At 25.6% G+C, this 163055-nt stretch carries 159 protein-coding genes, 8 pseudogenes, 2 CRISPR repeat arrays and 2 riboswitches; of the genes and pseudogenes, 45 read left to right on the top strand and 122 right to left on the bottom strand.

From position 1 onward, the window contains the following. Positions 1–507 precede the first annotated feature (507 nt). The 8 genes and pseudogenes from BGI42_RS15150 to BGI42_RS16125 all read right to left on the bottom strand — a co-directional run bounded on the left by BGI42_RS15150 (position 508) and on the right by BGI42_RS16125 (position 11051). Positions 508–3681, bottom strand: a complete 3174-nt coding sequence (locus BGI42_RS15150) for a type III restriction-modification system endonuclease (protein WP_069681173.1) — start codon at positions 3679–3681, stop codon at positions 508–510. Between the two features lie 12 nt (positions 3682–3693). Beyond that, positions 3694–5643, bottom strand: coding sequence for a site-specific DNA-methyltransferase (locus BGI42_RS15155; RefSeq protein WP_069681174.1), 1950 nt, complete (start codon positions 5641–5643; stop codon positions 3694–3696). Positions 5644–5733: 90 nt separating this feature from the next. Next, a complete protein-coding gene (locus BGI42_RS15160; protein WP_069681175.1) occupies positions 5734–5970 on the bottom strand; it encodes a hypothetical protein in 237 nt (78 codons plus the stop codon). A gap of 1093 nt (positions 5971–7063) precedes the next feature. Further along, positions 7064–7765, bottom strand: coding sequence for an MFS transporter (locus BGI42_RS15170; RefSeq protein WP_069681177.1), 702 nt, complete (start codon positions 7763–7765; stop codon positions 7064–7066). Between the two features lie 2 nt (positions 7766–7767). Next, a pseudogene (locus tag BGI42_RS16445) lies at positions 7768–7988 on the bottom strand (RNA-guided endonuclease TnpB family protein); the annotation flags it as partial. A gap of 354 nt (positions 7989–8342) precedes the next feature. After that, positions 8343–8964: direct repeats of the CRISPR family, unit length 30 nt; unit sequence ATTTAAATACATCTCATGTTAAGGTTAAAC. A gap of 462 nt (positions 8965–9426) precedes the next feature. After that, complete coding sequence (locus tag BGI42_RS16550) at positions 9427–9549, bottom strand: hypothetical protein (RefSeq protein WP_275542711.1); 123 nt, start codon at positions 9547–9549, stop codon at positions 9427–9429. A 147-nt stretch (positions 9550–9696) separates the two neighbouring features. Next, positions 9697–10341 (bottom strand): hypothetical protein, encoded by a 645-nt coding sequence (locus BGI42_RS15175; protein WP_069681178.1) that lies wholly within the window; start codon positions 10339–10341, stop codon positions 9697–9699. Between the two features lie 551 nt (positions 10342–10892). Continuing rightward, positions 10893–11051: a hypothetical protein gene (locus BGI42_RS16125; RefSeq protein ID WP_158523412.1), complete on the bottom strand. Its 159-nt coding sequence runs from the start codon at positions 11049–11051 to the stop codon at positions 10893–10895. Positions 11052–11556: 505 nt separating this feature from the next. Here BGI42_RS16125 and BGI42_RS15180 point away from each other — a divergent pair. After that, entirely contained in the window at positions 11557–12162 is a 606-nt protein-coding gene (locus tag BGI42_RS15180) for a sigma-70 family RNA polymerase sigma factor (protein ID WP_069681179.1), read from the top strand. 34 nt (positions 12163–12196) lie between these two features. Here BGI42_RS15180 and cloSI read toward each other — a convergent pair whose 3' ends face one another. Further along, complete coding sequence (gene cloSI / locus BGI42_RS15185; RefSeq protein ID WP_084023931.1) at positions 12197–13708, bottom strand: clostripain; 1512 nt, start codon at positions 13706–13708, stop codon at positions 12197–12199. Positions 13709–14490: 782 nt separating this feature from the next. Here cloSI and BGI42_RS15190 point away from each other — a divergent pair. Both BGI42_RS15190 and BGI42_RS15195 read left to right on the top strand, forming a co-directional pair. Further along, positions 14491–15525 (top strand): phosphodiester glycosidase family protein, encoded by a 1035-nt coding sequence (locus tag BGI42_RS15190; RefSeq protein ID WP_069681180.1) that lies wholly within the window; start codon positions 14491–14493, stop codon positions 15523–15525. Between the two features lie 17 nt (positions 15526–15542). After that, positions 15543–16571, top strand: coding sequence for a dipeptidyl-peptidase IV (locus tag BGI42_RS15195; RefSeq protein ID WP_069681181.1), 1029 nt, complete (start codon positions 15543–15545; stop codon positions 16569–16571). Between the two features lie 144 nt (positions 16572–16715). Here BGI42_RS15195 and BGI42_RS16305 read toward each other — a convergent pair whose 3' ends face one another. Further along, the gene (locus BGI42_RS16305; protein WP_192875412.1) at positions 16716–16889 is read right to left on the bottom strand and encodes a hypothetical protein; all 174 of its coding nucleotides are present in this window, start codon (positions 16887–16889) and stop codon (positions 16716–16718) included. Between the two features lie 320 nt (positions 16890–17209). Next, entirely contained in the window at positions 17210–18130 is a 921-nt protein-coding gene (locus BGI42_RS15200) for a tyrosine recombinase XerC (RefSeq protein WP_069681182.1), read from the bottom strand. Between the two features lie 230 nt (positions 18131–18360). Between BGI42_RS15200 and BGI42_RS15205 the strand changes: the two genes are divergently transcribed. Both BGI42_RS15205 and BGI42_RS16310 read left to right on the top strand, forming a co-directional pair. Continuing rightward, positions 18361–18897, top strand: coding sequence for a nitroreductase family protein (locus BGI42_RS15205; protein WP_069681183.1), 537 nt, complete (start codon positions 18361–18363; stop codon positions 18895–18897). Between the two features lie 670 nt (positions 18898–19567). After that, positions 19568–19723: a hypothetical protein gene (locus tag BGI42_RS16310; protein ID WP_192875413.1), complete on the top strand. Its 156-nt coding sequence runs from the start codon at positions 19568–19570 to the stop codon at positions 19721–19723. 116 nt (positions 19724–19839) lie between these two features. On the opposite strand, the gene BGI42_RS15210 is transcribed toward BGI42_RS16310, so the two are convergent. Continuing rightward, the gene (locus tag BGI42_RS15210; RefSeq protein ID WP_069681184.1) at positions 19840–20772 is read right to left on the bottom strand and encodes a PdaC/SigV domain-containing protein; all 933 of its coding nucleotides are present in this window, start codon (positions 20770–20772) and stop codon (positions 19840–19842) included. Positions 20773–21876: 1104 nt separating this feature from the next. Between BGI42_RS15210 and BGI42_RS15215 the strand changes: the two genes are divergently transcribed. Beyond that, entirely contained in the window at positions 21877–22401 is a 525-nt protein-coding gene (locus BGI42_RS15215) for a GNAT family N-acetyltransferase (RefSeq protein WP_069681185.1), read from the top strand. A 232-nt stretch (positions 22402–22633) separates the two neighbouring features. Here the strand turns inward: BGI42_RS15215 and BGI42_RS15220 are convergent, their stop codons facing one another. From BGI42_RS15220 to BGI42_RS15230, 3 genes are all read right to left on the bottom strand, one after another. Continuing rightward, positions 22634–23023, bottom strand: coding sequence for a hypothetical protein (locus tag BGI42_RS15220; RefSeq protein WP_069681186.1), 390 nt, complete (start codon positions 23021–23023; stop codon positions 22634–22636). Continuing rightward, positions 23017–23769 (bottom strand): ParA family protein, encoded by a 753-nt coding sequence (locus tag BGI42_RS15225; RefSeq protein WP_069681187.1) that lies wholly within the window; start codon positions 23767–23769, stop codon positions 23017–23019. The genes BGI42_RS15220 and BGI42_RS15225 overlap by 7 nt, the downstream gene beginning before the upstream one ends. 279 nt (positions 23770–24048) lie before the next feature. Further along, positions 24049–24291, bottom strand: coding sequence for a type II toxin-antitoxin system Phd/YefM family antitoxin (locus BGI42_RS15230; RefSeq protein ID WP_069681188.1), 243 nt, complete (start codon positions 24289–24291; stop codon positions 24049–24051). A gap of 614 nt (positions 24292–24905) precedes the next feature. Here BGI42_RS15230 and BGI42_RS15235 point away from each other — a divergent pair. Both BGI42_RS15235 and BGI42_RS15240 read left to right on the top strand, forming a co-directional pair. After that, a complete protein-coding gene (locus BGI42_RS15235) occupies positions 24906–25142 on the top strand; it encodes a DUF1659 domain-containing protein (RefSeq protein WP_069681189.1) in 237 nt (78 codons plus the stop codon). Positions 25143–25182: 40 nt separating this feature from the next. Beyond that, positions 25183–25401, top strand: coding sequence for a DUF2922 domain-containing protein (locus BGI42_RS15240; protein WP_069681190.1), 219 nt, complete (start codon positions 25183–25185; stop codon positions 25399–25401). A gap of 547 nt (positions 25402–25948) precedes the next feature. Here BGI42_RS15240 and BGI42_RS15245 read toward each other — a convergent pair. The 9 genes from BGI42_RS15245 to thiW all read right to left on the bottom strand — a co-directional run bounded on the left by BGI42_RS15245 (position 25949) and on the right by thiW (position 36353). Then, a complete protein-coding gene (locus BGI42_RS15245; RefSeq protein ID WP_069681191.1) occupies positions 25949–27817 on the bottom strand; it encodes a heavy metal translocating P-type ATPase in 1869 nt (622 codons plus the stop codon). 9 nt (positions 27818–27826) lie between these two features. Continuing rightward, positions 27827–28048: a cation transporter gene (locus BGI42_RS15250; protein ID WP_069681192.1), complete on the bottom strand. Its 222-nt coding sequence runs from the start codon at positions 28046–28048 to the stop codon at positions 27827–27829. A gap of 507 nt (positions 28049–28555) precedes the next feature. Then, on the bottom strand, positions 28556–29545 hold the full coding sequence (locus BGI42_RS15255; RefSeq protein ID WP_069681193.1) for a helix-turn-helix domain-containing protein: 990 nt from the start codon (positions 29543–29545) through the stop codon (positions 28556–28558). A gap of 180 nt (positions 29546–29725) precedes the next feature. Continuing rightward, the gene (locus BGI42_RS15260) at positions 29726–31096 is read right to left on the bottom strand and encodes an MATE family efflux transporter (protein WP_069681194.1); all 1371 of its coding nucleotides are present in this window, start codon (positions 31094–31096) and stop codon (positions 29726–29728) included. A 514-nt stretch (positions 31097–31610) separates the two neighbouring features. Then, a complete protein-coding gene (gene thiE, locus BGI42_RS15265) occupies positions 31611–32249 on the bottom strand; it encodes a thiamine phosphate synthase (protein WP_069681195.1) in 639 nt (212 codons plus the stop codon). 237 nt (positions 32250–32486) lie between these two features. Continuing rightward, a complete protein-coding gene (thiM, locus tag BGI42_RS15270) occupies positions 32487–33317 on the bottom strand; it encodes a hydroxyethylthiazole kinase (protein ID WP_069681196.1) in 831 nt (276 codons plus the stop codon). 2 nt (positions 33318–33319) lie between these two features. Continuing rightward, entirely contained in the window at positions 33320–34636 is a 1317-nt protein-coding gene (gene thiC, locus BGI42_RS15275) for a phosphomethylpyrimidine synthase ThiC (protein WP_069681197.1), read from the bottom strand. Between the two features lie 260 nt (positions 34637–34896). Beyond that, the gene (gene thiD / locus BGI42_RS15280) at positions 34897–35703 is read right to left on the bottom strand and encodes a bifunctional hydroxymethylpyrimidine kinase/phosphomethylpyrimidine kinase (protein ID WP_069681305.1); all 807 of its coding nucleotides are present in this window, start codon (positions 35701–35703) and stop codon (positions 34897–34899) included. Positions 35704–35834: 131 nt separating this feature from the next. Then, on the bottom strand, positions 35835–36353 hold the full coding sequence (gene thiW / locus BGI42_RS15285) for an energy coupling factor transporter S component ThiW (RefSeq protein WP_069681198.1): 519 nt from the start codon (positions 36351–36353) through the stop codon (positions 35835–35837). A gap of 189 nt (positions 36354–36542) precedes the next feature. Further along, positions 36543–36653: riboswitch (TPP riboswitch) on the bottom strand. 564 nt (positions 36654–37217) lie between these two features. Here thiW and BGI42_RS15290 point away from each other — a divergent pair. Then, a complete protein-coding gene (locus tag BGI42_RS15290) occupies positions 37218–37514 on the top strand; it encodes a TIGR04104 family putative zinc finger protein (protein WP_069681199.1) in 297 nt (98 codons plus the stop codon). A 146-nt stretch (positions 37515–37660) separates the two neighbouring features. On the opposite strand, the gene BGI42_RS15295 is transcribed toward BGI42_RS15290, so the two are convergent. Continuing rightward, positions 37661–38569 carry a hypothetical protein gene (locus BGI42_RS15295; protein WP_069681200.1) on the bottom strand — a complete coding sequence of 303 codons (909 nt, stop codon included), beginning with the start codon at positions 38567–38569 and terminating at the stop codon, positions 37661–37663. Between the two features lie 170 nt (positions 38570–38739). Between BGI42_RS15295 and BGI42_RS15300 the strand changes: the two genes are divergently transcribed. From BGI42_RS15300 to lepB, 3 genes are all read left to right on the top strand, one after another. Further along, complete coding sequence (locus BGI42_RS15300) at positions 38740–38967, top strand: hypothetical protein (protein WP_069681201.1); 228 nt, start codon at positions 38740–38742, stop codon at positions 38965–38967. Between the two features lie 402 nt (positions 38968–39369). Further along, entirely contained in the window at positions 39370–40365 is a 996-nt protein-coding gene (locus BGI42_RS15305) for a CAP domain-containing protein (protein WP_069680003.1), read from the top strand. Positions 40366–41212: 847 nt separating this feature from the next. Continuing rightward, positions 41213–41743, top strand: coding sequence for a signal peptidase I (lepB, locus tag BGI42_RS15310; RefSeq protein WP_069681202.1), 531 nt, complete (start codon positions 41213–41215; stop codon positions 41741–41743). Positions 41744–42842: 1099 nt separating this feature from the next. On the opposite strand, the gene BGI42_RS15315 is transcribed toward lepB, so the two are convergent. Then, positions 42843–43943 carry a hypothetical protein gene (locus tag BGI42_RS15315; RefSeq protein ID WP_069681203.1) on the bottom strand — a complete coding sequence of 367 codons (1101 nt, stop codon included), beginning with the start codon at positions 43941–43943 and terminating at the stop codon, positions 42843–42845. 708 nt (positions 43944–44651) lie between these two features. Between BGI42_RS15315 and BGI42_RS16450 the strand changes: the two genes are divergently transcribed. The 3 genes from BGI42_RS16450 (at position 44652) to BGI42_RS15325 (ending at position 46234) form a co-directional block, all read left to right on the top strand. Further along, positions 44652–44960, top strand: a complete 309-nt coding sequence (locus BGI42_RS16450; protein WP_084023924.1) for a transposase — start codon at positions 44652–44654, stop codon at positions 44958–44960. A gap of 72 nt (positions 44961–45032) precedes the next feature. Further along, entirely contained in the window at positions 45033–45170 is a 138-nt protein-coding gene (locus BGI42_RS16455) for a hypothetical protein (RefSeq protein ID WP_242984783.1), read from the top strand. A gap of 35 nt (positions 45171–45205) precedes the next feature. After that, positions 45206–46234: an IS3 family transposase gene (locus BGI42_RS15325; RefSeq protein WP_242984788.1), complete on the top strand. Its 1029-nt coding sequence runs from the start codon at positions 45206–45208 to the stop codon at positions 46232–46234. A 326-nt stretch (positions 46235–46560) separates the two neighbouring features. Here the strand turns inward: BGI42_RS15325 and BGI42_RS15330 are convergent, their stop codons facing one another. The 19 genes and pseudogenes from BGI42_RS15330 to BGI42_RS15420 all read right to left on the bottom strand — a co-directional run bounded on the left by BGI42_RS15330 (position 46561) and on the right by BGI42_RS15420 (position 61041). Further along, on the bottom strand, positions 46561–46689 hold the full coding sequence (locus tag BGI42_RS15330; protein WP_242984784.1) for a hypothetical protein: 129 nt from the start codon (positions 46687–46689) through the stop codon (positions 46561–46563). A gap of 155 nt (positions 46690–46844) precedes the next feature. Continuing rightward, complete coding sequence (locus BGI42_RS15335) at positions 46845–47171, bottom strand: hypothetical protein (RefSeq protein ID WP_069681205.1); 327 nt, start codon at positions 47169–47171, stop codon at positions 46845–46847. A 9-nt stretch (positions 47172–47180) separates the two neighbouring features. Further along, positions 47181–48188 carry a hypothetical protein gene (locus BGI42_RS16460; protein WP_069681206.1) on the bottom strand — a complete coding sequence of 336 codons (1008 nt, stop codon included), beginning with the start codon at positions 48186–48188 and terminating at the stop codon, positions 47181–47183. A gap of 2 nt (positions 48189–48190) precedes the next feature. Then, a pseudogene (locus tag BGI42_RS15345) lies at positions 48191–48742 on the bottom strand (late control protein D); the annotation flags it as partial. A gap of 378 nt (positions 48743–49120) precedes the next feature. Further along, complete coding sequence (locus BGI42_RS15350; RefSeq protein WP_069681207.1) at positions 49121–49648, bottom strand: hypothetical protein; 528 nt, start codon at positions 49646–49648, stop codon at positions 49121–49123. Between the two features lie 15 nt (positions 49649–49663). Beyond that, a complete protein-coding gene (locus BGI42_RS15355; protein ID WP_069681208.1) occupies positions 49664–50155 on the bottom strand; it encodes a hypothetical protein in 492 nt (163 codons plus the stop codon). 59 nt (positions 50156–50214) lie between these two features. Next, positions 50215–50826, bottom strand: a complete 612-nt coding sequence (locus BGI42_RS15360; protein ID WP_069681209.1) for a hypothetical protein — start codon at positions 50824–50826, stop codon at positions 50215–50217. 20 nt (positions 50827–50846) lie between these two features. After that, positions 50847–51215, bottom strand: a complete 369-nt coding sequence (locus tag BGI42_RS15365) for a hypothetical protein (protein WP_069681210.1) — start codon at positions 51213–51215, stop codon at positions 50847–50849. After that, positions 51215–51457: a hypothetical protein gene (locus BGI42_RS16315; protein WP_069681211.1), complete on the bottom strand. Its 243-nt coding sequence runs from the start codon at positions 51455–51457 to the stop codon at positions 51215–51217. Before BGI42_RS16315 ends, BGI42_RS15365 begins: the two co-directional genes overlap by 1 nt. A gap of 20 nt (positions 51458–51477) precedes the next feature. After that, entirely contained in the window at positions 51478–51789 is a 312-nt protein-coding gene (locus BGI42_RS15370) for a hypothetical protein (protein ID WP_069681212.1), read from the bottom strand. A 122-nt stretch (positions 51790–51911) separates the two neighbouring features. After that, positions 51912–52439: a hypothetical protein gene (locus BGI42_RS15375; RefSeq protein ID WP_069681213.1), complete on the bottom strand. Its 528-nt coding sequence runs from the start codon at positions 52437–52439 to the stop codon at positions 51912–51914. Continuing rightward, positions 52436–53560 (bottom strand): hypothetical protein, encoded by a 1125-nt coding sequence (locus tag BGI42_RS16465; RefSeq protein WP_242984785.1) that lies wholly within the window; start codon positions 53558–53560, stop codon positions 52436–52438. The genes BGI42_RS15375 and BGI42_RS16465 overlap by 4 nt, the downstream gene beginning before the upstream one ends. Before the next feature lie 2 nt (positions 53561–53562). Further along, positions 53563–55077, bottom strand: a complete 1515-nt coding sequence (locus tag BGI42_RS15390; RefSeq protein ID WP_069681214.1) for a late control protein D — start codon at positions 55075–55077, stop codon at positions 53563–53565. 32 nt (positions 55078–55109) lie between these two features. Further along, positions 55110–55487: a DUF4280 domain-containing protein gene (locus BGI42_RS15395; protein ID WP_069681215.1), complete on the bottom strand. Its 378-nt coding sequence runs from the start codon at positions 55485–55487 to the stop codon at positions 55110–55112. A gap of 88 nt (positions 55488–55575) precedes the next feature. Next, positions 55576–56103, bottom strand: coding sequence for an imm11 family protein (locus BGI42_RS15400; protein WP_069681216.1), 528 nt, complete (start codon positions 56101–56103; stop codon positions 55576–55578). Between the two features lie 130 nt (positions 56104–56233). Further along, positions 56234–56836: a hypothetical protein gene (locus BGI42_RS15405; protein ID WP_069681217.1), complete on the bottom strand. Its 603-nt coding sequence runs from the start codon at positions 56834–56836 to the stop codon at positions 56234–56236. A gap of 140 nt (positions 56837–56976) precedes the next feature. Continuing rightward, a complete protein-coding gene (locus tag BGI42_RS15410) occupies positions 56977–58401 on the bottom strand; it encodes a phage baseplate assembly protein V (RefSeq protein ID WP_069681218.1) in 1425 nt (474 codons plus the stop codon). Continuing rightward, the gene (locus tag BGI42_RS15415; RefSeq protein ID WP_069681219.1) at positions 58401–58994 is read right to left on the bottom strand and encodes a hypothetical protein; all 594 of its coding nucleotides are present in this window, start codon (positions 58992–58994) and stop codon (positions 58401–58403) included. The genes BGI42_RS15410 and BGI42_RS15415 overlap by 1 nt, the downstream gene beginning before the upstream one ends. Before the next feature lie 580 nt (positions 58995–59574). Continuing rightward, positions 59575–61041 carry a hypothetical protein gene (locus BGI42_RS15420; protein ID WP_069681220.1) on the bottom strand — a complete coding sequence of 489 codons (1467 nt, stop codon included), beginning with the start codon at positions 61039–61041 and terminating at the stop codon, positions 59575–59577. Between the two features lie 255 nt (positions 61042–61296). Between BGI42_RS15420 and BGI42_RS15425 the strand changes: the two genes are divergently transcribed. Next, positions 61297–61575, top strand: a complete 279-nt coding sequence (locus BGI42_RS15425; protein ID WP_069681221.1) for a TIGR04104 family putative zinc finger protein — start codon at positions 61297–61299, stop codon at positions 61573–61575. 284 nt (positions 61576–61859) lie between these two features. Here the strand turns inward: BGI42_RS15425 and BGI42_RS15430 are convergent, their stop codons facing one another. Continuing rightward, positions 61860–62516, bottom strand: a complete 657-nt coding sequence (locus BGI42_RS15430) for a VanZ family protein (protein WP_069681222.1) — start codon at positions 62514–62516, stop codon at positions 61860–61862. A gap of 680 nt (positions 62517–63196) precedes the next feature. Between BGI42_RS15430 and BGI42_RS15435 the strand changes: the two genes are divergently transcribed. After that, a complete protein-coding gene (locus BGI42_RS15435) occupies positions 63197–64165 on the top strand; it encodes a patatin-like phospholipase family protein (RefSeq protein ID WP_069681223.1) in 969 nt (322 codons plus the stop codon). A 400-nt stretch (positions 64166–64565) separates the two neighbouring features. Here BGI42_RS15435 and BGI42_RS15440 read toward each other — a convergent pair whose 3' ends face one another. Continuing rightward, complete coding sequence (locus BGI42_RS15440) at positions 64566–64829, bottom strand: DUF3795 domain-containing protein (protein WP_069681224.1); 264 nt, start codon at positions 64827–64829, stop codon at positions 64566–64568. Between the two features lie 380 nt (positions 64830–65209). Between BGI42_RS15440 and BGI42_RS15445 the strand changes: the two genes are divergently transcribed. Together BGI42_RS15445 and BGI42_RS15450 are read left to right on the top strand one after the other, a co-directional pair. Next, positions 65210–65875 (top strand): hypothetical protein, encoded by a 666-nt coding sequence (locus tag BGI42_RS15445; protein ID WP_069681225.1) that lies wholly within the window; start codon positions 65210–65212, stop codon positions 65873–65875. Between the two features lie 477 nt (positions 65876–66352). Further along, positions 66353–66592: a hypothetical protein gene (locus BGI42_RS15450; RefSeq protein WP_069681226.1), complete on the top strand. Its 240-nt coding sequence runs from the start codon at positions 66353–66355 to the stop codon at positions 66590–66592. 12 nt (positions 66593–66604) lie between these two features. Here the strand turns inward: BGI42_RS15450 and BGI42_RS15455 are convergent, their stop codons facing one another. The 23 genes and pseudogenes from BGI42_RS15455 to BGI42_RS15555 form a co-directional block, all read right to left on the bottom strand. Further along, positions 66605–67084: a hypothetical protein gene (locus tag BGI42_RS15455; protein WP_069681227.1), complete on the bottom strand. Its 480-nt coding sequence runs from the start codon at positions 67082–67084 to the stop codon at positions 66605–66607. Between the two features lie 109 nt (positions 67085–67193). Then, a complete protein-coding gene (locus tag BGI42_RS15460) occupies positions 67194–67640 on the bottom strand; it encodes a GNAT family N-acetyltransferase (protein WP_069681228.1) in 447 nt (148 codons plus the stop codon). A 60-nt stretch (positions 67641–67700) separates the two neighbouring features. Continuing rightward, complete coding sequence (locus BGI42_RS15465) at positions 67701–68174, bottom strand: hypothetical protein (protein ID WP_069681229.1); 474 nt, start codon at positions 68172–68174, stop codon at positions 67701–67703. A 50-nt stretch (positions 68175–68224) separates the two neighbouring features. Beyond that, positions 68225–68851, bottom strand: a complete 627-nt coding sequence (locus BGI42_RS15470) for a hypothetical protein (protein WP_069681230.1) — start codon at positions 68849–68851, stop codon at positions 68225–68227. 475 nt (positions 68852–69326) lie between these two features. Beyond that, positions 69327–69509 carry a hypothetical protein gene (locus BGI42_RS15475; protein ID WP_069681231.1) on the bottom strand — a complete coding sequence of 61 codons (183 nt, stop codon included), beginning with the start codon at positions 69507–69509 and terminating at the stop codon, positions 69327–69329. Positions 69510–69556: 47 nt separating this feature from the next. Continuing rightward, positions 69557–69721 (bottom strand): annotated as a pseudogene (locus BGI42_RS15480) (DNA gyrase inhibitor); the annotation flags it as partial. A 48-nt stretch (positions 69722–69769) separates the two neighbouring features. Further along, complete coding sequence (locus tag BGI42_RS15485) at positions 69770–70261, bottom strand: NUDIX hydrolase (RefSeq protein WP_069681232.1); 492 nt, start codon at positions 70259–70261, stop codon at positions 69770–69772. 167 nt (positions 70262–70428) lie between these two features. Continuing rightward, on the bottom strand, positions 70429–70740 hold the full coding sequence (locus BGI42_RS15490; protein WP_125461027.1) for a hypothetical protein: 312 nt from the start codon (positions 70738–70740) through the stop codon (positions 70429–70431). 40 nt (positions 70741–70780) lie between these two features. Further along, on the bottom strand, positions 70781–71002 hold the full coding sequence (locus BGI42_RS15495) for a hypothetical protein (RefSeq protein WP_069681234.1): 222 nt from the start codon (positions 71000–71002) through the stop codon (positions 70781–70783). Between the two features lie 4 nt (positions 71003–71006). After that, a complete protein-coding gene (locus BGI42_RS15500) occupies positions 71007–71381 on the bottom strand; it encodes a hypothetical protein (RefSeq protein WP_069681235.1) in 375 nt (124 codons plus the stop codon). 63 nt (positions 71382–71444) lie between these two features. Then, positions 71445–72101, bottom strand: coding sequence for a radical SAM protein (locus BGI42_RS15505; RefSeq protein WP_069681236.1), 657 nt, complete (start codon positions 72099–72101; stop codon positions 71445–71447). Positions 72102–72635: 534 nt separating this feature from the next. After that, complete coding sequence (locus BGI42_RS15510) at positions 72636–72977, bottom strand: hypothetical protein (protein WP_069681237.1); 342 nt, start codon at positions 72975–72977, stop codon at positions 72636–72638. Positions 72978–73059: 82 nt separating this feature from the next. Continuing rightward, positions 73060–73920: a metallophosphoesterase gene (locus BGI42_RS15515; RefSeq protein WP_069681238.1), complete on the bottom strand. Its 861-nt coding sequence runs from the start codon at positions 73918–73920 to the stop codon at positions 73060–73062. Between the two features lie 285 nt (positions 73921–74205). Then, positions 74206–74628, bottom strand: a complete 423-nt coding sequence (locus BGI42_RS15520; protein WP_069681239.1) for a hypothetical protein — start codon at positions 74626–74628, stop codon at positions 74206–74208. Positions 74629–75010: 382 nt separating this feature from the next. Beyond that, positions 75011–75598, bottom strand: a complete 588-nt coding sequence (locus BGI42_RS15525) for a cupin domain-containing protein (protein WP_069681240.1) — start codon at positions 75596–75598, stop codon at positions 75011–75013. 80 nt (positions 75599–75678) lie between these two features. After that, on the bottom strand, positions 75679–75852 hold the full coding sequence (locus BGI42_RS15995) for an alpha/beta fold hydrolase (RefSeq protein WP_125461028.1): 174 nt from the start codon (positions 75850–75852) through the stop codon (positions 75679–75681). A 24-nt stretch (positions 75853–75876) separates the two neighbouring features. Beyond that, the gene (locus BGI42_RS15530; protein ID WP_069681241.1) at positions 75877–76194 is read right to left on the bottom strand and encodes a hypothetical protein; all 318 of its coding nucleotides are present in this window, start codon (positions 76192–76194) and stop codon (positions 75877–75879) included. Between the two features lie 112 nt (positions 76195–76306). Further along, entirely contained in the window at positions 76307–77254 is a 948-nt protein-coding gene (locus BGI42_RS15535; protein ID WP_069681242.1) for a permease prefix domain 1-containing protein, read from the bottom strand. 2 nt (positions 77255–77256) lie between these two features. After that, entirely contained in the window at positions 77257–77592 is a 336-nt protein-coding gene (locus tag BGI42_RS15540) for a PadR family transcriptional regulator (RefSeq protein WP_069681243.1), read from the bottom strand. 364 nt (positions 77593–77956) lie between these two features. After that, positions 77957–78328 (bottom strand): hypothetical protein, encoded by a 372-nt coding sequence (locus tag BGI42_RS16470; RefSeq protein ID WP_242984786.1) that lies wholly within the window; start codon positions 78326–78328, stop codon positions 77957–77959. A gap of 44 nt (positions 78329–78372) precedes the next feature. Next, positions 78373–78816, bottom strand: coding sequence for a hypothetical protein (locus tag BGI42_RS16475; RefSeq protein WP_242984787.1), 444 nt, complete (start codon positions 78814–78816; stop codon positions 78373–78375). A 398-nt stretch (positions 78817–79214) separates the two neighbouring features. Next, positions 79215–80195 (bottom strand): alpha/beta fold hydrolase, encoded by a 981-nt coding sequence (locus tag BGI42_RS15550; protein ID WP_069681244.1) that lies wholly within the window; start codon positions 80193–80195, stop codon positions 79215–79217. Between the two features lie 33 nt (positions 80196–80228). Beyond that, the gene (locus BGI42_RS15555; RefSeq protein ID WP_069681245.1) at positions 80229–81158 is read right to left on the bottom strand and encodes an aminoglycoside phosphotransferase family protein; all 930 of its coding nucleotides are present in this window, start codon (positions 81156–81158) and stop codon (positions 80229–80231) included. Positions 81159–81799: 641 nt separating this feature from the next. Here BGI42_RS15555 and BGI42_RS16130 point away from each other — a divergent pair. After that, entirely contained in the window at positions 81800–81961 is a 162-nt protein-coding gene (locus BGI42_RS16130; RefSeq protein ID WP_158523413.1) for a hypothetical protein, read from the top strand. A 43-nt stretch (positions 81962–82004) separates the two neighbouring features. Here the strand turns inward: BGI42_RS16130 and BGI42_RS15565 are convergent, their stop codons facing one another. The 5 genes from BGI42_RS15565 to BGI42_RS15590 all read right to left on the bottom strand — a co-directional run bounded on the left by BGI42_RS15565 (position 82005) and on the right by BGI42_RS15590 (position 87099). After that, on the bottom strand, positions 82005–83144 hold the full coding sequence (locus BGI42_RS15565; RefSeq protein WP_069681247.1) for a glycoside hydrolase family 113: 1140 nt from the start codon (positions 83142–83144) through the stop codon (positions 82005–82007). 372 nt (positions 83145–83516) lie between these two features. Next, complete coding sequence (locus BGI42_RS15570; RefSeq protein ID WP_069681248.1) at positions 83517–84563, bottom strand: galactose ABC transporter substrate-binding protein; 1047 nt, start codon at positions 84561–84563, stop codon at positions 83517–83519. Positions 84564–84840: 277 nt separating this feature from the next. After that, positions 84841–85269, bottom strand: a complete 429-nt coding sequence (locus BGI42_RS15575; RefSeq protein WP_069681249.1) for a GNAT family N-acetyltransferase — start codon at positions 85267–85269, stop codon at positions 84841–84843. Between the two features lie 532 nt (positions 85270–85801). Continuing rightward, complete coding sequence (locus BGI42_RS15585) at positions 85802–86770, bottom strand: permease prefix domain 1-containing protein (RefSeq protein ID WP_069681251.1); 969 nt, start codon at positions 86768–86770, stop codon at positions 85802–85804. Positions 86771–86775: 5 nt separating this feature from the next. Continuing rightward, the gene (locus BGI42_RS15590; RefSeq protein ID WP_069681252.1) at positions 86776–87099 is read right to left on the bottom strand and encodes a PadR family transcriptional regulator; all 324 of its coding nucleotides are present in this window, start codon (positions 87097–87099) and stop codon (positions 86776–86778) included. Between the two features lie 227 nt (positions 87100–87326). Here BGI42_RS15590 and BGI42_RS15595 point away from each other — a divergent pair, with 227 nt between their 5' ends. Further along, positions 87327–89006 carry an AAA family ATPase gene (locus tag BGI42_RS15595; RefSeq protein ID WP_069681253.1) on the top strand — a complete coding sequence of 560 codons (1680 nt, stop codon included), beginning with the start codon at positions 87327–87329 and terminating at the stop codon, positions 89004–89006. A 234-nt stretch (positions 89007–89240) separates the two neighbouring features. Here the strand turns inward: BGI42_RS15595 and BGI42_RS15600 are convergent, their stop codons facing one another. From BGI42_RS15600 to BGI42_RS15610, 3 genes and pseudogenes are all read right to left on the bottom strand, one after another. Beyond that, entirely contained in the window at positions 89241–89810 is a 570-nt protein-coding gene (locus tag BGI42_RS15600; protein WP_069681254.1) for a hypothetical protein, read from the bottom strand. Between the two features lie 204 nt (positions 89811–90014). Continuing rightward, positions 90015–90807 (bottom strand): annotated as a pseudogene (locus BGI42_RS15605) (alpha/beta hydrolase). Positions 90808–91234: 427 nt separating this feature from the next. Further along, positions 91235–91930, bottom strand: a complete 696-nt coding sequence (locus tag BGI42_RS15610) for a hypothetical protein (protein WP_069681255.1) — start codon at positions 91928–91930, stop codon at positions 91235–91237. Positions 91931–92406: 476 nt separating this feature from the next. Here BGI42_RS15610 and BGI42_RS15615 point away from each other — a divergent pair, with 476 nt between their 5' ends. The 9 genes from BGI42_RS15615 (at position 92407) to BGI42_RS15655 (ending at position 102354) form a co-directional block, all read left to right on the top strand. Then, complete coding sequence (locus tag BGI42_RS15615; RefSeq protein WP_069681256.1) at positions 92407–93042, top strand: hypothetical protein; 636 nt, start codon at positions 92407–92409, stop codon at positions 93040–93042. A 375-nt stretch (positions 93043–93417) separates the two neighbouring features. Beyond that, complete coding sequence (locus tag BGI42_RS15620) at positions 93418–94746, top strand: hypothetical protein (RefSeq protein ID WP_069681257.1); 1329 nt, start codon at positions 93418–93420, stop codon at positions 94744–94746. Positions 94747–95059: 313 nt separating this feature from the next. Continuing rightward, positions 95060–96625, top strand: a complete 1566-nt coding sequence (locus BGI42_RS15625) for a MutS-related protein (RefSeq protein ID WP_069681258.1) — start codon at positions 95060–95062, stop codon at positions 96623–96625. A 38-nt stretch (positions 96626–96663) separates the two neighbouring features. Further along, complete coding sequence (locus BGI42_RS15630) at positions 96664–98145, top strand: glycosyltransferase family 39 protein (RefSeq protein WP_069681259.1); 1482 nt, start codon at positions 96664–96666, stop codon at positions 98143–98145. Between the two features lie 247 nt (positions 98146–98392). Beyond that, positions 98393–98579: riboswitch (cobalamin riboswitch) on the top strand. A gap of 120 nt (positions 98580–98699) precedes the next feature. Continuing rightward, the gene (locus BGI42_RS15635; protein ID WP_069681260.1) at positions 98700–99020 is read left to right on the top strand and encodes a CGGC domain-containing protein; all 321 of its coding nucleotides are present in this window, start codon (positions 98700–98702) and stop codon (positions 99018–99020) included. Positions 99021–99076: 56 nt separating this feature from the next. Beyond that, positions 99077–100087, top strand: coding sequence for an ABC transporter substrate-binding protein (locus BGI42_RS15640; protein WP_069681307.1), 1011 nt, complete (start codon positions 99077–99079; stop codon positions 100085–100087). 2 nt (positions 100088–100089) lie between these two features. Then, complete coding sequence (locus BGI42_RS15645) at positions 100090–101178, top strand: FecCD family ABC transporter permease (protein ID WP_242984774.1); 1089 nt, start codon at positions 100090–100092, stop codon at positions 101176–101178. Beyond that, positions 101178–101951 (top strand): ABC transporter ATP-binding protein, encoded by a 774-nt coding sequence (locus tag BGI42_RS15650; protein WP_069681261.1) that lies wholly within the window; start codon positions 101178–101180, stop codon positions 101949–101951. Before BGI42_RS15645 ends, BGI42_RS15650 begins: the two co-directional genes overlap by 1 nt. Before the next feature lie 238 nt (positions 101952–102189). Further along, a complete protein-coding gene (locus BGI42_RS15655; protein ID WP_069681262.1) occupies positions 102190–102354 on the top strand; it encodes a YvrJ family protein in 165 nt (54 codons plus the stop codon). A 167-nt stretch (positions 102355–102521) separates the two neighbouring features. Here BGI42_RS15655 and BGI42_RS16650 read toward each other — a convergent pair. Continuing rightward, positions 102522–104544: pseudogene (locus tag BGI42_RS16650) on the bottom strand (M13 family metallopeptidase). Between the two features lie 237 nt (positions 104545–104781). Between BGI42_RS16650 and BGI42_RS15665 the strand changes: the two are divergent. Continuing rightward, positions 104782–105537, top strand: a complete 756-nt coding sequence (locus BGI42_RS15665) for an endonuclease/exonuclease/phosphatase family protein (protein WP_069681263.1) — start codon at positions 104782–104784, stop codon at positions 105535–105537. Between the two features lie 202 nt (positions 105538–105739). Here BGI42_RS15665 and BGI42_RS15670 read toward each other — a convergent pair whose 3' ends face one another. Next, positions 105740–106348: a DUF1062 domain-containing protein gene (locus tag BGI42_RS15670; protein ID WP_069681264.1), complete on the bottom strand. Its 609-nt coding sequence runs from the start codon at positions 106346–106348 to the stop codon at positions 105740–105742. Between the two features lie 266 nt (positions 106349–106614). Next, the gene (locus tag BGI42_RS15675; protein WP_275542710.1) at positions 106615–106827 is read right to left on the bottom strand and encodes a DUF4865 family protein; all 213 of its coding nucleotides are present in this window, start codon (positions 106825–106827) and stop codon (positions 106615–106617) included. A gap of 167 nt (positions 106828–106994) precedes the next feature. On the opposite strand from BGI42_RS15675, the gene BGI42_RS15680 reads away from it, so the two are divergent. Then, positions 106995–107495 carry a nitroreductase family protein gene (locus BGI42_RS15680; protein ID WP_069681266.1) on the top strand — a complete coding sequence of 167 codons (501 nt, stop codon included), beginning with the start codon at positions 106995–106997 and terminating at the stop codon, positions 107493–107495. A gap of 295 nt (positions 107496–107790) precedes the next feature. On the opposite strand, the gene BGI42_RS15685 is transcribed toward BGI42_RS15680, so the two are convergent. Together BGI42_RS15685 and BGI42_RS15690 are read right to left on the bottom strand one after the other, a co-directional pair. After that, positions 107791–108648 (bottom strand): AraC family transcriptional regulator, encoded by an 858-nt coding sequence (locus BGI42_RS15685; protein ID WP_069681267.1) that lies wholly within the window; start codon positions 108646–108648, stop codon positions 107791–107793. Positions 108649–108905: 257 nt separating this feature from the next. Then, complete coding sequence (locus tag BGI42_RS15690; protein ID WP_069681268.1) at positions 108906–109550, bottom strand: TetR/AcrR family transcriptional regulator; 645 nt, start codon at positions 109548–109550, stop codon at positions 108906–108908. Positions 109551–109705: 155 nt separating this feature from the next. Between BGI42_RS15690 and BGI42_RS15695 the strand changes: the two genes are divergently transcribed. The 6 genes from BGI42_RS15695 (at position 109706) to BGI42_RS15720 (ending at position 117683) form a co-directional block, all read left to right on the top strand. After that, positions 109706–111367: an MFS transporter gene (locus tag BGI42_RS15695; protein ID WP_069681269.1), complete on the top strand. Its 1662-nt coding sequence runs from the start codon at positions 109706–109708 to the stop codon at positions 111365–111367. 37 nt (positions 111368–111404) lie between these two features. Beyond that, positions 111405–111878: a DUF6790 family protein gene (locus BGI42_RS15700; protein WP_069681270.1), complete on the top strand. Its 474-nt coding sequence runs from the start codon at positions 111405–111407 to the stop codon at positions 111876–111878. A gap of 163 nt (positions 111879–112041) precedes the next feature. Then, the gene (locus BGI42_RS15705; protein WP_069681271.1) at positions 112042–112770 is read left to right on the top strand and encodes an endonuclease; all 729 of its coding nucleotides are present in this window, start codon (positions 112042–112044) and stop codon (positions 112768–112770) included. Between the two features lie 565 nt (positions 112771–113335). Continuing rightward, positions 113336–113983 (top strand): response regulator transcription factor, encoded by a 648-nt coding sequence (locus tag BGI42_RS15710; RefSeq protein WP_069681272.1) that lies wholly within the window; start codon positions 113336–113338, stop codon positions 113981–113983. Positions 113984–114185: 202 nt separating this feature from the next. After that, positions 114186–115346, top strand: a complete 1161-nt coding sequence (locus BGI42_RS15715) for a HAMP domain-containing sensor histidine kinase (protein ID WP_242984777.1) — start codon at positions 114186–114188, stop codon at positions 115344–115346. Between the two features lie 36 nt (positions 115347–115382). After that, positions 115383–117683: a glycoside hydrolase gene (locus BGI42_RS15720; protein WP_069681274.1), complete on the top strand. Its 2301-nt coding sequence runs from the start codon at positions 115383–115385 to the stop codon at positions 117681–117683. 244 nt (positions 117684–117927) lie between these two features. Here the strand turns inward: BGI42_RS15720 and BGI42_RS15725 are convergent, their stop codons facing one another. Next, positions 117928–119595 (bottom strand): FAD-dependent oxidoreductase, encoded by a 1668-nt coding sequence (locus tag BGI42_RS15725; RefSeq protein ID WP_069681275.1) that lies wholly within the window; start codon positions 119593–119595, stop codon positions 117928–117930. A 104-nt stretch (positions 119596–119699) separates the two neighbouring features. Further along, positions 119700–120263, bottom strand: a complete 564-nt coding sequence (ahpC, locus tag BGI42_RS15730) for an alkyl hydroperoxide reductase subunit C (protein ID WP_069681276.1) — start codon at positions 120261–120263, stop codon at positions 119700–119702. Between the two features lie 520 nt (positions 120264–120783). Here ahpC and BGI42_RS15735 point away from each other — a divergent pair. Next, entirely contained in the window at positions 120784–121563 is a 780-nt protein-coding gene (locus BGI42_RS15735) for a carbohydrate-binding protein (RefSeq protein WP_069681277.1), read from the top strand. Positions 121564–121679: 116 nt separating this feature from the next. On the opposite strand, the gene BGI42_RS15740 is transcribed toward BGI42_RS15735, so the two are convergent. The 18 genes and pseudogenes from BGI42_RS15740 to BGI42_RS15825 form a co-directional block, all read right to left on the bottom strand. Then, positions 121680–122765 carry a BtrH N-terminal domain-containing protein gene (locus BGI42_RS15740; RefSeq protein WP_069681278.1) on the bottom strand — a complete coding sequence of 362 codons (1086 nt, stop codon included), beginning with the start codon at positions 122763–122765 and terminating at the stop codon, positions 121680–121682. 77 nt (positions 122766–122842) lie between these two features. Beyond that, positions 122843–123658 (bottom strand): MerR family transcriptional regulator, encoded by an 816-nt coding sequence (locus BGI42_RS15745; RefSeq protein ID WP_069681279.1) that lies wholly within the window; start codon positions 123656–123658, stop codon positions 122843–122845. Between the two features lie 633 nt (positions 123659–124291). Next, complete coding sequence (locus BGI42_RS15750; RefSeq protein WP_069681280.1) at positions 124292–125044, bottom strand: alpha/beta fold hydrolase; 753 nt, start codon at positions 125042–125044, stop codon at positions 124292–124294. Between the two features lie 192 nt (positions 125045–125236). Further along, entirely contained in the window at positions 125237–126847 is a 1611-nt protein-coding gene (gene tnpC / locus BGI42_RS15755; RefSeq protein WP_084023860.1) for an IS66 family transposase, read from the bottom strand. A 110-nt stretch (positions 126848–126957) separates the two neighbouring features. Beyond that, on the bottom strand, positions 126958–127308 hold the full coding sequence (gene tnpB, locus BGI42_RS15760) for an IS66 family insertion sequence element accessory protein TnpB (RefSeq protein WP_069679810.1): 351 nt from the start codon (positions 127306–127308) through the stop codon (positions 126958–126960). Further along, positions 127296–127628, bottom strand: coding sequence for an IS66 family insertion sequence element accessory protein TnpA (gene tnpA / locus BGI42_RS15765; RefSeq protein WP_069679809.1), 333 nt, complete (start codon positions 127626–127628; stop codon positions 127296–127298). Before tnpA (BGI42_RS15765) ends, tnpB (BGI42_RS15760) begins: the two co-directional genes overlap by 13 nt. A 143-nt stretch (positions 127629–127771) precedes the next feature. Continuing rightward, complete coding sequence (locus BGI42_RS15770) at positions 127772–128047, bottom strand: CD3324 family protein (RefSeq protein WP_069681281.1); 276 nt, start codon at positions 128045–128047, stop codon at positions 127772–127774. Positions 128048–128237: 190 nt separating this feature from the next. Then, a complete protein-coding gene (locus BGI42_RS15775; RefSeq protein WP_084023929.1) occupies positions 128238–128393 on the bottom strand; it encodes a DUF1062 domain-containing protein in 156 nt (51 codons plus the stop codon). Between the two features lie 30 nt (positions 128394–128423). After that, complete coding sequence (locus BGI42_RS15780) at positions 128424–128834, bottom strand: peptide deformylase (protein WP_069681282.1); 411 nt, start codon at positions 128832–128834, stop codon at positions 128424–128426. 461 nt (positions 128835–129295) lie between these two features. Continuing rightward, positions 129296–130105 (bottom strand): MATE family efflux transporter, encoded by an 810-nt coding sequence (locus BGI42_RS15785; protein ID WP_069681283.1) that lies wholly within the window; start codon positions 130103–130105, stop codon positions 129296–129298. A gap of 70 nt (positions 130106–130175) precedes the next feature. Beyond that, positions 130176–130697, bottom strand: coding sequence for a cysteine hydrolase family protein (locus BGI42_RS15790; RefSeq protein ID WP_069681284.1), 522 nt, complete (start codon positions 130695–130697; stop codon positions 130176–130178). A 169-nt stretch (positions 130698–130866) separates the two neighbouring features. Then, entirely contained in the window at positions 130867–132162 is a 1296-nt protein-coding gene (locus tag BGI42_RS15795; RefSeq protein ID WP_069681285.1) for a DEAD/DEAH box helicase, read from the bottom strand. A gap of 234 nt (positions 132163–132396) precedes the next feature. Then, positions 132397–133440, bottom strand: a complete 1044-nt coding sequence (locus BGI42_RS15800; RefSeq protein ID WP_069681286.1) for a Fic family protein — start codon at positions 133438–133440, stop codon at positions 132397–132399. A gap of 175 nt (positions 133441–133615) precedes the next feature. Beyond that, on the bottom strand, positions 133616–134626 hold the full coding sequence (locus tag BGI42_RS15805) for a polysaccharide deacetylase family protein (RefSeq protein WP_420825944.1): 1011 nt from the start codon (positions 134624–134626) through the stop codon (positions 133616–133618). A 241-nt stretch (positions 134627–134867) separates the two neighbouring features. After that, positions 134868–136012: pseudogene (locus BGI42_RS15810) on the bottom strand (AAA family ATPase); the annotation flags it as partial. A gap of 285 nt (positions 136013–136297) precedes the next feature. Beyond that, positions 136298–136690: a YxeA family protein gene (locus BGI42_RS15815; protein WP_069681288.1), complete on the bottom strand. Its 393-nt coding sequence runs from the start codon at positions 136688–136690 to the stop codon at positions 136298–136300. An 11-nt stretch (positions 136691–136701) separates the two neighbouring features. Next, on the bottom strand, positions 136702–137451 hold the full coding sequence (locus tag BGI42_RS15820; RefSeq protein WP_069681289.1) for a hypothetical protein: 750 nt from the start codon (positions 137449–137451) through the stop codon (positions 136702–136704). Then, on the bottom strand, positions 137448–138248 hold the full coding sequence (locus BGI42_RS15825; protein WP_069681290.1) for an ABC transporter ATP-binding protein: 801 nt from the start codon (positions 138246–138248) through the stop codon (positions 137448–137450). Before BGI42_RS15825 ends, BGI42_RS15820 begins: the two co-directional genes overlap by 4 nt. A 506-nt stretch (positions 138249–138754) precedes the next feature. Here BGI42_RS15825 and BGI42_RS15830 point away from each other — a divergent pair. Beyond that, a complete protein-coding gene (locus tag BGI42_RS15830) occupies positions 138755–140317 on the top strand; it encodes a P-loop NTPase family protein (protein WP_069681291.1) in 1563 nt (520 codons plus the stop codon). A gap of 214 nt (positions 140318–140531) precedes the next feature. Here BGI42_RS15830 and BGI42_RS15835 read toward each other — a convergent pair whose 3' ends face one another. After that, positions 140532–141179: a CatA-like O-acetyltransferase gene (locus BGI42_RS15835; RefSeq protein WP_069681292.1), complete on the bottom strand. Its 648-nt coding sequence runs from the start codon at positions 141177–141179 to the stop codon at positions 140532–140534. Positions 141180–141656: 477 nt separating this feature from the next. On the opposite strand from BGI42_RS15835, the gene BGI42_RS15840 reads away from it, so the two are divergent. Then, positions 141657–142313, top strand: a complete 657-nt coding sequence (locus BGI42_RS15840; protein WP_069681293.1) for a lysozyme inhibitor LprI family protein — start codon at positions 141657–141659, stop codon at positions 142311–142313. A 103-nt stretch (positions 142314–142416) separates the two neighbouring features. Here BGI42_RS15840 and sstT read toward each other — a convergent pair whose 3' ends face one another. Continuing rightward, a complete protein-coding gene (sstT, locus tag BGI42_RS15845) occupies positions 142417–143631 on the bottom strand; it encodes a serine/threonine transporter SstT (protein ID WP_069681294.1) in 1215 nt (404 codons plus the stop codon). A gap of 417 nt (positions 143632–144048) precedes the next feature. Here sstT and BGI42_RS16135 point away from each other — a divergent pair, with 417 nt between their 5' ends. After that, positions 144049–144210, top strand: coding sequence for a hypothetical protein (locus tag BGI42_RS16135; protein ID WP_158523414.1), 162 nt, complete (start codon positions 144049–144051; stop codon positions 144208–144210). Between the two features lie 296 nt (positions 144211–144506). On the opposite strand, the gene BGI42_RS15850 is transcribed toward BGI42_RS16135, so the two are convergent. Further along, a complete protein-coding gene (locus BGI42_RS15850; protein WP_242984778.1) occupies positions 144507–144791 on the bottom strand; it encodes a hypothetical protein in 285 nt (94 codons plus the stop codon). A 90-nt stretch (positions 144792–144881) separates the two neighbouring features. Further along, complete coding sequence (locus tag BGI42_RS15855) at positions 144882–145628, bottom strand: alpha/beta fold hydrolase (RefSeq protein ID WP_069681295.1); 747 nt, start codon at positions 145626–145628, stop codon at positions 144882–144884. A 414-nt stretch (positions 145629–146042) separates the two neighbouring features. Here BGI42_RS15855 and BGI42_RS15860 point away from each other — a divergent pair, with 414 nt between their 5' ends. Next, complete coding sequence (locus BGI42_RS15860) at positions 146043–146237, top strand: YgaP family membrane protein (protein WP_084023930.1); 195 nt, start codon at positions 146043–146045, stop codon at positions 146235–146237. Between the two features lie 48 nt (positions 146238–146285). On the opposite strand, the gene BGI42_RS16140 is transcribed toward BGI42_RS15860, so the two are convergent. From BGI42_RS16140 to BGI42_RS15880, 5 genes and pseudogenes are all read right to left on the bottom strand, one after another. Beyond that, the gene (locus BGI42_RS16140; protein ID WP_158523415.1) at positions 146286–146447 is read right to left on the bottom strand and encodes a hypothetical protein; all 162 of its coding nucleotides are present in this window, start codon (positions 146445–146447) and stop codon (positions 146286–146288) included. A gap of 242 nt (positions 146448–146689) precedes the next feature. Then, the gene (locus BGI42_RS15865) at positions 146690–147403 is read right to left on the bottom strand and encodes a GNAT family N-acetyltransferase (RefSeq protein ID WP_242984779.1); all 714 of its coding nucleotides are present in this window, start codon (positions 147401–147403) and stop codon (positions 146690–146692) included. Positions 147404–147507: 104 nt separating this feature from the next. Next, positions 147508–147648, bottom strand: a pseudogene (locus BGI42_RS16495) (GNAT family N-acetyltransferase); the annotation flags it as partial. 200 nt (positions 147649–147848) lie between these two features. Next, a complete protein-coding gene (locus tag BGI42_RS15875) occupies positions 147849–148652 on the bottom strand; it encodes a DUF4097 family beta strand repeat-containing protein (protein WP_069681297.1) in 804 nt (267 codons plus the stop codon). 1793 nt (positions 148653–150445) lie between these two features. Next, the gene (locus BGI42_RS15880) at positions 150446–150670 is read right to left on the bottom strand and encodes a hypothetical protein (protein ID WP_069681298.1); all 225 of its coding nucleotides are present in this window, start codon (positions 150668–150670) and stop codon (positions 150446–150448) included. A gap of 376 nt (positions 150671–151046) precedes the next feature. Between BGI42_RS15880 and BGI42_RS15885 the strand changes: the two genes are divergently transcribed. Then, complete coding sequence (locus BGI42_RS15885) at positions 151047–152054, top strand: hypothetical protein (protein ID WP_148665658.1); 1008 nt, start codon at positions 151047–151049, stop codon at positions 152052–152054. Between the two features lie 787 nt (positions 152055–152841). Continuing rightward, entirely contained in the window at positions 152842–153843 is a 1002-nt protein-coding gene (locus BGI42_RS15890; RefSeq protein ID WP_338028399.1) for an O-antigen ligase family protein, read from the top strand. A 602-nt stretch (positions 153844–154445) separates the two neighbouring features. Here BGI42_RS15890 and BGI42_RS15895 read toward each other — a convergent pair. The 10 genes and pseudogenes from BGI42_RS15895 to tnpA (BGI42_RS15935) form a co-directional block, all read right to left on the bottom strand. After that, a complete protein-coding gene (locus BGI42_RS15895; protein WP_069681300.1) occupies positions 154446–155018 on the bottom strand; it encodes an ATPase in 573 nt (190 codons plus the stop codon). A gap of 5 nt (positions 155019–155023) precedes the next feature. Continuing rightward, positions 155024–155197 (bottom strand): hypothetical protein, encoded by a 174-nt coding sequence (locus BGI42_RS16320; protein WP_192875411.1) that lies wholly within the window; start codon positions 155195–155197, stop codon positions 155024–155026. Positions 155198–155320: 123 nt separating this feature from the next. Further along, a CRISPR array of direct repeats spans positions 155321–156139; the repeat unit is 30 nt; unit sequence ATTTAAATACATCCCATGTTAAGGTTAAAC. 378 nt (positions 156140–156517) lie between these two features. Then, a complete protein-coding gene (locus BGI42_RS15900) occupies positions 156518–157099 on the bottom strand; it encodes an SMI1/KNR4 family protein (protein WP_242984780.1) in 582 nt (193 codons plus the stop codon). A 559-nt stretch (positions 157100–157658) separates the two neighbouring features. Then, positions 157659–158132, bottom strand: a complete 474-nt coding sequence (locus BGI42_RS15905) for a hypothetical protein (protein ID WP_069681301.1) — start codon at positions 158130–158132, stop codon at positions 157659–157661. Beyond that, positions 158129–158329, bottom strand: a pseudogene (locus BGI42_RS15910) (DUF3990 domain-containing protein); the annotation flags it as partial. The pseudogene BGI42_RS15910 and the gene BGI42_RS15905, both read right to left, overlap by 4 nt. Positions 158330–158428: 99 nt before the next feature. After that, positions 158429–159055: a DJ-1/PfpI family protein gene (locus tag BGI42_RS15915; RefSeq protein ID WP_069681302.1), complete on the bottom strand. Its 627-nt coding sequence runs from the start codon at positions 159053–159055 to the stop codon at positions 158429–158431. A 403-nt stretch (positions 159056–159458) separates the two neighbouring features. After that, positions 159459–160373, bottom strand: coding sequence for a helix-turn-helix transcriptional regulator (locus BGI42_RS15920; protein ID WP_069681303.1), 915 nt, complete (start codon positions 160371–160373; stop codon positions 159459–159461). Between the two features lie 208 nt (positions 160374–160581). After that, the gene (gene tnpC, locus BGI42_RS15925; protein ID WP_084023860.1) at positions 160582–162192 is read right to left on the bottom strand and encodes an IS66 family transposase; all 1611 of its coding nucleotides are present in this window, start codon (positions 162190–162192) and stop codon (positions 160582–160584) included. A gap of 110 nt (positions 162193–162302) precedes the next feature. Then, positions 162303–162653 carry an IS66 family insertion sequence element accessory protein TnpB gene (gene tnpB / locus BGI42_RS15930; RefSeq protein WP_069679810.1) on the bottom strand — a complete coding sequence of 117 codons (351 nt, stop codon included), beginning with the start codon at positions 162651–162653 and terminating at the stop codon, positions 162303–162305. Beyond that, entirely contained in the window at positions 162641–162973 is a 333-nt protein-coding gene (gene tnpA / locus BGI42_RS15935; RefSeq protein WP_069679809.1) for an IS66 family insertion sequence element accessory protein TnpA, read from the bottom strand. Before tnpA (BGI42_RS15935) ends, tnpB (BGI42_RS15930) begins: the two co-directional genes overlap by 13 nt. Positions 162974–163055: the final 82 nt, after the last annotated feature.

Below are 163055 nucleotides of genomic sequence, written 5' to 3' on the forward strand. Positions count from 1 at the left end.
ATTTATTATTGATAATTTTCCAATTACAATACCACTTCACCTATTATATATATCAACACACATTTAAAACACAGCCTAAAAATTCTATAATTTTCTGTACAAAAATAAAGAGTAATGACAATCAAAATTGTTATTACTCTTTAAATGAATATGTCTAATATATTTAGGGTCTGTAACACGTTAGGCTTTTTAAGTCTACATCTGCCTAAAATTTGATTTATAGTGATTTAATACTTTATACATTCAATAGTGTCTAAACCATTTTTTTCGAATGGTATATACATATCCACAAACTCTAGTAAATTATTTGACACTACCTATACTTCTAAATATTTCAAAATTCTTTTAACTAACTAACCTCTATTTTTACATTGAAATTTTCTACTTTCTTTATTTTGCACTATATATTCTTCATGAAATTTTTTTCTAATCTTTTAACTATGTCTCTAATATATTTCTTTACTTGTGAATGATTTGTCATATTCTCATTACGTTTTTTTTACAATTTTATAAACTATTCATCACATTTAATAGTTCTTGGTAACTATCAACTTCATGATACTTAACATTACTTGTTGATAATTCATTAAATAATTTTTTAGCACAAGAAATCTTTGCTTTTTCAATTTCTCGTAAATTCATACTTTCCATCGTTCCTTTAGTTTCAGCAATAAAAAATATATGTTTTACGCTACCTTCTTTAAACGAAATTGCCCAGTCTGGAGAATAATTTCCAACTGGTGTTGGAATTTGAAAGGTTCTTGGAAGCTTAGCATATACACTTACTTCATATGCATCATCAATATCTTCAGCAAATTTACGTTCTATACTTTTTTCAGCAGTTCCATCTGTAAATACATAATCTTTAATATGCTTCTTAGCTAAAAATGCTTTAGAATAGTTTTTTCCTTTATCGTCAGCTGTAAATATATCACTGTCATATGTGCCTTGGATTTGGTTATAAGTAATATGATTAACTATCATTGTTGCTTTTTGCTCTTTAATTAATCTGATACATTTTGTTATAAATTCTTCTGGATTGTTTTTGAACATTGAAAATATATTAGGCTCTATTCCTTTTAATATTTTGACAATACTCTTTCTTGTTAAAGTTGTACCTTCTGCAACCTTTCCAACTAAATCATATTTTATTCTGCTTACTTCTGAATGATTTAATATCTTTGTTGATGATGAAGCATTCTTAAATGATTCTCCTCTTTCCAATTCATTAATATCAATGTTATCTTTTTGTTCAGACTTAGATAATGTATATTGTAGTTGTGATACAAACATTTTTTTATTAATATGTTCTATTGATTTCTTTATAAGTTCTTCACTCTCAAACTGTACAGTATAAACATATTTGTGGTTAATGTAATTCCATAATGTTTGAAATTCTTTTTTATAAAAATTGTTATTAAGTTCATTATCTTTAACTTTTGTACTATTAGCATTTTCCATCATGTTATTAATTGCAGTTTCATCAAATACACTTTGAATAAGCTTTTGAACTTCATCCTCAATTAAACTCAAAGCTTCTGGAAGCTTTGCAATACAATGATTTTCTAAATCAGTTCTATAATTTTCATTTATATTTTCATCATTATCAATATAGTCATTTTTAATTAAATATCTATAAATTTCTTTCGCTTGCTTTTTATTAATTTCTATAATCTCATCATTAATTAAAATTTTCTTACCTTCAAAATATTCTATTGTTGCCTTTTTAGGTCTATCATATAAATTAGCTTTTATATCCTTTTGAAGTCCTTCCGCAAAAATTTTATAGCTTTCACTTGCTATTACAGTTAATTTATTTATATTATGAATATTATTCTTCTCAATTCCAGGATAATTTAAATCTACCCTATTACCATTTTTATCAACACATAATCTTAAGCCTCTACCAACTTCTTGGCGTTTCTGTGTTGTGCTATCACTATGTTTTAATGTACAAATTTGAAATACATTAGGATTGTCCCAGCCTTCTCTTAATGCTGAATGTGAAAATATAAATCTTGTTGGTTCTTCAAAACTTAATAAGCGCTCTTTGTTTTTTAATATTAAATCATATGCAGTAATATCATCACTTTCTGTACTCTTGCCTTTTACCACAGAATCTACAATTCTCTTTGTTTTTTTATCAATACTAAAGTATCCCTTGTGTGTATTTTTTACATTAATATTCTTTAAATATTTAACATATGGAGTATCTAATAAAGTAATGTATTCATTTAAAATATTGGTATATTCTTCTTCAAAAATTTGAGCATATTCTGAATTTTGTTCCTCTCCATTTTCATCATAAACTCTATATTTAGCTACTTCGTCTATAAAAAATAAAGATAATGTTTTAATTCCTTTATTAAATAAAACTTCTTCTTTTTCAAAATGAGAAGCAATAGTTTCTCTAATTTGTATCCTGCGCAAATCTTTCTCAGAAATGTCTCCAACAATCTCACCTTTAGTAATAACTAATCCATTAGTAAAAGTGACACTCCCATTGATTGGATTTATTTCATTTATAACAAAATTTTCTTTATACTGTTCCATATTATTTGAAGTAACATAAAGATTATCACCCTCAGCAAATACACGACTTTCTCTATTAATCGATTTATTGTATTTTATCTCCAATTCAACCTTAGCTCTTGGTGGCTTTTTTGCTGAAACAATAATTTCATCTAAATATAAATATTTTTCAGTTCCTCTAAAGTTCTTAACCTCAAATCCTTTAACTTCTATTTTCTTAACTAATCTCTCATTATATGCATCTAATGCATCTAATACATAAACAAGATTATGCTGATCTTTATGAGTTGCAGAATAATTTAAGCAAAATAATGGTTTAAATAACTTTAGTGATTCTTGAGTAGCTTTTCCACTTAATTTTTGTGGTTCATCCATTATTAATATAGGTCTATTAGCTGATATTACATCAATGGGTTTTCTGCTTTGGAATTCATCTAACTTCTCATATATACGTCTTGCATCTTTTCCTCTAGCATTAAATGCCTGTGCATTTATTATCATCACATTTATATTAGAATCTTTACTGAAATTATCTAAATTATTTAGATGTTTGCTATCATAAACAAAATATCTTGCTTTTTTATGATAATTGTCCATAAAATGTTCTTCTGTTATTTCAAAAGTCTTTTTAACACCTTCACGAATAGCAATAGAAGGAACTACTATTATAAATTTACTAAAACCATATTTTTTATTTAACTCAAATATAGTCTTAATATAAACATAAGTTTTTCCTGTTCCCGTTTCCATTTCAACATCAAGACTGCATCTTCCTAAATGTTTAACTAATTTATTAGATAAATTTATATTATTCATAGATTGAATATTTTTAATATTTTTTAATATTTCTCCATCGTCAAGAAGAAGATCAGCATTTTCAAATCCATCACTATTTTCTATATCATTATAATAATCTTCTATTATTTCTTTAGACTTTATTTCACTATCAATTACATTAAAAAGTGAACCTTTTTCAACTACCTTTTCATTTCCTTCTGCATCTTTATACTTTATAATATTTTTCTTTTCTCTTATTCCTAAATCCCTAGTATATTTAACATGATCATTAAAAGGTTGTCCTTTAAAAACATTTATAACATTTTCTACTGCCTTTGTTTGATAATCTTGTATTTTAAACTTAAACTTCATATTATACTCCTCCTACAACACTTTTCTTATTGTATTTGGACTATATGTTTTAAATATTTGTTCAAAGTTAGTAGCTACAGAATCATTAGATAAAGAACTATCTCTAAATATTGCATAAAGTGGTTGAATTTTTGCTATCTCACTTAATACTTTATTTGTAATATCATTATCAAAGCAAGCAATAATATTACCATCTCCAACATTAAATACTTTTTTACCTTCTATTTGAATTTCTTTAATATCACTAGATAATAATTCACCTAAATCAAGCATTACTTGAAATAATAAATCTTTACTTGAACGATTTTCTTTTATATTACTTTCCAATTGTTCAATCATGTCTTGATTATAGTCATTTGGATTGTAATAAACGTCTTTCATGTTACTTGAATCTAACTTAAGAACTCTAAATCCAATATCTAAAGTATCTGCTTTATCTGGGTTTTCTTCTTTTATTTTTTTACCAGCTCTTTTAATACGCTCTTTTCCTATTTCACATATATTTTTATATCCTGCTTTAAATGCTTCTGATTTTTTATCTGTTTCTTCTGGAAGTTGAACCATTATGAATTTGCGATTTCCTCCATTTTCTGCATTTAATTGCATAACTGCATGAGCTGTTGTTGCTGAGCCTGAAAAGAAATCTAAAATAATCATTTTATCATCATAAAACCCTAAGGTATTTATTAAATATTTTATTAAAGTTATTGGTTTAGGATAACTCATTATCGCTTCTTTACCAAATAATTCCATTGATTCACTATAGGCATCTTCATTTGTACCAATTCCTAACTTTGAATTTAAAATAGTAGTTGGTCTTTTTACCTTTTCTTTTTGATTTGACCTTAATACATTAAATCCATATTTTGTTGATAAAGCAATTCTTGTTCCTAATTTTAATTCTTCTTTAAGCTTATTTTGTGTCCAAACGAAAGGTCCTTCAACTTTAAATTCAGTTATTATAATACCATTACTAACTTTAAAATTTGTTATAAAATTAAGTGAAGATGTACCATTTCCATATCTTCCACTGTTATAAACTCCATCAACTAATTTGGTTTCTACTTTATTTGGTGGTATTTCTAAAACCTTTTGTGAGTTTGTCCTTTTTGCTAGAGGCTGCCATTTATCTGAATATGCATCTTCTCCAAATAATTCTATATTATTTATATATTTTGAATAACAAAGAATATATTCTGTCATATTTCTTACTGTTTTAGATAAATGACTGCCCTTTTTCTTTTTAATCCACGTAAAACATGAAACAAAATTTCCTTCGCCATATATTTCATTGCATATCTTTTTTAAATTATCAACTTCATTATCATCAATACTAATAAAAATAACTCCATCATCACTCAATAAATCCTTAGCTAACTTTAACCTAGGATACATCATATTAAGCCAATCAGTATGGAACTTACCATTACTCTCACTATTTTTTCTAATATCATAATTTATATTTCCATCTTCATCATACTGTCCACTTACTTCACTAAATTCATCACTGCTCATAGTAAAATTATCTGGATATACAAAGCTATCATTTCCAGTATTGTATGGTGGATCTATATATATCATTTTTACTTTATTAAGATAAGTTTCTTGAAGAAGTTTTAATACTTCTAAATTATCTCCTTCAATATAAAGATTTTTAGTTTTATCAAAATCAACACTTTCTTTTTTACAAGGTCTTAATGTTTTATTTATTGAAGAATTAGCTCTTAATATTGCTTCCTTTTTTCCTGGCCAATTCATTTGATATCTTTCTTCTCTTCCTTCAACTATAAATTTTGATAGCTCTTGCTTTAATATATCAAAATCTATAGCTTTTTCAATTATTAGTTTATTATTCTCATCATGTCCTTTGATAGTTTCTGTAACGGTGTTAGGAAATAATCTTCCTATACTATCAATATTTATATTAACTTTATTTTTAGTCTTCATTTTAAGCTTTTCCATTATTAGTTATCTCCCTCAAGTACCTGTGATTTTTCTTTTTGTTTTCGTATTTCTTTGCCTATATCGAATTTTTTTCTTAGTTAGGCTTCTTTAAAGGCTTTTTTCTCTAAAGTATTTATTCACTTTTTTTAGTTTTTCTATATTATTAAATCTTTCTAAAAAGCAATTTACTTCTTTATTTTCTCTAGATTTCAAGTTAACTAAATTAAAAATTAAGTTTTTATATAATTCAGATATATTCATGCAATAAGGTAATTCTTTTAATTCTTCCTTATTCCACTTACTTTCATATCCTAATTCACTAGTTGTAAAATTTTTAACTAACATATATGTAATGTTGTTTATATCTCCCAAAATGAAATAAAATTAGACTTAGAACTATTTTAAATATTAGATTTAAATTTAACCTTTTGTCTAATTTATGAGTGCCATATAATGTGCTTTCTCTTGTCTCATGTGATATGTAAAATTTCTTACTTTCTTTTTATATCATTACCTAACAATTTATTTTGGTTGTTTATTATCTCATAGAATTGTCCCTTAATATTATATAAGTTCTATAGATATTTTAACATTTTAATTACTTTATTGTAATATTTTATTAAAATTTCATTTAAATATCTTTTTATCCATAATAAAAAGCACTCAATTCACTAACATTGAATGCTTTTATCATAGTTCAACCTATATTCGATTATAATCTAAAATTTGCTAATGCTAATTTTTATAAATGATATAAGAATGTAGAAAAGTGATCATTTAAGGCTGTATAAGTTAGAAGATTTTCATAAACTAAAGCCAATTATGGAGGGAAGTAATTTGAAAATAAATAAAAGCCAAATAACTAGAAAACTTAATGTTGCTCATCTAACCATAGGCAAATATTTAAATAGATATAAAATGTATTTTTAGCATTTAATAAAAGATATTACTGGATGTTAAAATCTCCAGTAATATTTTAATAACAAATTTGTAAACTACACAAGATTATCTTGAGTCTCGTACTATGCTTTACTGTATACCTCTTACTTAGTATTATAAAGATTATTTTTAATTATTTTCCTTAATTTCTTCTCATTTTCTTATCAAAATTATATTGAATAGTATTTACCTATTCTTTTTATATATATTTTTTGTTTGCTCTTTATTGTTTTTTCAATAATTCTAATATCCATACTATATTTATCCATGTCTTTCCAAAAACTATAAAAACTTCTTTTAAAAATATATGATAAAAATACGAATAAAATCGATAAAATTAATACTGCTATAATTAATTTAAAGAATTCAAAGCTAAAAATATTTGTTACTTTCGTTAAAACCAAACCTATCATTGTCAATATAATATAGATTGAAATAATAAAAAACACCCATATTTCTACAAGTGTCATCTAGTTACTTAATCTAGTTTAAATACAAATTAGTTCAATAATTTATTATCACTATTTATAATTTTTTTATTATGTTGAATTTTAGTTATTTTTAAATATACCTTATATTTAATTTTAAATTCCTCTACATCATAAATTGTACAATATAAATTATCAAAAATATCCTTACATTCTATTTTTATTTTTTCTACATTTCCTTCCATTCTATTTCCTTGAGAATTTTTTATTGAATACTCTCTTATAATTCCATCTTTCTCCAATAAATTGATATAGAAATCACTAATATTAGAATTATTTTTAGTTATTAAACTTATTTTTATATCTTTAGCAATCCCTATTCCTACATTTTTTATTTCCTTTAAATTTACATCTGTATTATGTATTGTGCCGATATTAAATCTCACTTCTTTAGCATAATCTGTACCTAAATCTTGTTCTTTTAATATTAATATTGGTTTATTTCGTTTTACATCTTCAAAATAATCTTTATCCATTATATTTTTCTTATTTTCTTGTTGAATTTTTCTTGTTTCTTCTGTAGTTATAACAACAGCTATTAAAGTTCCTATACCTCCAACAAATCCTCCTGACAGACATCCTATTGCTGAATAATATAGCTTATAATCTTCACCTTTACTTATCCATAATAATAATACACATAAAATATCTAATACCACTATTATAGTAAATGTTATTAAATATTTTTTTACTCTGTCTTTATGACTATCCAAATAAGACATCTCCTCTCTCTTTTTAGTTTTTTCTCTAGTTTTTTAACTCTTTGAGTTTTATTAATATTTTTTTAGTTAATCCATTGCTACATATAGCAAAATCTTTTAGTCCTACATAAATTCATATTCCTTTATTAATATTATTTTTTTGCCTTGATTCTACATCAACAATAACTGAAACAAAGTATCTATCAGCTTTCTTAGATACAGTACCCTTAATTACTTTTTATTATATCTTTCTGCTTTATTGAATAATAAAATAATCCTATTTCTAGAGTTCATAATTTTAATTTATATTATATTCTATCCAAATAATAAATTTTCTATATATTTTTTTATTCTTAGCTTAATCACTCTTACTTATTTCTTTTATTTTATCCAAAACTTCTTTTATTTTACCTTCTGGCATAGATTCATTTTCATCATTACACTTTAACTTTTCTAACTTAACAACTTCATTCTCCACATTGTTCCTTATGGCAAATTTTTGTTAAATCACAGATTGTACACTTTTTTAAAATCGCATAAAAAAACACCTAAGATAATTGAATCCTAAATGTTTCTAAAATCATGATGTTTTATTATACATCTCATGTTAAGGTTAAACAGTCATACAACTTCTGTTGACTTGTCCCCTTTAATATTTAAATACATCTCATGTTAAGGTTAAACAGATTCTTGCTATTCATTACTTGAAGAAATAATAACATTTAAATACATCTCATGTTAAGGTTAAACGAAGAAGTGTGGTCAGATGGTTCTAGCACTTATAATGATTTAAATACATCTCATGTTAAGGTTAAACATGAAGATATGTCTTATTTATTATGTATTCTAAAATTTAAATACATCTCATGTTAAGGTTAAACTCTTAAAACTAAAATGGCTAATACTAAGAGTGAAGCATTTAAATACATCTCATGTTAAGGTTAAACAGTTTGTGAAAATGGAATATATAGAACCACAGAAGTATTTAAATACATCTCATGTTAAGGTTAAACAGTGTAACTCCCCATTGCCCCGTTACTAGGGCTTCCAATTTAAATACATCTCATGTTAAGGTTAAACAACCTATAAGTGCAAATGTTGTGGTGCTAGTGTACCATTTAAATACATCTCATGTTAAGGTTAAACATTGGTTTAATATTTTTACTTCCACAGTAAGGACAATTTAAATACATCTCATGTTAAGGTTAAACCATAGTAAAATAGCCATTCTCTAAAATCAATAATACCACTAAGGCATTGAAACTTCAAGGTTTCAGAGAAACTTTTCCAGCCGTTTATGAAATTTTTAGAAACCTTATTAAAAACCCCTTAATCCATTGAATTTAAATGGATTAAGGGATTTTATATAAATTTATAGCTGGTAAAATAAAATGTTTGGTATTTTAATTAAGTTCTTTATCAAAACAGGTATATCTATATTCATAAGACAAAATTCACTCAAATACTTTCACTATAAATAATGTAATATTTCAATATCTTATTAGTTTTTGCTTGTACATACTAAAAAATTTGTTATCTAAATTCATTAAATTGTACACTTTTTTTAGTATGTCCCAGTATTTTAAATATAGAAAAATACCACAAATTCATTTTCACAACAATTCGGTATCTGTTATATATGTTTTTAATTTTAGAATATTAATTATGAATTATTAAGAATTTTTATTAATATAAATCTTTAACGCTTTTATAAGTAAAATTAATGCATAAACTCCTAATCCCCATAATATTAATAAAGGAATTAAATTTATTAATACTGCTACTGTCATTCCCACGAAAATCCCATCTCCTTTACATCTTAATAATGTTTACTTCTTATTATAATATAAAATTCCAAGCTACAGTATTTAATTTTTAAAAAACAATATTTTTAATTATTTCTTCAAATCTACAGATTGAACACTCTTTATATGTTTCATTTGTTAATTTTTTATACTACTCTTATCAAAACTAATTACAGTTGCTCCCATATTATCTGGAGTATCTTTACTTTCAAGAATAGCATATCTAATTGAATTATCCGGATACGTTTTTACTATTTTAGGAGAATAGATTGGACTTCCTGCTGTAAATTTATCTTTATTAGAATACGCATCATAGGATATAGATTTAACAATTTTCCCATCAGTTTCATATTCATCAAGTTTATTTACTAAAAACTTATTATGTATTATTGATCCCTTAATTATACGCACATAGCCTTCTTTACCCTTATTAAATGAATCGATAAAGTTGTCTAGATTTGTTATATTATATACTTCAAGTTCTTTGCTATTATCTCTAGAAATCATTATTACACTACCATTTTTAAGGGATGCTTCAAAATCCCTAGCTTCTTCTATATCAGGCTTCTTTAAACCATTTTTTTCTTCATATGATGCTTCTAACTTTTTCTCTTCTTCTATTATATCATCATTCTTCAAATCACTTTTTTCTTTATTTGTAGTGGTTTCAGTAAAAGCTATAGATTTATTATTCATATTTTCATTACTAATCTTATTATTTGTACATCCGCTAACAACTAAAACTACTGTTACAATGCTTGCTAATAATATATACCTTTTCATGATATTACCGCCTTAAACTTTATGATTATATATGAGAATAGCAAAACAAATCATATTAAGGCACATTCAAATAAATAACTATTCAGTATGCTAGTTTATTTTGTGAACTACTTCTCTCTTGAAACCTAGTAATAGCGCAACTATTAGCAGAACCCAAGTCATTGTATTTCACAAAATATCCGTCACATCTTTGGCTTGTTATTTATTTTCATATGCCTAAAACATAATAACTGACTCTTACTACACATTTAACAAATATATCCTTATTATATCATATTTTCTAAATATCGTATCATTCAATTTCAAAGAACATTTTCATAATTACTTCATTAATTACAATCAATAAAAATCCTCCCATTTCAAATAACAGATTTTTATTTTTTAACCTGTCTACCTTAAGGGGAGGATATCACTCTAAATAATGAGATTTTTTAATGTAGTATTTATTTCTTAAAAGTTACAAAGTATTTCCCTTGATTTATATTCTTTTGATGTAAATTTAATATTACTTTATTCAACTCAACTATTATATTTATAATAAGGATGATATATTATTGGGACATTTTATTTTTAGAAATTGTCTCAAAGATTCTAGAGTAAACATCTTTAATATTTTCTTGGTTTTCAATGTCATTGTATAAACCATACCCAACATATTTTAATTTATTATCATTACATATAATACCTGTTGCATATGTTGAATCCTTCATATCAGGTACTTCCTCATATGATAGTTCTTCCTCTGTAAATGGAATATAACTTTTTTTAGTCTGAATAAAGAAAAATAACCAAGCATTCTCTTCATAATTAAAATAAATTCACCTCCATAAATAATATTTAAAATAAGCCCATAAACTTTTAATTTGTAGTTTATGGGCTTACTTAGGATAAAATCTAACTAAAAGTTATCATTTATCTTTAGGCTATTAATTTAAACATTCTTACAATTATGGTATAATTATACTATAATAATTTTTATAAGTAAAGGCTATCAATTTTTTCTTTTCTTGCATATTTATTAGTAGACATTATAAAACCAATAACTAATGAAATATTTATAAGATTTTTTAAGCTAGATAAGTAAGTAAAGCAGTTAATACTTTTTTGTTATTACCTACATTTGCTGACTCAGTATAGTACAAAAAACATAAAAATACTAATTAGTTATTTATTTTGAAATGTCTTATATAAGCATTTGAAAGGGAAGGGATTATTATGAACTATAAAGAAATCGAAAATACAGTTACAAAAGCAAAGAATGGAGATGAGGAAGCACTTTTAAAACTTATGATTCAATTTAAACCATTTATATTTAAAACAGCTCGTGGTTTTAATATAAAAAATTATGATACTTATGATTTAGTTCAAATTGGATACATTGCATTAATAAACGCTGTAGAAAAATATAAAGAAGGTTCAAACTCATTTTCTAGCTACGTATATATTTCCATTAAAAATTGCATGAAATGTACTGCAAGAAACAATAAAAAGCATAAAAATACTTTAAGCATTAATGCACCAATTAATGAAGACGGTTCATTAACTGACTTTACAGAATTACTTGAAAGTAACATTGACTTAGAAGATGATTTTATAAAAAAAGAAAAAGCTCGAGAGATTCAATCAATCATATCAAAATTAGATCCAAAGGATTTAGAACTTATTTTCTTGGTTTATTACAATGGATTTTCTTTTAAAGAATATGCCTTAAAAAAAGGATTAACTTACTTTCAAGTTATAAGAAGAAAAAATTCTATATTTAAATATATAAAAAATGAATTACTTAAGTCTTCAGAATATAAAAAAGTTGCTGAAATCTAAAAAATACCTGGTTTAATCCAGGTATTTTTTAGTGTTACCACTGATATCTATTTAATCCACCAGTTTTATCATTTGAAGTATCAAACCAGCTATCTAAAAGCTCAAACCAATTTCCAACATCATTAATTTTAGCTGTCTCTCCATCTTTACACCAACTTAATTTACCATATAAATAATTTCTCTTAATATTAGTTGTATCTATAGAATTATACCAGCTTTGACCTTGCCAGCATGGAAAACTCATATAGGAGAATGAATCAGTATACCATCTGCTTCCATCTGGTAAGAAAATGCTCAAGCCATTTTTACCTTCAGTAAATCCTTTAAATTTGCTTCCAGCATATGAATAAACTGTAGTATTATCTACGTTTTTCATTACCTTTTTAGCTAAATCCTTAATATTATCACTAAATTTATTGCTTTCAGTTATGCTTTTACATAAATCATATAAATCAAAATATGGATAAGCCATCCATTCACGGCTACTATTTTGATTAAAATAATTAATTAAATGTACATTTCTATTTCGCCCTCTAATATTCTCAATATCAGTTTTTTTATCTTCTTTCCATAAAGCTCTAGAAAGCTCATCTACAGAATCTTTTACACTTTCTATTTCACTTAAATCAAAACAACTTAAAGCTTGGCTATTAACATTAGCTTTTTCAACTGAATCCCTTTGAGCTTCAACCATTATTGCCCCTAGTTGAAGATCTGTAACTTTTGAAGGATCAAAATATTTTTCCCTTCCACCTAAAGTTGAATCTTTTCTTCCATTATCTCCGCCACCAGATTTAAGACGACTAAATATTTTTTTATAATCAAATCCATATCCCCAAACTACTGGTGCTGATGCAACCATAGTATTTGCAGAAAAGCTACCATTTCCAGGTCTATATTGATAAGCAACTTCTGCAGTTCCCATCAAACATGCATCATAAGCTAATACATCTACAGATTCATCATCAGTTAAAACATCAGATATTTCAGCAGTATACAAACAATCATTATTATCTGTTTCATCCCAACATACTGCTTTAGGATTTTTAACTCCTTCTTTCTTATCATCTCTTGCTCCACCACCATGATTAGAAACAATAAGAGCATATTTATCAGCAGGATATTGATCCTTACAAGAATCTATAAATTTCTTTAATGTATGGGCATCCCCCATATTTCCTTCATAATTACTTGTTTTAGTTATTTCCGGAAATTCATCCCCACCATCAATTCTAATAGCTTTATTTCTTTCGATTTTATACATTCTTGTATCAGAAAAATCTTCACCTAATACACTTGAATCATCCACATAGCCATCGTTTCTATCAACTAAAGCTATTAAATTTAAATTTGGATTATCAACATATCCTTCTTTCATCTCCTGAAGATCTAATAATAAATTAGGTTCTAAATTATTATCTGCATCACAATAAAACATAATAGTTAGTTTTTTATCTTCATTTTTAACCTTATCTTCATATTTAACAGCTTCTTTAGTAGTAACATCCGTATTTATAACATCCTTAATATTTTCAGAAGTCATCATAGGGATAATATTCTTACCTGTTTCATTTCTCTTTTCTTGTTTAGTTACCTTTGCTTCTTTATCAATTACTGTAGCACCATATGTTGGAATTGATGTTAATAAACTGCTCCCCAACAACATCATAGCAGTTAACATTTTTAATTTTTTATTCATTCATAAGCCCCCTTAATAAAGTGATTACACCACTATTTTTCAACTAAGAAATTTTTTCCTTAAGTTGAATATACCTTACTTTCAACTATCAATCTTCAACTTTTAACTCATCTCCTTTTCTTTTAACTATAAACTAATATTCATTTATACACCTAAATTTTTATTAGTTTGAAAATTTATAAATTGTAAAAATATTTTATTAATACATATATTATCATATTCTTGAAAAAATGATAAATTACTTTTTCTGTAAAATATCAGAAATTATTTAAAGAAAACGTTTGAATCTATATCCTGTTTAATATTAACCATAAAACCACATTATTTCATAATACTTTAGTTTTTGTATATTTTTGCTATAATGTAAATAGCGTTTTTAATATTATATACTATTATTTAAATATATTATCTTAGAAAATAAAAAGTCGTTAAGTGACTTTAGAAAGTCGATTTTTTTAGCCATGCACTCTTTCCAAAGGTAGTGGAGGAATAATAGTGCGGCATATGATTATTTTTTATTCTTTAGGTTTTATTTCTTAATATTTAAGCAAAAATATAATCTAAATTACCCACAGATTTAAAAAATATAATTTCTAAAGAATAAAAAAATTTATAGCAAGGAGCATTCAATGAATACAAAGAAAAGAAAGATTGTAAAGAAAAAAGATAAAAATTCAAAATCTAAATCAAAAAAACAAAAAAAAACCTTGTCTAATACTATATTGTTTCTATTATTTCAATTTATTTTTACTGCAATTACATTCCCCATTTTACTTTTATATGGGCCATTTGAAAATGTAAAAACTATGTATGTAGGAGCTGCAATGACCTCAATGCATCATCAATATTTAGCTAAATGGTTTTTATCAGATGAAGAAATATCTAAGATTTTGAAAAAATCCTCATGTGAAGTAGGAGATGAAACTACAAATATTGATGAAGTGAAAATTTCAAAGAATAAAGATGATACCATAGAACTTTATGATATAACTGATAATCCTAAGTTTAAAGGGCATTATCTTCTTGTAAATGATCCAAAAAGAATAAAAATAGGAGTTAGTTCTAAATTAAAAACAGAAGGTGAAACTACATCTGAAATTGCTGAAAATAATGATGCTGTTGCAGCTATTAATGGAGGCGCATTTGTAGATAAGACCTCTGTTAAATGGACAGGCACAGGTGCTTATCCTAATGGAATTGTAATAAGTGATGGTAATACAGTATGGAATAGTTTAGATCCTGATGGTAAAACAGAACTATTTGGAATAACTAAAGATGGAATAATGATTGTTGGTAAATATTCAGAAAATGAGCTTAAAAAATTAGGAGTTCAACAAGCTTTAAGTTTTGGACCTGAACTTATAATAAATGGTAAGAAAACTAATATTATTGGTGGTGGTGGCGCTGGATTAGCACCTAGAACAGCCATAGGACAGAAAAAAGATGGAACAATAATTCTTATGGTTATAGAAGGCCGAAGTATAGGTAGTTTAGGAGCAACATACAAAGAGATACAAGAAATAATGTATAAACTAGGAGCTATTAATGCCATTAACTTAGATGGTGGAAAATCTACAACCATGTACTATAGTGGTGAAATCGTTAATCATGTATCAAATAGCATGGGTGAAAGACCTATTCCAACAGCAGTAATTGTTAAATAAACTTAAGGAGATAAAATATGAAAAAAATAGTTGTTTGGGTAATGTTATCTTTAATATTACAAACAAGTGTACTATACATATTAAATAATTATGTATGTGTAAATTCATCAGAATTCAAAAGTAAAAAAAGTAACATTAATAAATACACATCAAAGGACATTAAGGGCAGTATCCCAAGTGATGTAAAAAATGTTAATCTATCATATGATGGAAAATACATGACATATTTAAGAGAAAAAACTTTGAATATTGAAGATACTAGAACTGGAAAATCAAATGAATTTAAAACTGAAAATAATGAAGTGGTTATGTGCTACACCTGGTTAAATAATAGAAATATAATTGCCATAGTAGAAAAAGTTAAAAAAGATGGAAGAGAAAAGATTCAGCTTATAACATATGATGTTAAAAACGATTCTAAAACTTTTGTACAAGTAATATGTAGATACAAAGAAAATCTTGAAGTAGAAAATATAACTACCTCTGTTCTTACAGGTGTCTTTTATATACATATAAATAAAAATAGAATACAAAGTATGATTTACAGAATAGATAGAAATAATGATTTAAGTGAAATTGATATAAATGCTGAAGTTGTAGACAATATGAAAGCCATTCAACATGAAGATAGATTAGTTTATGAAAATAAGTTAAATAACAAAATTTTTGCTACAACTCCTAATAAACAATTAAAATTTAATTCTAATAACAAACTTAAATTACTAGATATAGATAAAAATGATGTAATATATGTGGGAGAAATTAATGGAGATGATATAACAAGTGTCACTTATGGTAAAATCAATGAAGATATATCAACTTGGAAAAAATTAAATATTGATTCACCTACAAATAAAGATCAGCTATACTGTAATAACGAAAATCAAATATTGATTAATAACAACTTAGAGGGATACGTTAAAAACCTAGTTAATGGTAAGAAAGTTGACTATGATGGGAAATTTATTCAAATCATTAAAGATTTTATAGTAAGTATTGATGGTGATGGAAAATTAATCTATATCCCTTATAAAGATGTCTTATAAATAAAAATATTATTTTAGGTTTAATATTTTTAAGTTTGTGATATAATAATAGTATAAAAAAGTGTCATGAGGGTACATGACACTTTCCTAGAACGTTTTTAAGTTTTAGGGCTATTAAAGATTTATCAGATAAAAAAAGAACGCTTATCTTTTGCGATTAGATGGGGCGTTCTTTTCTTTTGTCTTAAAACTTAATTTAAAACCACTTATGTTAATTTGCAGATTGAATTCACAATTTTTAGAATTGTCTTTTAATGCTCTAATAATCAATATATATAATATAAATAATATTGATAAAATTAACATTCCGATCATCATCAATACCACCACCCTTCAACTATTAATTTTAATAGCTCAAGGTGGATAAACGTAACCAAACCACCATGCCCATCTCATGGTTATTTATTCCAATAAACAATCATATTATATCATAGTTTAAATATTTAGTATACTATTCTTGGTAGTTCAAAAATGTATAGTATGAATTAAATAGTAGCTTAGAAGTTAATAACTTATTTATATATTTCCTAGTAATTTAAAATATTTTAAACTCTCAATTCTCAACTAATATTTTTCTAACCTTAGATTTTACCTATATTTAAACTTAAAAATAATAAATCCATTAAATAAATAGATTTCTATTTATTTAATGGATTAGATTTTATAGCATTTCTTATACTTTCATCATCTACATGAGTATATATTGTAGTTGTTGAAATATTCTCATGACCTAATATCTGTTGTAGACTTCTTATATCAACCTTTCCATACTTATATAAAAGTGTAGCTGATGTATGTCTTAACTTATGTGTAGAATATTTATGTGCATCAAGTCCAGCTGCTTTAATATTATTTTTAACTATAGTTTGTACACTTCTTTTACATATGGGATTTCCTCTTTCACTTATAAAAAGGTAAGTGTTTTTTACGTTCTTTCTATTAGGCATATACTCTTTAATTGCTTTTATGCAACTTTCATTTAAATATATAGTTCTATCCTTATCTCCTTTTCCCCTAACTACTAAAATATCATTTCTGATATCTTCAAGCTTTATGTTGCATAATTCATTTAATCTAAGACCACAATTTAAAAACAAAGTTATTATACAAAAATCACGTTCTTTATTTCTTCCACATATTGATTTTAACAATTTTTCACTTTCCCCTAAGCTTAAATAAGCTACTTGCTTTTTAGGAAGTTTGGGAGTTTCAAGTTCTAAACTTACATTCTCATCTAATATTTTTATCTTAGTTTGGCAATATTTAAAGAAAGATTTTATGGTTGCCACTTTTCTTGCCCTTGTAAATGCATTATTATGTTTATTTATTTTAGTAAATGCAAGAAAAGAATATAGATCTTCAAGTTCTATATTTCTTATAAACTCCTTATCTATGTCACTAATATCTATATTATTATCCATATTATCTTCATTTTTTAAGAATTTAAAGAGCATAATTAAATCTAACTTATAACCTTTAACAGTGCTATTAGCCCTCTCTTGAATAGTTGATAAATAATCTAAATAATTCTTTAATATCTTTGGTATATTACAATTCATAATTATGCTTCTCCTTCTTTACTATAGATATTGTTTTTTATATTATATAACATCGAATATAACAGGTGAAACTATTTCTTAAAGAGTTGTCCAATAAAATTAAATAAATTAAAATATAGTCTACTATTTTTATATACTAATTGGTAATTTCAGAATTATATTTTTGGATAAAAGTGTATAATGTAAATTATAAAATCAAACTAAATATTAAAGAGAGGTTTTGATTAAACATGAAAGAAATTGAAAATCGTAGAAGTATACGTAAATATAAAGATCAAGTAGTTGAAAAAGATAAAATACAAAAAATGCTAGAAAGTGCTATGCTTGCTCCTTCAGGTTCTAATACACAACCATGGGATTTTATTGTGATTACATCTAAAGAAACAAAAGAAAAACTTGCAAAAGCTAATCACAATCAAGAATGGATGACTAAAGCTCCAGTTATGATTGCATGTATTGCAGATATTAGCAGCAGAATAAAGGATACTAGGGGAATCTGCCTAAATGAACAATCACCTGAATTTGAACTAAAACAGATTATTAGAGATACAGCTATAGCAATTGAACATATGGTTTTACAAGCAGAACATTTAGGATTAGGGACTTGCTGGACAGCATGGTTTACCCAAGATGAAATTAGACCTATTCTTAATATACCTAATGATAAATTTGTAGTCTGCATTTTAACTGTTGGTTATGCTGATGAAAATCCAAAACAACGCCCTCGTAAATCTTTAGACAAAATAGTTCATTATGAAAAATGGTAGACAGTACTATTTAAATTAATTACTTTAATATTATTACTAATATTATATATACATTATATTTAAAAATATATCTAAAAATTATGATTTTTATATTATAAAAAATTAAATATTTTTATATATTATTTTATGATAAATTCTAATTAATTTTTAATGATTTAAAGATAATAAACTCAGTAAATATGTAATTTTAAGACATAAAACTTCTTAATTATATTTACCTTTTTTATAACAATTAATGTTACTTTTTTTAAACAATTTTTGTTACATTTTTTGTATCTATTTATGTTAATATTTATGTAATATTTTTTATGACTATATTTGTTATATTTTATGTAACTAAATTTATATTATTAATAGTACATTATTTGTAACTTATTTATCAATATATAGTAACTAATTTTGTAACAAAAATCATTACTATATTATTCATTAAATCTTATAAATGTTTATACATTAAATGCATATAAAACTCTTATATAAGGTCATTTAAGTTATACTATAAAAATTGCTAAAGGACCTATGGATCATCTATTTTTTATCCATCCACTTTTCCAAACGTAGTACAGAAACACTGATTCAACATATGATTATTATTTTATAGATATTTATGGTATATAAGTATAAATTAAAAATTAATGTTTGATAATTTAGAGTATTGGAGGATTTTCACATGGAAATATTCATAATTATATTAGGATTATTGGCACTATATATTGTAATACAAGTAGCAATTGATCGTTCTATAAATACAGCATTACTAAAAGAAAATAATAAACTTTTACGTGAAATTAGAGATTTACTTAAAGATATAAATAATAAAATATAGACATGCTATATAAGTAAATATAGACGTGCAATAAATATTATTTATTATACTTATAAGTAATATTTATTGAAAAATCATGCTAAAAATACCTGGATTAAACCAGGTATTTTTCTTCCTTAATTAATTAATTTAAATTCGCTATGATCTCCAATGGCATGATTAACTTGTACACTAATTACTATTCCATCTTTATCAAGATAGCTATATGCTCCTTCTTTGGGACTTTGTATCTTTCCATTTATTTTATAAAAATCAGCATTTTTAAGCATATAAATTAATTCATTATCCTCAATATTTAAAATAAAATTTCTTTGTGCTTCTGCTAATTCATCATTTTCTGCAAGAACTTTAATATTCTTTGAACCTTTTAATTTCTTTAATATATCATCTATATTAGCATAATCTGAAAGCCTTACACTACTGCCTTTTTCCACATCTATATTAGTTGTATAAAAAATTGAAGCTGGATGTGCTGCCCCTTTTACATTGCTTTCTCCTTTATAAACTACTGAGATATAATTTTTATTTTTAAGTTTCACTTCATAATTTACATTTAAAGTTAAGGCTGTAAGATTTGGATCATCCTCAGAATAATCATCTAAAATCTTTAATGCTCCTTCTTGTAAATCTTTATTAATTGTTTTAAGTTTTTCAGAATCACTTAAATTTTTTATTTGAGGATAATTAATTTTAACATTATTTTTAGTGTAATTTTTACTTGTTATTTCATATTCATTTATCTTCGTTGTTGAATTTTTAGAAGTTTCTTTTTCTTTAATTTCATCTACTACTTTCTTTGAATCATCAGTCTTAGTTTCATTTTCTATACTACTTGTACTATTCTTTACTGTATCAGAATTAGAGCTAGCTTCTTTTACCTCATTTTTATTTTCATTTAATTCATCATTATTTTCTTTATTATCATTATTAAATTCATTACTAACCTCATTATCTTCTTTTATATCATTACTTGATACTTCTTTATCAGCACAACTAATCAATCCAAATGATAAAACTAAAATTAATATTAGTGCATATATACGTTTCAATGTTATTCCTCCTGTCAATTTCAATATACAATATGTGTTTATTGGTTATTTTACCATATATTTCTTTAAAATAACAAGCGTAATTATAATACTATAACATTGTATTTTAGTTACATCTTTATATTTCCTAATACTATATTTGTCCTTATATCAAAAGCATATTTAATAAATTATCTTTATTATCATATAAATTTAATCCACAAGTCCATAACCTATTATTTTATGATTATCCATTCCAATACAAACAAAAATATTATTTGGTTCATATTTAACATCTAGTGTAAATTCGACACAATATGCTTCCTTTCCCCAATAAAACTTATCATCAAGAATAAATCCGTCCTTTATAGTTTCTATAGAAATTTTACAATCTTGCCAAGACTTTATCTTCTTTCTAGTTTCTGAAGATAGTTGATTAAATGCGATTTCTCTAATATCTTTTTCCGAACGACTTAAATCACTACATTCTTTAATCCCTGCAAACTGTTCTCCAAAAATATCTTTTAAATTAGAAATAATTTCTTCATTCTTTCCAACATAGTTAATGGTTTAAAACTATTGAACCTAGTAAATATATAGTATTTAATTATAAATTGTTTTAATTATTGTTACTTATTTTGTTACATCTTATGTATCTATTTTAGTTACTATATGTATATCATTTTATAAAATTAAATTTGTATTATTATAAGTTACATATATTATAACTACCACCTAAGTTCTATCACAATCTATTTACATTTAATTATACATATAATATAATTTATATAAAAATATGGATATTATGTATTTGTATCCTTTTATAATAAATTGTGACAGGAGTTGGTTTTATGAAAAGTTTTATAAATGGAAATAAGGTGGTTTATTACTTAAGGCACATTCAAATAAATAACTAGCCAGTATGCTAGTTTATTTTATGAAGTACTTCTTCCTTGGAACCTACTAATAACACACTAGCATCAGAACCCAAGTCATTGTATTTCACAAAATATCCATGGTATCTTTGACTTTTTATTTATTTTCATATGCCTAAATTAAGTTTACAGATATTAATCCGCCTTTATTTCTATAAGTTATTTTTTATATTGAAAGGTGGAAAACAAAATGAATTTAAAAAATATACAAACAAATAGATTAATATTAATACCTATAACATTAGAAATAACTAAATCTTTAATAAATGGAAGTAGTAAAGAAATTGAGAAGTTTGGAATTAAATGTGATAAAAAGTGGCCTACAGAAGATACAATGGATATTTTACCAATTATAAACAATTCATTAGAAAAGAGTAAACTACCAACTGGATTTGAAACTTGGATGATAGTAGAAAAAGGTAATAAGAGAATAATTGGAGATATAGGTTTTCATGGAAGACCTAATGAAAAAGGCGAAGTTGAAGTTGGATTTGGATTAGTAGAACATGAAAGAGGAAAAGGTTTCGGTTTTGAATCTTTAAATGCTATTATGGATTGGTTAAAATTTCAAGAAAGTGTCAATGTTATTAAGGCTCAGTGTTTAATTAACAACAAATCTTCTACTCGAATATTAGAAAAGGCTGGATTGAAAGAAGTTAATAGAGATAATGAATTAATTTACTGGGAATTTATTAATCAGCATACTAATAACTAGATATATAAAGTTTTGAATATATGAACAAATAGGTAATCCATTTTCGGATTACCTATTTTTAAATGCATAAATCAACACTGTAGTCTAAAAGAGCTTTAAGGGAAAATACTTTTAGTTACTGTTAATTTTTATTACACTTTTTGTATCTATTTAGGTTACTTTATATGTATCATTTTATGTAACCTTATATAAGCTTTTATTTTACTAAATTTCCTTTAAAATAACTTGTATTTTATTTCATATCTTTCTCTAATTTTTTAATTAGTTTTTCTAATGTTCCATTTAAATATATATCTAAAAATTCAGCTTTTTTATATCCTAGAATAGCAGATATTTTTTCTATTTTTTCTATAGTATCTTCTGATAAATTATAGTTAGGACGTAAGCGTTTATTGCTAGTAAACTTAGCAGTTATCTCTTTTTTCCCAATTAAAATGCTTTTTGTTATTGTTAACTTTTTTGTAACATTTTTTGTATCTTTTTTAGTTACTTTATCTGTATTATTTTCTGTTGTATTTTTATTAACATTAGTAGTAACAAAATTTGTCACAAGATTTCTTTTTCCGTTATCATTTAAAGGTTTCGCCACAACTGGTTTTATCGGATTTTTTTTTCTTACCATTTAATTATCTCCTTTGCTACATTCTTATAAGCTACAGCTCCATCAAATTTTTCTCCTGCATATTGGCTTATACTTTCAAATCTCATTACTGCATCTTTAAATTTAGTACTTGTTTTAATAAAATCAGGAAAAATATAATATTCTTCCTCTAACATTTTGACTACTTCCTTACAATGATTAGCTCTCATATCATACATTGTAATTAATACTTTGATGTCTTTTAAATTAGTATTATACTCCTTAACTTCATTGACAGTTTCGTTTAATATTCCAAGAGCTCTATAAGAAAGATAAGATGCATCAGTTGGAGCTATTGCATAATCAGATGCAAATAAAGAATTTATTGTGGTGTTTCCAAGTGATGGACTATTATCTATAAGTATATAATCAAACTCTTCTCTAGCTTTTCTAAGTGCTTTAGATAATACTGTTTCTCTACCCATAACCCCCATTAAATACATTTCTATAGTTGAAAATTCTATACAACTAGGAACCATATATAAATTTTCGTTTCCTGTTTGAACAATTACATCTTCTAATTTCATTTCTCCTCTAAATACATTTTCTATACTTGCATAAGTCTCTAATGGATCAAGTCCAACATATACACTTAAACTACTTTGAGGATCTAGATCTATTATTAATGTTTTCTTTCCAAGTCTACTTAATTCATATCCTAAATTATAAGTTGATGTAGATTTTCCTACTCCGCCTTTGTTATTTAAAATGCTAATAACAATTCCCATTTTTATCACTCCAATCAATATTTAAGTAACAAATTTATGTAACGAGTCTAGTATCTTAAAAAGTTACTAATTTAGTTAATTTTAAAATTACTAAATTTGTTTATCATTTAGTAACTTAATTTGTTATCTTATAAGTTACTTATTTTATAACTAATTTAATAACATATTTTGTAACAAAATATGTTACTATATTTTCATATTATTATATCCCATATTCTTTAACTTTAAAACTGCTTATTCATTATAATACATGGGTTGTACCCAAATAAGTAATAAAATTTAAACTTCAATATTACCTTCATTATTTTCTAATTCTTTTATTGATTTATAAAGCTTAATAAAATACTTTGGATCATTTAAAACTCTTATATTTTCAAGCATTTTATTATATTCATCTTGAGATATTAAAACAACATTCTTGTTATCTTTTCTTGTTATAATTATTGTCTCTTTATCATCATTTACTTTATCACAATATGTCTTTAAATTTTCGCGAGCATTTGAATAATTAACTGCAAGCATATTTAATCCTCTCCTTTGTATTGTACAATATTTAGTACAATACTATTATAAAGCATTTATTTAATATGTAAAATACTACAGGGATAATTTATACATTTTTTTATAATTTATAAAAATAAATTAGTTGAAATTCATTCTGAGATAATAACCTAGAGATAAATTGCATTTATCCATTTCCTTTGTGTTGAATTTAAGGATTTTAAAAAAATCTAATTCATAATTATCTACTCTATAAAATAATTTAAATTCACTAAATGAAATCTTTGCACACTCTATTTTTTTATTATTATATAAACTAACTTTTTCTTCTTTTACAAAGTACTTTTCACTAAAGAATTATTTCATGAAAAGTTTTAGAGGATATTTTTTCAAAATATATGTTTAAATTGAAAATTCATGCTGCAATTCTCTCAAAAAATTAAAAATTTCAACTTTATTATTTATTGTACGTTTATTATACGTTAATATTTTCTAATAATTGTAAATCAGTTTTTATATGCGAATATTTTCTTTATTTTTTTATATATAGTTCGTGATAATATTTTTTTGATTTTCCATCAATTTTTTATATAAATGCATACATATTAATATAAAAATAAAGGAGGTATTTTAAAATGAGTAAGGTTGATGATCTTATAGTTGGTTGTTCTCTTAGTATGGAAGTTCAAAGTGGAACTGATAAATTAGGTGATCCTATTTATAGGAAAAAGACATTCTCTAATCTTAACCCAAATGTAACATCAGATGATTTATTTGAAGTTGCTACTACAATTGAAAATGTATTAGAAGCCGATTGTAGAAATTTTTTCAAAAACAATACATTTAAATTAATGAATAATCCTGAAGAATAATTAATTTAAATGCCATAAAAAAATAAAGGAGGAAATATAAATGGAATATATTTTATCAATGACTTTTTTTAATGAATTAGGTTCTAAATCTTCATTAAAAATTAATGGAGTAAAACCTAATCTTAAAGATTCAGAGGTAAAAGATCTAATGAATCTTATAATTGAAAAAGAATTTTTCTTAACTGGTAAAGGTAAATTAGTTAAAATTGATTCTGCTAAATTAACTCAAAGAGAAATTAAAAAATATAATGTTGCTTAATATAAAAAGAGATAATCTTAAATTTAAGATTATCTCTTTTTTTGTTACTTATTTTGTTACTTTTATTATTATAATTTAAATCACATAAATAGTAACACATTTTGTTACTATTTATGTGATATTTTTATTGATTTTTTATATTTAAACTTTTTATATATTTAATTAATATACACACTAAAAATACTAGTATATAAGATTTTTAGTCTTATTTGTTGTTATAATATAAATAACATATTTCATTATAATATTTATTGTATTTTTATTATTTTTCACATTAATTTATTATATAATTTTACTGATATATATACTATAAATACTAGTATATATTAGATTCTTAATATTATTTATTGTTACTAAAATTGTTATTTTATTTATTACAATTTTAGTAACATATTTTATTACAAATTATTATACAAAATAGTTATGAAATTTTGTAACATTTTAAGTAATATTTATTGTCACTGTTTATTTAATTATAAAATTCAATTTTTATAAAAGAAGTACTGCTTATAATCTACTGAATTTACCCTATTATCTTTATATAATACTATTTTATTTTTAAAGCTCTAATAGCATTTAAAATTGCAATTACAGATACTCCAACATCTGCAAATACTGCTTCCCACATATTAGCTAATCCAAATGCCCCCATAATTAAGACAATAGCTTTTACCATTAGTGCAAATCCAATGTTTTCCCCTACAATTTTTAATGTCTTACGTGCTATTTTAACTACAGTAGCTATTTTTTGAGGATTGTCATCCATTAATACAATATCAGCAGCTTCTATAGCAGCATCCGAACCCATACTTCCCATTGCTATACCAATATCTGCACGTGATAAAACAGGTGCATCATTTATTCCATCTCCTGTGAAAGCTAATTTTTGTTTACATTGTAATCCATTTAAAAGCATCTCCACTTTTTCAACTTTATCTGCTGGCATTAATTCTGCATAAACCACATCTATTCCTAATTTTTCAGTTACTTCTTTACTAACTTCTTTTTTATCTCCAGTTAACATAACAGTTTTCTTTACACCAAGTTTTTTCAATTCCTTAATTGCTAGATGTGATTCTTCCTTAATAGTATCAGAAATTACAATGTTTCCAATATATTTTTCATCCATCGCAACATGTACTATTGTTCCTATACTATTACATTTTATATAAAATACATTCATATCTTTCATTAATTTATCATTACCTACAAGAATAATATGATCACCAATATTTGCTTTTATCCCACGACCTGATATTTCCTTTACATCTTTCACTAATCCAAAATCTAATTGCTCACCATAAGCATCTTTTATTGATTTTGAAATTGGATGATCTGAATAATATTCTGCTAATGCAGCATATTTTAATAATGTTTCTTTAGCTACACCAACTGCATTAATCTCTGAAGCTTTGAAATCTCCTTTAGTTAAAGTTCCAGTTTTATCAAACACGATAGTATCCATGTTAGCAAGTATTTGTAAATAATTACTTCCCTTTACCAATATTCCAGATTTAGAAGCTGCCCCTATCCCCCCAAAAAAGCTAAGTGGCACAGAAATTACTAAAGCACATGGACATGATATTACAAGAAATATACAAGCACGTCCAACCCACTCTGACCAATTATAACCTAATATCAAAGGTGGAAATAATGCAAGAAATAGAGCTGCATAAACAACTATAGGTGTATAATATCTTGCAAATTTAGTAATAAAATTCTCAACTTCTGCCTTTTTACTGCTTGCATTTTCAACTAAATCTAATATTTTAGATACAGTAGAATCATCAAACTCTTTAGTAACTCTAACTTTTATTAATCCATTAGTATTTACACACCCACTAATAATTTCATTACCAACATTAACTTTTCTTGGAACTGATTCTCCAGTTAATGCAGCAGTGTCAATCATTGAATTTCCTGAAACTACAACACCATCTAATGGAACTCTCTCTCCAGCTTTAACAATAATTATATCTCCTATGGAAACATCATCTGGATCAACTTGTTTAATCTGTCCATCTTTTTCAATATTGGCATATTCAGGACATATATCCATCAATTCTGTAATAGACTGTCTTGAACGATTAACTGCATATGTTTGAAAAAGTTCTCCTATTTGATAAAACAACATAACTGCAACTGCTTCTGAATACTCTCCAATTCCAAATGCACCAAATGTAGCTATACACATTAAAAAGTTTTCATCAAAAATTTGTCCATGTATGATATTTAAAATAGCTTTATATATAATATCCCATCCAATTAAAACATATGGAATTAAAAATAAAATAAACATATAAATTTTAGGTGGATTATATGGTATTACACTAAAATGCTTAATACACATCAATAAAATATATATAATTGTAGTTAATATAATTCGTGTAACCATTACCTTTTGCTTCTTACTCATTTCTATCTCCTACTCTAACACAATAGTACAGTCAGATTCTACTTTTTTACATACAGAAATAACTTTCTTCATAATTTCATCAAATCTTTGATCATCTGCATTAATTGTAAGTTTTTGTGTCATAAAACTTATATTTGCTTCATTAACACCTTCAATTTTATTAATAGCATTCTCCATCTTTGCAGCACAATTTGCACAGTCTAAATCTTTTAATTTAAATTTTTTCTTCATTTTAATTTCTCCTTTATTCTTTAATATTTTTTATTTAGATTATTGATTTAAATTTGTATTAATATATAGTCATTTTATCGTCTTATCATGTGAACAGTCGTTCATATGATTAGTAAAAAAAATTAGTCATTAAATTATTAAAATACTTCTCCTTTCTGTAACATAAATTACTATTTAGTATACTAATATTATATATATTTTTATCTTTATTGTCTGCTCCATAAAAACAAAGTTTGGCTCTATTTAGACATTTTTAATACATTAAAGAAATATATTTCAAAGATTTTATTCTAAATTAACCTCTATAAATTTACCATTAAAACATAATATAAAAACCCTTAATAAACAATTAACAGTTGATAATATACAATAATTGTACATTATCAACTGTTAATTGAAAAATATCTCAATAACATTATATTTTTTAGGGCTTTCAAAATTTAAAAAGTCTATAATTTCTCTACAAAACCAAACTGGATTCGCCACATTTAACTAATGTCTTAAATACTAATGCTGCAATAATATATCTTCTAAACACTTTTTTCGATATTCTAAAGGACTTATACCCATAATTTTTTTAAAAACAGCTGCAAATTTACTTTGACTTTCATATCCAACACTTAAAGCCACATCTGCTATACTATTTTTAGTTTGTCGTAAACTTATTGCTGCATTTTTAATACGATACTCTTTAATGTATGATGCAATTGAAGTTCCATATACTCCTTTAAAATATGTTTTTAAAGTTGTAGGACTTATACAATACATTTTCGCTAATTCTTCAATTGTATACCTATGTTGTAGATTTTCTGTAATAAATTTCTTTATTTCCTTAATTCGTTCTACTTGATCCTTTGAATAATATTCTTTCTCCTCCTCTTCTGAAGGATCTATAATGCTTAAAAACACCAAAAGTTCTAAAACTTTCAACTTAAAATAAGCCTTTTGTACTGATTCTGGCACTGAATATAATTCAGAAAATATATGTTCAATTTTATCTTTAGCTCTCATAATAAAACATTTATCGTTAGAACAAAATTTTTCTTTCAAATTATATATATCAATATTAACATCCTTCAAAATTTCAGGTACTTCATTAACAATTTCATCCATATAAATCATAACAGAAATTCCCTTGTAATGCTTAAGTGGAAAACCAATTGTATCTGCATGATTACTCATCATATTAATAGAAAGGTCACCTTCTCCCATATATAAAAAACTGCCATCAAGTAATATACATTCTTCTCTTCCTTCTTTACAATGATTTATCTCAATTATATTGTCATACATTGGTAGGTCACATAAACAAGTTGCTGCTTCAAATTCATTATATACTAATTCAATGCCTGTAAATATCTTGTATACTGTCATTAATCCAAGACCTTCATTACAATTCATTTTATATATAGTTCTGTAATCATCATTATCAAGTTTTTCAACTGAAGAAACTCTATTTAAAAATTCATGATCTCGAACAATATCTATTCCCTGCATTATAAAATCTGCTACTGAAAATTTACTATTTATTTTTAAATATTTTTACCAGTAGCTTCTCCTTCCTGTTTTTATTTCTTAATTTCATATTTTTCTTTAAAGTTTTCTTTGTTCATCTTTTTATTTCTTCTATATTTAATCACTTTTGTTTATATTTTAAGTAATTAAAAAGTTCTTCTTTTAAATTGCATCAAGATTTGCTTTAACATTTGTTTTTGATGATAAAGATTTAAATTCAAACATCATCATACAAATAGTAATTAAAACAAGTATACCATCATTTAAACCAATTGCCATCCAAATACCTTTAACTCCAATCCATTTTGGTAAAATCATAATAAGAGGAATAAAAAGTATTACTTGACGTAATAATACTATAATACTTGCTTTTTTAGCTTTTCCTAATGATTGGAATAAAGTAACAACCATTATGAAAATTCCAAGAAAGATATAAGTACTAAACATAATTCTAAAATTAGATACTCCTTGTTGAATTATGTTAGATTCTTTAATAAATAATGATAAAACTGCTCCTGGTGCAATTTCAACTGGTAAATAAAAAATTAAAGATAATACAAATGCACTTGCAATAAATACTAGTGTCATAGTTTTTACTCTATCATATTTTCCAGCACCATAATTAGTACCTGCAACCGGTTGGAAACCTTGACTGATTCCCCATAATGGAATAAATGCAAATGTTTGAACTCTTAAAGCAGCTCCTAATAAAATTTGAGAAGTTCCTCCCCCATATTTTGAAGCACTATTAAAAATAAATGTTTGATATAACAATGTCATTACTTGCATAAGCATTGCTGAAAGTCCCACTGCAAATATCTCAGGTAAAATATTTATATCTAATCTAATTTTATTAATTTTTAAAGTTTCACTTTTTCTTATAAAATACATTAAAGTAACAATAGCTTGTATAAGTTGTGAAATTATAGTAGAATATGCAGCACCTTCAATTCCCATATTAAATTTATTAAGTATACTTATTAATATTGGAGCAAGAATCATATTTAAAATAGCTCCACTACCTACAATCAACATTGATTGTTTTAATGCTCCTTCACCTCTCATTACCATATTAGCACTTTGAAAGAAATTTACAAATATTGAACCAATAAATATAAGTCTAAGATAACGAACAGCACTATTTAAAATCTCACCTTCAGCACCAGTAACTGATAGTATTTGTTTTGTAAAAATAATGCCAACTACAGTAATTATAAGTGATAATATACATACAACCATTATAAGATTTCCCATAATTGAATCAATTGTTTTCTGATCTTTTTTACCAATAGCTCTTGATAATACTGATGCAGAACCAACTCCTATAAGGGTTGCCACTCCACTGTTAATCAATGTAAATGGATATGAAATTGATATGGCCCCCATTGCAGTTGAACTAATCATCTGCCCTGCAAACACCGCATCCATCAAATTATAAAGACCTACTACCAGCATACCTAAAACAGCTGGTACACTTAATGAAAGCATAAGTTTAAATGGTGATTCTGTAAGTAATTTTGTTCTATTATTCATTTTAATCTCCTCCTCATTTAACTTTTTTCAAACTTTTAATTATCTTTAATAAAATAAACCCTTCTTTAATGTTAGATAACGATAATCATTATCTTTTTATTTCTAATATTAGTTTAGACCATAATAATTAATTTGTACGCTCTATATTGACATTATTTAGTCCCGTTTAGACATATATTTTTATTTAATATAAATAACAAAAAACGTGCATTTATAAGATCATGCACGCTTTATAGAAACAGTATTATCAATAAAAATCTCAATTTACTCCCATAGTTTTAGTTTTTTTTCTCTCAAATTAGCTCCAAAATATATTTATTATCAGAATCTGTATGATTAATAACTTAATTTTTATTAATATTATTTTCCATGAAATATTTACCATAAATATTACGATTTATATAATGAAAGTACTTTCAATTAAATACAAAGAGGTAAAACAATGAAGCAAAAAAACTTTTTAAAGGAACTGAGAAAGCATAATTCTAAAAACATAAGTTTGTTAATATACGAATCAAAGTATTCTAATTTCTAAAAATAACTCTTTTAATTCTTGTGTAGCTTTTTTAATATCTTTTTCAGCTATAATTGCTGATATAATTGCTAATCCATCAATATTAGTATCCTTAAAATCTTTAACTCTCTCTTTATTTATTCCCCCTATTACTACAATAGGAATTGATACATTTGATCTAATTTTTTTCAGATCATCCATTGATGTTTTATTTGCATCTTTTTTTGTTCCTGTTGAATACATAGCACCAACACCTAAATAATCCGCTCCATCCTTTTCTGCCTTAAGTGCTTCTTCTAATGAACTAACTGAAACTCCAATAATTTTATCATTTCCTATAATATTTCTTATTACACTTGATGGTATATCACTTTGTCCTACATGAACTCCTGCTGCATCTACTGCCATTGCAATATCTAATCTATCGTTTATTATTAATGGTATATCATATTTATCTGTTACATTTTTTATATTTAAAGCAGTACTATAAAAATCAAGTGATGTACATTCCTTTTCTCTTAATTGTACTAAAGTAGAACCACCTTTAATTGCCTCTTCTACTGCTTCTTCTAATGTATCAGTACTCATTAAATCCCTATCTGTTACAAGATAAATACTATAATCTATTTTAGGTTTCATTCCTATTTATTCTCCTTATAATTTATTATTCTATTTTTTAATTTCAGTCTATATTTTAAGAATGTGTTTATATATGCATAAATAAATCTAGACTGGGTAAAATGCCACTTTACCTATTGCATATATAAACATAAATTTAAAAAATAGCCAAATGCTATTAAGACATGTGAAAATAATTAACCCCTCTACACTCTATATTAGGATTGTTATATTTTCATATGTCTTAATTATTAATTTTTATATTTCTTGGACTTTTGCCATGTTTACAATTATGTCAGAATTCATATTGCTTATAGCATCTATAATTCCAACCCTAAAACTTCCAAGTCCTATTTTTTCTGATTTTTCAAAAGAAACCTCGCCTGCTATTCCCATGGAAATAATTCCGGCAATTGCTCCTATAAAATAATCGTTACCTGCTCCACAAAAACCACCTATTAAAGCACTACTCATACATCCGGTACCTGTAACATTTGAAAGCATTTTAGTTCCATTTTCAAGCATAACAGTGCATTCTCCATCAGATACTATATCTGTTATCCCTGTAATTGCTACAATACAATTAAGTTTATTAGCTAAATTTTTAGCTATATTAATTCCTTCTTCATTTCCACTCTTCATATCACTTTCAGATGCATCAACACCTTTAGTAGTAGATTTTAATCCACTTATAAATTTAACTTCAGACATATTGCCTCGTAAAATATTGATTTTTATTTCTTCTAGTATTTTCTTAGTGATTGAATTTCTAAATTCAGATGCACCTGCACCTACTGGATCAAAAACTACTGGAATATTTAATTCATTTGCTTTCTTACCAGATACAATCATAGATTTAATTGTTCTTTCATTTAATGTTCCTATATTTATTACAAGTGCATTTGAAATTTTAGTAATGTCTGCCGATTCCTTAATATCATCAGCCATAATTGGTGATGCTCCAATTGCGAGCAATATATTAGCACAATCATTAACTGTAACATAATTGGTTATATTATGTACAAGTGGTTTCTTATTTCTAACGTCATCTAATAACTCACAAACTTTTTTAACTATTTCCTTACTCATAATTATTTAACCTCATTTTGTAAAAGTTCAACTTTTTCACCATTTAATATTCTATTTGTAGTTCTTACTGCACACATCTTTCCACACATAGAACAACTATGCTTACTTTCTGGTGGAACACTTTCAAAATATTCTTTAGCTTTTTCTCCATCAATAGCAATCTTAAACATCTCTTCCCAATCAAGCTTTTGACGTGCATCTGCCATTTTATTATCTCTATCTCTTGCCCCCTTAATTCCATTAGCTATATCTGCTGAATGGGCTGCTATTTTTGCCGCAATTACACCTTCTTTAACATCATTCAAATCAGGTAGTCTTAAATGCTCAGCTGGAGTTACATAGCAAAGAAAATTAGCTCCATTAGTTGCTGCAATAGCTCCTCCAATAGCAGATGTTATATGATCATATCCTGGTGCAATATCTGTAACTAAAGGTCCAAGCACATAAAACGGTGCTCCATGACATAATCTTTTTTCTATTTGCATATTAGCTGCAATTTCATTCATTGCCATATGACCTGGTCCTTCAATCATAACTTGTACATCTTTCTCCCATGCTCTCTTTGTTAAAAGTCCTAACTCTATAAGTTCTGAAACTTGTCCTGCATCTGTTGAATCATCAAGACATCCTGGTCTCATAGCATCTCCAAGACTTATTGTCACATCATATTCTCTAAGAATTTCTAATAACTCATCATAATATTCATAGAAAGGATTCTCATTTCCTGTCATCTCCATCCAAGCAAATAATAAAGATCCTCCTCTAGATACAATATTCATTCTCCTTTTATCTTCTTTAAATAAAGAAATTGTTCTTTTATTAATTCCAGCGTGAATAGTTACAAAATCTACACCTTGTTTTGCATGTGCTCTAACAACATTAAGAAAATCTTCTGCCTTTATATCTAAAAGATCTTTTTCAAGATATCCAATAGCATCATACATTGGAACTGTCCCAATCATAGCTGGAGATTTTTCTATTAACTTTGTTCTAAACTCTTGAGTTTTTCCATAATTGCTTAAATCCATTATAGCTTCTGCACCAAAATCAATTGCCAATTTTACCTTTTGCATTTCTCTACAATAATCAATTGAATCCCCTGAAATTCCTAAGTTTACATTTACTTTAGTTCTAAGTCCATCTCCAATTCCTTCTGGATTAAGTGATTTATGATTAATGTTAGCTGGTATAACTACCTTTCCTTCTGCAACAAGCTTAATTAATTCTTGTTCCAACATATTTTCTTTACAAGCTACTATCTTCATTTCTTTAGTAACTATCCCCTTTTTAGCTGCTTTCATTTGTGTTTTATAATTCATCTTTAATTCCCCCTTTAATATTTATAAACTATATTTTTAGTGAAATTTGTTACATATGTTTCAAATGTGGATATGAAAAATTTAATACCTTTACAATAACCTTAAGGATTTTTTATAGTTGAACTTTAGCCATATGAAATAAAATAACAATTCTAAAACGTCATGATTATTTTTCATCAAGCTCATAGCAAGTCTATTAGAGTAATCTGTTAACGTATCATAGTGGAAAATAGGCTTTACAGATGGATTTAATTTAAGAGTTATTCTATTATTCCAGCCCTTTTATAAAGTTCATAAAAATGATTAGTTGGTCCAACCCCTTTTCCAAGTTCAAATCCATGTTCTATTGCACATGTTATATATCTTTTACCTTCCTTAACTGCTTCTTCAATATTCATTCCCTTGGCTAAGTTAGCTGCTATGGCAGATGATAATGTACACCCTGTTCCATGAGTATGCTTTGTATTTATTCTTTCTTCTGGTAAAAAAACAAATTTTTCACCATCAAATAATAAATCAGTTGCTTCATTTTCTAAATGTCCACCTTTAATAAGTACATATTTAGGACCAAACTCTCTAAGCTTTTGAGCTGCCTCTTTCATATCTTCTAAACTTTTTATTTCTGTCATTAAAATTTCTTCTGCTTCTGGTAAATTAGGTGTTAATAGTGTAGTCAATGGAAATAATTCTTTAACTAAAGTATCTTTAGCATCAATTGACAATAATTTAAATCCACTTTTAGAAATCATAACAGGATCTAAAACAACTAGTGGTAAATTTTTTATATTTCTTAATGAACTTGATATTGCTTTAATTGATTCAATTTTAGATACCATTCCTATTTTTATAGCATCTACTCTAATATCTTCAAAAATCACATTAATCTGTGATTTAATCATTTCTGGACTTATATCCTGAATTCCAAAAACCCCCATTGTATTTTGAGCTGTTATTGCGGTTATAACACTCATACCATAAGCACCATTAGCTGAAAATGCTTTTAAATCTGCTTGAATTCCAGCCCCGCCACAACTATCAGAACCTGCAATTGTAAGTGCTCTAAACATTTTTATCATCTTCTTCCTACTTTTTTATAGACTATATTTTAACTTAATATTGCTATTATAATAAAAACACAAACTAACATTAAAATTTGTTCTTTATCATATATCAATACTGTTTTGAAATACATCTTTCTCTAAATTCTTTGTGATTTTATGTTTTTATTAGTTATTAAAAATTTTTCTATGACTTGAACTTTTAAAAATACATATGCGATAATTGCTCCCACACTGCAACTAAAAGTAAATGGCATTACATATACAAATAATGCTGATTCTTTTCCTAAAAGTACTGTTGCTATTGGATAAGCTACTAAAGCACCTAATATCCCAGTTCCTATTACTTCACCAATTACAGCTACTAATTTTTTCTTAAATTTTCTATAAAGAACTCCTGCCAAAAATGCACCTATCATACTTCCTGGAAATGCCAATAAACTACCTGTTCCTAAAATATTTCTTATCAATGATGCAATAAATGCATTTCCCAGTGCATAAATTGGTCCTAAAACTATTGCTCCAACTACATTTACAAAGTGTTGAATTGGTGATATTTTAGCTACTCCTATTGGAATTGAAAATGTTCCAAAAATACTTGCTATTCCTATCAAAACTCCACTTAATGCAATTTTCTGTGCTTTGCATTTTTCATTCATAATATTTTTTTACTCCTCCTTTCTTTTCTTATTTAAAATACATTCAAAAATAATAGACTATATACTTGTACTTTTTAATCTATTATTCTATTTCATGTGCCTAACGTAATGAAACTGCACTAAATTTTTAATCACTTACTTATTTTGGAATAAAAAAAATGTAGCCCAAGGGCTACATAAATATACTACTCATTATTTAGTGTACTTCCCTACGTTGGTGTTAACCAAATCAGGTTATAAGAGTCTAGGAAATCAATCTTTCCAATCTCAGCCAAAATATTAGCTCCCCTAGTTAAAAATTATTAAATTATCTTATATAATTTAAAGATTATACCATAAATTCTTATCAGTCAAGTGATAAATATAATTATATTTTAAATATTAATATAAAATTCATGCTAACTCCATATTCTGTAAAGCAATAGTATTTTTATTAAACTACTTTTATAATCCTTTAATTTCAATGACCATAATAGCAATACTCCTAAATATTATATGGAGGTTTATATTCTACTTCTTTGATAATTTTTCTACATTACAACATATATGGGTCTTTTTAATGTGTTAAACAAATATATTAATATATATTTTTATTATTTCTAGTTGCAATATAAGTAACATATTTTGTTATAATTTTTATTGTATTATAAGTCACTTATTTTGTTACAAAATAAGTGACTATTTTAGTTACTCGTATATACTTTTAAACCTAGTTAAATACACATTTAAAGTAACTACTTACTCCAATATTTAATTAATAATAATCTAAATCTGATTAGATACCACATGTTCCTAATTGAAATTTATGGTATATTGTGAATATGCGATATAATAAATTAAATAATAAAGGAGAGTGAAAAATATATGAAAAATATATGTCCTAATTGCAATACAAGATTTAAATATAAGGATATAATTAAATCTACTTGGAGTTTAAAAATTAAAGATTTAAAATGTAAGAAATGCTTAAAAGAATATAAGTTATCATTATGTTCAATATTAATAATATCTACATTGGTAAATATGCCAATACTAATAATATATAAGATAATGCTATTAATTGGAGGTAAAGCAACAATATTACTATATATAATTTGGGTAAGTTTTATAATTGCTATAACACCTATATTTTGTAATTATAAAGAAGTAAAAAATAAATAGCTATAACTTTGGTAAAGTAGTTAATTATTGTCCCCTTAACTTATTTTAAAATCATTAATAATAATATTTTTATCCTCAAATATCACACTTATTTTCTTAGAGTTAAAATCATAATAGTAAATTGCATTTGACATTGTAGGAGTGCTTCATTTAACCTCTGCAATAATCTTAGATTTCGGAGTAGTCCCTAAAAAATAAAATCCATTTCCGTTTAGTGAGAATTTGGGTTTTTTAACTAAAGTAAAATTAGTATGTTCAAATTTGTCATTAGATTCTACAAGTATTTGCTCTGTATTGTCATTCAAATTTAGTAAATAAATTCTATTTATAGGCATACGATTTTCTACTATTGTTACATCAAATATAATATTACTACCTTGATTATTAACAGATATATTATTTATATCTTTATCTGTTGAATATAGCAACTGTTTATTTTCTCCATTTTCATCGTATTTAAATATCTTATGAAGTATCTTTTCTTGAGTTTCCATTTCATTAACTGAACGCTCTATTGTATAAACTGCATGATTATATTTATCCCAATAAAAATTAAAAATATATCTATCCTTATCTTCATTAGGCCATGATTTTATTTCATTATCTTTTAAATAATAAACTCCAAGGGTATAGCTTCTTCGATCTTTTGTAAGAGTTCTAAAAATTATTTTATCATTATTTAAGTCAAATACATCCCCACCATAGTCACTACCTAATAGACCAACTGCTTTTTTATCTTTATCTGATAAATCCAGTTTATATATATCATATTTTTTATTGCCAAGTTCTGAGTAATATATAGTATTATTTATTTCATCTATACTAAAATCAGAATAATTTTTATTTTCCCTAAAAAAAATGTTTTTAACTGATTTACTATAGGTACTGTATATACTATAGGTTGATTTAAAATCTTTATCAGTATACATAATGTATATATTCTCTTTAATATCAGCATTAACCTTAATATTAATATTGTTATAATATCCTATAAACATTAATACAGATACTATTATTGTTACTATAAATTCACTAAACAATAATTTGCGTTTCATTACATTTCTCCTATTCATTATATTAATTATATTTTTTTAACTTCTAATAATATAGTTTTGTTACAATGAGTTATATATTCTAATTCATCTCATAAACCTTTCTGCAATTTTAATCCAAATAAATGTTATACTCATATTATTAATTTATAGTTAAATAGGGGGATGTATTTATGGATTTTTTTAAAAAGAATCTCTTTTTTATATTATTATTTTTTATAGGTTTGATTTTAATACATAAAAGCGTTGACCTTGGTAGAAGCTATTTCGTTAATTATATAAGTAGAAATCAATTATCTGATCCATCTAAATTTAATGTATTACTAGATAAATCAATATTAAAGTATATAGTTATTGGTTCTATTCTATCTTTATTTTCAATATTTAAAATAAAAAAATAGAAATGATGATAATCTTATAAAATTAGATTTATGAAATAAGCACTCTTTATTAATAATGTATTATTTATTATTTTCTTCAAAATTTATTCAGTAAACTTTTTTTTAAACTGAAAAGAAAAAACAATGCAGCTTTTCCTAATTTTTTCGAATTATTTTTAATTTAATTAAAAAATTAATGTAAAATAAGCGAGCATTCTTTAGAATTATTAAAGAATCCTATAATAAAAAGGCGCTAATCTGTTTAAAAGCTCTTATTCATTGGTTGAAAAATGTCGTATATGTGTTAGTATAGGAGACAAGGATGTTGCAACAAATTTGAATATATGAAAAAGCCTTTAATAAAAAGGCATATGTTGAAATTTACATATACATCCAAAAATAAATAGCGAGGGAGAGAAACTAATGAAGAAAGCTTTTTTAAGAAGAATAATAGGAGGCGTTGTAGCAGTAGCAACAATTACAAGCCTAAATCCATTAGGGGTATCCGCAGCAGGAAAAAATAATAATTGTAATATTACTAAAAGTTGGAGCAAAGTTTATGGTACTTGGTTCTGCTTAGGTTCAAATGGAGAAATAAAATTAGAAGATTATTTAAATAATTATATAAAAAATAATAAGACAAGCTGTAATTTACAATTTGGGTGGGTGAAACGTCCAACTAAACTTAATGATTCAGTAATAGCTAATAATGATTCAGCTGATACAACAGCACCAGAAGTTAATAATGGATCAAATGACACAACTGTAGTAGAAAATAATAATGGATCAAATGATACAACAATTCCAAATACATCAGAAGATAATAAAGGAAAAGATGACATAACAGTTCCAAATGTAACAGAAGACAACAATGGATCAAATGATGTAACAACTCCAAACACTAATGTAAATGAAGGTACAACTGCACCAGAAAAACCAGTAGATAAGGAAGAAAATGTGCAACCTACAAGTGGTGATTCTGTAAATGTATCAGGATTAAGCAAATTACCAGAAAAATATTCTATAAGCATACAAAGTAATGCAGAAAATAAGATTCTTCAATTAATGAATGAAAAAAGAGTACAAGCTGGTTTACAACCATTAACTATGGATAATACTTTATTAAAAGTTGCTAGATATAAGAGTAACCATATGATTCAATATAATTACTTTGATCACACAAATCCAGACGGAACTAAGTGGACAAACTGGTTACAAGCAATAGGATATAAATATAATACAACTGGTGAAAATATTGCATACAATACTTATGATCCAGTAGAATTATTTAACCAATGGTGGAATTCAAAAGGTCATAGAGACAATATGATGAATCCTGCATATAACAAAGTTGGTATAGGTGTTATTTACGATAAAGACAATAATAAATATATGGGAACACAAACATTCTCAAATTAATTTTACTATGATACAAATGTATTAGTTTAAAATTCGTAATTACAAGTCACTGAAAAATATTCTAAATTAAATAAAGTTTATAAAAAGTCATTGATTTATTTTTCTTAATAATAAGATTAAGAAATTTGAATTGATGACTTTTTTATACTAAATTCAAATTTTAGAAATATATTAAATAAGGATTTTATCTAGTTAATTTCAGATTATTATTTTTAGTTAAAATCTAAGTAACATATTTCGTTATAACTTTTGTAGTATTATATGTTACTAATTTTGTAACAAAATAGGTGACTATTTTCATTACTTATATATACTTCTAAACCTAGTTGAATAAACATATAAACGATTATTATACAAGAATATAATTTGTACTTTATAACTTATAATTAATATGTAAATATATATATTATTCAATAAAAATAATTAAATAAAAAATTATATATTTTCGAGTTAAAGTTATTACCATATAAAAAAGATTATGATTCTACTGAGATTATTTAATCCTTAATAAAATATAATTTTTTTTATTCTTAAGTTAAATAATTTATTAATTTATATGAAATTTACAATAACCTAATCCCATGCGTCAGTAACATATCTACCATCATAATTTAAAGTAACATCTATTCTACAAATTATAGAACTAATTGAAACACAACTATCAATACTAATAAATGTACTAAATTTAAATATTTCATTGAATATTTTGTTATTAATATCTATTGAAAAAATTCCTAAAAAATTATAATTTGTAAATTAATAATTATTTTTCAAATATATTGAATGAAACTATGCTATAATAATATGGCAATTTGTAAAATATAGAGGTTACATAATTATGTAAAATATTAAAGGACAAGTTAAAAAAAATAAAAAATCAATAATAAAAGAATGGACAATCAATATATCAGTGGTTGCCACTATAGCATTTTTAGTATGGCATTTTGTAGGATATAGTGCTTGGATTACTAGTAAATCTATGATGCCAACATTAGAAGTTAAAGATAGATTACTTGTAGCAAGAGTCCATAACTTTGAAAATTTACGAGAAGGAGATATTGTACTATTTAAAAATGATGAATTTCCAGATGAAATCTTAATAAAAAGACTAATAGGACTTCCAGGAGATAAAATAGAAATTAAACATGGTGTTGTATTTAGAAATGGAGAAGAAATTAAAGAAAACTATGTAAAAAACAATATAGAATATAATAGAACTTTTAATGTACCTGAAAATAAATTTTTCTTTCTAGGAGATAATAGAGCTCATTCTTATGATTCTAGATGCTGGCACTATCCTTTTGTTGATAAATCATACATACAAGGAAAGGCTGTACTTAAATATTATCCCATAACAAATTTTGAAATGTTTAAGTAAGTTATAATGTTTTTCTTATTAATATAGTAAGAAAGAAAATTTTCAGTAAATTAGTTTTTTTTAAATATCTAATTTAAGATCAATAATAAGTATTGGAAGTGTTTACACACTTCCTTATTTTTTTGAATATTTATATAAAACTATATTCATTTTAGTATTCTTAAGCTTAATTTCTTTTTTAATGTGTATATATTAAGGTATTCTTAGCTAACGTTATATAAAATAAGGGGTTTATGTAGTTAATTTTTTATCTAACAGTTTATATTCATTTCTTTCAATTAATAAAATACACATACTATTAATATTATTTACATACAATTTATGGACAAGAATTATATAACTTAAAGTCTTTATATATAAGGGTTTAGATAGGATTTACATTTTAAAGAAAAGAACAGAAGATTTTATAATGTTATCCACTTATTTTATAATTTTAAACTATATTTTTATAACTTTAAGATTTAATTTTATAACTTTACATTTATTATGCTATTTAATTTTAAAAATAAAAAAACATGATAAGTATTTAGCCTAAAATAAGCCAAATCATTCATCATGTTTCTTTTTTTAGATTTTAAAAATGTTTACATATAATATATTTTTACCATATATTTAAGAATATAAACTGATTTTAAAGGATAGCTAATATAATATTTAATTCAATTTATATTTTATGCACCACAAATAAACCTAGGATATTAAAGGTTTTAACATAGTTTTAAGTTAATTATAATATTAAATATATTGGCAAATTCCTATTATAAATTTCCTTATTCTATGCCAGTTATATTCATATATCAACACAACTTAAATTATGTGTAAGATTTAAATGTTTTAATATCTAAGGTTAAAAGTTTTTATAATAATAGTATAAATCTAGGGGGAATGCCTTAAATTATAGAATTTCTAAAGGTTAAAAGCTGATTAAATCTAAGATTTTAGACATTTTGTTAAGAATTGAGAGTGTAGAGCTAAGTAAAAAATTCCTTAATAAAATTTTTAAATATGTATTTTAGAAAATCTTTAAGCATTTTATTAAAAACTCTTAACTTTCACATGATAACTCTCACCTAAAAAGCGTGATCAATTCACTTTGTTCTTATAATAAGGCCAAGGCTTTTTTTATATCAAAAGTTATATCATCATCATAATCAGCTTTATTATTAGTGTATTCTATAAAATGTTCTCCATATTCATACTTTCTTATGTTGTTTGTTTTTTGAATTTCTTTAAATTTTTTATATTCATTTACAACACTTTTAACTACAGCTGCCGCATATGCAGGCAATGATTTTATGTTTTCTCTGCTTTTATGAATTTGAATAGCTCTATATTTATTAATTATAAGTTGAGCTACCCTTTCTTTTAAAAACCACTCTTTAAGGTTTGATATAGCTCTAACTAAATGCATTATAAGCTTTTTAGTTAAGGTTATGCCAGCAAATTTTATCTTTTCTTTAACAAGGTCATATTCTTTAGGATTACTAAGTTTAACAAGTTCAATGTATTCATCTTCTAAGACTTTGTTATCAACTGCTGGACATTGAAAATAAAACTTAAAGTTTGTAATTTTCTTAGGTGATAAATCTTTGACTCGCATATTTTGACTATTATCTTTAAATATATGTTCATATTTAGTAAGCATCTTATTTATGGTATATTTAGCATAATATTTACACTTAGTTTTTAACACCTTCATCCATGAACTATTAGGCTTTAAAAGATTCATAGAAAAACTATCATGGAACTTAGATGCTTTAGAATCGCATAACTGTGCCATATATATAATAATCCTTTTTTCCCTAGCTTTCATTTTTCTAAATTCTTCGGTGAAAAAGAAATTTCTTATGTTAGTATAACCTGTTAAATCCATATAAGACTCATCATTAGAATCGTATTTTGATTTAGTCATATTCTCCATATCAACTAAAACCCAACTATTTAATTCTTTATCAAAAGATAAAATACACTTATCTATTAACTTATCTATGCAATTAAATATAGTCTTGTATGAAGCATTCATATTTCTTCTAACAAGATTTATAAGATCTGCTTTAGAATCACTAAATGTTTGTATAAGATATTTTGAATTTACTTCACTAGATATATAAGCTAAAGATATATATGTATCAAGAATATAGTATTCATTACATTCAAATATTATCTTAGATAAATGTGAATTATATAGTTTAGTGGCCATTTCTTTCTCACCTCCCTTAGCTTAAAAAAGTATATGTTTTATTGTATTTTATAAAGCTAAATAATGCAAAACAGGCGATTTTTCCACTTAGATACGTAGATTCTGTGCAAGGTCTGACGAAGGAATGCGACCTAGAGGGTATTTTTCCACTTAGATACGTAAATCATAGGACACAAGGCTTGAAGCTAGTCATAGAGTGGGTTTAAAGCGTTTTTTGAATTTTCAATATTTTTATTTTTATTAAATTCATAAACTTTTCATGTAATTTTTCCACTTAGATACGTAAATCCTATGCAAGAGAAAGGGAATTTAAAAGGAATGAAGATATTTTTCCACTTAGATACGTAGATTCTATGCAAGATAGGTTCTAATATCCTAAAAATTTCCATAAAAATTTATTAAAATTTTTTTAAAAAATTTTAATTTTCCACTGAAATATGTAGATTTTCTGCAAAAAAAGGACAATTTCCAGTTAAGTAAGGAAAAATTCCACTCAGATACGTAAATTCCTGATAAGTTTCCACTCAGATACGTAGATTCTGTGCACGAAAATAAAAAAAGTCAGATAAAATCCTAATAAAATTGGAAATTTTAAAGTTATTTCTTATATTTTATTGATGGTGGTGCATATCCCTGGGTGGTAAGATAGTTGTCGTAGAGAGTAATTAATGTTATTCTCGTAAGAGATACAATAAGGAGAGATAATCTATGACAAGAGATAATAGTAAAAATAGAAAATATACAAAAGAAGAAAAAGAGAAGTTAATAGCAAGGATGTTACCGCCTGAAAGTATTTCGCCTTCAAAATTATCATTAGAAACTGGAATAAGTCAATCAACTCTTGCTACTTGGAAAAGTAAAGCATCGGTTTCTAAAATAAAAGGTATTACCACATCTAATAAAACAATATCATCAAGAGAGAAATTTTTAATTGTTATGGAAACATACACAATGTCAGAGAGTGATTTAGGAAAATACTGCAGAGAGAATGGCCTATATGTTGCTGAAATAAAATAATGGCGTTCTAGCTGCCTAGCAGCAAATGACGGTGCTAAAATTATTAACAAATCTTCAGCATTAGAAGAACAATTGAAAGAAGAAAAAAGAAAAGCTAAGGAACTTGAAAAAGACCTTAGAAGAAAAGAAAAAGCTTTAGCTGAAACAGCAGCATTACTAGTTCTTAGAAAAAAGTTAGATGCGATTTTCGGGGAAAACGAGGAAGATTAATCAGCATTGAAGATCGCAGAATTATTGTAGAGCTGATAAAAGAAGCTAATGAAAATGGAGCTAGGTTAATACCAGCTTGTGATGTTGTTGGTATAAGCAAAAGAACTTTTGAAAGATGGTGCAAGCACGGCTCGGTGAAAGAAGATAAAAGAAAAACATGTATAAGACCAGTGCCTAAAAATAAGCTTTCTAAGGAAGAATATCAAAGTGTTTTAAATACTGTAAGCAGACCAGAATTTGCAGATTTACCACCATCGCAAATAGTTCCTAAACTAGCTGATAAAGGAATTTATATTGCATCAGAATCAACCTTTTATAGAATACTTAGAGCTGAAAATATGCAACATCATAGAATGCACACTAAACCGCCTGAAAGAGTAAAGTTACAAACTACATTTATTGCAGATGGTCCAAATCAAGTTTGGACATGGGATATAACTTGGTTAAATACATATACTAGAGGAATCTATTATAAACTATATATGGTTATTGATATTTTTAGTAGAAAAATAGTTGCTTGGGAGGTTTGGACTGAAGAAAATGGTGAACTTGCATCAGAGTTAGTAGAAAGAGCTATGCTATCGGAAAAAGTTAAAATTAAGAATAATCAAAAACCCCTAGTTCTTCACTCTGATAATGGTGCTCCTATGAAATCATATACTCTAAAGGCTAAATTAGAAGTACTAGGAGTAATATCTTCATATTCAAGACCTAGAGTAAGCAATGATAATCCGTTTTCAGAGGCACAATTTAAAACTATGAAATATAGACCGGGATATCCCAAGGATGGATTTGCTACCATAGAAGATGCCAGAGAATGGGTTTCTAGCTTTGTTAATTGGTATAACAATGAACATTATCATAGTGGACTAAAATTTATGACTCCTAACAGCAGACATAATGGTGAAACAGAAAGCATTATGAATAATAGAATAAAAGTTTATGAGGCTGCTAGAGCACTTAATCCATCTAGATTTAATAAAGGAATAAGAAATTGGACACCACCTGAAAAAGTAGCGCTTAATCCGACTGATGAAATCAAGGATAAGCTAAAAATAGTTTAATGTAAAATTATACATATTATATAATTCTAGATTTGTTTGACTATTTACTTCAAATTTATTACTAAAATGTAAGTAAATAAAAGGGTAGTCATATAAATTTTTAAAAAAATTTCATACGACAACTCTCTTGACAAACACCGCCTCCTTTCTATCAATATCAATAGTATATTTATCCTTAATCATAGTTTTTCCTTTACCAATATTATATTTCTGCCTCATCTATAGAACTAATAGCATTTATATTTGCACCATTAGTATTGGATACCTTTACATATGCAAATATTCCATCTTCATCATTTAATAGTTTTTCCATATTCCATCACCCTTTACTTCATTTTAAGATTATGCTCTCCTGAATTATCAGCTGGCTTTGTTTGTTCGAAATCAAAATTTACTTCTCCTTGATGTTTTCCTTTAGCATTTAACATTTCAAATCTATCATGTTGTGAATCCACTACATATTTCTATATTGACTCATATTGTTTATGCGATTATGAGAAATAATAAGGACTATGAACCTATTTCATAATCCTTATCTAAATATTTATATTTTTCTATAAGACTATTAAAAATTTTTCATTATTAATATCCTTATTTGTTATATGATAAATTATATACATCTAAAATAATCATCATGATATTCACCATCTAAGCCGTATATTACTTCATATTCGGCAAATTCTTCATCACTATACTCTAGTCTTATTTTTGATGATATATATTTATATGTTCCATCATCTGTATCATACTCTTGCCATGAATTTATAACATATGCAACACTATGAAATATTATGTTAATTTTATCTTCATTTTTATTTCCAAATATTGTACTATATTCCTCTGGCTCTTCTTGTTTATAATAATAAATATAATTATTATAATCTTTCATAGTCATATCTTTTATATTATGCCTAAGTAACCATTCTTCTAAATTCATACTAACCTCCTAATGCATTCCTCTTCTAAAATAATCAAATACTATCTTTTCCGCATCTTCATATCCTAAGATTCTATAGTCTCCATATTCTTTATTTTTAACTTTTATTTCATAATTATATATCTTAGTTCCCTTCTTAATTCCTGGGCCCTTTAATTTTTTAATTCCATTTTGTCCTTCTGCTCCAACAATACCTTTATTTTTTGCTTTTTCAAAAGCATCTATACCTTTTTGTCCCCATTTTTTTCTCAATTCTTTTATAGTTTTTTCAGATATTTCGCTTGACTTCACATAGCTGGTCTTACCTAAATTTCCAATACCACTTCCAGCAATAAATTCACTCTCAGAATTAAAATTACCCGATATTATGTTTTTAGCAGATTTAATACCAGTGATTGATACTGTTAATTCAGTTTCAGCCAACATTCCTGCTGAAAAATCTCCATAAAGTTCTGCATATTCTGGTGTCAAACCATAACAGTTACCAACCAAAGTCATATGATCCTTAAATGGCAATATACAGCTATCATAAACGCCTTTAACTAAATATTCAAGTTTATATTCTCCAGGTAATTTGTGAAGATTTATATTATCATTCATATATTCTGGTATTGGTTCAAGACCTGTAGTTTTTTTTGTTATATATGTTTCTCCAGAAATATATGTTTTTTTAGGAGGAACATATGTTTTTTCTAAAATATATCTCTTTTCTAAATTTAGATTAACTTCTTTAATATTTTCAGATGAATCATCACAATTACTTTTTGTGTTTGGTAAACCTAAACCAAATGTTACGATAGAAGCCCCAACAATTAATTTAAATACATTTTCAAACAGTTCATCATCATCAATGTCAAGTTCTCCATCTTCGTCAACATCTACAACTCCAAGTGCAGCCATAGCTCCAGAAAGAGCCGATCCAACAGCTCCAGCAACTGATGAAAGCATTCCAGAAATTCCTGATATTGCTACTGCTCCTACAGCACCACTTATTAAATTTCCAATACTAAAGTCCATACTTATTCATCTCCTTCCGGAAAAGGAGCATAAGTTTCTCTACAGCTTCCATTTTTTATTACATTATTACCTTTTATATGGAATTCGCCTTCTATTGAGACTCCATTTTCTGTATTTCTTTTGGTCATTAATATTTGGCTTTGGGCACTTATATTTATGTTGTTTTTTGTTCTTATTATTATTTCTCCACCTGCATTTAGGTTTAATCCAGTTGGACTTGTAAGAGTTACCCCTGTTTCATCTTCAAAATTTATACTTAATGGCTCTTTACTTCCACCTTTTATATTTAAAGCTCCTGGAAGCATTGCTATTTCACTTCCATGCTCTGAAGCAAAGTATCTATTTGTTGTATCTGATGTACCTTCACAAGTATGTCCATTTTTTCTTATGCAACCTGTAACAAGTGGTTCTCCTCTATCTTCGTTTGGAAAATAAAGCCTTGCCCGTTCTCCAATGCTTGGCATTGAATACATTATGTTTACTGATGGTGGTGCATATCTAAACCAAAAAGCTTCTTCTTCACTTTGATTTTCGTCTATATTTAAATGAAGTTTTTACGAACTCTTCTTTTTATTTTTCAGTGATTGTATATCTTTTTATCTTATATATATTATTGTTATGAATTCCATTAGTTTTTAAGTGGAATTATTTAGCTTAAGATTTTTTCGTGTATCATGTTACTTATCTATGTTATCCTTGTTTTACTTGCTCTTAAAGGTATTGGTATTTATTAACTAGGAACTGCTTTATCAATTGACTGCATATATTATCCACTAAAAAATAATGAACCAGCCTACTTAATTTTCAGCTGATTCATTTCATCTTTTCACCACATTATTAATATTATACATTTAGCTAATATTCACATTGTATTTATTTTTGCAGTTAACTTTATTATTATGCATTCACTAACTCTTACAAAAAATAATCAACTAACTATTTACTATATCTACAATATAATGCATTTCATACTCATAATTATCATCATATCCAATTTCACAATCAAATGTATTTCCCCATCCATCGTTTTCTGAGACTTTTGAAAATTTTATTTTATCAATACTTGGTAAATCTATATTATTTTTATTTAGTAAATTTACTATATTATTAATATGATTCAATGTTATATCATTTTCAAACTCTTTATATAAATTTGCCATTCCAACACTTAAAACTTCTAAAAATACATCTGTCAAAAACTGTTGCTCTTCTACATCTATGTCTTCATCATAATCCAAATCATAAGAAAGAGTATTATTATTTAATTCTTCTGGTAATAATAATTTTATTTTCATTTCCCATAATTCCAATTTAGATGAACTTGTAAATTCTAACAAATTCAATACAAATGTATCCAGCCCACTTACTAGTTGGAATTTATTAATTACTTTAAGCAAACAATCTACTGAAAATACAAACCTTCCTCTTATAGATATATTATTAAAATCTAAGCTTTCCATTTTCTCACCATCTTTCTACTTTTCTTTAAATGAAATACTATTGGTCAAATTATACTTATCATATCTTAAATTGATAAAATCACTTTGTCTTAGTTTTTCATTTCTCATATAATCATTTAAATCAGGACAATCTATTTTACTTTTTTCTAACTCCTTTTCAATGCTTAGTATATCTTCTACTGCACTTTTATATGAATATCTTGTATATAAATTAGTTAAACTAATTTTTAATATCTTATCAATAATATTAGCTATACTCTGCTTCTTTTCTTCATCAATATTGTTTAATTCATATCTTTCAATATTTTTTGAATTACGTTTAATGCTATAAATATCTTCTTCCCAACAATCAATATCTTTTTTTGTAAAACCCCAAAAAATTTCTATGCATGCAACTAATTTTTTACTCTTTATATTCCACTCTAGACATAATTTCTCTAGACATGCTATACTGTATGCTACCTCTTCTAACATATTTAAATCTTTAAAATCCTCTTTTTTATGCATTTGTTCCTCCTACTAATAATTTATTCTTGGCACTATTCCTGTTTTGTATTATTTATCACTTAATACATATTTTGCTTATATGGTTCTGCTTGCTGAAGATACCACTGTGTTCCTTTAGTTGTTATTTCACAATTATTACATCTCATTTCAAATATTTGTTTACCTACATTGTAAGAAGCACCCATTAAATCTGATTTGTTTGCTCCTTTTATAAGAGCTTCATTTACTGCTCTTACATCACCACAATTCAAAACATTCCAAGGCCTTTGAGATATATCCTTTAAAATAGTGCTTAAATACTCTCTATCAGCATTTGTTAAATATCCTTTATTAGCATGCATTAAAGCTTCCTCATTTATTTCTACGCCTTTCCTTGCTACTAATTCTCTAATTCCTTCTATAATATCTTCATGAAGATACATTGAGTTTTTTTGAGATTGTAAGTTATCTAAAAATTTATTCAAATTCTTCTTTCCACTTAGTCCAATGTAACTATCACTAACTTTTTGCTTAGATGTATCCCATACTTTAGAAACCATAGTTGTATTAGATTTGCTAAGTTTCTTTGAATTTGCCACTATATAATCTTTAACTTTTTGTTTCAAATTAATATAATTATTTAATTCCTCTGCACTAAGCTTACCATATCTACACTTCCTAAAGTAATCCAATTAGATATATCATATAATAATTACTTGTTATTCTTTTCATATTTTTTACATAAACTTTCAATTTCTCTATAAAAACCATCTGGAATTGTATAATCAATCTCTTGTGCAGGTGTAACTCTAGCCAAATCACCATAAATTTGTAAAAGTAAAATATTATGGTCATCCCTGTCACTCAATCCTATTATAACATCTGGAGTAGTATTAGGTGCATTGCAGTTAGAACGTTCAGAAAACTGTACGTTCTTTAGATAATTCATAATTTCTAATATATCATTTTTATCTTCAGTACTAAATATTCCACCAATATATAAAATCGAAATGGTATCAATACTCTCTGTATCTACACTTTCGAAAATTCTTACTTTAGTACTGCTGTGCCATATTTCCACTAAGTTGGCTGCCCTTTAGATGAAGTGAGATATATTAATAAACCCTTATCAGTAAATTTATACTCCCAATCTTTTAGCCATCCTTCTCCTCCTGCAACCTCTTCTGATTTCTCTCGTTCTTTATCATTATAAACATATACTGTTCCCCCATCCCATCCAGTTGTCTCATTTGCATCAACAACATCATCAAATGCTTTGTGTATCAGGATTAGTGGAATTACAAGAACTAAAATATAATTCATTCATTTACTAAAGTCCATACTTATTCATCTCCTTCTTCAAAAGGAGCATAAGTTTCTATACAGCTTCCATTTTTTATTACGTTATTACCTTTTATATGGAATTCGTCTTCTATTGAGACTCCATTTTCTGTATTTCTTTTGGTCATTAATATTTGGCTTTGGGCACTTATATTTATGTTGTTTTTTGTTCTTATTATTATTTCTCCACCTGCATTTAGGTTTAATCCAGTTGGACTTGTAAGAGTTACCCCTATTTCATCTTCAAAATTTATACTTAATGGGTCTTTACTTCCACCTTTTATATTTAAAGCTCCTGTAGACTTCTTCTTCATTTTAATTTTAAAAATATATTCCTTAGAATTTAATTTTAAAGTAAATTTTAACTGACCACAAAATTGTAGTCAGTTAAAATAATAAATAGTGTATGCTTTTTTAGAAAAATTCTAAATTTAACTTAATTCTCATCTTCTACTATTTCACGAACAGGCATTACTTCTTCACCAAGTATATCTAATAAACTTAATCCATCTTTAGGATAATATTTTTCTGCTGGAATTCTTTTTATTGGATAGTTTATAAACCAATTTTCAGCTTTAAATGTTTTAAAATCATAATTACATCCTTTTACCTTTTTTACACCTAAATATTTTCCTTCAAATATAAATATATTACGCAATATATAATGATTTATTTCTTTAGGTACATTCCCTATAACAATTATTTCCTCCAGTTTCTTATTATCATGGTGAAATAAAACCCCATCTTGGCCTATTACTACCCAATCTCCAAGCTCACCACCAGGAATATATTCACAGTATATCTCACTAGTGTTAATATCTAAAGGCTCTTTAGTTCCTTCAATTATTTTTATATCTTTTGTAACTTTTTTAACTGTCGCTGTCATAGCAAAAGTTCCTATTAATATTAAAAATATAATTATAGATAATAAAGTTAAAATTATTATTTTTATTATTTCTTTCATTCTACTACTTCCCCTTTTATTTGTGATTCATCTATGTTTTTTGGCTCTTCACCTGCTTTGTATATTTTCCATTGAGAATGTTCACTTCCATATGCAGAACTTTTAATAGGATAATTTTCACATCCATTCATAGTAAATTCTTCATTTTTTAATCTTCTTCGAAATCTATCTTCCATTAACCATATATAATTATCTAACCAATTATCACGTTTATTAATATCTTGATAGTCAGTCCGTCCATCTGCAAGTGCTATAGTTTTTGAACCTGTTTCATCAGCCCATTCTTGTGCAAAACTTTTATTATCCTTTGATTTTTCTGTAATTGTACCTGTATTACATGACTCAAACCACGTCTGTGAATCTGATGAAAACGCGTGATTATCTATATTCATATTTTCTAAATCATCACTATTAATATTCAAATTGGGTTTTTCTTCATCTTTATATCCTAATGCTAATTTAAACTCGTTACCATATGCTAAATAAGAACCGTGAGCAAAAACAGTAACTGTTGATATTTTATTTTCCTTTCTATCTTCAATAATTTCTCCATTGGGATTTTCACCGTTGTTTATATAATCTGCCAATTGTTTTTTATCACTTATAAACATTACTTTAACGCCATTTTCTAATGCAAAGTTTTGTATTTTTATTTTGTCTTTTTCATTATATCCTGAATCTGCAATTATCCATGTTATATCATCTTTCTCTTGATTCTTTAAATCCTTAATTCTTTTTATTGCAGTTTCTATGAAACTTCTCTTAACATATTTTCCACCTTCAGATACATAATTTCCTGAAATCACTATATTGTCACCATTACTATCACAATCATTCTCTGATGAACCTAAACCAAATGTTACTATAGAAGCCCCAACAATTAATTTAAATACATTTTCAAACAGTTCATCATCATAAATGTCAAGTTCTCCATCTTCGTCAACATCTACAACTCCAAGTGCAGCCATAGCTCCAGAAAGAGCCGATCCAGCAGCTCCAGCAAGGCCTCCAAGAATTCCACCACTTTGAGCTACCGGTGATAATGCGTTAACTCCTGCAGTTGCTACTTTTGCTATTCCCCCTACAGCACCACTTACTAAATTTCCAATATTAAAATTCATACTTATTCATCTCCTTCCGGAAAAGGAGCATAAGTTTCTCTACAGCTTCCATTTTTTATTACGTTATTACCTTTTATATGGAATTCGCCTTCTATTGAGACTCCATTTTCTGTATTTCCTTTGGTCATTAATATTTGGCTTTGGGCACTTATATTTATGTTGTTTTTTGTTCTTATTATTATTTCTCCACCTGCATTTAGGTTTAATCCAGTTGGACTTGTAAGAGTTACCCCTGTTTCATCTTCAAAATTTATACTTAATGGCTCTTTACTTCCACCTTTTATATTTAAAGCTCCTGGAAGCATTGCTATTTCACTTCCATGATCTGAAGCAAAGTATCTATTTGTTGTATCTGATGTACCTTCACAAGTATCTCCATTTTTTCTTATGCAACCTGTAACAATTGGTTCTCCACCATCTTGGTTTGGAAAATAAAGCCTTGCCCGTTCTCCAATGATTGGCATTGAATACATTATGTTTACTGATGGTGGTGCATATCTAAACCAAAAAGCTTCTTCTTCACTTTGATTTTCGTCTATATTTAAATGAAGCTTTATTAACTCTTCTTTTACTGCAAGAACTTTTCCTTCAAGAGTAGCTCCATTTAAAAGATTATTGTAAATTATACTTTGCCATACCCCATTTTTTCTACATAACCTATACTTATAGAATATTTCTTCTTTATCTTTATAAGCTTCATATTCTCTAATATATAACTTTTTTTGCTTATAATAAATTTCTGAGCCAATGTGAAATATGTATCTTCTTTTTATTTCATAATAGAAATAATCAGTATCATCATATCCTGCATTATATCCACCTGCTTCATGAAATTTTTTAATATCTTTAAAAGCTTCATAGTCCATATTATCATTTAATTCATAGCTATGTTCATGGAGTATTCCAAAATAAAACATATTATTCAAATTTATTATATCACAGTATAATTCTGATTTTAACTCACTTGCTATCCTCTTTAAAAAGTTCCAATCTGTTTCCTTATATTGAAATAATGGCTTATCTATTTTTTGTCCTTTCCCTATATTTTGAGTAAAAGTATACCCTGAATAATCTTTTAATATTTCATTTATAAGAGCATCATAAGTCATATCAACATTTTGAAAAGATCTGCTTTTTTCCTTTATATCTAATTTAAAACTTGAAGTTAAAGCTTGAATTTCTAAATAATATATTCCATTTACATTGGTTGTCCTAATATTTTGCACTATTCCATTAAATAATCTTATACTATTTCTTTCATTAACTTCATTTATGTTTATTGTATTTTCATCACTGCTTGTACTTTTGTTCTCATTATCTATATCTACTAGTTCTTCATAAATACATATTTCATCTTCTGTGGAAGCTTTTATAGCAGAATTAAAATTTATACTGTCATCTATTAAACATTTTAAATATAAATATCCATGTTCATTAGGTTTATTTTCAATTTTTATATCTGCTATTTTCATTAACTCATATGGTGATTTCACCCTTAATCTATTAATTTCTCCCATATATTTTTCCCCTTAAGTTTTATAATTTTTTACTATTGTCCATCTGTAACAAACTTTATTATTCCTCCATATGCACATATCAAAGTTGAATCTGTAGTTAATGCTGGTTCTCCATCAACTAAAGTATCCTCTTTAGTATTCATCCACTCTTTTAATATCTTTACCTTGCATTTTTTTCCCGTTACTGTACCACCTCTTTCTTTTGTTAAAGTAACATTTTCACTTGAAGGACAGCTCCCTTTACATACTCCGAAACAACTTATATTTTTACCTACCACATTGTCACTTTCATTCATCATTGGATTTCCATTTGAATATGTTCCATGACTTACGGGAAGATTTATTCTTTTTTTATGGCTTCCTTTATTACATTTCATTTTAGCTCCTCTAACTACATATGCCTGTGCCACATTTATCATCTCCTATTTTTTAATTAAGACTATATTTTACTTAAATGTTGATATTCTAGAATATTAACAATGTTTTAAAAGATAGATTTTAATCATCAATTTCTAATCTTTCTAAACACATTCCTTTAAATTCCCTTCTAAGCAAACTTTCAGCAACGTCTAGTCTTATTACTACTAAGGTTTTTGAGCTTTCTTTTATCTTAAAAATTTTCTTATTTCTAATTTTTTCTTTATCTAATATAATTTTTTTTACTACAGTTTTATTTAAATTTAATTCAGATTTTTCACTTAAACATTCTATTTCTTCAAATATTGGCATATAATAATTTTCTTGTCTTTCATGTGGTAAATCTATTAAAGGAATGGTTTTAAATAAAATTTCTGAATCATACTTTTCAATTATTTTTTTCATTTCTTTTGAAATAAGAAATAGATTTCTATCTAGGATATCTAAAAACTCTGTTTCATCAGTGCATTTAACATTAAAAATAACAATATCTTCAATTTTATGGGCATTTAATAAGTTGATATTTCTAACATCAATATTTTTGAATACGTCCATCAACATTGGCGCATTTGTATACTCTTCATCCTGTTTTAATAAAAAATAATCCATCCTTTTCCTTTCCATGCTTATATGCAATTAACAAATTTTAATAATTAGCTATGTTTTAAAATAGTGTTGATATTTTAGTATAAAGCTTATGGACAGAGAAATTCATTTAAAACATATGGTGATATTTTTATTAACGCACATTTTCAGAATATATTGTAATTGCAGCATCCATGTATTCTCCTCCCATAATAACTATGTCTTCTGTCTTTTTCATTTTCTTATATGCTGTACATTCTAAAAAACTTTTTAACATATCCCTAATTATATATAAAGCAAAACAATGATAAGTATTTGCTTCTCTTAGCTTTATAATTTCTATATCTTTTTCTTTAATAGTTCTTCCATATTCTTTTTTCTTATCTGAAAGTTCTTTCATATGATTAAATAAAGATTCATAAATAAAATCTAAATCTATATTTATTGAACATTCTTCTTTATCTAAAAACCAATTTTTATCATATAAGTCAATTCTCCATTGCCCTTTATTTTCAAGAATCTTTGTTCTAAGCATTGAAAAATAGATAGAGCTTATTTCTCCTTTTAGCTCTTTTTCCTGAAGTAAAATAGCTTCTGTACATATAGAATTAAATTTTGAAGTTAATCTCTCTTTAATACTTTCTTTGTTAGTTTTATATCTTTCTATTATTTTTTCAAATTCAGTAATATATCTATTGTGCACATACTTTTCTTCAAATTCTTTTAATACCTTTTCTTTATCAGCTCGTATTATCATTTCTTTAACACCTATAAATTTCCCTAAGGCACATGAGATAAAATAACAAGTTGAAAATAAATTAGTATATTCACTTGTTATTTTTTCGCTATGTTTTAAGTGAATACTGTTTTAAAACATAGCCATTTTTAAAAATGTGCCTAACTTTGGATATTTACTTTTCCTCCACTCATTATTACATCATCTTGTATTATTATATTTGCTCCTGATTGAGTTAAATTAATTCCAGCATCACCTTGTATTGTTACCTTTCCACCTCCACTTATTGATACATCTTCTCCGGCATTCATTACTATACTTTTATCACTATTTACTTCTATTCCTCCATCATCTGTTAATCTCATAAGCAAATTCCCATTTCCTATTATCTCAACAGCACCAGGGCTCATTACTATTTCTTTTCCATATTTAGTTCCAATACTCTTTCGTGAAGGATCACTACGCTTAGATGAATTACTTGATTGTAAATTAACTGAACTTATAGCATAGGCATTGCTTTCAACGTTATCTGGAAAATATAATCTTATTGCATCTCCAACTTCAGGCATACAATACCATCCAGTACCATCTGGTGATGAAAATACAGTAGCATACTCAAACCATTTTGCATCTTCACTTTCTGTCGAACTTTCATCAATCTCTAAAGAAACTTTTACCCTATCTTTTTCAGTAGCTAACACTCTTCCTTCAAGGGAAACACCAACTATATTATTGTTATAAATTTTTCTTACTTTCATTCCATTTTCATCTCTTAAGATATATTTATTTGAAAGTATTCCATCTACCATTTCAATTTCACATTTATATACTAAAAGTTTTCTTCCTTTGAAATTCACTTCATTATATAAGCCAAGTATTTTATTAGTTATTACTTCATAACTTATTAGGTTAACATCATTTAGCTCATAATCTTCATTAGAAGATTTTATGTTATATTCTTGTAATCCCTTTTCTATTGAATAATTAAATTCATCAATATCATAAACTACGGCTTCACCAGCTCCCCCTATGGAATACTTTATTCCTGATAATCGGCATTCAGGTACTAATGCTACATTAAAATATGAAGCTAATCTTTTTAAAAATTCCCAATCCGTTTCTTTATATTGAACTATAAACCCATCTATTTTAGTTTCATTGGTAACATTATCTACAATTGTAATATCACTATATCCACTATTTTTTTGATTAAAAATATCACCATAAGTAAGATTTGAATTTTGGAATGAACCATTGTTTTTTCTTATATCCATTAAAAATGTTTTACTTAAAGCTTCTATTTCTAAAGTTCTTACATGATTTTTTGCTTTAATGCAAACTTTAGTTACAAGTCCTTCAAATAAAGTTATGGTGTTTTCTTTATCATCTTTTACTAACACCTTAATAGTTTCATCTGCACCAGCTTCCTCAACGTACTTATCTACATTCTCATCGCTTATGATTCCACTAATATAAAGTTTTCCATGTTCATTTAATTCTCTAATGATCTTAAGCTTTGATATTTTCTGAAACTTATAAGGTTCTACTAAAATGTCTCCTGCAGTATGCATATATTCTTCAATCATTAATTTTCATCCCCTTGCTTTATTATTCTTATAGTTTTAATAACTTGAAAAGCAATATCTCTCCATTCTTCACATTCCTTATATAAGCAGCTAAAGGTTCCCATTAAAGTCTTTTCTTTAAATTCAAGGAAAAACATTAAATTATATAAAGAATCATCTATGGCATAACTTTTGAAATCAAAAAAGCCTATGTTTTTAGAATGAACTTTTAATACTCCATCTTCATAAAATACATTGGCTGGATTTGTTTTTTTAATAATCATTTTCATTCCATTTTTTAATTCTTCAACATGCTCTTCATCTAAAGGACTATCAATGATATTTAATGTTATACATATGTTTCCTTTTTCATTACATTTAATTATTTCCGGTCTGTTTTCTGATGGATATTTAAGCTTCCTTGCTGCTAGTGACATATCATCAAAATCTTTTGGTATATATATCTTTAACTTTTCATCAAAGAATTCACTTTCACCAAATTCATAATATCTCTCTCCGATTTTTACTGGCCCACTGCAAATATCTTTTTTTGCCTCTCTCTTTTCTGCTTCATTTATAAAATCTAATATCTTTTCATCTACTCTTTGATCCATGGTACCCTCTCTTTCTTTAATTTCTGTTAACTATGCTTTAAGATATAACTTAATTTAAATGAAAATTCTCACACTTTACTTGATTTATTAACACTTAAATTTATTACCAATAAGTATATAAAAATCACTTTATATTTTACTTTTTTATTAAATATGAATTTTATTTTACATAAAAACTATTATTTTAATATTTTTACAACTATAATCATTATTATCGTATATTTAATGGTTATCTTTACTTAATTTATATTTAAGGGAATAAAATGGTTAAGAATACATTTTGATTAACAATGAACAGTTAAAAAGAATAATTAAAAAATGCTAAGTACTTGTTTTTAGTACTTAGCATTTAAATTATTAGCTATGTTTTAAATAAATATTGATATTAGGTATATGAAATTAAATAAACTAGCATACTGATTAGTTATTTATCTTAATATGTTTTATAGTATAAACAAAATTATTAGCCAACTGGGGATTAGAAATTGTTATACACACAAGAAGTACTACATCCAGGAGTATGTATCTGTTATGAAATTACAGATGCTAGCTATTGGATAAAGCTCATGGATAGAGGAATTTATTCAATAAAATTTGTATTTGATTGTTCAATAACGTTGTTGTTACTTGGATCAATATGAAGTCTTAGTAGTTCTTTAGAAGATAACGGAATGTACTTTATTTCAAAAGAAACATTCTTTTTATCATATAAAGAAGCTGAAACAACTATATTACTATTTTCTAATTCATTAAGTGCAGTTATAATCCTATTTCTTTTTCTATCTATACGTTTTGTATTCCAGTAGATTGCTGTAGAAAACTTAGAAAGACTTATGGTTTCATTATAATCAGCATTTGTTATTGCACACTTATATCTTCTTTTTTGAAGCCAAATTGCAAGTTGCTGTGCATCTGCCCCTAATGAATTAAATATATCACCATCATATTCTAGAGTACTTTTCTTTAATATAAGCTCTTTTAAAATACTTCCAAGGTAAACTTTAGCCATACGTACTCCATTACTTTCATATATAGAACTTTCTAGAAAGATTCCATTTATAGAGTTTCCTTCTATTTTATATGATAGGTTTATACTACCTAACTTTGCAATAGAGCTTTCAATTGCATCATAATTTTTAATTGTATTTGCAAGACCTAAATCTAAAGTTATTTGATATATACTCTTTATAATAGGTTCACCAAGAACTATTTTATGAAAATGAGTGTAATAATAACTGATAATATTAACATCTAATCTATTTAAGTACTTTACAGACTTAATCAAAGCAATTTGAGTTAATAAGTCTAATACCTTTTCTGAATTACCATCATGTTTGATTTGAAGATATGTTTTTTGTTCTAGTTGTAGTAATAATTCGTTTTGTTCATCTTCTCCAATCATTATATATCTATCAATAGTTGAAAACTCATCTATATCTGTACATGTATCTAAATCTTTTTTTTGCTTATCAGTTAAGAAATATGTGCGTGAAGTTGTGTCTATAGGTATTTGTGATAAAATACTAGGAATTTTAGTAGTATTGCTTAAAGCAGCTTCCTGATTTTCACAAAACTTAGAAAATTCAATAAGAATATCATTTTTAAATGCACTTGTAATAGCAAGTTTATTTAAATCATCTATATATATAAATTCAGTAAGTAATGAATTAGTATCTTTTTTCCATGTATCTAATTTATGTAAGGATTTTTCTTTATATATATCTACATTTTCACAGTCAAAATAACTTTTAAATTTTTTAAGTGAAATTTCTTTATTTAAAACTTTTTTATATTGAATCTCAGCAAATTCAATACTTTTTGAGAATTCACTATCTTTAGTATTAAGTATTTTCTTTATCCATCTAGCCTTAGTTCTTTTAACATTTGAACATATATTTTTTACTATTAATTCTCTTTTTTCAATATCTTTAATGTTCTCTAATTCAGAGATTAAGCTTTTAAAGAAATGATCAAAGTTTTTTTTAGTTAGCTTTTTAAATTTTATATTAAACTTTTTTTCTATATTACTCTTAAATAATTCAATCATGATATGCACCTACTTTTAAGCACATAAGGCATATTGATGTGCTTTATATTTGTATTTAATTATATATGTTTATGGTATATATATTCAACTATTTATCTACCACTTTGTTATTTATTTAAATATAATGTTATAATATTTTCTGGGAAATATTTACTAATTGTGATGAAAATAAAATATAATACTTTAACTGGTTAGTAATTACAATTAGAAGACATGAATATTATTAAGTTATAAATATAGGAGGATAAAAAGTATATGAAACATGTATGTCCTAATTGCAATAATAAATTTAGTTATAAACAGGTATTAAAGTCTGTTTGGAATTGGAAGATTAAATGTGAAAAATGCTCAATTGAATATAAAGTGATATGGTATTCAAGATTAATAATATGTGCAATATTGTATATGCCAATACTTATGCAATCTAAATTAATACCTTTAATTGGTTGTGGAATAATATTATTCTATATTGGTTGGATAATTTTTATGACTCCTATAGTTTCTATATTTTGCAAATATGAAGAAATAAAGTGACTATTGATTAAGTTTTTTATCATGGTATACACTTAATAAACTGAAAGAAGTAATAGAATGGGAATGCAGTGAGATTTGTGTAAAAAAGATTAAGATTTTATTAAAAGAACTAGAAAAAAATATAAAAGTATTTTTTTCTAGTTCTTTTTAGTTATAATACTGATCTTTAGCAGTATTTATATAGTTTTTATATGTTTTATAAAAACTATATAAATACTACTATTGCAATGGTTGATGGATTAATAGAAAAAATAAATTTAGATCAATCATGTATATGCATTAAATTACATCATTATAGCGTCTTTATTATGATTGGATATAAAATGATAAATTCCATATCCTATTAGAGCACCAATTATATTGCTAAGTAACATATCTAAACTTATTATAACTAAAAAATAAATACCAATATAATGTAATGTTATTTGTAGTAGATATATTGCTATAGAAAAAATTAGACTAATAATAGCACAATTAGATATATTTTTCATTTTACTTATAATAATAGGTGTTAAAAATCCTAGGGGCATAAATAATATTAAGTTTCTTGTAAAGATTATCATTACAGATTTTAATGAGAATAGGGTGCTAAATGAAAGAATATTTGTAGCTAATAACTCTTGTACACAATCCTTATCTAATGGGAAAAATTTTACTGATATAATAGTTAAAAAATAAATGAATAATAATAATTTAACTATTTCCTCAAATTTGTTTGTTTTTATGTTTTTATGTATTTCTATTTTTAGAAATACAAGTCTAACAATTAAATATATAGGTAGTAATAAGTATGGTACAGGTCGCTTTAAGTCTGAAATATCTGAAGAATTAGCAAATAGTATCAATATCATTGCAATCAATACACTAAATGAAATAATAAATAGGGAGATTAAAAATATAATATTATATCGCTCTTTTATTGATAAATTACAACTAGTCATAAATGTACCTCCATAGAATATATTTGATTTTAATACAATTATATACTATATTGGATTAAATTTAAATTACTTTTCAAAAGATATGCTTAGGGAAAGTGTTGTAATATAGATGAAAAATATAAGGATTAAGGAAAGCAGGAACTAATAAACTTAATCACAAAACCTAATAACCATATTGAAAATATAGAAGTTAAAAAAACACATATAATCTTTTTTAATTTCCTAAGTCTTGTTGTGTCATACCTTGTTCTTTTCTTAATTCACAAATAAACTTACCAAACTTCTCTTTATCCATATACATCCCTCCATATAGAATATGTTTCAAATATATGGAATTTTATAGATAAAATCAATCTACTAACAGTAGATTTTATAAGTAGTCCTTATTTATATCTGTATTTTAAATTAATATTTATATATTGGTTAATTATAACATATTTTATAGTAGGTATTTATATAATACCTTTAGCATTTCAAGAATTATCATATTACTATTAGGGGGTTATAGAGTTTTTAACAAAGAATATTTATTTAATTTCTTTTTTATTTTCATATCTAGGATAAGAAATTAACTTTTTAAAATTAAGTTTACATTTTGCAATAAAAAACCCTTTAAGTATATAGAAGATTACACAATGAATTAATCTTCAAAAATAAACTTATAAAAAGGGATGATAAATATGAACAATAACAAAAAATTTGATGCAGTATTTGAAGGGGGAGGAGTTAAAGGAATAGCTTTTGTAGGAGCTATAGCTAAACTTGAAGAAAAAGGATATTCAATAGAAAGATGTGCTGGAACATCAGCAGGATCTATAATATCAGCACTTTTAGCAGTAGGATATACAGCAGCAGAAGTAAAAGAGATTATGCTTAATACAGATTATAATAATTTCTTAGATAAGAATATATCTATACTTAGCTCAGGAAATATATTAGAAAAGGCATCTCATATGTATAATTTATTTACAGATAAAGGTTTTTATAGTGGAGATTATTTTGAAATATGGATAGACAAGCTTCTTAAAGCAAAATCAAAAACAAAGTTTAAAGATGTATCTGTAAATGGAAAGTCAAAACTTAAAATAATTGCTGCTGATATAACTAATAGTACTATGATAATTTTGCCTGATGATCTTAAAAAGTATGGAATAGATCCTATGGAATTTGAAATATCAAAAGCAGTGAGAATGAGTATGAGTATTCCATTTTTCTTTAAACCAGTAGAATTAAAATATGGTAAAGAAACAAGCTTTATTGTAGATGGTGGAATTTTATCTAATTATCCTATATGGATATTTGATACAGAAGGCAAACCAGATCACCCAACTTTTGGCTTTAACCTTAATGAAAATGAATTAAGCTATACGGCACAAGACAAAAATAATTTCTTATATTACGCATATGATGTAATAAGCACTTGCATATTTAGTCATAATAGTGAAGATAATTATATTAGAGATAAGGATTTAGTTAGAACAATAAGCATCCCAACACTAGGAGTAGGTGCAACTGAATTTGATATATCAAAGGAAAAAAGCTTAGAATTATATCAATCTGGATATGACAGTACAGAAAAATTTTTAAAAGAATGGGATTTTGCCCAATATGTAAATGATTACAGAGAGGATAATGAAGCTATCTCTTAGTATTACATCTATATCATTATTCCTACACTACCTTAACTTTCAACTAAAAAGCGTGACGTAACCACTTTGTTCTATAATAATTTTATAGTAATTAGTTAGATTAGGAAATAATTTAAGTAAAAATTTATTTAATGTAACAAAAAATATAACAAAAACTGTTCTATTTTTTGTTACATATTTTATTACTTAAAAATACTTTGTTCTTATGCTTCAAGCCAAACTAACTAAGCTTTCTGTATAATTAGCACTTACATCAGAATTTTTAATGTTTTTGTTTAAAATGTCCAATAATAAATCATAGAATTTATCACTTTCAGTATATTGTGGATAATGTGCTGAATTTTCAAACCAAATAAACTTTTTATATGGAGCCTGCAGAATTTTTTAATAACTTTCTTTTTCATTTATTTTCTTTCATCCATTTTTTGCAATTTGCTATCTTTGGAGCTGGATCAAATCCTTCTTTAACGCCCATGGTTGAAAGCATTTCGCAAGGAAAATCTATACACTCTCCACAGTGATTAAGGATTTTATTTTCACAGCATGATTTAACTTTGCATTCTCCACCCCAAAATGGCTTAACCATATTAATACATCCATTGCAATGTACCTGTTCTTTTCTTTTACAGCTATTACATAGAACTCCACATCTTGATTCAAACATTTTAATACCTCCACTTTTACTAATTTTATAAATTCTATTTATCATTAATACAATCTAAAGAATTAAATATAATATCAACAACCAACACTAGTTCCAGCAACAATAAGCAGTAATATACTAATAATATCCATTTTATTTACAATTAAATGAACTATATAAAAAATTTTCCTGATATATATTGTAAATAATTATAACACATTTAATTTTTGTAGTATATGTATTTTAATTCAAGTAAAATTCTAAAACAGTAGAAGAGATAATATGGCTATTTGGTATTTGTAAATATTTTAAATTTTTTACAGAAAAAATACAAACAAAGTAGATAATTCTATTATAATAATATTATAATTGCTAATTTTTAAATCAAAGGAGTTTGAATTATGAAGAAAAATTTAATTTTAATATTATGTTTAAGTTTAATTTTCATTTTAGTTGGTTGTAATAGTAATAAAAAAGACAATAAACCTGTACAAGATACTAATGAAAATCAAACTTTAGAAGATGATTCAAAAGATATTAATGATGAAGTACAAGCTACTAATAAACAAAATAGTATTAATGAAAAAAAAGAGACCGGTTCAAATAATACAAAATCTATAAAATCCACTAAAATAAATCCAAATAAACAAGTAGTAAAAAATAAAGATAATGTCTCTAAAAAAATAACCAAAGTAAATAGTAAAGTTAAATTATATGAAGGTACTTATTTTGATGATAGATGTTTCGGAGATAATATCTTAAAAAATTATTCTGAAGTTGTAATTTCTAATGTAACTAATACTTCTTTTGATTTTACTGTTTATGAAGTAAATGTGTTGAGTTCTGGAAAAGAAAATAGAAAGGTTATTTTCCTTACAAATACAGCTTATTTTATAGGAGATGGAACAAAAGCTACTTTTTATGGAAATGATTATACCCTTAACTTTACATTTCCCAATAATCATGATGCCTATCCTGTTATAACAGACATGGAGATCTCAGGATTCAAGCCATTAGAAGGTAAGACGTATGTTAATAATGGAATACCAGGACATGAATTCGGATAAAATAAGTGTTTGGTTATATTTATTTTATAAAAATCATATATTATTTGAGTTTTTTGGATTTATTATATAATCATTAATTATTTATGTATATTTAATTTAATACTGCACATAATAATTAATGAAAGAGGTGATTCTCATGGGCAATGATTTTAACAATAATATTTGGGGATTACTCCGAAAATAATTTTAAAATCCCCATAGGTACACTAGTCTTTCTAAGTGAAGCTAGGGTTTAATTTTTATTAAGCCCTGGCTTTGTTTTATTATCAATGAATTTTTCTTCTTTCCCATTTGTTAAACCATAATACTTTAATAACATATATTAATATAAATGTAATGAGTATTCATTTATTCATTTCTGTCTTATATAAACTTTAAAAAAATTATTACAATCATTAATAGTATTATTATTTCGAAACTTTGCAAGGTATGATAATATGAAATAAAGTACTGTTTCAACTAAGAAAGGAGTATATTATGAAATCAGTAGGCATAGTTCTTTTTATTATATTTTTATTATTATATGAAAAAGTATTGAGACCTATAATTTGTAAAAAAAAGATATATGAACATATAAATAATTTAAGTGGACAAGTAGACAATATAGAAAAACTAACTGCAAGAGACGAAATTTATAATGTTTATTATACTGTAAATGGACAAGCAAACCACTCAATTGTGAAATTTAATCTTTTTTACAAAACTAAATGGAAATAGTTTCATTTTTATTTACTTGTTTATATAATCAGATGCTTTTTTATGTTCAGATGGATTAATATGTTTTGAGTTATAGATTTCTATCACTTTTTCAATACCATTAGTAGTCATATGTGGGATATGTTTTTCAATATAACTCCAATTTCCTGTTTTCTTCATGGTTTCTATAGCTTCTGCATCTGTTTCATTGTTTGAAGAATCAGCTTTAATTTCCATGCCTTTTTGGATTTTATCCATAGTTTCTTCATTTGATTCATTTTCATTAAAATAAATTTTATCATTAGTAATAGTTTCTGATTTTGTATCTTCTTCTGTAGGAATAGTAGCAGCCTTATTGTTATTAGTAGCTTCTGACTTTTTTTCTTCTACTACAGGAATAGTAGTAGCCTTAGTATTTGTTTTTATTTTTTCTACTGCTACAAAAACAACAGAAGTTCCTATTACACCAATGATTAAGCCTGTAACTATACTTTTAATATCAAATTTTTTCATAGTTTTCTCCTCTTTATTTTGTAATAATTCATTGCATTAAATGGTACATTTAATCAAAAGTAAATTTTTGAATATGATAATATTTATAGACAACTCTACAAATTGGAATTTAGCTTTGACTTTTTTTCATCTCTATTTCTGATATACTTTCAGATAAAATATTAATATTACCTGTTTTTTTAAACCCATATTTTGAATATAGTTTGTATGCCCTTTTATTATTATTCAATATCCATAATATAGGTTCATTTTTACATTTACTAATTGCAAATAATAATAATTTAGTTCCATATCCATTACCTTGTTCATTTGGCAATACATATAGATTTTCAATAACATTATCATGTACTGAAACAATTCCAACGGGATAATTTTCTATTAATATATACATAATTTTTCCAAGTTTAATTTCATTACGTATGTACATAATCTGATTTTCAGTATTATGTTTTTCAATAAAATCTTTACTACAAAAATCTATATGTGAATCTTTCCATGATATTGAGTGAATTTTTGCTGCTTCTTGAATATTTTTCTCTGATACCGTTATTATCATTGTCAATTCCTTTCAAAATATCTAATAGTTAAATTCTAAATTAACTAACTCATAATAATGCTATTTACTAATATTTACCTGAATAGAAATGTATAAATAACAATGTGCTTTTCCATCTTTCGTATATTCACTAGGAACAGTGCTCTCATAATCTTCGTTAAAGGCTCTCTTTATATTTCCTAATTTTTGCTCACTCCATACTTTTTCCCATGCTTTTCTTGCACATATACCTATTTCTCCGTTTTCATCTTTTTCAACATATTTTTTATATAAGCCTGTACTTACTGCTGCTTCCATTTTTTCAAAAAAGTCTGATGTTACAGCCATTATGGTAAGGTCATAATCTTGACTTTCATCACTAGAATAGTTACTATATTTTGAAACTGGCGAAATGCCTTGTTGAAATATATTCTCACTATCAAAAAGAAGGGGCAGTTTTCCACTTGTAATATCTCTCCAGATTTCACTAATCATTTTTGTTCCTTCTTCAGAATTATTTGTTCTTATTGTTACTTCTTTCAATTTATAAGCCATAGTTTTACTCCTTTTGTATATAAATAATTCTAGAAATAAAATTGAATTTATTATTTAATATAAATTTCTTCAGTTAGATTATTGTTTCTTAATAAAGCACATTTACCATTTAATGTACTTTGATTTCTAATACTTAAAATAACCACTTCATACTCAAAATCTATCCCACCATAAGCAATAAACATCTGTTGATTATGAATTGTGCCAATTCCATGCAATTTAACTTCATTATTTATAGCCCAATTAAGTTCATATAAATTATTACTTTGTTCCTTTTTTATAATCTTTAAATCATAAACAGGAGATTCATATCCTTTTATAAAGTATCTAACGTTATAATTGCCTTCAAAATTTTCACTTGTATCTTTTCTCAATGCAATTCCTGAACCTAATGTAGCAAAATTCTGTGTAGATGCCCAAAGTGCTGAATTTGATCTTAAATCTCCTATTGGCTTATACATACCAATTCCAGCTGCAGGAACTTGATTTAGATACCTTGATACAAATAGCTTACCATCAATAAACATTCCAATTCCTAAATACTCATAGTGAGTGTTTTCTCTATCTATTTTCCAAATACACTTATATGTTTCTCCTATTTTTTCAATACTAAGAGTACCTTTTTTATCATTAAAATTCCAATTACCTAAAAAATATGTATCGTCATAACAATTCATTATTTTACTCTCCATCTAACTAAATTTTTAATACTATTTAAAATAACATCTGATAATTTACTATCATGAATCAATTATAGCATATATTGTAAATACTACATTGGTGAATTTTCAAAAAATACTTTTTATTTACTTCATTAAATCTATATTTTGAATAATAAAAAAGACTTAAAATTGCGTAGAAAAAGCACCTAAGATAGCTAAATCTTAAGTGTTTCTATAAAATACTAATGATTTTCGTTTCAATATTAACATTTTTATTTTTACTATAATATTAATATAGGATAAAACCCAAACTAGGAGATTTTCATAAAACAATTACAGCATATATTGTAAATATAGAATTGCTTAATTTTAAAAGAATTTCCTTTGTTCTTATGATTAAAACTGAACTAGCTAAATTTTTAGATATAATAATACTTATAGAAGACTATACAAATTGGAATTTGTTTAATTTTCAATTACATAAAGAATTCTACTTATCAAATTTTCTTACACTTTTAATTTCCTCAATTAACATTGGCAAAAACATAATAAATGAACCAATCATTAATATAGCTGAAAACATATCGCTAAAATTTACTATTTTATTGAAAATACATGTAACAATAAAAATTATTAAACCTAAATATCCTATTACTTGTAATCTTTTTTTCATATTATTTCATCTCCCATTGATATCTAGTTCTTTAAATTGGAATTTTGTTATAATATTGGTACACAAGTTTCAAAATAATGCTTATTTATCATCTGTATTGCATAGCGTTCAAGAATAGGCTTTCTATCATCAAATTCATAATTTCTTTTTGATAACTCTGAAAATATTTCCATCCATGCTTTTTGAATAGCATCTGCTGTATGACTTATTTTTTAAAATTACCAAATTACTATTTATAAAGATAATCTAATCATTACAATTTATAATTGGCTACTTATAAAATGAATCATTTCATTTTTATCTTCCAAGATATATGAAATTAATTCTTGTGGGTATACTTTTATTTCTTTTAATTTTTCTAATGGAATCCAACAAAAATCTATATCTATTCTTTCGTTTCCTATTTCATCATATCCTCTGAAGTTTCCATCAGCCGGTATAGAATTTAATTCACTTAACTGAATTTTATAGTATAAACTAATTTGATGACATGGCTTTTTATTCCATGGGAAAAATATTTCTCCTATTGCAAATAGACTAACAATACTTATTTCTGCATGTATTTCTTCTTTGAATTCTCTTATTAAAGTTTGTTCTGTTGTCTCTTTTATTGTTACATGACCTCCAATCAATGAATAGCCATCATCATTCACTGGTTTTTGCAATAATATTTTATTGTCATGTATTAAAACTCCCGCTACACGGTATGAAAATATAAAATCATCTGTTTTAAATAAAATATCTTTTTTCATAACTGCTCCTGTTTAAAGTACTATTTATTTCTTTAGTTAATTATATCATATTTTGTAAATATAATACTATTAGATTTCAATGAACATAATTTTGATATTAGCTCATGAAAAAAGAGAATTCATTAATTTGAATTCTCTTTTTTACGTATAATAATAATGCATAGCATTCATTTTATTCTAATATATTTTTTTGCTTTTTTAGAGAAAATAATAGTTGGAAAGATATTTAATGATACAAGCCCCAAATTCTCCTTGCTTTTACTAATAAAATATAAAACTCCTATTAATAAAATCCATATAAATTGAATTATACTTTGATTTACCATAATATTATTAAATCTATCCTTATTTATAACTTCATATTGTTCTTTTCGTAATCCAAGCACATTATGAGCCATATAATTTTTATTATTTAAGGTAAAAATTATTCCCCCAATTCCTACAATAACTAAAATTATTCCTACTATATTAAAAAACATAAATTTGTGCCTCACTATATTCTTCATAATAATAAGACTATTATGAATTTCTTCTATTTCTATTTTCATCAAAATTATTTTTTAATTCTTTCTCAATCAGAAAAATAGATACAATTAAAGCAATAGTTTGTACAAGAATTATTATTAAATTAATAATAATTCTCTGAATTGTATCATCATATATAAAAGTAATTAAACTAAGAATTATAGATATAATTGAATTATAATTTACAAGTTTAAAACTGTAAACTAATTTTAGCATAATATTAAATTATCTTAATAAAGTATTGTTTAGATGGAAATGTAACTATAAGTGCTAATAATGATCCTATAAAGTAATTACCTAATTGATTGTTTTTTGTTAATAACCCAATTATAGATATTACTAGAAAAAATAAATTGTACCCAATCATTAACCAATAGCCCCACTTCTTAAGTTTAAAAAATCCATAAGATATTATTAATAGACTTATTATCATCAATATTCTAATTATAAAATCTTTTAAATCACATATTGGAATAACAGTTATATATTGTTCAAGAAATTTTGGCGTTGGGAAAAGTGATATTATCAGTAAAAATGCATTAAATAAATTCAAATCTCCAATGAATGTTACCAATAAAGGTCTTTTTGTTATCATGTATATTCACCTTCTAATGTTACCTATTTTTCCTTGTACACAATATAAGACAAGGTTTTTATTTTATTTAATTTGCTTTAGTTTATCTTTAACTAATTCTTTATGATAAAAATAATTGATATATTTTATGCCATTTTCATTGCAATAATTTTCTATTTCTACAGATAAATCTATCCAATATTTTTTTTCACCTTTAAGATATATTTTTTCATATTCATTGTATAAGTTTGGATAGTTCCATTTAATATAGTCTAATATTTTTGACTTGTATTCCCCTCTTAAATTTAAATCTTCATCCAATGTATTTATAGATATAGATACTTTTAAATCCTTACATTTTTTTAATAAATCAAGATCTCTTAGAATAAGTTTAGATTTTGTAGAAATTCCAATGGAGCACTCTATATCTACTAATTGTTTTAATACTTTTCTTGTAACCTTATATTTTTCTTCAAAAGGATTATAACAATCTGTTACAGAAGAAAGAAAAACAGATTTATTTTGCAACCTTTTCAAACTTATAGGCTTATCACACTCTTTGATATCAACAAATGTTCCCCATTTTTCTTTATGTCCTGTAAATCGCTTCATGAAACAAGCATAGCAGTATTTACAAGCATGGGGACAACCAATATAAGGATTTATGACATAATCACTTGCAGGTAAATTAGATTTCGTTAAATAATCTTTAACTTGTATTACTTGTTCTTTTATCTCCATTTTTACTCCTATCTATTTTATAAAAATTTTGTACATGGAATATAAATAATCTGTACTTCCTTTTTATTTGTCATTATGAATAAATTATAGCATATTTTGTAAATAATAAATTATGTAATTTTTAAAAAATAATCATATGCCCTACCAGTATTCCTGTACTATGTTTGGAAAGGATGCATAGCTAAAAAAAATCCACGCTCCAAAGTCTCTTAACGATTTTTTTATTTACTTCATTAAATCTACATTTTTTATAATAATTTATATAACAAAAAAGATACTTATATTTTTAAAAGTATCTTCAATATAAACATTAATTTTTTATAAATATATATTTTATAAATGCTAGTAAATACAATGATTACAGTATTGGTTAATGTAACAAATATTGTAATAGTATTAATAACAATATTAGTAACTTATTTTGTGATAAAATATGTTACATATACTGTTTGTTTTATTACTTAATGCTTTTAATAATATATATGTTTTAATTTTAAATATTTAATAAAATCATATACGTTGTAACATATTTATTTAAAATTTTTCTTTATTTGATTTTAGTAAATTATTGTATAAAAACATCATAGTAATAATAAAACTTGCTATTACAATGGCTATAAACAAAATATTATTATATATTAATTTTTCTATAATGGGGATTACTAAGAGAAAGTAAACTGCAATTAGTGGATATAATAATTTCTTGAATTCTTGTGTTTTTACAGCTTCCAATGTGGCAATAGTAAATAACAATAGGGTAGATATCATTACTGCTATAGATGGAACATTAATATTTACTAACAACATGAAAAATTCAATTATAGAAATAACAAATAAAATCATTGTCAAAGACCTTGTAAATGCCTTTTGTTTCATAACATCATCTCCTAATCATAAGTTATTATTATGTATATGATAGGATATAAAGGTTATATGATTAATGTTAATTTCATTTTGTTTATTGTACTTTTAATGTTACTTGAACAATTTCTGGTCTATTAAAAATTCTTATGGGAAAAATACTATTACCTAGTCCTCTGCTTACAAACATTGTAGATATCCCTTTATTGTAGCTTCCACTTGTATACTTAGGAAATATTCCTTGATCAGGAGCAATTACTCCCCCTATGCCAGGAATTCTAAATTGTCCTCCATGTGCATGTCCTGTAAAAATTAAGTCTATATTGTTTTGAAAATATAAATCAAAGAGTTCAGGCCTATGAGAAAGTAAGATTTTAAAACTTTTATCAGTTGACCATTTGGTTAATTGTTCCCCCATTTTACTGGTATCTGTACCATCCATATAGTTAGATGTAAGAAAATCTGGATCAGATAAACCCAAGAGATGTATTGAACCGCTACCCTTTGACAGTTTAAATGCTTTATCATCAAGAATATAAACACCCATATCCATTAATTTTTCTTTTATTAAAGGAAATTTTCCAGACCAAGCCTCATGATTACCTGAAACATAATATACAGGAGCTATTTTTACGGCACCTGAAACAAACTTTATAGCAGTATCTAAATCATATTTACGTCTATCTATTAAATCACCTGTAATAACAATTATATCTGGAGAAATGCTTTTAACTTTATTTAATAGCTTAACTTGATTTTTTCCAAACATTTTATTATGCAAATCAGAAATATGAGCTATGGTAAAATTATTAAAATCATGTGGTATCTTAGAATTTACATAATCATATTTTGAAATAGTGATGCTATTATTTTGCCAAATACAAAAAAATATAAAGCTAATAAGAAACATTGTAGTAGATAATAAAACAATTATTTTTCCTGACGTTTTTTTTATCATATTAACCTCACAAAACATCCGTGTCAGCTTTTAGTTGTTATTTATTTTCATATGCCTTATTAAAATTATGCTATATTTTATAAAAATAGAATTACTCAATTAAAAAAACATATTTAATCTTATTTTATAAACTGAATTAATCAAAGTTTCTGCACTACAATTACTTACATTTTTTTAGAATTGTGCAAAAAAAATATCACATTATTCAAAATGAAAATGTGATATTTCAATATGTTATTTACTTCTATTTGTATAAATTATTAGAAAGCTAGAAATTAAACTATTTTAATTATTCTCTTTTTTAAAAAATATAACATCCATGAAAGCTAAACCAAAAGATAATCCTAGAGCATGATAAAACGAATTAAAGACATCTATATTATAACTTCTAAAAATATAATCAAAAGCACAATTAACAATAAAAAATGTTATAAATAAAGAAATAAATTTTTTCAATATCCTTTTTAGAGAATTCCATTTTAATTTTCTTGCATTAAATAAAGTGATTATAGGAATGTATAACAACATAAAGAAAATAAATAATCCATATCCAATTACCAATTTTGAAGATATATTATTGTTTATATTGCTGTAAATAATAATAAATGAAATTATTGTCCATATAATACATATAGAATAAAGAATTTTTGTAAAAAGTAATAGTTTATTTTTCTTTTTTGTAAAGATCAATGGTTTATTTTTTTTCATTATCATTCTTCCTTTATATTTAAATTCTATTTTTTAGAAGCAACTTTAATAAAAAATATAGCAAATCAATTTCTGAATAATGCTATATTTTACTTTTAAAATGTTTAGTTAAGTTTAATAAGGGCACATATACCATCTATAAATCCATGTTAAAAGTTTGGTTCTAATAATATGTATATATTACCTAATTATATCATAGTTTACCACTATAAAAATAATCGCTTTTAAAGAACATTTTTAATAATAAAATAAGTCTAACCTTATAATATAAATTCATATAAGGTTAGACAATATTTGTTTATTATTAATTTCAATTACTCTGTTAAATTTGCTTGTACACATATTTAAAACAGAGCTTATTATTGATAGTTATTTAAACAAATTATTCAATTGGTTTAGTCACATTAACTATATCACGAGGATGCTCAGGTGGTGCATATATAGCATATACTTTAAGTGGTTTATTACCTGTATTTATAACATTGTGCCACATACCAGCAGGTATCATGATTGCAAAGTCATCATAGGCATTTGCTTGGAAATCTAGCTTTTCTTTACTTCTTCCCATTTTAACAAGTCCCTGTCCTTCTTCAATACGTATGAACTGATCAACATCTGGATGAATTTCTAAACCAATGTCATCACCAACATCGATACTCATCAAAGTAACTTGCAAATGCTCTCCTGTCCATAAACCAGTACGAAAATTATTGTTTTGTTTTGTAGCTTTATCAATATTAATTACTAAAGGATTAGGACCATAGTCTTTTAATACAAGTTTATTATTGTCCATTTCTAATTGTGAAGAATCAGATCTTAAGCTACATTCTGTATCATCAAAAAGTGTATTATATGGGACTCCTTTAAAATGAGGACTAGGATAGTCCCAATTATTATTACATATGTGGTATTGGTCATCACTTGATGTATCAGGATAATAATCCGATGGATACATTCTATAATTATTCATCTTGTTTCTTCCTTTATATTAGTTCAAAATTATAATATGTTTTAGGCTTTGCAAATGTGCTGTATTAGCTATTTTCATAGTTAATTTTCTATTAATTTTAATATTTCATTATTTATCACATCAGGTTTTGTGTGATATATAGCGTGTCCTGCACCATGCACTAATATCTGTTCACTATTTGTTGACCACTCTTTTAATGCTGCTTGACTGTTATTCCATGCATAATCATCATCTGCATTTGTTAGTATTTTCATAGGTAAATTACCTAAATATCCATTTTATAACACAGTTTTTGCATTAATAATTGCCAACTTACCTTCATCTATAATATTTTTGTTATACATAGTTTTTAAAATCATTGATAAATATGTTTGTTTTAAATTATCAGGAAGTAATTTAAGATTTTTTGAATAATAATTTGTATGATTAAGTACTAATCTTGATATTCCTACAGATTTTAAGAATTTATGAGTATACTCTGTACTCTTAGGAACTTCTAAACCATTTTCAGCATAAAACTCAGGATTGCCACCATCTATTAGAACTATTCCAGATACTTCATTTTTATACATTTGTGCAAATTTTATTACTTGCAATGATACATATGAATGTCCAACTAATATATATGGAGCTTTTTGTCCTTATTCTTTAAGAGTATCATGCATTTCTTTTACTATAGTATCTATGTTCCTTCTTATTTAGATACATTTATAAACACTTCCTAAAATAATATTTACTATAAAATTTACTAAGTATCATCATTATACCTGTTAATAGTATCATTGATTCTTCAGAAGTATGTTTTCCAGTAGAAAATATAGCTAATATTAACACTGTAGGACATACAAAAAAAGCAATATAACTTTTTGAAATTAGATTTTTTATATATGCTCTATTAATAAGTGAAACACACACTAAAATCCATGATATTATAAATAAGTAATTTGAAAGTTCGTTTAGTCTATAAGGTATTGCATTTTCCATTTTATCCCATACTATATCACTTTGTTCTCGTTCATATTCTCGCTGAAAATAAGTCTCTTCATGGTGTATTGACCAACAAAGTTTACCATTAATACCACCACCTCCACGTTTTTTATTAAGATCTTCTGGAATATCCTTATTATATTTATAATAATACTTTCCTGATTTTTCTATTCCAACATAATATAATCCGTTATCTGTTCTCATATTAAATTCATCCAATAATATAGTAATTTCATTTTTTATATTTTCATCTAGAGAATCTTTATCCTTTATTTTATCTAAAATAGTTTCAATGACATAATCTGAATTGTATTTATCATTTACATACTGTTGCCATAATTCATCATCCCCTAAAAAATCATCAGCTAAATTAATAAGTTTAAATATACATCCAATTATATATATCATTAGAGCAACTCTTATAAGTATCTTTGAAAATTTGTTTTGTTTCTTTAGAACAGTATCCATTTCTTCAACAACAATATTTTCTTGTCCAAAATTTGAAATTGCCCTTTCAATACTTTCATCTTCTCCAAGTCCCTGCTTTTTTAATTCTTCTACTTCATCATATAAATGAGATTTTGTTTCTTCTTTCAGCATTTTTGTATCTGAATCTGTTTCATCAAAGTTTTTATAAATATTATTAATGTAATCATCAATTTTCCCCATTATTAATTTCCTCCCATAAAATTATTTATTGTTTTCTTTAAAACAGCCCATGCCTCTACGTTTTTATCAAAACATTCTTTACCTTCTTTAGTAATAGAATAATATCTTCTTCTTCCACCACTTGTACCTTCTGTGTCATTCCAATACCCCCTTAGATAGCCTTTCTTTTCTAATCTTTTCAGCGATACATATAATGTTGCTTCTTTAATTTCAAATTCATCTTTTGATTTCACTTTAATTTTCTTTGCAATCAAGTATCCATACATATCTTCATCATATAACACAGATAAAATAATTGAATCAATATACCCTTTAAGAATTTCCTTATCAAATTTCATCTTTTAACTCCTTTCGTGCATATTACTTATTAATTTAAAGTACTTTATATAGTAAAGTACATTTGTATTATAAATCAAACTTATTAACATTATCAAGTATTATTGGTAAATTATATTAAAATATACAATAAAAACAGGAAGTCCAAATTTTAACTTAAATTTAGACTTCCTGTTAACACACAATTATCTACTATTATGAAAAATTGTAGATTTAAATTGTAAATAATATCCAAGAAAAATATTTATTTATCTTCAAATTAATAGTAGTATACTTTATAAATATCCTACTATTAAATTTTAATTAAATCTAAAAAATCCTGATGACCATAAATAACTTTATGTTGTCAGGATTTTGTCATAATTTTTAAATAGAGTCTATAATATCACATCTGGTAAATACTAATTTTTTAATTCCTTCTCTATACCAATTAGGGCAATGAAACCAATTTATATTATCTAAATTTAATCTTAAAACTTTAGTCCAATATTTATATCTTGTTTTATTTTGATCTATAACATACTTTGCTAAATCTTTATTTTCTAATACAAAGCTTGGGTGTGATTCAGAATATTTAGCTAAATCTTTATCAAAATCATCAGCCATAGCATTAGACATTAAAGAATATCCTTGATCAAATAATGGAGCAAAAGATAATAGCTCTTGAGTATTATTATCTATGATAAATCCCAAATTACCCAGATGCCTATCCCTATTTTCTATTATATAATCAAACACTATCATATCTAAAAAATCTTGTCTGAACTCTTTAGGAATCCATTCTATAATATTTGCAAATCCCCACTTTTTTTATTAGGTTCTATTATTTCTAAAAAGTATCTAACAGGCAAATAACCTTTATCTTTACTTGTAAAAATCTCACATACTGAACAATTTTGATTATGCCATGTATCTGTCCAATACGGTATACAATTAAGTTTTAATAAACGTCCTATCTCACTTGATATACCTTCTGCAAAATGTTTTTTATCTAAATTAGCTGCTCCTATATTACCACGTTTATATAATAAAAGCTTATTATATAACCTTCTCCAAGCTTTATTCATAACCCCTTGTGTTGTAAGCTCTGGTGATGAAACTTTTGGGGTATTTACCGTACCACCTAAGCTAGTATTATTGCCAAAGAAAGTTATAAGGCCTAAAGCTACCTCAAATTTATTATCATATAAATTATATTTAGTCCAACATAAACCTGCTGGATACATATCTTTAATATGTACTGGCTTTATCCAATAGCTATCATTTAAACTAAATCCATTATTTAATTTTAGATAATCAAGGGCAGTTGGCTTTTTTTCAAATTGTAAAGATTCAATTAATTTTTCTAAATGGTTTCTATTAGTAGGAATTACTCTACTTTTAAACCAATCTTTTAATCTAGAAGCTTCATGTTTTAAAATATAAGGGACTGTATTTTTATTTATTACTTTAATTCCTTTTTAAATTGTATCATATTACGAGCATAATCTACTATACAGCATTTTAAAATTGTGATACAAAAAAATATTACATTATTCCAAATGAAAATGTAATATTTTGATATGATAGTTATTTTTGCTTGTACATAATATAAGAATGTTGCGTCATATGAAAAATTACATTGTTACATTATTGTTATAGATTTATTTTGCTTTTGTTTATAATTAATGTCTATTAAAACATCAAAAAATAAGTTGGGTTGATCTATCATTGTCATATGTCCAGCATCAGGTATTAAATATAATTTTTTATATGGTGCATTAATTTTTTTAAAGTATTCTTGGGCAATAACATAAGGGGTTTGCCAATCATTTTTACCTAGAACATAATAAATTGGTACTTTGTATTCTATTGATTCTGATCTTATATCAAATTTACTCCAAAATTCTATTAATTCTTTATTTACTTTATCCATTTTTATTAATGCAGTAATATCTGACAACTTAAAAATAGGACTTTTAATTAAACTTATAATTGCAGAAAGATTACCATTAGCAGCTAAATTATATTTACCTTGAACTGCACGTAGTTTCTCAGATTTTTTTTTAAATCCAATACCATGATTATTACCTGGATAATCACCTAAAATTTCAAGTTCTTTTAGAGATTTTTTATCATTGGCTCGCAAAGATAATTCTTTAACTTTTTCGTAACCAACACGCTCATTTTCAAACATACTTATAACTTGTCCAACTCCAATATAATAAGCTACTTCTTCAGGATGTTTTTTTATAAACATGCTTCCTAAAATAGTTCCCCATGAATGTCCAAATATAATTATTTTTTGTTTATTATATTTCTTTTTTAGGTATTGAATAATTTCAAATAAATCCTTTAACATTAAATTAATTGTAGGACATTCATTAGGATTTTTAGTTAACGTTTTTCCGGCTCCACGCTGATCCCAGTGAACTACTGTAAAAATTTCTTCCCATTTTTCCTGAAAAATATATGAAAATATTGATTCTGCGAAACCTGGTCCACCGTGTAAAAACAACATTACTGGATTATCATACTTTGTACCAGCATGAAATAGATATTGATTTATACCATTAATTTGTACATATTCCTCAAAATAAATTAGTCTACTGAACTTATTTCTCATAATTCTAAATCTCCTTTTTATGTGTTAGCTAATTTAAATTGTTATTTGTATGCCAGTAATTTTTTGAATTGACTTTATTCCCTTTTGTATGAGTGGAGAAACAAAATCTTCAAATTCTTTATTTCTTGTTTCATTAAGGTTCTCACCAGTTTTTAATGAAATCATGACATTAATTAGCCATCTTAAAGTAGAAAACACTTTAAAATATTCAAAATTATTAATATTTTCATTTCTTAGCTCTTTATATTTTTTTAACGCATTTTGACTAAAGTCTTCAAAATCACTTCTTTCCATTAGTGTATACATCCATGCTAAATCAAACCTATAGTCCCCAACTCCCCATAGTAAATCAATTACATAGATTTCTTCATTGTTATCAACTATTACATTCCATGGGTGATAATCTCTATGAATTATAGATAATTTTTCACCTATAATATTGACTTTTTCCGTATCTAACCAATCTATTATCTGAGTAAAATATTCTAAATTATTTTCTTCTACTAATTTTTTTATTTCATTAATCTCTTTTTCAATAAAAGAGCTTGTAGAATCTTTTACGAGTTCCTTATCTACTATGGACACATCTAATTGATGAAGTTTAAAAAAAACCTTTACAAATTTTTTTAATAATTGTTCCTTACCTTCTTTAGATAAAGCCTGATAATATGTCCATAAATCTTTTCCTTCAATTTTTTCCATAACTATATAAGGCTTTTCATTTAAAAAGTTATTCATTATTGGTTTTGGAACTGGATAATTTACATTGTAAAGTAAGTTTAGGCCTTTCCATTCTTGTTTTATATTTTCAAGTGCATTTCTACTACTATTATAGGTCTTAATTACATATTTTTGAGTATTGTCTTTAAATTTTAATGAGATAATTTCTCCTGCCCATCCTGATTTTAAAACTTTAATATCTTGTATTTTAGAATTAAATTTATTTTCAATATCTTTATACATAGCTTGATCTCCTCTTTAATATAAATAGAAAAAATATTAGTAGTAACGAAATATGTTTTCCCTCTTATTAACTAAAGGTTATATATTAAGTGATTTATTTTCATATGTATTTAATTATAACATATTTTGTAAAAAACATTATTTAAATTTTAAAGAATATGTCTATATTTACTCATTATAAAATAGAAAAAAGTAGTTTTAATTTTTATAAATTTTGATTAATATAAAAATCAAAAATAGTAGTAAATACAATTAGTTTGCTACTATTTATAGTTACTAATATTGTTACAATATTAGTAACTATATTAATTACATATTTTATAACAAAATAAGTTATATTTTTTATGATTTTTATGATTTATTTCATAAAGCTTATGTAATTCTTTATCCTGAATATATAACAGAATTTAAATATATGTTTAATTATAATAAATTGATAAATATATATAATTCTTTAGAAAAAAGTAATATGGTAGGATCATATTATCTATATGATTATATTAATAGTTTGACAAACAGATTTAATATTATTTTATCTTTCTTGATTTTAGTAATTAATAGTAAAAATAAAATATATAAAAACATAATATATGTAAATGGCACTGAATATACTTACAATAATATAAAAGATTTTACGTGGAGTGAAAAAAAGATTTGGTAAGAGAATAGAATATTATGAGCTGACTTTAACTGTTGAAAAGAAATATAAAGTATTTGATAGTGATATAAGAAATGTAACAATGAGAATAAAAGAAACAGATAAAGGTAAAATTAATTCTATTTTAATATTAAACAAAAATTAAAGAGATTATTAGTATGGATTGATAAAATGGAGGTATAGCAATGTTATTTATTGCTATACCAATTTCTGATAACTACTGTGCTTTCTTCACTTGGATAATAACGTTTATCACTACTTTGTTCACCTATGGAAAATACAGAGAATCCTAAAAACCATGATTCATTTTCAAATTCTCGTCTATAAGCCTCAAAACAATTAGCTTGTTCAATATTATTAATAGTGTTATTTTCGTATGGGTTCCATGGGTGAAATGATGCTTTATCAATCTTAGGAAAACCAAGTTCTCCAAAGAAAATAGGTTTATTCCATTTATTATAGAAGTTTTTAATTTCTTGTTTTATATTTTGGTGTCTGATTAGTCCATCAACAGATATCTGAGAATCTTCTATTGATTTTACAAGGTTTTCAATAGTATTTGTAGAATTGTTTGTAAGTTCAAAATAAGCTGCAATAGAAATAAAATCTAGTTTTGAAAACAGTTTATTGTTTAATTTATTTTTATATGCAGTAATACTATCAGGAGCCCAAGATGCTGTATCCCACTTATTAGTTCTATAAGTTACCAATCCTTTATAATATTTTCTAACATAATCTATAATGTCACACCAATTCTTTTCTTCACATTCCATATTTACAAAGTTACTTCCTATATTTAGTGCAGTTACATTGTATGGCATAGCAATAGCATCTATTAATGGTTTTAATACATTTAATTTCCAATTTGAAAAGAAAGTACTTATATTATCTGGTTTCCATTCTGTTTCAACTTTTGTTCCTTGAGCTATCCAAGGATATGGCTCTAATATTATATTTATATTTTTGTTTTTACCCTTTAACTGATTAATTAAAGTTATTGCTTTTTCTTCACTTGATTTATTTATTATCATATCACTTGAAGATAAAGTATCTATTTCTATCTTTACAGGTATATTTAAAGTATTTAATTGAAATTTATTAATATCGCTTAATGCTTGTTCAATAGTATAATCTGTAGATAGATTACCTGATTTGATATTTTTATTATTATATCCCTTGCTTAAATTAATTTTTTGCTTATTTGCAGAATTTACTGGTTGCACATTAAACGATATTATAAAAAAACTAATAAGAATACTTGATAGTAAAATTTTATTTTTCATTTTATTCTTAAATTTATAATTATTTAGATGCTTAAAAATTTTCATTTTCCCTCCTTAACCATAAATTAATATAAGTTACTATTTTTATATATGTTTGCCTATATATTTTTATTATACTATATTTAGCTAAAAGAATTGTAATCCAATTTAGGGAAGAATATTGTAATTTTTTACATTAAGTATTGTTGATAAATTACCATCCTTCCTAAATTTCTGATATTATAGATAAGAACAAAGTGGCTGTGCCACATTCTATTAAAGATGATTTTTCAAATATTATAATTTTATATTTTTATTCTTAGATACTCTTAAATCAGATAAAATCAAGCCTTTAGTTACTGAAAATTCTATAATTTCCTGTATAATAAAAAATATCGCAAGTTCATATCTGAATAATGCGATATTTTAACATGTTATTTATTTTTTATATTCTTTATAAGGTAATCTAAGTACAGCTCCTGTATCATCGAATTTGTAACCAGTATTTTCAAGAGCAGGTTTTCCATAAGCTAGATTCATTGCAACCTTATAAAGAGTTTCAGCACTAGCACGTGAATCCTGGATAACAGTACCCGTCATATACCCCTTATTAACTAATTCAATAGCTTCTGGTATTCCGTCAATACCCACAACTGGAATAGTCATTGATTTATTTCCTTTGTTATATCCATATTTTTGTAATGCTTCAATAGCTCCTATTGCCATAGCATCATTATTTGAAATTATAGCTTCAATCTTGTCACCATATTTTAAAAATAAAGATTCAATACCCTGTTTAGCTAAATCTTTACTCCATTCACTATTGATTGATACAAGTTCTTCTGTTTTTATTCCAGCTTCATTAAGTGTTGAAACGGCATATTTTGTTCTTTCGTCTACTATTGGATCACCAATTCTACCTTTTAACATAATATACTGTAATATGTTATCTCCATTTTTATCTATAGTTTCTTTATGATAATTCCATTCATCAGCAAGAATTTTTCCCTCTAGAGTACCAGATTGTTCACCAGCACTTGCTATAAAAGTACCAGAACTTCCAATAAACTTTATTAACTCTTCATTTGGCTGTCCCAATAAAATTAATGGCATATTTTCTTTGATTATTTTATATAGTGTATCTCCTACTTCATCTAAATTTAGAGTATGTAAATTTACAATAAAAACATCATAATATTCTGTAAGGGCTTTATCGATACTTGCATTTTGCAGAGCTTGATTTTCCTTTGCATTAAAGAAAGTAAATTTAACTTTATCTTTATTTTCTTTTTCAATATCTTCTAAATTTTGTTTTACAAGAGAAAGATAATCATCATAGCTATGTAGGAACACACCTACTCTAATAGGAGTTTTTTTTATAAAATTTGAATGGGCATATACATTATTTTTAGAAATTTCTATTGGTAAAGCTATTGTTAGAACTAAAATCATAATAAGTATTAATAATTTCTTTAAAATTTTCATTACACTCTCCATAATATTTATTTAATCATTATAATTAACCTTAGTATGTGCTTTTAATGAAGAAATATTCTAGGATGTGTTTACTCAACAATTATAATAAACTAAAAGATGATATGAAAATTAAATTTGTAATTTTAGGGTATAAAATATCTACATTTTGCTTAATATAAAAATACTTACATTCTCATTTTATTAGAATTAAAACATAAAAAAACACCACAAATTCATTTCTGAAAATGTGGTGTTTTCTTAGTTCAATATCTTATTACAATTTAAATTATTTCTTACTAAGACACATAGTATATTCAAATTCATTTGTTTCTTCATTAATATGTTTTCTCAAAACTTTAAAATTGTTTTTATAATAAAAATTCAATGCGTTTTTATTTTTCACAAAAACATCTAATGTAATATATGGATATTTTGATTCACAATACTCTAGTAATTTTTTACCAATTCCTTCTCTTTGATAATTTTTTCTAATAAAAAGTCCAGCTATATAACCTGATTCTATAATACCTATAAAACCCTTTATAACATTATTTTCATCAAATACATAAATATCAGCAGATGGAAGCATTTGTTTAACTAAATTAAAGTTATTAATCCAATATTCTTTGGGTATAAAATTATGTGCATCTATATTAGTATCAAGCCAAATTTTCATTACTTCATCTAATTGATTTAAATTTAATTTTTTAACCATATTTTTCTCTCCAATTTATTAAAATATTAAAAATAGGAGTAGTATAAGCTCATCAAGTTCACCCTTTCTAAGAAATTATCTTTTTACTATTGTAACATATTTTAGTTAATTTTCTATCTTTGCATATTTTTTTAATAAAGAGATAAATTTTATTAAATAGTTAATGCTCCAAAATGTTAATATAAAAACTAATCCACCTAATTTAAAATCAAATTTATTCCATACATATAGTATTACTGCCATAAGCACAGAATTTACACAACTTAAACCTAGTTGTATTTTAAAGAAAGTATTGTTTACTATAATAAAATTCTTATTTTTTATTGTATAAATAACTTTCTTTTTAAAATAATAAACAATATTATAAATAACAAATAATATTGGTATAATTATGCCACATATAATAAAGATAATGTCTATCCCCCCCAGTAACTAACTCAAAATTCACTATTATGAATCAATTATATTATACTTATTATTTATAGTTACTAATAATGTAACAAATTTTGTAATAAAATAAGTTACATTATTTCTATTTATTTCCTTTAATGATTTTATGAACTGCTTTGAACATACCAAATAATATACCTGTAATAGGAAATATAATCCAATTAATATGCCATTTATTAAATATAAGACCACTTATAAGGAAAATGATCACTGCTAGTGGCCAGATTATAGCTGTTACTGCCTCACTTACTTTATCTTCAGTCTTTTCTTTTGAAAAGTTATCAGTTTTTAATAGAATACTATAGCTTTTTTTGATATTTCCAAAGTATATGAAAATAAAAACTGCACCAGCAATCATAGTAAGTAAAGCAACTACACCATAATTTTCTAAACTCTCATTACCTAAAGCATCTATGATTAAAATGGCAACAGGAGATAAGATACATAATGATACACCAAGTATTGTAGATATCATATAGGTTGGTGAAAAAGCTTTGAATTTTTGTTCAATATTTGATTTTAAACTAATAGGTAAATCAAAAGGTTCTTTAAGATATTTGTATTTTTCTAATTTCATACCAGAATAAATAAATAAAGCTACAGCAATTACAACTAGAACAAATAGTGAAATAACTCCGGGTAAATTTTGGGCATCCTCTGACAGCCTTTTACCTAGATAGGTATTATTCATGATGCCATCAAATAATATTAATGTAGCTGCACCTAAAATACATAAAACAACACCAATGCCGATTAAGAAACCAGATTTTTTCTTTGTAGTCATAAATTCATTGGCTTCTTCTAATGTAATAGTTGGAAGTCCAGAGCCTTTTTCTATAGTATCAATTTCCAGCTCATTAATTAATTCATCAATATTACCAAACTCTGAAATTACAATACCAATAGCTTCATTTTCAGATTTTCCATCATTTTTAAGTTCTTTATATTTTTCTTCCATATTTAATAATAGATCGTTATATAATTTAATAAGTTCATTTGTTTTAGGAAGGTTTGTAAACATATTGTCTAAATAATTTTTTATTGTTTCCATTTAACTCACTCCTTTATAAATTTATTAATAACTTCTTTTGTTAAGTTCCATTCTTCACATTTTTCTTTATAGTAGTTAAGACCTAATGGAGTTATTCTATAATAGGTACGTTTTTTCCCCGAGGTTTGATCCTTATTGAAGGATTCAATATACCCGTTTTTTTCAAGTCGTGTAAATGTTGAATATAGAGTTGTTTCTTTTATAATATATTTTTCTTCGGATATTTTTCTTATGTTTTTGGATATTTCATATCCATAGGATTCACCAGTTTGAAGCATATAAAGAATAATTGTATCATTATATCCTCGGATAACATCACTGCTAATCAAATTTAGACCTCCTTTATAATTACTACATCTATCGTACTACATCTGTAGTAGTAATTACAATATAGCACATTTACTACGACAGGTAAAGTAATTTTTGAAAAAATTTCTAATTTTATTGCCAAACTTATTTTTAAGTTTATAGTCGAGTTTATCAAAAGTAAGTTGTAGGATATAATATAACAATAGGGAGATTATAATTTTAATCTGTATTGAAAAGGAGTGTTATTTTGGAATTAAAACCATTACCAATAGGTATAGATAATTTTGAGATGTTAATAACTAGAGGATATTATTATGTAGATAAGACATTATTAATAAAGGATTTACTTGATAACAAAGCATCAGTTAATTTATTTACAAGGCCAAGAAGATTTGGGAAAACTTTAAATATGAGTATGCTTCAATATTTCTTTGAAAAGAAAGATAAAGATAATTATTGTCTTTTTGAAGGTTTAAATATAATGAAAGCAGGAGAAAAATATACTTCTCATATGGGACAGTACCCTGTAATTAATTTATCTTTAAAATCTGCAAAGCAACCTAATTTTGAATTAGCGTATATTTCTATTAGAAGAAGAATAGCAGAAGAATTTAAAAGGCATGAATATATATTAAAAAGTGAAGAATTAAAAGATGAACAGGAAAGATTTTTAAAGATTTTAAGAGAGCAAGGTGATGAAGGTGATTATATTGATTCACTATTTTTCCTTAGTCAATGTCTAGAAAAGTATCATAAGAAAAAAACAATAATACTAATTGATGAATATGATGTTCCCCTTGAAAACTCATTTTTTGAAGGATTTTATGATAGAATGATAGCATTTATAAGATCAATTTTTGAATCTGCATTAAAGACAAATTCTTCGTTAGAGTTTGGAGTAATAACAGGTTGTTTACGTATTTCAAAAGAAAGTATTTTTACTGGGCTTAATAATTTAGAGATAATATCAATTTTAAATAAATCTTATGATGAATATTTTGGATTTACTCAAAAAGAGATAAATAAAATGCTTGAAGATTATAATTTAATGAATAAACAAGCATTAGTAAAAGAATGGTATAATGGATATATTTTTGGAGATACTGAGGTTTATAATCCTTGGAGTACAGTACGATTTGTAAAAGATTTGAAAATAAATATAAATACACTTCCATCATCTTATTGGGCAAATACAAGTTCAAATAGTATAGTTAGAAGCTTAATTGAAAGAGCAGATAGCGTAACAAAAAGGGAAATTGAGCTTTTGATTGAAGGAAAGACTATAGAAAAAAGAGTTCATGAAGATATAACATATGATGAAGTTTATGATAGTATGGAAAATCTTTGGAATTTTATGTTTTTTACTGGGTATTTTAAAAAAGTTGGGGAAAGAATGGATGAAGGAGACAATCATTATATAAGTTTAAAAATCCCTAATAAAGAAGTTAAATATATTTTTAGAACTAAGGTTTTAAAGTGGTTTCATGACAAGGTTAAAGTAAAAGATTTATCTAAAATGTATGAAGGAATATTAAATAAAAAACCAGATATCTTTGAAGAAGAGCTTAATAAAATCCTTGTACAAACAATAAGTTTTAATGACGCCTATGAAAATTTCTACCATGGATTTGTCACTGGAGTCTTGTCTAATATGCATGATTATATAGTAAAATCCAATAGAGAAGGTGGAACAGGTAGAAGCGACTTATTTATAAAATCTGTTTCAAAAAGAGGAATAGCTGTAGTTATTGAATTTAAGATAGCCAAAGATATAGATGATTTAGAAAAGAGAGCAGATGATGCTTTAAATCAAATAAGAGATAAAAAATATGATGAAGAGCTTAGAAGTGAAGGTTATAAGAACATCGTTAAATATGGCATAAGTTTTTATCAAAAAGATTGTTTGATAAAAATGAAAGATATATAATTTTTCAAGATTGAATGGTTGATTAAATCTAAGTTTTAGAAATTTAATTGAGAATTGAGAATGGATAGTTGAAGTTTAAAAAATATAATGGAACGAGTATTATCCAAAACATTTTTTAAAATATTTTGCATAATACTCTCTAATTTCATATAAAAAATAATTATAGCTACTATTAAATTTATAGTTATTATAAATAATATAAAAAATAATTTGTATATGTATAATTAAATATGACTAAAAATCATATTTAAAATACTCCTTTACAAAATTAGCCATAGGGGATTTATCATCTTTTGTTCCTATATAATCTAAATCACTATCATAAAAATATAAATATGCTATGCTTTTTTTATCTTCAGATGTTCCAATCATACCAAAGGATTTTGGAAATTCTGTATTATCTTTTTCATTTCCAGCCACAACTTTAAAAGTATAACTATTTATTGAAAATTCATTTTCAGGGATAACATAGTTATTTTCGTCATAATCAAATTTAACTTTTTGATCTAAAAAATTATATTTTTTATCTAATTTATCTTTCTCATTCTTATATGTTGTATCATCATAATTCACAATAAGAGCAACAGAATCAGATTCAAATATAAGCATTGATTTATGAGTATATTTATATTCTATATTCTGATATTTAGGTAAATCATCAAGATTAGGCATAATATCTTTTGCTCTTGAATCAATTAGGGTACTACTATTAAGATAATTTTTAATATTTGAATTTGACTTACTACATCCAGTAATGCAAAAAATAAAAATAATCAATATAATAGCTAAATACTTTTTTATCATTTTAAATCACTTCTCCTTAAATGCAGTATCTTTACTTCATATTTATTATGAATAGATTATAACATATATTGTAAATATTATATTATTTAGTTTTCAAAAACACTTTTTTAGTATTGTGTGTTATATTTGTTACTTTTTATTTTTAAATTATTACATCACTGCTATATAATATCTACAGATTGTATAAGAGTTGTCTATAATATATTAGCATCCATAAAATTTTAAATATTTTTCAATGTTTGATTGTATATATTCAGCATTATGATTACCAGGGAATAGGTGATTTTGAGTACTTATACCTTTTTCTTTTAATATTTTATATAAAATTGAACATCCTTCATAAAATCTACCTTCATCCTTATCTCCAGCATCAAGATAGACATCAATATCAGAAGAAATATTATTGTTTTTTGCAATATATATTGGATCATATTTTTCCCATACATTCATGTCTTTAAAATATGCCTTATCCTCATCTTCAAGTTTCAGCTCTAAAGCAGGCATATGCCCTCCAACTTTTGAAAACATATGCTGATGTCGAAATGCATTATGAAGAGCTATATACCCCCCCAGCAGATACTCCTCCTATGTACCTTCCTTTTCTATCTTTTATAGTATTAAAAGTTTTATCTGTTAAAGGTATTATCTCTTTCATAAAGTAATCTTCATACATTCCTAAATTTATAATTCTATTATTATCTCCAGAATCAGGTACCTCTTTACAGGTTAATGATGAATTTATCCCTCTACTGTTTTCAATTCTTGGACATACAATTATTAGAGGTTTAATTTCCCCATCTCTTATCATTTGGTCAGCTTTAGTCTTTATATCCATTTCAAGCATTATATTTTCACTGCCACTTCTTCCATGTAGAAAATATAATACAGGTAAAGGAGTTAAACTATTATAACATTCAGGTAAATACACCAATATTGACATTTCTTTATTAAGTATATTGCTATAAAAATTTACTTTTTCTACTTTTGATTTATTCATTTTTGTACCACCTCATTTGAATTTTTCAACTTAAATTATTTATGTTTATTATAGAAAGTACTTGTACTATAATAATTATACCAACAAAATTTAAAGAAAATAATAGATTTTATTTTTTATAAATTTAAATTAATACTAAAAATGATGAGTGATAGTAAATATAAAGGTTTTACTAGTATTTATATCTGCTAATATTGTTACACTATTAGTAACATATTTTATAACTAAATATGTTACTTTTTATTTCTTAATGTTTAAATAAAAATATAACCTAAGTTATCCGTATATTCTTTAGAAATATAAATTCGTAAAGAATAAAAAAAGCATCATTATTTAGATGTTTTTTATTAATATTATTCATAGGCTTATCTACCTTAACTATATAAAACAATTATATTTATAAAATTATTTTATATAGTTATAGAATTTATTTTAAGAATTTATATTTTGAAATTCCCCACTCTGTTAATTTTCCATTTTCAAAATATACTTTGAAATAGCAATCATTAATACAATATTGATAAAGAAGTCCAATATCTGTTTTATATTTAGCATAATCTTTACCATATAATTTTTCTAATTTTTCTATAGAATCTCCATTTTTTAAACCTAATGATGTTGGTATATTTTCTTTAATGTTTATGGCATATAATTTGTTTTCCTTGTTAAATGAAAAGCTAATATCCTTGGTCCATATTTGCTTGTTTCCGAACTCTGGATCATTTTCACTAGAAGTTATTTCTATTTCATTTTCAATTGCTAATTTAATTTTATTCAACTTAGATGTTAAATCTTCTTTTGACATACCAAAGTAAAAAGTTGAATTTTTATCTAGTGATTTTTCATTTATAGTAATTTGGGAATTAGAAGCAGTAGTTTTAACGGCTTTTGTAGACTCCTCTTTATTAGATTTTGCAGAATTTTCTTTACTAGTTTCCGTTACTTCTTTGGATTTATCTGTGCTAGTTTCAGTGACTTTTTTAGAGTTATCTGTACTTTTATTTGAAATAGAACTATTGTCTTCTTTTGCAGGTACATTAGCTGTAGTAGGCTTGTTAGCATTAGTACAGCCAATGAAAGATAGTGTTAGCATAATTGATAGAATAATTAAATATTTTTTCATAAAAACCTCCATTAATTAAATATATATTATTGAAACAATACTAGTATATTACTTTTAATGAATAAATTTAAAATTATATATAAAATAAAAGTCTATATTTTAATGAATAAATTATAGACTTGCTTTAATTAGCTATAGAATTTTTAATTTAACATTTTGTCCTCTTGATCCTCTTTTTAAAAACATTTTTATCTCTCCTTTTTCTTTTTATATTTATTATTCAAAAGTTAGCTAACTTTTTGTTTTACAATTACTAAAAGCAGATTTTATTGTGTTTTGTAAGCCTGAAATTTTATATTTTTTAAAATATTGCAGAAATATCTTTTTTACATAGATAAGTTAAAGCTTCCTATAAAACTAGATATAAAGTTTTATAGGAAGCTTTAATTATAAAGAAAGGTAATAATCTTTGCACTATTCTATCATATGTATTACAATTATAATACATATTTAGTAAATAAAGGAGTGACATTGCAATGAAAAAGCTAATAGCATGTTTATTATTTCTTACAATTTTTTTAACAGCATGTTCATCAAATGATTCTAAAAGTACAAGTAATTTAGTTGATAATAATAATTCAAATAAAGCTGCTACACAACCCTCAAAAAATCCAACGTCAAAACCTAAGGATACTAATGAATCCAAAAATACAAAGGAAAATTCTAATAATAGGTCTAAGGATAAAGCATCTGTTGACACTTCTAAGAAAAAGCCATCACCTTCTCAAAATAGCGCAATAGATGAAAATATTAAAGAAAAAGTCATAGATTATATTATTAATGGTCAAGAAGATAAAACAGAAGCAGAAGAACTAAAGTGGAGTAAAAGGTTTTTAGATCAAGTTGATATTGAAAGTTTATATAAGAAATATATAGAAAAGGGAGGCAATGCTGATGATATAGAAAAATTTGCAGAATATATCACTTTAAATGCTCCTATTATTAGCCATTGGGAAAGATTATTTGAAAAAGATTTATATGAGAAATATGGAGAAAAGGTGGTGAAACTAGAACATATAGAAGATGATTTATATCAAGCATATATAGAAAAAGATGGTAAAGAAATTCCTTATGTTGTAGTTTCATCACGAACAGGTTATTTTCATGGATAGTGAATAAAAAAATTAAATTTTAAGATAAATTTTAATTGATATAAAGAATACAAATACTAGTTACTATAAAGGCTTTACCAGCATTTATAGTAACTATTTTTGTTACAATATAAGTCACATATTATATAACTAAATATGTGACTTATATTGTTTGTTTTTATCTTTTCTTATCTATTATTTACTTTTAGTTAATTTTTTTATAAAATTTAGTTTTTAATAAATATTCTATAGTGGAATATATAACTACAAAAATCTGCTAAAACCGTTTAATTAAGAAGTCATTGTGATAATATATATTATGTAAATTGAATTTTTTGTATTTTAATTTAAAAATATACAGATAATCAAAAATAAAGAAAGAGAAGGAAGATATTTATGAAAAAAATCAAATGTAAAATTTTATGTATAACTGCATTATTGTGTATAACTCAATCAGTTTCTGCTTTTGCAGCTGGAAATAATACAGTTAAAGATTTAAGTGCTTCATCAAATAATGTAACTAAAGTTCAACAAATTCCTAATTATATGCCTCCTGGAACAGTAATAAAATTTGATGAGAATAAGAATATGAAAATTGTAAGGGAGGGTAAAGAAAATAAGTCCTTAAAAGTGGACAAGAATGCAGTTTGTGAAGGTTTACCTGATATTGAGCCAAATATGGTTGTAGTTTACGATGCATTAGGGGGACCAATTATTGAATTCCCTAAAAACCATATTGAAAAAGAAAATAATCTTTCTGCTGATACAGATGAAGCTAAAACAGAAGACCTTATTGTTTCATTATATGATACTGATGGAAAAAGCAACATTACAAAAGTAAACACTTTATCTAAAGAAGAAAGTACACTAGTTTCAAATAGAGAAGCTTGGTTAAGTGGAAACTTATCAAAAGATAAAAACTCTTTAGTTTATATGGATGCTATTGGTGAGGAACCTTGGCAAGTTTTTTCATTAGATTTAAAAAGTAATAAAACCTGTAAAATTACTAATGATAAAGTAGGAAAATTTAATGGGAAAGCAGGAGATGGAAAAACAGTTTATGTTGAGACCTTAGATCGTGTATCAGCTCTTGCAAAAATTGCAAAAGTTAATATTGAGAATAAATCCGTTAAAATACTTGATTCAGAAGATGAAGATAGATCTGTTCAAGCATATGATTATAGAAATGATAAAATAATAGCAGCTATGTTTTCTAATTCAGAGAATAATAAAAGAATAGATGAAGCAAACAATACCAATATACCTATTAAACCTATTGAATATACTATATATGAAATGAATGGAGACGGTTCAAATCAAAGAAAAGTTGCATCTATAAATGCTTCTAGAATAGGGTCTATTTCTTATAATTATGATTGCAAAAAAGCCATAATTCATGAAAATGATATTAATGACTTCAAATGTAATGGTATTTATGAAGTATCTATTGATACTGGTGATATAACTCCATTATTAACAAATAAAATGATTAATGAACAAAAAGATTCTATTATCTCTGAAATTGGAGAAAATTCTGTTATTTCTAAAGATGGAAATTTACTATATTTTACCGCCATACCTAAGAATGCAGAAGAGATAGACTTTTCATGTATGACCTCTTATCCTAAAAGAATTTATAGTTATAATCTTTCAACTCATGAAATAAACGAAGTATATAAATATAAAACTCCTATGGTTATTACTGATTTAACAATTTCTTATTAAAAAATGGATTTATGTCAACATAATTGGCATAAATCCAACAATGCTCCACAACAATCATTTTATGATTTATTATTTTATATAGAATAATAAAATACATACTTAAAGCATTGTAAAGAAGGTGGAAATTATTTCAAAAATCCACTTTCTTTTTTTATTCCGTAAATATACTTTTTATACTAATAGTATTATAATATATAAATAATGCCAATGTAGTATTTAATAGGACAAAATTTCTTTATTTAATTGTACGAGCTTACTCAGAATATTTATATGATTAAGTATAGAAGTGATTAAAATAAAAAAGGAGGGCCTTATGATTATTAATACTAGTAAAGACTTTATAAAAAGAGATCTTAACTCAACAAAAGATAGAAAAAGAAATTTTAACAAAATAAACACATTATATCAGCTAAGTGAAAAAAATGAGTTTACTATTGATGATCAAACTTGGGATGATTTGATAATGAATGAGGTATTTTATGAATTAGATAGGACTTATTCAACAGAAGGAGAAGCTGCTTTATATAAAATGCTTAGAAATCCAATAATGGATGAAGAAAAGTTAAAACAAAGAGGAAAGTTAATAGATTTATTTAAAGATGATTTAGATTTAACAGTAGATTTAAGAAGAATACTTTATAATATGATTTATGATAGTAAAAATAAATTACTAGATATGTTAAATGATTTGCTTCCTGTAAGCAAGTTAAAATCTTATATTTATAGTATTGCAGGTATTATACCTATACTATTAATATTAGCTGCTATTATATTTAAAGAGCCTAATTTTATGATTGCTTTAATGGTAGATATGTTTATAAATATGTATATACATAATAAAGAAGAAAGTAGCATAAATGCTATAGGACTTGTCTATTTAAGAGATTTGATAAATGCATCCAATCAATTATCCCATATTAAAAATGATGAACTAAAATTATATACTACTAAAATGAAAACTTTGTTAAATGAATTAAGTAGTATAGATAAATCCACATACTTAATTAAAGTACTTCATTCTTTTGGTGGAATTTTGGAGATGTTTTCTATTCCTTTTCTTATAGAAGAAAGTACATTTTATAGAATGAGTATAAAATTAGTTAAAAAGAAAGAAAAAATATTAGAATTATATTATTTAGTGGGAGAGCTTGATGCTTTAATTTCAATTGCACTTTATGAAAATAATAATGAGGAAAAATACTGCATACCAAAGTTTATTAAGGAAAATTCATTAAAAATAACAGATGGAATACATCCCCTTATTAAAAATCCAGTTGCAAATTCACTTGAAATTTCTAAGAAAGGAATTGTTTTGACTGGGACAAATATGTCTGGTAAGTCTACATTTTTAAGAATGATAAGTACTAATATACTTTTAGCACAGACTTTTAATTTTGCTTTAGCACATGAATATAAAGGATGTTTCTTAAATTTAATATCATCAATAAGTCCAAAGGATGATATTACTAGTGGAAAGAGCTATTATTTAGCAGAAGCTGAATCTATTTTGAGAATAATAAAAGCATCAGAAAAGGGAATTCCAGTTTTTTCTTCAATAGATGAAATCTTTAGAGGAACAAATCCAGCTGAAAGAATTTCTTCCTCAGCTGAAATTCTCAATTACATTAATAAAAGAGGGGCTATTTGCATTGTTGCCACTCATGATAGAGAGCTTTCAGATATTCTTAAGGAAAATTATGATTTCTATTATTTTAGTGAAGATGTAGATAATAAAAATGGATTAAAGTTTGATTATAAGCTTAAGAAAGGCATATCAAAAACAAGAAATGCAATTAAACTTTTAGATTATATAGGATATCCAAAAGAAATCGTATTAAATTCCTATAGAAGAGTAGAAAGAATGGAAGAATTTATTTAAAAGTGAACAAATGACATCTTATTTAAGGAGACAATAATATGGTAAAAAATCTGTTTAATAATTTTTTAAGAAAGCTTATGATTGGAATACTTATTTTTTCTATTATAAGTTCTATTTTAGTTAATTTCGTGGTAAATTTTGCAGTATATATCGAGATTCCAAAAGGTATGAAGCTTGTAGCAAATATTTTATCTATGTCAATAATATTATTAGGATTAAGTGTAATTTATTATAAAAGAAATAAAATAATAATAAGGTTACAGAAGTTACTAAATAATAAAAATTTAATAATTTTTGTACTGCTTATTAGTTTTATAATCAGAATTTTATGGATAAGCTTAATTAAAACTATACCTGTTTCTGATTTTGCAATTATGTATAATTCTGGTAAAGATGTCTTTGGTGGAATTTTTAGTTGTTTTCATGGGTTTAATTATTTTGCACGATTTACTCATGATACTATTCCAGTATTGTATTATTCTTTATTTTTTAATTTTAATAATAATCCAATTTTCTTAATTAAACTTTTTAATGTATTTTTTTCAACTGCATCAGTTTTTATTATGTATTGTATTGTAAAAGAGTTATTTGGTTATAAAAGCGCAATTGTATCATCAATACTTTTTTCTTTATTTCCACCATTTATAATGTATAACTCTCAAACATTATCAGAAAATATGGCAATACCATTTTATTTACTTAGCATATACTTTTTTATAAAATACATAAAAAATATGAATAAATGTAGATGGATAGTTTTTAGTGGACTAGCTCTTTCATTTGGAAACCTATTTAGAATGGTAGGAATTATTTTTCTAATTGCATACTTAATGTATTTAATTATTTACAAAGGATTTAAAAGTTCTGTAAAGCCCATTGTAATTACTGTTATTATGTTTATATTACCTTTATATATTATAAGCTCTTTCCTTCTTAATAATAAAATAACAGAATCACATTTATGGGAACCTAAGGAAACAGTTTTAACTAGTGTTTTAAAAGGTACAAACTTAAATTCCTTTGGATTTTGGAATGAAGAAGACTCTAATATGCCAATTAAATATAATTATGACTATGATAAGGTAAAAGAGGAAAGTATAAAACTAATTAAACAAAGATTACTACATTCACCTATACAAAAGGTAGCAGCTTTGTATATAGGAAAACTATCAGGTGAGGTTGGAGTTAGTGACTTTGGTGCTTTTCAATTTACAGTAGTAAGCAGTGATAAAACACTAGGGGTTAAAATATTAAGATATTTTGAATTTACCTTCTTAACCCTAATAACTATATTTTATATATTTTTACTTTATTTTAGTATTAGTGGTTTAAGAAAAAACAAAACTTTATCAACTGAATTAAATTTATTTTTAATATTATCATTAGGATTTACTTCGTTTTATCTGATTTCTGAGGTTCAACCTAGATACTCTTTTATTAGTTGTTGGACATTAGTTATTTTCGCTGTAGCAGGATTAAAGACAAACAAACTTATTAATAAAAATTCATCATTTAATTAAGCTATCTTACTGCAATTAATTAAATTATAAAAATAAATCAAACTTCATCATTTAATATATTAAGTGGTGAAGTTTGTATAAAATTTTAGATAAATTAGATTTTTGTTTTTAAAAATAAACCTTTTTGGCATATATATCTTGTAACTAAAGATCACTTTTAAATAATAAGTTCTTTTTTATAGATGTAGAGAAATTTAAAAGTGTTTGCTTAGTTTACTTATAATATGATAAGATATTTAAGAAAAAATTAAATAGGTTAGAAATGGGTTTAATAGATACTTAAGGTTTATTAATTAAAAGGGAAGTGGGTTTGAATCCCACGCGGTCCCGCCGCTGTAATAGATGAGTTTCTACAATTGTCCACTGGGAAACTGGGAAGGAAGTAGAAATGATGACGCTTAAGCCAGAATACCTGCCTGTTTTAATGTACTAATAACTCTACGAGTGATAGGGGGTATACAATGTTAAAAAAAATATTTTGGGGATAAATAGCCTTTTAACTTGTTGTTAAAAGGCTATTATTTATGAAAAAATTTATTTTACTAGGAGGAAAAATGAAAATAGCTATTGGGGTATGCGAAAAAATTAATGGAATATGTACAACTATGGGATGTTTTAAGGCTTTAAACAATAGAGAAAAAAGCTTTAGTGTGTATAAAAATGAAAATTTAGAGCTTATGTCCTTTTTTACATGTGATGCATGTTCAAATAATTCAGATGAAAATTTAATTAGTATTGCTGAAAAATTAGAACAAGCAGGGGTTAAAAAGCTTCACTTAGGTGTTTGTATTGTTAAATGTGAAACTAAGAGAACTAATGAAATAAAGGCAATATTTGAAAAATATAATATAGAAGTAATAGAAGGTACTCATTAAAAATGTTAGTAAAGGTACAAGAAAATACACGAGATATACAAAGGAGATTAGATAAAATGAAAAAGATAGTAAGTATTATTTTAGCGGTTTTTGTTATGTTTGGGATAAATGGATGTAGTAATAATACAAAAACTGAATCTAAAACACAGATTAATGTAGAAAATAGTGATAAGCAATCATTACATTACCCAGTTACCATTACAACGTATAACTATGCTAAGCAACCAGTTAAAGTTACATTTGAAAAATCACCAGAAAGGGTTGTTGCAGTATATCAAAATTCTATAGAAACATTATTGGCATTAGGATTAGGGGATAAAATTATTGCAGCATCAGGACTAGATCACGATGTTAAAGATGAATATAAAAATGCTTTTAGTAAGTTAAAGTATTATGAAAAAGCACCTACAAAAGAAGAAGTTATTGGATTACAACCTGATTTTATTTTGAGTTGGTATTCTTTGTTTGGTGCGAAAAGACTTGGAGATGTAGACTTTTGGCATGAAAGAGGAATAAAGACATATATGTCACAAAACAGTGGGGTTATTAAACCAAATACCTTACAAAATGAATATGATGATATTTTAAATATGGGAAAAATTTTTAACGTAGAAGATAAAGCTAATGAAATAGTTAATACAATGAAACAGGAAATTGAAAAATCAAAAGAGTTTGTTAAAGGAAAAGAGAAGGTTAAAACAGTTATTTTAGAAGTAGAAAAAGATGGTGTATATAGAATTTATGGAGAAGACAGTATAGGTGGAGATATTGCAAAAGAAGTTGGAGCAGATTTAGTAGCAAAATCAAATGGTAAAATAGGAAATGAAGATTTAATAAAGCTTAATCCAGATGTGATCTTTACTGTTTATTATGGTAAAGAAATTGATAGAGATTCTGCACTAAAAAGTATTCAGGAAAATCCAGCACTTTCAAGTGTTTCAGCCATAAAGAAAAAACGTGTTAATCCTATAATGCTAAGTGAAGTTTATTCTAGTGGTATCAGAACTTTAGATGGTATAAAAACAATTTCAAAAGGATTATATCCTGAACTATATGGAAATAACTAAGAATGAAAAGAAATTATAAAAATAATATACAAAATGGTTTATTTGAGGGAACATCTATGTATATAGGTGTTTCCATTGTACTTTTAGCTGTTTTGATTTTTTCTATTTTAATAACTGTAACTATAGGTTCTGTTGACATATCAATAAAAGATGTTTATGAAATTATAATATACAAACTGTTTGGTATTGGTGATGCTACATATTTATCAAGTGGACCTGTTCATGATATTATATGGTTTATAAGGCTTCCAAGGATTATTTTGGCAGTTACTGTAGGGATAGGGCTTTCGATATCTGGAGTTATAATGCAAGCAGTGGTGAAAAATCCCTTGGCAGATCCATACATATTAGGTGTTTCTTCAGGTGCATCATTAGGAGCTACATTAGCTATTTTACTTGGCATAGGCATTTTTTTTGGCAGTAATTATATAGGAATATGTGCTTTCATAGGAGCATTTGCAGTATCAATACTTGTATTAACTCTTGCAAATGTAAACGGAAGGGCTAATTCAACTAAGCTTTTATTAGCAGGAATGGCATTAAGTACTGTATGTTCAGCATTTTCAAGCTTTATTGTATACTTTGCAGATGACAGAAATGGTATGCAAAGTATAACATATTGGTTAATGGGAAGTTTAGGTGGTGCAAAATGGGAAAATATAAAAATAATAATTCCAGTTGTGATGGTAGCTACATTATTTTTTATTACTCAATATAGAACGCTAAATTTAATGTTACTTGGTGATGATGTTTCTATAACTTTGGGTACAGATTTACAGAAGTATAGGCAAGTTTATTTAATAATTATATCTATTGTAATTGGTTTTATAGTATATTCATCAGGAATGATTGGATTTGTTGGACTTATTATTCCACATATTGCAAGAATGATATTTGGAACAGATCATAAAAGAATTATTATATTATCAGTGTTAATAGGAGCTATATTTTTGGTTTGGGCAGATGTTTTATCGAGAATTATAATACCAGGATGTGAACTTCCAATAGGAATATTAATTTCTATGATAGGTGCTCCAAGCTTTATATATCTTATGATAAGTAAATCATATGGATTTGGAGGTAATTCTTGATGAATGTAAAAACTTTAGATGTTGAGTTCCATTTAGGGGAGAGTCATATTCTCAATGGAATAAGCATTAATGCGAAGGAAAAAGAATTTATTGGTATTATAGGACCTAATGGAAGTGGTAAAAGCACACTTTTAAAATGTATATATAGAGTATTAAATCCTTCTACAGGAGCTATATTTTTAGATGGTAAAAATATTAATGACTTTTCTATGAAAGAGAGTGCAAAAATAATGGCTGTAGTATCTCAACATAATAATTGTAATTTTGATTTTACTGTTGCAGATATGGTTCTTATGGGACGAACACCACATAAAAAGTTTATGGAAAGTAATAATGTTGAAGATTATAAGATAATGGAAGAGTCTTTGCAAAAACTAGGAATGCTTGATTATGCTAAACGAAGCTTTTTAAGTTTATCAGGTGGAGAAAAACAAAGAATAATTCTTGCAAGGGCTCTAGCTCAAAAAACAGAATGTCTTATTTTAGATGAACCTACAAATCATCTAGACATAAAGTATCAGCTTCAATTTATGGCTACAGTGAAAAAGCTTGGTATAACAGTTATATCTGTAGTTCATGATTTAAATATTGCAGCTTTATATTGCGATAAAATTTATGCTATTAAAGAAGGCAAAATTATTGAAAGTGGAACGCCAAAAGAAGTGTTAACTGAAGAATTAATAAAGTGTTTGTATGATGTTAACGCTAAGATTATAGAGGATGAACAAACAAAGACTTTAAATGTTATTTATAAACCTTTTTATATGGAATAATGGTAAATTGAATTAGATAGTATAAATTCATATTATCATCCATAAAGTTTTAGATAAAATTAACTTTTATTTCTAAAAACAAAAATTCTTTGCATATATATTTGTAACTAAAGATCATTTTTAAATAATACATGTTTTAAAGAAATACTTATAATATGGCATAAGATAATAAATATATCCTTAAAACATGATATTAAATTATTATGAAAAATTAGTTTAATTAAAGGAGGATTGTTTTATGGAAGATATGGTGATGTTAATAACTAATGTTGGATTTCCTATTGCAGTTGCTTCTTATCTTTTAATAAGATTTGAATCTAAAATAGATGCTCTAACAGTATCTATTAATGCTTTAACTAATGTAGTTGTGAATAATTCTAAAGATGGAACTAAAAATGTATAAAATTAAAAAATATTTCTGGCTAATGTAAAAATATGCAGTAGATAATCTCGTTTTTATACAAAATTATCTACTGTCTAAAGTTTAGGATTTATAATTGCAGATTTTATGTTGATAATCTATTATTATCATAATCTCTTTTATATCATTTATTATTATTTCTAATTTATCTACCAAATTTGTAATCTATCTTGTGGTTTTATATACATTTTATCATTTTCTTTAATTCCATATGTTTCATAGAATTTATCAAATTGTGCTAAAACTACATTTGCTCTTATTTTATTAGGAGAATGTGGCTCATATAGAAGGTTATTAATTTCAGATTCTTTTGTATTAATTTCACGCCATACAGTAGCATTACTTTCAAAAAATTCTTTATAATTAGGATTTGGCATTTGTCCTAAAATATCTAATGCACAAGCTATTCCACCGATGTCTGCTATATTCTCTCCTACTGTAAGATCTCCATTTACATTATTGCCTCTGTCTGTTTTTAATTTGCTATAAAAATTTCTAACCTTATTTGTTTTTTCTTGGAATTTCTTATAATCTTTTTCTGTCCACCAGCTATTTAAATTTCCATCAGCATTATATTTAGCACCATTATTATCAAAAGCATGACTAATTTCATGACCTATAATAGCGCCAATTGCACCTAAATTATGTTCTCTACTTGCATTTTCATTATAGAATTCTTCTTGTAAAATTCCAGCTGGAACTGTAATTGTGTTTGAAGTTGCTTTATAATAAGCATTAATTGTTTGTGGTAAACAATTAAATGTTATTCTATCTACAGGTTCATTTAACTTACTGAATTGTTTTTCTTGAAAAAATTCACCTAAATTTGAAATGTTTTCTAAAAGTGAACCGCCGTCTTCAAAAGATTTTATTTCTAAATCTGAGTAATCAGCCCATTTTTCAGGGTATCCAATTTGAATATTAAGCTTATCCAATTTTTCAAGTGCTCTTTTTTTAGTTTCTTCACTCATCCAATTTAAATTTTTTATTCTAGTTTTATAATTTGTTATAAATTCATTTGTCATATTTTCAACATCATCTTTAGTATTTTTTGAAAAATATTTTTCAATATAAATTTTACCAAATGGTTCACCTAAAAATGAATTAACCATATTAATAGCTTTTTCTTCTTTAGGTATATCCCCTTTTGCTCCTGAAAATTTATTAGAAAATTCTACTGTGGCCTTTTCAAAATCTTCTCCTAAAAAAAGTCGCTACTGCATTTAAATCTTGAATTTCAATATAATCTTTTATTATTTGTAAGTTATTTTCATTATATGTATCATTTAGTGTTTTTAACCATTTAGGCTGAGTTAAAATTATTTTATTAGCATTATCTATTTTTAAATTTTTCATCATAGTTTTTAAATCTAAATTTGGTGCTAAAGCATCAAGTTCATCTAAAGTATAAACATTATATTGTTTATCTATAGCATTTGAATCTTTTGTTATTTCTTCTTTTCTAGTTATTGATGGTGCTATCATATTTTCAAACTTAAATAAATTATCTACTTTTACCTTTGCTTCTTTTTCATTATATCCAGCTAAAGTTAAAATTTTAGTATAATAATTTTCTGTTAATTCTTTTAATCTTTTAGTATTTTCTGTTGGTTTTATGTAATTATCAGAATATGCTAAACTAAGAGGTGTAGCTGCGATATATAATGCATGTTTAGTTACATCTTTTACATCAACTTCACAAGAAAATGGTACTAAAATATTCCCAACTTCTGAATCATTAATATCATCTAAGCTTTTTATATTTCTTATATCATCTAACATTTCTTTAACAGCTTCTGTTCCTTGTTTGTTTCTAGCCTCTGTATTTAAAACATTTTTATATAAATTTATAATTTTCTTTTCATCACTATCTTTAGGGTAGCTATCTTCATTTGCCAGTAATTCTTTTATTATATCTTTTTTTTGCTGTGTTACTGTTTTATATGCTTCCATAAATGTTGAATTAGACGTATATCCTGGATCAATTTTAGCTGTATTTAACCATGTTTTATTGATTGCTTTATAAAAATCATCTTGCAATCTTAAATTGTCTTGTACAATTACGTTGTTTGTGTTTTTTACTTCTGCTGCTTTAACATATGTTAATTGAGACATAAACAATAAACATGATAAAATACATGCTATAGCACCGGTTTTTTTGAATCTTGCCATTTAAAAGTCATCTCCAATTCTTAATAAAATTTAATAAATTATGACATAATTATATCATCTATAATTATCCAATGTATACAATTAATTATATTTATATAAATTTAAGTTATTATTGTAATTTCAATTCTATATTATCTCAATTAAGTTTTTTCTAATGAATACTTATATAAAAATTACTTATACTAATAACCAATATAACAGAATTATAAGAATATAAACTAGATTGGAGATAAAACTATGAATATAATAAATATAGGAACATGGAACTTAGAATCTGATGACTCTGATGCTAATTTTCTTGCAAATCAAATTTTAGAAAATAATTTATTTAAATATGATATATGGGGATTTAGTGAAGTGAAAAATAAGAAAGTATTAGATATATTAACTCAAACCTTTACTAATCATAGTGGAAATAAATTCAGTTACTTTATTGGTGATACGAAAAATAATGATAAACTTGGTATAGTTTATAACACTGAAAAATATGAACTATTAAAAGCTGGAGAAATTGATACTACTGATCTAGGAAATCCAAATCATAGAGATACTCTTTTAGGATACTTTAAGCAAATAGAATCTGGTAAGGACTTTACAATTGCTGTAAATCATTTAGCTAGAGGAAATAGAGAAAGTCGTCTTGAACAAGTTAAAATATTTAACCTATGGTCAATTGAAGAAATTAAAAAAGGTAATTTGATTTTTGCTATTGGTGATTATAATTTTGACTGGGATATAAAATTAAAAAAAGGAAATCGTTCATTTGATACATTTATGGCATACAATATTTATGATTGGATTATGCCTGAAGAATTAATAGCTACTAATCTACATAAGAAGTACAACAGTATACTAGACTTTATATTCTATGCAGATCCAAATGAAACAATCGTTGAAGCAACTTCTCATATTCTTCTTAAAGATATTTCGAAAGATACTCCATGGGGAAGTGATCATAGACCTGTTATAGCTTCTATAAAAGTTCAGGAATAATTTTTTGTTTAATTTTAGTTTATGTTTTAAATATGTGTTAATATTTAAAACATAATCAATGTGCAAATAAAAATGTATAAAATAAAAAAACACAGTAGATAATTTTGTGTGAAGATAAAATTATCTAAGGCATCTTCATGCATGTACTATTTTCATATATTTTTTAATGTTTTTATTATTTCTTTAGTATTATTATCTTTTTTTATGAATTTATAGTTTTAAACTCAGCATTATTTAAAACATGTATCTCCATTTTATCTTTTACTTTTATATTTAATGAATTTTTATTATCTTTAATAAAGATTAGTCCTTTTTTATGCATATTTTTTATTTTGTTTCTTGAAATTTTAAGTTGATCACTTAAAAGCTTGTCTACTCTAAGTTCTATTGGATATTTACAAACTATTTCAATAATAAGTTCATTTTCTGTGCTATAATATGTTTCTAATTTCTTTTTAATTAATGCATAATTAATGTGTTCTAGAATAACTTTAGCTTTACTTTTATTGTATATACTTAAATTAAAAGCATATTTTAAAGCTAATTCTTTATCATTAGAAAGAAATTCTTCATACTCATATTTATTAATATCATAGGGCTTTATTCTTTCATATATTGCCATGTTCCAAGTGGATTTACATTTTTCACATTGATAAATCAGCCAAACATCAATACTATTTTTATTTGCATTTACTCTAAATTTTTCACTATTTATATAGTGTACTTTTTCATTACATTTAGGACAGTTTCTTATTACTATTGGCAAATTTTTGGGGATTATCTCCCATTGATATTTATTTAAATAGCTCATTTTACTCCTTCCAAGTTTTCAATTTTTAGGATTTACAAAGGCTATTTCATTACATTTTTATAATAATTTAATATCCTATGTTATGCACTAAAAATATACATTGTCATAAAACATCCTTTCAATCTTTATATATATATTTTTTATTAATTCTGTATATTACATAAAACATCATTATTTATTTGATTAAAAAGGCACTCAAATGGATGCCTAATGTTGATTTATTATTTTATTGATTTTTCTCGCATATTTCTAAAATTATTTTTTTCTTATGATATATGAAGTATATTATAAATTACACCTTTTTCTGATTTTACTTTACTTAAATCATCTATAAAATAAAATGTATTATATTTCCATTTATCTGGATTATAAATAACAACATATTCTGCATTATCAATCTTAGGTATATCTTTTTCTATTTTATCTTTTAAATTTTTCAAACTTTCTTGAGGCATTATTTCTTTTGTTACTTCAAATATATATTTTTAAGAGTTTTGTTGGTATATTAAATGAATACTATAATACAAAATAATAGGTACTTGTTATACAGAAAATTATTTTGTATAATAATACCATAAATAACAAAAATTATATTTTAAAATAGTGTTGATATTTTAAAACATAACCAATTGGAGGGTATTTAAAGATGGATGCAATATTAAATAGAAAAAGTATAAGAAAATATAAGGATATAAAGGTAAGTGATGAAATTGTTGAAGAATTGTTAAAAGCAGGTATGGCAGCACCTTCTGCAGGAAATGAACAACCGTGGGAATTTATAGTTTTAAGAGATAAAGAGATTATGAGAAAAATAACTGAAGTACATCAATATTCCAAAATGCTATTAGATGCAGATGTAGCAATTGTAGTTTGTGGAGATGAATCAAAAGAAAAATTTAGAGACTTTTGGATACAAGATTGCTCAGCTGCTACAGAAAATATATTAATAGCTGCTGAAGATAAGGGGTTAGGTGCTGTATGGTTAGGCGTTTATCCAATGGCAGACAGAGTTGCTCCAATTAAAAAGCTTTTAAATTTACCAGCTAGTGTAAACCCTTTATCAATAATACCTGTTGGATACCCAGCTGAACAAAAAGAACCAGGAGATAGATTTAATAAAACAAGAGTACATTATGATAGGTGGTAAAGATAACCTATTTTATATAACCAAAAGACTGCAAAAAAGCATTATCCTTATTACAGTGTAAAATTTTAATTATTTCATACACTAATTTAATGTTACTATTTACATAAGGTATATTCTTAATAGTATTATTAACATTTTCACTGTGTGTAAGTTCTAGTAACCAAATCATAGATTTAGTCTGTCACTTATAGAAAAAATTTCGAAAAAATAAACCTATATAATTTTTTCTATTTAAAATTATTAACTGTTAGATAAATTAGAATTTAATGAACTCCAATTTATTTTTTTTACATATTTATTTTTTCTTAACAGGAATCCAAATTTCACTATAGTAGTTTTCATCTTGAATACCTTTTGGATAATCAGCCACATTAGTGTACATTTCAATATTATAACCTGCTGCAATTTCATAATCCTTGCAATTAGGTAGCCATTCTGAGAAGATTCTTCTATTCACATCTTGCAGAGATTTTGGCATTGCCCCCTTACAACCAAAAACAGCCCATGTGTGTTTAGGAATAATCTTTGTAACAAAACCATTAGGTATTTCTATTGACGGATTATAATTGTCTGCAATCAAATATTCAAATTCATCTGAATCCATGCTTTCATCTATACATACTCCGTACATTCCACATACAAATTTTTCTTTTCCTGTTTGAAAATGCTCTGTCCAAAACTGTGGAATTTCTGTAATTGCACTATCATATTTAAACACCTTTGATACTCCCATAATAGTAAACGAATCTTTTTTAACAATTTTGTAATCCATAATATAACCGCCTTCCAATAAAAATTTAATTTTCAGTGGAGCAAAAGATTTAATCATTGCTCCATCTTTTCGAACAGCAGTAGGTGTTACACCATGAAATCGAGTAAAAGCTTTTGTGAAACTATCTGGTGAAGTGTATCCATATTTTAGTGCAATATCAATGATTTTTTCATCAGTAGAAACAAGCTCACTGCCGGCAAGAGTAAGCCTGCGTTGTCTCATATACTCTCCAACCGTAAAACCACAAAGCATTGCAAAGCCTTTTTGGAAATAGAACGGAGACATAAATGTTTTTTCTGAAATATTTTTTATTGTGATTTCTTCAGTGATATTTTCCTCAATATAGTTGATAGCTTCACTGATTCTTTCAATCCATTCCATAATCATCACCCCTGTCTGTACATATATCTTATATTTTTTCAAGCGATTATTCCCGACTTTTTGTGTTATGTTTTGTCTTGTCTAAAAGATTATTAAATAACCTGTACATCAAATTCCTATTTATATAATTCTCAAAAATCTTCTTATTTTTATTGTAACATATTTTGTAAATATATTATTGCTTGTGATACAGCATTTCTAATTATAAAAAATAGCCTTAGGCAAGTCATATAAATGCCTAAGACTAAAAATATTACTTATTTGTTTATATAATCCGTACAATCCTCAAACAAACAGTATAGCATATTAACACATTTTTCAATACATAAATCCATATCTTTCATTTCATCATTGTATATAATTTTATGACATAGGTCATCAATTATGAAAAATGAGTAATGAAAAAATATGTTTTTTTCTTCTTCTCCTTTAAAAGGTATAGATAAAACTCTAAAAATATCTGCTATATTTTCATCCCTACGTTTTTCTTGTTCTCTTCTTATCATAGCGATATCTTCATCCAAAAGTGTTAATGCTTCCATTTCATCGTGAAATGTTTTAGAAAAATCATGATTTTTTATCATCATTTTTATAAATAACTTAAAAAGTTCTTTTGCTTCTTTTGGATTATTAAGTTTTTTATCAACATTCTCTACCCAAAAGTTATGGGTTGGATATATAAATTTTTCATTAAGGTTTTCAATTATTTTAATATAAATATTCTTCTTATCTTCAAAATAGGCATATACAGAGCCTGTAGCAACATCTGCTTCTTTAGCTATGTCTGCTGTAGTGGTATTGTAATAACCTTTTTCATTGAATAATTTATAAGCTGCTTCTAATACTCTATTATATTTTTCTAAAGCTCTTTTTTGAGTTGGTATCCTTGTTTTTCTTTCCATTTTTATCACCTACTTTAATAATAAAAGATAGAAAAATAAAAGTCAATAGACCTGAAATTAATTTCATATTTTATTGACTTTTATTTTTTACCAATTTATAATATGAATATGAAATTAATTTCATATTATAAATAACAAAAATTTTGGAGGGTATCATGAATAAAAAACAAAAAATATTAGCATTTATTTCTTTAGTAATCGCTTGTTTCTTAACAGTATTAGACTCAACTATAGTTAATGTATCTTTGCCATCTATGGCTAATTATTTTAAAACTGATATAACAGGAATATCTTGGGTGAGTACAGCTTATTTAATCCCTTTTTCTGCTCTTTTAATAAACTTCTCAAAAATTGCAGATATTTATGGAAGAAAGAAACTATTTTTAATTGGTCTTTTAGTATTTGGTTTTTCATCTATATTTTGTGGACTATCTACTTCTCTTTATATGATTATAATTTTTAGAATCATACAGGGTATAGGTGCTGCAATTCTTACTCCACTATCTATTCCTTTAGGCATAGAATTATTTGGGAAAAATTCTATGTCAAAGCTTTCTATTATAATTGGTATGACAATCTCTATAGCCGCAGCTTCTGGTCCAGTTATAGGTGGAATCTTAAATGAAGTCTTTAATTTTAAGGCAATATTTTATGTAAATGCTCCTTTTATTCTTATTTCTTTGTTTTTAGGCGCAAAATATGTTAAAGAATGTTATGACAAAACAATAGAAAAAAAAATCGATGTTATTGGTTCTATATTATTGAGTTATGGAATCGGAGCACTCACTTTCTTACTTGTTAAAGGAAATTATTACGGTTGGGAAAGTACAAAAATTGTTACTTTAATTATTACCTCTTTAACATCAATTATCATTTTCCTAGTATATGAAGTTAAATCAAATAATCCAATGATAGAGTTTAAGCTATTCAAAATAAAAAGCTTTACTTCTTCCACAATAATAATTGGAGTAATATTCTTTGCCTATATGCCTATATCTTATTTAATGAATTTCTACCTAGAAAATCAATTAGGTTATACAGTATTGAAATCTGGAATTATGCTAGGTATAGTAAGTTGCATCTCTTTTATTATGTCTCCTATTTTCGGCATTATATCTAAAAAATATGGTGCTAGAGTTACTTCTCTATTAGCTATAACGTTTGTATCTATTGGAGATTTTATGTTTGTATTTATGAATAATTTAAATAATATGAAGATAATCTATCTTTCTTTTATTATAGTAGGACTTGGTATTGGTGCAACTTCCCCATTATATCAAAGCGCTTTTGAAGAAATCTCAAATGATAAGAATGGTATTGCTTCAGGCATACTAAATAGCTTTAGGCAACTGACTGTATGTTTAGCTATAGCTTTAGTTTCAACATTAAGCAGTTATTACACTACTCAAGCTATAGACAATACAAAAATCAGAATTATAGATACAGTTAATAAAAATACAGTACTTGAAGAGCAAGTTAAATCTACAATATGTGATAAAATAAAAACTTCAAATACTAGAAACAATACTTCTTTTTCAAAGGATACAGTTAATAAATTAATTAAATCTGAGGAGAAAACAGTATTAGCAACTGTTCCTAATAATAAGAAACCAGCTGTAAAAGAAAAATTCAATGTACAAGCAAAAGAGATATATAATATCTTAGATAAGGCAATTGTAATAAAAAATGATGAAAGCAACAAAGTTTATAATAAGTGTTTCCTTTTCACAGCAATTATTGCAGTATTAGGCCTAATAGCAGTACCTTTTAATAAAAAATCTATATTTTACTATGATAAAGCATATATACAGAATTAAATGTAGTATTATCTTAATTTATTAGGGGGAAGGATTAATGAAAAGAATTGATTTATATAAAGTATCAATAATAATATTCTTTGTATTTATTCCTATAATTGGAGTTATAACTGATATTTTTATTTTTAAATCTAAAATTAATATATCTAGTCTAATATTTAAATGGTTTGTTTTTTCAGGTATTGGATTAAGATTGTTAACTGCTGGTTTAAAACAAGCAACTAATCCATCATTTACAGCAAATGAAATATTTAAGATAAATGATGAAAAGAGTTTTACTATAGTTAGAGAAATTGGATTTGCAAATATAAGCTTTGGACTTATTGGTATATTATCAATTTTCTTCCAAGAATTTAGGTTAGCAGCATCCTTATCAGGAGGATTGTATTTTGGACTTGCTGGATGTCTGCATCTTTTTAATAAGAATAGAAGTAAAAATGAATTATTTACAATGGTTTCGGACTATTTCATATTCTTTGTCTTGATAAATTTAATTATTCTTAATATATAATAAAATTATAAAATAAGAAGTTGTTGCACTAAGTATAGTTGTGTAACAACTTCTTTGCATAAAAACACTTAATTACAAAATAATAATATTGTTATTTTATATTTTAAAAAAGCTAAAAAAGTAGATATTTGATAATTATTAAAAGATATAAGGAGGAAAAATTATGAAAAGAGAAGAATTTATTGAAATAGCAGGAGGTATTTTTGAAAATAACAGTTATTATAAGAAGTGGGGTGCAAGTGAGAAACGTGAGAATTTTTGGGATTTCTTCAAACTAAATGATGATAGATTTCCTTATATAAAATCAGTATATGCTGGAATAGAGATAGATGAGCTTCTAAGTAAAAAATTACATAGTATAGAACATATCTTTCCAAAGGGACAAATGAAGGAGTATTTAAAATCTAAAAACATTAAAGATACTATTATAAAAGGAGCTACCACAAATCCACTTAATTTTGCACCTGCCCACAGAGAAATAAATTCATATAGAGGACATCTACCATTTGACATTGAGTATGAAGAATTTGATGGAAAGATAAATGCTAAAATTATAAGAAAAGTTAGATTACAATTTGAACCAAATTATAATTATTGGGGAAGAGACCATGAAGATGAGTGGCTTGTTCCACCAATAAGTAGAGGAAATGTTGCTAGAGCAATGTTATATATGTGTTTAATTTATAACATAAAAGAACTTTATCAAGAACATATTAATGTATATAAGAATTGGTGTAAAATAGACCCTCCAAATGCTGTAGAAATAGAATACAATAAATGGGTTCATGAAAAACATGGAATAAACAATCCTTTTATAACTACGGATTATAATAATATGATTAATTTACTAAATGATGAAGAACTTTTAAATTCTATATTGTTAGAAAACTAATAATCACAGTCATTATTATACACATTACAAAGTTAAGTGTGAAATTTATATTTATTAGTTTGGGATCTACCACCATAATCAAAATAAAAATACAGAGCTTTTATAATTAAGTCCTCTGTATTTTTACACTATATAATTTTTAGTTAAACTCTGTTGCTTTAGTACTCATATATAATTGTGTAAATAGAAATTTGTAAATACTATATTATTTAGTTTTCAAAAGGCATTCTTATATTTTCATTAACTTTCTTCTTTTAATACAATAAGAAGGAGAACCTTCTTCATCTGGACTTAGTTCTCCTCCATTACTTAAATACATTGCTTTTTTAATTATTACTCCCAATACCCTGAATTATCATATATTTCATCATCATAATTTTAACAATACCTTAGGTTTCATTTAATTACTAGCATACCTTTATTTAATTTTCGTAAAAACTTTAATTGGGATATTTCTCAATTGAAGTTTTTTAAATCTATATGGTAGTATTTAAATACTAAGTTTTAATTATGAAAAATATAATAAAATTAAATATTACTTAATAAATTTAAGGAGGATAATTAATTGAATGTACTAATAGCTGATGATGAAAATAGTATGGTTAAAATATTAGAAGCTTATTTTAAAAAAGAAGGATTCAATACATTTATAGCAAAGGATGGAGAGGAATCTTTAGAAATATTCAACTCAAATAACATTGATTTAGCTATATTAGATTGGATGATGCCTAAAATAAATGGAATAGATGCCTGTAAATATATAAAGGAAAATAGTAATACAAAGGTATTAATATTAACAGCCAAAAGTCAAAATGAAGATGAGTTAATAGCTTTAAACTGTGGAGCAGATGAATTTATTAAAAAACCATTTGATCCAAGAATATTACTTATAAGAGCTAAAAAACTAATTCCACTTAATGATGAAATTAATATAGATGACTTGAAAATCAATATAGGGGAAATGAAGGCTTATAAAGGGGAAGAGATATTAAAACTAACAAGAATAGAATATGAATTATTATTAGTATTTATTAAGAATAAAGGTATTATCTTATCAAGAAATAAGCTTATAGATTTAGTATGGGGTATGGATTATGAAGGAGATTATAGAACTGTAGACACTCACATTCGTAGGTTGAGAGCTAAAATAGGCGAAGATACTATTAAAACATATAGAGGTATTGGATATTGCTTGGAGGTGAATTCAAATTAAAATTAGAAAGAAGCTTTCAATTTGGATTTCATTAATTGTTGTATGCATTTCAATAATTTCAATAGCTATAAATGTTATATTTGTAGATAAATATTATATTTATGAAAAAAGAAAGATTTTAAACAAAGTAGGAGAAGAAATAGTTGGAATACCAGCAAAGGATATTATAAATAATATAGATAAGATTGAAGAAGATAGTGCAGTGATAATTGTATATTCAGATATTAATGGAAATCTAGAGTATATAAATGAAGATATTATAAGATTATTTGAAAAAAAGAAGATTAAGCTTAATAAATTTTGGATTACAAAAGATACATTAAATAAATTGGAAAGTAGTAGTGTAAATAAAATATATGATCAAGGATTAACTAAATATAAGGTATTAACTAAATTTATAAAAATAGATGATTACTTATTTGTAATAGGTATGCCATTAGTAAATATGGATGAAACTATAGGCATAATAAATAAATTTAATATGTTTTTAATGGTAATTTCTATAATTTTAATATTATTTTTAATATATATTATCTCAAAAAAAATAGTAAGACCTATAGAAAATTTGAAGGAATTATCTAGGGATATTGCTGTTTTGAATTTTAGAAAGGAAGATATAAAAACAAATGATGAAATAGAGGAGCTTGCAGAAAGTATTAATGAAATGAGTGAAAAGATTGAAAAGGCACATAATGAGATTAATACTCAAAATAAAAGATTAAAAGGATTAATATCAGATATTTCTCATGAGTTAAAAACACCATTGGCTCTAGTTAAGGTTTATAGTCAAGGATTAGAGGATGGGCTAGATGATGGAACATATATTGAAACTATTCAAAAAGAAGTAGATAACATGAATTTTTTAATAGAAAAGCTTTTATTTTGGGCAAAACTTGAAAATAAGAAGATCAATAAATCAAAGTTTGATCTAGGTAAAAAAATTATAGCTACAACTAATAAATATAAGTTAATAATTAAAGAAAATAAGATTGATCTGTCATTAAATATAGATGCCACTAAAGAGTATATAGTTAATGGAGATGAAGATGGTATAGAAGTTGTACTAAACAATTTAATTACCAATGCAATTAAATATACTTATGATAAGAAAATAGAGATATCTATATTTCATGAAAATAATAAAATTAAATTTACTATAGCCAATGGAATCAATAAATACAATATTGATGAATTTGAAAATATATGGAGACCATTTTATGTGCTAGAAAAATCGAGAAGTAAAGAATTATCTGGTACAGGATTAGGCTTACCAATAGTAAAAAGTATTTTAGATAATCATTCTTTTGATTGTGGTTTTAATATAGAAAATGATAAAATTGAGTTTTTTGTAACATTCACGTAACATTCGTAAGTTATTTTAATTTACGAGGTGATAATAATGAAAAAATTAATAGCTGCTATAATTCTAGCATCAATAACTATAACAGGGCTACTAGTTGGATGTGATAAAAATAATTTATCAAACATAAAAGAATATAAAAAAAGTGAGACTTTAGACTTTAATTTTAATGTAGAGCCAGAGACGTTTAAGATAGAGATTGAATCAAATGGTGTTAGAGAATTAGCTTCAAAACCATTAGCAAATATGGAAGTTTCAGATTTAAAAAATACAGGAGACAGTATTTCATGGAACTATAAACAAAAAGATATTAATGTAGAGATACAAAAGAAGGACAACTATTTAGATGTAAATATAAAGTCTACTAAGAAAGAAGAAAATGAATTTACTTGGCCAAAAGTAAATGGTGAAGGTTATCTGTTGCCATTAAATCAAGGTAAGTATATACCAAGTGATGATGAACTTTGGAAGGAATACTTAAAGGAGAACGAAATAAAGGGACTAGAAGGTTTATCAATGCAGTTTTTTGCAGTCAATCAAAAAGACTACTCTTTAGTGTATGTAATAGAAAATCCATTTAACAATGATATTTCCTTTAATACAGAGGAAAATATAGAATTAAATTTCAAACATAAGTATCCTTCAATAAACGAAAAAAGGGAATATGGATTTAGAATATACGTAACTCCAAAAAATCCTGTTGATGTTGCTAAAACATACAAAGGATATCTAGTTGAAAATGGGGAATTTAAGACTTTAGAAGAAAAAGCTAAGAATAATAAAAAAATTGAAAGACTATATGGAGCACCTCATGCTTATTTCTGGGATACTTGTGTGATATCAGAGGGAAATATTAAGTGGAATACATTAATAGGAAATTTTCCAAAGGATTTAAGTGCTTGGATTCAAGAATTATTAAAATCTAAAGTTGAAGATGGAGAAGAGATAGCAGAAGCTTTCAATGACATAAATAATTTAAATTATGTTGATAAATATACAAAAAATAGAATTATAAAAGGATTAAGCTCAGTATTACAATTAGAGGAATTTCATAACTCAAAAATATTTAATGATATAGATAACCAAAGTAAGAGTTTAATTGATAAAGGATTAGAAAATTTAAATCCTGTAGAATTAATTGATTTAAATAAAAGATTATTAAAAAGTAAGCTTGGAAATAGTGTAGATTCTATTGAAGAGTGGGCTAATGAAAATACTATAGATATACTAGATGATATCAAAGCTTCTGGCTTAGATAATATGTGGATTGGATTAGATGATTGGAGAGAAGGGTTTAGAAAACCAGAATTTATTAAAAAAGCAAATGAAATGGGTTATTTAATTGGTACCTATGATTCATATCATTCAATACACAGACCAGGAGAAGAGCAATGGATAACAGCAGCATTTAGTGACAAAACACTTTTTGAAGATGCAACTGTAACTAAAAAGGATGGCAGCAAAATAGAAGGATTTAAAGGAGTTGGAAGAAAACTTAATCCTACACTTGCAATGCCAAGTGTTAAAGAAAGAGTTAATGGTATATTAAATACAGGATTACAGTTTAACTCATGGTTTTTAGATACAGATGGGACAGGTGAAGTGTTTGATGATTATTCACCAAATCACATAACTACAGAAGAACAGGATATACAAGCTAGAATAAAGAGAATGGAATATTTTCAAGAAGAACATAAAATGGTAGTGGGTACTGAAGGTGGAAATGACTTTGCTAATAAAACAATAGCTTTTGCACATGGTATAGAAACACCATCATTTTCATGGATGGATAAAGATATGAGTAAAAATAAAGATAGTAAATATTATGTAGGAAGATATTATGCAAGCTATGGTGGTGTACCAGAAATGTTTTCTAAACAAATCCCATTAAAGGAGATTTATAAAAAGTTATTTATAGATACAAACTATACAATTCCACTATATAAATTAGTGTATAATGATTCTGTTATAACCACACATTGGTGGGGATGGGGAACATTAAAATTTCAAGATTATATTCAAGATAGAATGTTATATGAAATTCTTTATAATGTACCTCCTTTATATCATTTAGATAGAGTTGAATGGGAAAAGCATAAAGATGAAATAGTAGAGCATAGTAAAGTATGGTCTAAGTTTAGCAAAAAAGCAATTAATAAAGAAATGACAGATTTTAAAATATTATCAAAGGATAAGCTAGTCCAAATGACTAGTTATGGTAATGATTTAAAAGTAATAGCAAACTTCTCAGGTAAAAAAATTACGGTTGAAGGAGAAAATATAGAAGCTAAATCATTAATTATAATTGAAGGAAATAATAAAACAATATATACTCCATAATATATATATGGCCCTAGCTTAATTGCTAGGGCTCTATATTATTTGAAAATAAACAACTTTTCTTAGTGAATTTATTTGTTACAAATCAATTTTATACTAGAATCGGTTTTTTATTATTTTCAAGTTAATTTTTTTATCAAAATTCATATTGGACATTATTTGTATATTTACTGTCCGTAAATCAAGTAATTATATAATACTACTTTACTGTTTTACATACTGTCTAGGTACTCTTACACGTAATTTATTTTATAAGTTGTATTATTTCATCTAGTTTTTTAGCTCCAAAATAAATTTTTTCATCATTTACAATTATAGCTGGTACACTCATTACTTTAAACTTATCTTTTATTTCTTTAAAATTAGAAATATCAATCATTTCTGTTTCCACATTTTTATTTTCTATTGCAATCCTTTGAGAAGAAACTACAACATCTGGACATAAATGACAAGATAATGATACACAAACTTTTATATTTGTATTCTTATTTATGTTTTTAATCTCATTTAACACTTCTTCAGATATCTGTTGTCCTGGTCCCCCAAGGTTATATATTGCTAAAATAAATGAATTTAATTCATGACCTCCTGGCACTCCGTGGAATTTAACTCCACTATAATTTTTATTTTTATCCAAAAGTGCTACTACTGGAAATTTATTTGCATTTATCTTATTTTCAATTTCTATATTTTTTCCTTTACTATAAATCTCTACGTTTATTTTTTCTCCTAAATCTGCAATATCTAATATTAAATCACTTAATTCTATTGACTTTGTATTTTCTTCATCTACTATAGATACAAGAGTAACATCATTCTCTATTCTAGTTAAAACACTTTTTAATTGAGTTCTTAAATCATCATTTAAAAGCTTACTTCTTCTTGAAATAATCTTTCCATCTATGTCCTTTTGGGCTACTACTTCTTTTTCTTCATTTTTAACTATATCTGCTTCATCCTTTATACCAAGCTTTTCTTTTAATTCAATAACATATTTTTCTGCTCTAGTTGCTGCAATTGCACCATCTGAAACTGCTGTAACTATTTGCCTTAATTCTTTTGGTCTTAAATCTCCAGCAACATAAACCCCTGGAATATTAGTTTCCATATTTTCATTAGTTATTATATATCCACTCTTATCTAATTCTAATATTCCTTTAAATAAATTACTTTCAGGAGAATATCCCACAAATACAAATACACCAAAGGCTCCATCTTCTTTTTTTGCATAATACTCAAAAGTATCATTAGTTTTATTATTTATAAATTTAGCATAGTTTAACATTTCAGTTCCATTAACTTCAATTACTTCTGTATTAAACTTAACATCTATTTTGGGGTGATTTAGTACTTTATCTGCAATTGACTTTGCACAAGTAAATTCGGGCTCTCTTGCTATTACTATTACTTTTGTTGCATATTTAGTAAGAAATATAGCTTCTTCAGCAGCTGCAAATCCAGCCCCAATTACAAATACCTCTAAGCCTTCAAAAAATTGCCCATCACAAGTTGAACAATAAGCAACACCTCTACCTATAAATTCTTCTTCACCCTTAAATCCTAATCTTCTTGGAGAAGCCCCAGTTGCAATTACTACTGATCTTCCTTTAAATTCTCCTTTATCTGTTTTTAAGATTTTCACCTCTCCTTTTAAATCTACTGCCTTTACTTCTGCTGTAATAAAATTAACACCAAAATCTTTAGCTTGATTTCTCATCTCTTCCATAAGTTTTGGTCCATTACTATTTCTAGCACCAGGATAATTAGAAATTTCATAAGTTTTATTTACTTGTCCTCCTAATTCTCCCTTCTCTATAATAAGAGTATTTAATTTAGATCTCCCTGCATATATACTTGTTGAAAGTCCTGCCGGTCCTCCACCGATTACTAATAAATCATATATTTTCTCCATCCTTATTCCCTCCCCTTTATTCTAAACATTTTAAAATAATCTATAAAAATCTCTTTAAAATATTTAGATTTAATAAAAGAGTGGATAAACCACTCTTTTATTGATTAAAGTTTTCCTATCAAGTCTAAACTTGGCACTAATGTTTCTTCTCCTGGTTTCCACTTAGCTGGACATACTTGATCTCCATGTTCTGCAACAAATTGAGCTGCTTGAACCTTTCTTAATAGTTCTTCTGCATTTCTTCCTATTCCATTATCATGAATTTCATAAGCTTTAATTTCACCTTCTGGATTTATTATAAATGATCCTCTTAATGCTAATCCTTCTTCTTCAATCATTACTTCAAAATCTCTAGTTAACTTTCCTGTTGGATCTGCTAACATTGGATATTTAATTTTTGCTATTGTTTCTGAAGTGTCAGCCCACGCTTTATGAACAAAATGAGTATCTGTTGATACTGAATAAACTTCACATCCAATTTCTTTAAATTTTTCATAATTATCTGCTAACTCTCCTAATTCTGTTGGACATACAAATGAAAAATCTGCTGGATAAAACACAACTGCTGACCAGTGTCCTTTTAATGAATCTAAATTCACTTCTACAAACTCTCCATTGTGATATCCTTGAACCTTAAAATCTGAAACCTTTTTATTTATTAATGACATAACTTTACCTCCTAATATTTTAAATTTATATTTAAGTTTATAATTTTTCAAACATCTTATGTAATTAATAATAATTATTAGTTAGTAATTTGTCAACACTAATTTTATTTAAAAAATAAAATTATCTACTTATTAAATAATTATGATAATAAGTAAATAGTTTTATAATTTAACCAATTTTTATTTCTTTATTTTACACTTGATAAATTTTTCAATTTTTTCAGCACACTTAATAGCACTTATCATCTCTTCTGCTGTAACATCTAATTGATATGTATATCTAACTTACACACCATATGTTTCACTGATCTTATGTAAATATTAGGACACAAAAAATAATAAATCAAAGATAGATTTTTATAGCATCATTTATAAGAAATATTCAAAATAATCTTTCTTATAAGTTTTGATAATTTTGTATTTATTGTGTAAAATATAATTATATTGAATTTTTTACAATTTAGTTGTAAAATATAAATCATTTTACAAAAATGTATTTATTTTAGAAGGAGATGGATCAATGAAAAAATTTAAAAAAGCACTAAGTATGTTAGTATCTGTATTTATTTTTACTGGTATGTTAATGATAAATGGTGTTTTAAATCAAGGTGTACAAGCTGCTGAAACTAATAAGGTAAGCAGTAATTTAAATGTAGAAGGAAACTCTTCAAATCTTCCAGTACAATTGTACTATGCAAAATATATTAACTGTGGTTATTATGGTGGAGCTGTAGAAGGGGCTATATGTATAAAAAATCTTGCATATGATAAAAAAGTTATAGTACATTATGCATCAGGAGAAGGTAATTCATGGAAAGATAAAGAAGCACATTATGTAAAAACAAATCCAGATGGTTCAGAAGTTTGGAGTTTTCGTATAGCTTTTAAAGGATTATTTACTGCGTTTGCTATTAAATATGAAGTTAATGGTAAAACTTATTGGGATAATAATAATTCTAAAAATTATAGTGTTAATTATGAATATGATGAAGTTGCATTAGGTAAAAGTAATTCATGTGTAATATATTCAGGTTTAAATCCACTTTCAGGAAAATTTTGTGTAAAAAATACTGGTAAAAAGCCAACTAATATAAAAGTTCGTTATACTGAAGATAATTGGAAAACATATAAAGAAGCAACCATTAAACCAGCAACTAATTATGTAGATTCAGTTTCCAATTATTATTTTAATGCAGATGACTGTAAAGAACTTACAAAAGAAATTAAATTTGCTTTATATTACGAAATAGATGGTATTGAATATTGTGATGATAATTTTGGTTCTTATTACAGAGGATAGTCTAAGTTACGCTTAAAAACATATTAAAAGTCACAAAAAGGGGCTGTCGTACTAAATATGAACTGCTCCCTGTCAAGTAGGCAGTAGAAAAAAATAAAAAGATTTTACATGGCCAATTACTTTCGTGATTGGCCATAATTTATTCCCTCCAGTATATTTTGATATGCTTTTTCTTCAATATCTGCTATCTCATTAATCATATTGGGTAATCTGTTAAGCTCTTTACTTTCTTTCATCAAGTATCCTACTATTAAATCAGTCATCTCTTGAATGATAGTACCACTCTTAATAAAAAGATTTCCTGCTACTTTCCACTGTTCAAAACCATATTTTTCTCCTAATGTCACCAATAATTCTCCATATTCTCTTCTAGCTGCTTGATGTTCTACTTCATCCTTGTCCTCTATCATACGTAATTTATTAGGGATAATTGGAACAGTACCTGTAAACACAACAATGTTTCTAAGTGCTGTTTCATACTCTTCAACAGTTAATTCATCTTCCCAACTAAGGATTTCTTTGCTGAGCTTTCGCATACCAGATATCCCAACAAACCCCACATTAGAATTAAGCATTTCTTTTGCTTTTTCATAAAATCCACTTATAGCAATTTCCCTAACACTCTTAATTTCTTCATCAAACTCTATTAGGCATATTGAATTTTTATCAGATATAGACGTTTTTTCAATATTAAGAGCTTTTTTAAGAGTTTCATACTCAATTTTTTGCATATCCCTAATTCCACAATCATACACATATGCACACTGCTCTTCATCATCATACCCAACCATTAATATATAATGAATTGGTATATGTTCTTTACAATAAAATTTCGGGTAATAATCTAAATAATACATATCTAAACATCCAAGAATAACAGGTCTTTCATTATTAATCTGTTCCTTTGCTCTTTTCATTATATAGTCAAATTTTCTACCTTCTATATGTTTATATTTAAATCCTATAATATCATTAATTGACGAATACATTTTTTTAGTTCTTCCATCATTCCATGAGACCATTCTTCGCATATCTCCATCTCTAAATTTTAAGTATACAAATTTTCCTATCCCACTTAAACAGAAGAAAAAATAATCCGGTATATCCTCATCTAATCTTGTTTGATATAAATCTTCGATACCATTCCACATACAAGTATAATCACAAACTTTGTGTCTTAATTCAATTACATTCTTAGGCATATTTTCATCACTCTTTCTATAAAATTTTACTTTCTATAGAAAATCATATACCCTCGTATTATGCTAGAGTCAATCCCTTATCTTTTTTTAACTGGAAAACATACCTCTGTAATAAATTTTTCTTCACTAACTTCATGCTCTGGAGAAATATAATAAATATTAAATGCAGGTCCACAAATTTCAAGCCCATTTTGTGTTATCCATTTAGCCATATAGAGATTTATATCTTTAAGCCTACTGTAGCCACCTTGATATATCAATGAAGCTATTTCACAAGATGGTATACTATAAAACTTCACAATGTCGGTATCTTCATAAGTATTCTCAACTAATCTTTGAACCTCAACATCTATGTAGTTCTCATCAAAATTTATTTCATGCTGAATAGCAATAGAATAATTTGAATCCGAAAATTTAATATTTATCTTTTCACATTCATCACCAAGTATTTTCCATAACCTTCCCTCTTCATGAAATTCCTTTATTTTCATTCTTAAGCTTGCAACTTTTCTATCAGGGATACATTTAGTTATTATGGATAAAACTTGTTCCTTTTCAGTAGTTAAATCCTTTAATGCATTCTCCATTTGTGTTAGCTGTTTTCTAATTACTTTTACCTCTTGTTCTTTAACTTTAATTTTATTTTTTAATATTTCTTCCAAATTATCTATTTGCATTTCTTGCAATTGCAGTTCAGCTATTTCTTTTAACCCAAATCCCATCATCTTTAAAGCTACAATTTGATTAGCAATTGGCAATTGATTACTTTCATAATATCTATATCCCGTTGACTTATCTATATACTTTGGTGTTAATAATCCAATTTTATCGTAATTTCTAAGCATATGAATACTTATTGATGTAAGTACTGAAAATTCACCTATTTTAAACATTTTTTATCTCCTCGCTTCTTAATTATATATCTTAAATTATACCATATATTGGATAATCTCTCTTTTATTCATGCTATATTAATTATAAAATAACCCACGATAGAAATCCTTATCGTGGGTTTAAATTGTATAGATTATATAAACTTATCCTTTAATTATACAAATTTAGTAAAAATATCACTTACTTATGATACGGTTCTCCGTAACTACCCCAAATGAGGTTTTCCCCCTTTATTCTTATGTTTATTTTCTACATAATTCTAAAGTAGAATTTAAAAGTTGAATATGGGCTACTGGTATCACTTTACCTATTGTTAGATGGAGGAGCTACTAATAAGTAACTATTAGATAATTGTCTTCTCCATATACTTTTTTAATGATATAGCCATAAATTGTTTAGTTAAATTTGAATTATTCAATAGGATGCCTCCATTTGGTTAACAGAATAAATTACTTACATATAAATTTTATCATAATGGGAGTAACACATAAATTTGGTGATATATATATCTTACCATGTGGATCAATTTCTAAAAATTCATCTAATAAATATTTGTACTCACCTGTTTTTAGTTAACTTCCTAATAATTTAAATAAATTAAGAATCCTATAGTAATTCTACACTAATATTTTCTACTCATCCAAGAACTCCATTACAACCTGTGCAACTTTCTTAGGATTAGAGATCATAACTGGATGACCACCATCATTAAATAAATACATTTGACCATTATTAATTTGTTCAAGCATCTTGGAATACGCATTTTCACAAATAGATCCAATAAATTCATCCTTTTTACTAGCAATCAAGAGTACCTTTGTATTTAATGATTTTAAGGATTTATGGAGAAATTTTTTTACTTTTATAGCATGTTCACATACAGCATTAGTATCATTATCTACAACTTGTTCCCAATCTCCTCCATGACAAAATGAATAGAAAAGCCTTGCTCCTTTATCTTGTTTTGAAATTTCTCTTTGTTTTTGTAGTTTATTGGTAAATTGAGTATCTGCAATTTCTCCCTTAAAGCTATCGGCAACTACACATTTTACTAAATCAGGTCTTTCTAATGCTACATTTAATGCAACTAAAGCACCACCACTACTTCCAATAATCTTAACTTTTTTATACTTTAAATTCTCTAATAATGTTATAACTTGCATAGCCTCATCAAACCACAAATCTACAGGAAATTTATCTATTCTTTCTGATTGTCCGTGTCCTAAAAAATCTATTAACACTATCTTGTATCTAGCTTGGTATAAACTTATTACAGATTGAAACATTTTTGATGATGCAGTATTTCCATGTAATAATAGTAATGGTTCACCAGTTCCAATTTCTTCATAGTATACATTTCTCTCTTTATATTTGAAGTATGCCATTTTTTTCTCCTTTAACTTTATATTTTTTACTACTAAGTAATATTATTTTATCATTGTATAAACTCTTATAATACCGTAAGGGTCAAAAATTCGACGCATAGCAATTATAATTCCATAATGATAAAATAAACCCAATAGAAGTGGAAAATGCTTCTGTTGGGTTTGAAAATTTAATATTATATTTAGTAGTAGTTATTTACCAACCTTAATGCGCAACACGTCGGGAAGAGCCTTTGACCAAGGCATATAATTATTTAAAGTTTCTTTTTCTTTAGACTCTGTATTAGCTAACATATCAAATAAATATACTAAATATTTTTCTACTATTAAACCGTTGGCTTTAGCGGTTTCAATTATGCTATAAATTAAAGCACTTGATTTTGCACCTTTTGCTGTATTTGAGAAAAGCCAGTTTTTTCTACCAATAACAAATGGTTTTATTGCTCTTTCAGCTCCATTATTATCTATTTCTAAAGATCCGTCTTCTAAAAGTGTTTTCATATCAGATAGAAGCTTTCTAGTATAGTCAAGAGCTTTACCTAACGGACTTTTTGGAAGAGCATTTTTTATTTCTCTCTCCACATATTCTTGAAATTCATTAAGAATTGGCGCTGACTTTTTAAGCCTTATTTTATATCGTTTTTTATAGTAATCTTCGTCCTTGCTATAAGTTTCCCTTAAGTCTTTTTCTATTTTATAAAGTTTTTCACAATAATTAAACCCTATTATAGCACGTGATTTTTTTAGGGCTTCTTCATCTAAGTTTACTATTATTTCATGATATTTTCTTCGGATATGAGCTAGGCAATATAATCGTTTCACATTTTCGACTCTATTATATCCGGTATACCCATCTGTTTGAAGATATCCTGAAAATCCTTTCAAAAATTCTTTAGGACAAGAGCTAGATCTTGTATTCTGATAGTCATATAAAATAATTGGATCTTTTAAAGCTCCAGATTTATATAACCACATATATTTCTTGGACTTTGAATCCTTACCGCTATCATTAATAACCTGAACGGTAGTCTCATCAGCTTGTATATAATTTTTCTTTAAAAGTTGTTCTTTCATAATATCATATACAACTTGAAGTTCAGTAGCACTATTCATTATCCAATTAGATAATGTTTGTCTTGAAAGATTTGCACCTAGCATCTTAAAGTAGGTTTCTAATCTATATAAAGGCATTGCATGCTGATACTTCATATTTATGACATGAGCTACTAATTCATTTGATGCCATACTTTTATAAAATATAGTATTAGGTAATTTTGTTGAAATTATGTTTGCAACACCTGCTTCCGCTTCGCAAGATTTGCAAGCATAACTATATGTAATATGTTCTTCTATATAAAGTTTTGCTGGTATGTATTTTAATACTTCCTTTGATTTACGTCCAATAACAACTAAAGAATTATTACATTTGCTGCATATTGCTTCATTTTCTTCAAGCTTATGTTCAACAATGATTCTTTCTAAATTTGCTAAATTATCTTTCTTGCCAATGTGTTTAGATGACTTAGTTCTTGTATAAGCAATTTCCTCCATTGTTGGCTCAGCCATTTTAAAGTCACAGTTATTTTCAGCATCGTCAAAAAGAGACATTTGATTAGAATCTACCTGTTCACTAGATTTTCCAAATATCTTTCTATTTTTATTAAGAATTTGACCTTTCAAAAATGCTAATTCAGTTTTAAGATTTTGAATTTCTGAATCTTTTAACTCAATTTCTCTTTCCATTTTCGAAATCAATAACTGTGTTTTTTCATCAAGTTGATTGTTTAAATTTAAGCCATCCATTTTGTTACCTCTCAACAATTTTTATAGGTATATTATACCATAAAACCCTTGATTTTAGAAGAGCTTGCTCACTTTTAAATCAAGAGTTTCTATTTGTAATTTCAAATGTTTTAGTAACAATTTTTTTCTTTTATAGGCTTAAATTTTGATGTAGTTCTAACTTCATATCCTTTAAGTAGCCAACTTAATTCTTCTTTATTTACTTTCATTGCTTCTTCTTTAGTCATAGGCCATTTCAACCTATTATTTTCAAGTCTATGATAATATAGCCAAAAACCTTCATCAAAATGTAATATTTTTAATCTATTCATCGACCTGTTACAGAAGACAAATAGAGCTTTTTCAAAGGGATCTAACTTTAACTGTGTTTGAACGATCATAACTAAACCATCTATACTTTTTCGTAAATCTGTTATACCACAAGCTAAATATACAGTATCTACTTTATCTATATTAAGCATGTTTTACTAAATTCCCTAAGTATATTTGATAACAAAGCTATTTCATTAGCCGGTATAAATATTTTAGCTTTGCCAATTTCTATCTTAATCTCAGTAGCTGATTTAATATTATTAGTTACTGTTAATATATTTGTATTATTGTTTTCTAAAGCTATAGCTTGAAATGTCGTATTATTCTCTTTCTCAAATTTCTTTCTGTAATAGTAAAACTGACTTCTACTAATACTATTTTCTTTACAGAAACTATCTAACGTCCCTTCGTAAGAAGAAAACTTCTCTACAAGTTCTCTCCATTTCACATCTGTTCCTTTTTTAACCATAACAATTCCTCCTTGTTATATTTTAATGCAATTTTAACAAGAAGGTTTGGTATTATCTAGACAGTAATTTTTTTACGCTTACATAATACCTCATACTTTTTTATGAATAAAAAATGTGCCATAATTTTTATGGCACATAATTCTTACTTCTTATTTTTTTCTTGTCTAATAATGCGTTGAATACTTTTTTCCACTAAATAATACTTTTCTGATAACTGTTTAATGCTTATTCCATTCTTGTACTCCTTATAAATACAAAAGTTTCTATGATCAATATATCGTTTAGTCTCTGTATTCTCTCCCCATGATTTCTTGTTACAATATTTTCTAGGAATATATATATATTCCCCATCTATATATTTTTGTACTTCGTCTAGTAACTTTGTTGGTAATATCTCATTTGCATTTTTATAGCCCATTATGCTCCTCCTAATCACTTAATCATAGGATTAGCAAAGGCTATTACATTTGTTATTCTAATTATAATATGCAATAGCCTTTGCTATGCATATATCCAAATCCCCATATTCTCTGTACCTTCTTTCTATAAAGTTTACTGTTATTAACTAATTTAAATTATTATATCATATTTTATGCATGTTTTTTATTTTACTTCTTGAAATTCCAAGTTGATTTGCATTTTTCACATTGATAAATCAGCCAAATATCAATATTATTTTTATTTGCATTTACTCTGAATTTTCCACTATTTATATAATGTATCTTTTCATTACATTTATTGGGTTGGTGCCTGACCCCTAACATGACAAAATTTCTTTCACCTTAATTTTTTAATTAGATTATTATACCTTCAAAATGATCCATTTCATGTTGAATTATTTGTGCTGTAAATCCAGTAAACACTTGCTTTTGCTTCTTAAAATTTCTATCAAGATACTCCACCTCTATCATTTCATATCTCTTTGTTTTTCTAAAGCCAATTAAAGATAAACAACTCTCTTCTGTTTCATAAAGCTTTTCTTTCTTTAATATAACTGGATTTATCATAGGTACAATAAGGTTGCCTACAGTAAATACCAATATACGTTTTTTTACTCCAATCATGTTCCCAGCTAATCCAACACAATGCTCTAAGTTTGCTTTTAATGTATCTATTAAATCATCAATTACTACTATATCATTTTTAGTTGCATCTTCTGATTTTTGTCCTAAAAACAATATATCTTTTACAATTGGTTTTATCATAATTTATACCTCTTTTTCAGTTATATTTTTTATATTATAAACATCAACCATTCTTTTCACTTAATATATATTCTTAACTCAAAAAATTATAGCATAAACCAATGACACTTTTAATACCATTGGCTTAATTTTATTATTTCAAACGCTCCTATTTATTTTGGTTGTCCATAGATACGCTTCTCCGTATCATAAATAAATGTTAATTAATGTGTAAGGTTATTTTTCTTTATATATTAATTTATTGATAGAATGTTGTATATATTAACATTCTACTAAAACATAGACTAATATAAAATAAGAAGGTGTACCACTAATAAATACTCCTTCTTATTTGCTTAAATTAAAAGCATATTTTCTAACTAATTCTTTATCATTAAAAAGAAATGTAGATTCATTCTATTACATCTTTGCAATTACAGTCATTATTATACCCATTACAAAGTTAAGTGTGAAATTTATATTTATTGATTTTGAAACTGTCCATTATTTATATTTTCCTCTTCTATACATAAAGCATTATTCTTTTTAATTAAATACATACTTATAATAAATGTCATACATTCAGCAAATGGTATTGTAAGCCATACTCCACTCATTCCTATAATTATGGGAAGTATATTTATACCTAAAATTATAAATACTATCCCTCTACTTGCTGCTATTATAATAGATCCTCTAGCATCTCCTATTGCTGTAAAATATCCTGAATTAATTATATTAAATCCACATATTAAAAAGGCAAATGCATATATTTTTGATCCATTTACGGCTAGATTTACTACATTTTCATTTCCACTTACAAACAATGACACTAATTGTTTTCCAAATACAAATAATATAAAGAATAGTATTACTCCAACAATTAAATTTATCTTTGATGCTAGCTTTAAAGTATCATTTAATCTATCATGTTTTTTATATCCATAGTTATAACTAAGTATAGGTCCTATTCCATCTGATATACCAAACATTATAAGTATTCCAAATTGAGCTACATAATTTATTGTTGTAAATGCTGCAACACCAGCTTCTCCAGCTATTTTCATAAATGTCATGTTAAATACATATGCAGTTATAGCAGCTGCAATTGAATTAACTCCTTCTGATGAACCATTGTATGCTACAGGTAGTATTACTGATTTGTCAAATTTACCACTAAATATATTTACCGTATTCTTTTTATTTAACATAGGAAGTACAACTATAGAAAATGCTGCTACGTATAAAAATAATATATTAAAATTTAAATAAACCTTATCATTTAGTCTCAAATGATAAGGTTTATTCTAGATATAAAATTATTCTAATTTTCATTTTATTAAATTATAAATTGGGATTTGACTATTTCATTCTTTTAATTGTTTCATCTAGTGAAATACATTCTGCATATCTATATTTCCACATAAATTCATTGTAATATTTGTAACTTTCCTCTGAAGACATAAACTTATTATCAACTGTTGTATTTGAATAAGCTGGAACTATAATATTAAATCCATGTTCAAATCCACATTTTATAGTAGCATCAATACAATAATCTGTTTGAAGCCCTACAATAATTATGTCTTTCTCACCTTTGTCCATTAAATATTCTAATAAACCAGTGCCTTTAAAAGCACTATTAACCTTTTTATCAAATATTTTTTCTTCTTTCATTGGTTGAAATTTTTCATATATTTCAAACTCATCAGTTCCTTTTGTTAATTCACTTCCTATGCCATCATCATGACGTACATATATTACTTCAATATTATTTGTCCTAGCCTCATGTATTATTTTTCTAACACTAGATACAAACATATCAAATTCATATAATTTTTCATTTGTTATTAACTTTTGTGTATCAACCACTAATAAAACCATTTTTGTCTCCCTTTTAAATTACTATTTATTTTATAATTAAAAGTTAATTATCATTTATTTTAATTCTTTTTATCATAACATATTTTGGAATACTCTAGTGCTAAACTTATTATATTTTATTATTTATAATAAAGTATTTCAGATTCTTCCCTATAAATAATGCTAAAAACTATTTAGCTTGTTGAATTCTACCACTTTGTTTTTTTCCTTGCTGGCTACCATTACCGTTCTTTCTTTTTTTATTAGCATACCAATTTCTTCTTGGTTTTCTAGAACCAGTACCCTTCTTATCTGCTTCTTTCTTTTGAGCAGGCTCCCTGGTTATAACTATTTTTTCAAATTCAACATTATCCATTACAGGAATGTTCTTTCCTATTACCTTTTCAATATCCTTAAGTGCATTTCTTTCTTCAATATCACAGAATGATAATGCTACTCCACTATGTCCAGCTCTACCAGTTCTTCCAATTCTATGTACATAAGTTTCTGGTACGTCAGGTAAATCGTAATTTATAACATGAGATAAGCCATCTACATCAATTCCTCTTGCAGCTATGTCAGTTGCTACTAAAACTCTTATTTTACCTTCTTTAAAATTACTTAAAGCAAGTTGTCTTGCATTTTGAGATTTATTACCATGAATTGCTTGAGACTCAGTTCCAGTCTTAACAAGATCTTTTACAATATTATTTGCTCCATATTTGGTTCTTGAAAATACTAATAATGACTTAATAGATTCATCTTTAAGAAGATGAACAAGTAAAGACTTCTTATCTTTCTTTTTAACAAAATATACTCCTTGAGTAATAGTATCTATAGTTGATGAAACAGGCGCTACTTCAACTCTTATGGGGTCTTTAAGAATACTATTTACTAAATTCTTAACTTCTGAAGGCATAGTTGCTGAGAATAAAAGATTCTGTCTAACCTTTGGTAACTTAGCTACTATTTTTTTTACATCACGAACCATTCCCATATCAAACATACGGTCAGCTTCATCTAATACAAAATGTTTAACATTACTTAAATCAATATATTTTTGATTTATTAAATCAAGTAATCTACCAGGAGTTGCGATTAAAATATCCACTCCTTCTCTTAATATTTTAGTTTGAGGTTTTTGTGATACCCCACCAAATATTACTGTATTTTTAATATTAGTGTGTTTACTATAAAGATTAAAATTCTCTTCTATTTGAATTGCTAATTCTCTAGTTGGTGCTAATATTAAAGCTTGTATTGTTCTTGATTCATCTGATTTCTTTTTATTTTTTGCAATGTTTTGTAAAACAGGAATAGCAAAAGCTGCTGTCTTACCTGTACCTGTTTGAGCACATCCTAGAAAATCTTTTCCCTTTAATAATGATGGAATTGATTGTTCTTGTATTGGTGTAGGATTTGTGTATCCAGCTTCTGTTAAAGCTTTCTGAATTGGTTCTATTATTTTTAAATCTTTAAATAACATTTTTTCTCCTTCTTAGGGCATTATAAAAATTCATTACCCTCATAAATTATATTATTAAAATAAACTCTTATATTTATTTCTTTACAAAAAAACAAAAAAACACCAGCTATATGTAAGTAACAAACCCATACTTATAGCGAGTGTCTCTCGTAATTATTATACAATTATTTTAATAAAATAGCATCACTTATTTATTAGAATATTATTTTTATTTTACATTTAGCAATTGAATATTTATAATTTTTTCCACTTAGTAGTCCTTCCCTTACCTACAGCTTCAATTTTCCCTTCAACTTTCAACTTCTCAAACACTCTATTTATAGTGGCTTCTCCTACATCTGGACATATAGTTCTTATTTCATTCTTAGTAAAATACCCTAACTTTCCTTCTATAGCCATTTCTATTCTTTCACTCTTACTGCCCTTAGTATTTTCAATACAGCCTACTCTATCCTCTAATTCTTTATATGCTTTTATGATAACTCCAAGAAAATATTCAAGCCATATATACAGATTATTTCTCCCATCATGCCATAACATTGATGATTTATTCAGTGCTTCATAGTAAGTTTCTTTGCTATCCTCAATAATTTTTTCTAGACTAATAAATCTTCCAACCTCAAAACCACTTTGATACAAAAGTAAAAGAGTTAATAATCTAGACATTCTTCCATTTCCATCGTTAAAAGGATGGATGCAAAGAAAATCTAATATAAATGCAGCTATTAAAACTAATGGCTCTATCTCCTCTTTTGCAATCTCCTTTCTATATTCCACGCAAAGTCTCTCCATATAGCTTGGAGTGCTAAAGGCATCTACAGGCTTAAATCTTATATATTTAGTTCCATTAGGCAATATTTCTTCAATCACATTATCAATATTTTTATAGTTTCCACCCTTAGCTGATGAAAATTTGTATAAATCTCTATGTAATTGTAATAATACAGATGATTTTATAGGTATAGCATCAAATGCACTATGAATAGTATTTAGCACATCTCTATACCCTGCTATTTCACTTTCACTTCTATCTCTTGGCTCTATTTTGTTATCCATTAGTTCACGTAATCTTTTATTTGAAGTATAAATACCTTCTATTCTATTAGATGATTCTGTACTTTGTATAACGGCTACATCTTTAAGTGTATTTAATATTTGAGGTGATTGCTTTTTATACAAATCTTGCTTTCCCTTATATTCATTTATAGTAGTTAACATTCTTACTATACTCATCGGTAACGCTAAGTTATTCAATTTATTATTTTCAAAAGAAATCATTTCATATCTCCCTTATTTATATTATATTTATTATTATCATTTTATCATAAATATAATCATTTATACTTAAATGATTATATTTTTTATTAATATAATATATTAAAATTCAAATAAACCTTATCATTTAGTAGTAAATGATAAGGTTTATTTTTAATGTGAAATTATTTTAATTATCTTAACTAGGAAGTTCATCTAAAGTTTTAAATTCATAACCTTGGCTCTTCCAATCTTTAATCAAACTGTCTAAAATAGTTGCATTAGTTTTAGATACAGCGTGAAGTAAGCAAATCATACCATCACGAGTATTTTTTAAAAGCTTTGCTTTAGAAGATGCAGGATCAGGCTGATTATCTACATCGTAATCTTTATAAGCAAGAGTAAAAAATATAGATTTATAGCCAAGTTTTTGAGTATAGTAAAGTGACAATTCACTAAAAGTTCCTTCTGGTGGTCTAAAATATTTTGACATTTTACAACCAGGAACATTATTTACTGCATCTTCTACTTGAGTAATTTCAGAATTAAAAGCAGCTTCATCTGTAAATGTAGGCATAGATTTATGATGAACAGAATGATTACCTATTATATGTCCTTCATTACTCATCCTTTTTAATAAATAAGTATTTGAGGCACCATTAAAACTACCAGTTACATAAGGCTTGGTTACAAAGAAGGTGGCATGTACATTATTTGCCTTTAAAGTATCAAGAATACTATCTGTATAGCCATTTTCATAACCTTCATCAAAAGTAAGATAAATAATTTTTTTTGAAGTATCTCCAAAACCATATGCTTTATATTTAGACAAAAGTTCAGCACTATCTCTTGTTGAATATAACCATGACCACCCTATTGCTTTAGTACTAAGTGATGAAATATTAGATGATACTTTTGTGGTAGTAGGTTTTTGAGTTGAAGTAGATTTCTCTTTAGGAGTAGACTCTACTTTAGATTCAGACTCTGTTTTAGAATTAGATTCTACTTTAAGATCAGATTTTACTTTAGGAATATCTTCTTCTTTATCAGAAGACTTTAAATCTTCTATGGGCTTTTCAGTAGTAGAATCACTAGTTATTTTTCCATTACTTGAAACGTCTATGTTCGTATTATATTGATTTTCATTTGCCATCCCACATCCTGACAAAAGTAAAGATAGAGTTATGCATAAAGCTAATTTCTTTTTAATCAATTTTTCTCCTCCATATTTTTTAATTTAACATGGCTTTATCTATAGTATTATAATGTAATACTTATTATTATTGTTATAATTACATTATACAACATTTTATTACAAATTTTCACTTAAAATAAGATTATAATGATTAGAAAATATTGGTTTTTTAGAAAAAATCTCTCTTACTTATGATACGATTCAACACTCCATAAGTAAAAAAGATTAGATTTTCTCATATACAATATAATTAGTTTAACATTTTCTTAGAATTTTCTATTATCTTGGAAACATATCCAAAAAATTTATCTCTTAAAGCTTTTTCAAACTCTTTCATTAATTCTTTATTAGGAATCTTTAAATATCCATCATAATATGATAATAAACCTAAAACAATCATAGCTGAATATATTTCTTCCTTATTTCTTGGAGCTCCTTGCCCTGCTCTAAATTCTTCATCAATTATAATATCTATTTCTTCTCCTGATACCATTTCTATAACATCATCTCTTATATCTAAAGTGTTATATTTCAAATATTCTGCTACTTCATCCATAGCACCTGTATTGGTCCAATAACTCTCACAATGATTATTTTGCAATGCTTTAACAACTGATCTAGGATTATATACTTTGATTCCCAATGCTGTTAAATATCCATTATACCAGCTTTCAAGTTGTTCAAAGCTTAACTCACCATTTATTGCACATAGAGTCTTTACTTCCTCTTCAGTAAAACCAAAAAATTCTCCAAAACTCCTATCTCTTAAGAATGTATATTCATCAAACATATTAAGTGCAGAACCACTTGAATATTTTTTAATTGGTAAAACTCCTGTCATATAGCAAAGTGCCACATATGGTTGATCTTTTAAAAGGTTTCTTAAAAATTCTAAGAAATCATTTTCATTTTCTTGAAATAAGTTATTATTGAAAATATAGTCCCATTCATCAAAAATAAATATAAATCTATCATTTGTATGACTTAACATATGGCTAATATTATAAAACTCTTTTATTTCTATATCTGGATACATTGTTTTTATATCATCTATTATTCCATTTTGAATTATAGCAATATATTCATCATAGGTTTTGTATTAAAACTTATATTTATTACATTGTATTTATTCATATGCTCTTCATAACTATTAACTTTACTTATTTTAAGTTCATCAAAAATTTTTTTTGAGTCTACAGCTTTAGAATAATATGCTCCAAGCATATCTACAACACTTGATTTCCCAAATCGCCTTGGTCTTGTAACACATACATACTTACTTTTAGTTGATATTTTTTCATTTAATAATTCTATTATTAATGATTTGTCAACAAAGTACTTTTCATTTATAAGCTCTTTATAATTTTTTAGTGGCCTATCTGTGTTTAAATACATAGGCAAATTATCATCTCCTTCCTTAGTTTGTTTCTCATTATAGTATACTTATTATAACATAAGCCAAATATACTTTTAATATCATTAGCTTAATATCGTTCTTTTAAACATGCCTTTTAATTTTGCTTCTCCAAAGATACGATTCACTTTTTTGTTCAATCAATTCTTTTTTGTCCATAATGCATTCATTCTCGTACTCATTAAAGCACTTAATACCAAAAAATTAGGTGTCAACTCAAAGCTGACACCTAATAACTTATTTTAGACTTATGAAAGAAATAAAATAATAATTTATTTCTTAGTACCTTTTTCACCAATTTTTTCTATAACCTCTTTTGGAATATCCTGCTTTTCAACTACATTAGTATTTAATTCAATAGTTTCACTTACATCTACTTTAATATAAGTTCCTGGTTTATAGTAATCTTTAGCAGTACCTCGTTTGAAAAAATGAACTTCTCTTTCTTTTCCTTCTTTATTAAATCCAATTAAATTATATGATTTTCCTTTTTCTTGTTTTTCACCTTTATTATCAACTAACCATGAATCCTCATTTACTTCATCTAATGGTATTTGAGTATAATATGTATCTGAAACAACATATCTACTATTATAGTATCCTTTTGCCCAAAATGCTCCAGCTATAATAATTATAGCGATAATAATTCCTATTATTTTTTTCATAATAATTCCCCCTAAAATTCTAATTCTTTTTTTCTAAACATCATTATTGAAATGATGGTAGGTAATACAATATATACTAAAATTGCTGGTATGATTAAAAAGTCAAAACTTCCTGTTTCAATGAAAGATAATTTTTCTTTATATAAAATTATTGTATATAGAAATTTAGTCAAATCTCCAATTGAATTTATAATAAAACCTTGCCCTAAAATAGTAGCTAAAATTAGCATAACAGTCCTTGATGATAACAGGACATAAAATATGGTACCTATCATTGCATTTTGTGAATAATAAACTAATATAGTTGACATACTAATGTATCCAATAATTCTTAATGCTTCTGCACCAACACCTAAAATAATTGTAGATATTTCTTTACCTGATAAAGACATTTTTAAAAATATTGGAATAACTAAAATCACAATTCCTAATAATAATGCTGATAAGAGTGAAAGTATAATCACTTCAATAATTTTTGTTAAAACAACTTTACTTCTTGAAATCCCATATCCAATAGCAATCTGCATAGACTTGCTTTTAAAATCATCGTAATAAATCGATAAAAAAATAGACATTCCAACAACCAATGGAAAGAACCCTAAAAACGTATCTGTTCTTTCAAGATATACATTCTGATTAAATGTTGGATTGTAAAATATAAAAATCATTAGAAGAAACAATCCAATAAATCCACCTAGTGTATAAATAAATGATTGTTTACGACTAATCCTGCGAAGATCAGCTAGAATATAATTAATCATTTTATTTTCCCTCCCACAAGTTCAAAGTAATAATCCTCTAAAGTTTTAGCAGAAGATTTTTCTGCTAAAATTTCAATATTATTTGACTTTAAAATTTCTCTAGCTCTATCTATGTCATTTACACTTATTTCAATAGTATCTGATTCACTTTTCAAATCATCTAGAGTAATTTCACGTAATACTTTTCCTTCATGCACAATACCAAATCTATTTGCAGTATGCTCAAGTTCACCTAATATATGTGAAGAAACAATAATTGTCATTCCATATTCATGATTTAGTTTTTTTACCAGATTTCTAATATCTACAATCCCTTGAGGATCAAGTCCATTTGTGGGTTCATCTAATATAAGAATTTCTGGATTTCCAAGTAATGCATTTGCAATTCCTAATCGTTGTTTCATTCCCATTGAAAAAGATTTGTATTTTGCTTTAGTGGTATTCAATCCAACTATTTTTAGGACTCGTTCTACTTCTTTCTTATCCTTAATACCTTTTAATTTACGATAATATTGTAAATTTTCTTTTGCATCAAGATAGTCAAAAAAGTTTTTGCCTATAAAAAACCCTATTTTTTTTCTATTAGCTAGCAGTTCAGAATAATTCTTACTGTTTTTGATAGACAACTCTCCATCTGAAAAATCTGATAAACCAAGGATTATTTTAAAAATAGTTGTCTTACCTGCACCATTTTTTCCTATTAAACCATATATCTCTCCTTTTTTTACATGCAAGTTTAAATCTTTTGTAACATGAAAATCACCATAATATTTATTAATGTGTTTTAATTTAATCATAATATCTCCTTTATTTATTCTCAAAAAACTTTCTTAGTTCTAGCCATATTTTATTGATAATGTTCAATATTTATACAAAATGGACAAGTATACTGATCTATTATTTTTTGAATGTGCCTAAATTTCTATACTTATATCTCTATGTTAAATATTAATAAATTGATAGTTATCTCTCTTGATACATTGAGTAGATTTACTATCTGTCTAAGATTATATACATTTCATAAACTTCAATCTTTAATATAAGCTTAAATAAACCTTAATTCCTAAAAATTATTGCAAAAACCCACAAGGCTTACCCCCTTAATATCCACATGTATTAATATTTTTTAGTAATCCCATACCACTTACAAATTTTTCAGTAAGTTGTTAAAGGTTGTTTTATTGGATATAATACAAATACATGGCGCATATTATTTCTAAAAAATCCATACTCCACAGTGGCTTAGGGAGTTTTTATTTTCTTTCATGTGCCTAAGAAGTAAATAAGGATGGTATAGTTAATTATGAAAAGAAGATTTAATAGTACAGGAGTATGTGTTCCTAGAAAACATTATATGGTAGATATCTCAAATAAACTTATACAAATAAAAGAACTTATAGACAATGAGTTCTATTTTAATATGCACAAACCTAGACAATATGGAAAGACAACAACTTTAAATGAATTAAAGAAATTCTTAAATAACGAATATTTAGTTATAAGTATTAGTTTTGAAGGCATTGGAGATAGTGTATTTGAAAATGAAAAGAGTTTTTGTAATAAGTTTTTAAAGATAATGAGTAGATCCTTGTCTTTTAGTGATAATGAAGAAAGTCAACGACTTCTAAAATTAAGTGAAGGTATCAAAGATTTAGAAGAAACATCTGAAGTAATAACTAAATTTATAAGTGGAGCTAAAAAAGAAGTTGTTTTATTTATTGATGAAGTGGATAAAAGTTCAAATAACCAATTATTTTTAAGCTTTATAGGTATGCTTAGAAATAAGTATTTATTAAGAGAACTTGAGGAAGATTTTACATTCAAATCTGTTATATTATCAGGTCTTTATGATGTGAAGAGTTTAAAACTAAAACTTAGAAAAGAAGAAGAAACAAAGTATAATTCACCTTGGAATATTGCTGTAGATTTTGATGTTGATATGAGCTTTTCACCAAAAGAGATTTCTACTATGTTAAATGAATATTCAAATGAAAATAATATAGCTATGGACATAAATGCTATAAGTGAAGAACTTTATTTCTTTACAAATGGCTATCCTTATTTAGTAAGTAGACTGTGTCAAATTATAGATGAGAAAATAAAGAAAAACCTGAAAGAGACTTGGACTAAAAAGGATGTTCAAAAAGCTATTAAAATTATTAATGAGGACGTTAATACCTTATTTGAAAGCATAGTAAAAAATTTAGAAAATAATAATGAACTTTATGAATTAACTAAAAAAATCTTGATAGATGGTGAACAGATAGTGTTTAATCCTTTAAATCCTATTATAAACATAGGAGTAACTTATGGAATATTTAAAAAGGGTAATGATAGATTAGAAATAAGTAATAAAATATTTGAGGATGTAATCTATAGTTATATGATATCAAAAATAGTAACTACTGCTAATAACATGAGTTTATACAACATTAAATCAAAGTTTATAAAAGAAAATGGCGAACTAAATATAGAAAAAATTCTTAAAAGATTTCAACAATTCATGAAAGAGCAATACTCATCTAAAGATCGAGAATTTATAGAACATCATGGGAGACTATTATTTTTAGCATTTATGAAGCCTATAATTAATGGGACAGGATTTGATTTTAAAGAAGTTCAAATATCAGAAGAAAAAAGATTAGATTTAGTAATAACATATAATAGCTTTAAATATATAATTGAGATGAAGATTTGGAGAGGTCCTAAATATCATGAAGAAGGAATTAATCAGCTTTGTGATTATTTGGATATTCACGGATTAAACAATGGATATCTGCTTGTATTTAATTTCAATAAAAATAAAGAGTATAAAGAAGAAAAAATTCAAATTAATAATAAAAATATAATTTCAGTATACGTATAATAATGATATATCACTAGAGTTTTGGAGTATACGAATATATAAATTTAATATTTTTGAATTTGATATTATAAAAAAATATAGAAATTTTAAGCAAAAAAGCATTGAGAAAAATAATCTCAATGCTTTTTTTGTAACGAACCTTCTTCTTTGGTTTATAATTTTTACAATAATCATTAATCTACATTTTATTAGTGTTGCATAGATACTTCTATACTTATTTTAAATATTGTTCTGGATTTAATGATATTTCTTTTACATCTGAAAAGAACAATGAACAGTGGTATCCATCAGCAACTGCATGGTGTACCTGAATAGTTACTGGCATAATAATTTTATTACCTTCCTCAAAAAATTTTCCCCATGTGACCATTGGAAACAGAAAAGGACTACTTCCTTCATTGTTTACATTAAAAGAGGTGTAAGTAAACCAAGGCAGACATGAAACAATAAAAAAGTTATTTTGAAACTGTGTAGTAAAATTAGTATCCTCTTTATAACTGTTTAAAGCATTTACCATATTTTCATAAAAACTTAAAAATACATTATTAAATGATGTATACAAATCGCTCATTACTTTAGTCCTATCATTTAATACAGAATAACTTGGACCAATTTCATCAAAAAATCCTAATCTGCCTTCTTTATCAAATGTCATTTTAAATTCTTGATAATTATTTATGGCTTTTGAAACAACCCATGTAAAAGTTGGGTAAAATCTTAACTTATTAGTTCTTATATAATTATAAAGATTGGTAATATCAATATTAATAGTAACACTGTATGTACATTTAGCATTATTAAAAAAATGATTAAAACAATCCTTTCTATCCCAAGTATCCATATTAATTATATTAAATCCCATAATTTACTTCCTCCTTGTGCTTAAGTTTCATATATTTGTATTTTTCTTTATATTTCTCAACATTTTTAACTACTTGTCATCTTACAATTTTCACTTTACAGTTTCTTACTATTATTCATTAGACTATAGTTCTGTATAATTTTTGTTATATCTAATTATAACCTATTTTTCTAATAAATATAAATTTTCAACATAGTTTTAAAATATATCCAAAAATTAAAACATTTGTTATAATGTGATATTATATAAAATACACATAAGAATTTATAATATGTTATCTTTCTGACTAAAATTTATATTAGGCACTGAAAGAAAATAATAAATCAAAAATGTGATGTATATTTTGTGTCAAACAAGGAGCTAAGGCTTGCTATCACGTTAACTATTAATGAGACTTGACCACGAAGTATAAAGCAAAATAGACAAGCATAGTGGTCTATTTTTTGAATGTGCCTTAAAATCTAAGGAGAACTTTCAATGAAACAAAAAGCAATATTATGTTTAGTTTTAATAGGATTGACCAGTTTTAACTTCATAGGCTGTACAAACAGTGACAAGAATATTACCTCTAAAAATGAACAACAAGAAAATATATCTACTGAAGATAGTGAAACTAAAACAGATAATAATTCAGATACTGAAACTGATAAAGCAAAAAATAATACTGATAATAATATTAATAAGAGCTCACAAAATTCTAATAAAGAAGTTAATAATAAGAAAACAGAAAAATCAGTAAAAGAAAATAATAATAATGCCAAAAAAACACAACAAAGTACAAAACAAATATATAAAAATAAATTAAATAATATTGAATTAGGCATGAAGGATCTAGATGAAAAGGATGCTACAGGTATTAATATGACTATGATTTCAGCAGCAACCGAAAGGAATAAAAGATGGGATGATGCTTTAAATGAAATATATGGTGTATTAAAAGAGCAATTATCATCTGATGATATGAAGAAATTAGAGAATGAAGAAATTAAGTGGATATCATATCGAGATGATAAAGCTAAAAATGACTCATCACCTTATAAAGGTGGAAGTATATATTCATACATATATACTTCAAGTTTAGCAGAAACAACTAAAGAAAGATGTTATAAATTAGTAGAAAAATATATGAAATAAAGTCTAGAAAGTAGAAACTTTTGTGCAAATACAAAATTATTTATAATAACAAAAAACTCTTACCTGTATATTTAATACAAGTAAGAGTTCCACTAAACTATTATTATGGTTTTAACTTACGTCTTTGTGCAAACTCCGCTACTGCAGTATAAAGTACATCTGTTGAAGAATTAAGTGCAGTTTCACAAGAATCTTGTATAACTCCAATTATAAATCCAACACCAACTACTTGCATAGCGATATCATTTGGAATACCAAATAAACTACAAGCAAGTGGTACTAATAATAGTGATCCCCCTGCTACTCCTGAAGTTCCACATGCACTTACAGCTGCTAATAAAACTAGTATTATAGCTGTACCAATATCTACTGTTATACCAAGAGTATTAGTTGCAGCAAGTGTTAATACTGATATAGTTAAAGCAGCGCCCCCCATATTTATAGTTGCTCCAAGTGGTATAGAAATTGAATATGTATCTTCGTTTAGTCCAAGCTCCTTACATAATGCCATATTTACAGGTATATTAGCAGCTGAACTACGAGTGAAAAATGCTGTAATACCACTATTTTTTAAACATTTAATAACAAGTGGATATGGATTTTTATGTATTAATATAAAAGTTATTATTGGATTTATCACTAAAGCAAAAAATGCCATACACCCAACTAATACCAATATCAATTGTCCATATTTAATTAATGATTCTACCCCTTGCTTAGATATACTATCAAATACAAGACCCATTATTCCAAATGGTGCTAGGTTGATTATCCATCTTACTACTTGTGATATAGCATCTGAAAGATTTGCTATAACTTTTTTAGATCCTTCATTAGCATTTTTTAGAGCAAGACCTAAAATTACTGCCCAAAATAATATTCCTATATAATTAGCATTAGAAAGTGCACTAACTGGATTAGATACTATATTCATTAATAAATTATTTAATACTTCTCCTACCCCACTTGGTGGTTTTAAGTTGTCTACACTTGTGGTAAAAACTAATTTAACTGGGAATAGAAAACTACCAATAACTCCAACTACTCCTGCTGAAAGTGTTCCTAAAAGATACAATAATATGACTGACTTCATATTAGTCTTTTTACCTTCTTTATACTGAGAAAGTGCAGCTATTACTAAGAAAAATACTAATATTGGAGCTATGGCTTTTAATGCACCTACAAATAATGACCCAAAGATCGATATTGGTGCTCCTAAATCTGGAATTGTTAATGCAAATATTATACCTAATATTAGACCGAATATGATTCTTTTAATTAAACTTATATTATTCCATTTCTCTATTAATTTTTTCATTTTGCCCCCCCTATCTTTATCTTAATGTTAAAAAATATAATAAAATAATATCATAATAATGTTTTTTTCACAATAAAAATAATATTATTTGAATTTTTCCCACTTCTTAATTAATCATATTAATTTCATCCAAAAATAATCACTCTGTAAAAGCCACTAATACTAAATCTAATATTTGGTATTAGTAGTTTTTGTTCTAAGACTCAGCTTAATGCTACAAACACTAACTTTTTCTCACCTATATTATATGAAATTTTATAAAAAATAATACTGATAATAGTATTAATAAGAATTCACAAAATACTACTAAAGAAATTAATAATAAAACAGAAAAATCAGTAAAAAAATAATAGTACCCCAAAAACAAAACAAAATACCAAACAAATATATAAGAATAAATTAGATATTATTAAATTAGTGACGAAAGATCTAGATGAAATAGATGTTCATAGTAGTAATGGTGAGATGGTCTCAGCAGCAGGTAAAAGAGATAAAAAACAGGGTTATGCTTTAAATGAAATATATGGGATATTAAAAGAGCAACTATCAACTGATGATATGAATAAATTAAAAAATTAAGAAATTAAGTGGATATCATATAGAGATGATAAAGCTAAAAAGGACTCATTACATTATAAATGAGGAAGATTATATCAATATTTATATGAAAAATCTTTAGCAGAAACAACTAAGAAAAGATATTATGAATTAATAGAAAAATATATTAAATAAAGTTGAGACAGTAGATATTTTTGTGTAAATGCAAAGGTTTCTACTGTCTTATTAATAATCTCTAAAAACAGTAATTTTATTTACATGAAACTTCTTCAGTATTCCTGTGCTTGAATCGTAATATTTTACATAATAAAATGTTATTAAGTGATCTTTAACTTTTTAAGAATTCCTTTCATAAACCCACTAAATATTATCATCATTAAACCTATTAATTTTAACTTTCTATTAAAACCGTCTATAGCTTCAAAAGCAAAAAATATTGCAATAATAATGGATGATGTATTTAATATTTGCGCTATTTTCTTTATCTTCTTATTATTACTTTTTTTATTTATAATTATAAGAAAAATGGTAAAAATTTGAATAATAAAGTATAACACTCCAAATATTTGAAAATGCGTTTTTGTATCATAAGAAATCATCATAATTTCTCTCTCCTTAAAAAATAAACAGTTATTAAAATACTATTAAATTAAAATAGCATAAAACCAGTTATTAACGAATTCTATTATAATTTAGTTTAAAAAATTTAATACTAAATTTCTAAACTCTTTTTTATTGCTAAACATAGCAGGATGATTTCCATTCTTAAAAATAATTAATTTAGAATTTTCTATTTTTAAATTAATGCTTTTTAATATACTTTCAATATTAGGTATTAAATCATCTTTCAAGCTTCCTGTAATCAAAGTATCATTTTTTATATTACTAAGATTACAATCAAAAAAATTACCTCTATTACTTGAAAAGTTTATAATTAAATTTGTATTTTGATCAATAACATTTTTCCAATCAAAGCCATGCATCATAAACCAAAATAACTTTGAACTTAACTTACTTTTTGCTATTTTTCTATCATATAAAATTTTTTTAGCGAACTCATAAGATAAATTTTCTCCCATAAAACTATCCACAATTATTTTATTGAATAAAGCTGGTTCTTCTAATACAGCATTTAAAGCAATAATAGCCCCACCACTTGTACCTAATAAATTAACATCGCTAATACCTATATATTTACATAATTCAATAACTAACATAGCATTAAAATTCCAATAATTTAATGGTAAGTCATTTACTCTTTGAGATTTTCCCTGACCTACTAAATCCAGCAAAATTACTTTAAAGTTTTTAGAATAGAATTTTAATTCTGGTATAAACATTTTTGAGGAAGCTGTATCCCCATGTATGATAACTAATGGTTTTCCTTCACCATATACTTTGTAATAAATATTAAAATTTTTGTATTTAAAATAAGACATTTTTTACCTCCACGTAATAAACATTATAATTTTTCTACATAGTCTACACGGGAGAATTAGTAATTACTCTTACATATAGACTATTAAAGTCTATTAAAAATTCCCATACTTTTCACTCCTTAATTATATTAGTTAACTGCTACTGATATGATTTTCTTCATTTTTCATAAATTTAGGAAAATCCTTCATATTTAGTACCTACATATTCTTATTATATTAATAACTCTTGCAAGGAAATTATAACATATTTTATAAATTTATTTTATCTCCTACATTAATATCTTTAATTAAAATCTCCTTTCTTAGTATTGTGTAACTGTTCGTTTAACATTTTAAAAACATCATTTATTAATACATCAAATGATTTACATTAAATTCAAAGATATTGGATAAAATATCTTTGAGGTGATTTAAGTGAAATGTAATGTTGGCAGAACCGAGCAAATTATTAGAATTGTAATCGGCATATCAATCGTTCTTATAGGTTTATATTTCAGAAACTGGTGGGGTATTATTGGCCTAGTACCGATAATAACAGGTTCGATTCGTTATTGCCCTATTAGTAACATCTTAAGGATTTCGACTTGCGATATTAAAGAAAAGCAATAGTTCTCTCACCTATGGCCTTAGATTGTAAGGCCATTTTAGTATTGTGAATTATTCATACAATGGTATTAGCTTTATTTGATTAACACCACCAGTATATTTTCTACCTTCCATTTCCTCTTTAATCCATTCTTTTGCTTTTCCTTCTGTTTCTGTAACAACACATGGTATGTCTAAATTCTCTGCAAAACACTGCATAACTACTAAATACATATTAATTGCTCTTTAACTTTTTCAATTATTGAATCAACTATTAAAATTCCAGTTCTACTATATTTTTCTTTTTGTTCTGTTTTATTACAACAAAATATTAAATAATCTAACTGCTTTAACCAAACCTTTTCTTGTATATTTATTTAGCAATGTAATAACTCACTTTCTACTCAATATCTACAAATTGTACATTTAATAAGAATTGCATAAATAATATGGCATTTCTTATTTATGTTTGTAATTTAAATATTAGATTTAGTTTTTGAATAAAGTTCTGCCCATGCTGGAAAAAATCCTGCATTAATAGCTATATTTTGTGAATGAAAATGGGATTCTACTGTTCCATAAAATGGTATCTTGCCTCGTTTAAAAATCTCATTCTTTAAAAGCGTAACTAAGTTTGTTCCTATACCTCTACCACGATACTCAGGCAAAACATCTATGCCTATTTGCCACATGGTTTTACTATCTGAACTTGCTCCTGCCATACCCATTATGTTATCTCCATCATAAGCCGCAACTGCAAGCACATCTGGATTATTTTCATCAAAACCAAGAGCTTCTCTAAATCTATCATCATTATTAAATTGTAAAATATCTTCATACTCATACCATTTTACATTTGTAATAGGCTCTATACACATCACATTTGGATTTGGTAGATAGTAGTGATGTATATCTGCTATTTCATGTCCAAATTCTTGCAATTTCTTATCGATTAATCGTAATTTAGGATATTCAAAAAGCCACGCAGCATTTCGATTCAACAGTTTTTCTTTACACCAAGGTATAATTCTTGGTGCTGTGCTTATAATTGCTCTGCCACCAAAACAAAGTATTTTTAAAAAGCAGCCATCATTACCATAAATGCGTCTGCCATCCATCATATTTTTTTCAACTATTGTATTTTTTTCTTTTTCAAAATCAGACAGTTGACAATTATAGTCCAGTGCCAACTGAGACTTAGCAATTTCTAAAATTTCAGTCTTTGTGTACATAGTATCCCTCTCCATCTAAATTAAACTATTTTTCCAAATTACTATTTATCTTAAATTGACATTTATTTTATCATTCTTCCCATTGTAATTTCATCATGATATGTTCCATCTTTAAGTTTAAATGCATTTTTTGTAGTCCCCTAAACTTCAAAGCCAAACTTTTTATATAAAACCTGTGCTTTCTTATTATCTGCAAGTTCACCATTTACAAATGCAGCAATCATCATATCTTTATCAATAATCTTTATTCTTAATTATTTTATTTCCTATAACTTTATACTCAGTAGGATATTCCTCTAATTTAAAAGGTATTGGAGTTCCCTCTATTCTATTATTTTCAGCTAAATACCTTATATGAACATTTTCATATTTTTCAAAACTAAATTTTTTAGATTATCTTATTCTAATTTCGTACATTTATTAATCCAACTCCAACCTCTAAATCAAAAGTATAAGTTTCCTCACCTGATGTTTTTGCATCAATATTACAATGTCCAAGGCCTTTTTCTGCTAATAACTTAACTGGAGAATTTACAGGTATTGTAATATCAATATCACCTACTCCTCCTTCATATTTAAGATTTCCTCCTACTTCTGCCATTTTAAGATTTAATTTTCCCACGCCTCCTTTAATTTTAATATCTCCACACTTTTCCTTTAAATTTAAATCAAAATTTCCAGCTCCTGAATCTAAATTTAACTTATCAAATTTAATATCTTCACATTTTGATTTTACTGAACCACCACTAATATCAATATTTTTAACTTTTATTCCTTCTATATCTACTGTTCCTGCCCCCTGCTCAAATACAAAATTTCCGTTAAACTTTGAAGGAACTAAAATATCAAATTTAGATCCATTACTTTCAGCATCCATATCAAGTCCTTTTAACTTATCTCTTTTTTCAATTATTTGAATTTTATTACCATTTTTATTTATATCAAGATCTTTACTTTTTTCAGAAAGTTCACCTGTTACTTTCACTTCTTCCCCATCATAATTCTTAATAGATACCTTTGCTGCACAGATTTCTATATCAATATCAGTTGCATTATCAAGATTTATTTTTTCATCTATAACTTTATTTTTATTTAAAGTTTCATTTTCTTGATTAGAGATAGTGTTTTTAGTTTTAGAATTAATATTACATCCTATAGATGAAATTAATACTATTCCTACAATAGCTAAAATTAATACTTTCTTCATTATCATTACCCCTTAAATATAATAAAATTTATTTATCTGTTATTTAATTATATAACAGAAATTCCCTATATATATTAATTTTCACTTAATTTGGGTGATATAATATGCAACTAATCATAATAAATAGTTACATCTACAGAAAAACTTATCTAATTAATTTCATATCTAACAATTTATATTTACTTCTTACAATTAATAAAATCTACATACAGTTAATATACTTTACATACAATTTATCGAAAATTAAAACTTACTTTAAGCCCTTTATATAAAGGATTAGATAATATTTATACAAAGAGTTTATAATAAAAATTTAAATAGAGCCATTAAGACAACAAAAATTAGATAGGTAAATAAAATTTTATAACTCATACAATTTTACTTTTATGTTATATTATGTTAAATTGTTAATGGAAGTTCAATATGGTTTCCAATAACACAATTGTTTTATACCTTCATATTGAATTAAACAGACAGTTGTAGATTTAGAATAAAGGATGATTAATTTGCATAGTTTATATATTATTCCAGGACTAATAAATATTTTAATTGTACTTTCTTTTGTAATTTTTATTATAGTAAGTTTAGCTACTATAGTAAAATATATAAAAAAAATTGATACTACACTTGAAAAAATAAATTCTTATATTGAAAAAAAGGACAAATTATAAAATATTCATGTTATTAAAATAGTCCTTCTAAGCTCATTTTTGTATGCCTATTTACTGAAATATATATCCCTATTCTTAGCTATAAGCTCTAAATAATAAGCCTCACAGAGTTTAATAAAATGTTAAGGTGGAGCATTTTGATTTAACATAGATCATACTGAACTAGAAAGAGATGAATCATGTATATGAAAATCGAAGAACTTAAAGGAAATAATTGAGTTTAAAATTTTTATTTCTAAAGAAAATGAAAAGTTCTTTGGTATTCTTATATTTTTATTTGGAATCTTTCTGGTATTGATTAAATACCTTTAATATAACAAAAAGTCTTTATATTGTAACTCTCCAAAGAACCACTATATAAAGACCTTCCCCAAATAAAATATTAGAATTACACACATATTGATAATTTTCATTAATTGGCTACAAATTTAATATGTATTTTATTAATTCAAAAAATATTTAAATTTAGATATTTTTACAACAAATGATAGCTTAATAAAGCTATGTACTCTTATATAAACAATGTTTATACTTTTATAAGATATATACTTTGTAAGGAAAATTGGAATGTTAAGAAATTTAGTCAAAATCCCTTTTAGTTGATTTGTTCCTGTTCCACATTTACATACATCTCATGTTAAGGTTAAACGCCTTGGCTATTTGGATTAGTAAGGGAGGCATTTTAAATTTAAATACATCTCATGTTAAGGTTAAACTCTCTAACACATTATTCATTAACTTTATCTAGTGGATTTAAATACATCTCATATTAAGGTTAAACCATAGTAAAATAGCCATTCTCTAAAATCAATAATACCATTAAGGCATTGAAACTTCAAGGTTTCAAAGAAATTTTCCCAACCATTTATGAAATTCTTATAAAAATTAAAAAATATCGCCTTAGCCCTGTAATTTCAATGGATTAAGAAGCTTTATATAAATTTGTGGCTGGTAAAATATTTAGTATTTTAGTAAGTTCTTTATCAAAACAAGTATCCAAAATTAAAAGAAGTTATCTTCTTTATTAACACATGAATATAAGAAGATAAAAAGATATCATCTTTCATTTCTTGAAATATATCATGATTTTTATAATAATATTCACTTCTTGAATTACAAAATTTAATAAAGTAATTTCACAATAGTTATATTATTTGTAACCTTTTTTGTAACAAATTTTATATCTTTTATGGTTACTATTTTAGTTACTTTTAACGTATCATTAATTATTACATTATTTGTTATACTTTTATTATCATATTGTTTAACAAATCTATTTAATTTATTTAAACTTCCTTTACAACTATAATTTCTAAGCTTAATACTTCTTATGTTAAAAGCACACATAAACTTATAAATTTTTCTGGTGTAAATTTTCTATATTTTTTTCTAAAACTTAGTTTTTATAGCTAATTTTTTAACAGTTATAAGTTCTACATATATTAAATTATCAATTAATCTTTTTATTATTTTGTTCATTTTTTAATAACTTCTCTTCTTTTGCTTAATAATAATTTTAGAATCATAATTAATAATCACCACATTGATTATAATTGATAAATCACCTTTTCTAAAAATACTATGATAATACATTGACAATGGAAAATGACTATGTTACTTTATATATAACGTTCAAATAATGAACAGTGGCAATTTTATAAAAATAGAATTTAGCGAATAAAAAAAAGAATTATTAAATAAAAAATGAGGAGAGTGGATGGATTTGACTAAAAAAGGAAATACAATAGGATTATTTTCTGGTTTAACATGGGGGTTATATACCATAATACTATATACAGTATTAAATTTATATGCTAATGCAAAGGGAGATCTTTTAAGTTTAAAGGGAATAATGTTAATTCTAATTACTACTGTCTTAATTTCATTGGTAGACTTATTTTTTAATATTGTATTTGAGCTAATTTTACTAAGTAAAAAGAATTTAATTAATGAATTTAAAAGTGTATTATTCTCAAAAAAAGGATTTGGAGTAATTCCAGCAGCTATATTAGCAGGACCATTTGGGTTAATACCTTATGCAATTGCTAGTACCATATCAGCCCCAGTTGCAGGAGCATTTTCAGCTTTATATCCTGTAGTTGGTGCAGTAACATCATTTTTAGTTTTTAAAGAGAAATTACCAAAATTAAAGATAATTGGTGGTATAATGGCCGTTTTAGGGGTTATGGCAACTTATCAATTGCAAACAGTTAGTTTAATTGTATACATAATAGCACTAATACCTGCTTTTGGTTGGGGATTAGAAGCTATATTTGGTTATAAATTAATTAAAGATGATATAAATCCAATTGTAACAATTACTATAAGACATATTTATTCAATTGTTATATTAGGAATATGTTTGTTAGTATTTTTACTTATAAGTGGAGAATATTCATATATAGTTGAATTTTATAGTGGAATTCAATATTCAGATATGTTTGCATATATTAATAAATCACTTATATTACCTACATTTATAATAGGTTCATTTATAGGCGGTGCTTCATATATTCTGTGGTATGTTTCAATGAAATATATAAGTGTAGCTCCAGCAATGATTTTAAATATTACTTATGTACTTTGGATACCTATTATATTAATGTTACCTCCTTTTTCACAAACTATTTCACCTAATGTATTATTAGGATGTACTATAATATTCTTTGGCACAAGTTTAGTTATTATAGGTGACACCATTAAAGCTAAAAGCAGGAAAAAAGTTAATTAATTTTTAGCAATCTAGGTAATACTTTAAAATAGAAACATCCTTATAGCTACAAAACTGAGTTACAGCTATAAGGGTGTTTTATTGTATATCTTATACTAATGTTAAATTATAGAATGATTAAAAGTAGAATTATCATATGATTAATTTAAGTACATCCAATATTAATGTTAAATCATATCTTGATAGGGTTCTTTCCAACCTATTTGATTTAAATATATCCCATGTTAAGATTAATAAACATTTATGAAATAAAGTTCCTACTCAAATAATAAAGACTCTATATAATAAAATATATAAATTTCATCATAAGATATATTCTTATAAATATATGTAATATTTTTAATTTAATGATTTATATTTCTTAATATGTTATAATTTGTAATAATATGAATTATAACTGAACAGTAAAAGGAGTAAATATGTTTAAAAAAAATAATTTTCCATTCTTGGCCATTATATCTATTATTATTATTATCTTTTCAATATTAAATAAGAGTTTTTTAATTTCAGCACTTTACATATTATCCATATTAATAGCATCGTATATAATTAAAGATAAAAGCATTTATAATTTGCTTTATGCTACTTTGTTAGTCTCTTTATTTTTCGATTATTCACTCCATATTCCACATATTGAAAAAATGTATGTATTTCACATAGTATTATTACTATTCACTATACTTTCTTTATATAAATTATTTAAAAATAAAAGTATTTTTCTAAAATTAGATAGGAAAATTTTAATGATTTATTTAATTTGGTTTATTTATATATGTATTAGTATTACATGGGCATTAAACAAACAATTACTTTATTATTATTTTTATTTTCATTAATTGTTATTATTGGTTCAATTGAAGTTCTCTTAGGGCAACAATTACCTATAACCCATTATTATTATGATGGTGTAAATGTAGTTGATATTAATGTGATAAAAGCTAGACCAATAGTATTTTCTTTTAATACTAACAACTTAGCAGCTACAATTGCTATGCTTTCACCATTATTTTTTTATTCCATTTATAAATTTGATAATATACTGTTAAAAATCTATTTTTTCTTTGTTTCTTGTATAAGTTTTTCACTAATAGTAATTACTACTTCAAGAACAGGTATTATAGGTATAGAATTATCATTTGTAATATATTTAATTTATTGTATATATAGGGTTAAAAAGACAGGATTAAAAGGCTTGCTATTTCCAATGCTATTGATAATTAGTCTTACATTCTTAAGATTCAACAGCATAAATTTTATGAATATACATTCTGTCAATAATTCTACCCAAAGTGAAGCAAATAATTTACTTTCAAGCAAAATGAATGCATTAACTGAGGAAAAATTGGAAGTAGGCAGTTCAGGATCTTTAAATGTTAGATTCACTATTATAAGTGATGTTGTAAATGGAGTTTTAATTAAAGAAAAGCATTTATTAGGTTATGGAGTAGGTAATGTTGAAGAATATCTAAAAAATCAAGACAATACACATAAGGTTTTTAGTCCTCATTGTTATTCAATAGAGATACTTGGAGATTTTGGAGTTCCTGGAGTTATATTATATGGTATTTATTACTTATATTTACTTATATCAAATATAGTTATTGGTATAAAAGAAACAAATATTCCTTGTATTGCTTCAGCCACAGGATTAATTGCATTTTCTATGGTAAGTTTTGGTCCAAGCTCAATAACATATGTATTTTCATATTGGCTATTAATGGCTATAGCCATATCATGTATTCAAGTATATAAATATGACAATTCAATATTAAATACAAAAATAAAGTAACAGAAATATTTCTGCTACTTTATTTTTATATTCCCATTCTTAAAAGTCTAATAATATTATTAGCTGTTACATTTATCTTAGTTTTTACTGTTACTTTTTATTGTGGAGTTAGCTTTTTAATTTCATAACAATCTCTAAACTATGAAGTGTTAATTTTATCCCTTCTTATTCCTAGAGAGCTTTTGATGAGGAACAAACCAATTTTTAAATACATCTCATGTTAAGGTTAAACAGTGTCTATGAACTTTATTATACAACTAATACATCTCATGTTAAGGTTAAACGTATCTTCTACGCTAGAACCTAATACAGCTCATGTTAAGGTTAAACCATAGTAAAATAGCCATTCTTTAAAATTAATAATACCATTAAGGCATTGAAACTTCAAGGTTTCAGAGAAACTTTTCCAGCCGTTTGTAAAATTCTTATAAAAATTTAAAAAGATTGCTTTACCCCTGTAATTTCAATAGATTAAGAAGTTTTATATAAATTTATGACTGGTAAAATAAAATATTTAATATTTTATTTTACCTATACACTTTTTTTTAATTGCGTAAAAAAACCTAAGATAACTAAATCCTAAGTGTTTCTAAAAATATTAACTAATTTAAATATTCTAATATTGTCTTAGCCCATTCTTGCATAATGTTATTTTTCCAAATTAATTTTCCTGACTTAATATTTATAAGTTCTATAAATTCATGTGTATTATCATAGATATTTACTTCATCACATATTTTAATAGCTTCTTCTAAATTTATTAATGAGTTACTATATCTTTTTTCAATTACATCATCTGGTATTCCATGACCACCTTTAGATACTCTAATTTTAACTCTCTCTTTAGCTATTTCTGAATTTTTAACTCCTATGTAATTCATAACAACATAAAAACCTTTTTCTTTAGCTTTACTTATATTAGTAAGTATGCTTTTACCAGACAAAGTTGTTTCTTGATGAAATGATATCTCATTGTTTATATAATAATTAATCATCTTAACTGCTTCTCTTGCCACTTTTATTTGAAGATTATTATCTTGCCATGAACCAATTCTTGCAACCATTTCATCAGTATTAATTCTCTTTCCTATATAATCCTCATTAAAAAATACAGATTTGTATATAGATGTTTTTCCAGAACCATTTACTCCTGCAAATAATGTATATCGCTTCATTATATCTACATTTCATTTATAACTCTTCTTTGTTCTCTTTGAAGAACTAAATTGGCCATACTCATATAAAAATCTTGTTCTTCCTTAGTTTTAGCTTGATTAAATAATTCTTTAAGTTCTGAATATGAATATTTTAAAAATTGATTATATAAATTTATATTTTCTTTATTTGATTCCATAAAAATTCACCTCATATAATAATTCATTATTAGTTAGCATATCCTTTTCTTCTAACTACATCTTCAACAAAGTTTATACTTTTTTCTAAACTTTCAATATGCAAAGCCTTCTATTACAAAAATATTTAAATACATCCCATGTTAAGGTTAAACTAGTGATGGGGTAATACTCTCTATGCATCAAATAGGATTTAAATACATCCCATGTTAAGGTTAAACAAGAGACAGCTAAGACAATAAGAAGTACATTAATATAATTTAAATACATCCCATGTTAAGGTTAAACAAGAATTAAAAAAACAAATTGAAACATTACAAAAATTTAAATACATCCCATGTTAAGGTTAAACATATCAGTAACGGATAAATAAAATTTTCTCATAGTTATTTAAATACATCCCATGTTAAGGTTAAACATTCATTCTAGGTTCTAATTCACTATCTATATTTATATTTAAATACATCCCATGTTAAGGTTAAACGACATGTATCGAAGTATATGAAATGGTTCTAAGAGAATTTAAATACATCCCATGTTAAGGTTAAACAAGAGACAGCTAAGACAATAAGAAGTACATTAATATAATTTAAATACATCCCATGTTAAGGTTAAACAAGAATTAAAAAAACAAATTGAAACATTACAAAAATTTAAATACATCCCATGTTAAGGTTAAACATATCAGTAACGGATAAATAAAATTTTCTCATAGTTATTTAAATACATCCCATGTTAAGGTTAAACATTCATTCTAGGTTCTAATTCACTATCTATATTTATATTTAAATACATCCCATGTTAAGGTTAAACGACATGTATCGAAGTATATGAAATGGTTCTAAGAGAATTTAAATACATCCCATGTTAAGGTTAAACTTTATTCTATAATTTTCCCCCATCTCAATACGCACATTTAAATACATCCCATGTTAAGGTTAAACCATAGTAAAATAGCCCTTCTTTAAAATCAATAATACCACTAAAGCATTGAAACTTCAAGGTTTCAAGGAAATTTTTCCAACCGTTTGTGAAATTCTTATAAAAATTTAAAAAGATTGCTTTAGCCCTGTAATTTCAATAGATTAAGAGGTTTTATATAAATTTATGGCTGGTAAAATAGAATGTTTAATGTTTTAGTTAAGTTCTTTATGAAAACGGGTATCCAAAATTAAAAGAAGTTATATATGATTTTTTATACTTATATTCAATGTTCCAGCATAAAGCTCTAATCCAATGGCTTGCCCCATTAACAGCATATGAACCATATCAACAAAGTAGCAATACCTTTGTTTGGTTAAATATATTTGTTAAATCAATTCCTATAAGTCCACCCAAAATTTGATTTCTTTTATTAAGTCAAAATCAATATCTTCATACTTTTTCATATTAAATTCTAATTGTAAATACGATAATAAATCTTCTCCATAATAAATAATATCCGTTTGATATATTGAAAATATTGGATTACCAGATTCATTTGGTTCTGAAGGTATATATCTATGAGAACATATAGGTATAAGCTTAGGTACTTTCTTCATCTCTTTCTTACATATATCAATAGCTTCTTCGAAATTATCTGGCTTATTACCCCAATTTTTATACCAAAAATTATTGTTCTCAATATCAAATATTATTCCTTCTAACGGCCACTCCAACTTATCTTGTATTTTTTTAATATTATCTTCACTCATATCTCTCCAATTTATAAATTTATTAGAAATTGGAAGTGCTAAACTTAAAAATTCTTTTAAATCTGGTGGAAAATTAACTCCATAAAAATTTTCTATCATATTAAATTCTTGTTTTGATAACCCTTTTTCGAATATAATCCCTTTATTTTTTAGAGCATTTATTATTTTTATATAATTCATTTTTGCTTTCACTCCACTTGTATTTCTCATATTATCAATGTCCTTCTTAGGTTTATCTATGCCTTCCTTTATTCTTTAAACTCTTTAATTTCAATATTAAATCTAAAATTCAAGCCCCAAAAAAAATCTAAGATCATCTTAAGTTCTTTATCAAAACATATATCTAAAATTAAAAGAAGTTATATTCTTTATTAACATATGAATATAAGAAGATAAGAATATTTCATCTTCCACTTATTGAAATATATCATGATTTTTATAATAATATTCACTTCTTAAATTACAAAATTCAATAAAGTGATTTTATAATAGTTACATCTTTTATAACGTTTTTTGTAACAAGTTTTGTATCTTTTATAGTTACTTTTAATGAACAATTAATTAAACGTTATTGATGCATCAACTTTCTTACTTGCTTTAGATAAATTCATTCCTTTTTTACAAATCAGTATGCTATACTCCTTATATATATAAGAGTAAGATAAAGTGTTTTCTTTTCAAAACTTTGAAAAAAATTTAGCATATATAAAGTCTTCCTGTAAAAAAAATCTCTCATTCATTTTATCCATATATAAATGCAATTTATATTTTAATTAAATGATGAATTATAATAACTTCTAACAATAGTAGGTAATGGTTCATAATATGCACTAGAATTATAATCATCAATAATATCACAAATCTTAGCATTATATACTCTTATTAAACCTTGAATATAATCTTCATTTGGTTCTAATGTATTTAATATTAATCTCTTATATACTTTTCCCATTTGCGTTTCCGATGGAACTTTTTCAACTAATTCCTTATCTACATCTAATATATTAAAATCACCTTTTTTTAAATCATATTCCTTAATCCAGTCATCTACTACTTTAAGAGGATTTTCACAGTGTAGCACATTTGCAAGACTAATTTTCTTTACAAGTTCATCATATCCAATTGTATTAACCACCTCTTTATTTCTTGTATGCAAAGTTCTTGCTATTCTTTCAATTATATAACACATAAAATATAAATCATTTTCTGTGATTTCTTCATCTTCAAAAAATACATTCATCATAAAGAATAACTCCTTTCATATTTTAATGTTTCTAATGCTTTATCATTACAAAAAACTATTTGATGTGTTGGATATTTAAATTTTACTAATATCCAAAATGCTTCTCGTGTAATTTCTCCCTCTATAAAATCTTCTATATAATCCCAAATTGTATCATCAGCCATTGGACCTTCTACTAGATCATAGCTATGAGCAATTTCCATTCAAATACTTAATTATTTTATTAACTTTAAAATATATATTTATTATACTATTTATTATTACCCTTGCATAATTTATATATAATGCTTCTTATGTTAAATACTCTGAGAAATAAGCTCTGTATAGTATATATGATCACCGGTAAAATAATAGTTGTACCATGATTCAATAATCTCACAAGGGAAAACTTTCAAATATTGTATAATGTGTTTCGCCCATAACAAACCTCCTGATGAACTTGCAGTTATTAAGTTACAATCTACAACAGCTGGACAATTAACATATAACTTTTTACCACTATATTGTTTTGAGAATAAAGTTAGGTAATCCAAAGAATTGCTTGTATGCTTGAATTTATCTAAAACTTTTAAATCAGCCAAAGGAAGTGTAGCTCCACATATAGCCCCTACAAGAATACCCTTATCTATATATGATAAAGCTTTTTGTAAAATCTGATTATTTTCTTCATTGTTCCATGTTTCTGCACCAGGCAAAAGCAATGCAACTATATTATTTTCATCTATTTCATCCAATAAACAGTCTGGAGTGATAGTTAATCCACCAATTGTTTGTATTGGATTCTTACTCATTCCTACAGTTTTAATTACAAATTCTCTATTTTGTTTTTTTAACATAGATTCCATACTAATAGCTTGTAGAATATAGCCAACCTCCCATTCAGCCATAGATTCTAAAATATAAAGATATATAATTTTCTTCATTTTCCTTCTCCTTAAATTAATTTAAAGACATTATAGCAAAAAAATAGTGACACCTATATGTCACTGTTCTCATAATTTTTTTTATTCTCTATGAAATTGATAGTAGAACATTATTGTTACATCTGACAAAATAAGAGCATAAAGTTACACATAAACCTAAAAGGAATGGTTTCTATGTTCAACAAAAATATTACTATTAGTCATTAAACTTAAATGTAACAAAAAGCTTGCACTATCAGGAAATTATATTACTAACGAATCTGAAAATAATTTTTATGATATCCTGTTTTAAAGGTATGATAAGTACCCCTAAAGAATAAAAAATAATCATATGCTTTACCATTATTCCTCCACTACCTTTGGAAAATGTGCATGACTAAAAAAATCCACCCTCCACAGTGGCTTAGTAATTTTTTATTAAAGTATTTTTTAAATGTTCTTTAATTCTTTGCTGATAGGATAAAGGGGAAAGAACTTTAATTTTTTCTCCAAAACCTAAAATGATAGAAAACATAATAAAGTCATTCTCTTTTATAGCAACCTTTTTAACTATAGATGTTTCCAACACATTGATAACATCACCACGAAAATATTCATTAATCAAAGCATCTATTTCTTTAGAATATTCAATAGTAACATATATATTGTCCTTATTTCTTTTTTCTTCATAATCATCAACTAACTTTGCTACATCATAATTATTATCAAAATACTCCTCACTTATTTCTAACTTTCTCATTCTTACTATTTTAAACATACGAAAATCACTTTTCTCTAAATCATAACCAAAAGCATACCAAGAGTACCATTTATAGAAAACATGTATGATATTGCATTTAACTCTTCGAGTATTACTATTGAGGTTAGTGTATTGAAATAAGACTGTTTTATTATGCTGAACAGCTTCTTTTAACATAGAAATATAGGAAATTACACTTTTGTTCTCATTTACTACAGAAAAATCAACATTTAATGCATGATTATTATTTTCATCAGAATATATATGTTTTACTTTTTCATATGTTTCATGAACCTTTTTTTCACCATAAACACTTTTTAAGCTTTGCAGCGCAAGTAGAATATATCCAAAATTATCATTATCAATTATTTTTTCATTCAACTTATAATCAGGATTAATTGAATAACCACCTTTAGACCCCATTTCTGAATAAATTGGAACCCCAGCTAATGTCAATGTATTTATATCACGAATAATTGTTCTTCGAGAAACATTAAAATATTCAGCCAAACTATTTCCACTAACATTATTTCTATTTATTAGATAAAATAATATTCCTAACAATCTTTCAATCTTCATCATCTCACCTCAAATCAATATATACATTGATTCTATAGTGTTACTCAACAAATGGCAACGAATTTCAGAAATTAAAACTGCTTATTTATTAGTAAGGGTCAAAAATTCGACGCATAGCAATTATAATTCCATAATGATAAAATAAACCCAATAGAAGTGGAAAATGCTTCTGTTGGGTTTGAAAATTTAATATTATATTTAGTAGTAGTTATTTACCAACCTTAATGCGCAACACGTCGGGAAGAGCCTTTGACCAAGGCATATAATTATTTAAAGTTTCTTTTTCTTTAGACTCTGTATTAGCTAACATATCAAATAAATATACTAAATATTTTTCTACTATTAAACCGTTGGCTTTAGCGGTTTCAATTATGCTATAAATTAAAGCACTTGATTTTGCACCTTTTGCTGTATTTGAGAAAAGCCAGTTTTTTCTACCAATAACAAATGGTTTTATTGCTCTTTCAGCTCCATTATTATCTATTTCTAAAGATCCGTCTTCTAAAAGTGTTTTCATATCAGATAGAAGCTTTCTAGTATAGTCAAGAGCTTTACCTAACGGACTTTTTGGAAGAGCATTTTTTATTTCTCTCTCCACATATTCTTGAAATTCATTAAGAATTGGCGCTGACTTTTTAAGCCTTATTTTATATCGTTTTTTATAGTAATCTTCGTCCTTGCTATAAGTTTCCCTTAAGTCTTTTTCTATTTTATAAAGTTTTTCACAATAATTAAACCCTATTATAGCACGTGATTTTTTTAGGGCTTCTTCATCTAAGTTTACTATTATTTCATGATATTTTCTTCGGATATGAGCTAGGCAATATAATCGTTTCACATTTTCGACTCTATTATATCCGGTATACCCATCTGTTTGAAGATATCCTGAAAATCCTTTCAAAAATTCTTTAGGACAAGAGCTAGATCTTGTATTCTGATAGTCATATAAAATAATTGGATCTTTTAAAGCTCCAGATTTATATAACCACATATATTTCTTGGACTTTGAATCCTTACCGCTATCATTAATAACCTGAACGGTAGTCTCATCAGCTTGTATATAATTTTTCTTTAAAAGTTGTTCTTTCATAATATCATATACAACTTGAAGTTCAGTAGCACTATTCATTATCCAATTAGATAATGTTTGTCTTGAAAGATTTGCACCTAGCATCTTAAAGTAGGTTTCTAATCTATATAAAGGCATTGCATGCTGATACTTCATATTTATGACATGAGCTACTAATTCATTTGATGCCATACTTTTATAAAATATAGTATTAGGTAATTTTGTTGAAATTATGTTTGCAACACCTGCTTCCGCTTCGCAAGATTTGCAAGCATAACTATATGTAATATGTTCTTCTATATAAAGTTTTGCTGGTATGTATTTTAATACTTCCTTTGATTTACGTCCAATAACAACTAAAGAATTATTACATTTGCTGCATATTGCTTCATTTTCTTCAAGCTTATGTTCAACAATGATTCTTTCTAAATTTGCTAAATTATCTTTCTTGCCAATGTGTTTAGATGACTTAGTTCTTGTATAAGCAATTTCCTCCATTGTTGGCTCAGCCATTTTAAAGTCACAGTTATTTTCAGCATCGTCAAAAAGAGACATTTGATTAGAATCTACCTGTTCACTAGATTTTCCAAATATCTTTCTATTTTTATTAAGAATTTGACCTTTCAAAAATGCTAATTCAGTTTTAAGATTTTGAATTTCTGAATCTTTTAACTCAATTTCTCTTTCCATTTTCGAAATCAATAACTGTGTTTTTTCATCAAGTTGATTGTTTAAATTTAAGCCATCCATTTTGTTACCTCTCAACAATTTTTATAGGTATATTATACCATAAAACCCTTGATTTTAGAAGAGCTTGCTCACTTTTAAATCAAGAGTTTCTATTTGTAATTTCAAATGTTTTAGTAACAATTTTTTTCTTTTATAGGCTTAAATTTTGATGTAGTTCTAACTTCATATCCTTTAAGTAGCCAACTTAATTCTTCTTTATTTACTTTCATTGCTTCTTCTTTAGTCATAGGCCATTTCAACCTATTATTTTCAAGTCTATGATAATATAGCCAAAAACCTTCATCAAAATGTAATATTTTTAATCTATTCATCGACCTGTTACAGAAGACAAATAGAGCTTTTTCAAAGGGATCTAACTTTAACTGTGTTTGAACGATCATAACTAAACCATCTATACTTTTTCGTAAATCTGTTATACCACAAGCTAAATATACAGTATCTACTTTATCTATATTAAGCATGTTTTACTAAATTCCCTAAGTATATTTGATAACAAAGCTATTTCATTAGCCGGTATAAATATTTTAGCTTTGCCAATTTCTATCTTAATCTCAGTAGCTGATTTAATATTATTAGTTACTGTTAATATATTTGTATTATTGTTTTCTAAAGCTATAGCTTGAAATGTCGTATTATTCTCTTTCTCAAATTTCTTTCTGTAATAGTAAAACTGACTTCTACTAATACTATTTTCTTTACAGAAACTATCTAACGTCCCTTCGTAAGAAGAAAACTTCTCTACAAGTTCTCTCCATTTCACATCTGTTCCTTTTTTAACCATAACAATTCCTCCTTGTTATATTTTAATGCAATTTTAACAAGAAGGTTTGGTATTATCTAGACAGTAATTTTTTTACGCTTAC

Origin of the sequence: Clostridium taeniosporum (assembly GCF_001735765.2) — a bacterium.
Taxonomy (GTDB): domain Bacteria; phylum Bacillota; class Clostridia; order Clostridiales; family Clostridiaceae; genus Clostridium; species Clostridium taeniosporum.

Excerpts from the sequence above, each read along its gene's own strand:
- BGI42_RS15750 (WP_069681280.1), bottom strand. The coding sequence starts at position 125,044 with ATGGCATACTTCAAATATAAAGAGAGAAATGTATACTATGAAGAAATT.
- BGI42_RS15245 (WP_069681191.1), bottom strand. The coding sequence starts at position 27,817 with ATGAGTAAGAAGCAAAAGGTAATGGTTACACGAATTATATTAACTACA.
- BGI42_RS15470 (WP_069681230.1), bottom strand. The coding sequence starts at position 68,851 with ATGAATTGTTATGACGATACATATTTTTTAGGTAATTGGAATTTTAAT.
- BGI42_RS15585 (WP_069681251.1), bottom strand. The coding sequence starts at position 86,770 with ATGGAAACAATAAAAAATTATTTAGACAATATGTTTACAAACCTTCCT.
- BGI42_RS15160 (WP_069681175.1), bottom strand. The coding sequence starts at position 5,970 with ATGTTAGTTAAAAATTTTACAACTAGTGAATTAGGATATGAAAGTAAG.
- BGI42_RS15905 (WP_069681301.1), bottom strand. The coding sequence starts at position 158,132 with ATGATGAATGTATTTTTTGAAGATGAAGAAATCACAGAAAATGATTTA.
- BGI42_RS15540 (WP_069681243.1), bottom strand. The coding sequence starts at position 77,592 with ATGAAATTTGATAAGGAAATTCTTAAAGGGTATATTGATTCAATTATT.
- BGI42_RS15460 (WP_069681228.1), bottom strand. The coding sequence starts at position 67,640 with ATGATAATAACGGTATCAGAGAAAAATATTCAAGAAGCAGCAAAAATT.
- BGI42_RS15535 (WP_069681242.1), bottom strand. The coding sequence starts at position 77,254 with ATGGGGAAAATTGATGATTACATTAATAATATTTATAAAAACTTTGAT.
- BGI42_RS16315 (WP_069681211.1), bottom strand. The coding sequence starts at position 51,457 with ATGAATTATATTTTAGTTCTTGTAATTCCACTAATCCTGATACACAAA.
- BGI42_RS15485 (WP_069681232.1), bottom strand. The coding sequence starts at position 70,261 with ATGAAAAAAGATATTTTATTTAAAACAGATGATTTTATATTTTCATAC.
- BGI42_RS16450 (WP_084023924.1), top strand. The coding sequence starts at position 44,652 with ATGACAAGAGATAATAGTAAAAATAGAAAATATACAAAAGAAGAAAAA.
- BGI42_RS15700 (WP_069681270.1), top strand. The coding sequence starts at position 111,405 with ATGAAAAGAATTGATTTATATAAAGTATCAATAATAATATTCTTTGTA.
- BGI42_RS15240 (WP_069681190.1), top strand. The coding sequence starts at position 25,183 with ATGGAATATATTTTATCAATGACTTTTTTTAATGAATTAGGTTCTAAA.
- BGI42_RS15565 (WP_069681247.1), bottom strand. The coding sequence starts at position 83,144 with ATGAAAATTTTTAAGCATCTAAATAATTATAAATTTAAGAATAAAATG.
- BGI42_RS15655 (WP_069681262.1), top strand. The coding sequence starts at position 102,190 with ATGGAAGATATGGTGATGTTAATAACTAATGTTGGATTTCCTATTGCA.
- BGI42_RS15795 (WP_069681285.1), bottom strand. The coding sequence starts at position 132,162 with ATGTTATTTAAAGATTTAAAAATAATAGAACCAATTCAGAAAGCTTTA.
- BGI42_RS15610 (WP_069681255.1), bottom strand. The coding sequence starts at position 91,930 with ATGAAAAAATATTTAATTATTCTATCAATTATGCTAACACTATCTTTC.
- tnpB (WP_069679810.1), bottom strand. The coding sequence starts at position 127,308 with ATGCTTAATATAGATAAAGTAGATACTGTATATTTAGCTTGTGGTATA.
- BGI42_RS15550 (WP_069681244.1), bottom strand. The coding sequence starts at position 80,195 with ATGAGAAATAAGTTCAGTAGACTAATTTATTTTGAGGAATATGTACAA.
- BGI42_RS15555 (WP_069681245.1), bottom strand. The coding sequence starts at position 81,158 with ATGTATAAAGATATTGAAAATAAATTTAATTCTAAAATACAAGATATT.
- BGI42_RS15495 (WP_069681234.1), bottom strand. The coding sequence starts at position 71,002 with ATGCTAAAATTAGTTTACAGTTTTAAACTTGTAAATTATAATTCAATT.
- BGI42_RS15630 (WP_069681259.1), top strand. The coding sequence starts at position 96,664 with ATGGTAAAAAATCTGTTTAATAATTTTTTAAGAAAGCTTATGATTGGA.
- BGI42_RS15740 (WP_069681278.1), bottom strand. The coding sequence starts at position 122,765 with ATGCCTAAGAATGTAATTGAATTAAGACACAAAGTTTGTGATTATACT.
- BGI42_RS15390 (WP_069681214.1), bottom strand. The coding sequence starts at position 55,077 with ATGGGAGAAATTAATAGATTAAGGGTGAAATCACCATATGAGTTAATG.
- BGI42_RS15475 (WP_069681231.1), bottom strand. The coding sequence starts at position 69,509 with ATGAAAAAAAGATTACAAGTAATAGGATATTTAGGTTTAATAATTTTT.
- BGI42_RS15725 (WP_069681275.1), bottom strand. The coding sequence starts at position 119,595 with ATGGAGAAAATATATGATTTATTAGTAATCGGTGGAGGACCGGCAGGA.
- BGI42_RS15150 (WP_069681173.1), bottom strand. The coding sequence starts at position 3,681 with ATGAAGTTTAAGTTTAAAATACAAGATTATCAAACAAAGGCAGTAGAA.
- BGI42_RS15355 (WP_069681208.1), bottom strand. The coding sequence starts at position 50,155 with ATGCATAAAAAAGAGGATTTTAAAGATTTAAATATGTTAGAAGAGGTA.
- BGI42_RS15195 (WP_069681181.1), top strand. The coding sequence starts at position 15,543 with ATGAAAAAAATAGTTGTTTGGGTAATGTTATCTTTAATATTACAAACA.
- BGI42_RS15880 (WP_069681298.1), bottom strand. The coding sequence starts at position 150,670 with ATGTGTGCTTTTAACATAAGAAGTATTAAGCTTAGAAATTATAGTTGT.
- tnpC (WP_084023860.1), bottom strand. The coding sequence starts at position 126,847 with ATGGATGGCTTAAATTTAAACAATCAACTTGATGAAAAAACACAGTTA.
- BGI42_RS15835 (WP_069681292.1), bottom strand. The coding sequence starts at position 141,179 with ATGGGATTTAATATAATTAATATGGATACTTGGGATAGAAAGGATTGT.
- BGI42_RS15780 (WP_069681282.1), bottom strand. The coding sequence starts at position 128,834 with ATGATAAAACCAATTGTAAAAGATATATTGTTTTTAGGACAAAAATCA.
- BGI42_RS15190 (WP_069681180.1), top strand. The coding sequence starts at position 14,491 with ATGAATACAAAGAAAAGAAAGATTGTAAAGAAAAAAGATAAAAATTCA.
- BGI42_RS15405 (WP_069681217.1), bottom strand. The coding sequence starts at position 56,836 with ATGATAATACGAGCTGATAAAGAAAAGGTATTAAAAGAATTTGAAGAA.
- BGI42_RS15850 (WP_242984778.1), bottom strand. The coding sequence starts at position 144,791 with ATGATGATTTCTTATGATACAAAAACGCATTTTCAAATATTTGGAGTG.
- BGI42_RS15510 (WP_069681237.1), bottom strand. The coding sequence starts at position 72,977 with ATGAAACAAAAGGCATTTACAAGGTCTTTGACAATGATTTTATTTGTT.
- BGI42_RS15180 (WP_069681179.1), top strand. The coding sequence starts at position 11,557 with ATGAACTATAAAGAAATCGAAAATACAGTTACAAAAGCAAAGAATGGA.
- thiM (WP_069681196.1), bottom strand. The coding sequence starts at position 33,317 with ATGAGTAAGGAAATAGTTAAAAAAGTTTGTGAGTTATTAGATGACGTT.
- BGI42_RS15840 (WP_069681293.1), top strand. The coding sequence starts at position 141,657 with ATGAAACAAAAAGCAATATTATGTTTAGTTTTAATAGGATTGACCAGT.
- tnpA (WP_069679809.1), bottom strand. The coding sequence starts at position 162,973 with ATGGTTAAAAAAGGAACAGATGTGAAATGGAGAGAACTTGTAGAGAAG.
- thiC (WP_069681197.1), bottom strand. The coding sequence starts at position 34,636 with ATGAATTATAAAACACAAATGAAAGCAGCTAAAAAGGGGATAGTTACT.
- BGI42_RS15645 (WP_242984774.1), top strand. The coding sequence starts at position 100,090 with ATGAAAAGAAATTATAAAAATAATATACAAAATGGTTTATTTGAGGGA.
- BGI42_RS15295 (WP_069681200.1), bottom strand. The coding sequence starts at position 38,569 with ATGAAACGCAAATTATTGTTTAGTGAATTTATAGTAACAATAATAGTA.
- BGI42_RS15855 (WP_069681295.1), bottom strand. The coding sequence starts at position 145,628 with ATGTCTTATTTTAAATACAAAAATTTTAATATTTATTACAAAGTATAT.
- BGI42_RS15625 (WP_069681258.1), top strand. The coding sequence starts at position 95,060 with ATGATTATTAATACTAGTAAAGACTTTATAAAAAGAGATCTTAACTCA.
- tnpC (WP_084023860.1), bottom strand. The coding sequence starts at position 162,192 with ATGGATGGCTTAAATTTAAACAATCAACTTGATGAAAAAACACAGTTA.
- BGI42_RS15465 (WP_069681229.1), bottom strand. The coding sequence starts at position 68,174 with ATGGCTTATAAATTGAAAGAAGTAACAATAAGAACAAATAATTCTGAA.
- BGI42_RS15425 (WP_069681221.1), top strand. The coding sequence starts at position 61,297 with ATGAAACATGTATGTCCTAATTGCAATAATAAATTTAGTTATAAACAG.
- BGI42_RS15305 (WP_069680003.1), top strand. The coding sequence starts at position 39,370 with ATGAAGAAAGCTTTTTTAAGAAGAATAATAGGAGGCGTTGTAGCAGTA.
- BGI42_RS15900 (WP_242984780.1), bottom strand. The coding sequence starts at position 157,099 with ATGAGAAATACAAGTGGAGTGAAAGCAAAAATGAATTATATAAAAATA.
- thiE (WP_069681195.1), bottom strand. The coding sequence starts at position 32,249 with ATGAAACCTAAAATAGATTATAGTATTTATCTTGTAACAGATAGGGAT.
- BGI42_RS15680 (WP_069681266.1), top strand. The coding sequence starts at position 106,995 with ATGGATGCAATATTAAATAGAAAAAGTATAAGAAAATATAAGGATATA.
- BGI42_RS15505 (WP_069681236.1), bottom strand. The coding sequence starts at position 72,101 with ATGGAGATAAAAGAACAAGTAATACAAGTTAAAGATTATTTAACGAAA.
- BGI42_RS15875 (WP_069681297.1), bottom strand. The coding sequence starts at position 148,652 with ATGAAGAAAGTATTAATTTTAGCTATTGTAGGAATAGTATTAATTTCA.
- BGI42_RS15770 (WP_069681281.1), bottom strand. The coding sequence starts at position 128,047 with ATGGGCTATAAAAATGCAAATGAGATATTACCAACAAAGTTACTAGAC.
- BGI42_RS16310 (WP_192875413.1), top strand. The coding sequence starts at position 19,568 with ATGGAAATATTCATAATTATATTAGGATTATTGGCACTATATATTGTA.
- BGI42_RS15335 (WP_069681205.1), bottom strand. The coding sequence starts at position 47,171 with ATGAATTTAGAAGAATGGTTACTTAGGCATAATATAAAAGATATGACT.
- BGI42_RS15225 (WP_069681187.1), bottom strand. The coding sequence starts at position 23,769 with ATGGGAATTGTTATTAGCATTTTAAATAACAAAGGCGGAGTAGGAAAA.
- BGI42_RS15420 (WP_069681220.1), bottom strand. The coding sequence starts at position 61,041 with ATGATTGAATTATTTAAGAGTAATATAGAAAAAAAGTTTAATATAAAA.
- BGI42_RS15430 (WP_069681222.1), bottom strand. The coding sequence starts at position 62,516 with ATGACTAGTTGTAATTTATCAATAAAAGAGCGATATAATATTATATTT.
- BGI42_RS15220 (WP_069681186.1), bottom strand. The coding sequence starts at position 23,023 with ATGGTAAGAAAAAAAAATCCGATAAAACCAGTTGTGGCGAAACCTTTA.
- BGI42_RS15155 (WP_069681174.1), bottom strand. The coding sequence starts at position 5,643 with ATGGAAAAGCTTAAAATGAAGACTAAAAATAAAGTTAATATAAATATT.
- BGI42_RS15450 (WP_069681226.1), top strand. The coding sequence starts at position 66,353 with ATGAAATCAGTAGGCATAGTTCTTTTTATTATATTTTTATTATTATAT.
- BGI42_RS15665 (WP_069681263.1), top strand. The coding sequence starts at position 104,782 with ATGAATATAATAAATATAGGAACATGGAACTTAGAATCTGATGACTCT.
- BGI42_RS15705 (WP_069681271.1), top strand. The coding sequence starts at position 112,042 with ATGAAAAGAGAAGAATTTATTGAAATAGCAGGAGGTATTTTTGAAAAT.
- BGI42_RS16125 (WP_158523412.1), bottom strand. The coding sequence starts at position 11,051 with ATGAAGGATTCAACATATGCAACAGGTATTATATGTAATGATAATAAA.
- BGI42_RS15790 (WP_069681284.1), bottom strand. The coding sequence starts at position 130,697 with ATGGTTTTATTAGTGGTTGATACACAAAAGTTAATAACAAATGAAAAA.
- BGI42_RS15650 (WP_069681261.1), top strand. The coding sequence starts at position 101,178 with ATGAATGTAAAAACTTTAGATGTTGAGTTCCATTTAGGGGAGAGTCAT.
- BGI42_RS15895 (WP_069681300.1), bottom strand. The coding sequence starts at position 155,018 with ATGAAGCGATATACATTATTTGCAGGAGTAAATGGTTCTGGAAAAACA.
- BGI42_RS15370 (WP_069681212.1), bottom strand. The coding sequence starts at position 51,789 with ATGAAGAAGAAGTCTACAGGAGCTTTAAATATAAAAGGTGGAAGTAAA.
- BGI42_RS15455 (WP_069681227.1), bottom strand. The coding sequence starts at position 67,084 with ATGAAAAAATTTGATATTAAAAGTATAGTTACAGGCTTAATCATTGGT.
- BGI42_RS15415 (WP_069681219.1), bottom strand. The coding sequence starts at position 58,994 with ATGGATCAAAGAGTAGATGAAAAGATATTAGATTTTATAAATGAAGCA.
- BGI42_RS16460 (WP_069681206.1), bottom strand. The coding sequence starts at position 48,188 with ATGGACTTTAGTATTGGAAATTTAATAAGTGGTGCTGTAGGAGCAGTA.
- BGI42_RS16465 (WP_242984785.1), bottom strand. The coding sequence starts at position 53,560 with ATGAATTTTAATATTGGAAATTTAGTAAGTGGTGCTGTAGGGGGAATA.
- BGI42_RS15820 (WP_069681289.1), bottom strand. The coding sequence starts at position 137,451 with ATGATTAATTATATTCTAGCTGATCTTCGCAGGATTAGTCGTAAACAA.
- BGI42_RS15575 (WP_069681249.1), bottom strand. The coding sequence starts at position 85,269 with ATGGTTAAAAAATTAAATTTAAATCAATTAGATGAAGTAATGAAAATT.
- BGI42_RS15635 (WP_069681260.1), top strand. The coding sequence starts at position 98,700 with ATGAAAATAGCTATTGGGGTATGCGAAAAAATTAATGGAATATGTACA.
- BGI42_RS15815 (WP_069681288.1), bottom strand. The coding sequence starts at position 136,690 with ATGAAAAAAATAATAGGAATTATTATCGCTATAATTATTATAGCTGGA.
- BGI42_RS15720 (WP_069681274.1), top strand. The coding sequence starts at position 115,383 with ATGAAAAAATTAATAGCTGCTATAATTCTAGCATCAATAACTATAACA.
- BGI42_RS15515 (WP_069681238.1), bottom strand. The coding sequence starts at position 73,920 with ATGATAAAAAAAACGTCAGGAAAAATAATTGTTTTATTATCTACTACA.
- BGI42_RS15920 (WP_069681303.1), bottom strand. The coding sequence starts at position 160,373 with ATGAAGATTGAAAGATTGTTAGGAATATTATTTTATCTAATAAATAGA.
- BGI42_RS15230 (WP_069681188.1), bottom strand. The coding sequence starts at position 24,291 with ATGCTTGCAGTTAATTATTCAAATGCTCGCGAAAATTTAAAGACATAT.
- BGI42_RS15615 (WP_069681256.1), top strand. The coding sequence starts at position 92,407 with ATGAAAAAGCTAATAGCATGTTTATTATTTCTTACAATTTTTTTAACA.
- BGI42_RS15300 (WP_069681201.1), top strand. The coding sequence starts at position 38,740 with ATGGATTTTTTTAAAAAGAATCTCTTTTTTATATTATTATTTTTTATA.
- BGI42_RS16140 (WP_158523415.1), bottom strand. The coding sequence starts at position 146,447 with ATGTATTTAGTAGTTATGCAGTGTTTTGCAGAGAATTTAGACATACCA.
- BGI42_RS15400 (WP_069681216.1), bottom strand. The coding sequence starts at position 56,103 with ATGGATTATTTTTTATTAAAACAGGATGAAGAGTATACAAATGCGCCA.
- tnpA (WP_069679809.1), bottom strand. The coding sequence starts at position 127,628 with ATGGTTAAAAAAGGAACAGATGTGAAATGGAGAGAACTTGTAGAGAAG.
- BGI42_RS15375 (WP_069681213.1), bottom strand. The coding sequence starts at position 52,439 with ATGAAAGAAATAATAAAAATAATAATTTTAACTTTATTATCTATAATT.
- BGI42_RS15525 (WP_069681240.1), bottom strand. The coding sequence starts at position 75,598 with ATGAATAATTATAGAATGTATCCATCGGATTATTATCCTGATACATCA.
- BGI42_RS15250 (WP_069681192.1), bottom strand. The coding sequence starts at position 28,048 with ATGAAGAAAAAATTTAAATTAAAAGATTTAGACTGTGCAAATTGTGCT.
- cloSI (WP_084023931.1), bottom strand. The coding sequence starts at position 13,708 with ATGATGACTTCTGAAAATATTAAGGATGTTATAAATACGGATGTTACT.
- BGI42_RS15830 (WP_069681291.1), top strand. The coding sequence starts at position 138,755 with ATGAAAAGAAGATTTAATAGTACAGGAGTATGTGTTCCTAGAAAACAT.
- BGI42_RS15640 (WP_069681307.1), top strand. The coding sequence starts at position 99,077 with ATGAAAAAGATAGTAAGTATTATTTTAGCGGTTTTTGTTATGTTTGGG.
- BGI42_RS15600 (WP_069681254.1), bottom strand. The coding sequence starts at position 89,810 with ATGATAAAAAAGTATTTAGCTATTATATTGATTATTTTTATTTTTTGC.
- BGI42_RS16320 (WP_192875411.1), bottom strand. The coding sequence starts at position 155,197 with ATGGAATCAAATAAAGAAAATATAAATTTATATAATCAATTTTTAAAA.
- thiD (WP_069681305.1), bottom strand. The coding sequence starts at position 35,703 with ATGTTTAGAGCACTTACAATTGCAGGTTCTGATAGTTGTGGCGGGGCT.
- BGI42_RS16475 (WP_242984787.1), bottom strand. The coding sequence starts at position 78,816 with ATGTATCCAGCAGGTTTATGTTGGACTAAATATAATTTATATGATAAT.
- BGI42_RS15315 (WP_069681203.1), bottom strand. The coding sequence starts at position 43,943 with ATGGCCACTAAACTATATAATTCACATTTATCTAAGATAATATTTGAA.
- BGI42_RS15915 (WP_069681302.1), bottom strand. The coding sequence starts at position 159,055 with ATGAAGAAAATTATATATCTTTATATTTTAGAATCTATGGCTGAATGG.
- tnpB (WP_069679810.1), bottom strand. The coding sequence starts at position 162,653 with ATGCTTAATATAGATAAAGTAGATACTGTATATTTAGCTTGTGGTATA.
- BGI42_RS15890 (WP_338028399.1), top strand. The coding sequence starts at position 152,842 with ATGGGCATTAAACAAACAATTACTTTATTATTATTTTTATTTTCATTA.
- BGI42_RS15570 (WP_069681248.1), bottom strand. The coding sequence starts at position 84,563 with ATGAAAATTTTAAAGAAATTATTAATACTTATTATGATTTTAGTTCTA.
- BGI42_RS15995 (WP_125461028.1), bottom strand. The coding sequence starts at position 75,852 with ATGAAAATACTAACAAATGCAGATGATGATTATGCATGGAATAACAGT.
- BGI42_RS15440 (WP_069681224.1), bottom strand. The coding sequence starts at position 64,829 with ATGTTTGAATCAAGATGTGGAGTTCTATGTAATAGCTGTAAAAGAAAA.
- BGI42_RS15235 (WP_069681189.1), top strand. The coding sequence starts at position 24,906 with ATGAGTAAGGTTGATGATCTTATAGTTGGTTGTTCTCTTAGTATGGAA.
- BGI42_RS15215 (WP_069681185.1), top strand. The coding sequence starts at position 21,877 with ATGAATTTAAAAAATATACAAACAAATAGATTAATATTAATACCTATA.
- BGI42_RS15490 (WP_125461027.1), bottom strand. The coding sequence starts at position 70,740 with ATGTTTTTTAATATAGTAGGAATAATTTTAGTTATTGTAGGAATTGGG.
- BGI42_RS15290 (WP_069681199.1), top strand. The coding sequence starts at position 37,218 with ATGAAAAATATATGTCCTAATTGCAATACAAGATTTAAATATAAGGAT.
- BGI42_RS15685 (WP_069681267.1), bottom strand. The coding sequence starts at position 108,648 with ATGGAATGGATTGAAAGAATCAGTGAAGCTATCAACTATATTGAGGAA.
- BGI42_RS15620 (WP_069681257.1), top strand. The coding sequence starts at position 93,418 with ATGAAAAAAATCAAATGTAAAATTTTATGTATAACTGCATTATTGTGT.
- BGI42_RS15350 (WP_069681207.1), bottom strand. The coding sequence starts at position 49,648 with ATGGAAAGCTTAGATTTTAATAATATATCTATAAGAGGAAGGTTTGTA.
- BGI42_RS15695 (WP_069681269.1), top strand. The coding sequence starts at position 109,706 with ATGAATAAAAAACAAAAAATATTAGCATTTATTTCTTTAGTAATCGCT.
- BGI42_RS16305 (WP_192875412.1), bottom strand. The coding sequence starts at position 16,889 with ATGATGATCGGAATGTTAATTTTATCAATATTATTTATATTATATATA.
- BGI42_RS15800 (WP_069681286.1), bottom strand. The coding sequence starts at position 133,440 with ATGATTTCTTTTGAAAATAATAAATTGAATAACTTAGCGTTACCGATG.
- BGI42_RS15690 (WP_069681268.1), bottom strand. The coding sequence starts at position 109,550 with ATGGAAAGAAAAACAAGGATACCAACTCAAAAAAGAGCTTTAGAAAAA.
- BGI42_RS15745 (WP_069681279.1), bottom strand. The coding sequence starts at position 123,658 with ATGTTTAAAATAGGTGAATTTTCAGTACTTACATCAATAAGTATTCAT.
- BGI42_RS15825 (WP_069681290.1), bottom strand. The coding sequence starts at position 138,248 with ATGATTAAATTAAAACACATTAATAAATATTATGGTGATTTTCATGTT.
- BGI42_RS15410 (WP_069681218.1), bottom strand. The coding sequence starts at position 58,401 with ATGATTGAAGAATATATGCATACTGCAGGAGACATTTTAGTAGAACCT.
- BGI42_RS15670 (WP_069681264.1), bottom strand. The coding sequence starts at position 106,348 with ATGAGCTATTTAAATAAATATCAATGGGAGATAATCCCCAAAAATTTG.
- BGI42_RS15200 (WP_069681182.1), bottom strand. The coding sequence starts at position 18,130 with ATGAATTGTAATATACCAAAGATATTAAAGAATTATTTAGATTATTTA.
- sstT (WP_069681294.1), bottom strand. The coding sequence starts at position 143,631 with ATGAAAAAATTAATAGAGAAATGGAATAATATAAGTTTAATTAAAAGA.
- thiW (WP_069681198.1), bottom strand. The coding sequence starts at position 36,353 with ATGAATGAAAAATGCAAAGCACAGAAAATTGCATTAAGTGGAGTTTTG.
- BGI42_RS15520 (WP_069681239.1), bottom strand. The coding sequence starts at position 74,628 with ATGAAAAAAAATAAACCATTGATCTTTACAAAAAAGAAAAATAAACTA.
- BGI42_RS15445 (WP_069681225.1), top strand. The coding sequence starts at position 65,210 with ATGAAGAAAAATTTAATTTTAATATTATGTTTAAGTTTAATTTTCATT.
- BGI42_RS15735 (WP_069681277.1), top strand. The coding sequence starts at position 120,784 with ATGAAAAAATTTAAAAAAGCACTAAGTATGTTAGTATCTGTATTTATT.
- BGI42_RS15205 (WP_069681183.1), top strand. The coding sequence starts at position 18,361 with ATGAAAGAAATTGAAAATCGTAGAAGTATACGTAAATATAAAGATCAA.
- BGI42_RS15775 (WP_084023929.1), bottom strand. The coding sequence starts at position 128,393 with ATGTTAGGGGTCAGGCACCAACCCAATAAATGTAATGAAAAGATACAT.
- BGI42_RS15435 (WP_069681223.1), top strand. The coding sequence starts at position 63,197 with ATGAACAATAACAAAAAATTTGATGCAGTATTTGAAGGGGGAGGAGTT.
- BGI42_RS15260 (WP_069681194.1), bottom strand. The coding sequence starts at position 31,096 with ATGAATAATAGAACAAAATTACTTACAGAATCACCATTTAAACTTATG.
- BGI42_RS15175 (WP_069681178.1), bottom strand. The coding sequence starts at position 10,341 with ATGAAAAGGTATATATTATTAGCAAGCATTGTAACAGTAGTTTTAGTT.
- BGI42_RS15255 (WP_069681193.1), bottom strand. The coding sequence starts at position 29,545 with ATGCAGGGAATAGATATTGTTCGAGATCATGAATTTTTAAATAGAGTT.
- ahpC (WP_069681276.1), bottom strand. The coding sequence starts at position 120,263 with ATGTCATTAATAAATAAAAAGGTTTCAGATTTTAAGGTTCAAGGATAT.
- BGI42_RS15500 (WP_069681235.1), bottom strand. The coding sequence starts at position 71,381 with ATGATAACAAAAAGACCTTTATTGGTAACATTCATTGGAGATTTGAAT.